The following is a 230686-nucleotide window of genomic DNA, read 5'->3' as shown; positions in this document are numbered from 1 at the left end:
CAATGGTAGCCAAGAGGTCATGCTATTTGCGTCAAGTGGTAAAGCCATTCGTTTTAATGAGACGGATGCTCGTGCGATGGGTCGTACGGCGAAAGGTGTCCGCGGTATGCGCCTGACTGCTGATGAATTTATCAAATCGTTGGTAGTGATTGAAGATGACGTCCGCGAAATTTTAATTGCTTGTGAAAACGGCTTTGGCAAACGCACCTTTATTGATGAGTTCAACACGCAAAATCGTGGCGGTGGCGGTGTTATCGCTATTAAAACTAGCACGCGTAATGGTGCGCTGGTTCGTGCTACCAAGGTGGACTCTACAGACGATATTATTTTAATTTCAGACAAAGGTACTTTAGTACGTACCCCAGTTGAGCATGTAGCAAGCTCTGGTCGTAATACTCAAGGCGTCACGCTGATTCGTTTATCAAAAGATGAAAAACTGGTTGCTATGGCGCGTGTTGAGCACGAAGAGGGTAACAATGAGCTGATTGATGCAATGAGAGAAGATGGAACGTTTGAAGTAAAAGGTCAAGAACAGATGGATGTTGATGCGGCGAATAGTGATGCTACAGAGACAGACTTTGATGATACTAGTCATACAGAAACTGACACTGACGAATAACGCTTTTATTAGTTAGCTTTTTGGTCTATTCTTTTATTACCTTTTATAAAAAAAGCCTCTGACGTTATCGTTGGAGGCTTTGTTTTTTTTCTGTTTTTTAAGGCTGTTGTTATGCTTACGACCAATCAGACCGTTCAGGGAACTTTGGCTTCAGTATCATCAAGTTTTTTGTTTTCTTTGATGTTTCTATTTGGGCTATTTATGCTGCCATTAACGGGTACGCAGGTGGCTTCGTGGCGTGTATTGATGATGCTCCTGAGCCTAGTGCTATTGGTCAGTCTTACAAAACAGTGGCAGCATGTATTTGATTATCTCAAAACACTAAAGACGCCAAAAGAGTGGATTATTTTTGTACTGCCAACCCCAATTTTAGGTGGGCAGATTTGGCTGTTTATGTGGGGACCGGTCAATGGCTTTGGTCTTGATGTGACCTTGGGCTATTTTTTATTGCCGTTGGTCATGATTGTGATTGGGCGTTTTTTCTATCATGAGCATATGAGTGTTTTGCAATGGTTAGCAGCGATATGTGCTGCGCTCGGTATCGGCTATGATATATTGCAATATGGCAGTATATCTTGGGTAACCGCATTTGCATGCTTGGGTTATCCGCCTTATTATTTGCTACGTCGTAAGCTTGCTGTGCCGCCTATTACAGGTCTGTTATCAGATTTGACGTTACTGACGCCAGTGGTGCTAATTATGCTTTATAGCAGCGGCGGCTTTAGTGTAGCGGCGCAAAATACCAAATTTTGGTACATATTGCCCCTGCTAGGCGCTTTTAGTGCGCTTGCCATGTCTCTAACTATGGTTGCTAGTAGTAAGCTGCCAGTGTCGTTATTTGGAGCGCTCAGCTACATAGAGCCTATGCTGCTATTTGTATTATCTATTACTGTGTTAAATCAAAGTCTGGATGAAGGAGGCTCGTTATTCATGTATGGCATGATTACACTGGCATTGTTTATTATGATTGCTGATAGTATGAAAGGCTTTCTTATCCGACGCCGTGACAATCATTTGCATGGTTACCGAGAGCCACAAGTTGGGAGTTTCCCACCACGCCGCCGTTTTATCGACCATCGTATAGAAGGGGTATTAAAGGCGCACCGTTTTCGTAAAATCAGGAAATACCAACAGCGAATAGATAAAATCACGCGTAAAATCCAAGCGTTAGATTCAAAGTAGTTATTGATGTAATGATAAGTAGTGTGGCCCGATAAAAGCGGTTTGATAAGTCAAGCTACATAGTAAAGCTATAATAAAAACAATAAGTGAGTTATTATCAAGCATTATTATTGACTTAAATCGGGTTGTTTGATTTATTAAACTCCTTTATTTAAACAGAATATTGAAGAGTTGACTTATAAAATCTGCTATTGAATACTAAAAACTTATTATAAGGATGGTTTATGCTACACCTTCATCACTTGGCAAACTCACGCTCATTTCGTATCTTATGGCTATTAGAAGAGCTGAATGCCGACTACCAACTGACTTGCTACCAGCGTAACAAAGCGTACCGTGCCCCTGACAGCTTAAAGCAAATACACCCGCTCGGTCATGCACCGATGCTAGAGGTCGATGGTCGTGTGCTGATTGAGTCAGGCTTTATCATCGAGTATCTATTAAAGCACTATGATAAAGAAAGGCAGTTTAAGCCTGCTGATGACAATGAAGCGGCGTGGGAGGCCTATACGTTTTGGCTACACTTTGCCGAAGCATCAGTGATGCCGCCGTTGGTCATGCGTTTGGTATTTACTAAAGTGGTTGAGCAGTCGCCGATGCTGATCAAAACTGTGAGTAAAAGCATCAAAAAGCAAGTCGAAAAAAGCATGATAAGCAAAAGCTTGACTGCCATACTCGATATGATGGAGCAGCATTTACAAGACAACCATTGGTTTGCCGGAGCAGAATTTAGCGCCGCTGATATTCAGATGCATCTGGCTGTGGTCGGTGCCAATGCAGGCGCAGGTTTAGACAGTAGTAAATATACCAATGTCTTAACTTGGCTTAAGCGTTGTGAAGAACGTGATGCCTTTAAGCGTGCAGAAGAAAAGGGCGGTCGTCTACAGTTTTAAGTGCGACGCTTATTATTAATTATTGATTTAATATAACAATAAAGGGCTTTGTTTATTTATAGACAAACCCTTTTTTTAGGATGAAAAATGACAGATTTGAATAAGTCGAATAATACTGACCATACCAACAGTGCTAATGAACAACCACTTAATGAGTTTGTTAATAATGTGAACAGTCAGCAAGTTTCCATTAAAGCATGGTCACAAAAACTGTTGGTAGTGATTCTATGCATTGCCAGCTTCTATGGTGGCTGGAAGTCGTATGAATCCAATATGGTCAATGAATGTACGGCAAATGGCGGACAGATGATTGAAGGCAAAAAAACTATGATATGTCAGTTGCCATAACAGCTCGTAATGATAATCAGCAGAGATAAGCGATGCTAAAACTCACTTTTTTGGGTACCTCAGCAGGTGTGCCAACCAAGCAACGTAATGTAACGGCGCTTGCCATCGAGTGCATCAACCCTTATAGCTCAGGGACAAATCAACAGCAAAACAAGAAATCACGGCCGTGGTTATTGATTGATTGCGGTGAAGGTACGCAGCATCAGCTCTTACATACCAAGTTATCTTTACATCAGTTACAAGCGATTTGCATTACTCATGTGCATGGCGACCATTGCTATGGTTTGCCGGGGTTGTTAGCGAGTGCGGCAATGTCAGGACGTACTGCGCCGCTGATACTGCTTGCGCCAAAAGCGATTGCCACACTGCTTGATGCTCTTATTTTGACTACCAAATTGCACTTTCCATTTGCTATTAACTTTATGGCGATAGAAGATTTGCTATCTGAGCAAGATAGTAAAAATAAAGCTCAGGTAACTATCAGCTTAGACAATCAACATCAGCTTGAAATTGATATCACGCCGTTATCGCATCGCGTTCCCTCTTATGGCTTTGGTATCAGCCAGACGATCAGTCATCGCCATCTTGATAAGGACAAGCTGATAGCAGATAATATTCCAGCCAACGCGCTGTGGGGCAGACTGCAACAGGGCGAAGATGTTATGACCGAAGACGGTCGCAAGCTTCGTTCAACAGGTTATGTCGATAATGAGAGTCAGCGTACAAGGGTAGTGGTGGCTGGAGATAACGATACGCCAGAGTGTCTTAACAATGCTATAGCTGATGCGGATTTACTCGTTCATGAAGCTACATATACTCATGAGTTATTGAATAAGATTCAGGCAAAAAATCCAGATTTTGATCCAATGCATAGTAGCGCGCAGTTATTGGGTCGATTTGCCCAAGACAATGGGCTTAAAAACCTAGTTCTCACCCATTTTAGCGCCCGTTATCAGAGCTTTGACAATCCAAATAGCAGCACGCCAAATATGGCGCATATTCGATTGGATACCGAAAGTGTTTACCAAGGTAATCTATGGCTGGCAGCAGATTTTGACCAATATCTGGTGAATGGAACAGCGGAAGAAGTGGGTGATGATATAGGCAGTCGCGTACAGTATTTAGGCTCTGCACGCGACCATAAAAATACATGATATGAGTTTTTAAGACTGACTGTCTTCAGCTGCCAATTGGGTCTGTCCTATCCAATAACGACTGAACTGATACGCCACTCGACCAGAGCGTCCACCGCGTTCTGATGCCCAGCGTAATGCGGCTGATCTGATATGGGTGGGTAACTCATCAATGCTATCTGCACCTTTATTTGCTGCATCACCGTGCATGTCATCATGACTACTTCCAGCATCGACTTTTTGTTGAATAGATAAATAATGTCGCACGATATGTAAATAAGTATTTTGATCCATTGGATGAAAGGACAGCCATAAACCAAAACGGTCAGATAAAGACACCGTCTCATCAATGGTCTCATAAGGATTAACCTCATCGGTTTGACCATTATAAATATTAACATTGTCTTTCATGAGCTGCGGTAGTAGATGGCGGCGGTTACTGGTTGCATAAACCAATAATTTGTCTTGCTCTGAATCTAGAGAACCATCAAGCACACTTTTTAAGGTGCGGTAGCTTTCATCTTGACCATTAAATGCCAAGTCATCACAGTACACCACATAGCGACATTTGCAGTCAGCTGGTAAGGCTTTAATCGCTGCCCGTATTTTATCAAGCATCCGTAAGTCGTCTCGGGCAATTTCAATAATGCGCAGACCTTCATTATGATAGGCTTGTAGCAATGCTCTAATCAGCGATGATTTACCAGCGCCGCGTGTCCCTGTCATCAAAACGTGATTGGCAGGATAGCCCTTCAGGAATTGACGCGTGTTCTGTACCAGTTTTGATTTTTGCGTGTCGATACCATGTAGGTCGTCTAAATTTAAAAACAAATTAACCGCCAGCGGCTCTAAATGTCCAGTCTGCCCACCGATCCAGCGATAAGCCAACTGCGCAGGATCAATCTCAATGGTTGGCGTGATCTGCTCTTGCAGATACTGTCCGAGTAAATCTAATAAATGGTCTGGCAGAGCATAATTCATAACGGGCTTAGTAGATTGAGGCATAATACTCAGTCGCTTATAAAAATTAAAATGACGTTTGGCTTAATAGATATATAAAGGCATCACTTTACCATGAAAAATAGTGCCAGTATTCCTTGTGTATTACAAGCAGATGCAAAACAAGCGTTACGAGTGCAAGCGCAGCAAATCCTGCCAGCATTAACGGCATTCTTTTTCAGCCTAAATTATAGCGAGATCTCGCATCAACGACTCAGTCAGCAACATAATGGTAGTGACCTTGACTATCAGGGCTTAACACGCGCCCAACACTCGCAGTTTGGGAATGTGATGATTAAATGGCAGTTATATGCTAATGCTAATCAAGACCTGTCTGATTTAACCTATGAAGCTGACGTTCTAACATCTATAAACAACTTATCAAATAATCAAAACAAGCTTCAAAATAGCCTTTCCGCTATCGTACCACCACTATTGTTTTATGAAAATATTACTTCGGAAATATTAACGCAGCTGCAGCAGCTGACTATCCTGGTCATGCCTTATTATCCAAATGGCAGCTTGGCAAATCAGCTGAGTGCTCAAAAGCATTTCTTATTAACACAGGCACAAAAGAATCAATTTATCCTACAATCTGCTAATCTTATTTACCGCTTACATAATATCGGCTGGCTACATAATGATATTAAGCCCAGTAATATTTTGCTAGAAGGTTTTTTGCCAAATAATGCGGATAATAGCCGTATCACCTTTGATTTATTATTGACGGATTTTACTTTAACGAGCACTCTTTATCAGCCAAGTGTGGCAAATATTGCTGGCACGCCTGCCTATCTTGCTCCTGAGCGTTGGCAAGGGTATGGCTCAACGGTTCAAAGCGATATATACGCTTTTGGGATTATGTTGTATGAGATATTAGTCGGCGAGCGACCATTTGCCGTTGATGTTCGAAGTAGTGATTCAATGATTGATTGGGCGACACAACATTGCCAAAAGTCTGTTCCGACCTTGCCATTAGAATATAGTCGCTATCAGGACGTTGTTGATAAGGCATTGGCGAAGCAGATAGAGAAAAGGTATCAGAGTATGGGTGAGATGCTTTTAGATTTAGAAAGTATGGAATGGCAAGGTAACTGAGCCCAACAACTAAGGTTGAAAGGATAAATCCAGTAAATCCCAGACACAAAAAAACCTGCTAAAAAGCAGGCTTTAATATTTGGTCTAAGATGTACTATCCGAAAATGGTGGGGCTGGAGAGACTCGAACTCTCACACCTTGCGGCGCCAGAACCTAAATCTGGTGCGTCTACCAATTCCGCCACAGCCCCATTTTCGTTACCTTATCATCTTTGGTGTTGATATTCAAACCCCATCGAGATAAATAACTGATTCGGTAGTGCGTCTCAGTGGTTGGCTATTATATAGAGTTTGAATAGTTTGGCAAGCCCTATTTGCACTTATTTTTAATTATTTAGCCATTTTTTTTGCTGAATATCATAAATAATTGATATTATTGATTTTTTAATTCATATTTTTTATCACTTTATTCACACTAATATTACTCTTGATATGATGAGAGGTTCAGCTGTTGTAATTTACGTGTCAGCGTATTGCGTCCCCAGCCAAGTAAATTGGCAGCAGCTATCTTTTTGCCGCCGCTATGATGGAGCGCTGCGGTTAGCAAGACCCGTTCAAACTCAGGTGTTGCTGTCTGTAAAATATCGGTTGCGCCAGTTTGTAGTGACTGCTTCGCCCAAATACCTAAAGCTTGTTGCCAGCTTTGGGTGCCAAAAGTATCCTGACTTTGTAGATGATTATTTTCAATAGCGTCTTGTGAGGATACATGCTGCTGTTGATTGTTTAGAGTAGAGGAGATGTTTTCGAGCAACTCTGGAGGCAAGTCATCGATCATAACGGTGTCGCCAGTCGCCATTACTGTCAGCCAGAGACAGACATTCTCAAGTTGACGGACATTACCGCGCCATTCAAAAGACTGCATCATTTGCATTGCTGCCGGATGTAACTGTTTTGGTGCCGTATTCATCTGCTCAGCAGCGCGCTGCATAAAATAAGTGGTTAATGCTGGTACGTCCTCGCGGCGAGTCCGTAAGGGCGGCAATGGCAGGCGAATGACATTCAGGCGATAAAATAGATCCTCACGGAATTTACCCTGTTTGACCAATTCTTCCAAGTTTTGATGGGTAGCGGCAATAATGCGTACATCTACTTTGACGGGCTGCTGACCACCCACGCGAAAAAATTCGCCATTTGCCAGCACTCGTAGCAGCCGCGTTTGGGTACTAAAAGGCATGTCACCGATTTCATCTAAAAATAACGTGCCGCCATCTGCTTGCTCAAAACGACCTTGGCGTGAAGTTGTGGCGCCAGTGAATGCGCCTTTTTCATGACCAAACAATTCAGACTCAATCAAATCATGGGGAATTGCTGCCATATTTAGTGCAATAAAGGTTTTATTGTGTCGCGGTGAGTGCTGATGTAAAGCGCTAGCGACCAACTCTTTACCTGTACCTGATTCACCAGTGATTAAAACGGTAATCGGTGAGTGCGCAAGTCTACCAATGGCACGAAATACCGTTTGCATGGCTTGTGATTGACCAATGATGCCGCTTGGATTGTTATTGGTTTGGGGTTTGGGTTTTTCATGAGTTTTACTTTCAGCAGCTTTAGGGGTTTTTCTAGCTGATTTGGCTGCATTTGGTTTGTTCACAGGCTGTTCTTTGGTATCGGTACTTACATTCGTATTAGACTCGATCGAATGGTTTGATATGACTAGATTCGGCTGATAATTAATGGCTTTATAAATCGTTGCGACCGCATCATCTAAATCAAACGGCTTGGGCAGATATTCAAATGCACCAGTCTGATAGCTGCTAATGGCAGAAGTAAGGTCTGAATGCGCTGTCATAATGACAATCGGAAGCTTAGGAAAGTGCTTGTGTACCCAGTCACTAAACGACAGACCATCCATCATCGGCATACGAATATCGGTCAATATCACATCAGGTAACAAGGCGATTGACTCTGACGATTCTAGAATATCATTGAGGCGTGTCCATGCTGCTTGTGCTTGGGTAAAGCTGATAACCGTCAATCCAGCGTCTTCAAAAGTATCTGCAAGTACCATACGCAGCGCCGCATCATCATCAATGAGCCACAAAGTGGCAGGCTCATTATCAGGACTGTTATTGACCGTGACCATTGGCGTTCGCTCATTGCTTGTAAGAGATTGGGTGTCATTATACTGGGTCATGTATTTAGCCTAATAAGCAGTGAGAAGAATTGAGGTGAAGGCATTAATTTTCAGCAATTGGCTGATGAAAAGGCAAATAAAGGGTAAAACGGGTTTGACTATAATGGCTATTTTTATTATCGACATTAGTATTTGTACTGGCGCCCTGCGATTGAGTAGAGCTGACATCAATCATACCATGATGACGGCTGATAATATCTTGCACAATGGATAAACCAAGCCCAGTTCCTAGCGCGCGACTGGTCACCATAGGGAAGAATATCTGCCCAATGATATCAGGATGAATGCCAGAACCATTATCGGTGATAGCAACTTGCAGTACTTGTTTATGTTGCTGCCCGGCAATCGTATGTTGAAAGGCAACACGTGTTTGAATATGGAGTTTGGGTTGATAGCCATCGTCAAAATCAAGATTATTAAGTGGACTATCTGATGTTAATTGACTGGATACGGCTGGCACGCTTTGCTGCAGTGTTTGTGCAAATTCCGTCATGGATTCGCAAGCATTATTAATTAAGTTTAAGAAGACTTGTATCAGCTGGTCTTTATCAGCACAGAGTTCAGGTAACGATAAGTCATAGTCACGCTGTAATAAAACTTGCGGATATTGATGGATGATCAATGCCAAAACATGCTCTATTGGCTCATGAACATTGAGCATTTGCCAATGTGGTAATTGATTAGAACCAAGAAACTGCCCAATCAGCTGAGTTAGACGATCTGTCTCTGAGATAATGATGTCGGTATAGCTGCGTAATTTGTCAGCGGTTTTCTGTAGATGGTTATCAGAGTTTAAAGTCGGGCTCGATATAAGGCTAGGGTAGTCAGTATCAGTAGTGTGAGTATTAAAAGAGCGCTCACTAAATTTGATAAATTGACGCTGCAATAATTGCGCGGCACCGCGAATACCAGCCAACGGATTTTTGATTTCATGGGCAACCGAGCGCAGCATATGACGCGCAACATTGTACTGCTGCTGTTGGCGCTGTTCTTCTGAGATGCGACTTTGGCGGTCTTTGCCCCATATCTCTATAATAAAGTAATTTTGCTGCTGATAGATAACAGGGGTGACGCTATAGTCAATCGAGAGTGATAAGTTGCCATTTAATGGGCTGTTTATCAGATGGTCATGGTCAATAAAAGGTTGTTGGTACTGCTTCGCTTGAAAAAAACGTTCAGTCAAAGAGCAGGTTTTGTCTTTTGAACTGTCAATAAGTGTGCTGCGTTTGGTTTTCAACTCTTCGGGCGCAAGCAGCATCAATACCGACTGATTAAGCAATCGTCCACTACTGATCGCCAGTAGCTGCTCAGCTTGGGCATTTAGCCAAGTAATAGACAATTCATCATTGACCCACAAGATAGCCGTGAACAAATGCTGCGATATAAAGGTTAAGTCAGGCGTTGGTTTTGCGCTTATAAAATCAGCGGTCATGAGTAATACCTAGATAAATAGAGGCTCGATATAATATTTAACCATAAATCAACACTATAGAGCGGCAAAACTGGCGATTTTTGTAAAAAAAACGTACAATGCGCACAGCCAATTTATCTCTAGCAAGGTTAGCCATGCCCAATATTTCTACCGAGTCCGTTAATACGACTATAGCCCCTTCACAGCCAGCTTCTATACCAAAAGACACTGCCACTCTCTTTAATCCTGCTAAGCCGACAGCAATGCCTGCGCAAAGCTCGACGGACAGTGTTCAACCTTACCATCATAAAGCCAATCATAATCAAAATCGTAGTGTCGAACAAAGCAGCGAGGTAGTTTCAGCGGCTTCAGCTAAAACGACAACAGCAACGACCAATGCCCCTGTCAATGCCGCGCCAAAGATTGGATTTGTGTCTCTAGGTTGTCCAAAAGCCTTGGTCGATAGTGAGCGCATTATCACAGAGCTTAGCCGTGATGGCTATCAAGTAGCCAGTGATTATGAAGGCGCCGACTTGGTAGTGGTCAATACGTGCGGCTTTATCGAGTCAGCGGTACAAGAGTCGCTCGATGCAATCGGTGAAGCTATCAGCAAAAACGGTAAGGTGATTGTGACAGGCTGCTTGGGTAAAGAGGCAGATAAAATCCGTGAAATGCATCCTGCTGTACTAGCAGTGACGGGCGCTCATGCTTATGATGACGTCATTAGAGCAGTCGCGTTGCATGTACCAAAGCCTGACTGTGGTTTGGATGCCAGTTATGACCCAAAAATAGATTTGATTAATGAGGCAGGTATCAAATTAACGCCTAGTCATTATGCTTATCTAAAAATATCAGAAGGTTGCAACCACCGTTGTACTTTTTGCATTATTCCAAGCTTACGTGGAGACTTGGTTTCACGTCCGATTGACAGTGTGATGAATGAAGCGCTGGCGCTGAAAAAGGCTGGCGTGAAAGAGTTATTGATTATCTCACAAGATACTTCTGCTTATGGTCTGGACTTAAAGTATAAGACAAGCTTTTGGAATGGTATGCCGCTGAAGTCTAAATTTTATGACTTATGCCAAGCGTTAAACGATTTGGGTATTTGGGTGCGTCTACACTATGTGTATCCGTATCCGCATGTAGATAAAGTCGTAGAATTAATGGGTGAGAAGAAATTATTGCCTTATCTTGATATTCCATTCCAACATGCCAGCCATCGCATTTTAAAAGCAATGAAGCGTCCTGCTCATAGCGAAAATACCTTGGCGCGTATCCATGCATGGCGTGAGATTTGTCCTGATATCGTTATTCGCTCAACCTTCGTTGTTGGCTTCCCTGGCGAGACAGAAGAAGATTTCCAATGCTTGCTTGATTGGTTAGTAGAAGCCCGTCTAGATCGCGTTGGTGCCTTTACCTATTCAGAAGTTGAAGGTGCGGTTGCCAATGACTTGCCAAATCATGTGCCAGAAGACGTCAAGCAAGAACGTTACGAGCGTTTGATGACGTTACAGCAAGATATTTCAGCCCAAAAACTGCAAGAGAAAATTGGCAAAACCTTGATGGTATTGGTCGACGAAATTGATAGAGAAGAAGGTGTTGCGATCTGCCGTAGTTATGCTGACGCACCAGAGATTGACGGTCACGTCTACGTCGATGATATTGACGCTCATGTCAAAGTTGGGCAGTTCTTAACGGTTACTATCGACGATGCTAGTGAATATGATTTGTTTGCCAGTTACAAAGGCTAAGCAGTCACTGTAATAGGCGCATGAAAATTGCCCAATCGTGGGCAGTTTTTGCTACAATTAGCGCAATTTGACCTTTGTACCTGCTTATCCTTAAGTTGGGCAATGCCGTCAAGTCTCAAAGTAAACTCTATTTGTATATTACCGATAACTTTAATTATAATTCAATACTGACAAGGTGACCTCATGTCTGACAAAAACCCGCGTTATTCTCGTATCTTGCTAAAACTTTCTGGTGAAGCCTTAGCGGGTACGAAAGATATGGGTATTGATACCGAAGTGCTCGATAAGATGAGCTTATCTATCGCCCATTTGCGCGGGCTTGGTGTCCAAGTGGGTATCGTGGTCGGTGGTGGTAACTTATATCGCGGCGCTCAATTACAAAAAGAGGGTTTGGTCGGCCGCGTCACTGGCGATCAAATGGGCATGCTTGCAACCGTCATGAATGGCCTTGCAATGCGTGATGCTCTTGAGCGCCGCAATATCAAAACGCGCCTAATGTCAGCCCTGCCGATTGGTGAAGTCACTGAAAGTTATAGCAGCCGTAATGCGATTCGTTATCTTAAAAATGGCGAAGTATGTATCTTTGTCGCGGGTACGGGCAACCCTTTCTTTACTACTGATACGGCTGCTTGCTTACGTGGTATTGAAATCGAAGCAGGCTTGATTCTAAAAGCGACCAAAGTAGATGGTGTTTATGATAAAGACCCAAGCCTACATAGCGATGCAGTAAAATATGATGGTCTGACCTTTGATGAGGTGTTAGAGCAAAAGCTTGGAGTTATGGACTTGACTGCCATCGCATTATGTCGTGAGCACGATGTGCCATTACAAGTCTTTGATATGAATAAGCCTAATGCTTTATTAAATGTTGTGATGGGCGAGAATGAAGGCACACGCGTCTATCATTAATATCGTACCCAAAAATATGATAAAAGATAGGCAGAAGTAAGACAGCTGCTTATCTGTGAAAACACCTGAATAGTTTTTATAATAAACAATAAATGATTTGTCGGTAGCGATAAATAAGGATACCTCATGATTCAAGAAATTAAGCAAGACGGCGAAGCGCGCATGCAAAAAACCTTGGAAGCGCTTGAAAGCACCTTTAGTAAAGTTCGTACGGGTCGCGCGCATCCAGGTATGTTGACAGGCGTGATGGTCAGCTACTATGGTTCGCCTACGCCTTTAAATCAAGTAGCGAGTGTTAACGTTGAAGATTCGCGTACGCTACTGGTACAGCCATTTGACCGTACCATGGTGCAAGCGATTGATAAAGCTATCCGCGAAGCAGATTTGGGTCTTAATCCAATGACTGCTGATGTGATTCGTGTTCCCATGCCAGCATTGACAGAAGAAACTCGAAAAGATATGCAAAAATTGGCACGTGGCGAAGCAGAAAACAGCCGTGTTTCTATTCGTAATATCCGCCGTGATATGATGAATGACATCAAAGAGTTAGCAAAAGAAAAAGAGATTTCTGAAGACGACGAGCGCCGCGCCAGTGATGACATTCAAAAAATCACTGACAAATATATTGAAACAATCGATAGCCGCTTAAGCAAAAAAGAAACCGATTTGATGGCAGTATAAGTACATTTTTCTGCTGTCAAAAATGATGCGCTATCAATATTTTATATAACAAGTCGCTAAAAACAAACAGCCAATATCAAAGTGCTATTGGCTGTTTGTTGCCGTGTAGACAACTAAGCTTACTCTATAGCTTGTTTATATTGTCCTTTTTTTATAAGCACTTTATATGAATCTTTTTATATAAATTATGAGTTAGGGTTTTTATAAAGTATGGCGCGCGTTATGATTATTTTACCTAAACAACAAGCAAGTTAGCCTATGTCTATGTCAGAGAATTTAGCTCCAGCCCTTCTTCCACGCCATATCGCTGTTATTATGGACGGCAATAACCGCTATGGTAAAGTCCATAATTTAGGCAAAGGTCAGGGGCATATCGCTGGCAAAGATGCGCTAGACCCTATTGTTGAGTATTGCGTCAGTACAGGTATTGAGGTTTTGACCGTCTTTGCCTTTTCCAGTGAGAATTGGCAGCGCCCACCGACTGAAGTGGCATTGCTGATGCATTTGCTGAGCTTAACCATCAATGAGCAGATGCCTCGTATGGTTAAGTACCGTATTCGTTTGCGTTTTATCGGCGATCGCAGTCAGCTTAGTGATGATTTGCAATTATTGATGGCAGATGCTGAAGCAAAAACGGCTGATTTTGATGCTATGACATTGGTCATCGCCATCAGTTACGGTGGACAGTGGGATATCGCTCATGCAGCAAAGCAGCTATTACAGCAAGTGCAGGCAGGTCAGTTATCAATCGATGATATTGATAAGGAAAAACTTGGAGAGTATGTGCAATTGGCAGATGCACCAGAAGTAGACATGCTGATACGTACTGGCGGCGAGTACCGTCTCTCCAACTTCTTATTGTGGCAGTCAGCCTATGCAGAGCTGTTCTTTACCCCAACATTGTGGCCAGATTTTAGCGTCGATGAGCTAGCAGCAATGCTAGAGGATTTTGCTCAACGTCAACGCCGCTTTGGCAAAACCAGCGAACAAATAGTGACGGCTCAGCAAATATCTTAGAGGTCATGTTAAGAGCATTAGACGACTTTTGTCAATTTGGAGCACTTTCAATAGCGTGCGTCACTATCAATACGCTATTATAGTCAGCAGCTGGCTATGATACGTCATTATCTATAGTAAATATTTATCGCGCAATTTGACCAAATGTTCTTCATTATTATAAGGCTCAATAAGTATGTGGCAACGAATTAAGACGGCAATTGTTCTCGTTATTATCGTTGGTATTGCAATGTTTGCGAGCCAAACCCCTATATTATTTGCACCACTTTTAGGGATTGGGGTGATTATTGCCGCCCATGAATGGACTAAATTGATGCCAAAGTGGCGTCAGCCTGCGGTCTTCGTAGTATTGGTGTTGCTGCTGACCTTAGTGTCACTCATGTTTAAAGTCACGTGGCTTTTTTGGTGGGCAGCTTCTCTCGTCATATGGTTAATGGCGCTGTCTTGGGTACGAGTTTTCCCAACGTCTACCAAATGGTACGGTAAGCAGTTGGCACTAATGGGAGCAGTGATATTAACGGCTTCAATTACGGCTATGTTTTACTTATGGCAATTGTCGCCATGGTGGCTACTATATGTGTTTTTATTGGTCTGGTGTGCAGACAGTGGTGCTTACTTTGTCGGACGCAAGCTTGGGCGCCGAAAAATGGCACCGAACGTTTCACCCAATAAGAGTATGGAAGGGCTGGCGGGGGGCTTAGTCACAGGACTACTGGTCGTAGTAATTATAAGTGTCTTTAAATTACAATTGACGGGTGCAGCGCTCCTCGCCTTTGTGGCATTATCGGCTCTGACGATTTTAGCTTCCGTACTGGGCGATTTGTTTGAGTCTATGCTCAAACGCCGTGCTGATGTTAAAGATTCAGGAACGATTCTACCGGGCCATGGTGGAATACTTGACCGTATTGATTCACTGCTATCTGCTACGCCGATATTTGCGCTTGGTTTTTGGGCAATACAGCAGTTTGGTTTGATAGTCGTTTGACTTGCCTAATACGATCAAAATCGCTTATGTAGTTATCTGACAGAACATAAGCTTAGCTGCTCATTTAATTTTCATCTTATTACTACCGTATCATTTATAGGCACCCATGGTTATGACCCAACGTATCGCCGTATTAGGCGCGACAGGCTCGATTGGCGACAGTACGTTAGCCATCTTGGCGGCACAACCACAGCATTACGATGTTTATGCCTTATCTGGATATCACCGTTTAGATAAGCTGCTTGCGCTTTGTCAGCAGTTTGCTCCTAAGCGGGTAGGCGTACCGACAGCTGCGGTTGATGAGTTTGCCAAGCGTCTTAGCGAGGCAGGACTTGATATCGAAGTAGTCGGTGGCGAAACAGGCCTCGTAGATATCGCTACCGATTCACAAACTGATACTGTCGTTGCTGCTATTGTTGGCGCCGCAGGCTTGCCTTCTACTCTAGCTGCTGCCCGTGCAGGCAAGCGTATCTTACTAGCGAACAAAGAAGCGCTGGTGATGGCAGGGCAAGTGATGATCAATGCGGTCAAAACGCATCATGCAACTTTGCTGCCGCTTGATTCTGAACATAACGCTATCTTTCAGTGTTTACCATTTGCCATTCAGCAGGATAATACCCAAATTCACCGACTAAATCATGGCGTGCGTAAGCTATGGCTAACCGCTTCTGGTGGACCGTTCTTACAGCAGTCATTTACGCAGATGCAGCAAGCTAGTGTCGCTGAAGCGGTCAAACACCCAAACTGGTCGATGGGACAAAAGATATCTGTCGATTCTGCCACGATGATGAACAAGGGGCTTGAGCTGATTGAAGCCTGTCATTTATTTGATTTGCCTGAAAATAAGATAAATGTGGTGATTCATCCACAAAGTATCATTCACTCAATGGTAGAATATAGCGACGGCAGCTTTTTGGCGCAGCTTGGCAGCCCAGATATGAAAACGCCCATCGCTCATGCGCTAAGCTACCCTGACCGTATTGACAGTGGCTCGCAGCCATTAGACTTATTTGCATTAAGTGGTTTAGAGTTTATCGAGCCTGATTTGCAAAAATTTGCCTGCTTACGTCTGGCACGAGAGGCGATGCAAACGGGTACTCACGCGACCATCATTCTAAATGCGGCGAATGAGATTGCAGTATCGGCATTTTTGAATAATCAAATTCGTCTGACGGATATTGCTGATATTAATGAGCAAGCATTGAATGAGATACAAGTGTCGGCATTAACTGAGACGGCTGATATTGATGAGATTTTAGCAATCGATAACCTAGCGCGTCAGCATACTGAGAAGCTGGTGGCAAGATTGGTTTAGATGTATCAAGTGCTATCGCCTTTATAATGATGTTAAGAGTACCTACTGAGAAAAGATCATGACGTTTCTATTAACACTCCTTGCGGCAATATTTGTCTTAGGTCCGCTTATTGCTTTGCATGAGTGGGGTCATTATATTGTAGCGCGTCTTTGCGGCGTTAGAGTGCTCACATATTCTATTGGTTTTGGTCCTAAGCTTTTTGGCTGGACCAGCAAAAAAAGTGGCATTGATTATCGTATCTCGGCATTACCCCTTGGTGGATATGTCAAAATGCTTGATGAGCGTGAAGGTGAGGTGGCAAAAGATGAGCAGCATTTAGCATTTAATCGTCAGCATCCGCTTAAGAAAATAGCTATTGTGGCTGCTGGTCCTATCATGAACTTCGTTATTGCCATTGCATTGTTCTGGGTGTTATTTATGACTCCCTCAGAGCAGCTTGCCACCAAGATTGGTCAAGTATTGCCGGATACGCCTGCCGCGATAGCACAGTTGCCTGCCGGTGATAAAATCGTTGCGATTGACGGTCATGACGTACAGACGTGGGAAGGGATTAATTATCGCCTTGCTGGGCGCATGGGCGAGACAGCCAATATAAGCGTGACGTTGCAATCAGAAGCCAATAATAATGCAACCAAAACTTATCAAGCACCTGTAAAAGAATTTATGCAAGGTGCCGCACAAGGTAAAGATGCCTTATCAAGCTTTGGTATGATACCGTGGCAACCAAATATTGCACCGATAGTCGGTGATGTAACGCCTGATGGCGCGGCAAGTCGTCAAGGTCTCAAGGCTGGCGACCGCATCACTGCTATCAATGATGAAGCCATTAATGACTGGATTAGCGCCACTCGTATTATCCGTGACAATCCTGAGACTTTGCTTACATTTAGCGTGTTACGTAATGATAAGCCGATTGAATTACAGATTATGCCGCAAGGTAAAAAAGACAATTTAGGTAACGATTATGGACAAATTGGTGCTATGGTGGCACAGTCTGAGATTGTCATTCCTGATGCGTACAAAACTACGGTGGTCTATGGTCCAGCTGAGTCGTTAATCAAATCGTTTGAGAAAACTGAGCAATTGGCTGTTATGACTGTCAGCTCAATGGGCAAGATGCTATCAGGTATGATAGGTCTTGATAACTTATCAGGTCCGATTACCATCGCAAAAGTCGCTAAGCAAAGTTTTGATATCAGTTGGCAAATGGTATTATCTACCGCAGCCTTAATCAGTTTGAGCCTTGCGGTTTTGAATTTGTTGCCCATTCCAGTATTAGATGGCGGTCATATTGTCTATTATCTGATTGAGCTGATACGTGGTAAGCCACTCTCTGAAGGCGTGCAAATGGTAGGCTTAAATATTGGTTTACTCTTGCTGGCAGGTTTCATGGTGTTAGCAATTGGTAATGATATCAGTCGGCTGTTTTGATGATATAGCATACTTCTTGCACGGTAAGATGCGATAGACTAATGGTTTTATGCTTATCCTGTATCTATTGTTAGGCTAATAAGCAATTTCTTTTATCGCCGTGCTGCTGTACTAATTTTATATTTTAGTTTATTTTATGACGCGTTTTATATAAAGTGTTCTGAGTCTGTTCCCTAAGTGTTTACGATATGACACAAAAGAGACCAGATAAGATGTGCTTTTCAACTTAACTTAAGCAAGTTTTTTATTGACGGATAGTGTTTATGCGTACGCCTTTATTTATGAGCGCGGCTGGGTTGCCGTTAGTTGTAGCAATGATGAGTATGCCGGTTCAGGCTGCAGAATTTGTGGTCACTGATATTGGCTTTAATGGTCTACAACGCCTAACACCTGATAGTTTATATCCAGTACTGCCTATTACAATAGGTGATACGGTCAATGATGCAAATCTGGCTGCCAGTATCAAAGCACTATATGCCACCGAAAACTTTGCTGACATTCAAAGCCGTATCGAAGGCGGCAAGCTGCGCTTTGATGTCGTTGAACGTCCGACGATTGCAGAAGTTAATTTTGATGGCAACAAACTTATTCCCAAAGAAGGGCTTGAGCAAGGCTTAAATAATGCAGGTCTTGATGTGGGTAATGTGCTTAAGCAAGCAACCCTACAAGGCGTTGCAAACGAGCTACAACAGCAATATATCAGCCAAGGTTATTACAATAGTAATATTGAAGTCGATCAGACGCTGCTTGATGGCAACCGCGTCAAACTTGATGTGCGCTTTATCGAAGGCAAGCCGGCCAAAGTAGTTGATATCAATATCATTGGTAATAAGCACTTTAGTGATAAAGAAATTAAAGAAGTCTTTGCAGTAAAAGAGTCCTCGTGGACGCGTCTATTATCTAAATCTGATCGTTATGCGAAAGAGAAGCTCGCGGCAAGTTTAGAAAATTTAAAAGCCCTGTACCTAAATGATGGTTATGTACGCTTTTCGGTAGACAATGCGGTGCTCAATATCAGTGAAGATAAGAGCAGTGTATTTATCGAAGTCAGTCTTAGCGAAGGCGAGCAATATCAGTTTGGCGAAATTAATTTCTTAGGTAAGCCAACTTTTGAAACCAGTAAATTAAAAGAGCTGGTCACTTTTGGTGCTAAAGAAAAGTACTCACAAGCCAAGCTTGATGCCACCACTGCCGCTCTTAAGAGTCGTTATGGTAATGAGGGTTATTATTTAGCGCAAATCAGACCAGTACCCCGTATCAATGATGAGACCAAAGTAGTCGATATCGATTATTATATTGATCCTGCACGTCCTATTTATGTGCGCCGTATCAATTTTACTGGTAACTTAAAAACCCAAGATGAAGTATTGCGCCGTGAAATGCGTCAGTTGGAAGGGTCATTGGCTTCTAGTGATAAGATTCAGCTGTCACGTACGCGTTTGATGCGCACAGGATTTTTTAAAAATGTTAACGTTGATGTGAAGCCGGTTCCTAATCAACCAGACCAAGTCGATGTAAACTATACGGTTGAAGAGCAGCCATCTGGTAGCTCAACCATTGCTGCCGGTTATTCACAAAGTGGCGGTGTTACCTTCCAGTTAGATCTTACCCAAAATAACTTTATGGGTACTGGTGACCGCGTTAAAGCTTCTTTGTCACGCTCAGAGACACGTGATTCTTATAGCTTGGGATATACCGATCCGTATTTCACAGAAAATGGTGTATCACAAGGTATCAGCGCTTATTACCGTGAAACCAAATACGATGATCGAAACGTTAGTAACTATGTTACCGACGCTTATGGTGCAACGTTGAACTATAGCTATCCGGTTGATGAAACCAAACGTGTGAGTGCGGGCTTAAACGTTGATAACACCACAGTACGTGGCGGTAGCCGTCTAGGTGTATCAAGCGTTCAGCAGATTATAGATGACGGTGGTACGTTCGAGAAATTCAATAATGATCAAGATGAATTCTCTGGTCGTACGGGCTTTAAAAACGAATATCAAAGCTACAACTTACTATTCGGTTGGGATTACAGCACTTTAGATCGTCCCGTATTTCCGAATAAAGGCATGAGTCATACAGTCGATGCGACTATTGGCTTAGGTGATGCCAGTTATCAGAAACTGGTTTATCGTGGTAACATTTATCAACCTATCTATAAAGATTGGGTTGCTCGCGGTTATACCAAGCTTGGTTATGGTAACAATTTACCGTTTTATGAAAACTTCTATGCTGGTGGTTATGGTTCAGTACGTGGTTATGAAGCATCAACGCTTGGACCTAAATCACAAAGCTACAATGATGCGATAAATGATGATGTGCGTTTTAAAGACGAAGAAGTTGGTGGTAATGCGCTAGTCAGCTTTGGTACTGAATTGATTTTACCAATGCCATTTAAAGGCGATTGGGCGGATCAAGTACGTCCAGTACTATTTGCTGAAGGTGGTCAGGTATTTGATACCACTGACAAAGAAAATCGCACCTTTATTGATCCAGCTACGGGCGACGATACTGGTGTACCCCTATTAACACAGGACAATAAATTGCGCTTTAGTGCCGGTTTAGGCGTCACTTGGTATACGCCAATTGGTCCGATTTCTTTGAGCTATGCTGTACCTATCGGTGACAAAGAAGGCGATGAGACTGAAAAAGTCCAGTTCCAAATTGGTAACACTTTCTAAGCGCTTGCTACTTACATGTTATTAGGTAAAGGGTTTGATTCTTGTTATTCAGCCCTTTAGGTAATTGAAGCGTTCGTTAGATTTAGCCGGTCGTCAAGATGATATCTCAACTTGACGACCCTCTCATTCCTGCCAATACTAATACTGATTATGATAACGATTGAGCAACTCATCTCCCAGATTGAGCAGCGTCAGCCTGTTCTTAACAAGGCTGAGCTTAGCGCTGAGCAGCGCCGTCTATCCTTAGAGGGTATTGGTAATTTAACGATGGCTAATCGGCAGCAGTTGAGCTTTTTGGCCAATCCTCACTATCTTTCTAGTCTAGCTAATACTGATGCTGGGGCAGTACTCATCACTGAAGAGCATCATGAAGAAGTGCCAAATGATACGGTAGCTTTAATTGTTGCTGTCCCTTATTTGGCTTATGCTAGTGTGAGTCAAATTTTTGCTCGCCAACATTCATTTAGCGGTATTCATCCGACAGCCTTCATCGCCGACAGTGCCGTTATTGGCAATAAAGTGACTATCGGCGCTTTTTGTGTCATCGGTGAGCAAGTGCAGATTGGTGATCGCAGCGTGCTTGAGGCTCATGTAGTCATCGAGGATAATACTACCATTGGTACAGATGGTGTTATCAAATCACAAGTGGTGATAGGACATGACTGTATTATTGGTAGTCATGTTAGGTTGCACGCTGGGGTGACGATAGGCTCGGAAGGCTTTGGCTTTGCACCCACTGCCAATCCTAGTGTCACAGGTTGGGAGCGTATTGCACAGTTAGGGCGTGTGCTGATAGGTGATCATGTACGCATTGGCAGTCAAACCTGTATAGATCGCGGTGCCATCGATGATACGGTGATTGGAAATCATGTTATTATTGATAACCTCGTACAAGTAGCACACAACGTCCGTATTGGTGATGGTACGGCTATCGCTGCTCATACAGGTATTGCAGGTAGTACTACAATTGGCAAACGCTGCATTATTGGCGGGGCGGTCGGTATTACCGGACATATTGATATCACAGATGATGTTACCTTATCGGGTATGACTATGGTCACTAAGTCAATCACCACTGCCGGATCTTACTCTTCTGGCACGGCTGCTATGCCAACTGCTAACTGGCGCCGTGCGGCTGTCCGTTTTCGCCAGCTTGGTCGTGATTAGCGTTTAAAGATTCATAGTTAAAGAAAATTGATACTTAGATTATTTATAATATTAAAACTCAGCAAAGCTTTACTCTCAAGCAAGACTTTAAATACAGCAAGGAAGCGCTACTATGAGCACTAGCAATATTGATAACCCAACGGCAGAAGACATCAAAAGCTTGGCTGAACAAGGGTTAACGTTGCCATTAACTTATCATACATTAAAGCATTATTTGCCACATCGTTACCCATTTTTATTGGTGGATAAGATAGTTGCTTGTACACCAGGCGAATGTATTACGGGCATAAAAAACGTCACCATTAATGAAGAGTTTTTTAATGGGCATTTCCCTGATGAGCCTATCATGCCAGGCGTATTGATGGTTGAGTGCATGGCTCAGGTATCAGGTGTTCTGGGTTTTATTAGTGCAGGACTGACGGCAGAAGATGGCTATTTATACTTGTTCGCAGGGGTTGATAAAGTGCGCTTTAAGCGCCGTGTTATCCCTGGTGATCAGCTGATTATCCGCTCTAAAATTGTGATGCAAAAGCAGGGTATGTATAAGTTTGATTGTACTGTACATGTTGAAGATGAGCTTGCGGTTAGTGCTCAGATTATGATTGCCCGTCAGGAGCAATAAACCGCATTAGTCACTTTGAATAATGCATGAAACATCTAAACCATGATGTGAATGCTTATTTAATAGCATCATCTTATTTTTTAACAAAGGCAGCTTTAGGCTAGTTAATTTCACTAAGCTGTCTGTATTTGTTTTACTAATTTAATTGCATTCGATGATACAAAGGCCTCTATTATGAGTCAGATCCATCCCACAGCACTCATCTCACCGTCTGCTACGATTGATAAAACCGCAACCATTGGCCCTTACTGTATTGTCGGTGATGAGGTTACTATTGGTGCACATACTGTATTGCATCGCCACGTGGTCGTCACTAGATTGACTCGTATCGGTGAATACAATCAGTTTTATCAATTTTCAAGCATTGGCGAAGACCCGCAAGACCTCAAATACGCAGGTGAGCGTACTTGGCTTGAGATTGGTGATCATAATACCATTCGAGAAGCCTGTAGCTTGCACCGTGGTACTGAGCAAGATGGTGGGTTGACAAAAATTGGCAACCATAACTTGCTCATGGTTAACACTCATGTGGCTCATGATTGCTTGATTGGCGACCATAATGTATTGGCTAATAATGTTGGCGTCGCAGGTCACGTTACCATTGGCAATCATATTATTGTCGGTGGCAATTCAGGCATTCATCAGTTTTGTACAATTGATGATTATAGTTTGGTTGGTGGTGCAACGTTGGTCTTAAAAGATGTAGCGGCGTTTACCATGGTTTCAGGTAATCCTGCTAAGGCACATGGTCTTAATATTGAAGGTATGCGCCGTAAAGGCTGGTCTAAAGATAGCATCGACGTGCTGCGTCAAGCTTATCGTGTGGTATTCAGATCTGGTTTAACGACAGTGCAAGCACTTGAAGTATTGAAACAAGATCTGCTGCCAAAAGAGTCAAAAATCGAATTTTTAATCGATTCGCTACAGAAAAGTCGCCGCGGAGTCGTGCGCTAAATTCTGTTTTGATACATCAGTAGCTCATTTTAAATAGTTTTTACCACCGAAACTAAATGTTATAAATAGTAATCATAAATATAAAAAGCCATAACTAATAGTTATGGCTTTTTATATTTATGATTACTTGACTTTTTTAGTTGCTTAGCAGAAACTGAGCCTCTACAACAATGTAAACAATTCTTTCTTAATGTTGCTGGATGCATCACATTGATGCATAGAGTAAATAGTCAAATATTATGGACAGCTATTTATAATAATCAAGGATGATTATAAGCAATATTAATTGAAGCATGAGGAAGGAAAAATGGCTAGTAATAAACAAGATCATGCGCAGTGGAGCTCAAGTTTTGGCTTCGTACTTGCAGCAGTAGGCTCGGCAGTCGGCTTAGGAAATATTTGGAAATTCCCTTATATGGTAGGTGAAAGCGGTGGTTCAGCTTTTGTTATTGCCTATTTGTTCTGTATTGCTTTGGTTGGTTTTCCTGTATTGGTCGCTGAGTGGCTCATTGGTCGCCGTGGTCAAAAGAATCCTATTAATACCTTTAAAGATGTTGCTGTTAGTGAAGGTAAGTCAAGTAGCTGGGGTATTGTCGGTGCAACTGGTATCTTAGGTGGTTTTTTAATTCTCTCTTTTTATAGTGTCATCGGTGGCTGGGCGCTGAACTATATCACTAAAGTTGGCACGGGCAGTTTTGCCGGTCAAAACAGTGACTCTGTCGCTGCAACCTTTGATGGAATGCTAGCATCAGCAGGTACGCTAACGATTTGGCATACGGTATTTATGATCATTACTGCACTTATCGTAGGTATTGGTGTGACACGCGGTATTGAAAACGCTGCTAAAATCATGATGCCATTACTGGGTGTGATTTTATTTATCATTGTTGGTTATAACGTGATAAATGGTGGTTTTGGTGAAGCGGTTAATTACTTGTTTGCACCTGATTTGAGCAAGTTGACCGTTGATGTAATGCTAGCGGCATTGGGTCATGCTTTCTTTACCCTATCTATTGGTATGGGCATCATGGTGGCTTATGGTTCATACTTAGGTCGTGAAGTGAACTTACTAAAAACTGCTCGTACGGTTGTTATTTTAGATACAGTTATTGCCTTAGCAGCTGGTTTGGCCATTTTCCCAATCATCTTTAGCAATGGTCTTGATCCTGCATCAGGTCCTGGTTTGATTTTTGTCAGTCTACCGATTGCTTTTGGTAGCATGGCTGGTGGTACGATTATTGGTACTTTGTTCTTCTTATTGATTACCTTTGCTGCTGTGACATCGTCGATATCATTGCTAGAGCCAAGTGTCGAGTTCTTAGAAGAACGCACATCTATGAACCGTACGATGTCTACCATTGCTGCTAGTACCGTGATTTGGCTATTGGGTATCGCTGCGCTATTGTCGTTTAACCTATGGAGCGACTTTACTATCATGGGCAACGGCATCTTTGATGCACTAGACAAACTTACCAGTAAGTTCTTATTACCGCTAACCGGTCTTGCAGGCATTATCTTCTTTGCTTGGAGAATGGACCAACGTAGCATTCAGCAAGAGCTTAATTTATCAAACGGTACTTGGCAGATTTGGCAAATCGTTACTAAATTTGTAGCGCCAATCGCAGTTATTGTGGTATTTGTGGCTGCATTGGTAGGCTAATCATTTATTCTTGATATGTATCCTGTTGATAGTTAGCTTGTCAAAATTTAGTGAACAAAAAAGGCTTAAGGTTGATCTTAAGCCTTTTTTTGTATTTTATATCTGAATAGCTAATGTCAAATTACTATTAACGCAAATTCAGCTCTGGCACCGTCTGTCCGCGTTTGCTATAAAATTCATTCACGAACTCATCAAATTTATCTTGTTCGATGGCATCTCTGATATTTTGCATCAAACGTTGATAGTAACGTAAGTTATGAATCGTCGCTAACTGCGCGCCAAGCATCTCTTTACATTTATTCAAATGCGATAAATAAGCACGACTAAAATTCTGGCAAGTATAGCAATCGCATTCAGGGTCTAATGGACCTTCATCGGTGCGGTATTGGCTATTGCGTATACGTACTACGCCCGCATTGTCGGCGTCGCCTGTGACAAAATAATGACCATTACGCGCATTCCGGGTTGGCATGACACAATCGAACATATCGACACCGCGGCGTACTCCTTCAACGAGATCTTCAGGCTTACCGACACCCATCAGATAGCGCGGCTTATCAGCAGGCATGTCATCTGCGATATAATCTAGGACGTCTATCATCTCTTCTTTTGGCTCGCCAACAGACAAACCGCCAATGGCATAGCCATCAAAGCCAATTTCAAGCAAGCCTTCTAGTGATTGCTTGCGTAAATCAGCGTACATACTGCCTTGAATGATGCCAAATAACGCATTGGTACTGCCAAGATTTTTATGCTCATCAACGCAGCGTTGTCCCCAACGTAGTGACAACTCTAAAGACTTTTTAGCTTCATCGTGAGTGGCAGGATAGGGCGTACACTCATCAAACTGCATCACGATATCTGAGTTCAAGCTATATTGAATCTGCATCGATTTTTCTGGTGATAAAAAGACTTTAGCACCATCGATAGGTGATTTAAAAGTCACACCTTCTTCAGTGATCTTACGCATCGCGCCAAGACTGAATACCTGAAATCCGCCAGAGTCAGTCAAAATAGGCTTATCCCAATGCATGAATTTATGTAAGCCACCGAATTTATCAATAATGTCGGTACCAGGGCGTAACCATAAATGAAAAGTATTGCCCAAGATGATATCTGCGCCAATTGCTTCAATATCACGTGGTAGCATGCCTTTAACGGTACCGTAAGTACCTACTGGCATAAAGGCTGGCGTTTGTACATCGCCATGATTGAGGTGGACTGTACCACGGCGTGCGCGAGTGACACCACTGGCTGTTTTATGTAAGACAAATTGCATAAGGTAACCGCTATATGAGCTATGAAAATGGTGCTAATTATAGCATTGTTAGGCTTTTTTTGGTTATTGATGTTTATTTAGCTTAGATTTCATGGGGTGTTTTTAGTCGACTATAACTAAAAGCTACAGACATCGTGATCAAGTCATTGCTAAAGTAGAAAACAGACCAAAACCCAAGTATTAATACCTTATATGCTTTTGGACAATGGAGATAAGTCATGACCAAAAGAAATTACTTAAAGAGCAGCTTATTGTTAAGTAGCCTATTATCGATATCAGGAGCAGCTATGGCTACCGAAGAGCCGAAATATACTGTCTTGTCGCAAACTGAACATTTTGAATTGCGTCGTTATGATGAGCAATTGGTGGCGCAAACTTGGGTTTCTGGCGATCAAAATACCGCCAGTCGGGCAGGGTTTAAGGTGTTAGCGGATTATATATTTGGTAACAATACCGCGCCAAGTGGCGAGAGTAGCAAAATCAGCATGACTGCCCCTGTGACGATGCAATCTGAAAATAAAAATAGCAGTGATGAGTCACAAAAAATAGCCATGACAGCGCCAGTGAGTATGCAACAAAACGATGGAAAATGGCGTGTGCAATTTACCATGCCAAGCCAATACACGCTGCAAACGCTACCAAAACCAAATAATTCAAATATTGAGATTGTGAAAGTACCCGCTAAGACTTACGGTGTTATTAAGTTTTCAGGGCTTGCTGGCAGTGAAAAGGTGGCTGCGAAAACGGCAGAATTACAGTCTTGGATGCAGGCGCAAAAATTAAAGATGTCAGGTGAACCTGAATTGGCACGTTACAATCCACCATGGACACTGCCATTTATGCGCCGCAATGAAATAATGATCACTTATCAGCAAAAATAACTCATAAAAAAGACAGCAATTGCTGTCTTTTTTATATCCAAATTCAGAATATTAGCTTCAGCTATTTTGCTCGCGAATGATGTTCAGCATACGGCGTAATGGCTCAGCCGCGCCCCATAATAGTTGGTCACCAACGGTGAATGCGCCTAAATACTCAGGCCCCATATTAAGCTTACGCAGGCGACCTAGTGCAACCGTTAAGGTGCCGGTTACTGCAACAGGTGTTAAGCGGTTCATAGTGGCTTCTTTATTGTCTTCAACCACGTCTAACCACTGATTACCGCTATTCTTCAGTGCTGCTTCAATCTCTTTTAGTGGAATGTCTTTTTTGAGCTTAATCGTTAAGCCTTGTGCATGACAGCGCATCGCCCCAACGCGAACACACATACCATCGATAGCAATCTTATCTGCTTCAGAGTTGCCAAGGATCTTATTGGTTTCAACACCACCTTTCCATTCTTCACGAGACTGCTTGTTCTCTAATTGTGAGTCGATATAAGGAATCAAGCTACCGGCCAATGGCACGCCAAAGTATTGTTTAGGAAAATCGTCTGAGCGTTGAGTCTGAGCGATTTTTTTATCAATCTCAAGAATGGCGCTAGCAGGATTGGCAAGCTCATCTTTAACAGCATCACGTAATACACCCATGCCTTCAATAAGCTCACGCATGTTGTTAGCGCCTGAACCACTAGCGGCTTGATAAGTCATGGCGCTGACCCATTCTACCCAACCTTTATTAAACAGCTCACCAATTGCCATCAGCATTAGTGACACAGTACAGTTGCCACCGATAAAGTCTTTTTTACCCTCAGCGAGTGCATTATCGATAACAACTCGATTAACCGGATCAAGAATGATGATGCTGTCATCTTCCATGCGTAAGGTACTTGCCGCATCAATCCAATAACCAGCCCAACCACTATCCCGCAGTGGTTGATGTACTTTTGAGGTATAGTCGCCACCTTGGCAGGTAATAATCACATCACAAGCGGTAAGGGCGTCAATATCATGAGCATCTTGTAGTTGGCTGGTCTTAATACCATCAAAACTTGGCGCATCACCGCCTGCATTACTGGTTGAAAAGAATACTGGCGTAATACCGTCAAAATCTTTTTCTTCCATCATACGTTGTAACAATACTGACCCGACCATACCGCGCCAGCCTACCAAACCTACTGTTAAATCACTCATCAAACTCAATCCTTTTTTACAATAAATTGTTGCATCGCCAACCAATAACAATGCCGTGAATAGCTCCAAAAAGCAAGGTTTTTTGATGGGTTTCGCGGGTTTTACTAGCACTATTAACTATGATAGTTATAACTTTGAGTTATGGTCATTCTTCTAGCTCTGCTAATGAATGAGAAATGATATTCATCATGAGTGAAATATCGACTTTGATAACAGAATAAGCACAGACGTAAGCCTGATCTTTGTAATGTTTTATAGTATCTATTAGGTAATTAGTGTTCAATAGTAGGCGCAGGTTGTCTGGAATGCTAAAGTAAGCCTTTATATATACTGCTTACCTTAAGCACTTTTCGTTTTTATGTTTTTTATTTAAATATTTTTATATGCATTTTATTAAGAGAATTTATCGTTTAGCTATTATAGACGCTAAGCCATAATAATAACGAACATAATCAATGGCATAACTGTTGATTTGATAAATGGTCGATACACATGATGGATTTCTCCTTTCTATATTACGGTGCGCAAGGACTGGCAGGGCTCGTTGCATTTATCACTATTTGGGGATGGCTACCACTTGATAATTGGTGGGTACGCGGTGTGGATTTCCCTCGTATTCAAATCATGATACTTGGTATCATTGCTTGGCTTGGCATGGTGGTATTTGGACCTCAGTGGCAGCTAGAACAATGGCTGTTGTTTGCGGCTTTGAGTATTACGTTAGCCTTTCAGCTCAGAATGGTATTGCCCTATACTCTGCTATGGAAGAAAGAAGTACAAAATGCCAAAGATAAGCCGGATGTTGAGGAATATCAGTTAAAAATCATGGTTTCAAATGTGTTGACCACCAATGATGATACTTATAAATTGGTTGAGTTAGTACAACAGAAACAACCTGATATCTTAATTACTTTAGAAAGTGATGAAAAATGGGAAAAAGCGCTTGATCAAGTTGAGTCTGATTACCCTTATACAGTAAAAGTGCCTTTAGATAATTTATATGGTATGCATCTTTATTCTAAGCTTGAGCTGATAGACCCTGAGATTAAATATTTGATCATTGATGATATACCTTCTATTCATACTCAGATACAGTTGCAAGGTGGGCGCGTCATTTGGCTTTATTGCTTGCATCCTATGCCCCCCAGTCCAACAGAAGCTGATAAATCTACGACCCGTGATGCTGAGCTATTGATGGTTGGCAAGCATATTAAAGACAATAAGCAAACGGCCATATTGGCAGGTGATCTTAATGACGTTGCTTGGTCACAGACCACACGTCGTTTTCAACGTATTTCAGGGCTACTAGATCCCCGTATTGGGCGACATTTTATCAATACTTTTCACGTTAACTATCCTTTTTTACGTTGGGCATTGGATCATCTTTTCCATAGCGCTTGCTTCACAGTGATTGATATTGAACGTTTACCTTCGATTGGCTCTGACCACTTTCCTGTGATGACAACGTTGCAATATGAGCCAGAAGAGGAGAGTAATCAAAAAGGAAATGCTCCTACAGCACAAGCAGCCGACTTTAAAGAGGCGGAAAATAAGATCGAAGCAGGCAAAAAAGAAGGTTGCAAGGTGTCTAAAGAGCATGAAGAATCGGAATAGAAGTGAAATTCAGCAGAATCCTAATAAGCAAAGAATACCTGCTAACGAAGTAATTCAGACGTAAGCAAATGCTTACGTTAAATAAGGTCTTTAGCCTCTAGTCGCTGCACATCAATTGTCTTAGAATACATCCATCAACACAAGGATACGCAAGGATGTAGTGTTGAGACAGTATCAATAATAGGACAGGACAGCCCACTGTCTCATGGATTACTGTTTATGACTTAGGATGAGTCAACACGGAAGAGATAACAATAATAATATGAAAAACCATAGCCCCGAACCAATCGCCCTAGGTTCGGGGCTTTTCTTTGTGCTTACGTTATTAATTTATATATTTTTACTCGTTCTTTTTATGCTTGAGCATTTATGTATCTGCTATTATTTTCAAGTAAATAACAAATCAAAAGGCATAAAAAAAGGATATACGCACCGGCATATACCCTTTTTTATAAAATACTTTGACTGGTTATTTAGTTCACTTGATCATTAACCAAGCACTTGGATATAAGCGCCAGCACGTAACTCTTGTAGCCAGTCTTCTTTGGCTTGTGGTGCTAGGCGTTGATATAGAGCTTGACGTGCCATAGTGCGACGATACTCATCGCTGACATCTTGTTGACGCTTACCTTCAACTTTGAGTATGTGCCAACCAAATTGCGTTTTAAACGGGGCAGAATAGTCACCGACAGCTGTGTTTTTCATCATTGCTTCAAACGGAGCAATCATTTGATCTTCACCAACCCAATCTAAATCGCCGCCGCGCCCTGCTGAACCAGGATCGTCTGAATACGTTGATGCTAGACTATCAAAGGCAGCACCATTACGTAGCTGACTATATAGGTCGTTAATTTTTTGCTCAGCAAGAGCATCTGTTTGTAGCTCATCAACTTTAACCAAGATATGACGAGTATTCCACTGAGGAACAAGCATGGTATCATTGGCTTTTTTATTGGCAAGCTTAATAATATCGATACCTTCAGGGGTGACTAAAGGCGCACTCACAGCGCCAACCTCAAGTTTGGTAATCTCGCTCGATAGCTCAGTTGGGAGGGCAGCGGCTTTATGAAAGCCCATATCACCACCTTGTAATGGGATAGGGTAGCTGCCTTGACTGGCTGCAATCGCTTCAGCGACATTGACATTTGGCACAAGAAGGCGTGTACGTAACTTTTGTGCCACTTTTAAAGCGTCATTACGCTGTGCTTCTGATAGGCGACTATAGTCATCCATATATGGAACACGGACATGGACTGTCTGATACTCACTTTGGTTCAAGCGTTTGGCTTCAGGTGATGCCAAAAATGCATCAATATCCTGCTCGCTAATACGCACACGATTGGTGATTTGACGCTGTTGTAAGGCTTGAATAGCGGCATCTTCAATCAACTGCGCGCGCAAAGTCGCGTAGCTGCCCGATTGCGCTGAGTCTAAACGCTGTTGTAAAGCGGCGATGCTATTTAAACCTTCTGCTTTTGCTATTTGTTCTAAGCGCTTATTGATAGACGCTTCATCGGGATTTAAACCAACACGTTTGATCAAGGACAGCTGTAGTTCGCGCAAAATAAGGGCGTTTAATACTTCTGACTGTAACTGTGCTGAATTGGCAATAGGTTCACCCGCCGCTTTTGCACGTGCCTGTGTCTGAGCAATGGCAGCAATGAGATCACTTTTTAAAATCGCATTTTCATTCACCAATGCAATTATGCCATCTGTACTATTGGCAGGCGTTAAACGGGCCACGTTGTTTTTTTGAGTTGTCGTCGCTTGCGCTTTTGCAGAGTTCACCGTTGCTGCTTGGGCACTAACGCTCATACCAAGAGCAGTCATTAAGCCCATCGATAGGAATACTGCTTGGCTTGTTTGGCGTAAAGAAAAAAATCTCATGATGCTCCTCATCAATGTCATTGCATCGGATGGTAATCGGTTAAATCCACTAGCCACTGCTTTAGCATCAAATAATGTTAATACTAAAGTATTAGCTAGGGTTGTTTATAATAGAATGCAAACCAGTTTATACCATACATACTAGGCTATAAATTAGGCTTGTCTCTTATCATGTTATTAGTCTTTCCATGCATTTTGAACAGGTTCAAAACCTAATACTTTATCAGCAAGTAAGCGTGTCAAACGGCTACTACCACTGCCAAGACCACTTAATCTTACTTCTGCCATAATCGCTTGTGTGGGTTTTTCAGCAATATTCAAGTCATTATAGTAACGACGACCATAAACCGCAAAGCCAAAACAGCAATCTTCATAATCGATCCCAATCAATGAATCGAGCATTTGGTTGCGATTATAGTCGTATTGACCTTGAGCCAGTACACGCCAGTTATTATTGATTGGGAAAACTGCTGACGCTGTCAATGCAGACAGTGGTAACTGGTTGGTATTTTCATCACGTTGACGTTTGATAAAGCCTACATTAAATAAGCTTCTATCAGATGGCTGGTAACGTAACTCAGTAGTAATATAATTTAAATCGTAGCTATTGGTCAGCGCGCCACTCACATCGACCCAGACATTATTATAAGGCTGTGTGCTGGTATCCCAAACTAGCCCTGAAGAGGATGAGGTAAAGACAGGTTTTGTATTATCAAGCGTAACGCGTCCATCATCGAGATAAAATTGTTCACCAATGCTACCATCAAAACGTGTCACGCCCGTTGCATCGATGTAACGATAGTTAATACCTGGGGTAAAAGCATGTAAATCTTGTAAGCGATCATGCCCTAAAAACCAGCTGTCTGAGAATAACTGCTCATAGTTAATAGAGGCAATACGAGTATTAAAGTTTGGAATATCGTTTTGGTCTCTATAAGGCGAGTAAGTATATTTCAGGCGCGGGCTAAGTAAACGATAACCACCTAACGTGTCATCAAATGCGCCAAACGGTGAGCCGGCTTGATAAAAATGTAAACCTGCATCAATACTGGCTTGCGGGACAAACACTGACTGGCTGCCATCATCTTTATCCAGTGAATTGTCAACTAAGCTATCTTCATCATAAGTGGTAAACAGATGTTGTAAGCTTAGCTTTGGCTTGATATAACCCCATGAGTTCTCCATAGGATAAGATGCACTGAGTTTATTATAAAAACGTGTGCCACTTTTTTCATTCTCAGAACCATCATCGATAGATTTTTTAAAATAAGCGGAGTCACTGACGCCAGTGATATCAAAATGCTTTGCCCAAGGTAGACGGTAATCAAGTTTGAGCTGCGGTAGGCGCGAGTAAGGCTTGTCTTTATCTTGCAACATCTGCCCATTGTTATTCAACGCATCAAGTGTTTGGAAGGTTTCTACTTTTAGCTCGCCGTCGACATAGTCATTATAATAATTCAGTTGCGCTCGGCGCGGCAAGTTTAAGGTGTTATCTGATAAACCTAGCGTATCAAAATCATTAAGGTAGTCGGCATCAGATACGTAGCTGTATTTGGCCTCACCGCTTAGGCGTGGGATGCTGGTAGATGACCAATAATGATCATAGAACAAACTGCGGCGGTCTTCGCCATCGTATTCTTTATCATTAGGCAAGTACGAACCATTAAAGATACCCTCGCCATAATTTTCTGTTAAATAACGAAACTCTCCAGATAGCATAGGATTACGAGTGGTATAAATATGCGTGCTTAGCGTGGCATCATAGTTGGGAGCTAGGTTGAAATAATAAGGCACATCAATTTCAAGTCCGTTTTCGCTACTGATACTTGCATTAGGCAATAAGAAGCCACTACCGCGTCGACTGTCTATTGGAAAGTTAAAATAGGGCAGATAAAATACAGGCACATCAGCAATACGGAAGGTGGTATTGTAAGCTTCACCGCGTCCTGTCTCAGTGTCTAAATCTATGCTTTTGGCATCAAATTGCCACTTACGATTGGTCGGAGGGCAGGTGCTATACATGACCTCATCCAATTCATATTGGCTCTCATTCGGTCGGTTTAAGCGCTTGGCATAACCATGTGCTTGTAGCTCAACACTGGCAAAGGCAACATTTGTAGCAGTAGATTGCCCTGTTTCAGTATTATAATTCAAATTGTCAGCGACACCAATGAGACCACCTTGTGTTGCTTTATCAGTAAGGCTAGTTTTACCATTTTGCTGAGTGCGATCTTGTGCACCATTTACAGAGACATTGCCAGTAGCTTGGTCAGTAAACATCACTTTACCTTGCGCCGCTGCCACCCCGTTGCTTAAGTCCAATACGATTTTTTCAGCCTCAATATGCTGAGTCCCTTGGTCAATGATGACATTACCTGATAGTTCGGCATAATCGACATTATCATAGTAGCCATAATCTGACTCTGCAAATAGTGGCGCTTGATTATTGGGCAGACCATTTAAATTGGGTGCTGGTTGCCCACTACTGGCGCTTGCTTCATTAACAGCCCGTTGATAGTTAGGGTTTTTCTTAGGATAAACCCATTGTCCTTCACAGCGCGCCGCACTATCGACGGTATGTGGCAGCAAGCGCAGATTGCTACCTACGGTTGGGATATTAGTCGTTACAGGCGTCAAACTGTTTTGAATATTATTTTGTTCGTCGTTTACGCTAGTGCCTGTATTGTTTGATGTTGCAACATTCGTATCTGGCGTCAGCTCATAAAATTCTGCTAAACGTTTAAGGCTTTCTTGAATACTCTCATCATTGGTATCAATTCGACGATTACCAGCTTTTGCTGCGTTGCTTGTATTTACTGGGGCAACGCGGCTATCTTGGCTCGTCTTGGTACGATCGTTAATCGCAGTGATATTATTGTTATTTACAGCCGCGTCATTACTGAGAGTAGCATCACTACTCAAACTGGCTTTTTTATAGGCTGCTGACTGCTGACTGTCGCTTTGATAGCTGATGTCTTGATTGTTGATTTCATTATTAAAACCAGCATCAGTTGCTACGTCATCGGCATACTGGTTTGAGCTATCAGTCACCAATGGCTCAGGCATCATCGAGTCAGTCTGATTGATAGCGGCACTAACGGTCAGGCTCGATAAGCCCAGCGCGCCAAATAAAATCAAACGGATGCTTTGGTAAAGCGGAGAATATAACAAGGGCACACCTATGATTTGTAGAGCCTATTGGATTGCAATATATCGTCTATCAAGTCTGTTTTAGACAGCTACAGCGCTTTATAAACGAATAATAAATAATATAATCTTAAAAGTTGGGACGTTTTACATATAATGACGACTAATCATAGTCAAAAAAAACCAAATCAGCTACACTATTTATCAAATTATCAAAGTTTATTAGATAGCCATGCTATTTTTAAGACAACAGCGACTGTGCAATAAGCGCTCACTATTTTAGCAAGTATTTGTCCTACTTATCACTCATTTAGTCATTTACGACTTATATTTAACCTGCGATGCTTTTTATGACCGAAAAAACTATTACCGACGAACAAATATTAGAACTTGCGATACCTGCCATTAATACGCCCCAAGAGTCATTAAAGTGCTGGTTAAAGCAAGTGTTCGAGAATCAAACCTTTACCCTTGAGAGCTTACCAGGTGATGCCAGTGCTCGCCGTTATCACCGTATTCAGCTAGTAGCTGGTGGTACAGATGATACGACAAAAACAGCGCGTTATATTGTCATGGATTCGGCTGATGAGCAAGACGCGATGCAGCAGTTTATTAATGTGGCAAAGCTCATGTCGCAAGCCATCAATGTGCCGACGCTGATCGCGCAAGATGTGACAAAAGGCTTTTTGGTCTTGCAAGATTTTGGCGCGGTAGAGTTCGCTCATTTATTGGTTGGTGCTACGCCTGCGCAAGTAAATGACTACTATCAATCAGCGATGCAGGCACTAGTTGCGTTGCAACAGATACCGGTAGAGACAGCAAAGTCTCAACATCAATTGCCTGATTATGATGCCGCAATGCTAACCCGTGAAATGGACTTATTTAGCGAGTGGTTTATCCCGCATATTGGCGTGACACTTGATACGTCATTATGGGAAAACCTAAAATCAGCCTTGATAGAAGAGATTGTATTACAACCGCAAGTCATCGTCCATCGTGATTATCATAGCCGCAATTTGATGCAGGATCAGGCGGATAACACGCGATTAGGGGTGATTGACTTTCAAGATGCGGTGATTGGCGCGCATAGCTATGATTTGGTATCATTGCTGCGTGATGCCTATGTCGAATGGTCGGAAGCACAAGTAACGCAGTGGATTCATGATTTTTGGCAATTGCAAAAACGAGCAGGGCTATTAACAGCAGACAGTGCTGAGCAACTTGAGAAGCAGGTCAATATCATGGGCGTACAGCGGCACCTAAAAGTGCTTGGTATTTTTATCCGGCTTTATGAGCGCGATGGTAAAAGTCGTTATTTAGCGGATATTCCTAAAGTCATGCGTGATTTTCTCTTTGAATTAGAATGGCTAAGTACAAAAGGCAGTGCGCGTCTGCAACAAGTCGTTTTGCCATTTAATCAATGGATAATGGATACAGTATTGCCTGCTTATCAAACCAAATTTGTGCAGCAATATATTTAACGCTCATATATTTAATGCCAATGTATTCAAAGCTAGTGATCATCAGTCGCCTCGTATAAATTTCGCCAAGAATAAGGATTATCTATGTCGGTAATAACGCAAGCCATGATTTTGGCAGCCGGTAAGGGTACGCGCCTGCGTCCATTAACCTTAGAGACCCCAAAGCCGTTAGTGGAAGTAGGTGGGCAGCCACTTATTATTTGGCATATTAAAGCGCTACAAGCCGCTGGTATTACTGATATTACAATTAATGCCTCTTGGCTGGCTGATAAGTTGATGAATACGATTGGCGATGGTACGCAGTTTGGCGTACAGTTGCATTGGTCACTTGAAGCTGACGCGCCATTAGAGACAGCAGGTGGTATTTTTAAAGCGCTACAAACTGGAAAGTTAAAAAATGAACCATTTATCTTAGTCAACTCTGACGTATGGACGACGTTTGATTTTAGTCAGTTGGTCACGTATGAGTTAAGCGCAGACCAGCGCGCCCATTTATTGTTGATTGATAATCCTGAGCATAATGAGGGTGGCGACTTTGCTATTAACAATGGTTTGGCAAGCGAGCAGGCCATTGGTGAAGCCGATAAATATACTTTTGCTGGCATCAGTGTTGTGTCGCCACGACTGGTTGATGGCTTGGTATCAGGTCAATCTGCCGCCCTTGGACCATTACTTAGACAAGCAATGATAAAATTCCAAGTAACGGCTGAGATCATGCCTGATAATTGGATAGATGTTGGTACGCCTGAACGCCTAGAGCAGGTAAATACCTTTATAGAAAATAAAGGTGTAAGCGAACATTGCGGTGCTTAATCTATAATATCTAGTAGTAATAGGCCATAAAAAACCGCAGCGCTAATCATTGATTAGGGCTGCGGTTTTTTATGAATAGCTAATGGGATAACTATTTATATTATACGTTATACGCCCATTGCCAATTTAATCAGCTGGGCAATGGTAAAAATCGTCAGAAAACCTGCGATATATAAACCAATAAACCATGCCCACTGAGATTGTTTTTTACTAAGATTTTTCATGATATTCTCCTAAACAGTGTTCTCCTGAAAACTTAGAATATAGAATACTGCTTAATAGCTATTAATACATGTGCTCGTGACCAGTTTTACCTTTAAACGTATAATAGGCAAACGCGGTATAGCTCAAAATAATGGGTAGCATAATGCCAGCACCAATAAGCATAAATGATAATGAAGTATCTGCTGCTGCTGCCTCATAAATGGTCATTTGATACGGCACGATGTAAGGGAAAATCGCAAAACAAACACCGATATAACCCATCAAAAATAGCACGACGGTCAATAAGAACGGACGATATTCACGCTCTGAGGTCAAGTCTTTACGCATAAAGAAAAATAACGCCAAGACGATAATCGGCATCGGTGCAAGGTACAATAACCCTGGGAAACTAAACCAACCTTCAAGCGCATCAATGTCTGAGAAATACATAAAGGCAGTCACGACAATCATTGCGACTACCAATGCTGATAGCATCCAACCAGAAACTTTACGCGCCCAAACTTGTAGCTTATGCTCAGTCTTAATAATCAACCACGTCGAGCCAAGCAGCGCGTAACCGATAATTAGAGCGATACCACAGACCACAGAGAAGGGCGTGAGCCAATCAAAAGGGCCGCCGGTATATAAACGATTACTTGCTTCAAGTCCTTGTACCAACGCGCCAAGCATAATCCCTTGGAAGAAGGTAGCAACCACAGAGCCGATAAAGAAAAAAGTATCCCATACATAGCGATGTGAGGTTGCTTTAAAACGGAACTCAAATGCTACGCCGCGCATAATCAAACCGAACAGCATAAAGGTGACCGGCAGATAAAGCCCTGTCATAATAATGCCATAGGCGACTGGGAAGGCGGCAAATAAACCACCACCGCCCAATACTAACCATGTCTCATTACCATCCCAAAAAGGGGCGATAGAGTTCATCATGCGGCTACGATTTTTGTCGGAACCCGCAAACGGGAATAAAATACCGCAGCCCAAATCAAATCCATCAAGTAACACATAAACGAAGACAGCTAAAGCAATTAAGCCGCCCCAGATGAGGGGTAAATCTAATACGTCACCAAAGTTAAACATTAGCGTAATCCTCCATCTTCGACGTCATCGGCAGGCTGATCCAAATCTTCTACTTTCTCACTGGCATTGCTATCGCCGCTTAACGTGCGACCTTGACCTTCAGTGATAGAGTGCTCATAGAAGTTATCATCAGCAGGGTCTTCATACGGCTGTGGACCCTTTGCAATCAAGCGTAAAATATAAAAGCTGCCTGCGCCAAATACGAAGACATATAGCACGATAAAGCCAATCAGCGTCGTTGCCACTTGTTGTGCCGCAACCGGAGACATGCTTTCTGCCGTTCGAATGACGCCGTAAACTGTCCACGGCTGACGTCCGGTTTCAGTGACGAACCAACCAGCTAGTAGGGCGATAAAACCCATCGGGGTCATCATCATCCATAAGCGGTGGAACCAGATACTGTCAGAATTAAACTGCTGTTTTTTAAAGTATTTATATAGACTAAATAGTCCCACCAATACCATCAGCATACCAATAGAAACCATGATACGAAACGCCCAAAAGACAATGGGAACGAATGGACGATCTTCTGGTGCCCAGTTTTTAAGACCCTTCACTTCTTTATCAAATGAGTGAGTTAAAATTAAACCGGACACATAAGGTATTTTAACTTCATAGTGATTTTTTTCTGCTTTTTGATCTGGAATGCCGAATAATACCAGCGGCGCACCGCGCTCATTTTCCCAAAGCCCTTCCATCGCTGCGACTTTGACAGGTTGATGCTCTAATGTATTAAGCCCATGCATATCGCCAATAAGTACTTGTGCTGGGGCAACAAAAATCGCCATCACCATCGCCATACCGAGCATGACACGACCGTGTTTGCGATGTTCGACATGTTTTTTGGACTGTAGATAATACGCACCGATGCCACCGATAACAAAAGCAGTCGTCAAGAAAGCCGCGGTCATCATATGCGCATAGCGATAGGGAAAAGAGGGGTTAAAAATGATTTCTAACCAGTTGGTGGGATACAGTAGACCATCTGCGCCAACCATAAAGCCTTGTGGCGTCTGCATAAAGCTGTTGGCAGCCAAAATCCAGAACCCTGATATCAGCGTACCGATAGCGACAATCGCCGTTGAGGCAAGGTGCATACGTTTACTGACACGACCCCAGCCAAAAAGCATAATCCCTAAGAATGAGGCTTCTAAAAAAAAGGCGGTCAATACTTCATAAGCAAGCAAGGGACCCAGCACGTTACCCGCTTTATCGGAAAACACTGCCCAGTTGGTGCCGAATTGATAGGACATTACCACGCCTGACACGACACCCATGCCGAATACCACGGCAAATATTTTTACCCAGTGTTTGTAGACTTCGGCATAGATAGGCTCACCAGTTTTTAACCAGCGAAACTCTAAAACCGTCAAGAAGCTGGCAAGTCCGATTGAAAAAGCTGGAAAAACAATGTGCCATGAAATAACAAATGCGAACTGGATACGCGCAAGCATCAGCGCATCAAGCTGGTCAATCATAAATGTAGCGAACATAAGCGGTTACCCTTATATTTTAGCTGAATAGCGCTTGCTTCCATGTTACGCTGAAATCATTGTTCGTAGCTGTCCGTCGATACGGATGTCAGTAGGATAATAAGTGTTACGAACAATAGTCAATGTAAACTGGCTATCGTTGTCATTTAGACAACACCTTATCTATGATAATCTAAGCACTACTATTTAGTTAAAGTAAATAATTTATGTCCTTATAAACTATAAGATATATCTCTTATGGCATTATTAAAATATTTTCTATTTAAGCATTATGCGCCTGAGTTTGCTTACGCGCAAGTTGCTATCCAGCCATATCACGCACCTATTGGTCATAAATGATTAACAATGTAATATAGTGCTTTTCAAGCTATGGCTATTGTTTAAGTAAGGTTATCAATAGATACAGAAAAGTAATATAAAACAATATCTTTTAATAATATTTTTTTGCTATCTGTTGTAAAAAATCTACTGTGAAAATAACCAACCTGTTATTTACTTTAAGCTATTGCTGTAATTGTTTATGCAATATACGTCGCAAGGTCAGAATGGTTTGTGGATTTTCTTGGATACTATGGCCGCCATTGATAACCGTCTCAGACGCTGCACCATCAAGATGCGCACTGGTATAGGGGACGATACCATCTGACAAACGCTCAGTTAATGCTTGGCTAATTTCTTCATTGACGATAACAGCAGCGACCAGTGCTTCAGGTGGCAAGGTATCTGTCTTAGCAGGCGCATCTTTTGCAGTCCCTACATCAACTACGGCAGCTGAAACGTTTAAATTATCTGAGTTTTCTACATTGCTGGTGCTACTGGTATCGACAGTCTCAATCACGCTATCATCATCTTCTATGACTGCTTGCGACAAATCAAGTTTGACGCCTTCCGGTTGCATTGCTGCCAGACCTCTTGTGATATCAGCATCGTTATTGGCAATAATCGAATGATAAGTAACACGTTTGTTGATGCTAATGTCTTTGGTTAATTGAATAAAGGAGGATTTGTCGCTCAATTGACTGGCACCATTTTGCAGGTATAACGCCCCTAGAGGGTTATTCGCCAAGTCGCCTTTGATAGCAATGGTTGCCAAATTGTCCGTAACGGTTTTTACTAAGCCTACCGGCAGATAAATAATGCGGCGTAACGCACGGGTAAACCAGCGATCGGCATAGTCAGTACCTTGGAATGGGGAAGATAAAAATACTGCCGTATCAACTTGCGGTAGCGCATTTAATTCAAAACGGTTGCGCAGCTCCTTATTGGTCAGGGCTTGCTTGAGCATGGCATCAACCTGACGCTGGCTGCTGTTGGCTAATAAACTATTATCGTCCAATGCATCTAAATTATTCGCCAAATTATCATCAGATAACATCATGCGAGCAATGATACCGCCCATGCTATGGCTAATAATCACGCTGTTCTTACTGGCAAGATTTTCCCCTGCAGGGTCTGTTTGCTGATAAGTGGCAGTGATTAATTTTTGGATTTGATAGCGATTTTCTAAAATAGGCAGATTGGTCGGATAAAAAATCTGCCATACCTGATAGTTATTACGTAATTTATCATCATTAAAAATATCGTTGGTCAAATTGACCCACGTTGCCGGACTTGATGCCAGACCATGCAGCATGATAATCACGCGTTTATTAGGGTCATAGGGCTCAAGCATAAAAAGTTTGGGTAAACTGGCTTCTTTTTGACGGGTAATAAGGTTTAGATAGCCGACACCATCGAGCTGATTTTCTGCTAACCAGAGTCCATAACCGGCAGAGAAGTTGGCGGCCAGTGGATAGTCATCGCCTAAGATAGAGGCGCTCTCGCTGCGGTAAGGGTTATATAAATGGATATCTAGCTGCTCACTACTTAGGGTGTCGAGTACGCTAGTGCCCGTAGGTTTAATCAGTCCTGTCATCAATAGATGCCCAGTAGGATAAATGCGTGAGCTGGCATCTTCTTCTTGAGTAATTTTTGCGGCGTTGCTTGCGCTATTGTTGCCAAGTCTGCCATTAGCAGCTTCTTGACCGATTTGACCTGAGAGCGAAGAGAGTAATAATTGACGAATAGTGGTGGTATAGCGATCGTCCAATGACGCCACCAAACTGATACCTAAACCCGGTCGCTTGCTAATGGAGTTTAGCCCCGACAAGCGCAGCTCATAAGTAGACACTAAGTCTGCTAGCGCAGAATTTTTCTCATTGGCATTTTTAAGATAGTTGTTTTCATTTGGCAAATAGACGTTTAAATGATAGTTGTCTACTTGCACCTTCATTACTTTGACTTGATCGGTTGGCCGTCCTTTGACGGGTGAAGTATTGGCAATGGCTGCATTGACGTCAAGCTCACTACTATCACGCCTGCTGGTATTAGCGGTCGTGGCAAGATGCTCTACTTTTACATTGCGCATCAATTGGTTCATGTCGCCTGTTGATTGATAAAGCTGAGTAATAACATCGTTGCTCGCGGCATTATAGATATCTTGAGTTTGGATATCGATATCGCTTGGGATACGATTTTTTGCCCGCCCACCACTTACTTTTTCATCGGCTCCTTCAAAATCATGCTCTAGACTGTCATAGAATAAGTAGGTATAGCTGGATTTGATGGCATCAAAGAGACGCTCTTGATAGTCGATTAAACATATCTCGGTTTTGCTCTGCTGCGCTTTAGCTTCAGCATCATCTAAAGGTGCATTGGCATAATAGGGATCAAGTGGCGGACGGGCAAGCGCATTGCTACAGCTTTTTGAGGTAGCGAGTTGGCGCGCTTTTGCATAGTGTAACTCTGAAAAGGCAGCCAGTGCTGGGCGATAGTGCCTATTAAGCATGCTATCAGCAAGCTGCGTTAAGCAAAGCTCAAACTGCTGCATACAGGCTTGCTCATTGAGCCCTGCTGACAATAATAATGATGCGGTATCACTACTGAGCTTGTTATCAGTGACAATATTACCTCGCTGCGCCGAAATCGTCTTGGCAGAGGCCTGTCTATTGACAGAGACAGTGCTACAGGCAGGTAATATTGCCATAGCTGATAGCAGTGCCAATACAGCTAAAGGCATCTTATTTTTATGAATAGCTGTCGGCGCATTATTGACAGGGTCAGCGAAAATCATAGGTAATTCCAGTGAATAATGGACAGGCATGTATTATAAAATAGCAATTATATTAGGATGAGTGTAGCGGAAGTTTGGTGCTTCGACTATCGTATTTATCGTCTTATATTCAAATTTTGCTAAATTTACTGGATACGACGCTGGAGAAAATAGCACTACTGAAAAGATAGAATAATAAAGAAGGACAGCGCTTCAAATAAAAGTGAATGTAAGAGAACGATGATATTTTATTTGACGTTCATAATACGCGTTTATATTTGGTACAAAAAAGCGCCTTAGTTCTATATTGTTAATTTCTCAATATAAAAAAAGACGCTAGATTTTTAATTTTTAACTATTTTTATCTAACATTGATGACGTATTTGTCATACATCATCTTTATAAGGTTTTGATTTACATATTTGGTTTTATATTTGATGCTGGTATATCCCAAATATAAAACTTACCGTCTTCGATCAGCTTGATTTGCTGACGGATAACCGTATTGTCTGGGACTTTCTGCTCTAAACGACGCAAACGCTCTAGCGCTTTTTCACGGCGATCACTCAAAACATCCGATTGTGCCAAGCTTTGCTCTGCTTCGGTATAACCTAAGCTAACCGCTTGATCAAGATACTTTTGACCTTCTTTAAAACCACCGCCTTCTGAGAGCATCATGCCATATATAAAGTTGGCTTCGCCGCTATCTGGTTTGATTTTGATGGCACGGTCAATATATTGCCCACCACGTACCGTATATTCTGACCCTAAGTCTAAGTTACGTCCCATACCATTGAGCTTAGCAGCACGCAGTAAAACATCGTAAGAAGCCTTAGGCGATTTGGCATAAGGTTCAATCCAGTCAGTTAGTACTTTGATTTTTTCACGAGCGTAATGACGCTGGGTGCGGTTAGGGAAGTTTGGTGGATAATGGCGTGCATATGGTGATGTGTCTTTAATAAAATCATCGAGTAGACTGACATCCAATTTGTCTGTACCAAGACCGGTTTGCTGCGCTATCAAGATGGTAGGTACAAAGCTGATGTCTGAAAGTTGCACTTGCGGCGTTGGAATGTTTGACAGCTGACCACCACGTAAATCGATACCCGTTGCAACCATCGGTCCACGCTCATAAACCCGTGTCGTCCCTGTAAGCTCAGTATTCTGATTGGTTTGGATGGCTTGATTTTGGATAGTATTTTGAAGCGCACGAGTGGGCTGTGTATTGTTTATTTGAGTATTAGTAACTTGGGCACTGCTTTGTTGATTCGTATTGATATTTGCTTGAGCACTCACTTGTGCTGCAGTACTTGTTGCCACTTCTGGTTGAACAGTGATTGCTGCCTGAGTAGCACCGACAGCTGCATTAGGTCTAGCAAGACGAATCACTCGTTTGCTTGAGTCAATCGCGCTCGGTACAGAAGTAGTTGCAGTCGCTGAAGCATCAATTTCGGCAGCATTCACAGGCGCAGATAACATCATGGCACAAGCTGCGGCCAATGCGGTTAAAGTCGCAAACTTAGGCGATCTTTGAGAGTGGGTCGGTTGACTGATGGCGTTCATAAAGATAGTTACCTTATTTAATCGTTGTTTTGTCTATTTGGTCGTTATTGATAAATCCATTGCTTAATAGCTGCTTGATATCTGCTAGACATTGACGTTGTACTCATATAGTTATGGCAAAATCGTACAGTTTTTTATACCCTAGCAAATTAATCTCAATACGAACAGTAGTAGGAGTGTTAAAAGTCATTACTGAGGCATTTTTTGCTGCCCTGTGTTTGTCAAAGTAAATCAATCAAAAATGATAAGCCGTGGCTTTCATGCGGTTTGCCATCCAGCGCATGGTATGACGCATGAGTGGCGACAATGCAGCGCCACCATTGGCAAGTGCCAACTCACGATGATGTAATTCCTCGCTATCCATTTGTGCCAATATCTCTTTTGAGCGCTGATCTTGCGGTGGTAATTGTCCAATATGATCTTGCAGATGTTCGCTAACTTGTGCTTCTGTTTCAGCGACAAACCCCAAGCTAAACTCGTTAGAAATGGCACCTGCTACTGCGCCGAGACCAAAAGACATGCCATACCATAAAGGTGTAAACACACTTGGATGACTACCAAGCTCGCTTAGACGCGTCTCACACCAGACCAGATGGTCGACTTCTTCTTCGGCAGATTGCTGCATGGCTCGTTTGACACTATTATCTTTTGCCGTAAATGCTTGCCCATGATACAGCCCTTGCGCACATACTTCTCCGGTATGATTGATACGCATCAGCCCTGCAACGTGCCGCGATTCTGTAATACTCAGCTCAGGAATCTCATCACTACTCACAGGTAGAGGGCGAGTACTCGGATTGGAATGCGGTACGACCGCTCGCAATGCCTTGTCTACCCCAAGCAGTAATTGATCGATTTTAGATAAGGAACGCAAAGCCATGATTCACTCCTGATGGCATTATTTATTATGAATAACGTGTTGCTATGGGTTTTTTAAAGCGTTGCAGCGACTACTACTCAATCTTAGCGCTTACTATAGCAAACAACATCAATGGTCAGCATCATAATAATGAGGCGTTCAGCAATCGATTTATAACGGCAGCTGTCATTAATGCTGTTGATTCAAATTATCAAACCCTTTAATCATGTCTGTTTAGCTGATCATCATGAGTTTGTATGCTGGCATGTTTGATATGTTTATTTAGCTTGGTATATAAAAATACCCCAAAGGCAATATTAAGCAAGCCTGTAACAAGGAATAACTGCGGTAGTGACATACCTAAGCTATTTAATACCACGATAGAAAAAATCGCTGAGCCAACCATAAATATGGCATTAAATATGTTATTGGCACCAACGATGCGTGCACGATGGCTTTTGGGTGCATACGCCTGCATAGACGCATATAACGGGACGATATATAAGCCGCCACTAAAGCCCAAAAAGAATAAATCGACAAACACACGCCAGCTACCAGAAATAGCAAATAATCCGCTCACTCCGATTAAGGTCTCGCTACTCACATCAATCGACAATCCTGATAGCGAAAAATACAAGTCGATAGCAAAGATACTCAAACCAGCGATACCAAAGGGTAATAAACGTAAGCTGACCTGATTCTTGGTAAGCCTTTTGCATAATAATGAGCCGATAGAGACCCCAACTGAAAATAAAGTCAGCAGGAAAATTACCACTGATTCATCGCCATGAAGAATGACTTTGCTGAATTCAGGTGTTTGGGTCAAAAAAGTCGCGCCATAAAACCAAAACCAGCTGTTGCCCAAGATAACGAAGAACAAAAACCGTAAGGAATATAAATAACGTACCGTTGACACACTGGTGGTAAAGATATTCCAATTAATCTTTAAATCAGGCTGCATCGCTGGCATGGTGGGTATAGATCGGGCGGCGAAATAACCTAATATCGCAACGACTAATACAGTTAGACTAATCCAATAGAGCGGCTGTGGCACTTGGGTTAAGACGCCAGCGATAATCATACCAAGTAATATCGCTAATGACGTACCCATTTGAAACAGACCATTGGCACCGACCAATTCATTTTCTTGCATCGCTTGTGGCAAGTAGGCATATTTGATAGGCCCAAAAAAGGTAGATTGTGTGCCCATCAAAAATAACGAGACAAATAAGAGTGCATACCACTCAAATACAAAGCCCACTGCCGCAATCACCATAATGGATAGCTCAAGCAGCTTAGTTAAGCGGGTCAATTTAGACTTTTCAAACTTGTCAGCGATTTGCCCTGCCAGCGCTGAAAATAGAAAATACGGCAAAATAAATAACATGGCTGCCAAGTTATTTAAAATACTAACCTCAACGCCAAGCTGGCTCGCCGCCGTGTAGGTCAGAACTAATATCAGCGCTTGCTTAAAAATATTGTCATTAAGCGCTCCCAAAAATTGGGTAAAAAACATGGCGCTAAAACGGCGACGCTTAAATAACTGAAACTGATTGGCCATGAAAATTCCTACAAATGGGTCAAGACAAATAAAAGTGAAGCAAGACGGAGAAGATAGTCATTAATACTAGGGTAATTATCAACGCTATCAAAAACTTAACTAAATATGGCATAGGTTTTATCAATGTTAAGCCGTATAATAGCAAGGCTTTGGCAAAAATACATACGTCCAATGCTATGATTTAATAATTAACTAAGTTATGATTTGTAAATTTTAGCCGACTAAATCCTAATAGAGTGACTAATAGCAAAGGTTTGACGATGCTTAAATGGTCTGATGTAAGTAATTTTTTATATACTAATTACATGTTAATGCTTCAATCGTAGGCTAAATCGTCAGACAAAAAGTAAAGCTGCAAGTTAAAAAATTGTTTTAGCTCATTATAATTGTTGTCATCACTGTATTTACCGCCAAGACTTAATAGTCGTCAGCGTCAGCAACCTTGCACTGCGTGAGGGAATAGGAATGAATATGAAACATCAGCCTTCAACGCCAGTGCATAACGTACCTGTTAAGTTGCCTGACCTCTTAGGTTGCCAAAATAGCTCAATCAAATCTAGTGCTACTATTAGTGCTAACGACACTCCGCGTCTTTATTTTACCCGCACAGCGCTTTTTAGTGCATTGACCACCAGCTTGGTCGGTTTTGGCTGTAGTCTTGCCCCTGCAGCTTTTGCCGCTACTACTGATTCAAATAATAGCGCTATAAGCAGCCAGATAACAGCAAAAACTGCTACAGCAGCGTCACCAAAAACCCCCAAAGCGGCGATTTCTGATGATGACCGTCAGCTGGATATGGCGCTAGATGCACTGCGCCTAAAAAAAGCGGTTGAGCAAGGTATTATTGAGCAATCTGTATTGGATGACTATAGTGAGCAAACGCTAGGTATTAAGAATCCAAACGCGAAAAATTCAGCTGGCAAGACTAACAGTAATGTTACTCCAGAAAATGCCAATAGCTTTAATAATGATTTCGATGATGCGCAAAATTTTGATACAAATCAAGATCTAGAGCAGCAAGCAGCAGCGATACAGCAGCAGGGCTATCAGATGATGACGCCTGAAGAGATTGATCGTGAGCTTGCGGCGATGGATAGACAAAACGCGCAAGATATCGATAGGATCGGCACTAGTAATATTGGCACTAGTAATAATAGGGGTTTTGATGCGCCTGTCGCCACTTTAGACGATCGTACGCCGCCGATTGGGCTGGATGTGGAATTAGACGCGACCAATCTGCCGACACCCAGTAATTTAGACACATTAGGCATCAATGAAAGCATTGCTGAGCGAGCTGAGACTGCAGAGATCATGGCGCGTCCTATTATGGTTAGCGATGCTGTCAGCAGTGGTAATGCCATTGAAGTGATGGATAACGATATTTTAGCCAACGTCAATCAATCAAAAAATACAGAAAACTCGATCAATCCTGATGACTATTTGCCAGATTATCAAAACGATACCGAAGCCGTTAGCGAAAGTATCGAGCAAGCCAAAACGCCGAGTCCAATGGCGCGCAATAAAGGCAATATTGTCAAGCGTCTCTATAATCGATTGTTTAATTCAGGCTCACTGGCGCTACCACACGTAGATACTACGATTTACTTACAACAAGTCGCAGCTAACAATAGCAATGCTGTCAATACCAAGCCGATACTAGTCAAAGCTGATGACAATGTGCAGCCTATTAAGAATATCAAGGCGGCGCTTGATGATACCACTGTGCAGTCTGTCGTTGACTTTACAGCAGCTTTACCGCGTTTACGCCAAACCGCATTAGATGCTGCAAAAGCAGTTGGTTACTATGATGTGACTTTGCGTCTAAGCCAGCCTTATACAGACACGATCGATGTCATTATTGAAAAGCTGGGTGAGCCCGTACGTGTCGATAGCCGGATTGTCGACATTCGCGGTGCAGGCAGTGAGCAAAAAGAGTTCGCTGAGCTTGAAAAAAATCTGCCACCAAAAGAAGGCGATATCTTTAACCACCGCGTCTATAAAGACAGTAAATCTGCCCTTGAGTCGCTCAGTAATACTTACGGTTACTTTGATCAATATTGGTTAAATAAATCCGTCGATATTATCTTGCCTGATAACACAGCAGATGTTTCACTGGTTTACAATACTGGCGATCGCTATGAGTTTGATGAAGTGGTATTTTTTACTTATGATAGAGAATCAGGGACACTGACCCGTGATCCTGCAAAACTGCCCGTTGAATTGTCACTGTTAAGGCAGTTATTCGACTTTAAAGAAGGCGATCCTTTTTATCGTCCCGCTGTCACCAAATTCAGTAATGATTTATCGGCGACCCGTTATTTTAATACTATCAACGTTGAGTCGATTTTGCCGCCAGATGAGCGCACACAAAGTGCTACTTTGGCCTTTGATAACTCACCAAATGTAGATAATTTTATTGAAACAATGGATGACGAAGTAAACAATGCTTCCGATGTTAATGCGCGCCAAATAGAAGGTGTTAGTAATGACGGCGAGCTTTATGCCAATAGCGGAGAGAAAGTAAATGCGGCTGACATTGCTGCTATCGAATTTGAAGCCGATGAAGAGACGCTTGAGAAGCTTCAGGCGATTAAGCAAAAAGCAGAACGCTTAAGCAGTCTGCCAAATGATCGGGTATTGGATGAAAAAGACCAAGATTCAAACAGTATTTTGGGTAAAATTAGTGATGCTATCAGCGACATTGCACAAAAGATATTCCCGGATGAGAAAAGTATATTGGCGGATGAGAACTTCGTACCACCAACATTGGCAGGGCGTAAAACACCGCAAGAAGTGTTAGAGAGTAAGAAAGTACCGCTATACGTGTTTGTGGCGGCGAATAAACCGCGCGATGCTCAGGTGGGTATTGGTTATGGTACCGATACGGGTGTCCGCGCAACCGCGAAAATAGATTATAATCTACTCAATCGTAAAGGCTATCAGGCAGGACTTGAGACAGAAGTTTCGAGAATTACTAAAAATGTCGGTGTCTATGCTAGCAGGCCTTGGAAACACCCTTTGAATGACAAGCTTGAAGCAAGTTTAACTTATGAAGAAGAAGCGATTAATCAAGGTGAAGGCAATTTTGATTTATCTACCAAAACACTCAAAGGGTCGCTAGCGCGTAATATCCGCCGTGAAACGGGGTGGAATCGCAGCTACTCCCTGCGCTACCGTTTAGATGAGTTAGAAACGGGTATTGATGATGAAGCGCAGTTAAACGATCTTCCTATTCGCTTTACGTCTTCACAGCCTAGACAGCAAGCATTATTACTTGGTTATGGCATCAGTAAGACAGATGTAGATAGTGTCACCAATCCCACTAGCGGTATCCGCCAATACTATTCGATTGAAGCGGGTGCTGATAAAGCGCTTAGCGATACCAATCTAGCAATTGCTCGCGCTGGCGTCAGCGGTATTTATAGCTTTGGTGCTGATGACAAGCATCAAGTGCTTGGCAGTATCAATACTGGTTATATTTGGGCAGATGACTTTGATGAGGTGCCTTATAAGCTGCGCTTCTTTGCTGGTGGTGACCAAAGTATCCGTGGTTATGACTATGAAAGCTTATCGCCACTAGATAAAGGCTATCTGACCGGTGGACAAATCCTCGCGGTTGGTAGTGCAGAATATAACTATGAGTTTAAACCCGGCTTTCGCGGTGCTGTTTTTACTGACATTGGTAATGCTTATGACAAAGATTTTGAGACAGATACCAAAGTTGGTGTCGGCGTTGGTATCCGCTGGGCGTCGCCTGTTGGCGTGGTGCGCGTCGATGTTGCAGCTGGTGTGACAGAAGAGAGTATTCCAGTGAGATTGCATCTGTTTATTGGCTCTCCTTTATAAAAGTATATAAACAAAACCGTTGTCTTTTTATTATTCTAGCGATTGCTGGTAATCATTCTTTAACGTAGTTGAGTGTCATGTCGACCAAAAATACCCTGCCTAATAAGCCATTAGATGAAGATCCAGCACAACGAGATGCCCGCGCCGTAAGACGTTGGTATCCGTTGTCTTTTGTGCTCAAATTGCTGGTACTGATTCTTATCGTGCTAGCAATTATGTTTGCTATCTTCTTATATGCGGCGGGTACTGAGTCAGGCACTAAGTTTATCTTAGAGAAAATCAGTGCAGAAACCGGTATTGAGTTCAAATACGGTAGCGGCAATCTGCGCGAAGGTCTATGGCTCACTGATATCGATATTGTTGCCAATGAAGATCTTGAGATATTGGTAGATAAAGCTTACGTTAAAATAGGCTGGCGCGCCGTCTTTGCCAAAGAAGTACATTTGCGTGATGCGGATATACAAACCATTGAAATTATCAATAAAAAACCACCAACAGGTGAGGCATTCGATTATAGAACCTTAAGCTTACCGGTTAATCTACGTTTTGATTATGCAAAAGTAAAAACCATCATTTATAAGCAAGTAACTCGTGACCCCATTGTTGTGCATGATATTGAAGCCCGCGATTTGACGTGGGTTGGCAGTATGGTGACGGTTGGTCGCGGTAGTTTGCAATATGGCGATATTGTTAAAGTCAGTGCATTAGAGGGTCATGCCGATTTGCAAGGCGACTATCCTTTAGATTTGAGTGCCATTGTAGAGGTCAGTGCTTTAGAAAAAGCCTATATTGATCCCTTGAATATCACCGCAACAGGTACGTTAAAGCGCACCGTTGGCAAGGTTAGTAGCCGCTACAATGATAGTGCGGTTAGTGGCGACTTTGTAGTGCAGGGATTGGATCCTGATGCACCGTTTCAAGCAAAACTTGAATGGGATGACATTCTGGTTCCTTATGCGGACAGTCAAAATATTCACTTAAAGAGTGGCATCGCGACCGCATCAGGTGTGATCTCAGAGATACGCCTACGTATCAACACTGAATTGACCGCTAAAGACATTCCTTCAGGACATTACCAAGGACGCGCTATTCTTGCCAATCGTCAGCTACGTGTTGATCGCCTAGATGCAGATGTGGCTGCTGGCAACTTGATATTGCAAGGTATCTTGGATTGGAACAGCAGCTTTGATGCAAAGATAAGAGCGAGCGGCAGTAATTTTGATGTACGTCGTGTCATTCCTAAACAATATGCGGACTTTAAAGTATATGCCCCGCAAAAGTTAAATGGTCGATTATCCGTTCATTATCAGCATAAAAATACTGCCGGTAATATGGAAATGGATGCCGCATTACGTCAGCGTGATGGCGAGCAAGTCAATGCCAATATTGTCCGTGGAAAAACCTCAGTCAAATCTAAACAAGTCGCCCCTTTGTATATTGATGCAAAATGGCAGAACCTTGTGCGTAAAAATATCCCTAATATTGGCAACATCAATAGCCCTAGTGGGCAAGCAAAGGTGATTGTTCGCGGCTCAAATCTTTCTGTCGATGGCACAGCCATTATTAATGAGCTGAATGCAGCGCCTAAAGGTAATTACGATGTCAGGCTTCGTAAGGCTGGCAATATCATTGATATCAACCGCCTAAACTATAAAGGGGTGGTGGGAGATTTATCAGGGACAGGTCAGATTCAATTAGCCACTAAAAAACGTCCGCTTACTTGGCAGATTGATGCACGTACTAATGGCTTATTGCCCAAGCAATACCGCAGTGATATACCGCTTGAGCGCCTAACTGGACGTATCAGTGCCCGCGGACGATTGCTGAATATCACTAAAAACCGTGTCAAAGGTCAGCGGCATATTATTAGTTTCAATAATACCGCTTTGCAGGCGCAGTTGGATGCCACGCAAAAAGGTCGTGCTATCGGCATTACTGGCGGCGGCGATGCCAGTGTTGATATTATCGGCGGTAAGCTATCGGTCTTTGATGCGCGTTTTGATGGTCAAATTGACACGGCTGATGTACCAAAAGGTCGTTTATCAATCGATGCCGCTGGTACGCCAAATCTGATCAGTGTTCGCAAGTTAAATTATAATGGCGAAGCAGGTGCGGTCAAAGCCAAAGGTGTCATCGACCTAAGAAAGAATATCGGCTGGACGCTAGATGGGCGCTTTGATAAGTTTAATTTGGGTTATTTCTTGCCCAATAATGCCGCCATTATTACTGGTGATTTAAAAACCACTGGCGAGTGGCAAAGTCCGCCAAAGAATAATGCTAAGGCAAAAGGCGTACTGAAAAACTTCGTTGTAAACTTTGATGGTGTCTTAGACGCTGAGCAATTGCCAGCAGGTAAACTGACTATTGATGCCAGTGGTAATGCACAGCTCATTCGCATCAAGCGTTTCCGACATGTGGGCGCAGCAGGCAGTATTGATGCTAAAGGCACCGTTGATGTGCGCCAAGGTCTTGCTTGGGATATTGATGCAGTCATGGATCGTTTTAATTTGGGTTATTTCTTCAAGGACATACCGAGTACGATTACCGGCACTATTGATACCAGTGGACGTTGGGGCGATACCCAACAGACGATTAATATCAAGCAAGTGAATTTGAATGGGATGCTAAAGGGTCAACCACTTAGCGCCAAAGGCAGCTTGACAGCCAAACTACATCTACCAAAAGATTTGGCAAGCTATTTTCAACGTTTGCAGAAGCAAGATGCGCAGGCACAATATAAGCAAGTGAACGCTTTGATCGAAAGCTTAAATGCCAATAATTTAGTACTGCGTTGGGGTAATAATTACATCACCGCCAATGGTAATGCCAAACAGCTACAAGCCAAAATCAATATCACAAGCCTTGATCAGCTCTCAGACAAGCTTGGTGGTAAAGTCTCTGGCGGTGCTACCTTGTCACAGCCAGCAGGACAAGCATTGCCGACTATCTATGTTGATTTGGTTGGTGAGCGTATTACGCTACCAGGCTTTATATTACGTCAAGGTCGTATACGCGGTAAACTGGTTAACTTGGCAAACAGTCCAAGCCAGTTTATTATCACTGCCGAAGGGTTAGAAGCGGCGGGGCAAAATTTTAAAAACTTTAATGCAACCTTTAATGGTACTGAACAAGCTCACGTAGTTGATTTTGATCTGCTTAATGAGAAGCTCAGTATCTCAGCAAGGCTTAAGGGTGGCTTTAATCGAGATAAGCTCAGCTGGTCAGGTGTTATTGGCAAGGGTCAAGTTAAGTCCAAATATGCAACCTTAAACCAATTGCAGCCAGCGCAGCTGATTGTTAATTTGCCTAAGAAGCAAGGTAAAAATAGCACAGAGCTAAAAGTACAGCTGGCGGCACATTGTTGGCAGGCGACTGATCAAACAGGTAAATTGTGTTTACGTGAAAACCTTATTGCTTCAGCCGCTGGTGGTCAAGTTGATTTGGCGATACAAAAACTAGATACCTCACTATTTTCAGCATTTTTACCGAAAGATATCGATTGGCATGGCAAGATTAACGGCAAAGCGATTGTTGGCTGGCAACGTGGTCGTCCACCAACGATTAATACCACGCTGTATTCTGACAACGGTAAAATTGGCTTGATTCAAGATGGTGATAGCTTGCCTGTCACCTTACCTTACAAGCGCATCTCGCTCATTGCGGTGTCTGTACCAAATGGTCTAAAAATACGCTCAGATATCAATACGGGTGATGGTGCTCGTGGTTATGCAGAAGTGATCGTCGATCCATATAAGACGCCCAAACCTATATCAGGTGCGTTGGTGCTCAATGAGCTTAATTTGGCTATTTTTAAACCTTTCTTCCCTGGTATGCGCGTGCTCGAAGGTAACATCACTATGGCAGGCGGTTTGGGTGGCACACTGGATAAGCCACAGTTTTATGGCGATGTGAAATTGGCCAATGGTCGCATGGCGATGCTTGATTTGCCGGTCAATTTGACCAAAGTGAATGCCACTGCCAAAATCCGTGGTACTCAAGCAACGATCGATGGTAGGTTCAATAGTGGTACAGGGAAAGGGACGGTTGCTGGTACTGTCAATTGGCAGCAAAAGCTACAGGCTAAGCTGAGTATAGATGGTAAAGGTTTGATATTGACCCAGCCGCCATTATTGGTGGCGAGTGTTGATCCTGATATCGATATTATCGTGCGTCCTTCCGATCGCTACGTCAATATCACTGGGGCAGTCAGTGTGCCATCAGCGACCATTCGTCCGCCAGAGGCCAGTGAAGATATTATTACTCAGACCGAAGACGCTGTCGTACTTGATCGTCGTCTTATCGGCAATATTGATGAGGTTTTAGCTATCTCAAAACCTTGGTCAATCAATGCTGATATCGGTATCGATTTGGGTAATGACATCAACTTCCGTGGTTTTGGTGCCGTGATTCCTCTAGCAGGTGCCATTCATGTCACGCAAAGCGGTACAGGCATCATGCGTGCAAAAGGGGTGGTACAGGTCTCACGTCGTACCAATATTAATGCTTTTGGGCAAAACCTAGAGCTTAACTATGGTCAAGTGCGCTTCAACGGCGATGTGATGAAACCGAGTTTAAGTATCGAAGCGGTCAAAAATATCAGTGGTAAAACAGTCGGTGTCCGTGTCAAAGGTAATACTGAAAGCCCTAATATCATCGTTTTCAATAATGCCGGGCTTACGCAGCAGCAAGCGATGAATGCCTTGGTCACGGGTCGTATTAATAATCAGAGTGCTACTCAAATCAGTGAGCAAGGCTTTAAATCTCAAGTCACCAATAACTTAGCGGCCGCTGGGCTGAGCTTTGGGCTGAGCGGTACACGTAATTTGACCAATCAAATCGGTCAAGCGTTTGGCTTCCAAAGCTTAACGGTTGATGCTTCAGGCAGCAGTGAAGATACCAATGTCAATGTCACCGGTTATGTGACCCCTGACTTATATATCCGCTATGGTGTGGGCGTTTTCAATGCGCAGAACAGCTTGTCGATACGTTACCAGTTGACCCGCCGTATCTATGTAGAGGCAACGTCAGCAGCAGAAAATGCCGTGGATGTGGTTTATAGTTGGCAGTTCTAAAGGTTGTACTTAGATATCTACCCTCATATTTGCTGTGATTTTAATAGATGGGCAGCTGGGCAGATTAGTTGACCGGAAGTGACGGCTTATAAAGTAATCTATCATTACTATTTGATCAAATAAAAAACGCCTTTATAAAAAGGCGTTTTTTTATGAGCATTAAGAGAATTTATTTGGTTAAAATTAATCGATTATTACGCGTTAAGCGTAGGCGATATTCTTCGCCTTCATGTTCAATACGTACCTCCTTGGTCAAAGCAAACAAGTGCTGTGATTGCAAAGTAGGCAGACGGTTTTCACGGAAGTTCAAATGACGAGAGATAACAAGACTCATGGTAAATTCCTTTTGATAGCAAAGTAGCAAATATTCAAAACAATAAATACTAATAGAATATAATTTATTAACGATAATAATTATCATTTAGATTGAATAATTTTGCAAGCAAATTTATAAAATAAATAACAGCGATTATGTAAACTTATCTAACCGTTTTTTTATTTAAACAATCTTAGCCATCAATCTTAGTAGCATTAAAGGAAAATAGAATGACAGTCAAACAAAGTAACTCTCTAACAAACACTTCAATAACGACAGTCAATGTAGCGGTTGCCGTTATTCATTATCAAAATCAGTATCTACTAGGATTTAGAGCGGCTTCTCAGCACCAAGGCAACCGTTATGAGTTTGTAGGCGGAAAGATAGACGCTCATGAAACAGCAAAACAAGGGCTGATACGAGAAGTTGCTGAAGAGACAGGTATCAATATTGCTAATAATACGGCAGTTAAACTCGGTCGATTGCATCATGATTATGGTGATAAGCAGGTCTGCTTACAAGTTTACCGTATTGAAGTGACTGCACAACAATATGCGCAATATAAAAACCTAAGCTATGGTCTAGAAGGTCAAAAGCTAACATGGGTAGAGGAGGCAGAGCTGCTGGCAGGGCATTATGATTTACCCGCTGCTAATAAGACAATCCTTGCGTGGTTACAGTTGCCTATGCAGATCACAGTTACTTATCCATTATCGCATTTTGATGCTGCCTCTAATCCTATAGCAGCATGGTTACAGTATCATCATGAGCATATAACGGCTGGTGCTTGGGTTTATATGCGGACAAAAGCAGCAGGGACAGAAAACAGTATCAAGCAGCTATTACAACTACGTACTGATATTCAAGCGATTACTCCTGACCACTTAGATATGGACAAAGCAGACAATGTAGAAGCAAATAATCAAATAATAGCAAGTCATTTAACACAGACACAGCTTATGCAATGGTCAAGCGGAGTAGCTAAGGAGCCCATGTCGTACTCTGCCTTGTCTACAAGCTTGCCATTAATCGTTAGTTGCCATGATGTAGATAGTATTAATGCTGCCAATCAACTGGCGTCTATTCGATTACAGCAGCAGTTGCCACCCGTTATCGGTATTTTCTTGGCACCTGTTGAGTGTACCCAAACCCATCCTGATACACCGGCATTAGGATGGGAGGCGTGGTCAAATTTAGCAAATTTAGCGGATATGCCAGTTATCGGCTTAGGTGGACTATCGCCTATGATGTATAAACAAGCCGTGCTACATGGAGGCGTTGCTGTTGCTGGAATTCGCCAGTTTTTAAAATAGTTTTTGGTACTATGGTTAACCGCATTTTTATAACAATTTTGGGCATTAAGCTGCCATTTGAACACCGCTAAAACCAGACTATGATAGGTCAAATAAAAAAATTCTCAGAGGAAAAATGGCACTAGATAAGTAATTGATTTGAATATTCTTTATCGGTTAATAAAAATGTAACTTCGCATATCTTATAAACAGAATTACTTACAAACCGTTGCGTTTTCCTACATTGCCACACTGTTTTGATTAGGGATTTGCCATTACTATGAATCATTAATTATCGAAGGGCGCTAAATCAAGCTTTTATAGACTTATTAATTGTTAAGACTATTAATGACTATGATGTTAAAAGTAATAGCCAATTTAACTTCCATTCATTTTTTGTTGTAGGGCCAGTGGGTGAAAATCATTTTGTGCTGCTCTGATAAATAACAATGGTATGAATAAATGCCTATAAGTAGATAGATCGCTCTTAATAATCACTGTTAATAAAATGGTATCCCTATGAAAACCAATAAGTTACCGAAGTCAGTATGGTCTGATTCTGAGGCAGCTGGTTCTCAATCACCGCATACTGACCAGCTACCTAAGTATAAGATGAATAAAGATCAGGCAACACCAGCAGGTAATATTGACTGTGCCAGTAATGACGCCAGCTATAATAATGTAGGTTTTAGTAAAGAATATTTAGAAACTCTGGCACAAGATATGTCACAACAAACCAGCTTTTTTGATTATAAATGTGTCAAAAAAACTCATGTAAGTGTACTTAACTCTAATTTAATTGATAACAGCACCTTTAACGCCAGTACAGCTGAAGTTGGTTGTATTAAGACAAGTATCTTCAAAGAATTTGAGCAATCCATAGTCGAGCCACCTCACATCATATCTCCTAAAAACGCAGCAAGCGTTGCAGAGATACCAGAGCGTATATTTATGAATGGTCTTATTAAGCATACTGGAATAGCCTTAGCTATTATCATACCGTTAGCAGCATTTTCTGCTTATGCAGCGACACCGTCTATGACTCAAGCGGTTGCTAGCAAGCACATGACCAATGTAACGGCAGAGGTGCTCACGGTTAAACCTAGCAGTATTATTCATAAATCTGCTAGTACACCGACTACGGTAGATAGCGTTGATCTCAATAAATATGCTGGTGCTTGGTATGAGATCGGTCGTTTGCCGATGTATTTTCAGCGTAACTGTGCCAGCGATGTGACGGCTAACTATGTTGAAAAAACTGATGGTTCAGGTATCAAAGTTATCAATCAGTGTAAGGCTGAAGATGGCTCGAACATTATTGCTGAAGGCTTAGCAAAACCTGCTGATGCGACAGGAAGCAAACTAAAAGTTACCTTTTTGCCATCGTGGATTCGTTGGTTACCGGTAGGGCGAGCTGACTATTGGGTATTGGCACGTGATCCAGATTATAAAACTGCTCTGGTTGGTACACCTGATAAAAAGTATTTATGGCTGCTGGCTCGTTCGCCAAACGTAAGCCAAGAAACTTATGCCAAATACCGTCAAATTGCCCAGCAACAGGGTTATGATTTGAAAGAATTTAAATTAACGTCGCAGAGTAAGCAGACGGTGGATTTGATTCCATAAAAGTCTGATAATGGTTTATATTGCCTTTATTTATCATGGCTCTTGTATTTATCATTGTTTAAGTGGATTGATAATAAGGCAGCATAATATGCTGCCTTTATCGTAATAACCCGTTTTATTATGCTAAATCGGTAGTCATCAAATAGCTTGTGACTCATACAAATTTGTTATCACTAGCAAAATAAGGCGTTTTAAGCTAAAATCTAGCTTATCTACAGACTCCTATGATAATAATCGATGACAGCAGTCGTCTGTTAGCATATCTGAGTGAGTACATAGACTGTATATACCTTATTCAATAATATTTCTTCCTATTTTACTGATTCCCCAATACTGACCATAAGGATGTTTCTCGTGAGTAACGCTGATACCTTACGCCAATTACATCAAGACCATTTGAGCAACTATAACACCCAGGAGCAACAAGCGATTGAGCTCATGGGGCTATTGAACAAGCTCTACAATGAGCAAGATGTGCAAGTGACTTTATTCGGTGATACGCTAGATAGCAATTCTGTGGGTCAAATATTGGCGCTGCATCAAAAAGTTGCTTTGCGTGATCAAGGTGCTCATGCGATTGATATCGCTGATACTTTAGCGATGGTTAAAGTGTTAGCAGAGAATAAAAATCTGTCAGCTGTACGTATTGATGTTGGTCAGCTAATCGCTAATGACAGTGATATTCAATCGGCATTACAGTCTGTTGATAATACTAAAGCGGCTATCAATGGCGCAGCGGATGTGGTGCTATATGGTTTTGGTCGTATTGGTCGTATTCTAACTCGTTTATTGTTATCGCAAGCGTCAAGTGCCAAGGGCATGCAGCTAAAAGCCATCGTAGTACGTCCCGCAGCAGCAGGCGACTTGGCTAAGCGTGCGTCATTGCTAGAGCGCGATTCGATTCACGGTAGTTTTGCAGGCGGCGTGATTGTTGATGATGAAAACAATGGTTTGATCATTAATGGTCGCTTTGTGCAAGTTATCTATGCCAAAGACCCAAGCGAGATTGATTATACTGCTTATGGTATTAACGATGCACTGGTCATTGATAATACGGGTATCTGGAAAGATGAGGCTGGTCTTGGTAAGCATTTACAATCGACTGGTGTGAAAAAAGTGCTATTAACGGCACCTGCTGGCGGCGAGATTAAAAACGTCGTATATGGCGTAAATAACGATACGGTCGGCGATGACACTATCGTTAGTGCGGCGAGCTGTACGACCAACGCAATTACCCCAACATTAAAAGTATTAAATGACGCATACGGTATTGAAAATGGTCACGTTGAAACCATTCACTCGTTCACTAACGATCAGAACTTAATTGATAATTATCATAAAGCAGATCGCCGTGGTCGTAGTGCGGTATTGAACATGGTTATCACCAGTACTGGTGCAGCAAAGGCAGTCGGGAAAGCGCTACCAGAGCTGAGTGGTAAATTGACGGGCAATGCCATCCGTGTACCGACACCAAACGTTAGCTTAGCGATTTTGAATTTAAATCTTAAAACTGCGCCAGCTAGTGCTGATGCGTTAAATGAGTTTATGCGCAAAATTTCAAATAGTAGCCAGTGGCAAACACAAATTGCTTACACGGATTCTACAGAAGCGGTATCAACGGATTTTGTCGGTGATACACATGTAGGTATCGTTGATGCCCAAGCGACTATTTTGACGGATAATCATGCTATCGTTTATATTTGGTATGACAACGAAGTTGGTTATAGCACGCAAGTATTACGTTTGGCAACGCAAATGGCAGGTATCAGCTATGCGCAGATTCCAGCTTAATACGTTTGTATAGCAGCAATGACTCGGTCATAATGCTTTGATTCAAAGAGCAGAGCGATGGTCATTAGTTATATAAACAAACGGATATGGTTTTAGCGGTAATATCTACAGCACCCGATAGTCCGATTGGTTATCGGGTGTTATTGTCATAAATAAAGCAATGATGTAGAGCAATATTGACGAAAGTCTGCCATTTTTTTAAAAGATAACTATAGGCAAAAGAAGCAGTCTATGACTGTCATTAAGCTTATAAACTAGAGTGTAAATAAAGGAAAGTAAGATGCGATTTATTGATGAAGCCGTCGTAACGGTAAAAGCAGGTGACGGTGGTAACGGAATCGCCAGTTTTCGCCGAGAAAAATATGTCCCGCGCGGTGGTCCTGATGGTGGTGATGGTGGCAAGGGCGGCGATGTTTATGTCATTGCAGAGGATAATACCAACACCTTAGTTGACTATCGTTATACCCGTCGCCACGACGCTATGCGTGCTGAGAACGGTCATAGTAGAAACTGTTCAGGCAAAGGCTCTGATGACCTTTTCTTACCAGTGCCTATTGGTACGACGGTCGTTGATACCGAGACAGATGAAGTATTGGGTGATTTGATTGAAATTGGTCAGACTTTACTGATTGCCAAAGGTGGCGATGGTGGTTTGGGTAATACCCATTTCAAAAGCTCTACCAACCAAGCGCCGCGTAAAGCGACGTCAGGTTTTGAAGGTGAGCTAAAAGTTCTTAAGTTTGAGCTAAAAGTAGTGGCTGATGTTGGCTTAATTGGTTTACCTAACGCAGGAAAATCGACCTTTATCCGCCAAGTCTCTGCTGCTAGACCAAAAGTAGCTGACTATCCATTTACCACGCTGGTTCCTAATCTGGGTGTGGTTGATATTGGTCGTCATCGCTCTTTTGTTATGGCCGATATTCCAGGTTTGATTGAAGGTGCCTCAGAAGGTGCTGGACTTGGTATTCGCTTTTTAAAGCATGTCGCTCGTACGCGTCGTCTGTTACACTTGGTTGATATCAAGCCTATCGATGGCAGCGACCCGGTCGAAAACGCTCGCGTTATCTTAAATGAGCTTGAGCGTTTTTCACCTGAATTGGCCAATTTGCCACAGATTTTGGTATTAAACAAAATCGATCAGGTGCCTGAAGAAGAGTTAAATGAGCTTTGTACCCATATTGTGGCAGAGCTTGGCTGGACAGGTATTGTTTTCCGTACCGCCACCTTAACAGGTGAGGGTGTTGATGCTATCAAGTACCACTTGATGAATGAGATTGAGCGTGAACGCGAACGTGAAATCGAAGATCCTATCTTTGCTGATGCACAAAAAGCACGATTTGAGCGTTTAGAGGCAGAAGTTCGTCTAAACACTGAAGCCCAGCGTGAAGCGTATCGTGCTGCTCGTAAAGCGGCGCGTGAAGGTACGGATTTGTCGGATGACGATTTTGATGATAGCGATGACGATGATGATGGCGTCGAAGTGGTTTACGCCCCTTAATCTGATTGGTCTTTGCACATATTTTTTAGATGTATCCCCATGATTAATTTACCATAGCAACAGGAGTTTATATGGCAGTTGGCATAGAGAACACGATAGAAGAAGCAAGGTTTGTTGAGCAAGCTCGTAACTTTGATATTCAGCGCGTTATTGTCAAGATTGGCTCATCGTTATTGACCAATAATGGTCGAGGGCTTGATCGAACTGCCATTTACGAATGGGCAAAGCAGATCGCGCAACTCCATAAGCAAGGCGTAGAGGTACTGCTCGTATCTTCAGGTGCTGTCGCTGAAGGGGTGGTGCGTATGAATCTTGAGGAGCGTCCTAAAAAACTGGCGGCATTACAAGCCTGTGCATCTGTCGGACAGATGGGTTTGATTGAAACCTGGTGGTCAGCATTGATTCAATATGGTATTCAAAGCTCACAGTTGCTGCTAACGCATGATGATTTGTCTAACCGTAGTCGCTATCTTAATACTACTGGCGCGCTTACGCAGCTACTAGAATGGCGTGTGCTGCCGGTCATTAATGAAAATGATACCATTACTATTGATGAGATTAAGTTTGGTGATAACGATACTCTAGGAGCGATGGCAGCGGCGATGGTCAATGCCGACTTGTACATTATCTTAACTGATCAAGAAGGTGTCTTTACTGACAATCCACGCAACAACCCTCATGCCAGAATGATCCGTCAAGAGCGTGCGATGGCTGATTATTTATTTGATATTGCAGGTGATGGTGGCAAGTTGGGTCGTGGTGGTATGTTAACCAAAATTCGTGCTGGTCGTCTTGCTGCTATGGGTGGCTGTCCGACGGTGATTGTGAGTGGCGCTATTGATGATGTGATCACTCGAGTAGTGTCAGGCGAAGCAGTTGGTACCTTGCTGACCACCAATGATCAAGACAAAATCATTGCTCGCAAACAGTGGCTTGCCGCGCATTTGCGTATGTCGGGCTCTTTAATTGTTGATGCAGGTGCAGCAAAAGCGGTGGTCGAACATCAAAAAAGCTTGTTGCCAGTTGGCGTGTCTGAAGTTCGTGGAGATTTTGATGAAGGCGATGTGGTCGAAATCGTCCATCAGGATACTGGTGAGCGTATCGCCGTTGGTCAAGTCAACTTTTCTTCTCGCGATGCCTGCCGCGTTGCTCGTGAGCGTACTGAGCAGTTCGATCGTATCCTTGGTAACAATGAAGAACGTGTCGTCATGGTACACCGTGATAACTTAGCATTGACGATGTAAAAAAATTAATATCTATAGAGCTATAAATATCTTGATAATAAGCGCTTTGCTATTCTTTCATTTAACGTAATTTATCCAGTGTTATATGCGCTTTGGTGACATATAGTGCTGTTTTGGAGATTTGTACATGAGTGCTTCAGACAATAATAATTCGCTTGAGCAAAAATTTGCGCCTTTGAAAAATGATAGATTGCTAAGAGCACTTCGTTTTGAGCCGATCGATACCACACCTGTCTGGATGATGCGTCAAGCTGGTCGTTATTTACCAGAGTATAAAGCGACCCGTGCTGAAGCAGGTGATTTTATGAGCCTGTGTAAAGATACCGCGCGTGCGACAGAAGTCACCTTACAGCCATTACGTCGTTATGATTTAGACGCGGCTATTTTGTTCAGTGATATATTAACCATTCCTGATGCCATGGGATTGGGTCTCTATTTCGAAGCGGGTGAAGGTCCTAAGTTTAAACATCCTATTCGCCAGCAAGCTGATTTGGATAGATTGCCTGTGCTCGATGTCAATGACTCTCTTGACTATGTCATGCGTGCGGTAACCAGTATTCGTACCGCGCTCAATGGGCAAGTGCCGTTATTTGGCTTTTCTGGTAGTCCTTGGACACTAGCCACTTATATGATTGAAGGTGGTAGCTCAAAGGATTATCGCTATACCAAAGGCTTTTTGTATAGCAATCCTGATTTTTTACATCAATTGTTAGATAAATTGGCGACATCTGTTATTGATTATTTGGATGCCCAAGTTGTGGCAGGTGCGCAGATATTACAGATATTTGATAGTTGGGGCGGCGCTCTTGGTCATCGCCAGTTTATTGATTTCTCACATGCTTATAATAAGCGCATTGTCGCTGAGTTAAAGGTACGCCATCCTGAAATACCAGTAGTATTATTTACTAAAGGCGGCGGGCTATGGCTTGATATTCAAGCGGATAGTGAGGCGGATGCATTGGGTTTAGACTGGACAATGCCGATTGATCGTGCCCGTCAAGTTTTGACCGAAAGTCAGCGTCAGTTAACCAAGCACCATAAAAAACTACAAAGTAGCAAAGCCATTCAGGGTAATTTAGACCCAGCAACTTTGTACGGCTCTCCAGCGACTATCCGTGCTGAAGTCAATGCGATGCTCGATAGTGCTTATGCTAACGGTGAAAAGACCGGTTATGTGGCAAACCTAGGTCATGGTATTACCCAGTGGGTTAATCCTGACAATGCCAAAGTGTTCATCGATGCAGTACATGATTATAAAATCTAAAAAGTACGATTTGAGATATGTTCTTAGTTATTTAACTGAGTTTATATCTCATATTTATTAAGTAATAGTAAAGTAGCAGAAAAGGATATCTTATGATTTCAGCAGCGATTGTCGGTGGCACAGGTTATACAGGTATTGAGTTGATACGTCTATTATCTGCCCATCCTAAAGTGTCTATTGACTTATTAACCTCGCGTAGCGAAGCGGGCACTCGCGCTGATGAGATATTCCCAAGTTTACGCGGTATTTCAGATATTGTGTTTAGTGATCTAGGGGACGAGACGCTAGCGACACTACAACAGTGCGATGTGGTATTTTTTGCCACGCCGCATGGCGTTGCAATGAAGCAAGCAGAGGCTTTGACTCAAGCTGGGGTAAAAGTCATTGATTTGGCGGCAGATTTTCGTTTGCAGTCATTGAGCGAGTTTGAGCACTGGTATCAACAAATGCACACTTGTCCTGACCTACTAAAAACAGCCGTTTATGGTTTACCTGAAGTCAATCGCGCCAAAATTGCTGAGGCATTGGTGGTTGGCAACCCAGGTTGCTATCCGACTACAGCTATCTTGGGTTTAAAGCCGATAATTGAAGCGCAAAATAAGCAATCTAAACAGTTGATTGAATCACGCATTGTTATCGATGCCAAATCTGGTGTTTCTGGCGCTGGTCGCCAAGCCAGTCTTGCACTGAATTATGCAGAAAGCACAGACAATTTTAAGGCATATAGCGTTGAAGGTCATCGCCATTTGCCAGAGATTGAGCAAGGTGTTGCCCAATTACTAGACAGTCAGTTTAAACATCGTATTCGTTTTTTGCCGCATCTGGTACCGATGATACGCGGTATGTTGAGCTCTATTCATATGGAGCTGACCGATGCAGGTGCTTTAGTGGATTGGCAACAAGTATTTGAGCAAAGCTATGCATCAGAACAATTTATAGATGTTATGCCAAAAGGGCTCTATCCCGATACCCGTAGTGTACGTGCCAGCAATCGATTGCGTATTGCTGTTCACCAAGACAATGAGCGTGCCGAATTAACTGTCATTGTCGTACAAGACAATTTAGTCAAAGGGGCAGCTGGGCAAGCAGTGCAAAACATGAATGTCATGTTTGGACTGGATGAGTCTCTTGGTTTAAATTTTGCGCCCATCGTTCCTTAACAGATGTTTAGTTGTAATTAAATTATCCTCATTTATGATACTAGGTATTGATTATAAATTCCGCTATAATAACTTGCCTTTCCTGTTAAGAGATACTGCCTAAATGCGTTTTAAGAGTGTACTACGCTTTTGCTCACCGCCAGCACGCCCATCGTGCCAAGACTCTGTTTCGTATAAATTGGAGCGTAGCTTACATTGTTCATTTCTGAATACTGAAACTCAGCGTAGTGTTGTGAAGCATTACAGGATTGCTCGCTCGCAGCAGGGCGCTTCCACATTGGTATTAGCGTTATTTGTGATTGCGATATTGGTGACAGCAATTGTCGCATTAGTATTTGGTCACAAACTTGGTTATCAACGTGGCTATTATTCAATGCAAAATGAAACCCAGCAAGCAGTCATTACCAGCAAAGAGTCGCTCCAAGAGCTAAAAGATTTGCGTGTCAGTCATAAAATAGCGACCAATGAAGTTGCTACTTCTAAACAAGAATTAGAAATAAGTTTGGCAAACTTAAAAGAGTTACGCGAAAATCAGCAAGCCATCATGGTTGAAAATAGACAGGTAGCGCAGCTCAATGACCTTTATGCTGAGATTGTGAGTGAGAAGGGCGGCATGCCTTTACAGATACTAGGTGCAAAGATTGAGCCCTTACCTGAAAATGCCTTTGAATATGGTTTCGATATAGGTATGCTCGCAAGTGATGGTAAAGCCAAACGTTTGAATCCAACGCTGACTTTGCTTGATGATGATGATTTTGTAGAAGTGCCATTAGAGCCCGTCAGCTACACTATTGAAGGCGTGACGCGTATACGTGGTCGCTTTACAATGCCAGCGGGTTTCAAGCCGTTGCAAATCAAGCTAAATCTAAAAGCCGCTGGTCAAGAAGTCGAGCAGCTGTATGATTGGAAGCTTGGTGCTAAAGTTGACAATATGCCATTATCACTGTTAGATTTGCCAGACGTCGATGAAAGTCCTATTGAGCCTTAAGTCTTATGGAGCATTAGTTGTCGTAGCTGCTAGCCAAATATCTAGTGCTACCCCTTATTTTTAACGATTTTATACTCTCTTAAAGATAACCATTCATTAAACCTACTGATTCATCTGTATTCCAATTATGATAAAACAAACGATAGCAAGAGCGACGCCAATTACATCAGATTGGCACTTTCCACATATACCCATGCGTCTTGCGCAAGTGGGTGAGCCTGAAGGTGAAACAGCCCCGCAGGCTGATGTATTGGTAGCAGAGCCGGAAGTCGCCAAGCCGCCTATGTATGCTGTGGTGATGTATAATGATAATTACACGCCGATGGAATTTGTCGTTTATATTTTACAATCTGAATTTCGTCACAGTATGGATTCGGCGGTTGAGATTATGCTGACGATTCATAATAGCAGCAAAGGTATTGCAGGTATTTATCCCAAAGATATTGCTGAGACCAAAGCCAAAAAAGTTAACAGTCTTGCCCACCGTGAAGGGTACCCATTATTGACCCAAATCGAACCGCATCAAGGCGAGTAAAGCCTTACTCTAATTCTTGATGACGTATGTTTCTCTCAAGTTCACTATATTCTAACTATATATCTTTAATATTTTTCATAAAATATATTCTTCTAGTGTTTTTAGAGCAAGTTTATTTAAGCACAAACTTGCTCTGCACCTCTCTTTTTTAAACTAACTTAGACTTTCTTATATAATCACTTTTCTCATTACTGCCTGTCTATATTCTCTTTTTGCATTATTCAAATTCTTGAATTGTCTGTAGCTTTAGTACATGCGCTCTATTATTGTTGAATGAATATTATCATTGAAAAATGGTCTAGGGACACTTCGATACATTTTAGTATGTGTTAATAGATTGACTATATCTGAGTATCATGTTGAGATAAAGAAAAGTGAGGATCATAGCCAAGCCATAGAAGCCATTATTTAACAGCGTCATTTAATAATACTCATATTGCCCTTGAACAATCCATCCACCGCCCTGATTTACTTACTAACTCATTCATAAAGCTATCAATTATAAAGATAGGTATAACCGTAGGAAGTCGTTATGTTAAGTCGTCATCTTGAAGTTTCTTTGCGTTTAGCAATGACACTTGCGCGCCAAAAATCGCATGAGTATCTCACTGTTGAACATCTTTTACTGGCACTCTTAGAAAATACGCACGCTGCCAACACATTGACGGCCTGTAATGCAAATATCTCAGCACTACGTACTGAGCTTGAGGCTTATATTAATAAGCATACTCCAACGGTCGATCCTGATACTGAGCAATCCCCGCAGCCGACCCAAAGCTTCGATCGTATTCTACAACGGGCAATTTTTCATGTGCAGTCTATTGGTGGCGGTCGTTTGGTTGAAGGGTCGGATATTCTGGTGTCGATGTTTTCAGAACATGATACTTATGCGGTTTATTTGCTCAAAAAACAGGGCATCAGTCGTCTTGAGCTGACTCAGTATCTATCACACGGTCAAGATAAAGATGAGCCATCTGAGCCGCGTGCTTCTATGACGGGAGAGCGCCGTAGTAGTGCCTCAGAAAAAACCAGTAAAGATCCATTGGTTGAGTTTGCGACCAATTTAAATCAGCGTGCTGCTGAAGGTAAAACAGATCCATTGATTGGGCGAGGTCCTGAGATTGAACGCGCCGCGCAAGTTTTGTGTCGCCGCCGCAAAAATAATCCACTATTGGTCGGTGAACCGGGTGTTGGTAAAACCTCTATTGCTGAAGGGTTGGCGTGGTTGATTATCAATGATAAAGCCCCGAAACCACTCAATGGTTGCGTAATTTATAGTCTTGATATTGGCTCATTGATCGCGGGTACTAAATATCGCGGCGATTTTGAAAAACGTATGAAATCGCTATTAGATGCATTGAAGAAAAAACCCAATGCTATCTTGTTTATTGATGAGATTCATATGATTATTGGCGCTGGCTCATCAATGAGCAGTAATATGGATGTGTCTAACCTGATTAAGCCAGCACTTGCCAATGGTGAACTGCGTTGTATCGGTTCAACCACTTTTACTGAATACCGTCAAGTGTTTGAAAAAGACCATGCCTTATCGCGTCGCTTCCAAAAAATCGACGTGAAAGAGCCAAGTGTTGATGATACGATTGATATTTTGCGTGGTCTGAAACCGCGGTACGAAGAGTTCCATAATGTTGTCTATACTGACGAAGCACTAGTTACTGCCGTTCAATTATCAGCGAAACATATCCATGAGCGTTTTTTGCCGGATAAGGCCATTGATGTTATTGATGAGGCTGGGGCTTATAAGCGTTTAGGGGTCGTGGCTGATGCAGACGATATAGAAGCGGAAGAAAGTTTCATTGCTGATATAGAGCAAGAGTTTGATGCACAGATTGAGGCTGATATTGACGGTCTCGACAGTGATACTTATAGTGATAACGAAATGCAAGAGGAGGCAGATATTGCGAAAGCCAATGATCTTGCAAAATCGTCTGTTAATAAGAAAGCAAAAGGGAAGCGCGCTCCGATAAAAATTGATGTAGCAGATATCGAAGCGATTGTTGCCAAGCTTGCACGTATTCCGCCCAAGTCAGTATCTAGTGATGATAAGAGTATTCTTCAGCATCTAGATCGTGATCTTAAGCATCTGGTATTTGGGCAAGATGAAGCGATTGCGACTCTAGCAGATGCGATTAAGCTGTCTCGTGCTGGTCTGAAAGCACCAGATAAGCCAATCGGCTCCTTCATGTTTGCTGGTCCGACAGGGGTTGGTAAAACGGAAGTTTCTCGTCAATTGGCAAATCTGTTGGGTGTTGAGCTGGTGCGCTTTGATATGTCAGAGTACATGGAAGCACATACCGCCTCACGTTTGATTGGTGCGCCTCCAGGTTATGTGGGTTATGATCAAGGTGGTCTATTGACTGAAAAAATCAATCAGCATCCTCATTGTGTGTTACTGTTTGATGAGATCGAAAAAGCGCATCCGGATGTCTTCAACTTGTTATTACAAGTGATGGATCACGGTACATTGACAGATAATAATGGTCGGGTTGCTATCTTTAAGCAGGTCATTGTTATTATGACGACCAACGTCGGTGCTGAGAGTATCAGTCGATCTTCTATGGGCTTTACCCAGCAAGATCATAGCCGTGACAATACAGAATCACTCAAGCGTGTGTTTACTCCGGAATTCCGTAACCGTCTTGATGCTATTATCCAGTTTAATCCGCTTGATACCTCAGTCGTTGTATCCGTGGTTGATAAATTCTTGGTTGAGCTACAGGTACAACTTGACGATAAGCAAGTTACTTTAGAGATTGATGATGAGGTACGTGATTATCTGGCAGCTAAAGGCTATGATCGCTTAATGGGCGCACGTCCAATGCAGCGCCTGATTCAAGACGAAATCAAAAAGCCTCTGGCAAATATGATTCTATTTGGTGATTTAGTGAATGGCGGGGTTGTACATTTAACCTTGGAGCCAGAGGCATCAGATGGTGATACTATGAAGCTCGATAAGTCGTCAGATAAAGGGTCAGCGGATAGCCGTATTATATTGACTGTTGTTGAGACTCATGAGCCACGTCCAGACTCCGAATCATTAGCCAGTTAGGTTATTTTTCGCACTATAATAAAAACGGTTACTGCGGTAACCGTTTTTTTATTGCTAATATATATGACAACGCAACCCTAATATTTTGTTAATATCACCCTTCACGCATCCTGATAACAAATAAAAAAGGATTCATCATGGAATTATTTGACGTACAACCCACAAAAACAGTCGCGCAAAAGCAAGCGATTCTCGACAATGTACGCTTGCCAGAAGATTGGAAGCAGGCGTTGTCAGAAGAATTAACTTCTGACAATATGGATAGCTTGCGAGCTTTTTTAAAAGGAGCCTATCAGTCAGAGGATGGTATTTATCCTCCAGCACAGCTGATATTTAATGCGTTTAATTTGACACCTTTATCACAGGTGAAGGTTGTTATCTTAGGGCAAGATCCTTATCATCGTCCTGGACAGGCAATGGGGCTGTCCTTTTCTGTCCCTAAAGTGATCCCAAAGCCACCGTCACTTAACAATTTATTGAAAGAGATGGCGGACGATATTGGCATTAAACCTTCAGCACATGGTGATTTAACGTATTGGGCACAGCAAGGCGTATTATTGTTAAATAGTTCCTTGACAGTAAGAGAAGGCGAGCCAAACAGTCATCAAAATCAAGGCTGGGAGAAGTTCACTGATGCGGTTATTGATGTTATTAATGAGCAGACTGAACATACTGTGTTTATTTTATGGGGCAGTAAAGCTCAGAAAAAAGGCAAGTATATCAATACTGATAAACATCTGATTTTAACGGCAGTACACCCATCACCACTTGCTGCTAATCGTGGTGGTTTTTTTGGTTCTAAGCCGTTTTCAAAAACCAATGATTATCTGGTGCAATATGGTCAAACGCCTATCGACTGGCAATTACCACAGTAAATGAAAAATTTTCTAAACGCTAATTTATTGCCTTACCAGCTAATACATAGTCCATTTACTAATGGTAATCCGCTGATAGGTGAGCAGATTAAAACAGCTCTATTTTGGTCAGTTGAGGATATCAAGTGGATGACAGAGGCGCTAAAACTTGCCAAGCAAGGCGCTGAGAAAGAAGAGGTGCCAGTAGGAGCTGTCTTGGTACATAACCAGCAGATTATTGGTCAGGGATTTAATGAGCCGATTGGACGCTGTGATGCGACGGCTCATGCTGAAATCGTAGCGTTAAGAGATGCTTGTACACGCTTAAATAATTATCGATTGCCCCTAAAGACGACCTTATATGTGACTTTAGAACCCTGTACCATGTGCATGGGTGCGATGATTCATGCGCGCGTGGATAGATTGGTATATGCAGCACATGAGCCGAGAGCAGGGGTGCTTGGTAGTCAAATGAACTTGGCTGAACAGCCTTTTTATAATCATCGTATGCAAGTCGATGCAGGCTTGTGCCGTGAGCACAGCAGCCAGATGCTCAAAGATTTTTTTCGGCAGCGTAGAAAAGTGGCAAAAGTCAATCGCAAGATAAGCGATTAACAAGATATGATTCTTGCTGCTAGTGATAGGTCGCTTTGTTTGCTATAATATCGCCCTATTTACTTATTAATAGAGTGATTTTCTTATAATGCTTTGATAAGTAAGTGAAAAATGCCTTATTTATACTTTTATGATTATTTATGTGGTTATAGAAAGTACCGACTTTAAGTGAGTATTATGACTGTTGCCAACCCTAATGCGATTACTAACAGTGAGAAGCCCTCATTGCGTTATCCTGTTATTTGTATTGATGGGCCAAGTGGCGCAGGTAAAGGCACAGTTACATGGCGCTTAGCACAAGCTTTAGGGTATCAGCTACTTGATTCAGGTGCGTTATATCGTATCGTTGGACTTAAGGCGTTTGAAGCTGGATTGATTACTGCTGATGCAAGTCAGACCATTGATGAGATGGCTGTATTAGCGTTAACTCAAAGCTTAGAGATTGCCTTTGTACCCAACAATGCATCAGGACGTGTCGATATTATCGTGAATGGTGATGCAGTAGGTGATCAAGTTCGTAATGAAACGGTTGGCGGTTACGCATCACAGATAGCAGTATTTCCAAAAGTTCGTCGAGCATTGCTAACGCTGCAACAAGATATGGCAACTCGTTCAGGATTGGTTGCGGATGGTCGTGATATGGGTACAGTCGTGTTTCCAGACGCTGACGTTAAGGTATTTTTGACTGCCAGTGCTGAAGCGCGTGCCGAGCGCCGTGTAACACAGCTACTAAATGCTGGTCAAATAGCAGATTTTGAAGCGATTCTAGCGACGATTAAAGCCCGTGATGATCGTGATGAAAATCGTACAACGGCACCATCAAAGCCTGCAGCAGATGCGCTACTATTAGACAGCTCTGACTTAGATGCTGATGCGGTTTATGAGCAAGTAAAACAATATTGTCAGGATAAAGGTATTTGCTTCAATAGCTAATAATAACAAGGTAGTAAGTATGAAAAGGTTTCCTATAGGATTGATTTTAGTATAAAATTACAGTAGTAGACGCCAATAATCTTTAGAAAATAATGGAATCTACTGCTTAAAGCACATAAGTTAAAAAATATAACGCATTTTAATAGAAGACAGTTGTTGCTAGTGAGTTTACTGACGCATTCGCTTATTAGCAACAAACGTTTTTATATATGACTGCATAGGATATAAAACCAGTATTCTCGTTTTATACAGTCATAAATTTGATCCGTACTGTGCTGGACAGGATACGGCTATACAAAGGTAGACATAATGGAATCATTTGCTGAACTATTTGAAGCGAGCATCGAAGAAACAGGTCTGGATATCGAGCGTGGCTCGGTTATCACCGGTACTGTTGTCGCCATCGATAACGACTGGATCACTGTTGATACGGGTCTAAAATCTGAAGGTATCGTCGCTCGTGAAGAGTTTTTAAGCGAAGAAGGCGAACTTGAAGTTGAAGTTGGCGATACAGTAGACGTAGTGGTTGAAGCGGTTGATAACGGTATGGGTCAAACCTTACTGTCACGTGAAAAAGCCAAACGCGTTGAAACTTGGAATTTCCTTGAAAAAATCTCTGACAATGATGAGATTGTAAAAGGTATTATTTCTAGCAAAGTAAAAGGCGGCTTTACTGTAGATATCGGTTCAGTACGCGCTTTCTTGCCAGGTTCATTGGTAGATGTACGTCCTATCCGTGATACGACGCATCTAGAAGGTAAAGAGTTAGAATTTAAAGTTATCAAACTTGATCAAAAACGTAACAACGTAGTAGTTAGTCGCCGTGCCGTTATGGAAGCTGAAAACTCAGCTGAGCGCGAAGAGCTATTGAACAAGCTTGAAGAAGGTATCGAGATTGAAGGTATCGTTAAGAACCTAACTGATTACGGTGCATTCGTTGATCTTGGTGGTATTGATGGTCTATTGCACATCACTGATATGGCATGGCGCCGTATTAAGCACCCATCTGAGGTTGTTGAAGTTGGTCAAGATCTTAAAGTTAAAGTACTTAAATTTGATCGTGAGCGCAATCGCGTCAGCCTAGGTCTAAAACAACTAGGTACTGATCCTTGGGATAACGTTGGCGGCACATACCCAGTGGGTAGCGTTGTTAAAGCTCGTGTAACCAACTTGACTGATTATGGTTGTTTCGCTGAAATCTCTGAAGGTATTGAAGGTCTAGTACACGTATCAGAGATGGATCATACCAACAAAAACATCCATCCGTCGAAAGTTGTTCAAGTGGGTGATGAAGTTGAAGTAATGATCCTTGATATCGACGAAGAACGTCGTCGTATCAGCTTAGGTATCAAGCAAACTCTAGCAAATCCATGGGATGAGTTTGATAAGAAACATGAGCGCGGTGATAAAATCACTGGTACGATCAAATCAATCACTGACTTCGGTATCTTTATTGGTCTAGATGGCGGTATTGATGGTCTAGTTCACTTGTCAGACATTTCTTGGAATGAAACTGGCGAAGATGCTATCCGTAACTACAACAAAGGCGACACCGTTGAAGCAATGGTATTGTCTGTAGACTCAGAAGCCAATCGTATCAGCCTAGGCGTGAAGCAATTAACGTCAGATCCATTTAACGAATACCTAGTCAACAATGACCGCGGTGCTATCGTTAATGGTAAAGTAAAAGAAGTAGACGCTAAAGGCGCTACTATCGAACTTGCTGATGAAGTTGAAGCGTATCTACGTGCCTCAGAGATTCAACGTGACCGCGTTGAAGATGCGACTAAGCATCTAACTGTTGGTGATGATGTAGAAGCGAAAATCATCAGTGTTGATCGTAAAACACGTAATATCAGCCTGTCTATCAAAGCGAAAGACGAAGCTGAAGAGCGTCAAGCGATTAAAGAGTTAAGTAGCACAACTACGACTAGTACTGCTGCTGGTTCTGATGCACAACCAAAAACAATTGGTGACTTGATCAAAGAACAAATGCAGTAAGCTATTTACCGCTAATGTTATAATCTTATAAAAGAAAGCGACTCCGGTCGCTTTTTTTTATGGCTAAATTTTAGTATTAACGATAATTGATACAGTTTTTTCCTTGATAGAGGAACTCTTGTTTCCAATTTCCTTCAATATCCGCTATCATTTACAACATCGAGTAACGAGATGTAAAATCAGATCAAAGTCATTATAAATGAACAGATATTTAGTCAACAATCGCGTGATTTTCAGCTAATATTTTATAATATCTGTGGTGATCATTTTAGTTATTTCCATCATCTTATCTATCAATGAACAAGGCAAGTATGATAATGCAGCAAACAATCAATAAGTCCGAATTTATTAGTAATCTGAGTGCAAATTGTGACACGATGACAGATACCGTTGTCGATGACGCCGTACGCGAGATATTAAACTTGATGACTCATACGCTCGCCAATGATGGTCGAGTAGAAGTTCGTGGGTTTGGCAGTTTTTGTCTTCATCATCGCCGTGCTCGTATGGGTCGCAATCCTAAAACGGGTGAAAGCGTACCAGTACCTGCAAAAGCAATTCCGCATTTTAAGCCAGGCAAGGCATTACGTGAAGCTGTAAACGAAAAAGTAGCAGGCGGCCAATAAGCCAGTTGAAGTAATATAAGATATTCTACCGATCTACTACTAAAGTATGAGCCGATTTTTCTTATTTATACTAACCCTTTTATGACGTAGTAATCTCAATCAGTATGGCTTAGTTTTTATCCATTTATCTGTTCTATTAAAAACTTAAGGAGACGTCTGATGCGTATTTTATTATTAGTGCTGCTATTTTTGAGCTTCGCTTACTCGCTAGGTTTGGTATTGGCAAACAATACTGAAGTTAGCGTCAATCTTTTGTTTTCGCAAGCACCAACGATGAATTTAGGCTTGCTAATGATACTTTGCCTCATACTTGGTATCGTTATAGGTATCTTGTTAGCACTACTAATTTTCCGTGTTTTGCAAAATAAGTGGGAAATATCGCGTCTACAAAAGGCAAATACCAATTTGCAAGAGCAGATAACCCAAGCCAATATGGTGATTGATCGTCAAGCGAATGCGCCTACTGTAGAAGAAGCTGTTTATGGTGCAACAGCGGTCAATGTACAGGATACGACAATGCCCAATGCTCATCCCAACGCCAATGTGCATGATGGGTCAAGTTTGACCAAGCAAAAACGCGATTACTAATAATTTGTAATATGCATTTTCACTGCTGATTATAAATATAATAATTTGATAAACCTGATATAAAGAAGCATAACAATGAACAACGCAATTAATTCTCCTGTCATCGTTGCATTAGATAATATGACAAAGGATGCCTCTCTTGCATTAGCTGACCAATTAGATCCGGCATTATGCCGATTGAAAGTAGGTAAAGAGCTGTATACCCGCTATGGCCCTGAGATAGTCAAAGCACTGCATCAGCGCCAATTTGAGGTTTTTTTAGACCTTAAATTTCACGATATCCCCAATACCACTGCACAAGCAGTATTGGCTGCCGCTGAGCTTGGTATATGGATGGTCAACGTCCATGCAAGTGCCGGTTACGATGCGATGTCATTGGCAAAACAGCGCTTGCTAGATAATGATTTTGACACGCTATTGATAGCAGTGACTGTCTTAACATCTATGGACAATGAAGCACTCATACAAACGGGCATCACCGACGGCTTAGAGGCACAAGTGAGCCGCTTAGCACAATTAACCAAGCAAGCATGTCTTGATGGTGTAGTATGCTCAGCACAAGAAGCAAAGGCATTAAAGGCATTATGTGGTCAGGACTTTAAACTGATTACGCCTGGTATCCGTCTGCTAGATGATAATGCTGATGATCAAAAGCGTATTTGTACGCCAAAACAGGCATTACTTGATGGCTCTGATTATTTGGTGATAGGGCGCTCAATTACTCAAGCAGTAGATCCTGCAGCGAAATTACAGTTAATACTCCAAAGTCTCTAATTTTTCAATCAGATACTTCAGTCAAAAAGTAAAAAGACAGCCTAATCCGCTGTCTTTTTACTTTTTGTACCTAGATGAAAAGGTGCTAAACTATTTATGTTTATTTAATGATATAGGCTGCTATGAAATTACAGATTTTGAGTGACTTACATATTGACAGTTATATACGTCAATCCCATCCGATAGGGCATATTCCCAAAACCGACGCAGACATCATACTGGTGGCGGGAGATACAGCAAATAGCGATATTGGTATGCCATGGCTACAAGAGCAAGCAGCGCGCTTACAAGTCCCTCTAATCACTATCGCTGGTAATCATGAGTACTTTAATGAAGACGTGCTGCATTTTGATAAAAAGCTGGCGACTTGGGACAATTATGATAGTGAATCAAAGCAGGGCGTACGATTTTTGCAGTGTCAGCATATTGATATCGGAGAGGTGCGCATTTTAGGTTGTACGCTTTGGACAGATTATCAATATCAAGCCAATGAAGAGACTAGGGCAGTGGCAATGCGCTTTATGCGTGACTACAAACAGATCTATGCCGGCAGCGAGCTGTTTTCACCTGAAATGTCGATACAGATTCATGCTAAGCAGCGTCAATGGCTTAAACAAGCATTGATAACGGCAAAAGCACTGGGCAAAAAAACCGTGGTGATGAGTCATCATAGCATCAGTCCATTATCTGTCTCTGAAAAGTATGCTGAGCTACCAAGTAATGCCGCATTTATCAGTGATTTATCAAGCTGGATGTATGAAGAGTGGGCACCAGCACTATGGGTGCATGGGCATACGCATGAGGCATTTGATTACCACATTCATAAGACGCGCGTTATCGTCAATCCGCGTGCTTATCCAAATGAGGTTAGTAGTACGGCATTATCGTTTACATGGGATAGAGTGATTGATATCGGTTAGTCAAACGTAATAAATATAAGTCTTTCTTTTTTGATTTCACCGTGTCATAGCGTTTCAGTTCTCATAAAATTAACGGGTCTGCTCTCAATATATTTGCTTTAGATTATATTGCAATTGGACTTATATTTGGTTCATTCCTGTCGAAAAATCTGATAGGCTTGTGTGATGAGTAAACTTCCTAATAACACCACGTCGAGCCTATCCGCTGAGAAGCTTGCGAGTCATACTCCAAGTGCACCAGCGCCCTCACATCTTCCTGATAGTATGATGTCGTCGGTCAGGTTGTTGCCTGAAGATAAGCGCCTGATTTTATTTACCAGACATTCTCTGCGTGAGCGTTCTGATGGTAATGGCTTTGCCAGTTATCAGCTGCCATTGACACCCAAAGGTCGTGTATTGGCAAAATCTTGGGGTCGTTGGTTGGCAGGACATCTGCCGTATTCGCTCGATGTTGATAGCATCTCAAGCCCGATTGGTCGCTGTCTTGATACGGCGCAGCTAATGCAAGAAGGGGCAGGACTACGGCGTGATATCGCTCACCAGTCATTGTTGGTTGAGCCTGGTAGCTTAGTGACCGAACCTGATATTGCAAACCCCATCTTTAAAGAGATTGGTGTTCTCAATTTTATCAATCGATTCTTGCAAGGCAATCTTGAAGGCACTAAAAACGCTTATCAGGGCGGTCTCGATATTCTGTCGCTTTTTTATCAAAATCAGCCGCAACACGGGCATCTAATGCTCGCTGTCAGCCATGACACTTTATTATCTGCATTCTTAGCAGTGATGTTTGATGTTGTTGAGATTGATTGGAACGATTGGCCAAAAATGATGGAAGGGGTATTTTTGTGGTTTGATGACAAGCCATTCGAGCAGGCAAGTGCGTATTTTGTCTGGCGCGGTGAAGTTTATGTACGTCCAATACACACTTTGCTTGAAGCCTACCGTACTGCTGGCTTTCATCCAAATAAACTATTATTGCCACCAGAAGTAAAATGGACATAAGCGTTATTTACGAAATTATTAATTACTTTTGAGCAGGCATAAAAAAACCTTGCCCCAGTATTAGAACCAGTGACAAGGTTTTAGTTATGATGTTATCGAAGCATCATACGGTCTAAACGCAACCAATCTTAAGCTAGTAAGCCTTTGATGGTTTTGTTTAGGCGGCTCTTACGACGAGCAGCTTTATTCTTATGAAGAATACCTTTGTCAGCCATACGATCAAGAACCGGTACCGCTTTTTTGTAAGCTTCGGTAGCCGCGTCATAATCTTTAGCAGCGATAGCCGCGTCAACACGTTTCAAATAAGTACGAACCATAGAGCGTTGTGACGCAGAGTTCTGACGACGTTTGGTGTTTTGACGGGCGCGTTTACGAGCTTGTGCAGTATTAGCCACGCGAATCTCCTTGATAAAGACAGATAAAATTATGAATGTGGATTGCAATAAAGGGTTTAACCATCATTGATAACGAGCAGCCGTCTCGCCGAACATGATGTCGATGCCTACTATTAAAGTATCTGATAGTAATAAATCATCGCAAGCGCCAAAACTGTTTGGAATAATTAAACAGCGTTGACGTGTAAAGCCGGTTATCTTAGCAAATTATCGCCCTTAGGACAATAAGTTTGATGATTAATGCTCAAAGAAGTTACGGCATTACGTGGATGAGCGGGATTTTATGCCTTTAATAGGTATTTATAAAGGTATTTATCATAATATTGAGTGAGTATTTGAGTCTAAATGAGTGTATGAGCTGAGTGAAACTGTTTGCTGATAAAATCTCTTACAATAAATCATGCATAATAGCCTCGATGATTGATTAATTTAGGTATGATACTACAGTGGTCAGCGTCACCGACGGGCTTTAAAAAGTCACATTTTTTACGATCATAAGTATTCCAACACTCTATAAATGGATAGGATATGCAGCGAAAAGCAATGGTAATAGGTGCAACGGGATTGGTCGGGCAACATCTTGTAAAGCAGCTGAGTGAGATTTATGACACATTGATTGTGATTGCACGGCGTCCGCCTCGTTACATCAATGCGAGCATGCGTTTTTATCAGGTGAATGATTTTGACAACTTAGCCGAAATCTTTGCAAGCATTGGCGCTGATCGAAAAACGGATGCTTTTAGTTGCTTGGGCACCACCAAAAAACAAGCGGGTAGTGATGAAGTTTTTCGCAAGATTGACCATGATTATAATGTTGGTTTCGCCAAACTTTGCCAAGAGAAAGGCGTTGAAAACTTCTTTTTATTGTCCTCGATGAATGCGGACATCAACAGTCGCTTTTTATATAATCGGGTAAAGGCTGAAACGGAAGAGTCCATAATGGCATTAGGGTTTGCCCAATTGGTTATTTTCCGTCCGTCGTTACTACTTGGTAAACATAAGGGTCGCCCGCTTGAAAGTCTGGGACAAAAAGCATTTCAGCTTATCTCGCCATTGGTGTCCGAGTCACTATCCTTACATCCTATTTCAGCTAAGCGTGTCGCTAGTGCCATGGCGATGAGCGCCCATGAGATCTATCATCGTAGTAAATACCGCAGCGAACCCGCGATTAAAACCACTGATATTATCGAAAATAAACAGATGCTTGCTATGACCCGCGTAAAATATTAAGCTATTAATCAGATAACTTTTACATTTATTACTATAGTAAGCTCAGTATAAAAACGATACAGCGGGACTAGAATGAATTTTTTGCAGCCTCTGTCTGCGCAGGCACAGCAAGATAGAAAAATTTATACTAGTGCCGCGTCAAAACATGATGTATCGGTTTTATCTAGGATAAACTATACTATAGTAAATAGCCTAAGTAATGTTTAAGTTTAATAAGTTAAAACAATTTAACCATAACAGACAAGGAGTCTCACCATGCCAGAATCAGTAACAATGACCAAAGAAAACTTTGTAACTTGTGATTTATTAGATGCCAATCCTGAATCACAGGTATGCCTGCCTAATATCGAAGGTAAATCGTTTTATAGTTTTGGCGGCAAAGACAAATTCTGCGGTGAGATTGTGACCGTCAAATGTTTTGAAGATAATAGTCGCGTCAAATCGTTGCTTAACAATGATGGTAAAGACAAAGACGGTAATGGCAAGGTGTTGGTCGTTGACGGCGGTGGTTCGATGCGTTGTGCGCTGTTAGGTGACATGATTGCACAGTCGGCTATTGATAATGGCTGGGCAGGGGTTGTGGTGTATGGCTGTGTTCGTGATGTTGATGATATGGCAGCAATGGACATCGGGGTAATGGCGCTTGGTTGTATCCCGCGTAAATCAAATCGCCGCGATGAAGGTCAAACCGATCTTGAAATCAGCTTTGGTGATTTAACGCTAAATTCTGGTATGTTTGTCTACGCAGACAATAACGGCATTATCGCTAGTGACAAGCCATTAATTTAAAGACAAAGTCTGTTTTTGAAGAGTTCCCTATAAAGACCTTGGCTCGCAAGCTAAGGTCTTTTCGTTTATCAGCCCTATTCTTAGCAATAAATCTTTATTTTATAAAGTGTTTTGCTCTTGGTGTTATCTATAATAATGCTATGTGACAAACCGTTACGGCATAAATTTTGGTAATTGCGCAAATATTCGTATAATAGCTTTCTGACTCTTAACATTGATCTTACCCTTTATGCCTATCACTGCTTTGACTGACGCCTTTGCCCCGATTAACCAGCAATTATTCCCTATCCAAAATGCCCAGCGTCGCTGGCTTGCACCTGTGCACGGTGCAGTCAGCAGCTTATGGCTGGCAAGTTTAGTACAAGCACCTATATGGAATGTTGTCGAGCGTCTAAAAGTCGTAGTGACGCGTGACCAAAATCAGCTGAATCAAATAGAGACAGAATTGGCGTTTTGCGGCGTGGATGCTCATGTATTTCCTGATTGGGAGACGCTGACCTATGATGAGTTGTCACCGCATCAAGATATTGTCAGCGAGCGTATCAATTTATTAACTGATATGCCAACGTCAGGCGTGCTATTGATATCTGTGCAAGCATTAATGCACCGCGTCGCACCGCCAAGCTGGTTAATTGGACAGCATTTTGATTTAAGTGTTGGCGATCAATTTGATATCAATACCCAACGTACCTTATTAGCAAAAGCAGGTTATCGAGCGGTAGACAACGTTTTTGAGCCGGGGGAATTTGCGGTACGTGGTAGTATCATTGATATCTTTGCCATGGGTCAGCCATTCCCGCTACGTCTGGACTTATTCGATGATGAAATCGAAACGATTCGCTTCTTTAATCCGCAGACCCAACGGACATTAACTGTCGATGACCTAAAAGTCATGATGAGTGGCAACGATAGTAGTATGGGCAAAGAGTCATTGTCGCTACTGCATAAACTGCCAGATATCTCAAAGCCTATTAAACAGTTTCAGATCCTACCCGCAAAAGAGTTTCCACTTGATGAAGGGCGTGAAACCTTTCGCACCAATTTTGCTGCCCTGTTCCCCAATAGCAATAGCCGTAAGTTCGAATTACATAAAGATGTGATGGCAGGCATTGCGAGTAGCGGATTGGAATATTATCAGCCACTGTTTTTTGATTTAAAAGATTGGACGGTAGAGAGTAGTTTATTTGCTTATCTGCCAAGCGATACGCTATTCATCACTGATGAGCTTATTAACGAGAAACAGGCGGATTATTGGTCGCAAATCCAGCGCCGCTATGAAGAGCGCCGTCATGATATTGATAAACCTATTGTCGCCCCTGAGTTGCTGTATCTATTGTCAAACACTCTTAACGAGCATCTCAATCATTATCCACGGGTGATACTCAGTGCACGTAATGAACTGTCGACAATGAATGATGCATCTGCGATTGACGAGACAGTATTGGAGAGTCCATTACAGTTATCTGAGCAACCACAGTTAGATTTTGTTCAGAATAAGCAACAAGGCTTGGTCACCTTAAGTGCGCAAGAGCCGCCACAGTTGGCCGTCAATCATCAAAAAGCAGAGCCACTTACTGAGCTGCTAGCGTTTTTAGAGCTACAAGCGCAAACAGCAACACCAGTATTGATTGTCGCTGAAACAGCGGGTCGCCGTGAGATTCTTATTGAGCTGTTTAAAGGTAAAATCGACATCAAGGCTTATGACAGCTTTGAAACGTTTTTAGCCGCCGATAAAAGCACTGGTTTTAAAGATAGCAAGTTGCCACAGGTTGGTCTAACGGTTGCACCTATTGAACGTGGCGTCTATGTTCCTGAGCGCTTGGTGTTGATTAGTGAGACACAATTATTTGGTCGGCAAGTGCTGCAAACGCGCCGTCGTCGCCAAAGCGGTGTATCAGAAGAATTCTTGGTTAAAAGCGTGACTGAAATAACTGATGGCAGTCCAGTCGTCCATATTGAGCATGGCATTGGACGTTATAATGGTTTAATAACCTTAGATGTCGGAGATGGTGAGCAAGAATTTATTCACTTAAAATACGCTGATGATGCCAGTATTTACGTGCCGGTTGCCAATCTGCAAATGATTAATCGCTATAGCGGCGGCGACCCAGCGCTTGCACCATTGCACAAGATTGGTAGTGGAAAATGGGACAAAGCCAAGCAAAAAGCGCTCGAGCAAATCCATGATGTCGCAGCTGAGTTGCTTAATATACAAGCACGGCGTGAGGCAAAGGTCGGTATTCATTTTAAAATAGATATCTCGCAATACGAGCTGTTTGCTAGTCAGTTTGCCTTTGAAGAAACACCGGATCAAGCCAGCGCTATTCATGCAGTCATGGAAGATATGAAGCAGAATCAGCCCATGGATCGTCTCATCTGTGGTGATGTAGGTTTTGGTAAAACGGAAGTAGCCATGCGCGCGGCATTCATTGCGGTCAGTGCTGGTTATCAAGTAGCGGTGCTGGTGCCGACTACCTTGCTAGCCGGTCAGCATGAAGACAATTTCCGCAATCGTTTTGCTGATTGGCCAGTACGTATTGAAACGCTTTCGCGCTTTGGCGGTAAAAAACATCAAGACACTGTGCTAACAGACCTGGCGGCAGGCAAGGTTGATATCGTCATTGGTACGCATAAGTTATTACAGCCCGATGTAAAGTTCTCTAATCTAGGTCTAATGATTGTTGACGAAGAACATCGCTTTGGAGTGCGCCATAAAGAGCGTATTAAGGCGATTCAGACTGATGTCGATAGTATGTCGATGACAGCGACGCCCATCCCGAGAACGCTCAATATGGCGCTCTCGGGTATGCGTGATATGTCGATTATTGCCACGCCACCAGCCCGTCGTCTTGCGATTAAGACCTTTGTCATGCAGAAGACTGACGCTTTGATGAAAGAGGCTATCTTGCGTGAGCTGTTGCGTGGTGGACAAGTTTATCTATTGCATAATGATGTGGCGAGTATTGAGCGCATGGCAGAGACCATACGTGAACTGGTGCCTGAAGCGCGAGTAGGGGTCGCTCATGGGCAAATGCAAGAGCGTCAACTAGAACAAGTCATGCAGCAGTATTATCATAAAAAATTCAATGTGCTAATTTGTTCGACCATTATCGAAACCGGTATTGATGTACCGAATGCTAATACCATTATTATAGAGCGCGCGGATAAGTTTGGTTTGGCTCAATTACATCAGTTGCGTGGTCGCGTGGGTCGAAGTCATCATCAAGCTTATTGCTATTTACTTGTACCGTCTATTAAGGGGCTTAAAGGGGATGCCAAGCGCCGATTGCATGCTATTGAGCGCGCTAACACATTAGGTGCAGGCTTTATGCTGGCAAGTGAAGATTTAGAGATTCGCGGTGCTGGGGAAATACTTGGTAAGCAGCAAAGTGGTAATATGCAGGCAATTGGTTTCAGTCTATATATGGATATGCTGGAGCGAGCAACGAAGGCGATTAAAGCCGGTAAAGAGCCTGATTTAAGTACACCATTATCGCTAACCAGCGAAATTAATCTGCATAGCTCGGCACTGATACCAGAAGAGTATCTGCATGATGTGCATCAGCGTTTGTTATTTTATAAACGTATTGGCAATGCCGATGATAAAGAAGCATTGACTGATATTCGAACTGAAATGATTGATCGTTTTGGTGTTTTGCCAGACCAGACCAAGCAGTTATTTGCGGTTCATGGTCTACGCATACAAGCCGAGCCTTTGAAAATTAATAAAATTGATGCCAATAGTAATAGCATGACATTAGAGTTTGCACCCGATACCCCGGTCGATGCTTTGGCGATTATTAAACTAATTCAAGCAAATGGGCAGCACTATCGTATGAATGGTGCTTCTGGCATTCGCTATCAGGATGCTGATAAATTGGCAACACCGCAGCAGCGTGTCACGGTGATTCAAGAGTTATTAAGCTATTTTAGCAAGCATATGGTGGTAGAGTCGGTTTAGGATATTCAATCATCACTATATACCATGGAAAATAGCTGTTTAACCTTTACCTTATAGACTAAGAGATTTAAAAAGCAGGACATTTAGACAATAAATCATGACGCTATTTTATCGATTGGATAACTGATAAAATAGCGTAACTGTATTTTTACCTTAAATATCTGTTTTAAATTTTAAGCCTAATCTTTCTTCCTTATTCTTTTACTTGAGTTTCATAACAAGAGAACCGCCATTATGTTCCAACTTCATCATAAACTTGCTGCCGATAGTTTTTTAGTGGGTGATTTTCCACTATCAACCTGTCGCTTAATCAATGATTGCCAGTTTCCATGGTTGATATTGGTGCCACGAGTATCAGGCATCAAAGAATTGTATGAATTGTCTGAGGCAGACCAAACGCAGTTTTTGCGTGAATCGAGCTGGTTATCAAGTCAGCTCGCTAAAACTTTTCAGGCAGATAAAATGAATGTGGCAGCACTCGGTAATCAAGTACCACAGCTTCATTTTCATCATATTGTCCGCTATCAAAACGATATGCAGTGGCCAAATCCGGTATGGGGCGTTCCTGCAGTGCCTTATAGCAAAGAAGTATTGGCGCAAATGCAACAGACTTTGATGATGGCACTGCGCGGCCATCATCAAATGCCGTTTGATTGGCAGATGTAACTCACTACTTAGTGATAGGTTTAACATTGCTTGGTACATGTCAATTAAAAGAAGTCAGATATATTATCTGGCTTTTTTGCCATTAGCTCGAACTTGATATTTATGTTTAGTACAAAGGTCTTGAGATGATGATTTCATTGGCTTTGGTAACAAAATAAATGACAAACGGTATACTTTGAGGACTCAATGACATAGCTGTTAATAAAATTAAAACGTATAATATGCAAGTTAACTGTTTAATTTCTCTTATATTATTTATAAGCATAAATATTTTTTATAAGGATAAGGTACATTATCTATACTATCTTTATGAGTACTTTCAATGATTTTACTGATTTAAGCGAATAGCTCTCATGGCACTTTTGGACACCTTTAGCCCAAAAAAATCTATACAGGGTACAGATGTCTGTCGATTTGATTATCCTGAAATCTTTGTTCTCATACTCAGCGTGATACTGCTCGCTATCCATTTTGACTTCAGTCCAACTTCGATGGCACTTTTAATCGTCGTCTGCTTACCTAGCCTCATGATTTTAGTTTATAACTTTCGTCGTCAAAAAAGCTTTTGGACGTCTAATATAGTTATTATTTTATTGTCTTCTGTTATTGGTTCCATTCAGCTTTGTCCTATTATCTCATTAAGTTTAGCGTCGTTGATCGGATTGCGTATTATTATTAGCAGCCCTGAGAATCATCTAAAGCTGGTTTCTGTATCCATCGTGACCATCATTATTTTTTACTACGTTAGTGTCATTTTGAGTAGTGCCGAGATAGATTGTCACACCACTTGGATAACTCCTATCATCTTGCTAGCAACGATGATGGTAATGCTTTGTCACTTTCGCCATATATATTATGAGTATATCCATTATGAGGCACGGGCTGAGCAAGTGGTTGGGCGCTTAAGTACGATGGTGTCGGTAATCAATAAGTTGACACGTTTCGTACCACCGCAAGTATGGGAGCCTATTGTCAAAGCGGACGGTCCAGTTACTGTTGCTAATAAACGCGCTAAACTGACGATTATGTTTTCAGATATCGTTGGTTTCACTGAGCTGTCTGATAGCTTAAGTGCGGATAATTTGGCTGATATTTTAAACACTTATATGCATTGTATGACTTTGATCGCCAATAAACATGGGGCAGTATTAGATAAGTTTATTGGTGATGGCATGGTGTGTTTTTTTGGAGAGCCAAATAGCCGCGGTCCGCGTCAAGATGCCCTAGATTGCGTAGCTATGGCAATAGATATGCGCCGTGAAATGCGCACATTGAGGCAAAAATGGCGACTGATGGGCTTTGAGGGATTATATATACGCGTAGGTATTAGCACAGGCTACTGTCATGTTGGTAACTTTGGTAGTAATAATCGTCTGAGCTATACGCTGATTGGCAAAGAGGCCAATCTGGCTTCAAGGCTTGAAGCTGTCGCTGGTAAGGGTGAAATATACATTAGCGAGAGCACTCACGACTATATCGCTCATGATTTTGACTGCGAATATGCAGGTGCTTTCCCGCTAAAAGGTTTCGATGATAAAGTAAGTGCTTGGAAAGTATTGGATCCAGATGAAAATAAAGGCAAGTTATCTAAATGGGTAGACCATACGCTTCCAGGTTTTAATCTGCATTTGAACTTTAGAGATATGCAAGATAATGATTATCAAGATATTAGAAGTCGTCTTAATCTTGCACTTGCACGTATTGAGCAAGAAGAAAAATCTGCCGCTGTTAAAATTGACGCAGCCAGCAAAAAAGAAGGAAAGCATAAATAATTTATAGCAATACTATAATGATAGTAAATAATTTTCTTTGCTCATGAATAGATTGTGATTATTTAAAGTATCAGATATTGGAATAGGAAAAAGCCAGCTATAAGACATAGTTGGCTTTTTAATGAGTATAAAGTCATTAATAATTAGTGATTTTCTTTAGCATGATTTAAAGTATATTTAGGAATTTCGATGGTTAAATCGTCATCTTCAAGCATCACCTGACAAGACAAGCGTGAATCAGGTTCCAGCCCCCAAGCACGGTCGAGTAAGTCAGCTTCGATATCATCCATCTCATCTAAGCTATTAAAACCTTTACGCACTACGACATGGCAAGTCGTACAAGCTTTTGACATCTCGCAAGCATGTTCAATCTTGATGCCTTTTTCGAGTAAGGCTTTACATAAGTTTTCGCCTGCTGCTAATTCAACTTCGATGCCTTTGGGGCAAATTTCATGATGGGGTAGTACAGTGATTTTTGGCATAAGGTAGTCTATCCGGTGCTAATCCATTTAAAATAACATCTAAAAGTATAAAAATATGCTTAATTCGACACGTCAGTAATATAGTAAAGCATTTCTTTTACCAGTCTTTGGCGCTGGTACCTGCCATACTGGTCTTGACGCTTTGATTCATGATAAGAGCAGCAAAGGCGTCGCTATGCGGTTTAAGCGCCAGCTTTTTTGCATCAATAAGGGTTAAGTCATTGGTATCAAGCGCAGCTTGCAAGTCTTGCATAGTGTGTGCCAAAGACTGCTTAGCATCTTCTGAAAGTAAAGCGTCAAAATCTTTCAATGCCGATTGCAGTGCCAGTATCTCACGTTCTGATTCAACCTTGGTTTCAATCAATGAGCGCGCGTTTTTGTCTTCTTCAGCGTATTTAAATCCTGCAATGAGTAACTGTTCTTTTTGTTCATCAGACAAGCCATAAGAGGGCACAATCTCAATTTTACTTTCGGTCTTGGTAGTGGTTTCTTGTGCACTCACTGTCAGTTGCCCATTAGCATCAATGCTAAAAGTCACTTCGATTCGCGCAAATCCCGCTTTCATAGGCGGAATACCGTATAGCTCAAAGCGTCCCAGTGAGCGGCAGTTATCGACAGTCTCGCGCTCACCTTGTACCACATGAATCACCATGCCAGTCTGGCCATCTTGATAAGTGGTAAATATTTGGCGTTTCTTAACTGGAATAGGGGTATTACGCGGGATAAGCACTTCAACCAAACCGCCCATGGTTTCAAGACCAAGCGATAGCGGAGTGATATCTAACAACAATAAATTATTATCACTATCACCGTTGACCAATTGATGTGCAGTTTGTGCCGCACCTAAAGCAACGACTTCATCTGGATTTAATCGACAAAGTGGCTGCTTTGCAAAAAAATCAGTAACCACTTGTTTAACAGCAGGCATGCGGGTCGAGCCGCCAACTAAAATAACTTCATCTAAGTCAGATGTTGAAATTTTGGCATCACGTAATACTTGTTCGCAAACGCTCAAGGTGCGGCGACTCACTGGGTCTACAATGACTAATAAATCTTCACGGCGCAATATGCCCTTAAAAGATTGCTCATTCACGACGATATCAATATCGACTTGCTCAGTATCCGTCAGTGCTTGTTTATAAGCTTTGGCTTGTTGGGCGAGTATCGACTTGTCATGCAGGCTGACGTCTTTAGGATCAATATTTAACTGCTTGATCAGCCAATTGGTCAATAAGCGATCGATATCATCACCACCAAGTGCACTATTACCACCTGTCGCTAGCACCTCAAAAACGCCATCGTTTAGTTTCAAAATCGACACATCAAACGTACCGCCGCCCAAATCATAGATAAGGTAATGTTTCTCGATACCTGCATCAGTTGCTTGGTCGAGTCCATAAGCAACCGCAGCTGCAGTAGGTTCGTTCAACAGACGCAGTACCTTGATGCCAGCTGCTTGAGCGGCGTCTTTAGTAGCTTGACGCTGTGCTTCATCAAAATAGGCAGGCACGGTAATGACCGCACCTTGAATGCTATCCTCAGGCAATGCGTGAGCAGCACGCTGTTCTAGCGCTGCTAAGATACGCGCTGACACTTCAACAGGAGATACGGCTCCTTGCGCAGTGACAAAAGCTGGCATTTCATCTTTGCCACCGCTTAGCTCATAAGGATGAGAGAATTTGATATCAGCTTGGCTACGACCCATAAAGCGCTTGGCTGAAATAATGGTATTTTTTGGATCATCTACTACGTGGGCGAGGGCGTCCGAACCAACCAATGGGCTACCTTCACTTGGATAATACACCACAGAAGGCAACAAGGTATCTGTCGCTGTGCTTGCTTGCAAAACTTGAGCTTTGCCTGAGCGTACCACGGCGACCAATGATCGCGTGGTACCAAGGTCAATGCCTAGGCCAAAACGATGCTCGTGAGGTCGGGTGCTTTGATTGGGTTCAGCAATTTGCATTAAGGACATAAGATAACTCAAAGATAAAATGAATAAGTGAAATGATACAAAGACGATAAATAGACTATGGTTAGTACAACATAAAATAGTTTTTCTATAAATGTTTGGATATAGAAACTAGCCATTAAAGGCTTTTAGAGTCAAGATTATACGAGATAATTGCTCTTACTTTAACCGTCGCTTTTTAAAACTTTTGAAACGTATTATAAATTGAGCCGTTATTATTATATTCAATAATAACGCTACTAATAAGCGCATTAATTACACATATAAATCATCATCATCTAAATGTGTAGCTGCCGACATTCCATCAATGGCTGTCACGACGTCAGCATTTAACTTCACCAGAAATTTCAGCTTTTGGGTAGAATCAATGGCGGTTTGCCAGTTTTGAGTCTCATAAGCGTTTTTAAAGTTTGCTGACTGCTTTGCTAGACGTTCTGTAATCTGTGGATGTAACTGCTTTAGCGTTGCTATATCTTGAGCACCAATAGCGTCGTCTAAATCCATGCGCATTTCCATAGCATCTTCTAAGAAGTCCAGATCTGCGATGGAATGCTCTAGACTTTGCGCTTGACCTGCCATATCTAACAAGTAGCTGGCTCGACTATCAGGCGAACTCAGAGTTTGATAGCCCTGATTAATAAGCGCTGATGCTTGCTCAGATTGCTGCTGTGCTTTTGCAATATTGGCTATATTTTTTGCGACATTGTCAGGATGATAGCGTTTTTGCAAAAAACGTAAACGCTGATCCAAATTGTCTTGTACAACCTCAAACTGTACAGGCTGCTCAAATAAGGCAAAAAAATTATCAAACTGTGGTTCTAATACGTTGTCTGTCATATCGTCTGCCTTTATTTTATTTATTATTTTAAGGACTTCTATTTTGTATAGTAAAAACGGTTACACCGTAAAAGACTCACCGCAGCCACATTCGCCTTTCTGGTTAGGATTACTGAATTTAAAGCCTTCATTGAGACCTTCTTTTTCATAATCCATTAATAGACCATCGAGATATACCAAGCTTTTAGGGTCAATAAAAATACTGACACCAAGACTCTCATAGCGAGTATCGTTTTCATCAGGGGTGTCGACGAACTCTAACACATAAGCCAAGCCTGAACATCCTGCCGTGCGAATACCCACGCGTATGCCTTCGCCTTTACCGCGATTGTCCAAAAACTCACGCACATGCTGAGCGGCGCGTTCTGTCATTTCAATCATGCCAACTCCCATTGACTATCAATAATAGGGATAAAAATTCAAAATAAATAACGAAATAAATAACGAAATAAATAAAAGGTGACAATTACATAAGCGTCATTGTCACCTCCTTGGCGTTAGCCGCTTTTTGGCAGCTTGCGCTTTCATACAGAGAACAAGTTGCTAAACAATATATATTAAACAGCTTATACACTATTTAATATGGCTGGTCATTTTAACGACGACTGGGCTCAGGCAGGAACATGCTTGCCTTTATAGTCGCTAATAGCCGCTTTAATTGCATCTTCTGCAAGGACTGAGCAATGCACTTTTACTGGTGGCAATGCCAATTCTTCAGCAATGTGACTGTTCTTAATTTCACCAGCTTGATCCAAGCTTTTGCCTTTTAGCCACTCAGTAACGAGCGAGCTTGACGCAATGGCTGAACCACAACCGTAAGTTTTGAAGCGTGCATCTTCGATAATACCGTTATCATCGACTTGGATTTGTAAACGCATAACATCACCACAGGCTGGTGCGCCGACCATACCAGTGCCGACGTTTTTGGCATTTTTATCAAGATTGCCAACGTTGCGTGGATTTTCGTAATGATCAATAACTTGGTCACTATAGGCCATGGGGTTTTCTCCTGGTTAGATGATGAGCTGTCATTTAATGACTGTCGTTGTTAATGGGTTACTGGCTCATCGATAATTGGGGTCAAACACTTAATGTATAATTGTCTGATTCATTAGCTATGGCGATATTTTTATGTTTAGTAGAAAAAGTAAATAAAAATATCGCTGTTGCCATTATTTTTTAAATTATAAAGCTTAAATGTAGTATTAGTGCTCAGACCATTCTACTGAGTCTAAATCAACACCTTCTTGATACATATCCCAAAGTGGCGATAGCGCACGTAATTTATCAACAGCTTGATGCATCTGAGTGATAACCGTATCAATGTCTTCTTCAGTAGTGTAGCGACCAAAGCTAAATCTGATTGAGCTATGTGCCAACTCGTCTGGGCGACCAATAGCGCGCAAGACATAAGATGGCTCAAGAGTCGCTGACGTACAAGCTGAACCTGATGAGACAGCTAAGTCTTTTAGCGACATCATCAGGGATTCGCCTTCAACAAAGTTAAAGCTGATATTTACAATATTAGGTACGCTGTTTTCTAAATCACCGTTTAGATAAATCTCTTCGATATCTTGTAGACCATCCCACAGTTTTTGGCGTAATTTTGCCGCATGGGCATGGTCTTCTTGATAGCGCTGATTAGCTAACTCAAATGCTGCGCCAAGACCTACGATCTGGTGAGTCGGCAAAGTACCTGAACGCATACCGCGCTCATGACCACCACCATGCTGCTCGGCTTTTAGGCGAATACGTGGCTTACGACTAACGAATAGAGCACCAATACCTTTAGGACCATAAGCCTTATGACCTGAGAAACTCATTAGGTCAATTTTCATCTCTGCAAGATTGATAAGTACTTTACCAACAGACTGTGCGCCATCAACGTGAAAAACAACACCCGCTTCACGTGTGATTTCACCAATCGCTGCAACATCAGTAATTGTACCAAGCTCATTATTCACCATCATGAGAGACACTAAGATAGTATCTTCACGCAGAGCTTCTTTTACTTGCTCTGGTAAAATCATGCCAGTGCTTGGCTGCGGCTCAAGATACGTAATTTCAAAACCTTCTTGCTCAAGTTCACGGCAGGTATCTAATACCGCTTTGTGCTCAATTTTACTGGTAATAATATGCTTACCACGAGACTGATAAAAATGAGCAGCACCTTTGATGGCTAAGTTATCAGATTCTGTCGCACCAGAGGTAAAGACGATTTCGCGAGGATCAGCATTGATGACTTCAGCAACTTGCTGACGAGCCGTTTCTACCGCCTCTTCTGCTTGCCAGCCGTAGCCATGCGAGCGTGATGCTGGGTTACCAAAGATGCCATCTACCGTCAGATATTCGCTCATCTTGGCAGCGACTGACTTAGCAACTGGCGTCGTGGCGGCATAATCTAAATATATAAGGGTGTTATGTTGGCTCATGCTGGGTTTGCCTCGCTGGTCGATAAAGTAATAGTGTTAATGTCTTTTATAGAAATATCTTTTAGAGCATCGCTGTGCTGCCGATCTGATACAGACTGCACGTGCTCCATGTTTAATAATTGCGCTAATGTTATATTTTTCAAGTACTGCTCTACATGATTTGATAATGCACACCACAAATCATGGGTCAGACACATTGTACCACCTTGGCAGTCGCCGCGTCCTTCACACTGCATGGCATTGACCGATTCATCGACAGCAGAGATGATACTCATCACATCAATCTGATCAAGTGGCTTTGCTAAATAATAGCCACCTGCTGCGCCGCGAATACTAGTGACCAAACCACGCTTACGAAGTTTTGAGAATAACTGCTCGAGGTAGGATATAGAAATGGATTGTCGCTTGGCAATATCGGATAAAGACACCGCGCTTTCTTGTTGGCTGGTTTGTAATGCCAAATCTAGCAAAGCGGTCACGGCATATCTGCCTCGAGTAGTTAAACGCATGTGTTATCTCCAAACTTTTTAAGGATAATTTTATTTAACAACGATCTTAGTATCGGTCAGATGGTTAAGAGATAGCCAGTCACATATAAATAGCTATGCTGCTAATAAGAAAAATCATCTGTCGACTAAGTGTGTATTATCGTTATTAAACAACAGATGGTTTACCCGATGTGTGCAACGATAAGGTAATTATACTCAATCCCGAGTAATTTAGTCAAGATTAAAGTGTGGTTGAATGGTTAGTGATATTAATGACGATGATTGATAAAAACAATGATTGGTGATAAAACGAAAAAAGCGCTTGATAGACGATAGGCCATATCAAACGCTTTTAAGAGATATTTTCAAAAAATCATCTATACATCAGATTATTTTTTGAACATTAATTCATTACAAAGAGTGCAATGATGGCAGTAAGAGCAATGATAGAAGCAATTATTGTCGTGATGATAAAAGTCTTTTGTTTGCTTTGCAGCTCTTTGACAGCGGTTTCGAGCTCACGATTTTTGATGGTCAAAGTAGTAATTTCGATCTGCTGTTCTTTAATACGTAGCTTATAGCTTTCTTTTTTATCTGCCATTTCCGCTTCGGTCGGCTTGGGCTTGCTTTTACCGCCCTTAATCTTTTTGATTAAGCCTTGAATTAAGCTACCTAGACCAAGCTGCATAATAAATTGCTTAACCAGCTGAACCTGTACCGTTTCACCACGCATTTGCAGCTTTTCAGTTGTTTCACTATCATGCGTGGTAATAGCATTAATCACTTGCAGGCTATAAGCATTGATCACGACATCAGGCTCACTGCGACCAATAGGTAGCCTGTCATCTAATAACACGCCTTTGGTACTAAAAGTAGCGAACACCTCTACGTGTGGTAGATATAATCTAAGCGCAACGACAGTTTCTTGCTTAGCAAGTGGATAAGCGGCTTTACGGAGTTCTGGATCTAAACGTAACAATAGGGTCAGCGCCGATTCGATAAACACCAAAATGACATTAAGAAAAGAGTGAGACAACGTAGAACGCTTCATGTAGATAATCCGTTTTTTATTGTTCAAATAAAACATAATAAGATAAGTAAGGGTTGAAACCGACCTAAAGTGTGCAATGACATTGCGCTTATAGTAACGCCTTTATGATAAAAAGTAACGCGGGTTTCTGTCAGTTGCAAAATTATTACCTGACAATAATTCTTTTATTTCATGCATTAACTATCACAGTTTATAGTTGACGTTGATAAACATCAGCGTCTAGATAAGCGTTCAGTAAATAAAAGCTAAGACACAAATTGAAAGCTAAAATAGCGTTTTTGTCATCATATTGCAGCAGCTTTAGGTAACATTGGGTGTCAAATACGTTGTAGAGTGCACAAAAATATGTAAAATTGCTTGCGCTCCTTATGTTGCCTTGCTATAAAGGCGATAACAAAGCAAAACCTGTTTATGCATGAGCCAAGTGGTTTTTATTGCTTAAGTGCTCTGAGAGCGATACAATGCTTGGCGTGAGCGTTTTTTTACCCCCTAAAACTTGAAGGAAATTTTATGAATAAGTCAGAATTAATTGATAGCATTGCTGAGAAAAGTGGTCTAAATAAAACTCAAGCTGGCGATGCATTGAACGCAGTTATGGAAAGCGTTGGCGAAGCTCTAGAAGCTGGCGATAGCATTTCACTAGTTGGTTTTGGTACTTTTAGCGTAAAAGACCGTAAAGCACGTACTGGCCGTAACCCTAAGACTGGTGAAGAGCTAAGTATCCCAGCCAGCAAAGTACCAAGCTTTAAAGCTGGTAAAAACCTAAAAGAACGCTTGAACTAGGCCGTATCTATTTAAAGACAGTCGCACCTTATGGCGTGATACACGAATAAGAACGGCGTCTGTTGACGGTAAAGTGATAAAAAGTGATGGCTCATAACAGCTATGAGCGACCCATCAAAAAAGCACCTAGATAATAGGTGCTTTTTTTAGTGCTGTGGTTTGTATTATATCGTCTGAATATTTTGAGTATGCATCAAAAATCACGTATCATAGGGCGCGCGACAGAGATGTTGTTCGAACAAAGACGGTGTTATCCGCCTTGAGCAACGATAATAAAATGCACCCTTTCTTAGTTTTACCATTTTCTTACCATTGCCAGCTTGTAGAGCGTTGATATTATTAATAGTATTACAATGGTTTTTCATCAATATAGGTTAATAAAGCAGAGATAACTATGGATAAATTGCGCGATTTCTTAAAAAGCTGGCCGGGTCGCATTTTATTGATTTTATGCCTATCGCCGCTCGCTCTATTGGGCGTCGAAAGTTACTTTGGGGGTAATGTCGATCCCAATCAGATCGCTCAGGTAGGGGAAGCGAGTATCGGCCTATCAGAGTATCAAACGGCAGTAAACAATCGCCGTACTGAGCTTTTAGACCAAGTTGATGATGCCAGTTTATTAAATGAAGATGTGCTACATGAGCAAGTGTTAAAAGGTCTGATTGACCGCACCTTGCTAGAGCAGCAGGCTGGCAAGCTTGGTATGACCGTCTCTGATGACACCATCAATCGTCTGTTGCGTCAAGAAGAGATCTTTAAAGGTGCAGATGGCGAGTTTTCAAATGATCAGTTTGCAAGCTTTTTACGTCAACGCAATATGACAAAAAATCAGCTGTTTGATGAGTTCCGCAATCAGTTGAGCTTAGATCAGCTGAATGCTAGTATCGTTGGTACTGCTGCCTATCCGATGAAAGCAGTCAGTCAACTGATTAATTTGCAGCTAGAGGCACGCAATATTTGGCTACATCGTTTTAACTGGCAAGATTATGTGTCAAAAGTTAAATTGAGTAAAAATGACATTCAAGCATATTATGATGCCAATAAAGACACGCTAAAGAGCGCTGCTATGGTCGATTTGGCTTACTTGCAGCTTAGCCCTCAGACCATCCAAGTAAACGAGGTCACTAAAGAGGACTTACAGCAGCAGTACGAAGCCTATAAGCAAAGCCTTGCCGTCGTCGATGAGCGTAAGATCAGCCAAATCTTATTAACTGGTAGCGATGCCAAAGCACGTGCTGATAAAATTAAAGCGCGTCTTGCCAAAGGTGAAGCCTTTGCGAAGGTTGCTAAAGCTGAGTCAGATGATCCATCCGGCGAAACAGGCGGCGATATCGGACGCTTTAATCCCTCAGTATTTGGCAATGACGCTGCAGCAGTAGAAAAAGCGTTAGAAGGTTTGAGTGTAGGCGATATCAGCGTACCGGTGAAGACCAGCTTTGGTTATCAGATATTTACGGTGACTGAAGATAATGGTAACAAGATACCAAGCCTTGAGAGTATGCGTGATGATTTGATAGCCAAAGCAAAAGAGTACAAGCGTCAAGAAATCTACGCTGACAAAGTAACGGCGATTAACGATTTAGCCGCAGATGGGTTTAGTATTGAAGATATTGCTCAGCAAGAAAATGTGTCATTAAAACGTCTTAAAGATTATCGCAAAGAGAACAATAAATCTGTCCTTGCCCAGCCAGCGGTGATTAAACAAGCGTTTGATGAGTTTACCATTCAAGACCAAGCGGTCACCGCTGGTATCGAAGTTGGTAATGGCACAGTATGGGTACAGCCAAGTAACTATCGTCCTACCAAAACATTGTCCTTAACTGCTGCGACGCCTAGAATCACGCAGTTATTACGTCAGCAAAAGGCTAGTGAATTGGCATTAAATGATGCGAAAAAACTTGCGGCTGGTATTAAGACTACCGCTGATATCAATAAGCAAGGGGTAACATTCCAAGCGCTTGGTGAGATCAATCGTCAGACTACGCAGCTGACAGAAAAAGAGCGCGGCTTAGCGTTTAGTAAGCAAGCACCTGAGAACGGTGTGGTTGCCGTAGCAAGTAAAACAGAAATGGGCGCAACGGTATTGGTTGGTGACCGTATCAAAACAGAGCAGCAATCACCATTATCTGCCGCCCAAAGAGCGCAAACGGCAGCGATTATCCGTGATAATTTAGGCCAAGATCAGCTACAAGATTACTTAGACTATTTGCGTTTGGTGTATAAGGTTGAGATTAATAAAGCCAATATGGAAAATGCTCAAGGGCGATAAGTACTTTGTGCGCTATCCATTTTAAATAAAGCTATTTTTAACCATTAAAAAAGCCACTGTAATCATACAGTGGCTTTTTTTATTCAAGGGTAAGCATTTTTAATACTGATAATAATTGATAATGAATTAATGACGGAAATGACGCATACCCGTGAATACCATGGCGATACCGTGCTCATTTGCCGCAGCAATGGTTTCATCATCACGCATAGAGCCACCTGGTTGGATGATCGCTGCGATACCTACTTCGGCAGCATTATCGATACCATCACGGAATGGGAAGAAAGCATCAGATGCCATAACCGCGCCTTCGGTTGCAAGTCCGGCGTGCTCCGCTTTAATAGCAGCGATACGGGCTGAGTTAACACGGCTCATCTGACCTGCGCCGACACCAATGGTACGCTGACCTTTAGCATAAACGATGGCGTTAGATTTAACGTATTTTGCAACGTTCCAGCTAAACAGTAAATCAGCAATTTGTGCTTCAGTTGGTTGTACGTCTGTGACGATTTTTAAATCATTGGCAGTAATTAACCCTAAATCTTGCTCTTGCACCAGTAAGCCCCCATTGACGCGCTTATAATCAAGCTGGCGGTCACGTAACTCAGGTGCTGGCAAGTCGCCGCAGACCAAAACGCGAACGTTTTTCTTGCTAGCTGTCGCTTCAAGGACACCGTCTTCAATGCTTGGGGCAATAATGACTTCAACAAACTGATTGTCGATAATGGCTTTAGCAGCGGCAAGTGTTAACGGGCGGTTAAAAGCGATAATGCCGCCAAAAGAAGATTCAGGATCGGTGCTAAAGGCAGTGCGATATGCTGCTACTTGATCAGTGTCGACAGCAACGCCGCAAGGGTTGGCATGCTTGACAATCACACAGGCAGGCGTACTAAAAGCTTTCACACATTCAAGCGCGGCATCAGTATCGGCGATATTGTTATAAGACAATGCTTTGCCTTGCAATTGCTTAGCAGTAGCAATAGATGCTTGCTTGCTTTTTAAAGCGTTGTTTTCAACATAGAACGCTGCTTTTTGATGCGGGTTTTCACCGTAGCGCAGGTCTTGCACTTTTTCTAGCTGAACGTTAAAGGTACGTGAAAAATCTTCCGGCTCTTGATTCTCGTTAACACGGCTGCCTAAGAAGTTGGCAATCATCCCGTCGTATTGTGCCGTATGCTCAAACGCTTTGACCGCTAAATCGTAGCGTAAGGCATGGGTTAATGTCGTCCCATCTCCTAATGCTTCAAGTACACGCGTATAATCAGCTGGATCAGTCACAATACCAACGTGTGCATGATTCTTTGCCGCTGAACGCACCATCGTAGGTCCGCCAATATCGATATTTTCGATGGCATCATTCATGGTAACGTCACTACGGGCAATCGTTTCTGCAAATGGATAAAGGTTTACGACTACCAAATCAATACGCTCAATCGCGTGCTCACTCATCACCGCATCATCTGTGCCGCGGCGTCCCAAAATGCCACCGTGAATCTTGGGATGAAGCGTTTTAACCCGACCATCCATCATCTCAGGGAAACCCGTATAGTCTGATACTTCGGTGACAGCGACATTATGCTCTGTTAGCAAACGGAAAGTACCGCCAGTCGATAACAGACCAAAACCTGCTTTAATCAGACCTTGAGCGAACTCAACGATATTGGATTTATTGGAGACCGACAGTAGTGCTAGTGGGGCTTTACTCATAAAAAAATTTCCATAAAAAAAGCCTGACGTAAACGTCTGGCAAGGTAACAATGACAATCAGTATAGAACATATCGTGAGTGATAAGATCATAAACTACAAACTGCCATACATAATATCAGTTAGGGTAGGTAAGCGTTTCATAAATAGGATTGATGGTACTTATTAATAAGTCAGATGTATCAAAAACATTATTTATAGTATTACATTAAACCATATATTTTGAGCTTTTTGCGTAGTGTACCGCGATTTAGACCTAAAATCTGTGCACACTTGGTTTGATTACCACGGCTTTTTTCTAGTACCACAGACAGCAAAGGTTGCTCTATCTCTTTTAAAATAAGCTCATATAAGTCAGTTGGTATCTCATCACCTAACATTGCAAAATATTGACGCACCACGCGTTCAACATGTATCCGTAATGGCTCATGCGCATGACCTGTGTCATCTAAAGCAGATTCCACATTACGGATTGAGCGATGGTAGTCCTCTTCATAATAATCAAGATTACCAGCGCTTTTGTTAACATGACTGGCATTGTACTGTGCCTGTGGTGTCATAAGATAATGTCCTTGGGGTTAAAGAGTAAAACCATGAGGCTCTCGTTGGCTATTATATCAAAATCAGCAGCGATCATCTTAAGAAGATGAGGTAATGAGCTAATATCAGTCAGCGAACATCAGTAAATGGGATTAATAGCAATTTTACTAATTTGAGCATTGGCAATAGGTACCGTAAAGAGTAACTGCTTACGACCATTAGAAGCTAATTGACTTTGTTTACCAACCAAGTACTTATCTGGTGGAGCGATAAACTCACCAATCAGCGCATGGGCACCATATACACTGACTTTTATATTAGGATATAGCTGTGCTTGTGAGCTTTGGTTATTTAGAGTAGCACTTATATCACTAGAATCAGCTGCACTGTTTATTTGACCGGCTCGGTATCTGATATCACTCAGAGTTAATGCAGTCAAGTCAGCACTGGGCAGGCTGCAAGCTGCAATCGTACATATCGTCTGTAAGCGCTGAGCATGTGCAGGATTTTTAACTAAGTTATTTAAGTTAAACATAATGTACTGAGCAAAAAGTAGTAGTACTAGCACCAAACAGCCTACTGTCCATAGTAATGAAGCTACTGAACGATGGGATGGTGTTGGTGAGAATTTGGCTTGCGCTTGTAATCTTTTGGCATATGCCGCTTTACTACGGTCTTCCTCTTTAAAGTCGACGCCCATACTAATGAGTAATTGCGATAAATCAGTATCATTGGTTGGCGTATCTTCGGGTGGGTGCTGTTCTTTCAGCAGTTTTTCGAGCCACGAGTCATCAGCATCATTATCAATATTGGCATGAATACTGTTAGCCGCCGTTGAGCTTAAAGCCACTTCTGCGGATGAAGGAGAACGGTTTGAATGCTTAGTAGAGGTAGAAGTTTCTTCAAATAAATCAATAGATGTATCTGAATGTTTATCTAATTTTTTCGCAGTACTTCTTGCTGATAGAGCGCTTTGGGTAGCGTTATTGTTATCAGTGGCTTGTGTAAGCCACGCATCCATACTATCTAGTGAGTCGTATTCTAGACTCTTGTCAGCAGATGCCTCAATATCAATATCGATATCGTCATGAATCATGTCATCATGTATCATATCGTCATGAATTAGGATATCTGTATCATTTGAGTTTGCAGCAGCTAAAATAGAATGTTTCTTATGAGAGGTTCTGTCATTAATTTTCTTATCACGCTCGCTAGAAACTTCTGTACCTGTCAGCTTATGATTGCTGTCTATATCAGCAGTGACGATAAGATTGTTATTCACCAAAAACATTTGCTGGCAATGTTCACAACAGACTGTCGCGGTTTTTTGATTTAACTGGGTATTTTTTATATTAAAAATGGTATGACAATGAGGACACTGGGTTTTAATAGGTGTGGTCATAGAGTTGAATCCAAAAAGGTATCAGTAGGAATACCGTATAGCCACTCACCAACCGCTGCCAATTACTTCAATGTCATTGTTGAAGTATTATTAATTATAAACTACAGGCAACTCTAGAGTAGCGCCAAATACACAACATTTAACTACTACTCTATCGTAACAGATGTAATTTAATGTTGCTAGCCTGTAAATGTACCAGACAATCGCTGCCAATGTTGATCTTCTTGTGCAGTAAAAGCATGCTTAGGATCAAGCGCAAAATAAGGCTGATACGCTTCGGTCACTTGCTCAGTTTGTGATTCAATCAAACCGGCAAGGACGATGCGACTTTTTGGTGCCATCAAGGTGACAAAATAAGGCGCTAGACCTATCAGTGGCTTGGCTAAAATATTGGCAACCATCACTGCTACAGGCGCTATATTTTGCTGTTGCCAAAAGGCAGTGAAATCCTCTGGTAAAAACGCTTGCAAACGATTGTCGACCGAGTTGCGTGCCGCATTTTGATTGGTTGCCAGTACCGCTTGAGGATCAATATCTACGGCATAAACATGACGCGCGCCTAACAATAAGGCGGCGATACCCAAGATACCTGAGCCGCAACCATAATCAATCACTACTTTGTCTGTAAGGTCCTGCTCAGTTAGCCAATCAAGACATAGGCGAGTGGTCGCATGGTAGCCAGTACCAAATGCCAAGCCTGGATCCATTATGATGTTTGTCGCTTCAGGATTGGGCGGAGTCAGCCAATTAGGTACAATCCACAAGTCATTGGCACACTCAATGGGTTTGTAATTGGACATCCATTCACGCTCCCAATCTTTGTCATCGACAGCACTTACCCAACTACGGCTCGCCTGTACTTGGGCTGCAATCTCATGACTGAGTTGCTCGATAACATCACGAGTTCCAGTCTCTATCGTAGCATCGAAGAGCCCTGTTAAAATTACCTCGTCCCATAGTGGTGATTCACCAGGAAGTGGCTCAAATAAAGGTTGGTCGCCTGCATCATCAAGTGCAATAGATAGCGCGCCTGCTTCTAGTAATAGCGCTTCAGCAAGATCTACGTTGTCTTTTTCACATTGTAAGTGAAGTTGTTGCCATGCCATAAAAGTAACCTTGTTTCAAAATAAAAAATAGATAATAAAAATTAACGACCGACTATAAAAGCCTATTTTAGCGCTTATATAGTCAGTCGTCATGGTTAATCAAAAAGATAATACGGTTAGCGTAATGCTTGTTTGGCTTCTTTTATCACCCGTGCATTACCTTGTGCTTGTCCAGACTGTAGAATAATTTGCCATAGCGCACGGCGGCGACTGCTGTCTTGAGAAACACTAAGCCCACGCCGTCCCATTGCTTCAGCCTTACGCGGCTGGTTTTTTTTGAGTGCCACTTGCGCAAGATAAAAATATACCGCTGATGATTTGGGTGCTAGGCGCTGAGCTCGGGTGAAGCTGCTCTCAGCGCTATTGAGATTACCTGCCTTTAATTGCTCAGTGCCCACTTGCATCAGGTTACGAAAGGCGGGCAAGTTGCTATTATTGTTGGTGGTTTTCTGACTGCGCTGCGAGTTCTGCCGCGCACGCTCTAGTAGCTCATTATGCGACGGGATAGATGGCACATATATCAATTCATCTTCACGAGCAGGCGTGAGGATCACGGTATCAGGCTGAGTTACGAACGGAGTTTGACTCGTGCTTTGATTAGACCCCAAGATTACAGGTGGCTTTTCTGTTACCGATTCCGTTGGCGACTCTATTGATGCAGGTGGATGATAAGGCTCGATAGGATAATTATCGTCAGTCTTATCAGCTTCAGTACTCTCAACACTTTCATAACCACTATGATCAGTGCGAGGGGTTTGCGTCACTATTGTGGATTGTTCAGGTTGCGTCGTTTTTTGACTACTGGTTGATGGGAAGGTTTGAGCAGAAGGCGCTTTTATTGAAGTTGGTGCAGTCTGACAAGCACTCAAGCTTAGCATGCCAAAACAAGCGCTAATTAAAAGAGCTGTATGCAAATGCTTTGGCTGTTTTTTGGACTGAGCTTCAATCGTCTGCTGAGTCAACAACGCTTGCAATATAGATAACGCCATATTAAAACCCTTTCTAAGTTTTAAAAATCTTAAAATCGTTCAGCTACTAACCTTTTAAAGTCAAATTTTCAGCTATCACGACTGAAATAGAAGCAGTTCACTAAAACCATTCAACAGCACGATCATACCAAGTATCTACACGATTGGGTGTATCACCGTCTTGCTCGGCATCATTGCTATTATTATCAATAACTTCACCATCTGGTATGTCTAATCCTTCACGGCGACGTTGCTTATTGATATCGCCTTGCTGATTTTGCCACTGCATTTGCTCGCGCGCACGATCCTGTTGGTATAAGCCAATCGCACAGCTGCTGGCTTCTTGGGGCAAATATGCTGACATAACAGGCAAGTAGCGTGCGCTGGCACAGCGCTCATTAGACAGCTTGCCTGAGTTGTTCTCTAACCAGAGCCATTCGATGCCTTCTGGCTCTGGTAGCGCAACAGGTGTCAGTTTTAGACGATTCATATAATCAACCCAAACTGGCAAAGCACCGCTACCGCCACTAAGCCCAATCGGTTTATTATCATCACGTCCAACCCAAACCACGCTGACATAGTTGCCACTATAACCGGCAAACCACGCATCGCGGTAATCATTGGTAGTACCTGTTTTGCCCGCAAGATTTAGATTGCTACCAAGCGATTGCACGCGTCTAGCTGTACCGTTCTTGACGACATCTTGCAACGCATAATTAATCAAAAAGTTGGTCTCAGGCGGAATACTGCGCTGAGTATTTAAGCCTGTGCGCTGCAAAATACTACCGCGATCATCAATCACACTACGGATACTATGAATAGGCGTACGGAAACCACCCGTTGCAAAAACTTGATAGACCCCAAGCATGTCCATCGGGCTTAGATTGACTGAGCCCAATAATGCCGCAGGATAAGGAGGTATTTTCTCTTTAACGCCCATACGTTTTAATTGCTTGGCAAAGGTGTCGACTCCAAACTCCATCCCTAAGCGTACGGCACTATGGTTATACGATTGCGACAGCGCTGTGGTAAAGGGTATGTAGCCATGATCACGATTGTCATAGTTTTTGGGATTCCATTCGGTACCGTCGCTTAGACTGACCGTAATAGGGGAGTCATCAACCGAACTTGCCAAATTATAGCGACCACTTTCGAGAGCAGTCATATAAATAATCGGCTTTAATAATGAGCCTACTTGGCGTTTGGCATCGACCGCACGGTTAAAGCCAGTAAACTCGCTGCCGCTACCGACAACAGAAACCAGCTCACCCGTCTCAGGATTGGCACTGACCAGTGCCCCTTGTAAATCTTTGGTTTTGCTACCACTACGGCGTAGCTCGCCAAGCTTTCTCTCAACCGCTTTGTCCGCTGCCAACTGGGCAATAGGGTCCATCGTACTGATGATAATCAGACCTTCATTTTTGAGATCATCGGAATAATAGACTTTATTTAGTTCACGCTTGACGATATCTAAAAAGTCAGGGAATTGGCTTTTACCTTCAACAGGCTTATCAACTACCCCAAGTGAGTTTTTTAATGCTTTATCGTAGTCTTCTTGACTGAGCGAGCCGACGGCCAACATATTGCTAAGCACAACATCGCGACGCGCCTTTGAATCGTTTGGATGACGGCGCGGATTATAAACGCTCGGTCCTTTTGCCATACCGACAAGCAATGCTTGCTGATCTAGGCGCAGCTCATTGAGAGGCTTATCAAAATAAAATTGTGATGCCAACCCAAAACCATTAATAGAGCGTTTGCCATTTTGACCAAGATAAATCTCGTTGAGATATGCTTGCAAAATCTCATCTTTACTATAATGCAGCTCAAGTAGCACAGCCATCAAGGCTTCATTGGCTTTACGCTTCATTGTGCGGTCTGAATTCAGATAAAAGTTTTTGATCAGCTGCTGGGTGATGGTCGAGCCACCTTGACGTGATCCACCAGAGAAGTTATTGATAACTGCACGAGCGATACCACGTATCGATACCCCTTTATGTTCATAAAAACCACGATCTTCTGTCGCTATCAGCGCATCAATAAGCGGCTGGGGTACTTGATCTAACGAGACAACCATACGGTCTTCGTTACTATCTGGGTAAATACCACCGATATTCACCGGTTCAAGACGGATAATGCCGGTTTTCGCCGCCACAGTACTTTGTACTGACTCAATCTTATCACCAGCAATAGTCATTTTGATGACTTGCTCTTGATCTATATCATTAGCGCTATAAGTAAACCCACGTGTATGAATAAAATAGGTATTACCCGATTTATGATAAGTACCCGTGCGATCATAGGCTTTATCACTTTGATAATTAAGTAGCTCAAGCCATTTCTTCATCGTGTCTTTATCGACGTTGGCCCCTTGATACAGCTCTAATGGCTGCGAATATACTTTGGCAGGAATATCCCAGCGTTTACCCTCAAACTTGTGAGTAATGGTGCGATCAAGTTTGACCAAGTATAGTGCTAATAGCACCATGCCAGCGATGACAACAATTAATAAAATACTACTAAACACCACACCGCGCTGCTGGGAAGGTAGCGTATTGATAGCAGGCTTAGAGGACTGTGGTTGCTTAGAATTAGATTTTTGCACTGATGACACACCATTTTGGGATGAAAAACTGCCTCATAATGACGCAAATTGACAAATTTTTCAATCTATCATCATCAACGCAGGCATTCATTTGCTCTCAGCGCTCAGGAGTTATACTGCTGAGAGCCTGTGCTTATAGTATAATCTTTATAAAAGCAATGATGGTTATTTGAAAGTATCCGCCACCTCTTATTGTCGTAACACTGTCTCAATTTTGAATAAGAGTAATGGTTTGCATTAACACTCACTATTTTAAATAAGCATAACCATCAATGTCGCGTAGCCCCAAATATAGTAGTCAGTTAACCAATATACATCAAACATAATGGTTTTCTCGATATCGAGTAGATCAGATGATAGAGCCTTGATTTAAAGCTATTTACTCAATGTTCTGTCTAAAGGAAATAAGTGCGATTATGTCCAGTATTCCATCTCCTATGCCGCCAACATCACCGACATTACCAAGGTCATCAAAAACCAATACTCATTGTCAAGACAATTCTATTATTGACGGTCTGGTATTGCCGCTGGCGGGTCATTGCTTTCATTGCGGTGATCGCGTGCCGCAGCCGCCGTTTCATACTGATATATTAGGTAAATCGCGTGAGATGTGTTGTATGGGCTGCCAGTTAGCTTCACAAAGTATCGTGGAAGCGGGGCTTGAGCAATATTATCTTGATCGCTCGGAGATTAACCGTACGGCAAGCTTACCCGTTCAGATGACCCGCCTTGAAGCTTATGATCATGATGAAATAAAATCACAGTTTGTCTACGCCCAAGACGGTATGTCGGTAGCAGAGTTGTCTGTCAATAATCTGCGCTGCGCTGCTTGTACGTGGTTGATTGAATCGCGACTTGATGAGTTAGATGGCATCAGTAAATGTCAGGTTAATTTGACCAATCAACGCATGCGGGTAATTTGGGATGAAACCAAGCTACCGATTAGCCGGATTCTTGCGGTTATCAATGAAATTGGCTATGAAGCCAAGCCTTATCGGCAAGATACCCACGAAGCCATGCTAGCACGTCATAACAATCAAATGCTAATAAGGCTTGGCATCGCGGCACTCGGCTCAATGCAAGCGATGATGTATGCCGTGGCAATTTATTTCGGTGAATATAGCGATATGCTGATATTTCAGCGCGATTTTTTGCGTTGGGTGTCTTTATTCGTCAGTACGCCAGTATTCTTTTATGCCGGTGTACCATTTTTTACGTCAGCATGGTCAGCGATTCGTGCTCGCCAAGTCAATATGGACGTGCCCGTTAGTATTGCCTTGATTGTCACATTTTTTGCCAGTCTATTTGCCACCATTACTGGACAAGGGGAGACCTATTACGACTCAGTCAGTATGTTTATTTTCTTCTTGCTGGCAGGTCGTTATATTGAGCACAATGCGCGCCTAAAAGCGGCAACTATGGCAAACGATTTGGTGGTAGTTGAGCCAGTATTGGTACAGAAAATTGCTGAAGACAAAGACTCTGCTACAAGTGTTTTGCAGCTATTAGAACAAAATAGCGTTCAGAAAAATGCGCTTAAACAAGAAAGCGAAGAGTCTGTTAATAAGCTTGATGATAGAGCTGTTAATGGGGCTGTTACCGTAGTTGGTAATGAGGTAAATAGTCAAAATACAGTGAGTGCTACGCCTAATTTTACGCAAAGTATGGATGCTAATGTCTATCAGTTAACATCACGTATTGCTCAAGAATGGCAGCAGACTCGTCAGCAACGATTAACTGTCTCAAATACAAACGATGAGGCAAAAGAAAAGCAGATGGTGACCGCTCATAGCTTGCAAGTGGGCGACATCATCATGGTTGAGGCAGGTTCTGAGATTATCAGTGATGGTATCTTGCTCAGTTCAACCGCCACAGTTTCTCAAAGCCTACTGACAGGTGAAGGTGATTTAATCACTAAGACCCAAGGCAACTATATCGTCGGCGGTGCACAAAACGACAGCCAACCATTTGAGATGTTGGTCACAGCGCTACCAGAAGACAGCCAAATCGGTTTGATTGACAGGCTAATGAATCGGGCAATGAGTGAAAAGCCAAAACTCGCCCAGCAAGCAGATAAGCTAGCACGTTGGTTTGTTGCGCGTATTTTAGTATTGTCTGTCTTGGTATTTATCGGCTGGTATATCGTGGATCCAAGCCAAGCGATTTGGGCAACGGTGGCGGTATTGGTCGCGACATGTCCTTGTGCGCTGTCTTTAGCGACACCAATTGCGCTTACTGTATCGACCAATCGATTGGCCAGCTATGGGTTTTTGACGACGCGCGGGCATACCCTACAAACGCTTGCTGAAATTACCCATGTGGCATTTGATAAAACGGGAACCTTGACCTATGGTAAACCCAATTTATTAAACGTTAAGCTACTTACTGATACAAGTGTCATCACAAAGGCAGATGAGCAAAGAGACAATGTATTAGCTATTGCGGCAGCGTTAGAGGTGGGCAGTCGTCATCCTATTGCTCATGCACTACTGACCGCCGCATATCAACTGCATCTGCCAGCGACACAAGCTTTACAGCATCATCCAGCAGGTGGCGTTGAAGCAATGATGGATGGTATGCTATATCGTATTGGTCATGTAGATTTTTCTTTAGACAAAATGAATAATGTTACCAATGCAGATAACGATTTAATGATTGATCTAGTTGCCGAGCGCGCCAGCTCAGCGGTAGTCTTATCTTGTCAAAAGGATAAATCAGCAAGCTGGCAAGCACTGGCATGTTTTTATTTTAATGATAAGGTACGTGATAGCGCTCAATCTATGCTGGATAGCTTGAAAGCACTAGGTATCGAGCCTGTCATGCTCACAGGTGACCCAAGTCCGCAAGCCTTGGTAATGGCTGAAAATTTGGGTATGCAGTCTGCGTATAACGGTCTATCACCAATGGACAAGGTCAAACATATTCAACAGCTACAAGCTCAAGGTGCAGTGATATTGATGGTTGGTGATGGTATTAATGATGCGCCAGTATTGGCAGCGGCAGACGTTTCAACCTCGATTGCCGGTGCAGCAGATTTGGCGCAAGTATCTAGTGACAGTATTATCCTAAATGGACAAATCGAAGCTATTATTGCAGCGAAACGTATCGCTGATAAAACCAAGCGCATTATCAAACAAAACTTGCGCTGGGCACTTATTTATAATGGTAGTGTATTGATACCAGCAGCTTTGGGTTATGTGCCACCTTGGCTAGCTGCTATTGGCATGTCACTAAGCTCATTATTTGTCGTATTAAATGCCCTGCGTCTAAAGCGTGCTTAGTTTAAACCAGCTTAAACTCATTTAAAAAAATCTCTGTAGATTACCCATAAAAAAACCGTCTTTATAAAAGACGGTTTTTTTATTTCAATGACTATCGAACAGCTAATTGACTAATCTTGTAGATAGCTTAATAGACGCATAAATTCGATATACATCCACACTAGCGTTGCAAGAAGACCAATACTGAATAACCATTCGTAGTCTTCTGACACACCCATTGCCACACCACGCTCGATATTATCAAAGTCTAATAAAAGCGTAAAAGAGGCGATAACAATCACAAATAAGCTAAAACCAATAGCGATAGCGCCACCTTCAAACAAGAAAGGCAAGCTTGAACCAAAGGCTAAAGAAAGTACCCACTGCGCCACATAAACTAGCATGATAGCGATCAAGGCTGAGGTGACGATTGAACGGAACTTTTCAGTCACTTTAACCAAGCCTGAGCGATATAGCCCTAGCATAACCGCTGCTGTTACAAAGGTTGCACACATTGCAGTGACTGGTACACTTGGGTACATTCTCATGAAAAACAGGGAAATACCACCTAAGAATATACCTTCCAAAAGTGCATATGGGACGGCAAGCGTCTTAGCTTTTTGCGGTTTAAAGGTAATGAAAATCGCTAAGCCGAAAGCAGCAAACATACTACCGAAGGCTGCCATCGTGATAAAACCTTGTGATAAACCTGCCATCAACGCATAAAAGAAAAATCCAATACCAGTAATCGCCGATAAGCCAAGCAATAAACTGGTTTTTTGAATCACGCCCTTCACTGTCATCGGCGCACCGCCGACGGCAAGCTCTGCGCGACTGACAATAGGATTGGCCATAAAGTTGTCCTCAATAAAATATAAATAATAGTTATGTCAGCTACTTTAGCAAAATCGCCATTATTGTCAACGGTGTTTACGTGACAGCGTATAAGGCTTTGCGCAACTATTGAGTCGATTTCGCTTCTATACACAGCGATATCAAATAGCTAAATACATACGCCCGAAACAGCGCATGTTGGCTTTTATATGGGGTCAATTACGACCGTTAACAACGATAATTGATAAACAGGCTAGTCTAATCGCCCATTTCTCGTTATCATTACTCTGTAATTTACCATCATGCCGAGTCGTTTTATGGAAACCTCAGCGCAGTCCGCAAGATTGCCGCACCTACATGAATCAGAGCTGTTCCACGCTATCAAAAATCCAGCTTTTCGCCGTATTGGCTTGATGGGTCGTGCTGGAAAGCGCAGCGTAACCCAAAGTCTTGGGCAGATTGCCCAAATAATTAACGATATGAATCTTACGTTGATTATGGATGTGCAAACTGCTAACTTGCCAACTCTGAATCTCACTGATATTGAGAGGGTCAAAATTGTTAAGCGTAGCCTTATCGGTGAGATTTGTGATTTGGTCATTGTGGTTGGCGGTGATGGTTCTATACTCCATGCTGCCGAAGCACTAGCGCGCTATCGTGTACCTGTCTTGGGGGTTAACCGTGGCCGCCTTGGTTTTTTAGCCGATGTCAAACCTGATGAAGCGGCGTTTAAATTGCGCCAAGTACTGATGGGCGATTATCAGTTAGACCATAGATTTTTACTCACAATGGAGATTCGTGAAGGTCGTAAGATTATTCATGAAGACATGGCACTCAATGATATCGTGTTGCACGCTGGTAAGTCTGTCCATATGATTGATTTTCAGATGAAAATCGATGGGCATGATGTTTATCGGCAGCACAGTGATGGTCTCATCGTAGCGACACCGACGGGCTCGACAGCTTATGCGCTCTCTGGTGGTGGTCCTATTATACATCCAAGCATGGATGCCATATGTTTGGTGCCTATGCACCCGCACACGCTGTCAAGTCGCCCTATTGTGGTCAGTGGCACCAGCGAGATTTGTATTCGTATTCATGAGGACAACCGCACCCAACCGATGGTCAGTGCTGACGGTAAACCAAGCACGCCGCTTGAACAAGAGCAGCGTCTATATATTCGTAAGCACCCGGATAAATTAACCTTGCTACATCCGCCAGGGTTTGACTTTTATGAAGCGTGCCGGACGAAGTTACACTGGAATGTGCATGCTGAGGAATTCAGTCTCGACGCTGATGATGATATCATGGACGATGAATAAGCGTCTTTATTAGACAAAAATGTGATATAAAAATAGTAGTGGAGAGTAGGCACGATGGACAAACAAACGATATTAGCAAGCCTAACACCTGAAGTGGTCGATAAATTTCGTATGGCAATTGAGCTTGGCAAATGGCAAGACGGTCGTAAGCTGACTGCTGAGCAGCGCGAGACCTGTATGCAAGCCGTGATGGTATGGGAACATGAACATCTGGCGCCTGCTGAGCGAACTGGTTATATTCATAAGCCGGTCAGAGAAGATGGTTCGGTCGTTGGCGCTGAATGTGATGTTGAACATGAACATCATTATCCCAATATGCCAAATCCGAAAGGCGCAGTACAGCCCGTGAAGTTTCGTGATAAATAGACTTACTATCTAAATGCACTGATAAAAAATGAAGCATAAAAAAAGCCACGCTATCATCATAGTGTGGCTTTTTTATAATCGTCAATCATAAACCATTAAAGCGTGCTGGTATCTACGCTAGGGCGCAGTGTTAATGGATTCTTCTCCATTAAAAAACCTTGCCAGCCCCAATGTAAAAAATTGCGAATATTGGGATGATCAACTCCTTTAGGCGTCGCTTGAACTGTTTGGTAATGCTCACCAAACAACTTTAGCGTATCTAATTGATTTAAGCCGTGATGCTTTGCAAAACCAAAAATCTTGGCGCTGCCTTCGTTTTCACCAGCAGCATTATGTGCCATGCCATTCACAAAAGGCGCTGGCGCATAACGATAAAAATCATCAATAAAACTGATGACATCATTGAATCCAATGGCTTTTTTATTCAAACCATTAAGTAGAGCCGATACATCTGATTGGCGGATACTCATAAATAAATGACCTCAAAGCTGTTAAAAAGCCAAAACTAGCATGCTTGATACAAGCTTAATGATTATTGATAGTTGGATATGAAGCTAACAGGTTAGCGATTAAAATAGTCTTCATCATCAAATGAAGGCGCAAAGCTGCCTTGCTCAAGATGCTGCATTTGCGACTGTACCGTGCGCTCATGTTGAATGCGCTGATAAATCTCTTCGCGGTGTACGGCAATATCTTTTGGCGCATCAACGCCGATACGTACTTGATTGCCTTTGACACCTAGGACAGTCACACTGACCTCGTCGCCAATCATTAGCGTTTCGCCCACGCGGCGTGTCAAAATTAACATGCGTCACACTCCTTATGTCGCATCAACAGATTATTACTCATCAGATTGCGTCTCAATTACAGGACATTATCGCTGCACAAAATAGGCAGCTGTTATAAAGTAAATGTCATAAACATTGTTTTATAGATTTTACCCAAAATAGGATGCTAATAGCGATAATGATAGATAAATTCATTTAGCCCAAATGAAACTCTCATTATAGGGGGCATAACAGATACTGTCACGGGTTTTCACAAAACTATTGGTTTTATAATAACCTCAGCAATAATAAAAAAAGAAAATAGGGTCTTAATAAGACCCTATTTAATTAAGTATTATTGAAAATAATAAATCGCAGTTTATTGAATAAATACTAAAGCCTATTATTTTTATACGGCTTTAGTAAAGTATTTATATGCTTATTCTTATAAACCAGCGATTTTGCTTTCACCATCTTCACGATCAAGACCAAAGGCCGTATGCAGTGATCTTACCGCTTTTTCCAGATACTGCTCTTGGATAAGAACAGATACCTTGATTTCACTGGTCGATATCATTTGAATATTGATGTTGTTTTCCGCAAGGGTTTGGAACATAAGACTAGCAACACCTGCGTGCGAGCGCATGCCGACGCCGACCAATGAGACTTTAACCACTTCATCATTGGCCAATATTTCTTTAGCACCGATTTCATCTTTGACTTCGCTTTCTAGTACTTTCATGGTTTTTTCCATGTCCGTACGATTAACGGTAAAAGTAAAATCAGTCATACCGTTGGTAGATAGGTTTTGCACGATCATATCAATTTCGATATTGGCGCGGCCAATAGGGCTAAGGATAGCAGAAGCAATGCCAGGGTGATCAGGGACACCGCGTACGACGATTTTTGCTTCGTCTCGATTAAAAGCGATACCTGAGATGATTGCCTGTTCCATATTGTCTCCTTCGTCTATCGTAATTAGGGTGCCGACATTGTCTTGAAATTCTTGGTCGAAGCTACCATCGTTGTTTTCATCAAAGCTAGATAATACGCGCAGCGGTACGCCGTATTTGCCAGCAAATTCTACTGAGCGAATCTGTAAAATCTTAGAGCCAAGACTTGCCATCTCAAGCATTTCTTCAAAAGTAATCTTTTCAAGTTTTTTGGCTTTTGAGGTGACGCGTGGGTCAGTGGTATAGACGCCATCGACATCAGTATAGATTTGGCATTCATCCGCGCCTAAAGCCGCGGCAATCGCCACGCCTGTCGTATCAGATCCGCCGCGCCCTAACGTCGTCGCATTGCCTTCTTCGTCGATACCTTGGAAGCCTGCGACAATAACGACGTTACCAGCATCTAGCTGCTCACGAATGTTTTTATCATCGATACTTTCAATACGCGCTTTATTGTGAGCATTATCGGTTTTAATAGCGACTTGACGACCGGTAAATGAACGTGCACCGATACCCAACTCTTTAATCGCCATGGCAAGCAGTGAGATAGACACCTGCTCGCCGGTTGAGACCATTTGGTCATATTCGCGAGGATCGGGCTGGCTACTGATTTGGCGTGCTAAATCAATCAAACGGTTGGTTTCACCGCTCATGGCAGACACGACAACGACCACTTGATGACCATTGTCATGCCAGCGTTTGACTCGTTTGGCGACGTTTTTGATGCGGTCGATACTGCCCATCGAGGTGCCGCCATATTTTTGTACTATTAACGCCATAAAAATCTACCTATTATTCACCAATGGTTATCTGTTATTGAGAGACATCAATTCGTCATGGCACTGTCTAAATTAAGTGCTAGATTGATTTTAATAACGATAAAGCCAGATTATAAGAACTGCGCCCTTTGTTTTACTTTTTGATGGTTTACTGTCTTATTATGCCAATAGACTTCATACGCTGAAATAAGTCTAAGCGTTGACCTTTATATCATATTCGAGCCGTAACTTTAAGTATCAGTAGACATTAGATACATGGCGATTGGTTATAACCGTTATAGCCAATCGCGTATCTTATCTCTGATTTAGTACAATATTGCTCAGCTTAAGGTATTAGCCAAGCTGGTCCGCAATCCAAGCAGGTAGCGCATTGACAACAGCATTAGTATTGGCAGCTTTTGGCGCGCCGCCTTGAGCATAGTCAGGTTTACCACCACCTTTACCACCAAGCTCACTTGCCAAATGACGAATGATGTCACCGGCTTTTACTTTCGCAGTCACAGACTTTGCCACACTGGCGGCTAGTGCTAACTGCTCATCTTTATCACCAATCAATACAATCACACTATCTGGTAGTTTTGATTTGATATCGTCCATCAACGTACGGATAGATTTACCATCGATACCACTTAAGGTACTGATAAGTACTGGCGTACCAGCGATGGTTTGCACGTCATCAAGCAAGTTTGCGGCTTGGGCGCTGGCGATTTTTTGCTCTAAACGCTCTAGTTGTTTCTCAAGTTCGCGCTGCTTATCCGCCATGGTACGCACGCGCTGTGCAACCTCTGGACGTTTAACTTTTAGCTGACTGGCAAGCTCGCTCAGCTGCTGCTCACTTTGCTGGATATTTTTAATCGCATTCATGCCAGTAACAGCTTCAATACGGCGGATGCCAGCAGCGATACCTGATTCGCTGGTGATTTTTAACACACCAATATCACCGGTACGTTTAACGTGCAAACCACCACAAAGTTCAATAGAGAAGGGCTTACGTTGACCATCGATGATACTGCCAGTACCCATGGTTAAGACGCGAACATCACTACCATATTTTTCGCCAAACAATGCCATTGCACCTTGTTTCATCGCTTCGTCAATAGACATATTCTCGATGCGAGCAGGGGTGTTGGCTTGAATTTGCTCATTGACTAAGCGTTCGATACGCGTAATTTCAGCAGTGCTGACGGGCTTGTCATAGGAGAAATCAAAACGCAATACTTCGCTTGATACTAGCGAGCCTTTTTGCGTGACCGCGTCGCCCAATACTTCTCTTAATGCAGCATGTAAGAGATGCGTGGCAGAGTGGTTTTTGGCACTGGCTGCGCGAATACTCGACAATACTTGCGCATCAGCGGTTTGCTTAGTACTAATGTCACCCATGGTCACGACACCATAGTGAATGATGGCTTGACCAGATTTTTTAGTATCTTGGACTTCAAAGACCCCTGATGCGGTACGAATCTCACCAAGCTCACCAACCTGACCACCGCCTTCCGCATAAAACGGTGTACGGTCAAGGACAATAACGCCTTCCATACCTTCAGTTAGGCTATCGGCTGGATTGCCATCTTGATACAGCGCATCAATCGTGACACCTTCTTCTTCAAGCTGCTCATAACCGATAAAGGTCGTTGGATTTTCTACTTGAATGACACTACTGTAATCAACGTCGAACTTGCCTGCATCACGCGCACGTTCACGCTGTGCTTGCATATGTTCATCAAACTCGGCTTCATCAATCACAATACCGCGCTCACGGGTGATATCAGCGGTCAAGTCAACAGGGAAGCCATAGGTATCATATAGCTTAAATGCCGCTTCGCCAGAAAGGGTATCACCATCTTTTAGACCTTCCAATTCGCTGGCAAGCAGACGTAAACCTTGTGCTAAGGTTTTGGCAAATTGGGTTTCTTCTTTTTGAATGGCATTTTCAATGACGCTTTGCTTATCTTTGAGCTCAGGATACGCCGTACCCATTTCAGCAACCAAAGGCGCGACCATTTTATAGAAAAACTCACTGTCAGCACCAAGCTTATTGCCATGACGTACTGCACGACGAATGATACGGCGCAGTACGTAACCACGACCTTCGTTGCTTGGGGTGACGCCATCAGCAATCAAAAATGAAACAGCGCGAATATGGTCAGCGATGACTTTTAATGACGATTGTTGCTGGTTTTCAATCTCTAAAATCTCAGCCGCCGCATCCATCAAATGTACAAACAAATCTATCTCGTAGTTGCCATGGACGCCTTGCATGATGGCGCTGATACGCTCAAGTCCCATGCCAGTATCTACGCTTGGCGCTGGTAGCGGCAACATAGAGCCGTCTTTTTGACGATTAAACTGCATAAAGACACAGTTCCAAATCTCGATATAACGGTCGCCATCTTCTTCAGGTGTGCCCGGTAGACCGCCTTCGATATCAGCACCATGGTCATAAAAGACTTCGGTACAAGGACCACAAGGACCGGTATCGCCCATCGTCCAAAAGTTGTCTGAGGCGTAAGGCGCACCTTTATTATCGCCAATACGGATAATGCGCTCGCTAGGAATACCGATGTCTTTATGCCAAATATCAAAGGCTTCGTCGTCAGTCTCATAAATGGTCACATACAAGCGATTTTTATCGATTGCTAGCCATTCATCTGAGGTCAAAAATTCCCAAATATAACCAATACCGGCTTGCTTAAAATAATCGCCAAAAGAGAAATTACCAAGCATTTCAAAAAACGTATGATGGCGCGCCGTATAGCCGACGTTATCCAAATCATTATGCTTGCCGCCCGCTCTTACGCACTTTTGCGAGGTTACTGCACGCGTATAATCACGTGGCTCCATACCCAAAAATGTCTCTTTAAACTGATTCATACCGGCATTGGTAAATAGCAATGTCGGGTCATTATGCGGAATCAAACTCGATGAGGCGACGGGGGTATGCTGCTTGCTTATGAAAAAATCGATAAAAGCTTGACGAATATCGGCTGAGCGAAATGGCTGGCTCACAGCGGCTCCTTACTGACGGATGTATTTAGTAGAATAAGTAAAATAATTTTGCAAGCGATTTTAGCACAAACGTGCCAAGGGTGTTGAAGATTCCTAAGTAAATACATGGTAAACCCTACTCATTTTTTGCTATAAACCAGACAATTTTATTTAGATTGTCAGTCGAATATTTCAATAGTAAGGATAAACAAGCACGTAGTCATAGGTCTTCCTGAATAAAATTAGACCAGTACAAAGGGTGGAAAACTTTTAAATAAAAGGCGGTTTGGGATTAGTAAAAACACTTATTATAAATCAATACTTATAATAAGGTTATCAATAGTAATTACTTACTATGATTGGGCTAAGCATAAATAATAAAAGACTTACTATTAGTGTGGATATAGTGTATAAAGTAGTTATACCCATAATAAAAGTAAGGAATAAATTATGAACTGGCCACTTTTTTCTGTTGTCTATTCAATGGCAGCAACTGTCATCATCGGTCTCTTTATGATCGGCGCTTTGGTCATGGGTTTTAACCAGATTCCGCATATTCAAATAGCAGTCGCTATCGGTTTCTTAGTTTCTATTCCCACAGCATTATTTTTCACCAAAAAAATTGGCAACATTACAGGTAATGAAGAGGGTTACAAAGCATAGATTGCGGTAAAAAAGATCGTAGTATCATTTAATCGAGCATTTTATATATGCTATTCATTTTATTTATTACATCTAAAATTTTGGTACTGAATCTTTTGGAATATAATAAAAAAGACCTTGATACGATGATCAAGGTCTTTTTTATTGCGTACTATCTATTGAACTATTTTAGCTCAACGGTTGCGCCATTTTCGATATTGGCATAAACCTCTAAAACGTCCCAGTTAGTCAAACGCACACAGCCTGCTGATGCTTGGCGACTGATACCTTCTGGCTTAGGTGAGCCATGTAAACCGTAAGAAGGTTTAGATAAGCCCATCCATACCACACCTACGGGACTGTTCGGTCCTGGTGGTAACATATGTACTTTTTTATCTGCGCCTTCGCCAACAGTTGCTTTATACCACGGCATCTTTACTTTATTAACAATTTTAAAGGTGCCCTGTGGTGATGGCGTGCTGTCACTACCGACGGTTGTAGGATAGGTTGCAACCAGCTTGTCATCATTATAAGCATAAAGGGTTTTATCAGCTTTATTGGCGACGACACGGTTAATACGCTGCTTAAGCGGAGCACGCGTATTTAACACAGTAATGGTTTCACCCACTTTATATTGTTTGTTTTTATTTAACTTGTCTAAATAACGCACATCCATATGAAAGCGCTCACCAAACATCTCTTTGATATCTTGATAATACAAGCCTTTCATTTTTGACTTGGCTTCTGAGTCTGCAGGCATAGTAGCAAAATTGGTATTCACATCATCTTCAGTGATGGTATACGTCACTAAAACTGGCTTGTTAGCTGGAATATTTTTATTTAAAGCATCCCATGTTTTTTGATCCATCTTGCCGTTTGCTGGCAAGCCTTGCATGGTTTGAAAGTTGATCAGTGCTTTTTTACTGTTCATGCCCCAGCCGCCATCAATAGCACCCGGAGACGCATGATTCCAATCGAGCAGCGCCTGCATTTTGATAGTCATAGCTGAGTTAACTTTCATACTCGGTGTCCATGTGGCACCGTTTACTTGTTTGGCATAATTAGACAAATTCAGCGTGGTATGTTTTTTACCATCAACATCGGCGATACTTTTGATAGAAGTATCCGTTGCACTATCAGCCATGGCAGAGCTAGGTGCTGATACCGCTTGACCTTCGCTAATATCGTCACTGTCTGATTGCTCATCCTTACGAGTCAATTCCTCTACGGTCATATTGTCAGCGGTAACGGCGACCGATGCTTTCACTTCAGCGTCCTGCTTGGCATCAATCAGCTGGGTCATACGGTCCGCTGATTTGGCTTTATTCGTATCTAGCTTTACGGTCGTACTAGAGTCGACGACTGAGCTACTACGGCTTTCTTGCACATTCAGACTGACTTTTTTCGCAATACTAGGAAGCGAGTCAGCTGTGCGTACAGGTAAAGTGCGTGTACCATCAGTAGGTGCAGCAATAGCACTCATACTAACAACAGCGATAGATATAGCGGTGATAAGAGGTTTTATTTTCATCATATTTATATACTTGTGGTGGCTGCTAATGAGGCTATTATGCGCATAATTTGAATGCTTCGCAAACTTTTGACACATATTTTTTCGTTTAAGACTTGCCAAACGTCAACAGTTGACGTATTCACTACAATTAAGCAAGAGTTGAGTCAGGCTAGGGCTGCCTTTTCCGCTCAATTAACAGTTACCACAATACGCTATGAGCTTTAAGGTAGTGATATATGGCTATGCTAAATCACCCTTTCTAACCGTTCTTTTAAAGCCATGAGCTACTTAATTGTAAATACTGCTGGAGATTTTGTTGAAGTAAAAAACACAGTCATTGGCGCATCATCTTGTTTCCGTCTATAATGTGGAACGAGATTTTTATTTAATAAATTGGCTGTTCAGTGAAATCATTGAAAGCGATTTAACCCATCCGCATGTAGTCAGTGAGCATGTAATCAGCAAGGTGCGATATGTCAGAAGACCAAGTAATGAGCGCAGAAGAATTTCAAAATCAATACTTTAATGATGATGAGTCACAAGGTATCAATGATGATATGGAATACGATTTAGAGACAGGGCTGGTCGGTGAGCACGATGAATTTGCGACTTTGCGTGCGGAGCTTGAAGAGGCACGTGAGCAACTGGTCACTATTCGTGACTTTATTCGTTTTTCAGTGACGCAATTACGTAACTATGATGTGGTTGTCGCCCAAGGCACCACCGATGAGTTTGCCGAAGCATCTGCGATTGTATTGCATTCTTTATCTTTGGATTGGTCCGCCAATGATCAGATTCTGGACTGTCGTTTGACCACCTCAGAGAAGCAATTGGTTCTAAGCTTGTTAGAAGAGCGTATCGCTGAGCGTAAGCCATTAAGCTATTTGATTAATCTGTCTTATTTCTGTGATTTGCCGTTCTATGTCGATGAGCGCGTATTGATTCCTCGTTCACCTATTGCTGAATTGATTCGTCAGCAGTTCCACCCATATTTTGAAGTGAGCGAGCTGGCAAAACCAATAGGCGTAAGTGTCAATAATCAAGCGCCGGCTTTTTATGATCATGGGTTAGAAATTAAACAGCTATCACAGCCTGAGCGTATTTTAGATTTATGTACCGGTTCTGGCTGTATTGCTATCGCACTGGCGACTCGCTTTGTCGATGCATTGGTTGATGCTGTAGATATTGATAAAGGCGCGCTAGAAGTCGCGATGGTTAATGTCGATCATCATGACCTTGGTCATCAAGTCAATGTAATTGAGTCTGACTTATTTGCCAAAATCCCTGCCGAAAATCAATATGAGCTGATTGTAACCAATCCTCCTTATGTTGATGCCGCTATCATGGCAGATTTGCCACCAGAGTTTTTATATGAGCCTGAGCATGCACTCGCTGCTGGTCAAGATGGTTTGGACTTGGTACATCGTATCTTGTTTGAAGCGCCAGATTATCTTAGCCCAGAAGGTTTACTAGTCTGTGAAGTGGGCGATAGCGAGTGGGCGTTAAAACAAGCTTATCCTGAGATTCAGTTTGATTGGCTAAGGTTTGCTCATGGCGGTCATGGCATCTTTGCGATTACCTATGATGAGCTTATGAGCTATCGCTCATTATTCGCCAATTATGTACAGTTACTAGATAGCAATCAATAAATCACGGTTGATACTATAATTCAAACAGTCAAAAATCGACTTCATTTGTTTAAGGATAAATATGGCAGGCAACAGTATTGGGCAGGTCTTTACCGTCACCACCTGCGGTGAGTCGCATGGTGCAGGTTTGTTGGCAATCGTCGATGGCGTGCCACCAGGTTTAGCCTTATCCGAAGCCGACTTGCAAATAGATTTGGATCGCCGTAAACCGGGTACTTCTAAGTACTCGACCCAGCGCCGTGAATCTGATGAAGTCGAGATTATCTCTGGCGTTTTTGAAGGTAAAACGACAGGTACTTCTATCGGTCTACTGATTCGTAATACCAATCAAAAATCTAAAGACTATGGTGAAATTAAAGATACCTTTCGCCCTGGTCATGCCGATTATACTTATAGTATGAAGTATGGCTTTCGTGACTATCGTGGCGGTGGTCGATCATCGGCGCGTGAGACTGCCATGCGTGTAGCGGCAGGTGCTATCGCCAAAAAATACTTGCTAGAGCGCTTAGGTGTGCAAATCCGTGGTCATGTGACCCAAATTGGTCATGAGTACAGTGATGTCCTAAACTCGAGCACAATCGATTGGGATTTTGTGAATAGTAATCCGTTTTTCTGTGCGGATGCCGATGCTGTCAGTCGCTTTGAGACCTTGATAGATAGTTTACGCCGTGAAGGTACGAGCTGTGGTGCCCGTCTTGAGATTATTGCAAGCGGTGTACCAGTTGGACTTGGTGAGCCTGTCTTTGACCGTTTAGATGCCGATATTGCCCATGCCATGATGAGTATCAATGCTGTTAAAGGTGTTGAGATTGGTGATGGCATGGCAGTGGCAGGACAATTTGGGCATAGCTCTCGTGATGAAATGACACCCGATGGTTTTACCGCCAATCATGCAGGCGGCATCTTGGGTGGTATCTCATCAGGACAAGATATCCGTGTCAGTATTGCACTGAAGCCAACCTCTAGTATTACTACGGCTGGCAAGAGTATCAATACAGAGGGGGAGGCGATTGAGATGCTGACTAAAGGTCGTCATGATCCTTGCGTTGGTGTACGTGCAACACCTATCGCCGAAGCTATGTTAGCGATTGTGTTACTGGATCATTATCTGCGTCATCGTGGTCAAAATGCCGATATTAAGCAACCAGTCCAATCGATTACTTAAGGTCCTTATGTCTTTATAACATGAGTAAGGTTGACCCTTTACATTATTTTAAACCTTTACAGTTGGCATAGTAACTGACCGTTGCTGGCCAATCTGAGAAGATGCCTTTCACTCCAACTTCTTGCGCCAGCACATCAATGACATTCATGATGTCGCCATCGTTATTAATAGCGTCGCTAAGCCCACCATAATACCAGCCACCACCACTTTTTAATGGCCCTGACCGTTCAAGCGACCACGTGAGAATGTCGAGGCCATTGGCTTTGGCTTGCAAGGCATATGCCGACGGTAGCAGCTTGCCATTACCATCGCTGGTGACCAATAGCCAAGTTGCGGGGGCAATGATATTAACGCCGCGCGCTTTCAGCTCAGCCAATGAATGCTTCCACGTCGTTGGGTCGTTTTTATCAAATATTTTACCCGCCGCGCTCTCGTTGCTATCATCGATGAGGTAGACGGCATTGGTGGCATAGTTCGGTTCGTTATTAATCCAATAGTCAATATCTGCAAGATTGAACGACTGCGGGTATACATCGCTGGCGGGCACGCCTGCAACTTTATAAGTGTCAATCAGTTGTTGACGATAAGTATCTAAACTATATCCATTAAATGGCATAGTAACCACGGGTTCTTTGAGCTCAGGTGTATGCTTCATGCCCAAGCTACTGGCAAGTGCTATATGCTCTTTTAATGTCAATACCTCACCATTTTGTGAATATAAATCGGTGCGCCATGGGGCAGTCGCATTCATGTAGGCACTAATACTGGTGGCTTTTGGATTAGCGGCGTCCATTTTTCCCGTTAAGCTTTTAAAATCCCTGACGCTAATATCTGAAGTGCGACATTCAATATCGGCCGCATTGGTGAGAGTTCCATTAGCATCTATTATAGGTGGGACACTACATTGATTCGCTAATGGCGTGGCGACAATATTGGTAGTGGTATGCAAATCGTTTTGGGCATGGCGACATACCAGCTCACCATCGTTGGTAAAGGCCACATCGCACTCTAAAATGCCTGCACCCATCTGTGCTGAGGCCATGTAACTGTCATAAGTATGCTCAGGAAATTGTAGAGGCGCGCCGCGATGGGCGATAGAGAAATCTGTCTTGCTAGGTGTTTGACCCTTACATGCCAGTAACTCATCTTTTAGCGGGCTGTCATCCATATCGTTGACCAGATAAAATGGTCGAACGCCATAGGTATAAGCTAGCGTCTGTATAGGTTCAATCGTTGGCGGTAGAGTAGGTGGTACGATCGCTGATGAACCGTCATCTTCATTACAGCCTATTAATAAAAAAGTGCTGATAAGTGCTAAAGGTAAGGTAGAACCTTGGCGTCTGAGTCTATTCAGCACTGCGTTGTATAGCTGCGCCCGCTCATTCGCTGAATTTTTTGAAATTGTCATGTAAACTATCCTCATAAATGTGCATAAATCATCATTACTAATTTTATGGTTACTGACTTAGTTCCTAAAATATAGGGTTATGTTTAAGGAATGATGACAACCAAAGTCATTTTGTAATATTAATTTTGTTTAAATTTTTGACTCTCATTAAGGATAATTAATGAATAAGTATCTAGATGCCGTTATTGTCGAACACAATCATGCAAACAAAGCGATTAATCGATCCGTGATTTGGCTGCATGGTTTGGGGGCTAGCGGTCATGACTTTGAGCCAGTCGTGCCGCAGCTCGGCTTAGCGGATGGAATGGCAGTGCGGTTTATCTTTCCGCATGCACCCAACCGCCCAGTGACGGTCAATGGCGGTATGGTCATGCCCGCATGGTATGATATCCTGGAGATGAGCCTTGAGCGCAAAGTTGATATTGCGCAGATTGAAGAGTCCGCACAACAAATCCATGACTTGATTGCTCGTGAAATCGAGCGCGGTGTGAAACCTGAACATATTGTGATTGCAGGATTTTCGCAGGGCGGGGCAGTGGCGTATCATGTGGCACTCGGTTACCCACAGCGCTTGGCTGGCTTGATGGCGCTTTCTACCTACTTTGCAACCAATGACAGCGTTCGCTATAGCGCTGTCAACATAGATATGCCAATTTTGATCGAGCATGGTACGCATGATCCAGTTGTTCCCGTTATATTAGGCGAACAAGCAAAGCAGTTATTATCAGAGAAAGGATATAATGTTGCTTATCATACCTATCCTATGGCCCATCAGGTATGTATGCCGCAGATTCAAAATATCGGTAAATGGTTAAATACCATACTGGCTTAGATGATTAAGCTGTAACGTAATGTAATACAGAGCTCTAATAGGTTGCAAGCAGCCGTATATATGCTATATAATCATCGACCTTATTGGGGATGTTCTGGCTTCGACGCTGGTGATGAAACTCAATGATGCATGTCGAGAGTATATGTCCTCTCGTTAATCAAACATATATTGTTATAGTCGCAAACGACGAAAATTACGCTCTAGCAGCTTAAACCCTGTTTACTTGGTTGCTGATCATCTACAGTTGGTCAACTAAGTTGAAGCGTCCGCATGTAGAAGCGCCACAAGTGATTGTCTCAATTGCTTGGGTTTAAAAGTAGAGAATCGTCCTATCCATCCTGACTGTCGGATCGGTGCGGACTAAAACCAAAGACAGAAACTAAACATGTAGATTCATGAGCGTAATGCTGGCGGACGCGGGTTCAACTCCCGCCATCTCCACCAAACATTGATAAAGGGCTGACCGTCATAGACTGTTAGCCCTTTATTTTGGGCGTTTTTCAAGGATTGAGGGTTATGTAGGGGTATAGCGTCCTATATAGAATGTTGGTATTATTGTTGGTATTAGAGTTTATACATATGCTCAATACCAACAAAGGATAGTCCAATGCCCTTAACTCATACCGTTATCAATAAGCTACAGCCCAGTAGCACCTCGATTGATACAAAGCGACCTGATAAACATAGTGATGGTAACGGGCTGCAATTATGGGTTCGTTACACGGGCGTTAAGTCATGGATCAGCGCCTACCGCTGGCAAGGTAAGCAGCAAACCCTCACTATTGGCACTTATCCAGTTATGAGCTTGCAGAACGCAAGGCAGCGCAATATTGAGATCAAACGCTTAATAGCTGATGGTGTGAACCCCAAAGATCATAAAAAAGAGCAGCAAGCCAGCCAAGACGGTTTAAATATTTTCGATAACATAGCCCAGTCATGGTATGCAGAACGCAAAACCTACCTAGCAGAAAGCACCTTTACTCGTAACTATTCCGCCTATATGCGCGATGTTAAGCCCTCTATTGGTCAAAAGAACATCAACGACATAACCGCGCCTGATATATTAGCTATTGGCAAAGCAGTAGAAAGCCGTGGTGCTAATGAAATGGCAAGGCGTACCATTAGAGAAGTAGGACAGATATTTAAGCACGCTATCCGCAATGGACTAGCCACACATAACCCAGCCACCGACCTAGCCGAAGCAATCAAACCACACAAAACGACCAACCACCACCGTATTACTAGCCAGCAACTGCCAAAGCTACTAACAGACATCAATGCTTATCAAGGTGATGTACTGGTGAAACTAGGCTTATGGTTTTTATGCTATACGTTTGTGCGTACTAATGAGATCCGCTTCATGGAGTGGTCGGAGATTGACTACAAACATGGCTTATGGCGCATACCAGCCGATAAGATGAAAGCCAAGCGTTTGCATATTGTGCCATTAGCACCGCAAGCAATGGCGATACTGGAACAGATCAAAGAGCTAGGTTTTTCCGATCAGTACGTTTTCTTTAATACCTCAACTCGTAAGCCATACAGTCAAAGCGCGTTTATTAATGCCCTATGGAATATGGGTTATAAAGGCAAGATGACGGGGCACGGGTTTAGAGGGCTTGCCAGTACCACACTACATGAAAAAGAGTTTATGCACGAAGCCATAGAGCTACAGCTGGCACATGATAGAGAAAACAAGATCAGCGCAGCCTACAACGGGGCGCAGCACTTGCCATATAGAATAGACATGATGCACCAATGGGCAAACTTTATTGATGATGCTTATGCTGGCAAATTGGATAACGTCATACATACCAACTTTAGACAACAAAAACAAAAGCATGGCTAATATCATGCTGTAACGACTATGCAAGGCTAGGACTAATTACCCGAAAGCCAGCCGTTCACACACCTTTAGGCTGGCACTGCCTTGCACCTACTTTGAATTAAGGGTGTGTAAAGGTGTGAGTTATGTTAGTGCAAGAATATCTATCTATACGGCAAGCCATTGACTTTGTTTTTGAATTAACGGGCGAAAAAATAGATGGTTCAACCCTTGAGGAATTAAGCAATATTGAAAAGCTTACCCCAGTATTTTTGTTCAGTGGTTACGTTAGCTATCCTGATATTAATTATAAAACAATTCGTTATGACAAAATGAAAGCCTATTTCACACATGATGATTTTTTTATGCACCAAACTAGGAATTATGAGAGTTACTCAACATTTGGTGATGCTGACGTGCCCGAATGGATAGAAATACATTCGCCTTTTACTATTCAGAAAATTATTAAACAGCAAAGTAAGGCATATAGTGTTTTTGATGAAGTTTTTTTGTTTAAAAATCCCCCTATTGGAGAAGTTGATAAGCTCGATGACCTTAAATATTCAAATATTGATTTTGATGAGGTGCGTTTTTCAAGAAATGAGTTAATCAATTTATTTAACGTCAAAAAATCATACGATAACGCACAAAATGAGTTTGAATTTTATATGAATGCTGCTAAAACAATAAGAGATAGTGTTACAGCGGACATGAATGCAAGAAATGACCTAATAGAGCCGACTGGCAGCCAAAGACTGCTTATTAGTTATGTTCTATTCACTCCCCACCAAGTCACTTGCTTATTATCTAACGATAACCCAGCATATAGCCATAATGATGATAAATATAACGCTTACAAAGATATGGTAAGCAACGCAATAGAGGCAAAAGCATTAAATCCTATTAACGATAAAGAACAGATACCAGCTGAACAAGTAAAATTATGGCTTGCTCGTTACAACTTCATTATTAGGGGTTTTAATGACAATCTGCCAAACGATACCGACAAGATACCAGCGCCCACAGTAACGCAAACTGAACCCCCGAATAATGAGCAAATTATTAAAAGATTAACAGCAGCAAACGCCAAAATATCAGACCTTGAGAACCAATTAGCACAAGCTAATGCAGCACTGGCAGACAAGCCAGCTGATGACTATCAACAATTGAGTGAACGTACCGAAAAAAGCTATCAGACTACCATAGGCTTATTATTAGAATTGATGGTCACGCCTAAAGGAATTGACCATAAACAACCATTTTCAAGCCAAGCAGTCATTATTAGTGAAATTACAGATAAAGGAATATACGGACAAGGTAAAAGCACTTTAGAAACTCGCTTTAGTGATGCTAATTCTATTTTGAGTGATGCAAAAAAGAAATAATATAACCATGATTAGACACCACCCCAAAATAAACTCATACCCCATTTAGGGCGTGACTTCACCCCAGCTAGGGTGCTGCAAATAACCCTACCCCCTAAAGTAGAACCACTGGACGTTACATACCGTAGCGTCATTTAGTGGAGCTACACACAATGACACACCCAACCCAAAACACCCCAGTAATTCCTTTTACTGATAACACCCCTCACGATACCGAACCAACCAACGCAAACAGTCCAGCTATGCAACTGCCTACTACTGGCATGGGCAGAGCAAAGGACATTTTGCCGTTCCTACCCTTTAGCAAAACCACCCTTTTTGAATGGTCAAAAGATGGACGTTTCCCAGCTGGCAAGAAGTTAAGCCCTACAATGACCGCATGGAGCTATGCAGACATTCACGAATGGCTTAATTCTCACACCTCAACCACTAGCGAGGTGTAGATCATGAACACACGGCAACCCAAAAAAAGCTATAAGCAGATTATCCATAATCACATGCTGGCAGGTAACAGCCTATCCACTTATGAAGCCTTTGATCTATGGCAAATAACATGCTTTTTACAGCGGATCAGCGAGCTAAGAGCGCAAGGCGTGGTTATTCAAGATAAGACCATCAAACGCAATGGTAAGACGTTCAAAGAGTACTGGATAGACCAGCCAACAGATAACAATAACGACAGCAAAGGGGTGCAATCATGAGCCAATCAAACGACAGATTAGAACCATGCCTAGTGGCAGTAGATAGCCATATGCTTAGCGTAGTAGATGACTATATTCAAAGTTACTCAAGCGAGTGTGAGAGCTTAGGTTATGCCCTCAATGCACTAAACACGGCATTAGCAGATGACCCCACCAGTAAAGGCGTTCTAACAGCCGTACAGTCCGCTTTATTCAGAATAAGCCAACATGCTGAGGAAACAAGCGAGGGCATCATGGAGCAGCTTATATTACTGCCTGAAATCAAGGTGAATGACTATGAGTGATGACACCTTTATAAATCAAGTCATGGACGGGTTGAAAGAACAAGGCGTGCTGATGATGCCTGATGGCTTTATCGACCAGCTCATCATTACCTTGCACGCCAATGTGACCATCATTAACACCATGACCCAATTAGCAGAAATAGAAGTAAAAATGTTAGGCAGCTTGTTACCGACAGGCAGCCGACAAGTGGAGTCATTAAAAGAGCTATCGAAAAACATTGCAGAAATCGCTTTCAACGTGGAGGACGTAAGAAATGACCAACGATAACAGAACCAGTCTAAAAGCCAGCCACGGGGCACACAATCGCACACAGCCACATAAGCGCGGCTTACTACTTAGCTTTATCATATTCATGGCATGGGTAGCAGGTATTGGCTTGCTACTATCATTAATTGCTTGCCAACCAGTACAAGCAAAACAGATTGCAACCAATACCAACAATGGTTACTATATAGACCTCTCGAAAATTAGTAGCGACGTGCCAAGTCGTAAATTATTGGCTTTTTTTGTGCCTGATAATAGCGCAGCCTCTCAAGCTGTCACTATCCATTCAAGCACAGCCCCACAAGCGCACCTAAGCGCCACAAGGGGGCAAACCATCATATCTATAGCAAGTCACTTGCTAACCGACTATGACGGGTTGACGCTGCAAAATAAAATAGCCGTAAGGCGAATATGCAGGGCGGTTACTACTAAGACCGAGAGTAAGACCCGTCACCCTATACTTTTACCGTATAGCGTGGCATTAACTCATAAATTAGTAGGAGCTATCCATCATGGGTAAATCAATCCGTACGACCTCAAACACCCAAACCACTACCAACAGCACACCAGCCACATTCAAGGCAGGTGATAGCGTTCTGTGTCCGTCTGTGGGCAATGGCACATATAAGCTAGTCCAAAAGTCAAAAGACTGCCTAACCATCAATATTGGCAATGTTGAGTGCCTATATCGCGCTGATGGTAGGGCTTATCATGATGACTGCTACGTCTTACCCTCACTATTCCATGACACGCCAGCAAACCGCCAAGCAATAGCCACGCTATACAGTGGCGCACCTACTACCCAATCAAACCAACGCACAGTAATAGACCTAACCGAAGCAGACGATAAAGAAGTTGTTGTTATGTCAGTCTTTGAGTTATCAGATATTGCTTGTGACATAGAGAGTGCTGCTATCGTTATAAGTGACATTGGCAAGCTGTTAGCCCTTATTCACTACAAAAAAATAGACACTCACACTGCTATATCAATGGCGCGACTGACGCATGATGCCACTGTAACGTGGGACGACTTATTACTAAGACGGGTAAATTCAATCAAAGAAACCCTAGCAATGACCAGTTACGGCAAGGAGGGTAAATAATGAAAACCTACCCACCAAAGCAAAGCCGTAAGCACGCTAAGCGCAAAAGCTACTATAAAAAATATAGAGAGCAGCGCAAGCCGAACCAGTCACAAGCAAGGGGGACTAAATGACCACCACACCACAAACCACCACCCATGAAAAAGCCCGTGCATTTAGCACAGGCTTTACAGTGGTAATGAATAGTTTTAATGCAGTCACACGGCAAGGACTGGCAGACGATCCTACTTTAATAAAACTACATGAGCTATTACCGCCCAATAGCTTGTTAAGCGTTACTGATGATCTTACTACAAATGACGCGTCAGTAGTACCGACAGCTGGCACGATAGCCCTACGATTGCATGACAAACAAGGCGATATTGTAGGCGCGGTATTCTACACACCAAACAGCAAAGCAAAGCCCATTGTTATTGATCCTACAGGGTATGGCGCTATCGTCATTGGTGAGGTAAACAAAGGCAATGAGATAATCGCTTTTGATGAAGCAGAATATGGCATTGATGCCTATCAGTGTATGGCAGACGACAAAACAACCTTTATTATTAGCCCTCAAAAGACAAAGCAATGCTTTAAAAAGATGGTGCAGCATTGGAGTAGCGGATCACTGCTAACCGTACCAATGACTATAGATAACAAAGGCATGATAAATCTATTGGCAGGTGTGAATGCTAGGGCATTGCTTACTGTGGCTGATATTGTCACGATGCTACATGCCAATCATAGCTATGAGGCAATACTGGCAGCTGATGACACCCAGCTAATAAGTTTAAAAGACACTGCTTACTATCCTGAATGGCGCGATGATTCACAGCTGAATGAACCGATGATTTATGGTGATGGGCGTTTTGAGCTATACCATGATGGACTGTTTTTTGTGAAGTATAACGATGACGATCCAGCAAACATAACCTTTAAGTTTAAGGCTTTTGTTTGTTCACCGATTGAGGTTATCGCAAAGACACGGGACACAAGCAGCGGTACATGGGGGCGGCTATTACAATGGCGTGATGATGATAGCGTGCTACATACGTGGTCAATGCCGTTATCACTGCTACAAGGTGATGCCCGTGAGTATCGTAGAGAGCTAGCCAGTCAAGGATTGAACATTACCACCAACGGCAAAAAGCGCAATTACTTAGACACCTATATTCAGGACTATCCTATTCATAAACGGGCGTTATGCGTGGATAAGCTAGGCTGGCATGACGGGCAATATATATTACCTGACAGCGCAATAGGCGGCGATGGCAAGCAGTTAATAGTCTATCAGTCTGCCCATGCAATCAATAGCACCATAGCCCAGCAAGGTACATTAGCCCAATGGCGTGATGAACTATGCAAAAAACTAGCAGATCAAAGCCGTTTTGTTTTCTCTATTGCTTGCGCGTTTGCTGGTCAATTGTTAGAGCTGTTAGATGATGATGGGGGTGGCTTTCACCTTTTAGGATCATCAAGCATGGGCAAGTCATTATCACTTAAAACAGCGTCTAGCGTATGGGGCAAGCCTGACAGCTATACTAAGACATGGCGCAGCACTGATAACGCCTTAGAGGGCACAGCCAGCGAGCATAACGATAGTTTCTTACCGCTTGATGAAATCAGCGAATGTGATCCACGGATAGTAGGTAACAGCGTTTACATGTTGGCTAATGGCAAAGGCAAAGGTAGAAGCACCACCACAGGACATAATCGCACTGCTAAGACATGGCGCATTATTTTCTTATCTAATGGTGAGGAGTCGCTACAAAACTTTATGGCACAAGCAGGACAGAAAACGAATGCAGGTATTGAGGTTCGAGTAGCACATATAGATGCTGATGCTGGTCAAGGTTTAAAGACGTTTGATAGTTTGGTACTGGCAGACACAGGCGCAGCACAAGCCGATAAGATCAAGGAGTTATCACACACTTACTATGGATCAGCTGGCATAGCATGGCTGGAATATATCACCAATGACAAAGCAGCGACCACAGCCACCGCCAAGCAGCTTGTAAGTGACTTTATGAGCCATTACCCACAGCTAGCACCGCAAGCGCATAGAGTGGCTAAACGGTTCGCTATTGTTGCCGCGGCTGGTGAGATGGCAACAGGTGCAGACATTACGGGCTGGCAAGCACGACAAGCGACCACAGCCGTTATGACATGCTTAGATAATTGGCTTGATAACTATGGGCGTGATGGTGAGCATGAGCAGCGCCAAATCATTAAACATATTCAAGCATTTATTGAATTGCATGGTAGTAGTCGCTTTCAACCATGTGAGAAGTCTTTTTATGCTGATAGTGAGCAGAAAGTTACTAACCGTGTTGGCTATCGTAAGCAAGGCAGCGATGATTACTATTTTTATATTAATGCGTTTGAAAAAGAGGTGTGCACACCGTATGAGCTTAAAAAAGTAACGCAAGTATTAGATGATGCTAGTCTGCTAATTACCAATGAAACCAACAAAAAGACGTTTAGAGTCCCAGCACCAACAGCAAAGAACCCCAAAGCCCGTACGCGTGTTTATGCCATCAAAAGCGACATACTAAGTTATGAAACTGATAAAAGCACAGGGACAGCGCGGACACAGCGGACACACCATATAGATCAAGGGCTAGAGGCTGTCCACAGCCAAAGGGACACACGCGGACACAGCGGACACAGTGAGCCACAAGTAGATGAATTGTCCGCCTTGTCCGCCTACCCAAAAACACGGGGGACAGCTGCAAACCCAGTAATCACGGGCGATGTCCCCTTGTCCGCCTTGTCCGCCACTAAAAAGCAAGGTACAACAAAACAGGGTGTAATTGATCCTGATAATGAAATACCACCGTTTGGCAGTGAAGTAGATTATTCATAATTAATTAATGATTTAACAAAGGGTAGGCGTTTATCGTCTGCCTTTTTTTATAGTGTAAAGATACCCTAAGGAAACCCTAAGGTTTTGCGCTCGATACTCACGGTCTGCATGTTGTCAAAAGTTAACATTCAAACCAGTTTGCCGACTGCCAGCATGTTAATAAATGTTAAGGTTTAAAAGCATAATTCTTTTTACCACGTTTTACCGATTGCATAACCCCCAATGGGGTAAGCGTTAGCCTACAGTGCCATGATGCCACCAAAACAGGATAGAGCCGTCAAACAAAATAGATAAGTCCACTTTTGGACGTATTGACCATACAAAGGGTTAGTTTTCGGACACGTTAGGCGATCACTACCAAGCCCTTTTTATAGTGTAAAGAAACTAAGGTTTCCCCTAGGTTTTTGGACATCGTAGAACCTAACAAAACCCAACATTCAAAATGAAAACACGAAGTAATGAACCTGTCAAAACTTGTGGTCTATAACATGTCAAAACCGTACATTCAAAACCAATTTGCATGTTGTCATTTGTTAACATTGGCAGACAGTACCGACTTAATAAAACTTAACATTGAGAACCTGAGAAAACCTGAACCCTCACATAGTAGAACCTCATAAAACCTCACATTGAAACGTTAGAAAACCACATATCGCAAACCTTATAAAACCTTACATTGAAAACCAAGTCACACACCGCTAAACGCTGGAATAGATGCCCCCAGTCTTGGGGTTATCCAATTTTGCGAGTCCATAAAAAGGGGTAATTTTCGGACATCATAAGCAGGGTCAAAAATGACTTTATGGAACAGTACGCACACGCGCGAAGCAAGCACCAATGACGGGGGTTCTTGGAGTCCATAAAAGGGGTAGTTTCTTAACAAGTACGAGGGAGGTTATTACACACGTTAGAGTTATGGGCACAGTACGCGCACAGGTGCAGCTTATGCCAATGCTGGCTAGTTTTCGGACATCTTAGAGAGCAGCCAAGATAATACTTGGAGTCCATAAAAGGGGTAATTTACGGACAAGTGAGGGGGGTAGTATTTTGAGTGCTGAGCGTATCGACAGAGGACACCGCCACCATTCACACGCACAAGAAAAAAACCGTTTCAAAAAGAAGTTAAAGCGACTTTTGCGACAAGTAACGTAGGCGTATGAATTGTAGCGATCATTAGTAGGTTAAAGCCATGTTAAAAAGTTAAAGTGACTTTATGCACAGGTATCGTAAGAGAGCACCGCCCTAGCATGTTGAAACGGTAAATAATTACAAAATAATCTTTAGTTGATAGGGTAGGCACTGAATAACAGTAAAATAAAAAACGATTGTTGGTATTATGGTTGGTATCGTCTATTTTAAAATAATTAATAACGTTTATTATCAATGACTTATATTTATAGTTTAGTTTCCGCCATCTCCACCAAACAACGATAAAGGGCTGACCGTCATAGACTGTTAGCCCTTTATTTTGGGCGTTTTTCAGGTATATAGGGGTATAGCGTCTTATATAGTAGGCTATACAACAGACGATTAAGTTGTTCTTACCTATAAAATATACCCATTCTAATCGTCTGGTCAAAAACTAAGATTTTTTCATCTTAGACTCGCGTTTTTCTTGTCGTTCTTGAAGTTTTGATAACTTGTCTATAAACATTGTAATTTGAGAAGTACTCATTAGGTAAGGGTTGAATTCATTGCTGGCTGAATATTTCATAACATATTCTTTATTCTGATCATTAGCCGTTAAATATTTCATTGACCATTTATTCCAATACCGTTCCTCAATTTCACGGCACTCAATAATTTGCAAAGAAAAATGTCGCTTATCCTCAATCAATTTTTTTAACAGATTGTTAATAACTGGTCTTGCGCCCTCAATAACTTGGAGAAAATAGTTTTCATTAATTACTAATGCACCAGTAATACCATTGCGCTCATTATTACGCTGCGCCTGCTCAAGAATACGTGCTACTTCGATATTTGAATTTTCGGTGTTATAGCGGCTAACATAAGTTAGACGCAGGATAATATGCTCGCCATGATGACTATTTAAATTGTTTTTATCGGAGAGCTCATTCAGCTTTAGCTCCATAATGTACTCCAGCTTATGAAAGATTGTTTTTATTTGACGGTTCATCGTCATTATTTAATATAGGAATTTTAACTGTAGCTAAAAAACTTGTATGAAACAAGCAGGTTGAATAAGGCTTTGTGTTATCTAACGGCTATCATTAGCTAGTACTTTCTAAATAAATAAAGTGATGCTATTTCAATCGATTAATAATTTAGAGGATATAATCTATGTCTATTCATAGAACACGTAACGATAGAGAATAAGATAGTATTAAAGCGCTTGTTGACTTTTATGCCTGAATTTCTCATTAGAATTACAGCATAATCTGCTGATAGTAGAGGTAAGAGGTAGCTACAGAAAGTTAATGATATACAATAAGAAAAAGGCTTCCAATTTCTTGGAAGCCTTTCAATATAATGGTACCCGGAGCCGGAACGGTAGTATGATATTAAGTATTTGATATATAAGGATAAATATTTAGAAGTATAGTTCGGTATACTTGTGAGTATACTTAAGATTAGTTTTTCAGTTTTATAGTAATTTCGTAACAGAGATCTGATAGCTTTACTATCAGTACTAATTGGTTTGCTTATGTTCTTCCAGCCTTTTGCTTATAAGCCTGGCGTTTATCAAAAAAGGATCGTCATCATATATTTTATCATCAATGTTGTGAAGATTCTCATCTGAAGCTGAAATATGTTCAGTATCATGTGAGCTAGTCACAGGCTGTACAGTTTCAATTGTAGAGATGTCTACAGGTGTATCAATGTTTTTGCTTGGAGTGATAGCAAGAATGAGTTCATCTGTTAATTTGCCAGTAGCACTATTATCAGCGTCTTCTAAGTTTTTACATCGATTATCGAAATCCTTTGGTTTAGCATTTTTGACTTGCTTGTCATTCTCGATTTGCTCATCGTTCTTAACGCATTCATCAATCTCAGCATATTCAACACACTTGCGGTTTTTACGTTCAATGCCTGTTGCTGGTTCTAATATATCAGTGCCAGGAACATCTTCTGTATTCTCCTCGCTATCACTATCTACTAACATAGTCTCAGAGCTAGCCTGTTTAGCTTTTAGGCTTTGCTGCGTTTCAAATGTGTCTGTATATGGTTTTCCATAGTCGCCCGTTATATAAGCACCAGTAGCTCTAGTGGTTTTAGGTACTTCGGAGAAAAAAGTTTGGTTGTAGCTGGCAACGATATCGTTAAGCATTTGCGCTCGAGTTTTACCTTGTCTTTTAGCAATCAGACTGAGGGTTTTCTTGTTTGCACTGGTAAGTACTAAGCCTTTTTTCTTTATATTTTTATCGTTAATACGGTTAGCTTTTGAATTGGAGACATTCTTCATCATCTCTAGAAACTTACTTCTGTTATTGTCCTTGCCTAGCACGACACCATCTTCATTAAACCAATAAGTATCAAACATCCAATAATCTAGTGAAGCCAGCATATGGTTAAGCCTACTAACCCTATCTGATTCTTTTATAGCAATAGTATCAGCACAAATCAAAGCTTGGCTAGGACTGAACGTAACAACGTTTAGCTTAATAAGTTCGCAGGGTTTTTGCATATACTGGTATAAATGATTAACCTGAATATCATTGCGACTATCCATCCATTTTGTTTTCCCTAAGCCAACTTTACTACGAACGTAAGCTTGTTCTAAAAAACCTAAAACTTGTTTTTTATTCAGTACTAAAGCGTCGTTGTAAGAATCAGACCCTATATGAATTTCTCTTCCTGAAATACGAATATTTGAATTGAAAATAAGGTTATGGGCAAAAATCGCAATGTCTGATTTTGTTTGTATATAATCGCTCGCTGCATTATATTTTTTCAAAACCATATTTATCCATAAAGCCGCTCTGTCGTCTTCATAAAACCATCTGACGTAGGATAGAGGTATGCTTTCGTCAGCGCTCGTCTGTAAGATTTCATCCAATTTTTTAGGGTTACAGTTTGCCTTTTTTAAGATATGAATTAACTTTGATTTAACGCGAGTGTCGTCTCTTAAAATCTGTTTTTCAGAGAGTGCATATAAAGATCGCAATTCAAATAAACACCAATAGGCGCTATAAAAACTAAGACTATTGATCTTCTTTTCGATATATTCTGCATTTTTTTGAGTCCGATTTAACCGCTTAACTTCAGTTCGAGCCTCAGCTTCACTCATCTTTCTATCTCCAAAATAATAAAAACCAGACTTTAGTTAACTAAAAAATGGCAATTAAAACGTTATTAAAACGTTATTAAAACGTATTGTATTCTCAAGGTATCCTACCACAGAATAAGAGCTTGAGCTTATAAAACATACCTAAAATGTTACATATCTAAAAATGCTAACTCCATTCAAACCATCGGCTTGTAGCATAAGGCAATTTCCAATTAGTCCTTACGTCATTCTCCAATGCTAGTTGGAAAATAGCTGCACTACAGCAGCTCATGCTTAGTGGGTTATTTATATTATTGAATATACTAGGTGCTTTATTCTAATGCTGAGAGCTGACCTCTCAGCAGCCAACATTATAAAAATACGGACTGACCTGACCCTATGAACATTAACTTAATAGGATCACAATCATGCCGTATTCAAACTTCAACCAACCTCAAGTTGTTGCTAATGTCCATAATCTGGTCACAGCCATATTGGCAAATACCATAAGCTTTGATGATGTCAAAACTCAACTGAACGGATTGTATTATCCGTTCATGACACACTTCAATACTGAGCTATTTTATTCACAGCCGGTTGTCGCATTTGTATATAGCACCAACGCTATAGTTGGTGAATCATATCCAATTGACGTCGTCTGGGATCATGATAAAACCCAGCGGTTTATCGCTACGTTATCCTGCTATAGAAATGATATTGAGCGTGAACGCATTACGTTTAGCTATCAGGAGTCGCAAAATAGAAATAATTTAGCGAATTACGTAGGTAATCTCACTACTCACTACTCAAGACTACTATTTGTGCGTATCGATTTAAAATACGCACAGCAGACGAGCCACCATGTATCTATCGAGAACTTTGATGATCACATGAATAAGCTACGGGAGCTTATCGGTAATAAGAAAACTTGCTTTGAGCATTTGCATGGCAATGCTTGGGCAGTTGAGCAAGGAGGAGTGAACGGTGGATTACACTGTCATTTACTGTTGATGTTCGATGGCTCGAAAAGGGACAATGACTGGTATCTAGCTAAAGAGATTGGTGAAAAATGGAAAATGATTACAGCGGGTTTAGGTGAGTACTATAACTACCACGATCCAGAGCGTAAGCAGAAGTACCAACAATACGGCAAATTAGGTATCGGCATGATTCATCGTGATAACCCTCAGGAAGTCGAAAACGCTATAGCTTCAGCTTTATATTTAACTAAGCCAAGTAAAGATGAGCAGCAACTTAAACTGTGGCTACCAAACATGCGCACCTTTGGTCATGGTATTTATAGAACCTCTAAACGTCGCGGACTACCGCCCATAGTAAAATAATCTCAGGTATATACTATCCCTATGAGATAAGACATGAAGCCTAGCTTACCTGTCTGTTTAACCCTAATTCATCCTAATCAAAGGTCTGCTTAATTGCAGGCCTTTTTTATGCGCAATCGAAAAAGGAGCAATTTATGAGACCGATCTGCCCACACTGTCATTCAGCGAACGTAAAAAGCAATACGGATACTGACAGCCCCTTTAATATCTTCGAGCAACTGTGCTCACAATCTGCCCTATCAGGTCTTGGTGTAAGCATCTGTAGGTACTACAAAATCAATTCAGCAATCGGTGTGGTCGTAGGCACGGCGCTTGCTTCTGCAATCAGCTTGGCTAAAGACAAGCTACAGCAGCCACCCTTACTCGTTTTGGCAGTAAAGCCTAGTTATACCTGCAATACCTGCTCAAGAACCTTCACCATCTAAAGCACCCCTATAACCAATACTCATAATCAAATCTAAAAGGAAAAATTATAATGGCACATTTATTAGAATCAATTGCCTACGTCGGTGACACGCCCTGGCACGGTCTTGGAAACGAGCTGGCTCCCAAGCAGCCTATCGAGATCTGGGCAAAGCAAGCAGGTATGGACTGGCGTATTGAATCATCGGACGTCAGCTACATGGCTAGTAATGATAAAGGGCACAATCTGATTCTGCCCTTTGCTGAGCAAAAGGTGTTGTACCGTAGCGATAACTTTGAGCCGTTATCTGTTGTTAGCCAGCGCTATCAGGAAGTACAGCCGCGTGAGATTTTAGAATTCTATCGTGATCTTACCGAGCAATCGGACTTTGAGCTTGAGACCGCAGGTGTTCTAAAGGGCGGGCGTAAGCTATGGGCATTAGCACGTACAGGCCAGTCAGCAACGCTTAAAGGTAAAGATGTCAGTAATGGCTATCTCTTGCTGGCAACGGCTTGTGATGGGACGTTAGCGACTACTGCTCAGTTCACCTCTATTCGTGTGGTCTGTAATAACACTCTAGCGATCAGCCTTGCCAACGGCAATGGCGGCATGGTGAAAGTACCGCATTCCACCTCCTTTGATGCCGATAAGGTTAAGCAGCAATTAGGTGTATCCGTCAAACAATGGGATGAGCACGCTTATGAGATGAAGCAGCTATCAGAGCGCCGTGTCACCCAAGCAGAAGCAGCCAATTATCTTAGCCGTGTATTCAATGATCAGGACAATGACATCATTTTATTTAACCGTGCTAAGAAAGAGAAAGACGCTGTGCCTAATGCTAAAGCGATGAATCAAGTGATGCAGATGTTTAACGGTCAAGGACGCGGTGCCACACTCGACGCCGCTCGTGATACGGCTTACGGTTTGCTGTGCAGCATTACGGAGTACGTTGATCATGAACGTAGGGCGATGTCTAGAGACCATCGATTAGATGGCGCTTGGTTTGGCTCTGGCGCTAAGCTTAAGCAAAAGGGCTTAGAGGAATCGCTACTGATGCTGGCCTAACTATCGACGTTTAAAACCTGACAATACAATCAACCACGCCCTTGAGCGTGGTTTTTTTATGTCGCCTTTTTAATAAACAGTATTAACCCATAACCAATCTAACGAAGGAATTCACTATGAACATGATCGCATTAAACACGACGACTCAGCCAAGACACACCAAGCGCACTACTGTTAAGATTAAGACGCCAATAAAGACTAAGCATGGTATCGAAGATATGCCGAAGTCCAAGCTAGAGAGCAAACCCGTTAAGCCGTCTGCTCATCAATCAACCACTGCTAAACGTTTGGTCAATACCAAATCTTTGAGCCATGAGGACTGGCTACAAGTACGCAGACAAGGTATTGGCAGCTCTGATGCTGCTGCCGCTTGTGGTATCCATCCTTATTTGTCTATGCTGGAGCTATGGATGATTAAGACCGGTCGTATCGACTCTGATATCGATGAGAGCATCGAAGGGTACTCGCCATTGTATTGGGGCAATACCTTAGAGCCGATGGTCGCTAAATACTATCAAGAGCATACCGGCAATAAGGTGCGCCGCGTCAATGCCATCTTGCAGCATCCTGAGCAGCCATTTATGCTGGCGAACTTAGACTATGCAATCACTGGTAATGACGAGGTACAGATACTGGAATGTAAAACTGCTGGTGAACATGGTGCCAAGCTATGGAAGCATGGCGTACCGCTCTATGTCACTTGCCAAGTACAACATCAACTGGCGGTCACGGGTAAAGCTGCGGCGCATATTTGCGTTCTGCTTTGTGGACACGAAGCGAAGATTTATAAAGTTGAGCGTGATGAATACTTGATTGCATCCATCATGGAGCATGAGCATCTGTTCTGGCAATACGTAGCAACGGACACGCCTCCAACTCCTGATCATTCGGAATCCGCAGCAAGAGCATTAAAACAGCTTTATCCAACCCCTGAGCCCTCAAGCAAAGTTGATCTAACGGATGATGACGGTGCTAATAAACTGTTTGAGCAATTGCTTAGCTACCGTGACTATATGCAAGAGTTAGAGCAGCGTCATGACCAAGTGAAGCATCAACTGCAAAGCTTAATTCAAGACAATGAGATTGCGGTATTTAAGAAAGGCGCTATCTCTTGGAAGCGCTCTAAAGACAGTGTCAGTCTTGATAGTAAAGCACTAACCAAAGCGCATCCTGAGTTGCTCGAGCAGTTTAGTAAAACCCGTCAAGGCAGTCGTCGCTTTGTCATCCTTAACGATAACTGAGCCAATAATCCGTCATCAATCATAATCCATAAATTAATCCACTCAATCAAATACGCGCATAACCGCCCACCTATCACAGGTGGGCTTTTTTATGGCTAAAATAAAACACAAAAGGAATATCACCATGATTAAAGGTCTCACTATTACCCCGCCAGTTTTAGGTCGTATCAGCATTGGGCGTGTCATTGTAAAAGATGGCAAACGCTTACCTGCTAAAGACGATCAATTTACGATTACCAGCCAAGTTCAAAACAAGGATGGCTGGATCAATCATCCACTCGATGAAAAGCTACGCGCAAATAATGAAGGCAAGCTGCGGCAAATACCAGTTCGCATGCTGTTTAACGATCCTGAGCTTAATCTACGAGCTGAGTACACGCTATTTGATAGACAGACCGGACGCCCACTATGCGTCGGTGACGGTGAGCAGTGTCAGCGGCGCACCAGTAAAGGCGTTGAAAGCCATCCCTGCCCATCGCCTGATCGCTGTCCACTGGCGCAAGGCGGTGCTTGTAAGCCGTATGGCAGACTGTACGCCAATCTCTCTGAGGACGATGAGCTGGGCACATTCATCTTTCGGACAACTGGCTTTAATAGTATTCGCACACTAGCAGCAAGGCTCAGCTACTTTGCAGCAGTATCCGGTAATAAGCTTTCATGCTTGCCACTGCAATTAACCTTGAGAGGCAAAAGCACGACACAAAGCTATCGCACCCCAATTTACTTTGTGGATTTAACCTTGCGTGATGGTGTGACACTTAAGCAAGCGGTGCAGGATGCGCAAGCGATAGATGCAGAGCTTAGTGAACACGGCTTTGATCAGGCTGCATTAGAGCAGGCTGCAAGACAAGGCTATGTGAATTCATGCTTTGAGATTGATGCTGATGATCTAGCAGAAGTCGCTGAAGAGTTTTATCCAGTTGAGACAGATGACGTCAGTAGCAATCAGCAGGGTAGCTATCAGAATGGGTTAGTAACTCATAACGTGAATAGCATTGAACAAGGTCTACGGCAGAGCGTGACTGTTGTGAGCTGAAGTGGTTAAAGCTCATATGCAACATAAGAGGGAGCTGGATGATCCAGCTCTTTTTTTTATTGCTTTAAATAAGGGAAGCGTTAGGACAGCATAGGACGCCGTAAATAAATATGGGACTCCGTAACTGTATGAGAACAGACGCTCTCATTCACTCACAAGGAGATAATCATGGAAAACTTAAATATAGCACAACCATTTATTGAGCAATGCAACCATATTCCTCAGCTACTTAGCCTCAAAGCCGTTAAAGAATATACAGGTATCAGCCGCTCGACTATCTATGCAATGGCCGATGTAAATTCTGCTCAATATGATCCAACGTTCCCTAAAAAGGTGCAACTGACACAAGTGAGGGTAGCTTGGGTAGCAAGTGAGATTGCAGAGTGGATTAATGAAAAAATTGAAGCAAGATCAGCTTAGTTATTAAGTGAACCGTCTTACTTAAAAGTGAGACGGTTATTTTTTTTGTTTAATGCCTAATAATGAGCGTAACGTTACGACTGTGGCATGATTGGTCCCATCAAGCACTGGCTTAGCGAATAAGGGATCATAGCTTTTCGGTAACGCTGGATTATCGGATAATTGTGGATGCAACAGACTCTTACACTTTTGCGCGGTATGAGGAATATTCTGTTTCAGTATGCTAAGCAACATGCCTTCTAGGCATAGTGGTGTTGAGTATAACATGGTGATACCTGAATCTTTAGCTACTTTAATATCTTGTTGCTCAACAGGAACATCACTATCCATCAGAATAAACTTCTGGTCATAATCAACGTGACGACTCTTTTTAACTGTGTCCTTGATGATATCGTGTGGAGAGCCACCACTCGAAAAATCAAGCGTAATTTTACTGCCAGAGCGCCTTTCATGATAGATACCTTTCATGTGACTTAAAAATGCCTTGTCATGCTCACCTTCACCCATCACGAGTAGGGTGGTTTTGTTGACGGATCTAGTAGGTTTGCGCTTTGCCATAATCTAACCCCTTATAGATTTGGTATCGCGTCAAATGCGCCAGCCATATATTTTGCATAAAGGTTATCATCATTACGAATCCCTTCCATCTCATCAAGCCGCCAAGATTCTGAAGCTTGCTCGTATTTTTCGACCAAATAAATTTGATGCTTGTTTAATAAGTTGAACACCTCAGGGGTATGGCAACTAAAAATAAGCTGAGCATTATGAGGATTATGATGCGATGAGCGAAACAAATCAAAAATGGCAGGTAACAGTAGGGGGTGTAAGTCATTATCAAGCTCATCAATAATGGCCACACCACCATTCTTAAGCACTGGCAATATGAGCCCAAGCAAGCTATAGGCTGATTGTGTACCATTAGACTCTTCATAAATCATAAGCTCAAATGATTCATCACCCACTTTATGAACACCAAAAGGTAGCAGTACTTCTTGCTGTTTACCCTCGTTTACCATCATCACGCTTTTTATATTAATCTCATCGATGCCCGTATCGAACTGACAAAGTAGCTTTTCAGCGGTTTGTTTTAAACCATCATCTCTAGCAAATAATTCTGTCATTTCAGGTATAGATTGGCTAAGGCTACCAAGCCTACCCATTGAGACTACATTAGTTTTATAGTGATTGAACATATCAAAAATGGCTTCTGCCAATGGCTCATCGAGCAAATTGGCATAGCTGATAAGTGAGGCGTTTTTTTTCACATCATCAGCTAAAGAGGGAATGACAAAGTTACGATGCTTATAGCTAAGCTTGTCACCGTCATGATGACGTATAAATACATAGCTAAATTGGCTACTGGTCTTTTTGTATAATGCCTCTTTAACCACGCTATGCTGTGTCAACGTTAGCTCATAGCGATACTCATCATAAATGCCATCAGCATTTTTAAGTAAAAAACCAAATTCAAATTCAGAAAATTCATCATTACTTAGCGCAAATTGGCTAAAAGAAATAGGTTGCTCTGAGTCAAGGCTGCTAGTAGATTCACACATAAACCAACGAAGAAAAGCAATGGCTTTTAATAGCTGCGTTTTACCGGAGCCATTCGCGCCAAGAACAGCTGTGACTTTATTTAGTCGATACTGGTCTTGCGTGGTATCAACATAAAAATCATAGTCAGTCTTAGTAGGTTGCTTACCCAAAGAGAATGACACCTCAGTAGACTCTGAGTAAGAGTAAAAATTATTAAAGCGAATATAAGTAATCATATTAAGTCACTTTTAACAAAATATTGTGGTTTCCATGATAATATATCATATTAATGTACATGTAGTATTATTGAGTGTATTAAGGTTCACTTTGTTATAATACTTGCAATAGCTCAATATAATCTTGGAAAGAGTTTTTGTAGGGTGTTTCAGATGTATTAACTTGTAGATAAGAATCTGACAAGTTAATAGTAGAATGCTCGGAGTTAGATAGAAATCCTTAGTATTAGGTCACTAAGCTGACTTTGAGATAGATAACTGTTCACGTGCTGGTTTTTCCAACAACTCAACATGTATTTGATTTGATATAAGATCTAGCGCTGGTCGTTTAATTTTATTGAAGTATGATAAATTTTCAGCTTCTACCTTGGATAACTTTATACGATTGTTTGTACTATTTAAATAGCCCCTATATATATCATTGATGAAAATCCCCTTTATATGAAATTGAATTTGCTGGTAATGAATGTCATATACTTGCAACTGTCATGCTTCTATGATTAATACATTTTGACTAAGAATGTATCGTGTTTTATTTAGGATTAATGCTGTTGCAAAAATAGTCTTTTCATTAAAAAAGACTATTAATGGAATTTTTATCATTAAATATCTATATAAAACAATTACTTAAGTGTCTCCCTAGAGATTAATGAATGGTCTTTATTTTTCCAGTAAATATGTTTTAAGAAGATTATAGAGACTGTATATATAAAGGTTGGAGTGAATAGAAAGACTGAACTAGGCACTAACATTCACACGCATATCTTCCGTATCTTCACAGTGTTTTATCCTAAGCTCTTTAAAGCTAACCTGCCCATTTTCGATTACTTGTTTAATAATCTTCTGCCGTTGGTTTAGCCTAGCATTCCCTGTTTTAACTTCTGCAATAATGAGATGCACGTCCTCGATAGGCACGTTGCCATCGGCGCATTCATGCAAGTTTTGGAAGATGACGTAGTCAATCGGTTCACCCATGAATCGGCAGTCTGAAGGGTTGTAAGGAAAGTCAGTAATAAAGGGCGTGAACTGTTCGCCAATTTGACCTTTTAGCACATTGCGCTGCATATTGTTGGAACGCTTTTGAGCCTCTTTAATGTCTTTTGCTAATTGCTGTTGAAAGCCTGCTTCTCTTTCGAGCATATCGTTCCTAATTTGCGCAACATCTCGTTCACTTTGTAGCAAAGCCTTATTTTGTAATTGTATCCGTTGTATAGCCCATACAAGCATGGCTAATATCAGCAGTATTGTAATTAGTAGCATAGTAGTGAGTGTCATAGTTTTATTCTCCGTATTATCAAATAGAATCATATTTAAGCAGTAGGGGTCATGTCCATTTCTTGCAGTCGCTGAAAGACGGTGTCTGAAAATGGTTTGAAGTAATTCCATGACTTATATTTTTGATTGTACTGACCACCGCCTTCGTTACGCCATTGCTTTAGTATTTCAATAACATCATGGTTGTAGGTCACACACTTAATAGATACCATGCCTGAATTAAAGACTCTGACGTCGACCCAAGCATGATTGATGGTAAAGCGATAGATCGTATAGCCTTTGTCAAAGCTTCCATTGCTATTCTCATCAGTGCTGCTCTGGCAATTATAGAGAGGCTCAGGTAATGGTGTAGGGGCTACTGGTATTGTTAAAGATTTCGGTGCTGGGAATATCCACCGTTTATTACTGGCACAGTCTAAAATATGAACCTTTGCTTCCTCACTCGGCAACTCAATACCTTGTGCGATGATTTCCCTCAAATCGATTTCAACGGTCTTGATACCCAATTGCTTAATAAAATCTGATTTATCAGTATCGATGAAAGAAGTCACAGCAACTTCAATAAACATCATTTCCCCGTCTACCGTTGCGACTATATCCGGTCGAATACAGCTAACAGCTTGCTCTTCGATTAGGTGGTCAAACTCCCAAGTTTTATCCTCGCTATTTTCATCATCAGGTAGGGATGGTAGCGTTAAATACCTCTCTTGCATAATGACTTGCTTAGCAAACTTGTGTAGGATGCTTTCAGGGTGAATAGTGCAGCTTTCTTTATTGTTAAGATGCGCAAAATGATGCTCATTCTTGTCACCCTTACGAGCCACTACAGGCTCACCACATTCAAAGCAAAAACACATACAAGCCAGCCCTCGCTCGACTTGCTTAACATTGACGATTTGCTTTTGCTCATTAACAGCGATTGACATTGACATAGTTACCATCCTCTTGTTAGTTGGTTAAGAGTGAGGTAATTATGAGAAGAATTCTGCCTCTAAAACAGACTGCTATTGGGGGTATAATAGGGTCTTAATCGGTACTTACCTATGAAAAACATACACTTAGATGTCTTTGAAGAGCTCAAGAAACAATTACTTAATTTCCCAAGAAATACTTTTTATGATCATTGTCTAAGAATAATAGTTGACGCACAGCTCAACAAACTGAAATATTCGGACGAAGATTTTGAGCCTGAGAAGTTATCGAGGCAAGTTATTTACGCCAAAGCTAGAGGCGTAAATGAAAATACTGTGAGCAGTGAAATTGCTAAAAACAAAATAAAAACGGATAGATTAAATGTAGAGTTAATAAGGTTTATTGAGTCACAACCAGACTGTGAACAGGCGTTTAATGATATAGGTTATTTGCCAGAAGTGATCTCATCTGTGTCAGAGGGTGGTGCTAAGAACAGAACCCTAGTATGGATGAGCATTAAAGCTATTGAAAATGAGGAAGTAGATGAAGAGCAGATAGCTGGATCTGCTGTCTTTGAGTCTGATAAGGATGATGAGGATGATGAGGATTTAAGTAGTATTACTTATGAGCGCAAAGCGACTTCTGAGATTAAGCCATCTTTATTCACTCGTCTTTTCTTCAAAAAGGGTGAGCTAAAGATCTTAAGCTTTCGAGGCGTTTTGCTAATGATTCTGCTGATGCTGAGTTTTTTAGTAGATATCCTTATTGCTATATTTTCGTTACTCGTTATCTTATTACTAAGCGATTTGCCAAATTTTAAGCTTTGGCAAGCCATAATTTTTGTGGCATTCATTCCTTTGGCTTACCTTAATTGGCGATATTTCTTTGTGCCGTTATATAGACTGCCTTATTACCGTGTTATTAAAGCGCCTATGTTCTTTGCAAATATTAATGTCGTTAATGCGGATATTGAGATGTATTGGGATAAAGATAGGCTGAATGTAGCGAGAGTCACAGAGTTTACTGCAACTTGTCCAATTTGCTCAGGATTGATAGAGCTTGCTAACGGTAAGCCAGATCAAATGCCGCCGTTGGTAGGGCGCTGTAAAGAAGCGCCTCACGCTCATATTTATAGCTTTGATCGGATGACGATGAAGGGATACTTCTTAGGTGTGCCAGATTATTTAGCAGACCAGATATTGGATAGTTGAAAAGGAATAAATATGAATCTACAAACGCTAAGGCAGATGTTTCTTTACAGGTTAATAGTTTTAGGCTTGTTAGTAGGGCTTGAAGTACCTGTTGTTGCAGCAGACTTTACTACGACGAGTGTACAAGCTAATCAAGGGAGGGCATCAGCTCAATTCAACCTTGGTGTGATGTACGACGAAGGTAGTGGTATTGCTCAAGACACTGCTAAAGCATTTGAGTGGTATCAGAAGGCAGCAGAACAAGGCAATGCATCGGCTCAATTTAATATTGGGTGGATGTACGAGCACGCTGACGGCGTTAGTCAAGACTCTGTTAAAGCAGTTGAATGGTACAGGAAAGCTGCTGATCAAGGGTATGGTGATGCGCAGTACAATCTTGGATGGATGTATCATAACGGTAGAGGCATTAAAAAGGATTATGATCAGGCAATGGATTGGTATTTAAAAGCTGCCTATCAAGGAGATGCTGGGGCTCAAAATAATATCGGTGATATGTACGAAAAAGGTGCTGGCGTTAGTAAGGATAACGTAAAAGCAGCCAAATGGTATTTGAAGGCGGCCAATCAAGGATATGCCTTAGCTCAAAATAGTCTTGGTTTAATGTACTTTGAGGGCAGAGGTGTTCTTCAAGATAAAAAGCAGTCAAGAGATTGGTATAGTAAAGCTTGTGATAATGGCGATCAACCTAGCTGTGATCAGTACGCTTATTAAACAGATAACAGAAGAGCCGCCATAAGCGGATCATATTGTTCCGTACCGACAAGCTTGTCTTGATTGGCTTGGTTATGCCAGTTGGATAACGTTTACATGGCTGTGCTTAGCTGTTCTGAAGTCGCTGAAATATTACCGTTATTGTCCACTATCTTCTTAACGGCTTCTGCTTTAAATTCTGTACTATAAGTTCTAATTTTCTTTGTGATGGTAAACTCTTTGTCGAGTTCTTAGTTTACTAAGTTTAGCTCTACAGTTTCTTCAGCATACCTCAATTATATACATAATGTTTAAGCAATATACAGAACCATGTACAATACTGGCCTGCGTTACTTTATAGCAATAAACAATAAGCATTATCAAAAACGTTCAACCTCTAAATGCAGGTTAAGCGTTTTTTTAAGCAGGTTAAAAATAGATGAATAGCCAAAAATACAATATGTCATTTACAGCTGGTGCGCTGCTACAGCCAGAGTCAGTAACGATAGCCAAGTTATATCTTGAATTAGGCGACTGGGATTTAGTGAAAGATAAAGTGATTGCTGAGAATTTACTTCAATCTAGAGCATTAAGTACACTTAAAAGGCTGAGCCATGAAATTATAGCTCGCTTGAGAACACTTAATATTGATGAGCTTACGTTACTTATAGAGTCTGAGCGCCAAGAACAAGCCTATATACTGTGGATTGCAATTTGTCGTTATTATCACTTCATTGCTGATTTTGCTACTGAAGTGCTACGAGAGCGTTTTATCACTTTCAAACCAGATCTTCAACACTCAGATTTTGATACGTTTCTGAATAGAAAGTGTGACTGGCATAGTGAGCTTGATAGTTTAAGTATAAGTACGAGAAAAAAGCTTAGACAGGTGTTATTTAAAATGCTTCGAGATGCCAATTTCTTAGACAGAAAAAATAATATTCAAGCCACTATGTTGAGCTCAAGGCTAATAGAAACGATAAAGCGTAATGGTAGTAGAGATATCAAATACTTCACGATTTCTGAAAATGCAATATAAGGGAGTGCTGTCATGACTATGAGCAACGTACAAGCATGTGATAAAAAAAGTTATGACCATCTTTTTTCTGTCATTTCAAGTGAGCATTTCCTTAAGATGCAAGGTCTAGGGAATGAGGTTCCATTTTTCATTTGTCCTTTTAGGCCTGAAGAATCAAACGAGATGCTACGTCTTGAAGACCAATTAACTAAGCAGTTACAGAAAAATGGTATCAATATCTTGGCTATAAATTTGTATGATCTGTCTATAGAGCTACTTAAAGAGCGCGAGATTTTTGATCAGATACTAGAAGTGGAACAGCAGATTGACAAAGAACAGCTGAAAGAGTTGCTTCAAGGAGTCTTAGATCCTGAGTCTCATTTGGCACCAGCGATTGCCAGCAAGCTAAGTAGTACAGAATACGATGTTCTTTTTCTATCAGGTGTTGGTGAGGTTTTCCCGTATATACGTTCGCATAACGTTTTGAATAACTTACAAAGTACAGCCAAAGAAAAACCAACCGTTATCTTTTTTCCAGGAGCCTACACTCATTCTTTAGAGTCTGGCGCATCGCTTGATTTATTTGGCAGACTGCATGATGACAAATACTATCGAGCATTTAATATTTATCACTGTGAAGCATAATGAGACAGATATGACTGCCCTTAAAACAATATTTCAAAAACCAGTAAATCGTCCAATTGAAGGTGTAATTAAAGCTGATGATGAAGCCAGCCTACGCCTAGAGTTAGAAGAGTATGTATTAACAGATGAAGTAGAAAATCGTCTAATATCATTTTTCGATGCTTACAATGACTATCAGGTTGCTAATGGTGTCTGGCTTTCTGGATTTTTTGGTTCGGGAAAATCTCACTTATTAAAAATGTTGGCGCTATTACTTGAGAATCGTCAAATAGATAGCACATCAGCACTGGAGTTATTCTTACCTAAATGTGGTGACAATGATGTATTGAGCTCTGGTATCAAAAACGCGGTTGCGATTCCCTCTAAAAGCATTTTGTTTAATATTGATCAAAAAGCAGACGTCATTAGTAAGACACAGGTTGATGCTTTATTGGCAGTATTTGTTAAAGTCTTCGATGAAATGTGTGGCTACTACGGTAAGCAAGGTCATATTGCTCAGTTTGAACGTGATCTCGATAGTCGAAAACTTTATGGTAGCTTCAAAGAGGCGTATGAATCCATCGCTAATAAGCCTTGGGAAAAAGGACGTGAGCAGGCAATACTTGAAGCAAAGAATATTGCTCAAGCTTATAGTCAGGTTACTGGAGAAGATCAGGCACTAGCTATTGGTATTTTAGATAAATACCGTAGTCAGTATCATGTATCGATTGAAGATTTTGCTTCTCAAGTTGATGACTATATTGAGCGTCAGATTAAAGAACATGGCTACACTGAGTTTCGTCTAAACTTCTTTGTTGATGAGGTGGGGCAATATATAGCTGAAAACGTTAAGCTTATGACCAACCTTCAGACGATCGCTGAGAGCTTAGCGACCAAATCTCGTGGGCGTTCTTGGATTATTGTGACCGCTCAAGAAGATATGGGAACTGTTGTTGGTGAGATGGGCAAGCAACAAAGTAATGACTTTTCAAAAATTCAAGCTCGCTTTGCTAACCGGATGAAGCTAACCAGTGCCAACGTAGCAGAGGTTATTCAAAAGCGACTTCTCGTTAAGACTGATGAAGGCGCTCAGTTGTTATCAGGCATATATGATAATCAGTCAAACAATTTCAAAACGCTGTTTGATTTTGCTGATGGATCACAGACATATAGAAATTTTAAAGACAAAGAACACTTTATAAACAGCTATCCATTCATCCCTTACCAGTTCAGCTTGTTTCAGTCTGCAATTGCTGATCTATCCTTACATAATGCTTTTGAGGGTAAGCATAGCTCAGTTGGTGAGCGTTCGATGTTGGGTGTGTTTCAACAAGTAGCAATAAAAGTAGGTGATCATGACATAGGTCAGCTAGCAACTTTTGATTTAATGTTTGAAGGTATTCGTACCGCATTGAAGTCCAACATCCAACGAGCTGTCATCAATGCAGAAACCCATTTAGATAACAAATTTGCAGTGCAGGTATTAAAAGCCTTGTTTTTAGTGAAATATGTTGATGGATTCAAATCAACAATTCGTAATATATGTGTCTTAATGCTGAGTAGCTTTGGTGAGGATGTAGCTATACTCCGTCAGCGTGTTGAAGAGGCGCTTAATCTACTAGAAGACGAGACCTACGTACAACGTACAGGAGATATGTACGAGTATTTGACGGACGAAGAAAAAGATATTGAAGAAGAGATAAAAAATACGGAAGTAGAAGCAGCTGATGTGGCTAGTGAGCTTGAAAGCATAATCTTTGATCAAGTGATTAAAAGTCGCAAGATTCGTTACAGTAGCGGCGCATCAGGTAGCCAAGGACAAGACTATTCTTTTTCACGAAAGCTTGATGATAAGTTATATGGTCGTGAATACGAGATAGGTATCAATGTCATCAGCCCATTTTATGAGCATGCTGAAAATGAAGAGATGATGTCTAATAAATCTAACTTTTCTAGCGATGAATTATTTGTAATCTTGCCAGCCGATTCTCGCTTGATGAGTGATATAACGATGTACAAACGTACAGAGAAATATGTCAGACAAAATTATTCTATTGCTCAGCAAGAGACAGTAAAACGTATCTTAGGCGAGAAAGGACAACAAAATACTAAGCGTCAGGCCGAGTTGCTACAGCGAATAAAAAGTCTCATGAGTCAGGCAAAACTACTCGTAGCAGGTACGGAGCTAAATGTTAGCTCAGAAGACGCTCAATTACGTATTGAGAAAGGCTTCAATGAGCTTGTTTCTAGATCATACCCTCATCTACGTATGCTACGCGATGCATCTTACACAGAGGCTGATGTTGCCAAGATTCTCGACTCTACCCAACAAGACATGTTGGGTGCCGATATATCTACATTAGCCGAGCCAGAGCGTGATGTATTATCTTTTATCCAAAGAAATGCTAGTGCGGCTATACGGACGACAGTAAAAGGGTTGTTAGAACAGTTTGAAAAAAAACCATACGGATGGTCATACGCAGCTGTGCTCAGCACCCTTGCAAAGCTATGTGTAAATGGCAAAGTCGAAGTTCGAATGGATGGCAACATATTAGAGGACAGTGAGCTTGCGCGCGCTTTAGTAAATAGTCAACGTCAAAGCAACCTGGTATTAGAGCCCCAAGTTGAATTTTCTTCGTCACAAGTTCGTCATCTCAAAGAGTTTTATGAAGACTTTTTTGCTAAGCCTGCTAGTAATAATGAGGCAAAAGCACTAGGCAATGAAACGATTGATGCATTCAAAGAGATGTTACAAGATTTGGAGGGTTGGTATGCACAGTCCGCACGATATCCTTTCTTGAGTGCATTAGATCCCGCTATTCAGCAAATCAAAAAGCTTTCAAAATCATCCTACGCATGGTTTTTAACTGACCTTAACGAAGATATTGAAGATGAGCTTCTGAAGATCAAAGAGCAGCTGATAGATCCTATTTACAATTTTATGAATGGTTCTCAAAGAGAAATATATGATAACACTCAAAATTTCTTGAAAGATCAATCAGCGAACTTTGATTATATCGAAAGAGAACAGGTGAGGGTGCTTGAGGCCAGTCTAAACGATACCTCTATATATAAAGGCAGTAAGATCCAACAGGTCAAAGTGCTATTAGGCAGCTTGAAAGACAAGGTCAATGATGCCCTACAGGAAGCTCGTAGCCAATCGATTGAAGCGCTTAAACAAATGCAGTCGCGTATGCAAGAGATGGATGAGTATAAAAAACTTCCAGATATCAGACAGGCAGAACTTGACGCTCCTTATACACAACTGATTGATAAGGTGAATGAAGAGAAGTTGATTGCCGTTATTAATGATAGATTGCGATACTTTGAAGACAAGGGCTATGCAACTTTATTGCAGAAAATGGTAGTAATGGCAACGCCCAAGCCACCACCAACGCCTGCAAAGGTAAGTACTAACAACGGTGATAAGAGTGATAAAGACCAATCACAAGTGTCTGCGCTATCTGAGCCTAAACAGGTGAGTGAGCCTAAAAATGAGTATATCAACTCAAACAAAATCAGGGTGGATTACGATCGAGCTTGGATAGAGAACGAGACCGATGTAGAGCGTTATCTAGAGGCGATGAGTGAGGCACTGCTCAGCGAAATACGTAAAGGTAAAAGGATCTATATCTAATGGAAACGACCAAACTCAAAAAATTTGCTCAACAGGCACGTGTCACTTTGATTGAGCAAGTCGCTACTAAGCTCAAATTTGTACGCGCAGAAGAAAGTTTAGCCAGACGTGAGAATCCTATCGCTGTTAAAAAGCTAGAGGAGCTAATCAAGCAGCAGTCCGAACAGGAAATCGTCGAGCGTATCGCATACATCTGGTTCAACCGTTTCTGTGCCCTTCGCTTCATGGATATGAATCGCTATAACCGCAGCCTCGTGGTCTCTGCTGCTGCCGATGATACTCAACCTGAAGTACTGGCGCTGGCAAAGGCTGGAGACATTGATGAGCGAGTGGTATCAGAACCAGTCCGTGAGCAAATCCTCAATCTGTTAAATGGCAGAGCGCCCAGTCAAAATCCTGAAGCAGAAGTTTATCGTCTGCTACTGGTCGCATACTGTAATCAATGGCATGAGTCCATGCCATTCTTATTCCAGCGTATCGACGACTATACAGAGTTGCTAATGCCTGATGACTTGCTGTCCAGTAGCTCAGTATTAACTGATATGCGTGAAGCCATGCCAGCAAGCGCTTGTAAAGACGTTGAAGTCATTGGTTGGTTGTATCAGTTTTACATATCAGATAAAAAAGATGATGTATTTGCAAGATTAAAGAAAAATGAGAAAGTGACACCAGAAAATATTCCAGCGGCTACTCAGCTATTCACGCCACATTGGATCGTACGTTATTTGGTAGAGAACTCGCTTGGGCGATTATGGTTGCTTAATCATCCAGAGTCCAAGTTAGCAGACAGCATGGAATACTATATAAAGCCTGCTGATGATAATGATGACTCTGATTATCTCAAGGTAGCGCGTCCAGAAGATCTTAAAATTTGCGATCCAGCATGTGGCTCAGGTCACATGCTGACTTATGCGTTTGATCTGCTATACGCGATCTATGAAGAGCAAGGCTATGGTGCAGCAGACATACCTTCGCTTATCTTAACGCATAACTTGTACGGTATTGAGATTGATGAACGAGCTGGTGAGTTGGCTGCTTTTGCATTGACTATGAAGGCAAGAGATCGTCATCGTCGATTCTTCAATACAGATGTGCGTCCAAATATCTGTGTGCTTGAGCCCATTAGTTTTGATGACGATGAGTTAGATGAGTATATGGACTTTATCGGCCGTGATATATTTACCGCTGACTTAGAGGAAACGCTGCGCCAGTTTGATGAGGTCGATAATTTTGGTTCTTTGATCAGACCAAAGCTAAAAAATGTTGCTGAAATTTTAGAGCAGTTGGAAGCGACTGATGTCTCAGGGCAGTTATTTTTAGGTCATACGCATCAAAAAGTGCTTAAGCTGTTAAAGCAGGCAGATTATTTAAGTCCGCAGTATCATGTCGTTGTTGCTAACCCGCCTTATATGGGTGGCAGTGGCATGAATAATCGATTAAAGGCATGGGCAAAGAAAGAGTTTCCAAATAGCAAGTCTGATTTATTTGCTATGTTCATTGAGCGAAGTCTTGATTTAGTTTGTAATCAAGGGTTAGTAGCTATGATAACTATGCATAGTTGGATGTTCTTATCTTCATTTAAAGAGTTGAGAGAACAGCTTCTTAATCAAGTTACGATAACTTCTATGGCTCATTTAGGCTCGAGAGCATTTGATAGTATTGGCGGAGAGGTAGTTCAAACAACAGCTTTTATTATGAAAAAATTGAGTGACCTTGACTATAAGGGAAATTACTTACGTTTAGTTGATGGTAATTCTGAATTTCAAAAAAACAGGATGATACTTGAAATTAGCGAGGAAAAGAAATTTAATAACCTATATCAATCTTCAGCCAACGATTTTAAGAAGATACCAGGAAGACCTATAACTTACTGGATCAGTAAGCCATATATAGACTGCTATGATAATGGTGAATTAATTAAGGATGTTTTTCCTGCAAAACTAGGCATGCGTACTGGCGATAATGCCAAATGGTTACGACTGTGGTATGAAACATCTTTAATCAAATGTAGCTTTTCTGATCTTAATTCTGACCAAGATATTCAACTACCAAAAAGCTGGTTTCCTTATAACAAAGGTGGTGAGTTTCGTCGCTGGTATGGTAACAATGAGTTTTTAGTTTTTTGGGAAAATGATGGTTATGATATTAAAGAAGAAACACTTATCAAGTATCCGCAGCTTAGCTGGGATAATCTAGGATGGAAAATCACTAATGAGTCAGATTTTTTTAAAAAATCATTAACATGGTCATTCATTAGCTCCAATAGTTTTGGTGTTCGATGTTCGTTAGGTGGGGCTATATTCGATGTAGGTGGATCAAGCATTTTTCCAGAAGGTGATAACTATTATTTAGCAGCAGGTTATTTATGTTCTAAAATTTGTTTTGAATTTCTTAAAGCAACTAATCCTACTCTTAATTTTCAGGTAGTTAATATAAATAACTTACCTTGGATTCAGTTGGATGAAGAGAATTGTAAAAGAGTAAATGAGTTAGTGAAAAAATTAGTTGAATATAGCAAGTTTGATTGGGATTCTTACGAAACCTCATGGGACTTTACTACATTAACACTGCTCGAAGAAAAATATCGCAAGTCAAATTTAGCAGACACTTATAAAGGACTACGCACTCATTGGCAACAAATGACCAATGACATGCAACACTTAGAAGAAGAGAATAACCGCATTTTTATCGACGCTTATGGCTTACAAGATGAGCTTACGCCAGATGTTCCGCTAAAAGAAATGACTTTGACCAGTAACCCATACTATCGTTATGGTGGCGTCAAGACAGACGATGAGCTGGAGGCGTTATTGCTAGCCGATACCATGCGTGAGCTGATCTCTTATGCAGTCGGCTGTATGTTTGGTCGCTATAGCTTAGACAAGCCTGGGCTGATACTTGCCAATCAAGGTGACAAAATAGAGCAGTACTTTGAACAGATACCTGATCCAAGCTTCATGCCTGATAAAAACAACGTTATTCCTATCTTAGACGATGGTTGGTTCAGCGACGATATTGTTGAGCGCTTCCGTAAATTCATTAAGGTAGCTTTTGGCGAAGAGCAGTATGAGAGCAATATGCAATTCATTGAACAGTCGCTTGGCAAGAATGACAAGCCACGTGATATTCGTGACTATTTCTTAAAAGACTTCTATGACGATCACGTAAAACGTTATAAGAAACGTCCAATATATTGGCTATTTACCAGTGGTAACTTCAGTGCGCTTATCTACATGCATCGCTATCAGCCCGATACGGTAAGTATCGTGCTCAATGACTATCTACGTGAGTTCCGTACTAAGCTTAATGCTTATAAAGACCAGCTTGATACGATCAAAATTAGTAGTAGTCAAAGCCAAAGTGAAAAAACAAAGGCAATAAAGAAGCTAGAAACTACTACCAAAATGATTACTGAGATGGAAGAGTATGAGCGCGATGTACTCTATCCATTAGCGACCAAACAGATCGACATAGACTTAGATGATGGCGTAAAAGTAAACTATCCTAAATTTGGTAAAGCATTAAAGAAAGTAACGGGGCTTAGCTAATGAATGATCGCATCATCAACGCATTACAGCAGCTCTTTAAAAAACATCGTATTGTTTTTTGGTACGATGCCAAGCATGAGCTGCGTGATGATTTTGACAGTCTAGTACTAGAAGATATTGAAAAAATCGTCCTAGATAACAATGAGTTCAGTGTTAAATATAAAATAATACGCGAGCAGCCTAATCAAAAGTTTCTGCTTTATCGTGCAGGTGCTCAGCCTGCGCTATTTGATAATTGGCTATTGGATGTACAGCTGGCTCACGGGGAATTTCGTACTGACCAAGTTGCTATCTGGCTCTCGGAGCTATCATTAGGTATTGAGTTTGCAGAGGTCTTAAAAGATCATGCAGAGTTCTTTCGCGCTAAAAGCCGTAAAGATGCTCTAGGTAAGCTTATAGAGCCCAGTGATAGCTCAGGTATGGTTCAGCTAAAGATGCTGGCTGTTTGTGCTAAGAGCGAGCCTAAAATGGACACAGTCGTTGAGAGTCTGTTGCAGGACTTGGCCAATGATAAAGGTGAAAAAATGAGCCTGATTAGTCGATCTGCTCTTGATGGCTTTTTCTGGGAGCAAATGAATCGCTACTATGGCTATAACTCTACTGAGCCTAGTATTCATGATTTTGCCATTGAACTCTTTAAATCTAGCTATGCAATGGCAACTGATGGTCAGGTAAAGCTGTCCAATGATGCTTTGGTATTTCTGAAACGTTGGAAAGACAGTAGACAATATAAAGACAGCTTTGAGATGTTATCCGATAAATTTTCTGATGATCTTGATATTAGAGATGATCTTAGTAGTAGAGATTTTAAACAGCTCATCGATATAGACTACTTCCGCTTAATTGATAACAAGATAATTAGCGCGCTAGCTAATGCAGTCTTACAAAGTGACTTTACCGCTGAACAAATGGCTATTTGGATTCGCCAGCGTCGTCAGAGTCACTGGTACGCTGAGTTTGAGCATACCTATCAAGCCCTTGATAATGCAGCGCAGTTTATAGCTACTTTTAATCAAGTCAAAATCGATATGGATAGCCTTGTACAAGGGGTAGAGCGTTATACCCAGTCTTGGTACAAGCTTGATCAACTTTATCGTAAGTTTATCTACCACAAACTTGAGTCTGGAGAAGTATCACTTCTCAACCACCTCAACGATAAAATAGAGAATATATACTCTAATAACTATTTGCTTAAGTTAGGTAATCGCTTTCAGGAATTCGTAGAATCTGAAAGCCAATGGAATGCTGCGCCAATTCTCAGACAGGATAACTTTTTTGGTCATTGGGTGAAACCGTTTCTAGATAACAACAACAAGATATACGTCATTATCTCAGATGCCATGCGCTATGAGATAGCGGATGAACTAGTCAGCTTAATACGTCAAGAAGATCGCTACAGTGCTGATATAGCGCCTATGTTGTCTATGCTACCTAGCTATACTCAGCTTGGTATGGCAGCGCTCCTACCGAACGATACATTATCCATAGCAGACAACACTTCAGGCACAGTGCTTGTGAATGGACAAAGCTCTCAGGGGACATCTAACAGAAGTAAGATACTTAAAGCTGCGTTGCAAGATCGAGGAGATGCGATCACTGCCGATAATTTTATGCAGCTCAATAGAGAGGGTAGTCGAGAGCTGTTAAAAGCTAATGACGTCATTTATATTTATCATAATCGGATTGATCATACTGGCGATAAAATGCACTCTGAAGGGCAAGCGTTTGAAGCGGCAGAAAAGACGCTTAGCGATTTGATGAAAATCATTAAGAAATTAGCAGCAGCTAATGCTAATAACATTTTAATAACGGCTGATCATGGCTTTATATACCAAAACCGTGCCATAGAAGAGAGCGACTTTTCGAGCGCAGAGCCCAAAGGTAAAGAAATACTATATCGAGATCGTCGATTTATACTGGGTAAGGGGCTAGTTGATTCACCAAGCTTGCATAAGTTTAGCTCTGAAGCGCTCGGTTTAATTGGTGATGTTGAAGTGCAGATACCTAAGTCGATTAATCGCTTAAGACTTAGTGGCTCGGGAAGTCGATTTGTACATGGCGGAGCATCATTACAGGAAGTTGTCGTGCCCGTCGTTAGCATTAATAAAAAAAGGCAAAGTGATACTACAGCAGTTGAAGTGGATATTTTACGCGGATCGAACTCTTTAATTACTACAGAGGAGCTTACCGTTAGCTTATACCAAAGTACCCCTGTCACTGAAAAAAATCAGCCTCGCGTACTGAGAGTAGGTGTCTACACTGAATCAGGTGAGTTGATCTCAGATAGCTATGAGATGACATTCGATTTACGCTCAGAAAACCCACGCGCGCGTGAGCAGCAGGTAAACTTGATTTTCACACGTAGGATCGATGAGCTTAACGGTCAAGAGGTTATTTTAAAGCTAGAAGAAAAAGTAGGCGGAACTTCTCACTACAAAGAATACAAATCGCTTAAATATACAGTAAGACGTTCATTTAGTAGTGATTTTGATTTTTAAAATAATCACTGAAATAATTTAATAGCTAAGTAGACAACTATAAAAACAATGGATAAGTTGGATTTGAGGATAGGATCACTATTATGAAAGCAACAGAAGCCAAACTACTCGATTTTTTAAAGAAATCACCACAATTTATTATTCCTATATATCAGCGCACCTACTCGTGGACTGAACAGCAGTGCCGTCAATTGTGGGATGATATCATGCGCGCAGGCAATAATGATGCTGTTGGGGCTCATTTTATTGGCTCTGTAGTTTATATCGAGAAGGGCTTATATCAGGTTTCTAGCCAGTCACCTTTACTGGTAATTGATGGTCAGCAAAGATTAACAACAGCTATGCTTCTTTTAGAAGCTTTATCTCGTCACCTTGGCGATACTGAACCTGTTGAGGGATTCTCTGCTAAAAAACTGCGCAATTACTATCTGCTAAATCCATTAGAAGACGGTGAGCGTGGATATAAACTGATTTTAACGCAGACTGACAAAGATAGTTTCTTATCCCTAGTGACACAAAAGTCACTGCCACAGAAGTTCTCTTTACGAATTAAAGAGAACTTCGATTTCTTTGATACACAGATAGCAAAACTAAATGGCAATTTAGAGCAGCTCTGCCGTGGTCTAGCAAAGGTAATTATTGTTGATATTGCTTTGAGTCGAGATCAAGATAATCCACAGTTGATTTTTGAGAGCATGAACTCTACTGGCAAAGCACTGAGCCAAGCTGATTTAATTCGCAACTTTGTATTGATGGGGTTGGAGCCAGATCATCAAGCTGATCTCTATTATGACCATTGGCGGCCTATGGAGGTCGAGTTTGGTCAGGAGAGCTATGGTGATTACTTCGATAGCTTTATGCGTCACTATTTGACGGTAAAAACAGGTGATATTCCTAGGCTTGATGGTGTATATGAGGCCTTTAAACAGCATGCTCAAAGACTTGAAGCAAAAGGATCAAATGTAGATCAACTGGTTGCCGACATTCACTCTTTCGCTAAATACTTCTGTGCAATGGCACTAGACAAAGAAACTGATAAACAACTAGCAGTGGCATTTAAAGATTTGCGTGAGCTCAAAGTTGATGTTGCTTATCCTTTCTTACTTGAACTTTATCATGACTATAGTCTAGAACAGCTTAGCAAAGATGACTTCTATAATGCGGTACGCCTGATTGAATCGTATGTTTTCCGTCGTGCGGTATGTGCAATCCCTACAAATTCATTAAATAAAACCTTTGCAACTTTTCATAAAGCGCTTGATAAAGATCGTTATTTAGAGAGTATCAAAGCTCACTTGATCGGATTACGTTCTTATAAAAGATTCCCAAATGACGATGAATTTAAGCGTGAACTCGTTATTCGTGACTTATATAACTTCCGTAGCCGCACTTACTGGTTACGTCGTTTCGAGAATTTTGAGCGCAAAGAGCATGTTTTAGTAGATGAATATACTATTGAGCATATCATGCCTCAGAATGAAAGGCTTTCGAAGCAGTGGCAAGAAGAGCTTGGCGCTGACTGGCAACAAGTGCATGCAACCTATTTGCATACACTTGGCAACCTAACACTAACTGGTTATAACTCTGAGTACAGTGACCGCCCATTTATTGAAAAGCGTGATATGACAGGTGGTTTTAAAAATAGTCCACTTGTACTTAACGAAGATCTAAGAAGCTGTAGCGTATGGAATGAAAGCGCAATTAGCGCGAGAGCTAGAAAACTTGCCAATCGCGCTATTGAAGTATGGGTGGCACCTCATTTACCAGAGAGTATATTACAGGCTTATATTGATATACCTTTACAGCATGAAGGCTATACGCTGGCAGACCATGTTCATCTTGCTGAAGATGCGCCAATGTATGATCTCTTTCAGCAGCTTCGTAAAGAAGTAATGGCTCTTGATCCTAGCGTTACTGAAGATATCTTAAAGCTATATGTCGCATTCAAAGCAGAAACTAATTTTGTTGATGTAGTGCCACTAAAAAGCAAATTGAGATTATCTATTAACCTACGTTTTCATGAGCTAAATGATCCTAAAGAAATGGCTAGAGATGTTAGCAGTCTTGGTCGCTGGGGTAATGGTGATGCTGAGATTGGGCTGAGCGATATTTCTGATTTACCCTATGTAATGGGGCTTATTAGACAGGGCTTGGAAAAGCAGATGGGCGAAAGTGTTTATTAATAGTATAGTCTGTACCAAATAAAATCGATACGTTAGTAGCGACGTACTACTGGTATGAATTTTCCTCGTTTGCTGTGCGCTCCAGAGGCTTCAAAAAATTCATTCTAGCAGTACTGTATCGTTTTTAAAGTAACTAGACTATATCGTAATAATGATCTGACATAATTCATCGCTTAAATATTCGTCACTGGTGGTTCTAAATAGAAAATAGCCTTTTCGTATATGATATATAATTCAATACTTTTAAAAGTGAGTGCTTCAAAGAAAGTTTAATATGAGCTATTTATTCTTCTACAATAGCTCTAAAACCTTATCCTTTCCTAGCTGGGCGATCAATGCTTGCAGCTGGGTGGTAGGATTAGCTTTATCTTCTGCATCTGCTTTAAACTTTGCCGTATCTCTACCTTCTCGTAAAGCATCTAGATAGTCTGCCCATTTCTGCATCATGTCGCTACGATCGTCGATGTATTCAAACCGACCGTAAGCAGTTCCATTAGGGTCTTTAGTAGTATGACCTAAAGCCATCTCAACAAGAACAAGCGGATACTTTAACTGCTCTTGTAGGATGGTCTTCGCTGTCGCTCTAAAGCCATGAGCACAATGTATGTCTTTATAGCCTAAATCCTTTAAACGCTTATTAGCAGTAGCGTCAGATATGATCTGATGCTTTTTTGCCGTCTGGCTAAAAAAGACATACTTGGTATGCCCATTAATCTTTTGTTGCTCACGCAATATAGCTACGGCTTGACGAGGTAGGGGAACAACCATGTCCTTGACCATATTTACCTTGCCTTGTCCTTTCAATGGCTTTAACCGCCACCTGCCAGCCTCTAGGTCTAGATCAATCCAGCACATACGTCTTAAATCACCATTGCGAACAAAGAGAAGCGCTAATAGCCTAAGGGAGTTAATGGTGTTTGGATCACCCTCTATCGTTTCAATAGCTCGTAGTAACTTGGCTAAGTCTTTCGGCTTGGTAACAGCTGGACGATGACCGTAACTAGATTTAGCTAATTGGCTTTTAATAAGCGCCGCAGGGTTGCTACTACAAAACCCACGAGCATTAGCATAAACAAATACATCACTAGCGATGCCTGCGCAGCGTTCAGCTTTGTCAGTAGGCTTGTCGTCTTTATTTAAAGACTTGGCTTGAATATCTAAAAGCACTTCAAGCATTCTAGGAGAGCCAATTTCACTAATTGGCTCATTACCTATGTAGGAGCATATAAGCTCCAAGCGACCCTTCTTACGAATGAGCGTATTACCTTTTTGACTCTGTTCAAGAGTATCGAAGTATTCCCAAGCAAAGTGATTAAAAGAGTTTTTAGTTTTACTAATAAAACTTTTCTTTATATCTTCACGGTGGATTTTAGGATCAATGCCTTTGCTTAAAAGATCTTCATACTCACGCCAAACTTCACAGGCACGAGCATATGAGATACTTGGATATATACCGATGGAGATAATACTTTGTTTGGGGTTTGAAGGTGGGTAATAGCGATACATCCATGATTTGGTTTCAGTAGGACGCACCATTAAGAAGAGTTTGGGATGATTTTTGACAGCAACGAAGTACTTCTTATCTTCAGGTTTATGACTGCTAATGCTTCGGTCTGAACTGATCGCTTTTCTTTCCATATCCTACGTCTCCATGAGTAGACTCAAAACTCGGTATACTTGACAGTATACTCAAAGTGCATGGATTAGGATAGATTCATAGGACAGTATAGAACGCCAGATACAACAAAGCCCCTGATATCAGGGGCTTTAGCTGTTCTATAAGTTAGTATAGGACTATGTAATGGTACCCGGAGCCGGACTTGAACCGGCACGCTATTACTAGCGAGGGATTTTAAATCCCTTGTGTCTACCAATTTCACCACCCGGGCAAAACTTGTATTATCTAATAAGTAAGCTTTCTACTTGTTAGATAGTGGTCGCTATTATAAGCATTTACATTAATAAAGCAAGCTAAAATTAATATAAATCCTAATAAATTTTTAACCTAAATAATTGGAGGCTGAGGTCGGAATCGAACCGGCGTTAACGGAGTTGCAGTCCGCTGCATGACCACTCTGCCACCCAGCCAATCAAGGACGCCTATATTAGCAAATATAATTTAAATTACAAGCCCTTTTTGATATAAAGACCGATTATTTATCAGGTTAGGCGTATTTAGCGTCATATCACGATAAATCCTAGCCTCAATTAAGCCGCTAAACGATACTTTTATTGTTATTTACGGCCTTTTTTACATCTCTATAAGTCGCAGTACAAATAAGTATCAGTACACCCAGCGTGATTGCTGGCCAGATTAAGATATAAAGCCCATAAAAAAACGTGGTTTCCATATTAACTCCTTTATTTTAGGTATTAAAAATGAATGATGAATACATCAAGCCATTAAAAAATTCATCAAAACGTCGATAAGATATAAATCTAGTTTTGAACGTTGGTGGTCGGCGGTATGTTGGGTTTATTGTCATAGTCGCCAACGCGCTGTTTAATAAGATCAAAGTCAAAATGCTCGTTGCTCATAAGGCTGATAATGACGCAGACGATTGTACTGGCACCATAAGCGGTCAGTGATGCAAGCAGCACCATATATTGACGTAAGAAACCAGTGGCAAATATCAGCATCAGTATCAGTGTAAGGGCAGCAGCTGCCACAGCCATTTTTCGACCTAAAAAGCCAAATACCATGAGGCCAATCACCACAGCAGCACCAACGCTTGCCAATACTTCAAAAAATAGCGCCGTAACACCAATGATAGGTATGAGCTCAAAGCGAGCGATACAGAATAACAATAATCCGACGATGACGGCTGAGGTAAAGGCAGTGTTTGTCACGCGATTCCAGAACACACTGGCAATCACTGGAAATACAATCGCACCCCATAACGCACCGACAAAGACTAACATCACGAGAATATCAAGCTTAAAGCTGGCAAAAATCAATCCGGCAGCCGTAGCGACAATCATGGTTCCCCGACCGACAAGCATCATGGTTTTTGGGTTTACGCCGCCTTTTTTGGCAATATTCTTGCCATAGATGTCAGCCATCATAATGGTAGATAGTGCTGATAAATCTGAATCAGCCGTTGAGGACAGGGCACCAATAACCAAGATAAAGAATAAGGCGATGAATACCGGATGTAGATACGTGCTGACCATTTGCGGAATCAAATTATTCATATTGCCATTGAGCGGCTCAATACCTATGGTTAATGCCATAAGTCCAATCATGCCGAGACCAATTACAATACCGGCATATCCGACAGTAGCAGTAATAAAGGTTGCTTTAATTTTGCTTTTATCAATGGCAAATAGACGTTGGGTAATGGTTTGATTGCCGATGGCATAAGCCAATACTGCGACAAAATAGGGCGCACCTTGCTGAAAAAAGGCTTCAGATGAAAAGAAGTCTTGTTGCTGCAAGGTTAGATTTGAAAGTCCGCTTACCATGGCAGAAGGACCACCCATGGAAAACAGTACCGCTGGGATAATGATGACACCAATCGCCATTAACGCGACCAATTGGGCAAAATCGGTGAACACTGAAGCACGAAATCCAGAAGTTAAGGTATAGCTTAGCACTCCGACGCCAGCGATAATCACCCCTGTTTGGAATGACAAAGGTGATAATACTGATACCAATGCGCCAGCAGCGGTGAAATTGACCATCAAGCTAATTAAGCTGCCCATAAGGTTAGATATGGCTAAAATTAATTGGCTTGATGAGCCGTGGCGGGCGTGAATAAGTTCACCCAAGGTATGTCCATTAGGGGCAAGTTCACGAAATCGCATCCCAAAAGGGTAGATGAATAAAATCATCAAGGCACCCCAAAAACCATAATGTAACGGTCCTGAGACGCCATATTTATAGCCGGATGTGGCAGCTGCATAAAATGACGCTGCCCAGATCCAAGTAGCGGTCATACTAGCAGCGCCCATACCAAAACCGACGTTGTGACCGGCGACCATAAAACCTGAGGTCGTCTCCTTATCTTTTTTTATTAATAAAGACAGCAGATAAGTACCACCATAAAATGCCAGTAATAGCAAAATGATGGTTAATGCTGAAAATTGGAACAATGACTCAGTTTTCAAATTCCTACCTCGCAATTGTTATAAGTAAAATATAGATTAAAACGTATTCTCCTAGACTATGAGGTATGCAAAAACGACCTATTCAGCCTATAGGTCAATTATAGGTAGCACGCAACGAGATGAACCGTCACAAAAAAATTTGAAAGCGGATGCTTTTGCCTCTGCATGACTTCATCATAAATTATGAAGGATATGTCAAAAATCATAGGGGCAACGCTCGATATGCGTCTGTAAATGGCTGAACCATTACGCTACGAATGATGCATACGTGATATAGCTGGCTGCTGATAAATGCTTGTACAAGCATCTATAGCAATAATACGGATGAGCGGTAAGTCGCAACTGCTTGACTTATGCTAGGTTTAGATAGCGTGTATCAGATATATATAACCATGGATCGAATATTGCTTTACTTATCTATGGTCTAATAAACATAATCCGTAATCGTGATGGCAGGTGATAAATGTCTAAGCATTTAACCTGACATATGTAGCATTGATAATTAAAACTACAGTAATGTTAAATATTAGTAACATGTTTGTGCCTTAAGACTAACCTATTCTGCTATCAATCACAAATTTTATGGTTAATTATTATAAATAATGATATATAAATTTGATCATTGAAAAGTCTGTTCGACAGATGAGGAAGATATTAAAAAACAAAGTTTGATGGAAGTGGTTAGACAAAGAATGTGTTCAAACATTAGAGTAGAAGAGGGTGTATGTATTTTAAGAGTCGGCATAACCTGCGTAGTAAGTCACGCGGTTATCACGTAAAAATCCTGCTAGGCCTAAGCCATAACGCTCGGCAACACGTACCGCGGTACTGGTCGGTGCAGACATACCAATCAGCCAAGGTATACGACTACGAATGGATTTTTGTACCAGCTCAATCGATAAACGCGAAGTCATTAGCACATAGTCAACCTCTACCTTATGATGCAACTGCCATCCTATGAGCTTATCAAGGGCGTTATGGCGCCCCACGTCCTCAAATAGGTACAGCTGCTGCTCGTATAGGGTTGCAGCAGCATGGACAGCGCCTGTGAGCTGATGGGTATGCTGGGCTGCATTGATTTGCGCCTGTATACTCAGTAAATCGTCAAGACTAGGCATCGCTCTACTAAGCAATAGCTTGTTTATCTGATATTCACTTAGATCGGGTAGTGCTTGCGTTAAACCCGTTATGCCGCACATACCGCATCCTGTGCGTCCTGCCAGTTGGCGTTTTTGCGCTTGAATACGCTGATGACAGCGCTGGTTTAAGACTAGCTCGACCACGTATATATCATAGTCTTGTAGCTGCTCTGAGAGCTGATCCAAGCTTATAAGCTCATCAGTCACATTAGAATTAAGAGAATCTTTATTAGAAGAATTTTGAATGAAAGAATCAGGAGTAAAGTCTTGATAACTTTCATCGTCTGTTAATTGAGTAATATCCCAATCTAGTAATTCATGACTATGCTGAATCAATCCTTCACTATATAAAAAGCCGATGGCAAGGTATTCGAGCTGATAAGGACTTGCCATCAAGACAGCGTAATGAATGCCATTAATTACAATGGCTACAGCTGCCTCAACAGCCAACATTCCTGACTTGGTATCAATATCCAGCGGCGCCTTCTTAGCAGCATCTAAAAATGTATCTGATGCATAGCTGTGTTTATATGCCACATGTAGCCGTGATAATGGCGCATCTTTCTTAAAGCTATCTTCTGCAGCCAAGTGAGGTTTGTTTGCCATTGTGAGTGCTTATTAGCCTGTGTTATCAATAAAATAAAAGTCCTAATGCCGAGATACCCATCATACGGCAGTTGCCATACTGCTTTGTTCAACACACTTCAATACCACGGTAACAGACTTATAAGCAGGTGTTCTGGATTCCGGCGCATGACTGTCCAAATCAAGGAGGTCATTACATTCAGGATAATAGGTTGCCACTGCATTCGCTGCAATATCCATCTCTGTTAGTATCAAAGGTCCTAACGTGCGCTCAGCATTTTGACTGTCTTGGCGCGATACCATGATTTGATCGCCTTTTTGCCAACCTAAGCGACTGATTTCATCTGGATGCATAAAGAGCACATCACGACGATCAGTCTGTCGGTAGCGATCTTGGAAGCCGAATATCATGGTGTTAAATTGGTCATGACTACGGACACTTGTTAGTTGCCAGACGTTTTGCTCAGCGGACTGGTTCATATCAAAGATTTGATTGTTTACTGAATTATTTTGATAATCGAATGTCGTTTGTGCCATTTGCGCGGCAACGTAGGTAATCGGATATTGCGGTACTTCAAACTGTGCTTTACCACTATCCGTATTCCAAATCCGATGACGCGCCGCATGATACAAGTGAAAACCACGCTCAGCGGCACGAATACGCTGATTAAAGTTTTCAAACCCTTCAATCGCTTGCGCAATATAATCACGAATAATATCAAAATCCGTACTCATCGCTTGCCAAGGGATTGAGGATTCAGTTCCAAGTACATGAGTTGCCATATCTGCAACGATTTGCGCTTCGGATTTTAGCGCGTCGCTGATAGGCTTTATGCGTCCTCTGGTCGCCACAACTTGACACATTGAGTCCTCAATAGTGGCAAACTGCTCACCTTTATCAGTGATGAGGCGCTCGGTACGACCGATGCAAGGCAGGATAAGGTTGTTTTTGCCCGGATATAACATGGTTTCATTGAGTTTGGTTGCTACAAAGACGTTCAGCTCTGTAGAGGTCAGTGCAGTTTGAATGGCACTCTTGTCTGGTGCTGCAACCGCATAGTTGCCACCCATACTAACAAAGGCTTTGATGTCGCCTTTTATTAGTGCCTTTGCACCGGCGATGACATCAAGCCCATCTTCTTGTGGCATCGGTTGCTTAAAAACACGCTCAAGACTATCAAGCAAGCTCTGCTTAGGGCGTTCATGAATACCCATGGTACGATCACCCTGCACGTTTGAGTGTCCACGTACAGGCGATGCGCCTGCACCATCGATACCAATCATACCCATCAACAATAGCAAGTTGGTAATCATGGCAACATTATCTTCGCCTTGGACATGCTGAGTGATGCCCATGCCCCATGTACAAATCGTTGCTGGACTCTCAGCAACCAACTTTGCGAGCATAATAATCTCTGCTTTACTAATGCCACAGCCAAGCTCTACATCCGTCCAAGATTGCTGATGTAACCAAGCATCCAGAGCGTCATAGCCTGAGGTATGCTGCTCAATAAAACCACTGTTCATTTTACCGTTTTTGGTGAGCCATTTGGCCATGCCGGTTAATAAAGCCGCATCGCCACCGATTTGTATTTGGATAACCTCATCGACCATCTCATCACTTTGACCTGCTGCCATATGGGAGGGTTTTTGTGGGTTTCTAAACTTGCTTAGACCCTGTTCACGCATGGGGTTGATAGAAATAATTCGGCAGCCTTGCTTATGGGCATGGGCGAGCATCTCAAGCATACGTGGGTGATTGGTTGCAGGATTTTGTCCAAACAATAAAATCAATTTAGCCTGCTCAAAATCTTCCAATATTACGGTTGCTTTACCGATGCCTAACTGCTTACCAAGCATCACTGACGTTGGCTCATGACACATGTTTGAGCAATCAGGCAAGTTATTGGTGCCAAAACAGCGCACAAATAGTTGAAACATAAAAGCAGGCTCGTTGGTCACCCGTCCTGAGGTATAAAACAGTGCTTCATCTGGCGAATCAAGCTGTTTTAATTGGTCAGCGATAATCTCATAAGCCGCTTGCCAAGAAATCGGCAGATAGCGGTCTTGAGCAGCATAATAATAGAGTGGTTCTGATAAGCGTCCACTGTGTTCAAGCTCATAGCCTGACCAGCCTTGTAACGCTGTGACTGTATTATTAGCAAAAAAAGTTGCGTCTGCTCGTCTGTTCATCGTTTCACTGGCGATGACTTTGATACCGTTTTCACAGACATCTATGGCCTTATTTGACTTGTGATCCGGCCATGCGCAGCCCGGACAATCAAAGCCGTCCTTTGGCTGATTGCTATGTAAGACGCTGATACTGCCGCGCAAAAAAGCCTTGTAATCCATTAAGGTACGCGTAGAGGCAATCAGTGCAGGCCAGCCCGCTGCAGGGTGTATATAAACAGGAATTTTGCGCATGATAAACCTTATAGGCGAGTGCTGATAGATAACGGTCATTTTACTAAGAGCAGATGTATAAACGCTTACTATATAATGGCTAGTGGCAAAGTGGCGATATCATTACCTATCAATAACAAAAACCTCAAAGCAAATCAGGCGTGGCTGATGAGTAGAGGACTTTGGTATATAAAAAGCGAGCTGATTCAAAAGATATAGTCAATGAAAAGTAATATCGACATATTATGTACTGCTGGTATCAATTTTTCTTTCTTGCTGTGCCTACGCAGACAGAGGCTGCAAAAAAATTTGTACCCGCAGTACCGTAGCGTTTTTAGGGTATGTTAACTATAGTGACGTTAGATTCTAAATTGGGAATAACGATCAGATATTATTTTTATCGTAAACTAAAAGCAAAAAACGCCTACGATTAAGTAGGCGTTTTTTATCTATATTCAAAGAAATACGGGTTATCGGTTAGCTTAATATTAAGCTGTCATCATCAACTTTCTCGCCGCGCGTTTGCTCAAACATATCGAGTAGATCGTGCACAGTCATGCCTTGACGTTTATCACCAGCCACATCTAATACCACTTGACCTTGATGTAGCATCACGGTACGCGTGCCATGAGCGAGCGCTTGCTGCATCGAGTGCGTGACCATCATGGTAGTAAGCTGATTGTCAGTGACAATTTTATCGGTTAGTTCTAACACAAAAGCGGCAGTCTTAGGGTCAAGCGCCGCCGTGTGCTCATCAAGTAATAGAATCTTAGAAGGCTGTAGTGATGCCATCAATAGGCTAACGGCTTGGCGCTGACCACCGGATAACAGACCCATGCGGTCAGTCAAACGATTTTCTAAGCCAAGTTTTAAGACCGACAATTTTTCGCGAAATAAGTCACGGTTATTTTGGTTTAGAGCAAAGTTTAAACCACGTTTGCCACCGCGTTTATAGGCAAGCGCCATGTTTTCTTCAATCGTTAACGCTTCACAAGTTCCCGCCATTGGGTCTTGAAATACACGAGCCACCCAATGAGCACGCTGGTGCGCGGTCTTTTTGGTGACGTCAATGCCATTTAGTAAGATTGAGCCACTATCGACGCGAGTGGTACCACTAACCGCGTTTAAAAAGGTCGATTTTCCCGCGCCATTGGTACCGATGACAGTGACAAATTCACCATCAGCGATATTTAAATCGATACCACGTAGGGCAGGGTTTTCAATGGGCGTTCCGGGATTAAAGGTCAACCGCAAATCTGTAGCTTGCATCATAATTATTATTCCTTATGGGTGCACATTGACATTAAGCCCGAACTTTACGACTTAAGAATTTATTTTTAGCTTTCGGCAATACCAATGCCAATACCACGAGTAGGGCAGTAATCAAGTTCAAATCTTGCGGACCAAAGCCGATACTACGTAGCGTATCGCTCGATAGTGCCACTTGAATAAACAGCTTGTATAACACCGCACCGACGACCACCGCAAATGTAATCAGCCAAATGCGTTTAGCGGGAATAATCGTCTCACCGATGATGACCGCTGCCAAACCAATAACGATAGTACCGATACCAATTGAGATATCTGCGCCACCTTGTGTCTGTACAAACAGTGCACCTGCTAGAGCAATCAAACCGTTAGAAATGGCCATACCGATGATGGTCATCCATGAGGTATTGATACCTTGTGCTTGCGCCATACGTAGGTTTGAGCCGGTTGCTCGCATAGATAAACCTGTTTCAGTACTATAAAACCAATTTAAAAATAACATGGCCAGTAGTACGACAATACCAATGATCAGACAGCGCATCCAATAGCCATTGCCATCATTGACTAAGGTACTAAAGACAGTCGTTTCACCCAATAGCGGCAAGTTTGGCGCACCCATAATACGTAGGTTGATAGAATAGAGCGCAACCATCACCAAGATACTGGCAAGGAGCTGTAGTATGCCAAGCTTAACGTGCAACCAAGCAGTGACGATACCAGCAATTGAGCCGGCTAGCATACCAAAGGCGCAGGCAAGCCATGGATTGACACCAGCGATGATAGAGATGCCAGCGACCGCACCACCTAATGGAAAACTGCCGTCAGCGGTCAAATCAGGGAAGTCGAGGGTACGAAATGAAATAAGGACGCCAAGCGCCACTAGGCCATAAATCAGACCACTTTCAAGTGCACCAAAAAAAGCAATTAAAGACATAAGAGATCAGTAAGTCATAACCAAGTGTTTAGAGAACCATGAGGTTGAGATGAGTGGCATATATCAGCATCATCTACAAGCCAAACACTTAGGCGGTGAATTTAACAGATTGTATAATCTGCAGCTAGGGTAAAGCGCAACCGATCACTGTCATAAATGATCATAATCTTTGCTTATTGAAAGCCTTTAAACAACAAGCCCAGCCTACTGACACATAGCTGGGTTTTGTTTGTAGCAATAATTCGTACCAATAAATAGCAAGGTAAAGCTAATGTAGACGATAATGGCAGCTTGCGCAATCAACATTATCATCTACTGTTTGTTTTATACTGATTATGTAAAAGGCAGTTACTCTACCACTTCTTTTGCTTTATCAATAACCGCTTGTGGTAAGGTGATGCCTTGCTCTTTAGCATGTTTTGGGCTGACATATAAGTCAAGAACTTTTGGCGTGTATACGGGAATTGCGCCTGCTTTTTCACCATTTAAGATACGTACAACGATTTTGCCAGTTTCACGACCAAGATCATAATAGTTGACGCCCAATGCTGCGATAGCACCGCGCTCAACTGAGCTGGTATCCGAAGCAATTAACGGAATCTTACTTTCTTTAGCGGCTTGATATAGTGACTCATAAGCTGAAACCACGTTATTATCCGTTGAGGTATAGATCATATCGACCTTACCTTCTAGGCTGCGTGCTGCCATCGCAATATCAGTACTACGCTGGGCAGGGGCTTCATGTACTTTGATGCCAAGTGGCGTCAGTTTTTCTTTTAGATTTTTTAGGATAATCGTTGAGTTGACTTCACCTGGGCTATAGACGTAGCCGACGTTTTTGAGACTAGGAATAATTTGGCGCATCAAGTCGATTTGTGGCTCATAAGGAAGCGCATCAGAACCACCGGTGACGTTGGTGCCAGAACCATCAAGTTTTGAGACCAGTTTGGCTTCAACCGGATCAGTAACTGCTGAAAATACCAGTGGAATACTGCTGGTGGCAGCAGCAACTGACTGAGCCGATGGCGTACCAATAGCAATGATAACGTCTGAATTGTCGGCGACGAATTGCTTGGCAATCTGACCAGCAGTAGCAGTATTACCTTGAGCACTTTGGAAGTTGACTTTCAGGTTTTCACCATCTTTAAAGCCGGCATCGTTTAGCTCATCGATTACGCCTTTACGTACGGCATCAAGTGCTGGATGCTCAACGATAGCAGTAATAGCAACCGTTTTCATTTCTGTTGTGGTATCGGTGCCCGCAGTACCATCAGTCGCGGTACCTTCTTTAGCTGGCTGATTACAACCAGTCAAAATAGCGGTACATATACCGCCCCATAAAAGAGCTTTGGCAAAACGATTCTGATACAACATGGGTCTTACTCCTGAAAATAATAATGTGTCCGTACATTATATAAAAGATAGATAGAAGGTCTTACGTACTGCGGTTATAAACAGTGTTTGTTATAAATTATAAGATATTTACTGCGTATTCACTCTTATCTACCAGCGATTATTTGCTGGCAGTTTTTACTTTTTCATCGACATTAATAGCATTTTTCAACAGCTCATCTGACAGTACTACACCTTGCGTTTTAGCATGTTTAGGGCTGACGTAGAGTGTCAATTCGTTCATGACTTCAGGCTTAACGGTACTGACCGCTTCACCATTTAAAATGCGATAAACCATCTTACCTGTCGTACGACCAAAATCATAATCATTGACACCAAGTGCTGCTGTGGCGCCGCGTTGGACACTGAATTCATCAGAGGCAACAATAGGCAGCTTTAGCTCATTGGCAGCTTGTGCCATCGCTTCAAAGGCTGAGGCAACATTATTGTCAAACGAGGTATAAATAATATCTGCGCGACCCTGTAAGCTACGTGTCGCCATACCGATATCGGTTGGACGGTTGGCTGGAATATCTAGTAATGATAAGCCACGTGCCGGCAGCGCTTTTTTAAGCGCATCACGCAATGATACCGAGTTGGCTTCACCAGGACTGTATACATAGCCAATGGTTTTGAGGTCAGGCTTGATTTTTTGTAGCAAATCTAGCTGTGGCTCTAATGGTAATTGGCTTGATAATCCGGTTAAATTGCTTTGAAAGGGTTTACCATCTGCAGTGATCAATTTGGCACCCAGTGGGTCTGAGACAGCGGTATATATAATTGGTATGGTCGTGGTTGCAGAGACGATAGATTGTGCCGATGGGGTTGAGATAGCGACGATGGCATCAGGATTGTCGCCGACAAACTGCTTGGCGATTTGTCCTGCGGTTGCGGTATTGCCTTGCGCACTTTGAAAGTTAACCTTTAGATTTTGACCTTCGACATAACCGTTGTCCGCCAACTCATCAATAATGCCGCGACGCATATCATCCAATGAGGGATGCTCAACGATTTGAGTGATTGCCAATGTTTTGGTAGGTTTTTGAGCAGTAGTGGTACTGTCATCGGTGGTCGTTGTAGTATCTGCAGGTTTAGAGCAGGCTGATAATCCAAGCGCGGCGCTCATCGCAGCACCAAGTAGGCTAAAGCGTAAAGTAGTAGCAAAAATCATTTTATAGTGGCTCGTAGGTTAGAAAGTGCAGGTTACCCGAGTCAATGTTATGTGAATGCTGAGATAACGGGCTAACATCAAAGTAATCAATCCATTGATCATTATGTTCATATTATGACAGTAATGTAACTTATCGCAATAAAAAATTAAAGCGTATTCGTCACCAGTGTTATTAAAGCAAGTATTGACTGTTTTATTTGGCAAAATCATCTTTATTCGGCAAAACGCTGCTTAAAAAACGCACAAACCAGCAATTCAGCGATTACAAACGCACTTTATAATGAACGCAAGCTAATTTCTATACGAAAGTTACAGTGAGTCTGAAATCCATATCATTATTAATCATGCTGACATTAGTGAATGTTCAACAGACTCTACCATCTACTTAATCTTTTTCAAATGAATATTTTAAGGATGACATTATGAACACTACTAATCTTAAGTTATTAACCATCGCTGGCATTACAGCGATCTCATTGATTTCCTTACCTGCTATGGCAAAAGAGGGTCACGGTAATAATCATGGCAAGGGCAAATCTGCGTATGTCGGTAAAGATAAGCATGAACAAGTACAGCTTAAGCAGCATCAGTTAGAAAAATATAAATTTAAAAATGGTTATAGCAGCAATGCCCAGCCTAACATTAATGCTTATCATCATGCTAACTCTAACGCCTCATTCAAGCGTGATCTCGATCAATACGGTTACAGAGTAGTCGGCAACATTGATAGAGATATTTATGATCGTTCGGTAATTTTAGACCGTTATGATGACCGCTATGTTCGTATTCGCACGCCAGAAAATAAAATTGTGACGGTCGTTAATGATACGTTGCAGATCATTGATATTTTGACCAGATAAACAGCAAGCTTACTTTCTATTCTTTTTAACATAAAAAACGGTCTATTTAGACCGTTTTTTGTTTTGTTCTTTTATTATTACTTGATTAATTTAACGTTTTTAAGCCAGTGAATCACCGATAACGGCTTCATCAGGTAAGGTAATTACCACCAGACCTGTTTTCGGGTCGCCTGACGACAATACCATGCCTTCTGATATGCCAAATTTCATCTTACGCGGTGCCAAATTGGTCACGCAAATAACCTTTTTACCTTGTAATTGCTCAGGCTCATAGAATTTGCGAATACCACTAAAGACGTTGCGAGGTTGTGCTTCACCAACATCTAGTGTGAACTGAAGCAGTTTGTCCGCGCCTTCGACATGGTTGCAAGCGATAACATGAGCGACTTTCATCTCGACTTTGGCAAAGTCCTCGATACCGATATAGTCTGCTTGTTCGGTACTGCTTGGCATTGCTGCAGGCGAGGTATTTTTTGCTGCTGCTTTATCGTCTTGGCTAGCGGTAGGCGCACCTACTTGTGTCAATGAGGCTTTAGAATCTTCAACCATCGCTGCAATATCTTTTTCTTCAATACGCTGCATCAGTGGTTTAAACTTATTAATTTGATGACCAAGCAACCACTCATTACGGCTGGCAAAACTTAAATCATCAATGTTCAAAAATTCTTTAGCATTGGCAGTCAGCTCAGGTAATACAGGCGCAAGATATACCATTAATTGACGGAAGATATTGATTGCTACTGAGCAGACGTCTTGAACTTCTTGCTCTGCGCCTTCAACCTTGGCAAGCGCCCACGGTTTTTTGTCATCGATGTATTCATTGGCTTTATCAGCACACTGCATAATCAGGCGCATGGCACGAGAAAATTCACGGTTTTCATAAGCCGCAGCAATTTCATCGCCCGTCTTGGTGATGTCTTCTAATAGGCTTGGCTCAGCACAGACGTCTGTCAGCATACCATCATACTTTTTGACCAAAAATCCAGCGCTGCGACTGGCGATATTGACTACTTTACCAACGAGATCAGAGTTAACCTTTTGCATAAAGTCTTCTAAATCAAGGTTAATGTCCTCGACTTTGTCAGATAACTTACTCGCAAAATAATAACGCAAGTACTCAGGATGCAAATGCTCAGCATAAGTGTCGGCTTTAATAAAGGTGCCGCGCGACTTACTCATTTTTTCGCCGTTGACCATCAAGAAGCCATGAGCAAAGACGCCAGTTGGTGTACGGAGTTCACTACCAGCAAGCATGGCAGGCCAAAATAGCGCATGGAAATAAACGATGTCTTTACCGATGAAGTGATAAACCTCGGTTTTATGCTCGTTTTCTTGCGCCCAATAATGGTCAAAGTCTAGAGCCTCTTCTGTACCTGCACGTTTATCACACAAGTTCTGAAAGCTTGCCATATAGCCAACAGGCGCATCTAGCCATACGTAGAAGTATTTGTCTGGCTCATCGCTTGGCGTGTCTGGAATTTGAAAGCCAAAGTAGGGCGCATCACGCGAGATATCCCAACTGGTCAAGCCGGCATCGAACCACTCTTGCAGCTTATTAGCAACTGAGGTTTGCAAGCGATTATCACTGCGCGTCCAATCCTTTAAAAATTGCTCAAACTCTGGTAAGTCAAAGAAATAATGCTTTGAAGTCTTTAGAATAGGCGTCGCATTTGATAACGTAGAGTACGGATTTTTAAGTTCTGTCGCATCATAAGTCGTACCACAAACTTCACAATTATCACCATATTGGTCGGTAGCGGCGCACTCAGGGCAGGTACCTTTAACAAAACGATCGGCTAAAAACAGCTGTTTTTCAGGGTCAAATAGCTGCTCCACATCACGAGTAGAGATATGACCTGCATCTCTAAGGCGGCGATAAATTAGCTCAGAAAATTCCCGATTTTCTTCTGAATGCGTTGAATGATAATTGTCAAAATTAATCAAAAACTTAGCAAAATCGGCTTCATGAGCAGCTTGCACATTGGCAATTTGCTGTTCTGGTGTTACGCCATTGTCTTCGGCTTTGAGCATGATGGCAGTACCATGAGCATCATCCGCACAGACATAAGTCACCTTATGACCTTGCGCCTTCATCGACCGTACCCAAATATCAGTTTGGATATACTCTACAAGATGCCCCAAGTGAATGTCTCCATTGGCGTAGGGCAGGGCACTGGTTACTAAAATCTCACGCACTTTCATCACCTATATTCTTATATAAACGGGTTGGTTATCAATAGAAATTGAAAAAGTGTGCCTATGATACCGTAATTCGGCTAAATTTGTGATATTCCTTACGAATTAATACGGTAATAAGCGCTATAGTTGATTCATTTTTAGAAGAGTGCAGCGCTACTGGTATTAATTATTCGTAGACTCTGTCTGCGTAGGCATAGCAAGCAAGAAAAGTTTATACCAGTAGTGCGTTATAATAAGTGTAATGTATTTATTGATATTTATGATAAAAGTCCAACATAGTAAATCCTTATAAAGCGCTCATAAAAACCCCGCTAAGCTTTTGCTTAGCGGGGTTTTTATGAGCGCTTTAAAACAGTAAAGCTGTCCGTTTTTTAAATTGACTTCATTATATGCTTTACTGATTCAACCCAATTAAAATGAACCAAACATCGTGCCCAAGGTAATGACAACGACGACAGCAATCAGTGGAATAATCATAGTGACCATTGCCAAGTTTAAGTAGGACTGTTTATGTGTCAGACCACAAATGGCCAACAAGGTAATGACCGCACCACTGTGCGGCAAAGTATCCAAACCGCCTGCTGCCATTACCGCCACTCGATGCATGAGTTCTGGATCAATACCGGCTGCGACTGCCATTCTTAGATAGTCTTCACCCAAGGTTGAAAGTGCGATACTCAAACCACCAGATGATGAGCCAGTAATACCAGCCAGCGTGGTCATAGCGACTGCTTCTGAGATGAGCGGATTGTCTGGCGTTAGATTCAAGATACTATCACGAATGAGAAGAAAGCCTGCTAATGACGCGATAACGGCACCATAGCCTACTTCCGACGCGGTGTTAAAGATCGGTAACATCGAGTCATAAGTACCGCGGTTGATGGTTTTTTGTAGGTTGGTCCAATGACCGAGACGCATGACGATTAGCACGATACAAGCTACAACCAATGAGAGGATGATCGACCATAGACCAAGCGAACCTGCGATATTCAAATCTGGGAACTGAGTCTGTAGACCACTAAAATCCATCGATGGGAAGACAAAGTAAGTTAGTAAAGCGTTCAAAATGATGACCAGTATCAGAGGAATCATCGCAACGGTGAATGAGGTATGATGGGTACTAAGCAAGTTGGTCTCTGCTGCGCCTCCACCAACACCGCCTACATCACTCTCATCATGCTGACCATATCCTTCACCAGCGGCATTCGCTTTTCTGGCACGCGATTGCAACCACAACCAACCACAGACAAACATGATCGTACCACCAATAAGCCCCAAGACAGGTGCGGCAAATACGTTGGTATTGTAATAAGGAATCGGAATAGCATTCTGAATGGCAGGCGTGCCAGGTAATGCTGTCATGGTAAAGGTAAACGAACCTAGGGCAATCGCTGCTGGAATCAAGCGCTTAGGAATATCAGCAGCTTTAAACAAGTCTTTGGCGATTGGATAAATAGCAAATGCCACGACAAACAGTGACACACCGCCATAGGTCAAAATACCGCAAACTAAGATAACCGCCAAAATTGCTTTACTGGCACCAAGCTTTTCGACCACCGTTTTGGCAATCGCTGTTGCCGCCCCAGAATCTGCCATCAAACGGCCAAAGAGTGCGCCCAATAAGAAGATAGGAAAGAATTTGAGTAGGAAGCCACTCAATGCGCCCATAAAGACATCAGTATAAGCAGGAATACTGCTTAAAAAATCACCTGAAAGCAGTACGGCTAAAGCAGCCATAATTGGCGCTAAAATCAGTACGGAATAACCGCGATAAGCAAAGAACATCAAAAGTAATAAAGTAATAATAATAGCAAGTGTGCTAAACATGATCGCCCTCCTTGGCTAAGTTAAGCCTGAGAGTATGCAGGGCATAGGGAAATACGTCAATAAAATTAAACGTAACGGGCAATTTAACGTATTTTATCAAACATTATTTTAGACAATTAGAATGGTAACCTCACCCATATTGCTCAAGCTGCGCTGCCTTGTACGCGCTTTATATTATTGTCTAGTCGCTGCTAGAATTATATGTTAAGTTATTACAGCTGTACGCTAGATTTTATAGTGATATAAATTGTATTGCTTTAAATATAAAACTGATTGGTAGTCTAGTGTTTGCTTAAATAAGCAAAACCTATAATGAATCAATGTAAATAATAAAAATGAGACGTGCAAGGAGATAAGCATGAGTCAATCAAAGGTGTATAACAGCGCAGAAGCGGCGTTGAGTGGTGTTGTGCGTAACGGACAAACGCTGGCGATCGGTGGTTTTGGTCTATGCGGTATTCCTGAAGCGTTAATCGAAGCATTGCGGGATAGTGGTGTTGAAGATTTGACGTGCATCAGTAATAACGCTGGTGTCGATGACTTTGGCTTGGGATTGTTATTACAGACGCGCCAAATTAAAAAAATGATCTCATCTTATGTGGGTGAAAATAAAGAGTTTGAGCGCCAGTACTTGGCAGGCGAGTTGGAAGTTGAGCTGACCCCGCAAGGCACCTTAGCAGAAAAACTACGTTCAGGTGGTGCAGGTATTCCGGCATTTTATACCGCAACCGGCGTTGGTACCTTAGTTGCTGAAGGCAAAGAAACCCGCGAATTTGACGGTCGTACTTATGTGCTTGAGCATTCATTACGCGCTGATGTGTCTCTAATCAAAGCGCAGAAAGCGGATAAAGCAGGTAACTTAATCTTTAATAAAACGGCGCGTAATTTTAATCCAGACTGTGCGATGGCGGGCAAGATTACTATTGTTGAAGTTGAAGAGATCGTAGAAACAGGCACCTTAAATCCTGATGAGATTCATCTGCCGGGTATTTTTGTGCAGCGTATCGTATTGAATAGCAGCCCTGAAAAGCGTATCGAAAAGACAACAACTAAAGTGGTCGAAGGCGCTTAGTCATTGCGATTACAGCATAATTAATAAATTATTAAATTTATAGTAATAGAATATCGTAAAAATTAAGGAAGCTATCATGGCATGGACAAGAGAGCAGATGGCACAGCGTGCCGCACAAGAGTTACAAGACGGTTATTATGTTAACTTAGGCATCGGTCTACCGACACTCGTTGCAAACTATATCCCTAAAGACGTCGATGTCTGGCTACAGTCAGAAAACGGCTTATTAGGTATTGGCGAGTTTCCTACTGCAGAAAACGTCGATGCAGATTTGATTAATGCAGGTAAACAAACGGTCACTGCCGAATCAGGTGCGAGTTATTTTAGTAGTTCAGAGTCGTTTGCGATGATTCGTGGCGGTCATGTTAACCTTGCAATATTGGGCGCGATGGAAGTCTCAGAGCAGGGCGATTTGGCAAACTGGATGATTCCCAAAAAAATGGTTAAAGGCATGGGCGGCGCGATGGATTTGGTCGCAGGCGTACAGCGTGTGATTGTGCTCATGGAGCAAGTTAATAAACACGGCGAGCCAAAAATCCTTGCCAATTGCGAATTACCACTGACAGGGAAAGGCGTTGTTGATCGTATTATCACAGAGCTTGCGGTACTTGATGTGACTGATAATGGTCTAAAACTGGTTGAGTTAGCAGATGGTGTTAGCTTCGATGAGCTACAAGAAAAAACACCAGTGAGCATTGCTCAATAGCTTTGATAAACCACTTAATAGTTCAAATACTGATTAGTAAATTTTTTAATAGCCACTATATTTTAGTGGCTTATTTATAGGCTTCATTCATCACTACACACCATCACCTATTATTAAGGATAATATATGGCGATCCAATTACAACAAGATTTGACTGGCAAAGTAGCATTGGTCACAGGCGCTGCCAGCGGTATCGGACGTGATATCGCCGAAACTTATGCTAAGGCAGGCGCGGTAGTCGGTATTGCAGATATTAATATTGAAGCGGCTCAGCAAACTGTCGATGCTATTGAAGCCGCAGGCGGGCGTGCCGTTGCAATTGCGATGGATGTAACGTCTGAAACTGCTGTTAATGACGGTGTTCAGAAACTGGTCGATACCTTTGGCGGTATTGATATTCTGGTATCTAACGCCGGTATCCAAATCATTGACCCTATCCATAAAATGGCATTTGAAGATTGGAAAAAAATGCTCGCCATTCATCTAGATGGGGCGTTTTTGACCACCAAAGCTGCCGTACAGCATATGTATAAAGATGACAAAGGTGGCACAGTGATTTATATGGGTTCTGTGCATTCACATGAAGCCTCATTATTTAAAGCACCTTATGTCACCGCCAAACATGGTTTACTTGGTCTATGTCGCGTATTGGCAAAAGAGGGCGCTGCCCATAATGTACGCTCGCATGTGATATGCCCAGGGTTTGTCAAAACGCCTTTAGTCGAAAAGCAAATTCCTCAGCAAGCGGCTGAAAAAGGCATTAGCGAAGAGTCAGTAGTGAACGATATTATGCTAGTTAATACGGTTGATAAAGAATTTACTACGGTTGATGATATTGCTCAACTGGCTTTATTTTTGGCTGCATTTCCAAGCAATGTCTTTACCGGACAATCGATTGTCGCAAGCCATGGCTGGTTTATGAATTAATAGTACGAATTAAGAACTTGTTTGGTCAGTCAGCTTAATTGCTATAAGCTTCCTAAAAAAGACCAATCGACTAGGATTTAGTTTTATATTGACCAGAGCCAATGATATTGGCTCTTTTTTATGAGTACTCGTTGGGCTATCTTGAGCGCAGGGATAAGGTGATGAATAATAAAGACATATCAGTAAAGTTAAGCGATACTATTGAAAGACAGGATTTTAAGCGCGCGATTGATGCGGTGCAGACTTTACGTCCTAGTGATATTGTCGATATCACAGCGCTGATTAAGCCCAAAATTGCTAGGCAGTTATTACAGCAATTGCCCAATCGCTCGACGATATTTGCGTATCCAGATACCGATATTCAGGGGACGTTTGCTTCGGTATTCCTCGTGCTGTATTCGCGATGATTCCATAGGGTCGCTGGTATTGGTATTGGTATTGGTATTGGTATTGTTAATGAGTATGATGTCTGTGGTGATGATAAGCTGCGAGCTTGCCTTTTGTATTGAACAAACTCAACCTTGTCTCGTGTCATAAAGTAATTCATCTATGTTATTTGATATCGATGATACCGTAGGATCAAAGCTGTACGCAAAATGCTGTCTTACTGCCATCATGGTTTTTTTATGCTTGCAATTGAGCTACACTGACACGATAAAAGGTTTGGCTAAAAAGCTTATGGCTTCTATCGTTAATTATTCTCGTTATAGTATTAATAATACTTTTTAGCATACCAACCCACTTGTATAGGCAGTCACGGTCGCTATGTTTAATTTTATGAAGAAAAAACCCACCGCACAAAAGGAAACTCCAGAGCAGAAAGCTGCGCTTGATAGCGCTGTTGATAAAGTATTGCTGGGTTATCATGTTGGGGATAGCAGTATTGCTACGATGGTCACTGGGCTTGAGCGTAATGGTGGTGAGCTGACATTAGAGTTGCGTCTGCCACATGAAAGCGATCCTGAGGCCATTCAGCAAGCGCTTGGGCAGTTATTACAGCCGCATGGTATTCAAAGCATTCATATGAATGTTCGGATACCAGCGCCGATGAAAGGTGAAGGCTCAAGTTTGCCAAAAGCAATGCCAAAAACCACCAATGCGATGGATAGTCATAGTAAACCTGTTGCCAAAAGCGATGATAGTACGGTAAATGCTGAACCACCTATCACTAAGCAAGCTCCTACCCAAGCGTCGTTGTCCGCTCATCCGCGTATTCGTCATATCATTGTCGTTGCCTCTGGTAAGGGCGGCGTGGGAAAATCAACCACTACTGTCAATATCGCCTTGGCATTACAAAAGCTCGGCAACCGCGTTGGTGTATTAGATGCTGATATTTATGGACCCAGTATGCCAGCGATGCTAGGTGTGAATAGTGTCAGACCTGAGCTTGAAAATGAGCAGTTTGTGCCAATTAATGCGCATGGACTAGCGATGTTATCGATTGGCAGCTTGCTTGATGGTGATAATACGCCTATCGCATGGCGCGGTCCAAAAGCGACCGGCGCGTTGATGCAGCTATATAATCAAACCAATTGGCCACAGTTAGATTACTTAGTCATTGATATGCCACCAGGCACCGGTGATATTCAGCTCACCCTTGCTCAGCGTATTCCGGTGACGGGCGCTGTCATTGTGACGACGCCGCAGCATATTGCGTTACTTGATGCCCAAAAAGGCATTGAGATGTTTAATAAAACCAATATTCCTGTGCTTGGCGTGGTTGAAAATATGGCGCTGCACACTTGTAGTAACTGCAATCATACTGAAGCTATCTTTGGTACAGGCGGCGGCGAAAAGATCGCTGAGCAATATCAAGTGCCGCTATTAGGACAGCTTCCACTGGCAAGCGCTATCCGTGCACAGGTAGATAAAGGTGAGCCAAGCGTATTAGTCGATGATGAGTTTGCGTCTTACTATCTGAGTATTGCCAAAAATATTGAAACCAATATTAATAAGTTTGCCAAACCGGTTAATGATAAGCGTATTTTTTAATGGTTATAGTTTCCTACTAGGAATCACAGCGTTTTATTTTTAATGGGCTATTGTTTGCTATTATAGTGAAGTATTAGTTAGCAATAGCCATTACATAACAAACTGCTTAACTCTTGGTATAAATTTGGCTAGGATGCCGCCATTATGATTCAAAACAATCATCAACCTTTTTCTGATATCGCTAATGAATTGAAACCAGCGGTGCTCGACCAACTAATCCAAAAAGGTCAGCCTCATTCTGGTATTTTTGCCCAAATCAAAGACATCAACTATTTAGATTATCACAGCCACCTTATCTCACAGAAACCTCTGCCCAATTGGCGTAAAGATTTAAAAGCCAACCAATTCTGCTTTATTCAAATCATTCAACCACCTTATCGAGTCTGCTTGGCACTGGCGACCATTAAGCTTGCGACCAGTGCTTTTGTTTATCTTTATAATGATGAAACAAACGAGATAGAGGTGTGTGAAGCCTTGCAGCCTTTGACGCTTGATACGCGTTTAGAGGGTAGTTGCTATCAAGGGCAGATGGCATTTAAACATAAAAAGCTGACATTGACGTTAGATTTTACCCCGTCACAAGTCAACGTTGTGTTAGACAGTCAGTATCTGGCTATTGAAACAACGTTACAGCGGCAGTCGCAGCCATTGGCGGTCTGCACACCGACTGGCAGGCGTGGCTGGACTTTTACGCAAAAAGAGCCGCTTACCAAAATCGTAGGTCACTTAGCTATTAAGGCCAATTCAACGTTTAATAATGGACAACAAGTTCAGAAAATATCATTCAATGATGACACTATTGCCAATTTAGATTGGACACTTGGATATATGCGTCATGAGACCAATTGGTTTTGGAGTTGTATCAATAGCTATTTGCTAGATGGTCGTCATTTCACATTGAACTTATCGATGGGTGTTAATGAAACGGGCGCTAGTGAAAATGCGTGCTGGCTAGATGGGCAGATATTTTATTTACCGCCTGTTATGTTTATTCGTGATGCTCTAAATTTGCCACCCAATCAGCAAGACAACGTTGCTAATAGGTTAGATGCCACACCGCAGCCTTGGCACATCTATCATCAAAACCTTGGCTGGAGCAATGTTGATATTGATTTAACCTTTACCCCTATGACGGTTTATAAGAAGACCGATAACTTTGGTATCGTTGCCAGTATTTTTGAGCAATGGCTTGGTTTTTATAATGGTGAGATTCGAATCAAACAAGAGGTGATTAAGCTTGATAATGTGATGGGACTGGCAGAAGATCATTATGCAAAATGGTAGGCGATTATCATTTTGACTAGAGATTTATTTTAAACGTAGCCAAGCCTATAAATTGAGCGCTCAATTCCGTATAATCGTCGCTATCAAAATACCATTCATATTATAAGTTTTATTTTATATCTGCTAAGGAATAACAATGTCTATCAAGTCTGACCGCTGGATTCGTAAAATGGCCGAAGAACATGGCATGATTGAGCCGTTTGAAGCCGGTCAAGTACGTTTTAATGATGCCGGTGAGCGTTTGGTCAGTTACGGTACCTCAAGCTATGGTTATGATGTACGCTGCGCGCCTGAATTTAAAGTTTTCACCAACGTACATTCAGTAATTGTGGACCCTAAAAACTTTGACGAGAAAAGCTTTATTGATGTCATCGGTGACGAGTGTATTATTCCGCCTAATTCTTTTGCATTGGCTCGTACGATGGAATATTTCCGTATTCCACGCGATGTATTGACTATTTGTCTTGGTAAATCAACCTATGCCCGCTGCGGTATCATTGTCAATGTCACACCACTTGAGCCTGAGTGGGAAGGTCATGTGACTTTAGAGTTTAGTAATACCACCAATCTTCCTGCGCGTATCTATGCTGGCGAAGGCGTTGCGCAAATGCTATTTTTCCAAAGTGATGCTGATGATGTCTGTGAGACGAGTTATAAAGATCGTGGTGGTAAATACCAAGGACAGCGCGGTGTTACCTTACCAAGAACCTAATCGTTTAAGGTTATAATCACTTTTGGGCTGACAACAAAAAAAGCTGAACATATTTAATATGCTCAGCTTTTTTATGCGATATATTTTGTTATTTTAATACTTTTAAACCAGCTTTATTATGACGTTTGGGCTTAGGAGCTGTTACGTTTGTTTTAGAGCTGCTACTCGCAACGGCATCGTCTTCAGGCACATAATTGTCATATTCATTGGGGTCAAAAAACATCCCTTGAGAATTCTCTTTTGCATAAATACCTAGCACTGCTGTGAGCGGTACCCAGATCTCTTGTGATACACCGCCAAATCGCGCACTAAAGTGGATATAGTCATTCTCCATACTCATATTACCGGTGGCACGGCTGGCAATATTGAGCACGATACGACCATCTTGCACATGCTCTTTTGGAATTTGAACATTATCGGCGGTTGCATCGACCATCAGATACGGCGTAAGCTCATTGTCTTCTATCCATTGATACAAGGCACGTATCATATAAGGACGTGTTGGAGTAATAGATGTGGTTTCTTCGCTCATCTTTGGCTTCCTATATTGACGGTATTAAGTAAGGGTTAAAAGGTATCAGCGGCAAAAGATTATTTGCAGAAATTCATTTGCGCTTCATTATTTGTTATTTTAAGGCAGCATTTGACTGTTGTCTAATTAACGCACGCTTTTTTGAAAGCTATCTCGCTCAAAAACCCGTTTTTGATAGTCAAACAGAGGGCGGCTGATAGCACGTGGTAGCTCAATGTCCATCTCTTCCAATCGCCATAATAAAGGTGCTAGCAGCACATCACACCAGCCAAACTCATCTGCCATAAAGTAAGACTTGTGCGCAAATAATGGTGATATAGTGATGAGCGAATCGCTCAGCTGTTTTCTAGCCATAACCGCTTGGACTTTATTAAAGCTGTCTGGATGCATAAGCAATCGCTTACCGAGTGAGAGCCAATCGCGCTGAATACGCCATGCTAACTGGCGAAATTGTGCCCGCTCTTGTGGCGTCTCAGGCAAGAGCTTATTGGCATGATAACGCTCTTCAAGGTACTCAAAGATGACGTTAATCTCATAAAGCGCAATTTCACGCTGCTGTAGGACAGGTAAAGTATGATAAGGGTTTAGCTCGGTTAAATCCTCAGGACGCTCAGAATGCAAACGTGATAAATAATAAGCGAGCTTCTTTTCTTCAAGCAATAGGCGCACCACATGACTGTCGTAGCCGTCATCAGCATATAAAATTAGCTGACTACTTGGAATGTCATTCGCATCAATCATGAAAGCCTAATGTTAATAGTAAAGCCTGCCATCGTAAACAATGTTGCTGTGTTTATCAAGGTAGCGTACGTAAACACTGTCGCTTAAAAATTTGGCGCTTAGTTTGCTTTTGCGGCTGATTTATAAATGTTTAAAGCATAAAAAAGCACTACCGAAGTAATGCTTTTTTTATACCAATATCTTGCTCGATTATCAATATCGCTTATTTGATATCTTTCCAGAATTCTTTATTGAGCAAGTAAACTGGAATCAGTAACACAAGTAAGAATAAAATCACAAAGAAACCAATCACTTTACGGTCATGACGAACAGGTTCTGCCATCCATGCCATAAAGTTAACCAAGTCACCTACTTCAGATTCGAACTCTTCCTGACTCAGCTCTTCTTGCATGTTATGCAAAACGTGAGGCATTGCCGCATTTGCGAGGACTAAGTTATTAGCACCCCAAGGACGGCTTGGATCTTCGTAAAAAGACAATAGGTAAGTGTAAACCCAATCATCGCCGCGCAGTCTTGTCTCAAGTGACAAATCTGGAGGAGCCGCGCCAAACCATGAGGCTTGTACTTCAGGGTCAATCTCAGCATCGATATGATCACCGATCTGATCGGTCGTCACCATCAAATACTTTTCGACCAACTCAGGTGGTATCTCTAAGTCTTTAGCGATGCGTGAGTGACGAACGTACTTGGCTGAGTGACACCCAGCACAGTAGTTCATAAACGTCTTAGCACCGTTTTGTAGTGAGCCCTTATTGGTAAAATCAATAGGCGCTGTACTACAAGCCAAATGCTCTACAATGCCCTCAGCATTGGTAAACGTACCGCAGCCACTACCTGCTGCTAGAGCGCTACCAGCAGTCAAAGTTAATGCCGCGCCTAAGCCCAAACCTGCTAGGGATTTAATTAGCGTGCTCATTAGTGACCTCCGGTAACGCGTTCTGGTGGCTGTTTACACTTCTCAATGGCAGTGTAAAACGGCATCAATAAGAAGAACAAGAAATACAATATGGTAAAGATACGAGCCATTATGGTTGCTGTTGGAGTGGTAGGCGTCGCACCTAAATAACCCAATACTAAGAAACTAATAGCAAACACGGTTAAAGCGATTTTAGATAAAATGCCTTTATAACGTATCGAGCGTACTGGCGATCTATCAAGCCAAGGTATTAAGAACAATACGGCAATAGCAGCACCCATCGCAATCACACCACCAAGCTTATCAGGAACGGCACGTAAGATGGCATAGAAAGGCGTGTAATACCATACCGGTGCAATATGCGCTGGTGTTTTTAGTGAGTTGGCAGTCTCAAAGTTTGGTGGCTCAAGGAAGAAGCCGCCGCCTTCTGGGAAGAAGAATACCACAGCAAAGAATAAGATAAAGAAGACAACAATACCCACCATATCGTGTACGGTGTAGTACGGATGGAATTCGATACCATCTAATGGCACGCCGTTTTTGTCTTTTAGCTTCTTAATGTCAATACCATCAGGGTTATTAGAACCCACATGATGCAGAGCCACTAAATGCATAAAGACTAAGCCCACAAGTACAAGCGGAATCGCCACAACGTGTAGAGCAAAGAAGCGGTTTAGCGTGATACCTGAAATAATATAATCACCACGAACCCACTCAGCAAGACCATCGCCAATCACAGGCAGAGCCGCAGGTAGGTTTAGAATAACCTGAGCACCCCAGAACGACATGTTGCCCCAAGGAAGTAGGTAACCGAAGAAACCTTCTGCCATCAATGCTAAGTAAATACCCATACCGATGAGCCAAATAAGCTCACGCGGTTTTTGGTATGAACCATATAGCAAGGCTCTGAACATATGCAAGTAAACAACTACGAAGAACGCAGATGCGCCAGTCGAGTGCATATAACGGATGAGCCAGCCACCCTTAACATCACGCATGATATATTCAACAGACGCAAATGCCCCTTCGGCACTTGGGTTATACATCATCGTCAGCCAAATACCAGTTACTAACTGATTGACCAGTACCACCATTGATAACACGCCAAAGAAGTACCAAAAGTTAAAGTTCTTTGGTGCATAGTACTTTGACATATGATATTCGTAGGTTTCAGTCGCAGGAAAGCGCGCGTCCACCCAATGCATTAACTTTTTACCCATGCTCATATTAAGCCTCCCCAATCGTCAAGATGGTACCATCCATGTTGTACTCTGGGATAGGTAAGTTAAGCGGTGCAGGTACGCCACTATAAACGCGACCCGCTAAATCGTATTTAGAGCCATGACATGGGCAGAAAAACCCGCCATACCAGTCATTACCACCTAAATCGGCTGCGCCAACATCAGGACGGTAGTTTGGTGCACAGCCTAAATGTGTACAGACGCCTTCTACCACCAATACTTCTGGCGAGATAGAGCGTTCAGGATTTTTACAGTACTCAGGTTGCAAAGAGGCACTAGAATCAGGGTCAGACAATAATGGCTTTACTGACTCAAGCAGGGTGAGCATCTCTTCAGTACGCTTAACCACAAAGATGGGTTTGCCACGATATTTGACAACAATCATTTGTCCTGCTTCGATAGAACCAATATCTTGGGTCACTGCCGCACCGGCAGCTTCAGCTTTAGCACTTGGGGTCCAAGAGCGGACAAAAGGTGTTGCCACAGCAGCTACCCCAGCTGCACCAATTACGGCAGTCGAGGCAATCAGAACTCTACGGCGTTGTACGTTAACGCCTTCGGCATGGCTCATTAATACTTCCTCCAGGTGAATGAAATGGGATTATCCCACACTGGGTTTGTGACTTAGAATAGAAACAATTATCAAGCCACGTTAGCTGTGCCTAATTTTGCTAATTGTTGCTATTCTAAGCTATTTTGGTCATAAAATAAATTATTGTGTTAAAAATAAAGCAACCTCGATAGGGCACGCTAAAACGTTAAACAAGACAATTAAGACATAACATCTTGATCATCATTGTTTAACACCGGCTTTATATCAACAAAAATGTTATAGATAATGACCTTATAAATGATAAGGGTATTCGGCAATAGCGAATGATACTTGAAATTACGACAATGTTCACTAACTTTCAGCACATCACTACTTTGTAAGTCGCTGTGACGCTATTATCACCACTTTATATTATAAAGTGATGATAATTACATGCACAAAGACTTAGATTAGCTCTCAAGCGTATTCCAGCGTTCAAGCTTAATCATCATCTCATCTTCAATGGCAAGCAGTCGCTCACTAGCAGCTGTTGCCGCATCAAAATCTTGATTAAACCAAGTACCGTCGGCTAGCTTTTCTTCTAGCTGCGTTTGTTCCGCTTCTAAAGCAGCGATCTCTTTTGGTAACGCATCAAGCTCACGCTGGTCATTGAAATTAAGCTTTTTAGCAGCAGTATTAGGTTTCGCTACTGCCGCTGATTTATTAACAGATTTGCTGTTGGCAGTAGTATTACTACTAGAAGATTTAGCTGCTTTAGAAGCTTCTTCGCGGTTTTTTTGTACCAAATACTCTTGATAGCCGCCGACATACTCGCTGACGGTGCCTTTACCATCTTCATCAGTATCAAATACCCAAGTGGAAGTGACGACATTGTCCATAAATGAGCGATCATGGCTAATGAGCAAAATCGTACCACCAAAGCTGGCGACGGATTCTTCTAGTAGCTCAAGTGTCGCCATATCCAAGTCGTTGGTTGGCTCATCGAGTACGAGGATATTTGCAGGTTTTAATAATTGCTTAGCTAGTAGCACGCGGTTACGCTCACCACCTGATAATGCTTTGACGGGCGTACGGGCACGCTCTGGCGCAAATAAGAAATCTTGTAGATAGCTCATAATGTGCGTTTTACGACCGCCGACTTCGACGAAGTCAGAGCCTTCTGAGACGTTTTGCGCCACACTGGCTTCCAAATCTAACTGATCACGCAGCTGGTCAAAGAAAGCAATTTTTAAGTTAGTACCTAATTCAACGCTGCCTGTTTTGATCACATCATCGTCTGACATATCGAGTAGGGCTTTAATAAGCGTGGTTTTACCTGCACCATTCGGACCGACGATACCGATTTTGTCACCGCGCATGATGGTAGTGCTAAAGTTATCGACCAATACATGATCATCATATTGTAGATGTAGGTTTTTAACCTTGCAGACCAGCTTGCCGCTTTTCTCGCCTTGACCCATGGTAATATTGACATTACCGACTTGCTCACGGCGGTCGCTACGCTCTTCACGCAACGCTTTTAGCTCACGCACACGACCTTCGTTACGGGTACGGCGTGCTTTGATACCTTGGCGAATCCAAACTTCTTCTTGTGCCAATTTTTTATCAAAGTTGGCATTATTCTTCTCTTCAGCTAGTAACTGTAGCTCTTTTAATTCTTGGTAGCGTGCATAGCCACCTTCACCTTGAGTGACGTCATAGCTGGTCAATTGACCGCGATCAAGCTCAATGATACGAGTCGATAATTTATTCACGAATGCTCTATCATGGGTAACGAACAATAATGTCAGACCTTGCCAATCTAATAAAAAGCGCTCAAGCCACTCAATGCTATCAACGTCCAAATGGTTGGTCGGTTCATCGAGAAGCAATACGTCAGGTTTAGTCACTAACGAGCGTGCTAATAAAACACGGCGCTTACGACCACCAGATAGTGACGATAAGTCATCGTCTGGATCGAGACCCATTGTCGTGATAAGACGTGTTGCTTCGCGCTCTAAATCCCAACCATGTACCGCATCGATATCATGCTGCAAGTCTGCCATACGCTCGCAGGCATCCATGTCACCATTGGCACACAAATCAGTTTGCGCATTATAGTTAATCAGCAGCTCGGCAGTGCGTTTGCTGCCACCCATAACGATATCTAAAATTCTACCGCTGGTTTCAGGTACATCCTGCTCGAGCATAGCGACGCGTACACTATTATTAATAATAACTTCGCCGCTATCAGGCAACAATGTGCCATTAATCAGTTTAAATAAGGTGGATTTGCCTTCGCCATTGCGACCAATTAAGCACACGCGCTCGCCTGAATCGATAGCAAAGTCAATACCATCAAGGACAGGAGCGACGCCAAAGGCTAAGTGAATATCTTTTAAATGTATCAGTGCCATAGAGTATCTTAAGCTTATATAATAGTGAGGTAGGGGTTGTTGCAAAATTTGCAGCAGTATAACATGCTGCCACGTAACTGTAGCGTGCGTAAATAGATTTATCAGCACGATTTTATGACGATTAATTTGTCAAGCAATGTAGAACATCTTATCAAGGCTTTAGCCATCGTTAGCCATCGTTAGCCATCGTTAGCCATAGCATCTAGTATTGAGAAAAATATGAATGAAGCAAATCCAAAAAATAACAGTGTATCCAATCCGCAAATCGACAGCTTAGCCACACAAGCTGATTTACAATTGCAGTTAGTCGAACTGCAGATGAATATGTCTCATCTTGAGCTGACCGTAGAACGCCTTGACGACGTCATTACTCGTCAAGACAAACATATCCAAACGCTACAACGACAATTACAATTTATTTATAAACAAGTTGAAAGCCAAGATGAAGAAGCAGGCGTGGCACCTTTTGACGTTATGGCAGACAGACCACCCCATTATTAACCATAATATGCCATACATAAACAGCGACTAAACTGAATTATTTTGAATGACTTTATATGTGTATTTTCGAATAAATATACTGTGCAGTGACTATCCAGTCATATTAAAGAAATAATGTTGTTTTAGTGTATTAAAAACATTAGTATCCTTCACCTTAAGTACCGTCTACCTAACAAAGTTCGGGATAGCGGTAAACAACGTGGATGTTTGGAGATACACAATGGGCGCAAATTTTAATCTTAAAACCCTCACGGTAGCTATTGCTACTCTTTCTATTGCTAGTGTCGCGAGCGCGGCAGGTCTTGATCGTTCAGGTCAAGATATCACGGCGTTTTTACAAAATGGTGTATATGCTGAAGCGGTTTATACCTATATTGATGGCGATGTCACTGGTAAAGATTCGTCAGGTAAAGAGATTGATGATATTGCTGAGTCTTACGACTTCTTTCGTTATGGTGTAAAAGCGGATATCAACGACACTTTTAGTGTTGGGGTTTTATATGACGAGCCTTTTGGTGCAGCAGCTGACTATAGTGGTAAGAATGACTTTGTAGATCAAAATCCTCTTTCACCTAGAAATGGTGAAGGTACCAATGTTGAAGTTCGTACTGAAAGCATCACTGGCATTGTTGGCGCAAAACTTGGCGAAAATAAGAACTTCCAGGTATATGGTGGTCCAGTAGCTCAACGTGTGAAAGCCAATGTGAAATTGCGTGGAACTGCTTATAGTATCGCTAATGGTTATAGCACCAATATCAGTGCTGATCAGGACTATGGCTGGTTAGCTGGTGTCGCTTACAGTAAGCCTGAAATTGCCTTACAAGCTGCTCTAACGTATCGTTCAGAAATTGAGCATAATACACAGGCTGCAGAAATCTATCCTTTCGCTCAGAGAGTTGGTCTTTCGCCAAATAGAATCGATAATATTGAGATCACTACCCCTGAATCAGTGAATTTTGATTTCCAAACGGGTATTAATCCTACGATGCTAGCTACAGCAAAAGTACGCTGGGTACCATGGAGTGATTTTGCGATTACACCATCATTATACAATGAGACTAGCCAAAAATTAGCAGGTCAGCCTGGTATTCCTCCTGAAGGTTTAGATTTGGTTAGCTATGATAAAGACCAGTGGCAGGTTGAATTAGGTCTTGCTAAACGTCTAACGCCAGTATTAGCAGTGACCGGTACGGTTGGCTGGGACAGTGGTGCTGGCAATCCAGTTACGTCACTAGGTCCTATTGAAGGTTACTATAGCGCTGGTCTTGGTGCAAAGTATAATTTGACCGACAACTGGGCTATTTCTGCTGGTGGTAAATACCTGTGGTTTGGTGATGCCCAAGGTCAGATACCTAGTAAAACTGTTGTCAGTAACTTTGAAGATAATGATGGCTTTGCTCTTGGTGTAAAATTATCTTATCAAGCCAAGCAAAACTTTAACTAAGCGCTTATGCCTTTACTTTAAATAATACTGTTTTAACAATTTTAAAAGCGATCCTTAAGGGGTCGTTTTTTTATGTATTAAATTAAAAATCTAGAATTACTAACTATTAGATTTAAGTTTGCTAAAATTACAATTTATGAGTTACTTTATGAATATTTGTTTTGTATTTTTGTTCGTTTGCTTTAGGTCTAGATAAATGTACTGAACAGTCATTATTAAGAAATAAAGTGTTTTAAGTGTTGTTTTAGTGTCAAAAAGTGATTACTATTCATTCAGGACGTCGTTTACATAAGTTTATATTTTAAGCAACAATGCCGAATATGAGTTATGAAGATGATTTAACAACTAGGATGTTTGGAGATACCCAATGCGCGCTACTTTTCATTTAAAAACTCTTGCTGTAGCGATAGCTACTCTTTCTATAGCCAGTATGGCTAACGCTGCAGGTCTTGATCGTTCAGGTCAAGATATTACAGCATTCCTACAAGATGGCACCTATGCTGAGGCCGTCTATACCTACATCGACGCAGACGTTAGTGGCTTTGATAGTGCTAACAATGTCCCTACAAGCAATACCTATGTTAAAGGTAATGCCACTGGTGATATTGCTGAGTCTTATGACTTCTTTCGTTATGGCGTAAAGGCAGACATCAATGATACTTTTAGTGTCGGTATCTTATATGACGAGCCATTTGGTGCTGCTGCCAAATATGAAGGTGATAATAACTTTGTATCAAAAGGTGGCAATGGAGATGAGTCTGCTCGAGAAGTAACTGGTAATCCGTTAGTTAATCAAGCAGCTCTTAACGCAGCTGCTAGAGCTGCAGCAATTAACGCAGCAGCTAACCCGAATGATCCTAATGCTCAAGCTCAAGCTCAAACTCTTGGCGGCGCGGCGCGTATTGTAGCACAACAAGATGCAGATGCAGGTGAAGGCACAGACGTTGAAGTTCGTAGTGAGAATATTACTGCCATTCTTGGAATGAAGTTGGGTGCCACTAAAAACTTTCAAGTGTATGGTGGTCCAGTAGCACAGCGTGTACGAGCTGATATTAAGTTGCGAGGCCTTGCCTATGGTCCTGCTACTGGTTATAACGCTCATGTAAATCCTGATCAAGATTATGGGTACCTTGCTGGCGTTGCCTTTAGCAAACCTGAGATAGCGTTAAAGGCGGCATTGACTTATCGTTCTGAGATTAAGCATAACACGCAGATTTCAGAGGATTATCCAGTGGTAGGGATAAATGGAGCAGTCAATGATATGGAGATAACAACACCTAAGTCAGTAAACTTTGATTTCCAAACGGGTATTAATCCTACTACGTTAGCGACGGCAAAAGTACGCTGGGTACCATGGAGCGATTTTGCCATTACTCCTCCAGTATACAATCAAGTCAGTAAACAACGTTTCCCTGAGGGTTTGAATCTGGTTGAGTATGATGACGATCAATGGCAGGTAGAGCTTGGTCTTGCTAAACGCATTGCCCCAGCTTTAGCCATTAGTGGTACCGTTGGTTGGGATAGTGGCGCTGGTGATCCAACGACTTCATTAGGTCCAATTGATGGTTATTACAGTGTTGGTCTAGGTGCTAAGTATAACCTTACAGAGAACTGGGCAGTATCAGCAGGTGGTAAATACTTATGGTTTGGTGATGCTCAAGGTCAACTACCTACAGATAAGATCGTTGGTGACTTCCAAGACAACGATGGTTATGTGGCTGGTGTAAAAATATCTTATCAAGCTAAATAAAACACTATTATAGACAAATAGGTTAGACATGAGAAAGCGATCCATTAAGGGTCGCTTTCTTATATATATGAATCGAGGAAAAACCTAATGGCTATAGAAATAGATAGAAATAGATAGAAACGGTACGTTAATATTGAGGTTTGAACGCTATTTATATAAAGGTTTACTACTTGCTATTATTAGGTAGTATAGAGATTTGCAAGAAGTAGCCTAGTGATACTGCATCTATTTAAAAATAAATAGGTAGTAACTGTCAGAGTAATAGACGTAGAGGGTTGCTAACTGCCTTTTTATCACGCAAATTGATGATATAGAGGCAGTTAGCATTGAAATAACCCAGTGATATTTAATCAAACAATAAAAAACCTCGTTACTATAACAGTATGAACCGACCCCCATAAGTTGGACACAACTTATGGGGGTATTTTTATGCGTTACGATCTAGACTTTAAGATGCAAGTCATCGCATACTATCTGCAAGGACATACCGGACTTGCCACAAGTGAGAAGTTTAAAGTAGATTCGAAACTTGTACAAAAATGGGTTAAGCAATATCAAAGCGGTGGTATAGACGCGATCAAGCCAAAGACAAGTAAGGCTAAATACAGCAGTGGGTTTAAATACAAAGTGATTACGACCATGCTGACGCAAGGATTAAGTCAATCCGAGGTCGCTTTAACATTTAATATCAGCTCACCTGCTTTAATTAGCCACTGGCACAAAGCATATCGACAACAAGGCATGTCTGGACTAATAACCAAGCCTAAAGGTAGAGCCGCCATGACCAAGCCATTTATCACAAGCAAACCAGATGATGAGAAAACCTTAGCAGAGCTTAAGCGTGAGAATGAATACCTACGTGCAGAGGTTGCGTACCTAAAAAAGCTCGATGCCTTGCTCAAAGCGGAGGAACAAGCAGGCAAAAAGCAAGGCTCATCGAAGCACTAAGACAAGAGCACCCTTTATCTGCTTTGCTAAACATCGCTAAGATGGCTAAAAGTGTCTTTTACTACCATAGGTGTCAGTTTGACGTTAAAGACAAATATGGAGACTTAAAACAGCGTATTACTGAGCTTTACCATCAGCATAAAGGCAGGTATGGTTATCGTAGAGTCACGGCTGCATTAAAGCAGCTAGATTGTCATCATAACCATAAGCTCATCGCTAAGCTTATGCATGACATGAAGCTTAGCGCAAAGATAAGACGTCAGAAGTATCGCTCCTATAAAGGACAACAAGGTAAGATTGCGAAGAACTATTTAAAACGCCAGTTTCATGCAGATAAACCAAATAAGCGCTGGCTGACCGATATTACTGAGTTTAAGGTGGGTGATGATAAGCTGTATTTGTCACCCATACTTGATTGTTATAACAATGAGATTGTCAGTTATACACTCTCAAAGAGACCCACTTATGACTTAGTTGGCAAGATGCTAGAGGATGCTTTGGCAAAGACGAAAGCGTGCCGTGATAACAAGTTAATGCTGCACTCTGATCAAGGATGGCATTATCAAATGAGACTGTTTGGACAGGTGCTGAAACAGCATGGTATTAAGCAAAGTATGAGCAGAAAAGGCAACTGTTTGGATAATGCGCTCATGGAGGGGTTCTTTGGTACCCTAAAGTGTGAGACGATTTATATTGAAAAGCCTAATTCGATTGAAGGTTTAGAGAAACAGATTCATGAGTATATTCACTACTATAATCATGAAAGAATTCAACTCAAACTAAAAGGACTGAGTCCTGTTAAGTACAGAACTCAGTCCTTGATATAAACTAAACCGTCCAACATTTGGGGGTCAGTTCAGTAGCGAGGTTTTTTAATTTAACAGCAGTAATTAAAAAGTGCTTATTGATCTAAGTTCATTTCCATTTCTTTAAACTTCGCTGAGACTGAGGCTTTTGGACCACCTGTCATAATACTTACAGCAAAGATGGCAATAGTACTTAGGATAAAGCCTGGAACGATAGCGTATAACCAGCTATTTAGTGCCATACCATTCATCTGGAAAGGACCATAGATCCATAAGATGACAGTTAATGCACCAACGACCATACCAGCAACCGCACCGTTTCGGTTCATACCGCGCCAGATAAGACTGAAAATAACCAACGGTCCAAATGCCGCACCAAATCCTGCCCAAGCGTTAGAGACCAAACTTAATACAGAGCTTTCAGGATTAGAAGCCAGCAAAATAGCAACGACGGCGACCACGATAACTGAAAGACGACCGACCATTACTTGGCGGGCTTCTGGTGCATCTCTATCAAAAAACAGCTTGTACACATCTTTGGTTAGTGAGCTTGATACGACCAATAGCTGTGATGAGATTGTACTCATGATCGCGGCTAAAATAGCGGCTAACAAGAAGCCTGAAACTAATGGCGTGAATAAGAACTGGGTGAATACTAAGAAGATAGTTTCAGGATCATCTAAAGTCATTGCTGTTTTCTGTACATAAGCACGACCTGCAAAACCAGTCATTAATGCACCGATTAGACTCACAATCATCCAGCTCATACCAATGTTACGTGCCGTTGGTATATCTTTGACTGAGCGAATAGCCATAAAGCGTACAATAATATGCGGCTGCCCAAAGTACCCCAAACCCCAAGCCATTAACGAGACAATACCAAGGATCGTCATACCACTGGTGACATTAAGTAAGCTTGGATCAATGTTCCTGACCGCCTCAGTTGTGGCTGAAATTCCGCCAAGATCAGTAAAGGCTACAACAGGTACGATAACCATCGCAAATAGCATGATAATGCCCTGTACAAAGTCAGTCATTGACACTGCTAAAAAGCCGCCAAATAGAGTATAGGCGACAACCACACCAGCAGTCACCCACAAACCTGTGGTATAAGATAAGTTGAGTGAGCTTTCAAACAGTTTACCACCACCAACTAAGCTAGCTGCTGTATAAACAGTAAAGAATAAAATAATTACAACTGCTGAGATAACACGCAGCATATGCGACTTATCTTCGAATCGATTTGCAAAGTAGTCAGGTAATGTGATGGCATTATCTGCAATTTCAGTGTAAACACGTAAGCGCGGTGCCACGATGATATAGTTTAAAAATGCACCCAATGTCAAACCGAGGGCAATCCAGATACTCACGACGCCATCGGCATACATATAACCCGGTAAACCAAGTAATAACCAACCGGACATGTCTGATGCGCCAGCGGATAAAGCGGTTACCGCAGGACCGAGACTACGACCACCAAGCATATAGCCTTCGGTATCATTGGCTTGCTTAAAATAAGCATAAACCCCAATCCCGATCATCACTAAGAAATAGGCGCCAAGTGATATCAGCACGCCACTAGAAACTCCGTTCATATAAATAGTCCTTAACCAACGTTGTTGGCTGTCATTATTTTTAACGAGAAAAATTAAGTCTTGCAAGACGATGTTTAGAAACAATATCTAAAGACAAAAAAAGCCATTAAGTAGGACATAATGGCTTTTATTCAATATCTTCTGTTAGTTTTATATGATTGATGCTGTTTTAGGACCAATACTTATCAAACAATGTTGTATAGAAAAGGGCAAATATACTTCTGTGTTGCTACGTTAAATGCCATCATCTCTTTACCACTTGCCAAATATTAATCGCTTATATAACCAATCATTTAAAACCATTAAACCTACTGTTTACTATCATATATTACTAGAGATGTTCAATATATGATTATCAGTGCCAGTTGGGTAAAATTATGTTATAAAAAACGTCAGAGGCATTATAACGTATGAGCGTCATAAATGCTAACTCAGTATCTTTCAGCAAGTAATATTTTAGAAAGTTATTTTATCTTAGCTATCCAACCACACCAGACTAGGAGTTTTTATTGAATGATCTGTTATTCAATAGCACCTTATTCAATGGGTGCTAGCAAATCTAATAGTGCAGTTACACTGTTTGATTGGGTCAGTTTCGGGTTGATTACCACGCCTAAATGACGCTGTAATTCGATATTATCTGCCATATCAATACGCTCTAAGTCTTGGCTAATCATCGTTTGCGGCAATACTGACCAACCAAGTCCTACAGACACCAGCATCCGAATAGATTCAAGTGGGTTGGTGCTCATGGTGGCATAAGGCTTTAGATTGTGTTTGGCAAATTCAGCCAAGGTAATTTGACTGGTAAAGGTATTGGCAGATGGCAAGATAGCAGGGTAACGTGCCAATTGCTCTAGTGTCACATTAGACTTACTGGCCAAAGGTGATAAGGTACCAGTCATAAAGTAAAGTGGATCTGACCACAGGGTATGATAGGTTAAACGCTTGTCATAAACGGGTGGCAGGGTCAAAAATGCTAGAGACAAGTCACCATCAAGTACCGCTTTATGTGCGGTTTCTGAATCGACGAAATGTACCTCTAGCTGTACGGCAGGATACGCTTGGATAAAATGCTTAAGAACAGGGGCGAGATGGTGTAAGCCTATATGATGGCTAGTACCAATGACAAGTTTGCCGGATACAATATGCTTAGAGTGCTGTAGATTGATTTTAAAGTTTTCGTAGTCTTCAAGCCATCGTTTGGCATGAGGTAACATCTCACTGGCTGCTTGAGTTGGAACAATACCACGACCCACCGTATCAAATAAAGTGATATTAAACTCATCTTCTAAGTTTTTGATGCGTTTACTGACCGCAGGCTGAGTAATAAAAAGCTTTTCTGCTGCACCCGAAATACTACCTGTATTCATCACAGTCACGAATGTCGTCAAATTTGTGGTATTCACACCGATGTCCTTAGCTACATAACGAGCTATAAATAAAAGTTGGCTGACCCAATCATAATGTATTAGAAATAAAAGTTTGCAACTATGAAAGAATCATCAATTATTATTATAGGATTAGCCTGCTATAATCACAAGACATCGAAACGTATTTTAGACATATTTATTGTATTTACTTGATAATCTGCGCCATAAATCTTATTTTAGGCATCAATTATCGCAACCATTAGTAAGTAACAGATAAAAACCTAGCACACTATGGGTTTAATAAATGAAAAATATAGTCATTAGCCACTAAAAAGGATAGCAATATGGCCGGTCAAACGTTATATGACAAACTTTGGAATGCTCACGAAGTCACCAAGCGTGATGATGGTTCGAGCCTGATTTATATCGACCGCCATTTGCTACATGAAGTGACAAGTCCGCAAGCGTTTGAGGGTTTGGAATTGGCTAATAGAGCGCCGTGGCGTCTGTCGGCTAATATTGCAAGCCCTGACCATAACGTACCGACAGTCACCAAAGAGCGCTCAGAAGGTGTGGCAGGTATCAAGGATAAGGTCTCGCGCTTACAAGTACTGACGTTAGATGATAACTGTGCCAAATTTGATATCGCTGAGTTTACGATTAATGATGCTCGTCAAGGGATCTTGCATGTCGTCGGTCCTGAGCAAGGCTTGGTATTGCCTGGTATGACTGTCGTTTGCGGTGATTCACATACCGCCACTCATGGCGCATTGGGCTGTTTAGCCCACGGTATTGGTACTTCTGAAGTTGAGCACGTATTGGCAACCCAGTGCTTGATTCAAAAGAAATCAAAGAATATGCAAATCCGCGTCACCGGTGAGCTTGGCGCTGGCGTAACCTCAAAAGATGTGGTGCTTGCTATCATTGCAAAAATCGGTACTGCTGGCGGAACAGGGCATGCGATTGAATTTGCTGGTCAAGTATTTGAAGACATGAGCATGGAAGGTCGTATGACCGTCTGTAATATGGCGATTGAAGCGGGCGCACGCGTGGGTATGGTTGCAGTCGATGATACGACGATTGACTATGTTAAAGGTCGTCCATATGCGCCGAACGAGTCACAATGGCAGCAAGCAGAAGCTTACTGGCGTACTTTTTACTCAGATGATGACGCTGTGTTTGATAGCGTGATTGAGATTGATGGTAGCCAAATTGCACCGCAAGTATCTTGGGGTACCTCGCCTGAGATGGTGGTTGATATCACACAGTCAGTGCCAACGCCTGATCAAGCGATTGATGAAGCACAAGAAGAAGGTTGGTTGCGTGCTTATACCTATATGGGTTTGGAGGCGGGTCAAAAAATTACCGATATTCAGCTGGACCGTATCTTTATTGGCTCTTGTACCAACTCGCGTATTGAAGATTTGCGTGATGCCGCCGCCGTGATCAAAGGTCGTAAAGTGGCTGATACTATTAAAGAAGCCATCGTCGTTGCTGGTTCTGGTCAAGTGAAGTTGCAGGCAGAAGCAGAAGGTCTAGATGCTTTATTTACGGACGCAGGCTTTGAATGGCGTGAGCCGGGCTGCTCGATGTGCCTTGCAATGAATGCTGATAAGCTTGAGCCACAAGAGCATTGTGCTTCGACATCCAATCGCAACTTTGAAGGTCGACAAGGCAATGGTGGTCGCACTCATCTGGTCAGCCCAGCAATGGCAGCAGCAGCAGCATTGGCAGGTCACTTTGTGGATGTGCGAACTTTTTAGATATTACGCGTCATTTAACAATAAGCACAATATTGATAGGAAATACTATGCAAGCTTATAACACCCAAACAGGCATCGTTTGCCCACTTGATCGTGCAAACGTCGATACCGACCAGATTATCGCAAAACAGTTTTTGAAGTCTATTAAGCGTACCGGTTTTGGCGTCAATTTATTTGATGATTGGCGTTATCTGGATGAAGGGTATCCGGGACAAGACAATAGCACACGTGTTATCAATCCTGACTTTATTTTAAATAAACCACGATATCAAGGCGCTAGTATCTTACTGGCGCGCCGTAACTTTGGCTGTGGCTCTAGCCGTGAACACGCGCCTTGGGCGCTTTCAGAGTATGGCTTTCGTACAGTCATTGCACCAAGCTTTGCCGATATTTTTTATAACAACTGTTTTAAAAATGGCATGCTACCGATTGTATTGGATGAAGAAATCGTTGATAGCCTAATGAAAGCCACGTTTGCCAACGAAGGCTATGAATTGACTGCAGATCTTGAGCGTCAGGTGGTCATCACCCCAACTGGCGAAGAGTATGCGTTTGAAGTCGATGACTTCCGTAAGCATTGCCTATTAAATGGTCTTGATGATATTGGACTGACGTTGCAGCAAAGCGATGCTATTAAAGAATACGAGCAAAAAATGATGCAAAAAACGCCTTGGATATTTAATGAAGTCAGAGCCTAGTGTTTAAGCATGAAATAAAACCGCTAATGGCAAACGATTAATAACGAATATGAATCGCCATAAAAACGAGCTTAGCGCTAATACAGCGTTGAGTTATGGCGACTAAGTGGCTAAAATGAACGGTAATCTATTCTTATATTATATATTTCCATCTGATAAATAGTAGCCACCATTATGAATAAAATACGTTTTGCGGTATGGACAAGTACGGCTATTGCCATAACCTTATTATCTGGTTGTCAGGCATTGACAGGCTATCAACAGATAGATAAAGCAGAAAGCGCAAAGGTATGGACGGGTACTATTAAGCCCATCGCTGGCGAGGTAAATATTGCCTGTGTCGGCACCTACCACTGTGAGATTGTAAAGATAGATCGCACGATGGTGATATCGCCTGAAAATCACAAACCTGTGAATGCCACCATGGTGGTTGCGATGAATGCTGCGAGCCAAAACAATAAAACTCGCACAAGAAGTAAGCATTCTCAAGCTGCTATGACGATGGATATGACGCCGCTTATTCATAATAATGCCATTAAGATTGTGCCATTATCAGCGTCTGCTATGCCAAATCTTATTAACTATTATGCTCGGGTCAAACCCGCTAAACGTGAAGTGCACGTTAATTTTTATCCAGAAAATAATCTAGGTTATGTCGAGCGTTTTGCTATGATTCATGACTTTGCTGGCCCCGGCACTTATCAGCTGCGTGCTTATCAAAAAAAGTCTGGCCAGAGCTCCGGTAGCTTGTTAGATACAGCATCGCCAGAGCCTTTATGTGTTGAGCTTTATCAAGGCAATACCGTGCAGCGCCGCTTTTGCAAGCAGATTGGCACTGAGCATCAAGGAGAGTTTGTAGAAGCCAGTATCGTTAAGGCGGCATCAGTGCCATTAAAAGTAAAGGTAAAAGCCAAAGTGTAATTATTAAAATCCTATCGTTATTAGCTAAAAACAAAAGCAAGTATAAAATAAGTTATAGATATATAAATTTACTCAACCTCAAGGACCAGTATGGCAACGATTTTAACATTAGCGGGCGATGGTATTGGCCCTGAAATCATGACTCAGGCCATTGATGTGCTGAACGCTGTCAATGATAAGTTTGCGTTAGGTTTGACCCTTGAGTCTGGATTGATCGGCGGTGTGGCAGTTGATTCAACAGGTGAACCTTTGCCAGAAGAGACGCTACAACGTGCACGCGCAGCAGATGCAGTGTTATTAGGTGCAGTTGGTGGTCCTAAGTGGGATGGTATCGAACGTAGTAAACGTCCTGAGCGCGGTTTGCTAAAAATCCGTAGTGAGCTTGGTTTGTTTGCCAATCTGCGTGTAGCCAAACTTTATCCGCAGCTTGTGAATGCTTCAAGCATTAAACCTGAGATTATCTCAGGTCTAGATTTGCTGATCGTGCGTGAATTAACTGGTGGTATTTATTTTGGTGAGCCGCGGGGTATTCGTACACTAGAAAATGGTGAGCAGCAAGGCTATAACACCATGGTGTATAGCACTAGCGAAATCAATCGTATTGGCAAAGTTGCTTTTGAATTGGCGCAAACACGCGCGCAAGCAGCAGGAACCGCTGCCAAAGTCTGCTCTATCGACAAAGCCAATGTATTGGAAGTTACTGAGCTTTGGAAACAGACGATGATTGAATTACAGCAGTCAGAGTATAGCGATGTGGCGTTATCTCATATGTATGCTGACAATGCTTGTATGCAGCTGATTAAAGACCCCAAACAATTCGATGTTATGGTCACTGGCAATCTGTTTGGTGATATCTTATCTGATGAAGCAGCGATGCTGACGGGTTCTATTGGCATGCTGCCATCAGCCAGCCTTGATGAAGCGGGCAAAGGCATGTATGAGCCTTGTCATGGTTCAGCGCCTGATATCGCAGGACAAGATATAGCCAATCCACTAGCGACCATTTTATCGGTTTCTATGATGTTACGTTATACTTTTAAACAAGAAGCAGCAGCACAAGCGATTGAACAAGCGGTCAGTGATGTGCTTGATGATGGCTTACGTACGGTCGATATCTTGGATCGTAATGAAGCTGGACTTATACAAGTCGGTTGTCAGCAAATGGGACAAGCCGTATTGGCAAAATTGATTTAATAGAGATTACTTTATCCTAATCTGAATTTTTGAAAATTTATAATAATGAACCCATAATTTGCTAAGCAAGTTATGGGTTTTTTACTGTTCGCTTTTAGAGAAGAGAAGCGTTCGCTAATGTTAACGTCTTTAAACAGAAAGCTGCATAAAAGCATTTGTTTTAACACAGATACTGCAGTCTAATGCGCTTATTAACACAATGCTGTTATATGCTCACATGGGAATATGTCACCATAGCTTATCTATAACTGGTTTAGATAAATCAATGTCTACTGGCTCAATCCACATTGTAAAATCAGTCCTATACTAGTCACAGGCTTTTTGACATGGACATATGGTATGTTGAACTAATTATATAATCCTAATTAGGCATTAATGGTAATAATTTTATAATTACTTATAAATTGTTTGTAATAAAAAATATAACTTAACAAATTGGAGTAATACATGTATCAATTGACCAAAATCAGCACGGCAATCGCAGCGCTTGGTCTATCGACCATTTTATTTATGGGGCAAAGTATTGCAGTAACGAGCGATGTCAAAAATGACACGGTTGAAGGAAGTGCAAAAGGTACTGCCACTAAGAGCACAGAGTCTAATAGTAAAAATCAAGTAACTAGTAATAACAACGATGTCAGCCCAGTAACCAATGGCGTAAGTCAAAAAGTTGCTGGTAAAAGTAAGACAGCAGTATCGTTGAATAAGTTTTTACCGACCATAAAATATACCACTGAAAATCTACCAATGGAGGCGCAAAAGGTAAATAGTGCTACTTGGAAACAAGGTATGAAGAGAAATCGTGATACTACCACTAAGCTGCAAGCTCTATTAAACTGGCATCAAAACGGTGTTGGTGCAGTTGATGGCTATTGGGGAAAGAACTCTCGTAAGGCGATGCAGGCTTTTCAGATGGCAAATGGGTTGGCAGTGACCGATACATTGAATATTGAGACGTGGCAGGCATTGACCAAGAATGATAAGCTTATGGCACAACCGGTATTGGTCAACTATCAGCTCACTGATGCAGATATCAATATAAAAACCACGGTTATTCCAGCAGGAGCAGAAGCCAAATCCAAGCTTGAAGGGATGTACTATGAAACTGTCATTGAAGGTTTGGCGGAAAAGTTTCATATCAGTGAAAGTTATCTTAAGGCGCTTAATCCTAATGCTAAATTTGCACTAGGCGAAACCATCACTGTCTACAATCCAGGCAATCCTAATATCAAACCTGTTAGTCGAGTGGTTGCTGATAAGGCTACCGAAACATTGTATGCATATGATGATAAAGGCATCTTGGTTGCTAGCTATCCAACCACAGTAGGAAGTACAGCGACGCCATCACCAACAGGCACGCATACGGTTGCAGTTAAGGTACACGAGCCTAATTATACTTATACAGCAGAGAACGGTAGCAAGTCTATTTTGCCACCCGGTCCTAACAACCCTGTAGGTTCGGTATGGATTGGACTCAGTAAACCGTCTTATGGGATTCATGGTTCGCCCGATCCTGCTCGTATCAGTCGTCAGGCATCAGCAGGGTGTATACGTCTAACCAATTGGGATGCGCTTGCATTACTTGGGGTGATACAAAGTGGTGCAACTGTTGAATTTAAATAACGGCTAAACTCTAGACAAAAAAATACCGCTGATATCTAGCGGTATTTTTTATGGTAAAACCATATTAACTTACTAAAATATGATAGGCAATAATGAGTAGGTTAGCAGTATCATTATTATTATCAGTTAAACCACTCAAGCATTATACATATGCTCTTATAACTATCTTAGTAGATAAGAATTTAGTTTTTACCACGGTAAGTAATGCGACCTTTAGACAAATCATAAGGTGTCATCTCAACCTTAACTTTATCACCAGTCAAAATTCGGATGTAATGCTTACGCATCTTACCTGAAATGTGCGCAATGATTTCGTGTCCGTTTTCTAAACGAACTTTAAACAAAGTATTTGGAAGGGTGTCAATGACTTCGCCTTCAAATTCAATAATCTCGTCTTTTGCCATAATTTGTATCATCAATCAATTTAAAATAAGCCCATATTATACGTAAGTTAGCAGATTAAAGCAATACGGAACCTGATTTTTACTTGACAGCCTGTAAGTGATATGTATGCCAGATTATATTAATCTAATCGGGCAGGTTGAGCCAAATAGGGGTGAGTGGCGCATTTGGCAGTAAGGTTTGAAAATGCTCAGGATAATAGGCATTAATAAAATATAGTCCATCACCAGAAGCGGTAGGCGGCGCTATCGTACGATCCTTTTTAGCCAAGATATTTAAAAAGTCAGCTGGTTCTAATTCATGTCTACCGATGGCATATAGCGTACCCATCAGGTTTCGCACCATATGGTGCAAAAACCCATCAGCTTGAATATCGAAGACGATAAACTGACCATGAGCAAATAGGTTGGCATGGCTAATATGGCGCACAGGCTGATTGGATTGGCAAGCAGCAGCACGGTAGCTACTAAAATCATGTGTACCAACGATATCAGCTGCTGCGAGCTGCATGGCTTTTAGATCAAGCGGCTCATGAATATGTGTCACCTGATGATTGAGGATAGCAGGACGCTGAGTTTGGTTTAGAGTAATGTAGCGATAACGACGGGCAATAGCGGCAAAGCGAGCATGAAAGTCAGCAGGCATCGGCTGAACCCAGCGTAAAGCGATATCATCAGGCAAAAGACTATTTACACCACGCAGCCAATTGTGCGAGGGTCGATAAGCATGAGTAACAAAATGGGCAATCATATTGCCAGCATGAACACTTGAGTCTGTGCGCCCTGCAGCAATCACTTCTACTGGTTCATTGGCAACAGTACTAATGGCGGTCTCTAACGCTTCTTGTACGCCAAGTACCTCTCTTTGGCGTTGCCAACCATGATAGTGAGTGCCCAAAAATTCAATAGCAATGGCTAAGGTATAAATTGGGCGCTTTGCTTCGTTGTTTTCAGTCATGGATATGGTCATTTTGGAACTTATACAGAGTTTGTGAGTGATAGTTTAACGTTTTTTGATACTGGTGGCCGTTTGCTGGACGTTATTTAACCAGCGTTGTCGACGCCTTGCTGGGCTATCGTAGCGTAGCAGTAACCATAGCAAGCGTGCATAAATGGCCGGAATGGTTAAACGACCGCCTGCAACCACTTGATAATCGTATTGCCAACTGCCCGCAGCATAAGTGTCGCTCACACCACCAAACGGCGATTGGCTAGCGCACACTACCATATGACCTTTTTCATAAGCCAGTTGCAAGGCTTCTGCCAACTTTACTGAGTAAGGGACGTTGCCAGCGCCATAGCCTAATAAAATAATGCCACAAGGCGGCTGTGTTAATAAGGCGCGCAGCTGTTGGTTTAAAGCGTCGGTTGCATTGGGCAAACAGTACAACGCATGAACGTAAGCGTGCTTGGCACGAACTGCAATATCAGCACTAATATCTTGTTGGTCATCAAGCCAGTGCTGCCGACGAGTATCTGGTAAGCTTTTGACATAGCTATTGGCAGGATAAGCCGCTCTAGAGTGACCAGTAAATGCCATAAAGTCATGGCTATGTATTTTTTGCACCGTTTGCGCTGGCCATGATTCGCCGCCGAAGGCAATCTTCACCCCAGATTCACCTGCACTTGCTAGCTTTAACGAGTCAGTAAGGTTGTTCCAAGCATCACTCTGTGCATCTACTTTATAAGAGTGCAGTTCCTCACTATCTAGGAGCGGACGCATACTACCAGTAACGACAATACAAATATCGCTACCTGCAAAGGCTTCTGCTAAGAACGCTCCCAAATAACTGAGTGTATCCGTGCCCGTAATTAACACAAAACGTCTACTGCCTTGTTGATATGCCGACAATAAAAGCTGGTAAAAATGCACAAAATCACTGGGTGTAAACTGACTGCTGTCCTTAATCAGAGTATTGTGAAGCCAAGCAATGGGCGATAGATTAAGCGCATTATCCGATTCTGCCAGTAGTTGCTGCAAAGTTGGCAAAAAAACCTCTGCTGATAGCGGCGCTAATGGACGACCATAACTCCCAAAAGTGCCGCCAGCATAAATAAGTTGGATAGGTACAGGGATTGTATTTGTCATAGATGAGTGCACTGTATTGGTTTTAAATTACATAGACGATAGAGCAGAATTATTGAAAGAGAAATCATTGCTAGAGAAGAGATAGAAAAAGCACCATTATTCTAAATGCAGCGAGTATTCTAAGTGGCTAGAATACTCGCTATCACACCATTTATTTTAAGCAGTGCGATCAAGCAATCGTTGTGCTTGCTGCTGCTGTTCATCATTACCTTTAGCAATGACTTCATTAAGTAGGCGTTTGGCGCTATCATATTCGCCAAGCTGCACGTATTGACCTGCTAAATCTAGTGTTACTTGATTGCTGTCTAAGGATTTAACAAAATCAAAGTCTGCTGCGAACCGTGACGAAAAATCTTCAGTACTGCTAGTGTCGGCTGCAGGAGCTATATCAATAGCATTGTCGAGATGAGTATTGGCATATTCGCTATCAACTTCAACTGGTGTGCTTGCTGTTGTAGACTCTGATAAAGATAAAGAATCAAAGTCAAAATCATCGTCTATTACCGTATCGTCATCGAACATCAGAGTAGTAGGGGCACTGCTAGAAGCGTCGGACTCATTTTTTGTGCTATTTGTTTCTTCGGCGCTGATACCTTCAATATTTGTATCTTCAATATTTGCGTCTTCGAAACTAAAATCTTCAAAATTATCTTCGACAATAGAATGCTGAATTTCTATTTGATCTGGCGTCTCATTCGACACATCTTTACTGTGTAAAGATAAGGTCAGATGGTCATCATCTAAATAAGTTGTCTCTGTTGTGACAGGCGCATTATTGATAACGTTATTGGTATCGGCGTCACTGTTTAAATCTAAGACAAAGTCATCTTCTAATGATAGCTCATTTAAGCTGCTGTTAAAACTATCATCGGTAGCGTCATTGGTGGGAGTCTCTGTAGATGCAAGACTGTGCTCAGATAATTCAAAATCAAAATCAAAATCACTGTCACTGTCAGTAATAGGACTATTATCAGTGTCTATAACCACAGTTGCAGGCGCAAAAATATCTTCATCTACTACATCAAGCGTGGTGACAGGTGCCGAGTTATTACTAGTATGGACAGATTTATTAGTGCCATCTTCTAAATCACTCAGACTAAGATCAAACGCTTGCTCAATATCATCGAAATTATTATCATCAAAAGCATTCGAAGCTGCTAAGGTTTCATTAGTAGCCTCTGACAAGTCGTTTTTGTATTCAACATTTTGAACCGTATTAGTATCAAGGATTGGACTATTGCTGCTCGCTTTATTGGTCGGCAGATCAAAATCTAAACTTTCAAATCCAGCATCTTCGCTTTTGTCTGCTAACATAGTTTGTTTAGTGACTTGGTTTTGTTCTTCAGTCAGCAAAGCTTTTAACTCATCAGCTTGTGCGATACTTTTGTCATCATTATTTGCTTTGATAGCATCATAGACTTTATTGAAATTCTCAGACTCATCTATCGTGGCATATACCGCAAGGAGCTTGAGAGATAATTGGCTATCATTTGGCTTTTCGCTTAAGCCGCGATTGAGCGTTTCAATCGCTTTATCATAGCGCTGTTGATCCATAAAACGTTGAGCAATCTCAATATGATCAAACTTTTTCTCATGATTGATAGCTGTTTGAGTAGGCGTACTTCTAGAAGCAGCATGCTTCGATAAGGGCTCAATTTTGCCAGTATTTGTACTCAAATGCTCTGATGGCTTTTGCGCTTTGTTTTTGCGCATGACCAAGACCGCAACGAGTAAAATAACCACCAATCCGGCGATGATATATAGCATATTGTCCATAGTTACTCCCACGCCTACGATCAGAGCTGCTTGCATTGATCTGTTAGGCAGTTATTGATTGCGTAATTTTTTGAGACGAGCTTGCAGCTCAGCCAGTTTTCGATTTTGTAATTGTAATTTGCGAGTATAGCTCTCAAGCGTACCACTAGTTTTTGATAACTGCTGCGCTTGTGAAGCAGTACTTTGTCTTGATGATTTAAGCAGGTCTAACACTTCCATGCTAAGTCCGTTACCCGTTGCTATGCCTGCTTTGGTTTTAGTGCCATCTGCGCTGCCTTCATGACCGGGAGCAAGGACAGAAAACTGCGCCTTTGGTAAAATTTGAGTCTTAGTGGTCGCCGGCTTTTCAGTATGTTTTGTTGCTTGCGTATTGTCACCTTTGGACACAGGATTTGATGCAGTTGGTTTTTTTGCGACAGGTGTATTGGCGCCTCTATATTGCCTTTGAGCACTGATAGCAGCTTCAAGTTTTTGCTGTGAAGGTAGCGCATCATAATTAGGTAAACTCAACTGTGCATCTGCTTTTAATTGATTGGCGTTTCTATTGATAAAAGCGTCAGGATTTTGCGTCTGAATTTCTTTCATGACGGTTTGAACGTCGATATTGTTCTTCTCTGCAATTTGCTGGGCAATCACCCACAAGTTGTCGTTACGCTGCACGGTATAATTGATCTCGCTACTAGCTGAATTATCTGATACTTGCCTTGAAGTGTTTTTTGCTGCGGCCGACGTTTTAGGCGTCACTGCTTTCTGCCAAGCATTCGAGTTAGGGGGAATATTGTTGAGTGGGGCTGTAGCGACCATATTATTACTATCATTTGGAATAATAGCTTTATTTTTATTGGTGAAAGCTGCTTCATTCGGCGTCAGGGTTTTAGGAGCCATAGGACTAGCAACCATCATATCTGTATTGCTTTGACTCTTCGGCTGTATCTGACGAGTAATTTGTATGTTTAAAATATCGAGCTGTTTATCAGTCTCGCTAGTAGCAGAAAGCGTACTATTTGATGAGACGGTTAAAGCTGTATTATTGTCATTATTTGCGACCGCCATGACACTATCGTTTTTTATATCAATAGGATTATTTAATCGACCGTTTTCTAAACGGCTAGGCGCATAGGTTGTGATATTGCTTTGTGTCGTTGTTGCAACTGCTGTTGGTAAGCCAGAGGGTATAGTCGTTGCCTGAACGCTTGGTATTTGTGAGCTTGACGCTTGGATACTTGGCGTTTGAATAACAGGTACTCGTATATTAGGCGATTGAACATTGCGCTCGGGTAATGTTGCAGCCTTTAGTGTAGGTTTCGATGAACCAGATGATAATAAAGGTGGCGGTGCACCATTTCTAACCGTCAATGGCTGCGCGTTAGTTGTAGAAACCACGGGTAAATTAGGCTTTTTTGCGCCTGTTACGATATTTTTAGAAGTCGCAATCGGCAAGCTATCATTAAGCGGCATCAGTAATGTTTTTGGGATAACATTACGCTGATTGCCATCATTAATTGCTAGAACCACATCGGCAAAGGGTTTGGACATAGGCTTGGTGGTGGTAATAAAAACTTGACCACTTGTAGCTGAAGTCGGATGAAAGCGTACGATCATGGAATCAGTTGGGGTTAGACCCATTTGCTGATAAATGGCAGAATTTGCCAAACTGGCTGAAAAGTCAGTGTTTTCAATATCAGTGACCATAATACTGGCAACTAAAGGTTCGTGCTGAGCTGAAATAACAACTGTTTTGCCGATAGTCGCTGCTTGGGCGCTAGATATTAAGGCTGCATAACTTATTGAATAAAACAATGCCATCGATACTGCGCGATGTATGCTAGTCAAGCGGTAAGATAAATGACAAGACATATGCAGCCCTTTGGAGTAAAAGTTGTCTGTGTTGTTATAACAAAATACTGTTTAGTTTACCAGTTTATTCCACTGCTGTTGTGACCAATAGTTCAATTGCATGTTTAATACTTACACACATCAGTCAACTTTTTTATCAAGCAGCATGGCATCACCATAACTAAAAAACCGATACTCGGATTCGATGGCATGTTGATAAGCTTCTTCGATAGATTTTTTTGTCGCAAATGCGGACACTAGCATCAGCAACGTAGACTTTGGCAAGTGAAAGTTGGTCAGTAGCTTATCCACGACGCCAAACTCAAAACCGGGATATATAAAAATCTCTGTATCACCTGCCCAGCCAGAGAGTGGCTGTCTATCGACTGCGGTTTGTTGGTAAGCCGTTTCAAGGACACGTGTGACAGTAGTCCCGATAGCAATGACTTGCTTGCCATTGGCATGGGTCTGATTGATAAGGTCGGCAGTGGCTTGAGGCAGGTGTGCATATTCGCTATGCATCGTATGATTCAGCAGGTTCTCTGTTTTTACCGGAGCAAAAGTACCTGCGCCGACATGCAGTGTAACAAAAGCGGTTTGAATACCTTTTGCCGCCAGCTTTTCTAATACAATATCGTCAAAATGTAAGCTTGCTGTCGGGGCAGCGACGCTGGCAAGCTTAGCAGGATCATGAAAAACAGTCTGATAGCGAGTATTGTCGGTCGCATCAGCATGGCGTTCGAAATAGGGTGGAATAGGCAGCTCACCATATAGCTCTAAATCAGGCAGAATGGGCGTATCAAAAGCCAAGATAAATAAGTTCTCTTGGCGTCCAATCATGACACCAGTCATATGACCATCAGCAAGTACAAGACCTTGTCCAAGCTTCAACGCTTTACTGGCTTTGACATGACAAAGAGCGATATGCTTTTCTGCAATAACCGTCATGTCTATGATGTCAGAGTTTGACGTTATTGTGTCTAGATCCGCGCTATTTAAATCGGAGAGAGCGACCAAACGCTCTATTAATACTTCAATCTTTCCACCGGTATCTTTTTGACCAAATAAGCGCGCTTTCATTACCTTGGTATCGTTAAAAACAATCAAGTCGCCTGCATTAAGTAATTCTGGCAACTCAGAAAACAGCTTATCTTCAACTTCAACCTGACTATTAGCATTGTTAGCGCGCAAGTAAAGTAGCTTTGACGCGGAGCGCTGTGCCAATGGATAACGGGCAATCAGCTGGTCTGGCAGCTCATAATCATAATCATCAACACTTAGATACTCTAAAATATCGTCATTATGACTGGCAGTAATTTCAGAGTTATTATTTAAGGTTTGAGGTTCAGAGTCAGTCATAAGAAAGTCTTTCGATAGATGAGAATTTTGAGAGCAATTGTAGCAGAAATGAGGATATGAAAGAATGTTTTACTAAGTGGTACTTTTTTATTTACCTCTAAATATAAATAAAATAGCCTAAGTAAAAAATTGAGATATTTATTTAGGAAAACTCTCTAAAAAATTCAGGCGAAAAATCATTCAAATAAATTTAATTGTGGCGTGACTTGCGTTGCAGATGTGAGCGAAGAAAATGTCACACCAACCAATCGAATAGGAAGAGTACGCGGAATGTCCAAAAATAGCTTATCTAACCAAAAGTGAGCGGATTCTGCGCTATCAAATGCCGTCGATAAGGTATGCGAGCGCGTGACTTGAGTAAAATCTGAGTATTTGACCTTTAGAGTAATAGTATAGGCAATAAGCTGTTTTTTGTGCAGCTGACTAAAGGCATCAGCATTTTGTTCATAGATTTGTATTTTTAGTTCATTATCATCCGTTAAGTTTTCTCTAAACGTAGTCTCAGAGCCCACTGATTTGTGTGTACGCTCAGACTTGACCGCACGCTCATCACGTCCATGAGCGATATCATGATAAAACTGTCCACGCTTACCGAACTCATTGACTAGTATGGCAGCTGGCGTACGCCGAAGGTCAGCGCCGTTACTAACACCCATTGCATGCAGGCGTTTGGCCGTTGCTTTACCAATACCGTGGAAGCGTTCAATAGGCAAAGCGCTGATAAAGGCATCAGCATCCGCTGGCGTGATGACCGCTGTGCCATTAGGTTTATTAATATCAGAGGCAATTTTCGCCAGCATTTTATTAAATGAGACACCGGCAGAGGCGTTTAGACCCGTTTGTCCTAAAATCTGCGCTCGTAACCAATTTGCCATTAATGTGGCTGAGCCTTGATGAACAGACAATCCAGTAACATCCAAATAGGCTTCGTCTAATGATAACGGCTCAACATGTGGGGTCAGAATGTGCATGATACGACGTATCTCAACACTAACAGCACGGTAAACATCAAAGCGCGGCGGTACAAATATCACCTCAGGACAGCGCTTTCTGGCTTCATAGCATGACATCGCGGAGCGTACGCCAAACTTACGAACTTCATAGCTTGCTGCCGCAACCACACCGCGACCATTGGGATCGCCGCCAACCACCAATGGCTTGCCACGCAGCTCAGGAAAATCACGCTGTTCTACACTGGCATAAAAAGCATCCATATCGATATGAATGATTTTGCGAAGGTTAGATTGGCTAACGGCAGGTTTAGTGTTTGTTGTTGTAACATGTATTGTCATAAAACTATTTTACCTGATTTTTCGCACCGATTTTGGTCTCTAATGCTCACTCAAAAAGTGAGAAGTGTTACATAGGTTAATAAAAAACAAGAGTTTCATTAGATTTTTTTAACTACTGAAAACTATTCTAAAAATTTAATATCGATAGTGCATCATCGTTCATTTAATCGATAATATTCAAAGAACTATTAGATTATAAGGTGCCAAATCCGATTAATATGCATAACACTTAGTAGTATTTTTAAATGTACCGACCGTTCATATTCATATCTTGACCATTCATCGGAAATACTATATCTGGTTGTTACACTTTTGCTTGCATAGCGTTACAATAAGACAGCTAGGATACAAAGCGTTTATAGAATAGAGCAAGAAAGGTAAATCATCGTTAAATATAGGCATAATTTTTGATGGGTACAGATGAGTAGCAAATGGATTTGCATCGCTTATATCAAGCTCATCGCTTTAACAACGATAAAGATCATTAATAAATATCAGTATAGAAAACCCTATATTTCATGACGAATAGCTCAAACTATGGTGAGAGAAGTTAAGGAGCTGGGTATGAATAATGAGTTGAGAGGAAGCGATTTAACACGCGCATTGCTTGCACGAGGTGACAAACAAATATGGTGCGCAGTCGATGATGACAGTGACGAACAAGCGATGATGGATCATTGTGGTAACGATTTTACCGCTTATATTGTCGAATTTAAAGATGGCTTTTTTTACTGTAATTGTGGTACGGCTTGGCTGTTCGCAGTACCCATAAAAACAGTGGCTGCAACACAATCTGATATGAATATTTGAATAGCCTATTTTTCATACTTTAAGTTAAATAGTATAAATGGCAATAGTACCACTATATTTTCAGAAAAAAGCCTCCAATTTAGGAGGCTTTTTTGCAGCTTATATCAAGCATTTGGTGCATCAGGCTGCACCATAGGGTCAGCGTCGGCAAAAGCCTTTAATGTTCGACAGTGGGCGTCGATCGCAACGATATTTGGATAAGCACTGAGATCTACCTTGAAGCGTTCGGCAGAAGAGACCTGCGGAATCAGATAACAATCTGCAAAAGTAGGGCTGTCGCCATAGCAGAATTTACCGCGTGTTTTGTCTTGTGCCAAGCGTTTTTCGAGAGCGTCAAAACCTTCACTCATCCAGCGATGGCACCAAGCCATGACTTGATCCTCATCTACTGACAGCTCATTACGCAGATACTGCAAAATACGTCGGTTATTTAGCGGATGGATATCACAGCCAATCATAGCGCTCAAAGCCCGTACTTGCATGCGACCTGCTGCGTCTTTGGGCAATAGAGGATGCTCAGGATAGACCTCTTCTAACCACTCCAAAATAGCAGGACTTTGATACAACCATAAATCATTTATTTGTACGACGGGTACCAAGCCTTGAGGATTAATAGATTGAAAGACGGCTTCTAATTGTTCATCTTTTGCTAAATTAACCGCAATGTAATCGTAATCTAACTGCTTTAAATTCATTGCGATACGTGTACGGTAAGAGGTACTACTGCGAAAGTAGCCATAAAGTGTCATCATAGTGCATTCCTTTTATTATGCTGTGTTGTGAGTAAGATAAAGGGTTATAATTACTGAGCTTATTAATGTCTTAAAGAGTAAAAGATACCTATTATGACATTAAGTCTTTATTTCAATTTTCTAATATTGTATTGATAACGCATTCAGTTAATCATTCACAGAGTAAACCATGCCAGCAGCTGAAAACCTGATAGACAATCTTACTAGGATGAATAAAAACCAAGGCGGCGTACAATCGCTTGAGATTGGGCTGTCGATATTAGACGTGCTCATCGATTGTAACGAGCCGATGATGCTAAAGGATATTGCACAAGCCATGCAAATGCATCCAGCAAAGTGCCACCGTTATTTGGTCAGTCTTATTCGTAAACACTATGCTCGCCAGCTCAGTGATGGACGTTATGGACTTGGTGATAGAGTTCATGCAATGGGCGCGCTAGGAGCAGTAGGTCATAGTGGGTTTAATCAAAATAATATCTTGGATCGTCTGACGCATATTGCTAATGAGATCAAAGACACGCTTAACTGCGGTGTACAAATCGCTAAATGGTTTAGCGAAGGACCGATTATCATTCAATCCGTTGAACCAGACACCACTATTAGTATTATTACTCGCATCGGATCGCGTATGCCGCTGACTACATCTGCGACAGGTCATTTGTTTGCAAGCTATCAGCCAGACGCCATTATCAAACCCTTGGTCATCACAGAATGGCAGGCGAAACAAGAGTCAGCAATAACAGAGAAATGGCAGCACTTTAACCAGTTGCGAGCGAAAGTTCGAACCCAAGGCTATGCGACTGTTACTGGTGATATGTTAATGGGGATTAATGCGATTACTATTCCCGTTATCATACCGCAGCTCTCAACCACTGCGAATCTATATGACAAAGACAAACTATCTGTTGAAAGTTTGTCTTTGGAGTATGCCATTACTATCATTGGTACCACAGAGCAGTTGCCCATGAGTGATCAGCGTAATGTGGTCGAGCAAATATTAGCAATTGCACAACGTTATCAAATAGTGTAGCTCGTAAAATAGCTAAGAATTATCTTAGCTATTTTATAAAGAATACTCTAAACGCTAAAAAATATTACTCACCGGCAGGCGCGACTTCTCGTGCTTCAGCCAGCTCCTCTGCATGTAAAAACTGAGTATGTGCTGGCGCACGTTTGGTACGTGACCATTCGTCCAGCATCTCATATTTCATCTCTTTAGTAATCATCGAAACTTTTTCTTCTGAGGTAATATCATCGTAAGTAAGCTCCATACGATGTCCATTAGGATCGAAGAAATAGATAGAATGGAAGATGCCATGATTCGTCACACCGATCACGTCGATGCCGTTTTCTTCCAAATGCTTTTTAGCTGCCATTAAGGCATCACGGTCTTTTACCTTCATCGCTAGATGTTGTACCCAGCTTGGGGTATTAGGGTCAAAGCCCATTTCAGGTTGATTAGGCACTTCAAAAAATGCTAAGACATTGCCATTGCCCGCATCTAAAAACACATGCATATAAGGGTCAAAGGCTTTGGTAGAAGGTACATGATCCTCAGCGAATGCTAGGATGAACTCCATATTCAGATATTTTTTATACCATTCAACGGTCTCTTTAGCGTCTTTGCAGCGATAGGCCACATGATGGATTTTTTCAATTTTAAAACTCATATCAAACTCCTTTTGATAGGACGTACAATTTGTATCAATCGGTTGGCTGTTAGTAACTATGAATATAAGTCATTAACCCCTAACAGCGTAACGCTATCGTTTGCACGCCTTTTTATACATAAACGTTTACTATATACAGGTCAACAAATAAGTACTATTTGTCAAAATCGAAGGTAAGGGCAGGCAATACTTTGCCGCGTACTTCACCAAAGCCAACACGAATACCGTCTTTTTCGCTATAGCCTTTCATGATGACCGTGTCACCATCTTCGATAAAGCTGCGTGTCTCACCGCCTTGGAGGGTGACAGGTTTGGTTGCATTCCACGCAATCTCTAACATCGAGCCATAAGAATCAGGCATCGGTCCTGAGATAGTCCCTGAACCCATCATATCGCCCACTTCTACTTTACAGCCAGTGATAGTATGGTGAGTCAACTGCTGCGCCATTGACCAGTACATATATTTAAAATTGGTTTCGCAAACCACCGTTGCTTCTTCAGCATTTTCAGGCAATAGTTCTACTGATAAATGGATATCGTAACTATTATTGCTGTTTTTTTCGTTTAGATAAGCAAGCGGCTTTGGTTCTTGCGTTGGGCATGGCATCTTGAACGGTGCTAAGGCTTCCATCGTCACAATCCAAGGAGACACTTCAGAGGCAAAAGTTTTGGCGTTAAATGGACCTAACGGCACATATTCCCATTTTTGAATGTCACGAGCTGACCAATCGTTTAGCAAAACCATACCAAAAATATGATCAATAGCATTATCTACGGCAATTGGTTGACCAATATTATTACCTTTGCCAACGACAAACGCCGTTTCAAGCTCAAAGTCCAGACGCTTACAGGGTGAGAAAATAGGGCGGTCATCGGCATTGGGTTTTAGCTGACCTGATGGACGTATCACATCTGTACCACTGACGATGACGGTGCTGGCGCGTCCGTTATAACCTACTGGCATCTCAGTCCAGTTAGGCAGTAAGGCATTACTTGGGTCACGGAACATAGTACCGACATTGGTTGCGTGCTCTTTAGACGAATAGAAATCGGTAAAGCCGGGCACTTGAACCGGCAGATGCATAGTGACGTCTGATTGTTGAAATAGGGCTATTTGCTGCAAATCTTCGTTATCACGTAAGGTATCGCAGTCGCTAGAAAGTAACGTCTGTATGGTTTGACGTGCTTTGGTCCAGTTGTCTCGACCAGAATCAATAAAGGCGTTTAAGGTATTTTGATCAAAATATGGACCACCGTCTAGACTTAATAGCCCTTCAGCTTCAAGTACCGATAAGTCCAATACGTGCTTGCCAATAGCCACACCAGCGCGGCGTTTGCCGTCGGCAGTATCGCTAAAAATGCCATAAGGTAGGTTATGAATAGAGAAGTCAGAATCGGTTGCGATATCGAGGAAAGATGAGAGGTTTTTGTCAATCGTTGACATGATCGGCTCCTTGCTAAAGCGAATATTAAATTACGTTATAATTAACTACTTACGTATAATGTAATTTATAGTGTAATCGATTGCAAGTTTTTTTATGTGCTCGTCCTATAAATTGATTGAGTTTTGACCGAGACTAAAAGCTATAGTCAGTGAAAAGTCATATCAACACATTAGGTACTGCTGGTATCAATTTTTCTTGCTTGCTGTGCCCATGCAGACAGAGGCTGCAAAAAAATTGTACCAGCAGTACCGTAGCGTTTTGACTATATTTGCCTTTTTTGCTAAAAATATCCCCACTACGAAATCCAACGCATGAAAAAAGGCTAAGTAACGATACTTAGCCTTTGTTTATATGTTAATAAAAGCGATGAGGGAATTAATCTTTTAAAACGTCAACCATCGCATTGGCAACATAGTCGATATTGGTACTGTTTAAGCCGGCAACACACATACGTGAGTTCGATACCATATAGATACCATACTTGCTTTGTAGTTGTGCAACTTGTTCAGGCGTCAGACCTGTAAAGCTAAACATACCGTTCTGGGCGGTCAAGTAATCAAAGCTACGACCTGGGATTTTTTCTTCTAATACTGATTTGAGTTTGGTACGCATAGATTTGATACGGTCACGCATCGCATATACTTCGCCAACCCATTGCTCATGCAAGGCTTCGTCGTTCATAACGATATCAACCACACGACCACCATGTGATGGCGGGCTTGAGTAGATACGACGTACCGTAGAGTTCAGCTGACCAAAGACGCGATCAGTTTCATCTACCGTTGGGCAAACAACTGATAGACCACCGACACGCTCGCCATATAGCGATAAGTTTTTAGAGAATGAGTTACTCACAAACAATGGCAGACCCATATCGACGGCTTTACGAATGGCGTAAGCATCGCTGTCCATATCTTCGCCAAAGCCTTGATAAGCGATGTCCATAAACGGAATCAGCTCGCGCGCTTGAATGACGTTTAGGACTTGATCCCATTGCTCACGAGTCAAATCAACGCCCGTTGGGTTATGACAACAAGGATGAAGCAGCAGAACATCATCTTTATTCAATGTCTCAAAAAACGCGATCATCTCATCAAATTTGATGCCACCAGTAGCAGTATCGTAGTACGGGTATTTACCGACTTCGACGTCAGACCCTTCAAAAATAGCAATGTGATTGCCCCATGTAGGGTCGCTCACGTAACACTTAGACTGCGGGAACCATTCGTGGATGAATTCTGCGCCGACTTTTAGTGCACCAGAGCCACCGATGGTCGCGATAGTAGCCACTAAGCCATCTTGTAAAATCTGAGCGTCTTTACCAAACAGCAATTCTTGACAGCCTTTGCGATGTCCTGGTAAACCTGCCATTGGTAAATACGGGCGAGGAGAGATTGGGTCTGCAATACGTTGTTCAGCTGTTTTTACACACTCAAGTACTGGCATTTTGCCATCTTCGTCATAATAGACACCGACACCCAAATTGACTTTATCTGGGTTGTTATCGGCTGCAAATTTGTCCATCAATCCTAAGATTGGGTCGCCGGCATAGTAATCGATACGTTCAAACATGTGTTTTCCTTACAAGGGATATAAGTACAAAGGTATAAGTTGAGGCGCTAAAAAGCATAAACCAGTTTGGGCATTAACTCAATGTTAGATTCCATTATCCCCACCAATTCATGCATTTTTTTGCCTAGTGATGCCATTTTCTTGAATCATCGTCTGACTTGTTTTGATAAAGGGTAGAAAGCTGGCTGTTAAATATTTTGCAAATCATCAAAATGGGTCGCAAAGTAGCCCTGCAAAAAATGCTTAAAAGCGATACTCGCCGGCGATAAAGCTCGCGATGAACGTTGGTAAATAAAGAATCGGCGCATTTTGACAGGTTGCGTCAAAGGTCGCATCTGCAAACCATTAGCGCTGACCCAGTCTATCACCTCAGGCATATAAGGCAGACACAAGGTAATACCAAAGCCTTGACGGGTCATCTCGAGCGCTGTCGACATAAAATTTACTTTATAGCGTGCTTGTTGTATGTGGTTTGCGATACGCTCATCAAGCTCTGCGGTCACTTGCTCAATAAATGGACCTTGCAGGGTAATGAGCGGCGTATCAATCAAATCTTGCCAAACAATCTCAGATTTACGTGCCAGAGCATGACTATCAGGCATGACCACACAGAATGGCAGCTGATATAACAAATCGGCGCTGATGTCATCTTCAGCGTCCATAAATTCAAGCTCAGTGCCCACGCCCAAATCCACCTCAATGTTTTGAATGTGTTCTAAGACATTTTCTGCTGAGCAATCGAGCAAAGACACGCTAATCTCAGGATATTCTTTGGCAAACTGAGCGATAACCGCTGGCATAGAGGAGGCCGCAAACTGTGATACAGCGAGCCTGACCTGACCTTGCGCTAAGCTCGTTAAGCTACTGGCTTCATTTTCAAACAGCTGCATCTCATTTAAGATGCGCCGAGCTTGCGGCAATAGATGCCGTCCAACTGCCGACAACGACAGCTGGCGTGTAGTGCGATCAAACAACACAATGCCAAGGCTAGATTCAAGCTCTTTTATCAATCCACTGACCGCAGATTGGGTCAAATGCATCTGGTCGCTGGCACGAGTAAAGCTGCCGTTGTCAGCGACTTTGATAAAAGCGGTAAGTTGGCGAATGCTGATATTCATAAGTAAACCTGATAAATAAATCAAAAAATACGATTAGTCTTATAAATCAAGCTAATCTAATATAAATGAATCGTCAATAGGAATGATTGATGAAACTTATTTTTTGCTAATTTTTAGCGCTTTATACCACCAATTGCAATTAAGGATGATGACAATGGCAGATTTATTTGACAACCCTATGGGTCTACAAGGCTTCGATTTTGTTGAGTTCGTCTCACAAGAGCCTGAGCTTGTCGAAGAGCTGTTTCGCAACCTTGGCTTTACCCATGTCGCCAATCACCGCTCAAAAGATGTTTCCTTGTTTCGCCAAGGAGACATCAATCTCATATTAAACCGTGAGCCAAAAAGCCATGGCAGCTACTTTTTAGGTGAGCATGGTGCCGGCGCCTGTAGCATGGGTTTCCGTGTAAAAAATGCCCAGAAAGCTTATGATTTAGCGATCGAAAACGGTGCTGAACCAGTCGATGTGAAAACAGGGGTGATGGAGTTACGTCTGCCAGCGATCAAAGGTATCGGCGGCTCGCTCATTTATCTTATCGACCGCTTTACCGCTGGTAACTCTATTTATGACATCGACTTTGAATATCTGCCTGATGTTGATAAGCATCCAAAAGGCTTTGGCTTCAAAGTCATCGACCATCTAACGCATAACGTCTACCGTGGTCGCATGGCTTACTGGGCTGACTTCTACGAGCGTATCTTTAACTTCCGCGAAATCCGTTATTTCGATATCAAAGGTGAATACACTGGCTTGACCAGTAAAGCGATGACTGCACCTGATGGCAAAATTCGTATCCCATTGAACGAAGAGTCAAAGCAGGGCGGCGGTCAAATCGAAGAGTACTTGATGCAATTTAATGGCGAAGGTATCCAGCATATCGCGCTATTGAGTGATGATTTATTGTCTAGCATCGACAAATTGCGAGAGATGGGTATTCCACTCATGACGGCACCAAATGATACTTATTATAAGATGCTTGATGAGCGTCTACCAGGTCATGGCGAGAATATCTCTGAGCTACAGATGCGCGGTATCTTGTTAGATGGCACGACGGAGGGCGATGTTCCGCGTCTGCTACTACAGATTTTCTCTGAAACCATCTTAGGCAGCCCAGTATTCTTTGAGTTTATCCAGCGCAAAGGTGATTACGAAGAAGGCTTCGGCGAAGGTAACTTTAAAGCATTGTTTGAATCAATCGAGCGCGATCAAGTACGCCGTGGCATGGTTGGTCAGACAGAGATAGAGACAGAAGCGCCATAATTTTCAGAGATTTCTTAAGAGTGCCTTTAAAAAAGCACTTTTAAACAAGTATCAAAAGGGCAAGATGAAAGGGGTTTATCTTGTCCTTATTACCTTTGTTACTCGGCTATTAATAATAAACGTTAAAAGCGAGGCAGACAAAGTGAATAAAGCAAATGACTGATACCAAGGTATTGGACTCATTGCAATATAAGGAAACTAGGCATGGAAAGCCGTCACCAGACAACTGCGTACATAAAGCCTCTCAGTAGCAATTCGTTAAGCACTGAAGCTTCTACTCATCATTTAACTCAGAAGAAGCAACCTTACGTATCGCGCCAGCCAGATAATCATGGTCATATTCATTATAGTGACGATGAAAACGCGATGTGGCAAGCACTGCTTGAACGTCAAGCCAAGCAAATACCCAATCGTGCCAGTTCAGCCTATCTTGAGGGTTTAGAGAAACTCAAGCTACCAGCAACGCATATTCCGCAACTACAAGATATTGATGAAGTATTGCAAGCCAGTACTGGTTGGCAAACCGCTGCTGTACCGGCGTTAATCAGCTTCGGTAAATTCTTCAAACTCTTAGCTGATAAACGCTTTCCGGTTGCGACCTTTATCCGCCGCTTTGATGATATGGACTATATCGAAGAGCCAGATATTTTTCATGAAATCGTCGGGCATTGTCCGCTGCTGACCCATCCTGCTTTTGCAACTTTTAATGAGACTTATGGCAAGCTTGGTCTCAATGCGACTAAGCAAGAGCGTCTTTATTTAGCACGCCTGTATTGGTTCACCATCGAATTTGGTCTAATGGGCGCGACCAAAGAAACCCGCAAGATTTATGGTGGCGGCATTTTAAGCTCACCGTCTGAAACCATCTATGCCCTAAGCGATGATCCGGACTGTCGTGCGTTTGATTTGATTGACGTATTGCGCACGCCTTACCGTATTGATCAAATTCAGCCTATCTATTATGCAATTGACGATTTGGATACGTTATTTGATATCGTGAATAGCGACATTATGGGCGCTGTAAAAAAGGCGATGAGCTTAGGATTGTTTGAGCCAACATATGCTATTAAGACGGCTTAATAGATAGTGCATTTTTTATAAGTAGTAAAAGAACCAACGTCAACACGGACGTACATTCATTAAAAAACCAATAGTTAATATAAAAGGATATTATCATGACGACATTATCACAAGCCAGCTGTGAAGCCTGCCGTATTGGCGCACCGACAGTCAGCGACAGCGAAGCAACAGAGTTATTACAACAAATTCCAGAGTGGACGTTGATTGAAATCGATGGCATCAAGCAATTACAGCGCCAATATAAATTTAAGAACTTTGTTTTAGCAATGGCATTTGCCAATGAGCTTGCTGAGATTTCTGAGGCAGAAGGGCATCATCCGGGCATATTGGTAGAGTGGGGCAAGGCGACGGTCACTTGGTGGTCGCACAGTATTAAAGGTTTGCATCGCAATGACTTTGTCATGGCAGCCAAGACCGACAGCTTGCTCACCAAATAATCAGAGTAGCAATACTGCTAGCAACTGATTAAACTTGTCACCCTAAAATCAAACCCTGTTGCCAGACTCTACTGGCACTCTAAGGATGTGTGATGCCTCCAAAAATTCTAACCCAAATCTCACCGCAACTGGCATTTATGATTTCAGCCATTGTCATTGCTATCATGGGCGTTACCATGATTGGCTTTGGCTGGGTACCGCATTTATCATTGATCCTCGCTATCTGTGTCCTGCTAGGCATTGGTATATTTAAAGGATTAAGTTTTGATGACATGCAAGCGCAAATGGCATCCGGCGTTATGCGCGGTATTGGTGCGATCTATTTATTCTTCTTTATCGGTTTGATGGTCGCCGCCTTAATGATGTCTGGTGCCATCCCAACGCTGATGTATTTCGGTTTTGAGCTGATATCTCCGCAGTATTATTATATCTCCGCCTTTGTATTGACCTCTATTATTGGTATTGCTTTGGGCAGTAGTTTGACGACTGCTGCGACGCTTGGCGTGGCTTTCATTGGTATGAGTGATGCCTTTGATGCTAACGTTGCGATAGCGGCAGGCGCTGTGGTATCAGGGGCGTTTTTTGGTGATAAAATGTCGCCATTATCAGACACTTGTACCATTGCTTCAGCGGTTGTAGGCATCGATTTGTTCGAGCATATACGCAATATGATGTATACTACAGTGCCGGCATGGATATTAACGGTTATATTATTTTGGTTTTTCTCAGGACAGACAGCTGGCTCAGATTTAAGTCAAGTAACGGTGCTAAAAGGACAATTGATTGACAGTGGTTTGGTACATGGTTATGCGGTATTACCATTTGTGGTCTTGATTGCGCTGGCTCTATTTCGAGTTAATGCCATTTACACCATTATTTGTACCATTGCTGTGGCAATTATCATTACTTATATGCATAGCACGCCAAACGTTGGGCAGTTGGGCGGTTATTTCTTTGCAGGTTATACACCCGCAGAGTCATTGGAGCTTGGTGAAGTGGGCGGTATGCTGTCGCGTGGCGGTGTGCAAAGTATGTTCTTTACTCAAGCGATTGTGATATTGGCGCTGAGTTTAGGCGGATTGCTGACGGCGTTGGGTATCTTGCCAGCATTGTTATCTGGTATTAAAGACAGTTTAACGACAGCAGGACGCGCCATTTTTGCCGCTGCCATGTCAGCACTCAGTATCAATGTCCTTATCGGTGAGCAGTATTTGAGTATTCTTTTATCGGGTACGGCATTTCGTCCGACGTTTGAGCGCTTGAACTTGCATCCAAAAAATCTATCACGCACCATTGAAGATGCCGGTACAGTGATCAATCCACTTGTACCATGGAGTGTGTGCGGTGTGTTTATCAGTCAAGCGTTAGGCGTACCAGTGCTTGATTATCTACCTTATGCGTTCTTCTGCTATTTATCATTGCTACTGACGATATTGTTTGGCTTTACAGGGATAACGATTACGCGTAAAGATGGGTCTAGCGTCCGTAAGCATCAAAAAGCGCAATCAGTTAATTAAATAACGGCTACATAAACCCCTTTAAAGAATATTCATTCTTTAAAGGGGTTTTTTCGTAATAGGCTAATCATCTGCTCTAAAAAATCAGCGACGTGCTTATGAAGGTTTTCTCGATAAGCCCAATGATGCTTGACCTCGTAACTTGCCTCATTGGGCAGTAGTATTTTCATCATCCCCATCTCTTCATAACGCTTTGCCAAATCATTGGGCAAGTAGCCGACATGATGACCTGCCAAAATTAATTGCGCGGTCGCCTCCATATGGTAAGTGGTGGCGCTTAACGTTTTTGGGCGGACATGATTGATACTCAAATCAGTAATATAGCCTCGTTTTATCCATGGATAGTTTTGTTCCAAACCCTCAAAGGTTAACCCTTCCGCCTCATAAAATAGCTGATGCTCACGTCCACAGCAAACCACTTGCTTTTCGATAAATGCTGGCTGGAAAGTTAATAGGGGTGGGAAGCTACCAAAATATCCCACGCCAATATCACTTTCATTACTTAAAAGCTTATCAAGCATACTCTCAGGGCTTTGCACATCGATAGAAAAATGTATTAATGGATTATTACGATAGCTTGCTGCTAAGCACTGACGTAACGCATCATAAAAAACCGTTGGCATCTGATCGATCAAACATAATCGAATATGACCGCCACGCACCGAATCTAATTGGCGAATATAATGCAATTGATGCTGAAAGCTGGCCACTGCTTCATTAAAGCTTAAGCAAGCCTCGTAAACCGCTGCCCCATCTTCGGTGAGCTTAAAACCCGCGCGTCCACGATGACAGAGCGTCATACCCAAGCGGTCTTCTAAATGGGTCAAATGACCGCTGATGACAGACGGCGTGACATTTAAGCGTGACTGCGCGGCGGTCACACCTTGACACTCTACGATGGCCATAAAGCTCCGCAGGGTTTTGATGTCAATTTTTATCAATTCATCTAGCATCGAAAGTCATGTCCCCGTATCTATTGTCTTAACCGATTTTTTTATAAAACTTCTATAAATAACGAATAAATCAAAGTTACTACGAAAAATCAGAAGTTTACTTCTAAATTTTACCATGGTCTCGCCTCTGATATTTAGGTATTGTCAGAGCTATAGAAAAAGTGGCATAGATAAAAAGTAATATAGACAAAAAGTAATATAGACAAATTGTCTGTTTTGACCAATCGATACAAGGATGTAAGTGATGAAATTCAATCAACCATTAAGCGGCAACGATATGCCAAGATTTGGCGGCTTTGCTTCTATGATGCGCCTGCCAACCCAAGCCGATGCTGAAGGACTGGATGTAGCATTCGTTGGGGTGCCTTTAGATATTGGCGCATCAAACCGTAGCGGTGCAAGATTGGGACCACGCCAGATTCGCGATGAATCACGCATGATTCGCCCTTATAACGTCGCCACTCGCGCCGCTCCCTTTGAGTCTTTGCAAGTCGCTGACATTGGCGACGTTCCTATCAATACCTTTAACCTGCTAAAAAGCGTCGATATTATTGAGAAATTCTATACCGATAAAATCGTCAGTCATGGCGCTATTCCTTTAACGTTAGGCGGCGATCATACGATTGCACTGCCTATTTTGCGTGCGCTCGCCAAAAAACATGGCCCTGTTGGTATGGTGCATATCGATGCGCATGCCGATATCAATGATGAAATGTTTGGCGAAAAAATTGCCCATGGTACGCCGTTCCGCCGCGCAGTTGAAGAGAACCTCATCGATGGTAATCGTGTGGTACAAATTGGTTTACGTGGTACGGGTTATAGTGCTGAAGAGTTTGATTGGTCAACCGAGCAAGGTTTTCGCGTAGTGCCTGCTGAAGAATGTTGGTATAAATCGCTGACACCTTTGATGGCAGAAGTGCGCGAAAAATTAGGCGCTGGCCCTGTTTATTTAAGTTTTGATATTGATGGTATTGATCCTGCTTTTGCACCGGGTACGGGAACCGCTGAAATTGGTGGCTTGACGTCAACGCAAGGTATTGAAATCATTCGTGGTATGCGTGGCCTTGATGTGGTCGGTGGTGATTTAGTAGAAGTGTCACCGCCGTATGACCCGTTTGGTAACACCTC

179 protein-coding genes, 3 tRNA genes, 1 other RNA gene and 2 pseudogenes (2 of these 185 only partly in view) are annotated in these 230686 nt (G+C 42.0%); 106 read left to right on the top strand and 79 right to left on the bottom strand.

Going from position 1 to position 230686, the window contains the following annotated elements:
• From gyrA to PCRYO_RS08780, 5 genes are all read left to right on the top strand, one after another.
• A protein-coding gene (gene gyrA, locus PCRYO_RS08800; RefSeq protein WP_011514049.1) for a DNA gyrase subunit A crosses the window boundary here: on the top strand, positions 1 to 619 show its 3' end. 2168 nt of this gene lie to the left of the window's left edge; 619 of the gene's 2787 nt are visible here — the last part of the coding sequence; its start codon lies beyond the left edge, outside the window; its stop codon occupies positions 617 to 619.
• A gap of 111 nt (positions 620 to 730) precedes the next feature.
• Entirely contained in the window at positions 731 to 1801 is a 1071-nt protein-coding gene (rarD, locus tag PCRYO_RS08795; protein ID WP_011514048.1) for an EamA family transporter RarD, read from the top strand.
• A 224-nt stretch (positions 1802 to 2025) separates the two neighbouring features.
• Complete coding sequence (locus PCRYO_RS08790) at positions 2026 to 2694, top strand: glutathione S-transferase (protein ID WP_011514047.1); 669 nt, start codon at positions 2026 to 2028, stop codon at positions 2692 to 2694.
• An 87-nt stretch (positions 2695 to 2781) separates the two neighbouring features.
• Positions 2782 to 3042: a hypothetical protein gene (locus PCRYO_RS08785; RefSeq protein ID WP_011514046.1), complete on the top strand. Its 261-nt coding sequence runs from the start codon at positions 2782 to 2784 to the stop codon at positions 3040 to 3042.
• A gap of 32 nt (positions 3043 to 3074) precedes the next feature.
• On the top strand, positions 3075 to 4196 hold the full coding sequence (locus PCRYO_RS08780) for a ribonuclease Z (RefSeq protein WP_011514045.1): 1122 nt from the start codon (positions 3075 to 3077) through the stop codon (positions 4194 to 4196).
• A gap of 9 nt (positions 4197 to 4205) precedes the next feature.
• Here PCRYO_RS08780 and PCRYO_RS08775 read toward each other — a convergent pair whose 3' ends face one another.
• Positions 4206 to 5180 carry an ATP-binding protein gene (locus PCRYO_RS08775; protein ID WP_011514044.1) on the bottom strand — a complete coding sequence of 325 codons (975 nt, stop codon included), beginning with the start codon at positions 5178 to 5180 and terminating at the stop codon, positions 4206 to 4208.
• 69 nt (positions 5181 to 5249) lie between these two features.
• Between PCRYO_RS08775 and PCRYO_RS08770 the strand changes: the two genes are divergently transcribed.
• Positions 5250 to 6272, top strand: a complete 1023-nt coding sequence (locus PCRYO_RS08770) for a serine/threonine-protein kinase (RefSeq protein ID WP_011514043.1) — start codon at positions 5250 to 5252, stop codon at positions 6270 to 6272.
• Between the two features lie 105 nt (positions 6273 to 6377).
• Here the strand turns inward: PCRYO_RS08770 and PCRYO_RS08765 are convergent.
• The 3 genes from PCRYO_RS08765 to PCRYO_RS08755 form a co-directional block, all read right to left on the bottom strand.
• A tRNA-Leu gene (locus PCRYO_RS08765) sits at positions 6378 to 6462 on the bottom strand.
• 230 nt (positions 6463 to 6692) lie between these two features.
• Positions 6693 to 8405 carry a sigma 54-interacting transcriptional regulator gene (locus tag PCRYO_RS08760; RefSeq protein ID WP_011514042.1) on the bottom strand — a complete coding sequence of 571 codons (1713 nt, stop codon included), beginning with the start codon at positions 8403 to 8405 and terminating at the stop codon, positions 6693 to 6695.
• 43 nt (positions 8406 to 8448) lie between these two features.
• Entirely contained in the window at positions 8449 to 9837 is a 1389-nt protein-coding gene (locus tag PCRYO_RS08755) for a two-component system sensor histidine kinase NtrB (RefSeq protein ID WP_011514041.1), read from the bottom strand.
• A 134-nt stretch (positions 9838 to 9971) separates the two neighbouring features.
• Between PCRYO_RS08755 and rimO the strand changes: the two genes are divergently transcribed.
• The 12 genes from rimO (at position 9972) to PCRYO_RS08695 (ending at position 24996) form a co-directional block, all read left to right on the top strand.
• Positions 9972 to 11567, top strand: coding sequence for a 30S ribosomal protein S12 methylthiotransferase RimO (rimO, locus tag PCRYO_RS08750; protein WP_011514040.1), 1596 nt, complete (start codon positions 9972 to 9974; stop codon positions 11565 to 11567).
• A 183-nt stretch (positions 11568 to 11750) separates the two neighbouring features.
• Positions 11751 to 12476, top strand: coding sequence for a UMP kinase (pyrH, locus tag PCRYO_RS08745; protein WP_011514039.1), 726 nt, complete (start codon positions 11751 to 11753; stop codon positions 12474 to 12476).
• A 126-nt stretch (positions 12477 to 12602) separates the two neighbouring features.
• Positions 12603 to 13157 (top strand): ribosome recycling factor, encoded by a 555-nt coding sequence (gene frr / locus PCRYO_RS08740; protein ID WP_011514038.1) that lies wholly within the window; start codon positions 12603 to 12605, stop codon positions 13155 to 13157.
• A gap of 258 nt (positions 13158 to 13415) precedes the next feature.
• Positions 13416 to 14174, top strand: coding sequence for a polyprenyl diphosphate synthase (gene uppS, locus PCRYO_RS08735; protein ID WP_011514037.1), 759 nt, complete (start codon positions 13416 to 13418; stop codon positions 14172 to 14174).
• A gap of 175 nt (positions 14175 to 14349) precedes the next feature.
• Entirely contained in the window at positions 14350 to 15159 is an 810-nt protein-coding gene (locus PCRYO_RS08730; RefSeq protein ID WP_011514036.1) for a phosphatidate cytidylyltransferase, read from the top strand.
• Between the two features lie 106 nt (positions 15160 to 15265).
• The gene (gene ispC, locus PCRYO_RS08725) at positions 15266 to 16474 is read left to right on the top strand and encodes a 1-deoxy-D-xylulose-5-phosphate reductoisomerase (RefSeq protein WP_011514035.1); all 1209 of its coding nucleotides are present in this window, start codon (positions 15266 to 15268) and stop codon (positions 16472 to 16474) included.
• 58 nt (positions 16475 to 16532) lie between these two features.
• Complete coding sequence (rseP, locus tag PCRYO_RS08720) at positions 16533 to 17906, top strand: RIP metalloprotease RseP (protein WP_011514034.1); 1374 nt, start codon at positions 16533 to 16535, stop codon at positions 17904 to 17906.
• Between the two features lie 263 nt (positions 17907 to 18169).
• Positions 18170 to 20593 carry an outer membrane protein assembly factor BamA gene (gene bamA / locus PCRYO_RS08715; RefSeq protein WP_011514033.1) on the top strand — a complete coding sequence of 808 codons (2424 nt, stop codon included), beginning with the start codon at positions 18170 to 18172 and terminating at the stop codon, positions 20591 to 20593.
• A gap of 150 nt (positions 20594 to 20743) precedes the next feature.
• Positions 20744 to 21760: a UDP-3-O-(3-hydroxymyristoyl)glucosamine N-acyltransferase gene (lpxD, locus tag PCRYO_RS08710; protein ID WP_011514032.1), complete on the top strand. Its 1017-nt coding sequence runs from the start codon at positions 20744 to 20746 to the stop codon at positions 21758 to 21760.
• Positions 21761 to 21872: 112 nt separating this feature from the next.
• Positions 21873 to 22382, top strand: coding sequence for a 3-hydroxyacyl-ACP dehydratase FabZ (gene fabZ / locus PCRYO_RS08705; RefSeq protein ID WP_011514031.1), 510 nt, complete (start codon positions 21873 to 21875; stop codon positions 22380 to 22382).
• Between the two features lie 174 nt (positions 22383 to 22556).
• Positions 22557 to 23336 carry an acyl-ACP--UDP-N-acetylglucosamine O-acyltransferase gene (gene lpxA / locus PCRYO_RS08700; protein ID WP_011514030.1) on the top strand — a complete coding sequence of 260 codons (780 nt, stop codon included), beginning with the start codon at positions 22557 to 22559 and terminating at the stop codon, positions 23334 to 23336.
• A 307-nt stretch (positions 23337 to 23643) separates the two neighbouring features.
• Positions 23644 to 24996, top strand: a complete 1353-nt coding sequence (locus PCRYO_RS08695; RefSeq protein ID WP_011514029.1) for a sodium-dependent transporter — start codon at positions 23644 to 23646, stop codon at positions 24994 to 24996.
• 127 nt (positions 24997 to 25123) lie between these two features.
• Here the strand turns inward: PCRYO_RS08695 and tgt are convergent, their stop codons facing one another.
• Positions 25124 to 26275, bottom strand: a complete 1152-nt coding sequence (gene tgt / locus PCRYO_RS08690) for a tRNA guanosine(34) transglycosylase Tgt (RefSeq protein ID WP_011514028.1) — start codon at positions 26273 to 26275, stop codon at positions 25124 to 25126.
• 218 nt (positions 26276 to 26493) lie between these two features.
• On the opposite strand from tgt, the gene PCRYO_RS08685 reads away from it, so the two are divergent.
• Positions 26494 to 27156: an SOUL family heme-binding protein gene (locus PCRYO_RS08685; RefSeq protein WP_011514027.1), complete on the top strand. Its 663-nt coding sequence runs from the start codon at positions 26494 to 26496 to the stop codon at positions 27154 to 27156.
• 57 nt (positions 27157 to 27213) lie between these two features.
• Here the strand turns inward: PCRYO_RS08685 and asd are convergent, their stop codons facing one another.
• Positions 27214 to 28347 carry an aspartate-semialdehyde dehydrogenase gene (asd, locus tag PCRYO_RS08680; RefSeq protein WP_011514026.1) on the bottom strand — a complete coding sequence of 378 codons (1134 nt, stop codon included), beginning with the start codon at positions 28345 to 28347 and terminating at the stop codon, positions 27214 to 27216.
• Between the two features lie 492 nt (positions 28348 to 28839).
• Here asd and PCRYO_RS08675 point away from each other — a divergent pair, with 492 nt between their 5' ends.
• Positions 28840 to 29961, top strand: a complete 1122-nt coding sequence (locus tag PCRYO_RS08675; protein ID WP_011514025.1) for an endonuclease/exonuclease/phosphatase family protein — start codon at positions 28840 to 28842, stop codon at positions 29959 to 29961.
• 489 nt (positions 29962 to 30450) lie between these two features.
• On the opposite strand, the gene PCRYO_RS08665 is transcribed toward PCRYO_RS08675, so the two are convergent.
• Complete coding sequence (locus PCRYO_RS08665; RefSeq protein WP_011514024.1) at positions 30451 to 31848, bottom strand: peptidylprolyl isomerase; 1398 nt, start codon at positions 31846 to 31848, stop codon at positions 30451 to 30453.
• Between the two features lie 177 nt (positions 31849 to 32025).
• Positions 32026 to 35019 carry an LPS-assembly protein LptD gene (locus PCRYO_RS08660; RefSeq protein ID WP_011514023.1) on the bottom strand — a complete coding sequence of 998 codons (2994 nt, stop codon included), beginning with the start codon at positions 35017 to 35019 and terminating at the stop codon, positions 32026 to 32028.
• A gap of 317 nt (positions 35020 to 35336) precedes the next feature.
• Between PCRYO_RS08660 and PCRYO_RS08655 the strand changes: the two genes are divergently transcribed.
• The gene (locus PCRYO_RS08655; protein WP_011514022.1) at positions 35337 to 36476 is read left to right on the top strand and encodes an aminoglycoside phosphotransferase family protein; all 1140 of its coding nucleotides are present in this window, start codon (positions 35337 to 35339) and stop codon (positions 36474 to 36476) included.
• Positions 36477 to 36560: 84 nt separating this feature from the next.
• A complete protein-coding gene (gene murU / locus PCRYO_RS08650; protein WP_011514021.1) occupies positions 36561 to 37289 on the top strand; it encodes an N-acetylmuramate alpha-1-phosphate uridylyltransferase MurU in 729 nt (242 codons plus the stop codon).
• A 107-nt stretch (positions 37290 to 37396) separates the two neighbouring features.
• On the opposite strand, the gene PCRYO_RS13510 is transcribed toward murU, so the two are convergent.
• The 7 genes from PCRYO_RS13510 to PCRYO_RS08620 all read right to left on the bottom strand — a co-directional run bounded on the left by PCRYO_RS13510 (position 37397) and on the right by PCRYO_RS08620 (position 47158).
• Positions 37397 to 37513 (bottom strand): hypothetical protein, encoded by a 117-nt coding sequence (locus tag PCRYO_RS13510; RefSeq protein WP_020443792.1) that lies wholly within the window; start codon positions 37511 to 37513, stop codon positions 37397 to 37399.
• Positions 37514 to 37574: 61 nt separating this feature from the next.
• Entirely contained in the window at positions 37575 to 38591 is a 1017-nt protein-coding gene (cydB, locus tag PCRYO_RS08645; RefSeq protein ID WP_011514020.1) for a cytochrome d ubiquinol oxidase subunit II, read from the bottom strand.
• Positions 38591 to 40084: a cytochrome ubiquinol oxidase subunit I gene (locus PCRYO_RS08640; RefSeq protein WP_011514019.1), complete on the bottom strand. Its 1494-nt coding sequence runs from the start codon at positions 40082 to 40084 to the stop codon at positions 38591 to 38593. The genes cydB and PCRYO_RS08640 overlap by 1 nt, the downstream gene beginning before the upstream one ends.
• 502 nt (positions 40085 to 40586) lie before the next feature.
• Positions 40587 to 43196, bottom strand: coding sequence for an esterase/lipase family protein (locus PCRYO_RS08635; RefSeq protein ID WP_049751813.1), 2610 nt, complete (start codon positions 43194 to 43196; stop codon positions 40587 to 40589).
• A gap of 393 nt (positions 43197 to 43589) precedes the next feature.
• A complete protein-coding gene (locus PCRYO_RS08630; protein ID WP_011514017.1) occupies positions 43590 to 44738 on the bottom strand; it encodes a tetratricopeptide repeat protein in 1149 nt (382 codons plus the stop codon).
• Positions 44739 to 44973: 235 nt separating this feature from the next.
• On the bottom strand, positions 44974 to 45612 hold the full coding sequence (coq7, locus tag PCRYO_RS08625) for a 2-polyprenyl-3-methyl-6-methoxy-1,4-benzoquinone monooxygenase (RefSeq protein ID WP_041753559.1): 639 nt from the start codon (positions 45610 to 45612) through the stop codon (positions 44974 to 44976).
• A gap of 205 nt (positions 45613 to 45817) precedes the next feature.
• Entirely contained in the window at positions 45818 to 47158 is a 1341-nt protein-coding gene (locus tag PCRYO_RS08620) for an MFS transporter (RefSeq protein ID WP_011514015.1), read from the bottom strand.
• 465 nt (positions 47159 to 47623) lie between these two features.
• Between PCRYO_RS08620 and PCRYO_RS08615 the strand changes: the two genes are divergently transcribed.
• Both PCRYO_RS08615 and PCRYO_RS08610 read left to right on the top strand, forming a co-directional pair.
• Positions 47624 to 51004 carry an autotransporter assembly complex protein TamA gene (locus tag PCRYO_RS08615; protein WP_011514014.1) on the top strand — a complete coding sequence of 1127 codons (3381 nt, stop codon included), beginning with the start codon at positions 47624 to 47626 and terminating at the stop codon, positions 51002 to 51004.
• Between the two features lie 77 nt (positions 51005 to 51081).
• Complete coding sequence (locus tag PCRYO_RS08610) at positions 51082 to 56076, top strand: translocation/assembly module TamB domain-containing protein (RefSeq protein WP_011514013.1); 4995 nt, start codon at positions 51082 to 51084, stop codon at positions 56074 to 56076.
• A gap of 169 nt (positions 56077 to 56245) precedes the next feature.
• On the opposite strand, the gene hemP is transcribed toward PCRYO_RS08610, so the two are convergent.
• Positions 56246 to 56410: a hemin uptake protein HemP gene (hemP, locus tag PCRYO_RS13100; protein ID WP_020443783.1), complete on the bottom strand. Its 165-nt coding sequence runs from the start codon at positions 56408 to 56410 to the stop codon at positions 56246 to 56248.
• Positions 56411 to 56622: 212 nt separating this feature from the next.
• Here hemP and PCRYO_RS08605 point away from each other — a divergent pair, with 212 nt between their 5' ends.
• The 19 genes from PCRYO_RS08605 to PCRYO_RS08515 all read left to right on the top strand — a co-directional run bounded on the left by PCRYO_RS08605 (position 56623) and on the right by PCRYO_RS08515 (position 79173).
• Entirely contained in the window at positions 56623 to 57705 is a 1083-nt protein-coding gene (locus PCRYO_RS08605) for an NUDIX domain-containing protein (protein WP_011514011.1), read from the top strand.
• Positions 57706 to 58203: 498 nt separating this feature from the next.
• Positions 58204 to 59310, top strand: coding sequence for a lipocalin family protein (locus PCRYO_RS08600; RefSeq protein ID WP_011514010.1), 1107 nt, complete (start codon positions 58204 to 58206; stop codon positions 59308 to 59310).
• A 345-nt stretch (positions 59311 to 59655) separates the two neighbouring features.
• A complete protein-coding gene (locus PCRYO_RS08595; RefSeq protein WP_011514009.1) occupies positions 59656 to 61101 on the top strand; it encodes a glyceraldehyde-3-phosphate dehydrogenase in 1446 nt (481 codons plus the stop codon).
• Between the two features lie 280 nt (positions 61102 to 61381).
• The gene (gene cgtA, locus PCRYO_RS08590; protein WP_011514008.1) at positions 61382 to 62599 is read left to right on the top strand and encodes an Obg family GTPase CgtA; all 1218 of its coding nucleotides are present in this window, start codon (positions 61382 to 61384) and stop codon (positions 62597 to 62599) included.
• A 71-nt stretch (positions 62600 to 62670) separates the two neighbouring features.
• On the top strand, positions 62671 to 63843 hold the full coding sequence (gene proB / locus PCRYO_RS08585) for a glutamate 5-kinase (protein ID WP_011514007.1): 1173 nt from the start codon (positions 62671 to 62673) through the stop codon (positions 63841 to 63843).
• Positions 63844 to 63970: 127 nt separating this feature from the next.
• A complete protein-coding gene (gene hemE, locus PCRYO_RS08580) occupies positions 63971 to 65107 on the top strand; it encodes a uroporphyrinogen decarboxylase (protein ID WP_011514006.1) in 1137 nt (378 codons plus the stop codon).
• A gap of 92 nt (positions 65108 to 65199) precedes the next feature.
• Positions 65200 to 66267, top strand: coding sequence for an N-acetyl-gamma-glutamyl-phosphate reductase (gene argC / locus PCRYO_RS08575; RefSeq protein WP_011514005.1), 1068 nt, complete (start codon positions 65200 to 65202; stop codon positions 66265 to 66267).
• A gap of 103 nt (positions 66268 to 66370) precedes the next feature.
• Positions 66371 to 67255 carry a hypothetical protein gene (locus tag PCRYO_RS08570; RefSeq protein WP_011514004.1) on the top strand — a complete coding sequence of 295 codons (885 nt, stop codon included), beginning with the start codon at positions 66371 to 66373 and terminating at the stop codon, positions 67253 to 67255.
• A 127-nt stretch (positions 67256 to 67382) separates the two neighbouring features.
• A complete protein-coding gene (locus tag PCRYO_RS08565; protein WP_011514003.1) occupies positions 67383 to 67790 on the top strand; it encodes an ATP-dependent Clp protease adaptor ClpS in 408 nt (135 codons plus the stop codon).
• Positions 67791 to 68322: 532 nt separating this feature from the next.
• The gene (gene clpA, locus PCRYO_RS08560; RefSeq protein ID WP_011514002.1) at positions 68323 to 70860 is read left to right on the top strand and encodes an ATP-dependent Clp protease ATP-binding subunit ClpA; all 2538 of its coding nucleotides are present in this window, start codon (positions 68323 to 68325) and stop codon (positions 70858 to 70860) included.
• 137 nt (positions 70861 to 70997) lie between these two features.
• Complete coding sequence (locus tag PCRYO_RS08555; protein WP_011514001.1) at positions 70998 to 71735, top strand: uracil-DNA glycosylase; 738 nt, start codon at positions 70998 to 71000, stop codon at positions 71733 to 71735.
• Positions 71736 to 72329 (top strand): tRNA adenosine(34) deaminase TadA, encoded by a 594-nt coding sequence (tadA, locus tag PCRYO_RS08550; RefSeq protein WP_011514000.1) that lies wholly within the window; start codon positions 71736 to 71738, stop codon positions 72327 to 72329. It begins immediately after the preceding gene.
• Positions 72330 to 72506: 177 nt separating this feature from the next.
• Positions 72507 to 73262, top strand: a complete 756-nt coding sequence (cmk, locus tag PCRYO_RS08545; protein ID WP_011513999.1) for a (d)CMP kinase — start codon at positions 72507 to 72509, stop codon at positions 73260 to 73262.
• Between the two features lie 309 nt (positions 73263 to 73571).
• Positions 73572 to 75263 carry a 30S ribosomal protein S1 gene (rpsA, locus tag PCRYO_RS08540; RefSeq protein WP_011513998.1) on the top strand — a complete coding sequence of 564 codons (1692 nt, stop codon included), beginning with the start codon at positions 73572 to 73574 and terminating at the stop codon, positions 75261 to 75263.
• 317 nt (positions 75264 to 75580) lie between these two features.
• Positions 75581 to 75889: an integration host factor subunit beta gene (locus tag PCRYO_RS08535; RefSeq protein ID WP_041753160.1), complete on the top strand. Its 309-nt coding sequence runs from the start codon at positions 75581 to 75583 to the stop codon at positions 75887 to 75889.
• A gap of 159 nt (positions 75890 to 76048) precedes the next feature.
• Complete coding sequence (locus tag PCRYO_RS08530; protein ID WP_011513997.1) at positions 76049 to 76477, top strand: LapA family protein; 429 nt, start codon at positions 76049 to 76051, stop codon at positions 76475 to 76477.
• A 75-nt stretch (positions 76478 to 76552) separates the two neighbouring features.
• Positions 76553 to 77251, top strand: a complete 699-nt coding sequence (gene pyrF / locus PCRYO_RS08525) for an orotidine-5'-phosphate decarboxylase (RefSeq protein ID WP_011513996.1) — start codon at positions 76553 to 76555, stop codon at positions 77249 to 77251.
• Positions 77252 to 77373: 122 nt separating this feature from the next.
• Positions 77374 to 78171, top strand: a complete 798-nt coding sequence (locus PCRYO_RS08520) for a metallophosphoesterase (RefSeq protein ID WP_011513995.1) — start codon at positions 77374 to 77376, stop codon at positions 78169 to 78171.
• Positions 78172 to 78336: 165 nt separating this feature from the next.
• The gene (locus PCRYO_RS08515; RefSeq protein WP_011513994.1) at positions 78337 to 79173 is read left to right on the top strand and encodes a histidine phosphatase family protein; all 837 of its coding nucleotides are present in this window, start codon (positions 78337 to 78339) and stop codon (positions 79171 to 79173) included.
• A gap of 128 nt (positions 79174 to 79301) precedes the next feature.
• Here the strand turns inward: PCRYO_RS08515 and rpsT are convergent, their stop codons facing one another.
• Positions 79302 to 79568, bottom strand: coding sequence for a 30S ribosomal protein S20 (gene rpsT, locus PCRYO_RS08510; protein WP_011513993.1), 267 nt, complete (start codon positions 79566 to 79568; stop codon positions 79302 to 79304).
• A 528-nt stretch (positions 79569 to 80096) separates the two neighbouring features.
• On the opposite strand from rpsT, the gene PCRYO_RS08505 reads away from it, so the two are divergent.
• From PCRYO_RS08505 to PCRYO_RS08485, 5 genes are all read left to right on the top strand, one after another.
• Positions 80097 to 80798 carry an NAD-dependent epimerase/dehydratase family protein gene (locus tag PCRYO_RS08505; RefSeq protein ID WP_011513992.1) on the top strand — a complete coding sequence of 234 codons (702 nt, stop codon included), beginning with the start codon at positions 80097 to 80099 and terminating at the stop codon, positions 80796 to 80798.
• A gap of 273 nt (positions 80799 to 81071) precedes the next feature.
• The gene (gene rraA / locus PCRYO_RS08500) at positions 81072 to 81587 is read left to right on the top strand and encodes a ribonuclease E activity regulator RraA (RefSeq protein WP_041753555.1); all 516 of its coding nucleotides are present in this window, start codon (positions 81072 to 81074) and stop codon (positions 81585 to 81587) included.
• Between the two features lie 229 nt (positions 81588 to 81816).
• Positions 81817 to 85548: a transcription-repair coupling factor gene (mfd, locus tag PCRYO_RS08495; protein WP_011513990.1), complete on the top strand. Its 3732-nt coding sequence runs from the start codon at positions 81817 to 81819 to the stop codon at positions 85546 to 85548.
• 234 nt (positions 85549 to 85782) lie between these two features.
• A complete protein-coding gene (locus PCRYO_RS08490) occupies positions 85783 to 86214 on the top strand; it encodes an HIT domain-containing protein (protein WP_011513989.1) in 432 nt (143 codons plus the stop codon).
• Positions 86215 to 86567: 353 nt separating this feature from the next.
• A complete protein-coding gene (locus tag PCRYO_RS08485) occupies positions 86568 to 87986 on the top strand; it encodes an adenylate/guanylate cyclase domain-containing protein (RefSeq protein ID WP_011513988.1) in 1419 nt (472 codons plus the stop codon).
• 143 nt (positions 87987 to 88129) lie between these two features.
• Here PCRYO_RS08485 and fdx read toward each other — a convergent pair whose 3' ends face one another.
• The 8 genes from fdx to PCRYO_RS08445 all read right to left on the bottom strand — a co-directional run bounded on the left by fdx (position 88130) and on the right by PCRYO_RS08445 (position 95248).
• Complete coding sequence (gene fdx, locus PCRYO_RS08480; RefSeq protein WP_011513987.1) at positions 88130 to 88468, bottom strand: ISC system 2Fe-2S type ferredoxin; 339 nt, start codon at positions 88466 to 88468, stop codon at positions 88130 to 88132.
• A gap of 97 nt (positions 88469 to 88565) precedes the next feature.
• Positions 88566 to 90443: a Fe-S protein assembly chaperone HscA gene (gene hscA / locus PCRYO_RS08475; RefSeq protein WP_011513986.1), complete on the bottom strand. Its 1878-nt coding sequence runs from the start codon at positions 90441 to 90443 to the stop codon at positions 88566 to 88568.
• A gap of 252 nt (positions 90444 to 90695) precedes the next feature.
• Positions 90696 to 91277: a Fe-S protein assembly co-chaperone HscB gene (gene hscB / locus PCRYO_RS08470; RefSeq protein WP_011513985.1), complete on the bottom strand. Its 582-nt coding sequence runs from the start codon at positions 91275 to 91277 to the stop codon at positions 90696 to 90698.
• A 60-nt stretch (positions 91278 to 91337) separates the two neighbouring features.
• A complete protein-coding gene (gene iscA / locus PCRYO_RS08465; RefSeq protein ID WP_011513984.1) occupies positions 91338 to 91658 on the bottom strand; it encodes an iron-sulfur cluster assembly protein IscA in 321 nt (106 codons plus the stop codon).
• A gap of 230 nt (positions 91659 to 91888) precedes the next feature.
• Entirely contained in the window at positions 91889 to 92275 is a 387-nt protein-coding gene (gene iscU, locus PCRYO_RS08460) for a Fe-S cluster assembly scaffold IscU (protein ID WP_011513983.1), read from the bottom strand.
• 207 nt (positions 92276 to 92482) lie between these two features.
• Positions 92483 to 93709, bottom strand: a complete 1227-nt coding sequence (locus PCRYO_RS08455) for an IscS subfamily cysteine desulfurase (protein WP_011513982.1) — start codon at positions 93707 to 93709, stop codon at positions 92483 to 92485.
• A complete protein-coding gene (locus PCRYO_RS08450; RefSeq protein ID WP_011513981.1) occupies positions 93706 to 94218 on the bottom strand; it encodes an Rrf2 family transcriptional regulator in 513 nt (170 codons plus the stop codon). Before PCRYO_RS08450 ends, PCRYO_RS08455 begins: the two co-directional genes overlap by 4 nt.
• A gap of 382 nt (positions 94219 to 94600) precedes the next feature.
• Entirely contained in the window at positions 94601 to 95248 is a 648-nt protein-coding gene (locus PCRYO_RS08445) for a hypothetical protein (RefSeq protein ID WP_041753158.1), read from the bottom strand.
• Between the two features lie 510 nt (positions 95249 to 95758).
• On the opposite strand from PCRYO_RS08445, the gene PCRYO_RS08440 reads away from it, so the two are divergent.
• Positions 95759 to 96031 (top strand): HU family DNA-binding protein, encoded by a 273-nt coding sequence (locus tag PCRYO_RS08440; protein WP_011513979.1) that lies wholly within the window; start codon positions 95759 to 95761, stop codon positions 96029 to 96031.
• Between the two features lie 394 nt (positions 96032 to 96425).
• Positions 96426 to 98300 carry a SurA N-terminal domain-containing protein gene (locus tag PCRYO_RS08435; RefSeq protein ID WP_011513978.1) on the top strand — a complete coding sequence of 625 codons (1875 nt, stop codon included), beginning with the start codon at positions 96426 to 96428 and terminating at the stop codon, positions 98298 to 98300.
• Positions 98301 to 98426: 126 nt separating this feature from the next.
• Here the strand turns inward: PCRYO_RS08435 and purH are convergent, their stop codons facing one another.
• The 6 genes from purH to mrcB all read right to left on the bottom strand — a co-directional run bounded on the left by purH (position 98427) and on the right by mrcB (position 106626).
• On the bottom strand, positions 98427 to 100007 hold the full coding sequence (gene purH, locus PCRYO_RS08430) for a bifunctional phosphoribosylaminoimidazolecarboxamide formyltransferase/IMP cyclohydrolase (RefSeq protein ID WP_011513977.1): 1581 nt from the start codon (positions 100005 to 100007) through the stop codon (positions 98427 to 98429).
• A 201-nt stretch (positions 100008 to 100208) separates the two neighbouring features.
• A complete protein-coding gene (gene fis / locus PCRYO_RS08425; protein ID WP_088591987.1) occupies positions 100209 to 100469 on the bottom strand; it encodes a DNA-binding transcriptional regulator Fis in 261 nt (86 codons plus the stop codon).
• Positions 100470 to 100684: 215 nt separating this feature from the next.
• On the bottom strand, positions 100685 to 101947 hold the full coding sequence (locus tag PCRYO_RS08420) for a DUF3426 domain-containing protein (RefSeq protein WP_011513975.1): 1263 nt from the start codon (positions 101945 to 101947) through the stop codon (positions 100685 to 100687).
• A 179-nt stretch (positions 101948 to 102126) separates the two neighbouring features.
• Positions 102127 to 103053, bottom strand: coding sequence for a 50S ribosomal protein L11 methyltransferase (prmA, locus tag PCRYO_RS08415; protein WP_011513974.1), 927 nt, complete (start codon positions 103051 to 103053; stop codon positions 102127 to 102129).
• 116 nt (positions 103054 to 103169) lie between these two features.
• Positions 103170 to 104042 (bottom strand): tetratricopeptide repeat protein, encoded by an 873-nt coding sequence (locus PCRYO_RS08410; protein ID WP_011513973.1) that lies wholly within the window; start codon positions 104040 to 104042, stop codon positions 103170 to 103172.
• A 100-nt stretch (positions 104043 to 104142) separates the two neighbouring features.
• Entirely contained in the window at positions 104143 to 106626 is a 2484-nt protein-coding gene (mrcB, locus tag PCRYO_RS08405; RefSeq protein WP_011513972.1) for a penicillin-binding protein 1B, read from the bottom strand.
• Between the two features lie 416 nt (positions 106627 to 107042).
• Between mrcB and PCRYO_RS08400 the strand changes: the two genes are divergently transcribed.
• The gene (locus tag PCRYO_RS08400) at positions 107043 to 109907 is read left to right on the top strand and encodes a heavy metal translocating P-type ATPase (protein WP_041753155.1); all 2865 of its coding nucleotides are present in this window, start codon (positions 107043 to 107045) and stop codon (positions 109905 to 109907) included.
• Between the two features lie 110 nt (positions 109908 to 110017).
• Here the strand turns inward: PCRYO_RS08400 and PCRYO_RS08395 are convergent, their stop codons facing one another.
• Complete coding sequence (locus tag PCRYO_RS08395) at positions 110018 to 110740, bottom strand: Bax inhibitor-1/YccA family protein (protein ID WP_011513970.1); 723 nt, start codon at positions 110738 to 110740, stop codon at positions 110018 to 110020.
• Positions 110741 to 111037: 297 nt separating this feature from the next.
• On the opposite strand from PCRYO_RS08395, the gene PCRYO_RS08390 reads away from it, so the two are divergent.
• Positions 111038 to 112042 carry an NAD(+) kinase gene (locus PCRYO_RS08390; RefSeq protein WP_020443747.1) on the top strand — a complete coding sequence of 335 codons (1005 nt, stop codon included), beginning with the start codon at positions 111038 to 111040 and terminating at the stop codon, positions 112040 to 112042.
• Positions 112043 to 112096: 54 nt separating this feature from the next.
• On the top strand, positions 112097 to 112408 hold the full coding sequence (locus tag PCRYO_RS08385) for a YeaC family protein (protein ID WP_011513968.1): 312 nt from the start codon (positions 112097 to 112099) through the stop codon (positions 112406 to 112408).
• Between the two features lie 95 nt (positions 112409 to 112503).
• On the opposite strand, the gene PCRYO_RS08380 is transcribed toward PCRYO_RS08385, so the two are convergent.
• The 4 genes and pseudogenes from PCRYO_RS08380 to alaS all read right to left on the bottom strand — a co-directional run bounded on the left by PCRYO_RS08380 (position 112504) and on the right by alaS (position 117913).
• On the bottom strand, positions 112504 to 112878 hold the full coding sequence (locus tag PCRYO_RS08380) for a HopJ type III effector protein (protein WP_011513967.1): 375 nt from the start codon (positions 112876 to 112878) through the stop codon (positions 112504 to 112506).
• 170 nt (positions 112879 to 113048) lie between these two features.
• Positions 113049 to 113216 (bottom strand): annotated as a pseudogene (gene csrA, locus PCRYO_RS08375) (carbon storage regulator CsrA); the annotation flags it as partial.
• 404 nt (positions 113217 to 113620) lie between these two features.
• A complete protein-coding gene (locus PCRYO_RS08370; RefSeq protein ID WP_011513965.1) occupies positions 113621 to 114907 on the bottom strand; it encodes an aspartate kinase in 1287 nt (428 codons plus the stop codon).
• Positions 114908 to 115240: 333 nt separating this feature from the next.
• Positions 115241 to 117913: an alanine--tRNA ligase gene (gene alaS / locus PCRYO_RS08365; protein WP_011513964.1), complete on the bottom strand. Its 2673-nt coding sequence runs from the start codon at positions 117911 to 117913 to the stop codon at positions 115241 to 115243.
• Positions 117914 to 118342: 429 nt separating this feature from the next.
• Here alaS and PCRYO_RS08360 point away from each other — a divergent pair, with 429 nt between their 5' ends.
• Complete coding sequence (locus tag PCRYO_RS08360; protein ID WP_020443745.1) at positions 118343 to 118555, top strand: hypothetical protein; 213 nt, start codon at positions 118343 to 118345, stop codon at positions 118553 to 118555.
• A 163-nt stretch (positions 118556 to 118718) separates the two neighbouring features.
• Here PCRYO_RS08360 and PCRYO_RS08355 read toward each other — a convergent pair whose 3' ends face one another.
• Positions 118719 to 120143 carry a L,D-transpeptidase family protein gene (locus tag PCRYO_RS08355; RefSeq protein ID WP_011513963.1) on the bottom strand — a complete coding sequence of 475 codons (1425 nt, stop codon included), beginning with the start codon at positions 120141 to 120143 and terminating at the stop codon, positions 118719 to 118721.
• A 377-nt stretch (positions 120144 to 120520) separates the two neighbouring features.
• Between PCRYO_RS08355 and prmB the strand changes: the two genes are divergently transcribed.
• Both prmB and aroC read left to right on the top strand, forming a co-directional pair.
• Positions 120521 to 121696, top strand: coding sequence for a 50S ribosomal protein L3 N(5)-glutamine methyltransferase (gene prmB, locus PCRYO_RS08350; RefSeq protein ID WP_011513962.1), 1176 nt, complete (start codon positions 120521 to 120523; stop codon positions 121694 to 121696).
• A 61-nt stretch (positions 121697 to 121757) separates the two neighbouring features.
• Positions 121758 to 122861 (top strand): chorismate synthase, encoded by a 1104-nt coding sequence (gene aroC / locus PCRYO_RS08345; RefSeq protein ID WP_011513961.1) that lies wholly within the window; start codon positions 121758 to 121760, stop codon positions 122859 to 122861.
• Positions 122862 to 122904: 43 nt separating this feature from the next.
• On the opposite strand, the gene PCRYO_RS08340 is transcribed toward aroC, so the two are convergent.
• Positions 122905 to 124269 (bottom strand): glycerophosphodiester phosphodiesterase family protein, encoded by a 1365-nt coding sequence (locus PCRYO_RS08340; protein WP_011513960.1) that lies wholly within the window; start codon positions 124267 to 124269, stop codon positions 122905 to 122907.
• A 160-nt stretch (positions 124270 to 124429) separates the two neighbouring features.
• On the opposite strand from PCRYO_RS08340, the gene PCRYO_RS08335 reads away from it, so the two are divergent.
• The 11 genes from PCRYO_RS08335 to PCRYO_RS08290 all read left to right on the top strand — a co-directional run bounded on the left by PCRYO_RS08335 (position 124430) and on the right by PCRYO_RS08290 (position 133509).
• Positions 124430 to 125101: an alpha/beta hydrolase gene (locus tag PCRYO_RS08335; RefSeq protein WP_011513959.1), complete on the top strand. Its 672-nt coding sequence runs from the start codon at positions 124430 to 124432 to the stop codon at positions 125099 to 125101.
• Between the two features lie 85 nt (positions 125102 to 125186).
• Positions 125187 to 125545, top strand: a transfer-messenger RNA (tmRNA) gene (ssrA, locus tag PCRYO_RS13095).
• Between the two features lie 163 nt (positions 125546 to 125708).
• A complete protein-coding gene (locus PCRYO_RS08330; RefSeq protein WP_011513958.1) occupies positions 125709 to 126950 on the top strand; it encodes a tyrosine-type recombinase/integrase in 1242 nt (413 codons plus the stop codon).
• Between the two features lie 122 nt (positions 126951 to 127072).
• Positions 127073 to 128311, top strand: coding sequence for a hypothetical protein (locus PCRYO_RS08325; RefSeq protein WP_011513957.1), 1239 nt, complete (start codon positions 127073 to 127075; stop codon positions 128309 to 128311).
• A 152-nt stretch (positions 128312 to 128463) separates the two neighbouring features.
• The gene (locus tag PCRYO_RS08320) at positions 128464 to 128754 is read left to right on the top strand and encodes a helix-turn-helix transcriptional regulator (RefSeq protein ID WP_226939353.1); all 291 of its coding nucleotides are present in this window, start codon (positions 128464 to 128466) and stop codon (positions 128752 to 128754) included.
• 3 nt (positions 128755 to 128757) lie between these two features.
• On the top strand, positions 128758 to 129012 hold the full coding sequence (locus tag PCRYO_RS08315; protein ID WP_011513956.1) for a helix-turn-helix domain-containing protein: 255 nt from the start codon (positions 128758 to 128760) through the stop codon (positions 129010 to 129012).
• A complete protein-coding gene (locus PCRYO_RS08310; protein ID WP_011513955.1) occupies positions 129009 to 129296 on the top strand; it encodes a hypothetical protein in 288 nt (95 codons plus the stop codon). Before PCRYO_RS08315 ends, PCRYO_RS08310 begins: the two co-directional genes overlap by 4 nt.
• The gene (locus tag PCRYO_RS08305; protein ID WP_011513954.1) at positions 129289 to 129564 is read left to right on the top strand and encodes a hypothetical protein; all 276 of its coding nucleotides are present in this window, start codon (positions 129289 to 129291) and stop codon (positions 129562 to 129564) included. The genes PCRYO_RS08310 and PCRYO_RS08305 overlap by 8 nt, the downstream gene beginning before the upstream one ends.
• A complete protein-coding gene (locus PCRYO_RS08300; protein ID WP_041753149.1) occupies positions 129551 to 130081 on the top strand; it encodes a hypothetical protein in 531 nt (176 codons plus the stop codon). The genes PCRYO_RS08305 and PCRYO_RS08300 overlap by 14 nt, the downstream gene beginning before the upstream one ends.
• Positions 130074 to 130664, top strand: a complete 591-nt coding sequence (locus tag PCRYO_RS08295; protein ID WP_011513953.1) for a hypothetical protein — start codon at positions 130074 to 130076, stop codon at positions 130662 to 130664. The genes PCRYO_RS08300 and PCRYO_RS08295 overlap by 8 nt, the downstream gene beginning before the upstream one ends.
• Positions 130665 to 130773: 109 nt before the next feature.
• Positions 130774 to 133509 (top strand): DUF927 domain-containing protein, encoded by a 2736-nt coding sequence (locus PCRYO_RS08290; RefSeq protein ID WP_011513952.1) that lies wholly within the window; start codon positions 130774 to 130776, stop codon positions 133507 to 133509.
• Between the two features lie 1582 nt (positions 133510 to 135091).
• Here PCRYO_RS08290 and PCRYO_RS08285 read toward each other — a convergent pair.
• The gene (locus PCRYO_RS08285) at positions 135092 to 135601 is read right to left on the bottom strand and encodes a BLUF domain-containing protein (protein WP_011513951.1); all 510 of its coding nucleotides are present in this window, start codon (positions 135599 to 135601) and stop codon (positions 135092 to 135094) included.
• Positions 135602 to 136159: 558 nt separating this feature from the next.
• A complete protein-coding gene (locus PCRYO_RS08280; protein WP_011513950.1) occupies positions 136160 to 137758 on the bottom strand; it encodes a hypothetical protein in 1599 nt (532 codons plus the stop codon).
• A gap of 407 nt (positions 137759 to 138165) precedes the next feature.
• Here PCRYO_RS08280 and PCRYO_RS08275 point away from each other — a divergent pair, with 407 nt between their 5' ends.
• From PCRYO_RS08275 to PCRYO_RS08250, 6 genes are all read left to right on the top strand, one after another.
• A complete protein-coding gene (locus tag PCRYO_RS08275; protein WP_011513949.1) occupies positions 138166 to 139080 on the top strand; it encodes a YagK/YfjJ domain-containing protein in 915 nt (304 codons plus the stop codon).
• A gap of 134 nt (positions 139081 to 139214) precedes the next feature.
• On the top strand, positions 139215 to 139505 hold the full coding sequence (locus tag PCRYO_RS08270) for a hypothetical protein (RefSeq protein ID WP_011513948.1): 291 nt from the start codon (positions 139215 to 139217) through the stop codon (positions 139503 to 139505).
• A gap of 50 nt (positions 139506 to 139555) precedes the next feature.
• Entirely contained in the window at positions 139556 to 140548 is a 993-nt protein-coding gene (locus tag PCRYO_RS08265; RefSeq protein WP_011513947.1) for a DUF932 domain-containing protein, read from the top strand.
• A gap of 116 nt (positions 140549 to 140664) precedes the next feature.
• Positions 140665 to 141789 carry a YqaJ viral recombinase family protein gene (locus PCRYO_RS08260; protein WP_011513946.1) on the top strand — a complete coding sequence of 375 codons (1125 nt, stop codon included), beginning with the start codon at positions 140665 to 140667 and terminating at the stop codon, positions 141787 to 141789.
• 124 nt (positions 141790 to 141913) lie between these two features.
• Positions 141914 to 142825, top strand: coding sequence for a hypothetical protein (locus PCRYO_RS08255; RefSeq protein ID WP_041753147.1), 912 nt, complete (start codon positions 141914 to 141916; stop codon positions 142823 to 142825).
• A 168-nt stretch (positions 142826 to 142993) separates the two neighbouring features.
• The gene (locus PCRYO_RS08250) at positions 142994 to 143245 is read left to right on the top strand and encodes a helix-turn-helix transcriptional regulator (protein ID WP_011513944.1); all 252 of its coding nucleotides are present in this window, start codon (positions 142994 to 142996) and stop codon (positions 143243 to 143245) included.
• A gap of 36 nt (positions 143246 to 143281) precedes the next feature.
• Here PCRYO_RS08250 and PCRYO_RS08245 read toward each other — a convergent pair whose 3' ends face one another.
• The 4 genes from PCRYO_RS08245 to PCRYO_RS08230 form a co-directional block, all read right to left on the bottom strand.
• The gene (locus PCRYO_RS08245) at positions 143282 to 143803 is read right to left on the bottom strand and encodes a hypothetical protein (RefSeq protein WP_011513943.1); all 522 of its coding nucleotides are present in this window, start codon (positions 143801 to 143803) and stop codon (positions 143282 to 143284) included.
• Positions 143804 to 143814: 11 nt separating this feature from the next.
• A complete protein-coding gene (locus PCRYO_RS08240) occupies positions 143815 to 145017 on the bottom strand; it encodes an AAA family ATPase (RefSeq protein WP_011513942.1) in 1203 nt (400 codons plus the stop codon).
• 738 nt (positions 145018 to 145755) lie between these two features.
• Positions 145756 to 146244 (bottom strand): Holliday junction resolvase-like protein, encoded by a 489-nt coding sequence (locus PCRYO_RS08235; RefSeq protein WP_226939366.1) that lies wholly within the window; start codon positions 146242 to 146244, stop codon positions 145756 to 145758.
• A gap of 83 nt (positions 146245 to 146327) precedes the next feature.
• The gene (locus PCRYO_RS08230) at positions 146328 to 147224 is read right to left on the bottom strand and encodes a competence protein CoiA family protein (RefSeq protein ID WP_011513940.1); all 897 of its coding nucleotides are present in this window, start codon (positions 147222 to 147224) and stop codon (positions 146328 to 146330) included.
• Between the two features lie 111 nt (positions 147225 to 147335).
• Between PCRYO_RS08230 and PCRYO_RS08225 the strand changes: the two genes are divergently transcribed.
• Positions 147336 to 148415: a hypothetical protein gene (locus PCRYO_RS08225; RefSeq protein WP_011513939.1), complete on the top strand. Its 1080-nt coding sequence runs from the start codon at positions 147336 to 147338 to the stop codon at positions 148413 to 148415.
• 12 nt (positions 148416 to 148427) lie between these two features.
• Positions 148428 to 149126, top strand: coding sequence for a tetratricopeptide repeat protein (locus PCRYO_RS08220; RefSeq protein WP_011513938.1), 699 nt, complete (start codon positions 148428 to 148430; stop codon positions 149124 to 149126).
• Positions 149127 to 149134: 8 nt separating this feature from the next.
• On the opposite strand, the pseudogene PCRYO_RS13240 reads toward PCRYO_RS08220, so the two are convergent.
• Positions 149135 to 149335: pseudogene (locus PCRYO_RS13240) on the bottom strand (transposase); the annotation flags it as partial.
• 209 nt (positions 149336 to 149544) lie between these two features.
• On the opposite strand from PCRYO_RS13240, the gene PCRYO_RS08215 reads away from it, so the two are divergent.
• From PCRYO_RS08215 to PCRYO_RS08190, 6 genes are all read left to right on the top strand, one after another.
• Positions 149545 to 150144 carry a DUF1819 family protein gene (locus tag PCRYO_RS08215; RefSeq protein WP_011513937.1) on the top strand — a complete coding sequence of 200 codons (600 nt, stop codon included), beginning with the start codon at positions 149545 to 149547 and terminating at the stop codon, positions 150142 to 150144.
• A gap of 12 nt (positions 150145 to 150156) precedes the next feature.
• Entirely contained in the window at positions 150157 to 150768 is a 612-nt protein-coding gene (locus tag PCRYO_RS08210) for a DUF1788 domain-containing protein (RefSeq protein ID WP_011513936.1), read from the top strand.
• Positions 150719 to 154384, top strand: a complete 3666-nt coding sequence (brxC, locus tag PCRYO_RS08205; RefSeq protein ID WP_226939352.1) for a BREX system P-loop protein BrxC — start codon at positions 150719 to 150721, stop codon at positions 154382 to 154384. Before PCRYO_RS08210 ends, brxC begins: the two co-directional genes overlap by 50 nt.
• The gene (gene pglX, locus PCRYO_RS08200) at positions 154384 to 157932 is read left to right on the top strand and encodes a BREX-1 system adenine-specific DNA-methyltransferase PglX (protein WP_011513934.1); all 3549 of its coding nucleotides are present in this window, start codon (positions 154384 to 154386) and stop codon (positions 157930 to 157932) included. Before brxC ends, pglX begins: the two co-directional genes overlap by 1 nt.
• Positions 157932 to 160430, top strand: a complete 2499-nt coding sequence (gene pglZ, locus PCRYO_RS08195) for a BREX-1 system phosphatase PglZ type A (protein ID WP_011513933.1) — start codon at positions 157932 to 157934, stop codon at positions 160428 to 160430. The genes pglX and pglZ overlap by 1 nt, the downstream gene beginning before the upstream one ends.
• Positions 160431 to 160513: 83 nt before the next feature.
• The gene (locus PCRYO_RS08190; RefSeq protein ID WP_011513932.1) at positions 160514 to 162613 is read left to right on the top strand and encodes a DUF262 and DUF1524 domain-containing protein; all 2100 of its coding nucleotides are present in this window, start codon (positions 160514 to 160516) and stop codon (positions 162611 to 162613) included.
• A gap of 291 nt (positions 162614 to 162904) precedes the next feature.
• Here PCRYO_RS08190 and PCRYO_RS08185 read toward each other — a convergent pair whose 3' ends face one another.
• The 11 genes from PCRYO_RS08185 to PCRYO_RS08140 all read right to left on the bottom strand — a co-directional run bounded on the left by PCRYO_RS08185 (position 162905) and on the right by PCRYO_RS08140 (position 175616).
• On the bottom strand, positions 162905 to 164251 hold the full coding sequence (locus tag PCRYO_RS08185) for a tyrosine-type recombinase/integrase (RefSeq protein WP_011513931.1): 1347 nt from the start codon (positions 164249 to 164251) through the stop codon (positions 162905 to 162907).
• A 164-nt stretch (positions 164252 to 164415) separates the two neighbouring features.
• A tRNA-Leu gene (locus PCRYO_RS08180) sits at positions 164416 to 164502 on the bottom strand.
• 125 nt (positions 164503 to 164627) lie between these two features.
• Positions 164628 to 164701: transfer RNA gene (locus PCRYO_RS08175), tRNA-Cys, on the bottom strand.
• 128 nt (positions 164702 to 164829) lie between these two features.
• The gene (locus PCRYO_RS13505) at positions 164830 to 164964 is read right to left on the bottom strand and encodes a putative transporter small subunit (protein ID WP_020443739.1); all 135 of its coding nucleotides are present in this window, start codon (positions 164962 to 164964) and stop codon (positions 164830 to 164832) included.
• A gap of 88 nt (positions 164965 to 165052) precedes the next feature.
• Positions 165053 to 166708 carry a sodium:solute symporter family protein gene (locus tag PCRYO_RS08170; protein WP_198010351.1) on the bottom strand — a complete coding sequence of 552 codons (1656 nt, stop codon included), beginning with the start codon at positions 166706 to 166708 and terminating at the stop codon, positions 165053 to 165055.
• Between the two features lie 746 nt (positions 166709 to 167454).
• Positions 167455 to 168468, bottom strand: a complete 1014-nt coding sequence (locus tag PCRYO_RS08165) for a formate dehydrogenase accessory sulfurtransferase FdhD (RefSeq protein WP_011513929.1) — start codon at positions 168466 to 168468, stop codon at positions 167455 to 167457.
• Between the two features lie 60 nt (positions 168469 to 168528).
• Positions 168529 to 170871, bottom strand: coding sequence for an FdhF/YdeP family oxidoreductase (locus tag PCRYO_RS08160; RefSeq protein WP_011513928.1), 2343 nt, complete (start codon positions 170869 to 170871; stop codon positions 168529 to 168531).
• Positions 170872 to 171327: 456 nt separating this feature from the next.
• Positions 171328 to 172122 carry an ABC transporter ATP-binding protein gene (locus PCRYO_RS08155; protein WP_011513927.1) on the bottom strand — a complete coding sequence of 265 codons (795 nt, stop codon included), beginning with the start codon at positions 172120 to 172122 and terminating at the stop codon, positions 171328 to 171330.
• Between the two features lie 31 nt (positions 172123 to 172153).
• Positions 172154 to 173053, bottom strand: a complete 900-nt coding sequence (locus PCRYO_RS08150) for an ABC transporter permease (RefSeq protein ID WP_011513926.1) — start codon at positions 173051 to 173053, stop codon at positions 172154 to 172156.
• Positions 173054 to 173401: 348 nt separating this feature from the next.
• The gene (locus tag PCRYO_RS08145; protein ID WP_011513925.1) at positions 173402 to 174427 is read right to left on the bottom strand and encodes an ABC transporter substrate-binding protein; all 1026 of its coding nucleotides are present in this window, start codon (positions 174425 to 174427) and stop codon (positions 173402 to 173404) included.
• Positions 174428 to 174566: 139 nt separating this feature from the next.
• The gene (locus tag PCRYO_RS08140; protein ID WP_011513924.1) at positions 174567 to 175616 is read right to left on the bottom strand and encodes an ABC transporter substrate-binding protein; all 1050 of its coding nucleotides are present in this window, start codon (positions 175614 to 175616) and stop codon (positions 174567 to 174569) included.
• Positions 175617 to 176038: 422 nt separating this feature from the next.
• Here PCRYO_RS08140 and PCRYO_RS08135 point away from each other — a divergent pair, with 422 nt between their 5' ends.
• Positions 176039 to 176476 (top strand): hypothetical protein, encoded by a 438-nt coding sequence (locus PCRYO_RS08135; protein ID WP_011513923.1) that lies wholly within the window; start codon positions 176039 to 176041, stop codon positions 176474 to 176476.
• Positions 176477 to 176575: 99 nt separating this feature from the next.
• On the opposite strand, the gene metG is transcribed toward PCRYO_RS08135, so the two are convergent.
• The gene (gene metG, locus PCRYO_RS08130; protein ID WP_011513922.1) at positions 176576 to 178678 is read right to left on the bottom strand and encodes a methionine--tRNA ligase; all 2103 of its coding nucleotides are present in this window, start codon (positions 178676 to 178678) and stop codon (positions 176576 to 176578) included.
• A gap of 408 nt (positions 178679 to 179086) precedes the next feature.
• Positions 179087 to 180502, bottom strand: coding sequence for a GntP family permease (locus PCRYO_RS08125; protein WP_011513921.1), 1416 nt, complete (start codon positions 180500 to 180502; stop codon positions 179087 to 179089).
• A gap of 358 nt (positions 180503 to 180860) precedes the next feature.
• Here PCRYO_RS08125 and PCRYO_RS08120 point away from each other — a divergent pair, with 358 nt between their 5' ends.
• The 7 genes from PCRYO_RS08120 (at position 180861) to dcd (ending at position 187195) form a co-directional block, all read left to right on the top strand.
• Entirely contained in the window at positions 180861 to 181574 is a 714-nt protein-coding gene (locus PCRYO_RS08120) for a CoA transferase subunit A (protein WP_011513920.1), read from the top strand.
• A 76-nt stretch (positions 181575 to 181650) separates the two neighbouring features.
• Positions 181651 to 182280: a CoA transferase subunit B gene (locus PCRYO_RS08115; RefSeq protein ID WP_011513919.1), complete on the top strand. Its 630-nt coding sequence runs from the start codon at positions 181651 to 181653 to the stop codon at positions 182278 to 182280.
• 126 nt (positions 182281 to 182406) lie between these two features.
• Positions 182407 to 183207 carry a 3-hydroxybutyrate dehydrogenase gene (locus PCRYO_RS08110; RefSeq protein WP_011513918.1) on the top strand — a complete coding sequence of 267 codons (801 nt, stop codon included), beginning with the start codon at positions 182407 to 182409 and terminating at the stop codon, positions 183205 to 183207.
• Positions 183208 to 183368: 161 nt separating this feature from the next.
• On the top strand, positions 183369 to 183614 hold the full coding sequence (locus PCRYO_RS08105; protein ID WP_041753144.1) for a hypothetical protein: 246 nt from the start codon (positions 183369 to 183371) through the stop codon (positions 183612 to 183614).
• Between the two features lie 358 nt (positions 183615 to 183972).
• Positions 183973 to 185199, top strand: coding sequence for an iron-sulfur cluster carrier protein ApbC (apbC, locus tag PCRYO_RS08095; protein WP_011513916.1), 1227 nt, complete (start codon positions 183973 to 183975; stop codon positions 185197 to 185199).
• Positions 185200 to 185343: 144 nt separating this feature from the next.
• On the top strand, positions 185344 to 186483 hold the full coding sequence (locus PCRYO_RS08090) for a DUF2804 domain-containing protein (RefSeq protein WP_011513915.1): 1140 nt from the start codon (positions 185344 to 185346) through the stop codon (positions 186481 to 186483).
• A 136-nt stretch (positions 186484 to 186619) separates the two neighbouring features.
• Complete coding sequence (gene dcd / locus PCRYO_RS08085; RefSeq protein WP_011513914.1) at positions 186620 to 187195, top strand: dCTP deaminase; 576 nt, start codon at positions 186620 to 186622, stop codon at positions 187193 to 187195.
• Positions 187196 to 187283: 88 nt separating this feature from the next.
• Here dcd and PCRYO_RS08080 read toward each other — a convergent pair whose 3' ends face one another.
• The 6 genes from PCRYO_RS08080 to PCRYO_RS08055 form a co-directional block, all read right to left on the bottom strand.
• A complete protein-coding gene (locus PCRYO_RS08080) occupies positions 187284 to 187727 on the bottom strand; it encodes a ClpXP protease specificity-enhancing factor (protein WP_011513913.1) in 444 nt (147 codons plus the stop codon).
• Positions 187728 to 187853: 126 nt separating this feature from the next.
• Positions 187854 to 188468 (bottom strand): glutathione S-transferase N-terminal domain-containing protein, encoded by a 615-nt coding sequence (locus tag PCRYO_RS08075; protein WP_011513912.1) that lies wholly within the window; start codon positions 188466 to 188468, stop codon positions 187854 to 187856.
• A 202-nt stretch (positions 188469 to 188670) separates the two neighbouring features.
• The gene (locus tag PCRYO_RS08070; protein ID WP_011513911.1) at positions 188671 to 189384 is read right to left on the bottom strand and encodes a cytochrome c1; all 714 of its coding nucleotides are present in this window, start codon (positions 189382 to 189384) and stop codon (positions 188671 to 188673) included.
• Entirely contained in the window at positions 189384 to 190604 is a 1221-nt protein-coding gene (locus PCRYO_RS08065; RefSeq protein ID WP_406626821.1) for a cytochrome b, read from the bottom strand. Before PCRYO_RS08065 ends, PCRYO_RS08070 begins: the two co-directional genes overlap by 1 nt.
• Before the next feature lie 7 nt (positions 190605 to 190611).
• On the bottom strand, positions 190612 to 191196 hold the full coding sequence (petA, locus tag PCRYO_RS08060; RefSeq protein ID WP_011513909.1) for a ubiquinol-cytochrome c reductase iron-sulfur subunit: 585 nt from the start codon (positions 191194 to 191196) through the stop codon (positions 190612 to 190614).
• Between the two features lie 431 nt (positions 191197 to 191627).
• A complete protein-coding gene (locus PCRYO_RS08055) occupies positions 191628 to 193574 on the bottom strand; it encodes an ATP-binding cassette domain-containing protein (RefSeq protein WP_011513908.1) in 1947 nt (648 codons plus the stop codon).
• Between the two features lie 219 nt (positions 193575 to 193793).
• Here PCRYO_RS08055 and PCRYO_RS08050 point away from each other — a divergent pair, with 219 nt between their 5' ends.
• The 5 genes from PCRYO_RS08050 (at position 193794) to PCRYO_RS08030 (ending at position 199044) form a co-directional block, all read left to right on the top strand.
• Positions 193794 to 194075 carry a SlyX family protein gene (locus PCRYO_RS08050; RefSeq protein ID WP_011513907.1) on the top strand — a complete coding sequence of 94 codons (282 nt, stop codon included), beginning with the start codon at positions 193794 to 193796 and terminating at the stop codon, positions 194073 to 194075.
• A 220-nt stretch (positions 194076 to 194295) separates the two neighbouring features.
• Positions 194296 to 195519, top strand: coding sequence for an OmpP1/FadL family transporter (locus PCRYO_RS08045; RefSeq protein WP_011513906.1), 1224 nt, complete (start codon positions 194296 to 194298; stop codon positions 195517 to 195519).
• A gap of 367 nt (positions 195520 to 195886) precedes the next feature.
• Entirely contained in the window at positions 195887 to 197269 is a 1383-nt protein-coding gene (locus PCRYO_RS08040) for an outer membrane protein transport protein (protein ID WP_011513905.1), read from the top strand.
• 429 nt (positions 197270 to 197698) lie between these two features.
• Positions 197699 to 198217 (top strand): helix-turn-helix domain-containing protein, encoded by a 519-nt coding sequence (locus PCRYO_RS08035; RefSeq protein WP_011513068.1) that lies wholly within the window; start codon positions 197699 to 197701, stop codon positions 198215 to 198217.
• The gene (locus PCRYO_RS08030) at positions 198121 to 199044 is read left to right on the top strand and encodes an IS3 family transposase (RefSeq protein WP_105575668.1); all 924 of its coding nucleotides are present in this window, start codon (positions 198121 to 198123) and stop codon (positions 199042 to 199044) included. Before PCRYO_RS08035 ends, PCRYO_RS08030 begins: the two co-directional genes overlap by 97 nt.
• Before the next feature lie 74 nt (positions 199045 to 199118).
• Here the strand turns inward: PCRYO_RS08030 and putP are convergent, their stop codons facing one another.
• Both putP and PCRYO_RS08020 read right to left on the bottom strand, forming a co-directional pair.
• On the bottom strand, positions 199119 to 200618 hold the full coding sequence (putP, locus tag PCRYO_RS08025) for a sodium/proline symporter PutP (RefSeq protein WP_011513904.1): 1500 nt from the start codon (positions 200616 to 200618) through the stop codon (positions 199119 to 199121).
• A gap of 536 nt (positions 200619 to 201154) precedes the next feature.
• Complete coding sequence (locus PCRYO_RS08020; RefSeq protein WP_020443718.1) at positions 201155 to 202027, bottom strand: LysR family transcriptional regulator; 873 nt, start codon at positions 202025 to 202027, stop codon at positions 201155 to 201157.
• 308 nt (positions 202028 to 202335) lie between these two features.
• Between PCRYO_RS08020 and leuC the strand changes: the two genes are divergently transcribed.
• The 5 genes from leuC (at position 202336) to PCRYO_RS07995 (ending at position 208190) form a co-directional block, all read left to right on the top strand.
• On the top strand, positions 202336 to 203754 hold the full coding sequence (gene leuC, locus PCRYO_RS08015; protein WP_011513902.1) for a 3-isopropylmalate dehydratase large subunit: 1419 nt from the start codon (positions 202336 to 202338) through the stop codon (positions 203752 to 203754).
• Between the two features lie 47 nt (positions 203755 to 203801).
• Positions 203802 to 204452 carry a 3-isopropylmalate dehydratase small subunit gene (leuD, locus tag PCRYO_RS08010; RefSeq protein ID WP_011513901.1) on the top strand — a complete coding sequence of 217 codons (651 nt, stop codon included), beginning with the start codon at positions 203802 to 203804 and terminating at the stop codon, positions 204450 to 204452.
• Between the two features lie 174 nt (positions 204453 to 204626).
• Entirely contained in the window at positions 204627 to 205373 is a 747-nt protein-coding gene (locus PCRYO_RS08005; protein WP_011513900.1) for a hypothetical protein, read from the top strand.
• 90 nt (positions 205374 to 205463) lie between these two features.
• On the top strand, positions 205464 to 206567 hold the full coding sequence (leuB, locus tag PCRYO_RS08000) for a 3-isopropylmalate dehydrogenase (protein ID WP_011513899.1): 1104 nt from the start codon (positions 205464 to 205466) through the stop codon (positions 206565 to 206567).
• A gap of 447 nt (positions 206568 to 207014) precedes the next feature.
• A complete protein-coding gene (locus PCRYO_RS07995; protein WP_011513898.1) occupies positions 207015 to 208190 on the top strand; it encodes a L,D-transpeptidase family protein in 1176 nt (391 codons plus the stop codon).
• Between the two features lie 182 nt (positions 208191 to 208372).
• Here the strand turns inward: PCRYO_RS07995 and infA are convergent, their stop codons facing one another.
• From infA to dinB, 7 genes are all read right to left on the bottom strand, one after another.
• Positions 208373 to 208594 carry a translation initiation factor IF-1 gene (infA, locus tag PCRYO_RS07990; protein WP_010199824.1) on the bottom strand — a complete coding sequence of 74 codons (222 nt, stop codon included), beginning with the start codon at positions 208592 to 208594 and terminating at the stop codon, positions 208373 to 208375.
• A gap of 124 nt (positions 208595 to 208718) precedes the next feature.
• Positions 208719 to 209549 carry a tRNA pseudouridine(38-40) synthase TruA gene (gene truA, locus PCRYO_RS07985; RefSeq protein ID WP_041753136.1) on the bottom strand — a complete coding sequence of 277 codons (831 nt, stop codon included), beginning with the start codon at positions 209547 to 209549 and terminating at the stop codon, positions 208719 to 208721.
• Between the two features lie 45 nt (positions 209550 to 209594).
• Positions 209595 to 210680, bottom strand: a complete 1086-nt coding sequence (locus PCRYO_RS07980; protein ID WP_011513896.1) for an asparaginase — start codon at positions 210678 to 210680, stop codon at positions 209595 to 209597.
• Between the two features lie 156 nt (positions 210681 to 210836).
• Positions 210837 to 212456, bottom strand: a complete 1620-nt coding sequence (locus PCRYO_RS07975) for a FimV/HubP family polar landmark protein (RefSeq protein ID WP_011513895.1) — start codon at positions 212454 to 212456, stop codon at positions 210837 to 210839.
• 51 nt (positions 212457 to 212507) lie between these two features.
• Positions 212508 to 214313, bottom strand: a complete 1806-nt coding sequence (locus tag PCRYO_RS07970; protein ID WP_011513894.1) for a FimV/HubP family polar landmark protein — start codon at positions 214311 to 214313, stop codon at positions 212508 to 212510.
• Positions 214314 to 214433: 120 nt separating this feature from the next.
• Positions 214434 to 215651 carry a tRNA preQ1(34) S-adenosylmethionine ribosyltransferase-isomerase QueA gene (gene queA / locus PCRYO_RS07965; RefSeq protein ID WP_011513893.1) on the bottom strand — a complete coding sequence of 406 codons (1218 nt, stop codon included), beginning with the start codon at positions 215649 to 215651 and terminating at the stop codon, positions 214434 to 214436.
• A 176-nt stretch (positions 215652 to 215827) separates the two neighbouring features.
• Entirely contained in the window at positions 215828 to 216943 is a 1116-nt protein-coding gene (gene dinB, locus PCRYO_RS07960; protein ID WP_011513892.1) for a DNA polymerase IV, read from the bottom strand.
• 564 nt (positions 216944 to 217507) lie between these two features.
• On the opposite strand from dinB, the gene PCRYO_RS07955 reads away from it, so the two are divergent.
• On the top strand, positions 217508 to 217753 hold the full coding sequence (locus PCRYO_RS07955) for a hypothetical protein (RefSeq protein WP_105575667.1): 246 nt from the start codon (positions 217508 to 217510) through the stop codon (positions 217751 to 217753).
• A 104-nt stretch (positions 217754 to 217857) separates the two neighbouring features.
• Here the strand turns inward: PCRYO_RS07955 and maiA are convergent, their stop codons facing one another.
• Entirely contained in the window at positions 217858 to 218502 is a 645-nt protein-coding gene (maiA, locus tag PCRYO_RS07950) for a maleylacetoacetate isomerase (RefSeq protein WP_198010350.1), read from the bottom strand.
• Positions 218503 to 218674: 172 nt separating this feature from the next.
• Here maiA and PCRYO_RS07945 point away from each other — a divergent pair, with 172 nt between their 5' ends.
• Positions 218675 to 219535: an IclR family transcriptional regulator gene (locus tag PCRYO_RS07945; protein WP_011513889.1), complete on the top strand. Its 861-nt coding sequence runs from the start codon at positions 218675 to 218677 to the stop codon at positions 219533 to 219535.
• 64 nt (positions 219536 to 219599) lie between these two features.
• Here the strand turns inward: PCRYO_RS07945 and PCRYO_RS07940 are convergent, their stop codons facing one another.
• The 4 genes from PCRYO_RS07940 to PCRYO_RS07925 form a co-directional block, all read right to left on the bottom strand.
• Entirely contained in the window at positions 219600 to 220175 is a 576-nt protein-coding gene (locus PCRYO_RS07940; RefSeq protein ID WP_011513888.1) for a VOC family protein, read from the bottom strand.
• A 154-nt stretch (positions 220176 to 220329) separates the two neighbouring features.
• Positions 220330 to 221619 (bottom strand): fumarylacetoacetase, encoded by a 1290-nt coding sequence (gene fahA / locus PCRYO_RS07935; protein WP_011513887.1) that lies wholly within the window; start codon positions 221617 to 221619, stop codon positions 220330 to 220332.
• Positions 221620 to 221995: 376 nt separating this feature from the next.
• Positions 221996 to 223192 (bottom strand): aromatic amino acid transaminase, encoded by a 1197-nt coding sequence (locus PCRYO_RS07930; RefSeq protein WP_011513886.1) that lies wholly within the window; start codon positions 223190 to 223192, stop codon positions 221996 to 221998.
• A 188-nt stretch (positions 223193 to 223380) separates the two neighbouring features.
• On the bottom strand, positions 223381 to 224310 hold the full coding sequence (locus PCRYO_RS07925; RefSeq protein ID WP_011513885.1) for a LysR family transcriptional regulator: 930 nt from the start codon (positions 224308 to 224310) through the stop codon (positions 223381 to 223383).
• A gap of 154 nt (positions 224311 to 224464) precedes the next feature.
• On the opposite strand from PCRYO_RS07925, the gene hppD reads away from it, so the two are divergent.
• The 4 genes from hppD (at position 224465) to nhaC (ending at position 228605) form a co-directional block, all read left to right on the top strand.
• Positions 224465 to 225571, top strand: a complete 1107-nt coding sequence (gene hppD, locus PCRYO_RS07920) for a 4-hydroxyphenylpyruvate dioxygenase (RefSeq protein ID WP_011513884.1) — start codon at positions 224465 to 224467, stop codon at positions 225569 to 225571.
• A gap of 204 nt (positions 225572 to 225775) precedes the next feature.
• Positions 225776 to 226651 (top strand): phenylalanine 4-monooxygenase, encoded by an 876-nt coding sequence (phhA, locus tag PCRYO_RS07915; RefSeq protein ID WP_011513883.1) that lies wholly within the window; start codon positions 225776 to 225778, stop codon positions 226649 to 226651.
• A 95-nt stretch (positions 226652 to 226746) separates the two neighbouring features.
• Complete coding sequence (locus PCRYO_RS07910; RefSeq protein ID WP_011513882.1) at positions 226747 to 227088, top strand: 4a-hydroxytetrahydrobiopterin dehydratase; 342 nt, start codon at positions 226747 to 226749, stop codon at positions 227086 to 227088.
• A gap of 92 nt (positions 227089 to 227180) precedes the next feature.
• On the top strand, positions 227181 to 228605 hold the full coding sequence (gene nhaC / locus PCRYO_RS07905) for a Na+/H+ antiporter NhaC (RefSeq protein WP_011513881.1): 1425 nt from the start codon (positions 227181 to 227183) through the stop codon (positions 228603 to 228605).
• Positions 228606 to 228637: 32 nt separating this feature from the next.
• Here nhaC and PCRYO_RS07900 read toward each other — a convergent pair whose 3' ends face one another.
• Complete coding sequence (locus PCRYO_RS07900) at positions 228638 to 229558, bottom strand: LysR family transcriptional regulator (protein ID WP_011513880.1); 921 nt, start codon at positions 229556 to 229558, stop codon at positions 228638 to 228640.
• A 244-nt stretch (positions 229559 to 229802) separates the two neighbouring features.
• On the opposite strand from PCRYO_RS07900, the gene speB reads away from it, so the two are divergent.
• Positions 229803 to 230686 carry the 5' portion of an agmatinase gene (speB, locus tag PCRYO_RS07895; protein WP_011513879.1) on the top strand. The gene runs 85 nt beyond the window's last position, so the window shows 884 of its 969 coding nt (coding positions 1–884); its start codon is at positions 229803 to 229805; the stop codon falls past the right edge of the window.

The organism is Psychrobacter cryohalolentis K5, from assembly GCF_000013905.1.
Lineage (GTDB): Bacteria > Pseudomonadota > Gammaproteobacteria > Pseudomonadales > Moraxellaceae > Psychrobacter > Psychrobacter cryohalolentis.
Note: the sequence above shows the minus strand (reverse complement) of the source record. Positions and strands in the feature narration are given on the sequence as shown.

Bases quoted from the DNA above. Each gene is read 5' to 3' on its own strand.
- rarD (WP_011514048.1), top strand. From the start codon at position 731: ATGCTTACGACCAATCAGACCGTTCAGGGAACTTTGGCTTCAGTATCA.
- PCRYO_RS08790 (WP_011514047.1), top strand. From the start codon at position 2,026: ATGCTACACCTTCATCACTTGGCAAACTCACGCTCATTTCGTATCTTA.
- PCRYO_RS08785 (WP_011514046.1), top strand. From the start codon at position 2,782: ATGACAGATTTGAATAAGTCGAATAATACTGACCATACCAACAGTGCT.
- PCRYO_RS08780 (WP_011514045.1), top strand. From the start codon at position 3,075: ATGCTAAAACTCACTTTTTTGGGTACCTCAGCAGGTGTGCCAACCAAG.
- PCRYO_RS08775 (WP_011514044.1), bottom strand. From the start codon at position 5,180: ATGCCTCAATCTACTAAGCCCGTTATGAATTATGCTCTGCCAGACCAT.
- PCRYO_RS08770 (WP_011514043.1), top strand. From the start codon at position 5,250: ATGAAAAATAGTGCCAGTATTCCTTGTGTATTACAAGCAGATGCAAAA.
- PCRYO_RS08760 (WP_011514042.1), bottom strand. From the start codon at position 8,405: ATGACCCAGTATAATGACACCCAATCTCTTACAAGCAATGAGCGAACG.
- PCRYO_RS08755 (WP_011514041.1), bottom strand. From the start codon at position 9,837: ATGACCGCTGATTTTATAAGCGCAAAACCAACGCCTGACTTAACCTTT.
- rimO (WP_011514040.1), top strand. From the start codon at position 9,972: ATGCCCAATATTTCTACCGAGTCCGTTAATACGACTATAGCCCCTTCA.
- pyrH (WP_011514039.1), top strand. From the start codon at position 11,751: ATGTCTGACAAAAACCCGCGTTATTCTCGTATCTTGCTAAAACTTTCT.
- frr (WP_011514038.1), top strand. From the start codon at position 12,603: ATGATTCAAGAAATTAAGCAAGACGGCGAAGCGCGCATGCAAAAAACC.
- uppS (WP_011514037.1), top strand. From the start codon at position 13,416: ATGTCTATGTCAGAGAATTTAGCTCCAGCCCTTCTTCCACGCCATATC.
- PCRYO_RS08730 (WP_011514036.1), top strand. From the start codon at position 14,350: ATGTGGCAACGAATTAAGACGGCAATTGTTCTCGTTATTATCGTTGGT.
- ispC (WP_011514035.1), top strand. From the start codon at position 15,266: ATGGTTATGACCCAACGTATCGCCGTATTAGGCGCGACAGGCTCGATT.
- rseP (WP_011514034.1), top strand. From the start codon at position 16,533: ATGACGTTTCTATTAACACTCCTTGCGGCAATATTTGTCTTAGGTCCG.
- bamA (WP_011514033.1), top strand. From the start codon at position 18,170: ATGCGTACGCCTTTATTTATGAGCGCGGCTGGGTTGCCGTTAGTTGTA.
- lpxD (WP_011514032.1), top strand. From the start codon at position 20,744: ATGATAACGATTGAGCAACTCATCTCCCAGATTGAGCAGCGTCAGCCT.
- fabZ (WP_011514031.1), top strand. From the start codon at position 21,873: ATGAGCACTAGCAATATTGATAACCCAACGGCAGAAGACATCAAAAGC.
- lpxA (WP_011514030.1), top strand. From the start codon at position 22,557: ATGAGTCAGATCCATCCCACAGCACTCATCTCACCGTCTGCTACGATT.
- PCRYO_RS08695 (WP_011514029.1), top strand. From the start codon at position 23,644: ATGGCTAGTAATAAACAAGATCATGCGCAGTGGAGCTCAAGTTTTGGC.
- tgt (WP_011514028.1), bottom strand. From the start codon at position 26,275: ATGCAATTTGTCTTACATAAAACAGCCAGTGGTGTCACTCGCGCACGC.
- PCRYO_RS08685 (WP_011514027.1), top strand. From the start codon at position 26,494: ATGACCAAAAGAAATTACTTAAAGAGCAGCTTATTGTTAAGTAGCCTA.
- asd (WP_011514026.1), bottom strand. From the start codon at position 28,347: ATGAGTGATTTAACAGTAGGTTTGGTAGGCTGGCGCGGTATGGTCGGG.
- PCRYO_RS08675 (WP_011514025.1), top strand. From the start codon at position 28,840: ATGATGGATTTCTCCTTTCTATATTACGGTGCGCAAGGACTGGCAGGG.
- PCRYO_RS08665 (WP_011514024.1), bottom strand. From the start codon at position 31,848: ATGAGATTTTTTTCTTTACGCCAAACAAGCCAAGCAGTATTCCTATCG.
- PCRYO_RS08655 (WP_011514022.1), top strand. From the start codon at position 35,337: ATGCTTTTTATGACCGAAAAAACTATTACCGACGAACAAATATTAGAA.
- murU (WP_011514021.1), top strand. From the start codon at position 36,561: ATGTCGGTAATAACGCAAGCCATGATTTTGGCAGCCGGTAAGGGTACG.
- PCRYO_RS13510 (WP_020443792.1), bottom strand. From the start codon at position 37,513: ATGAAAAATCTTAGTAAAAAACAATCTCAGTGGGCATGGTTTATTGGT.
- cydB (WP_011514020.1), bottom strand. From the start codon at position 38,591: ATGTTTAACTTTGGTGACGTATTAGATTTACCCCTCATCTGGGGCGGC.
- PCRYO_RS08640 (WP_011514019.1), bottom strand. From the start codon at position 40,084: ATGTTCGCTACATTTATGATTGACCAGCTTGATGCGCTGATGCTTGCG.
- PCRYO_RS08635 (WP_049751813.1), bottom strand. From the start codon at position 43,196: ATGATTTTCGCTGACCCTGTCAATAATGCGCCGACAGCTATTCATAAA.
- PCRYO_RS08630 (WP_011514017.1), bottom strand. From the start codon at position 44,738: ATGAACGCCATCAGTCAACCGACCCACTCTCAAAGATCGCCTAAGTTT.
- PCRYO_RS08620 (WP_011514015.1), bottom strand. From the start codon at position 47,158: ATGGCCAATCAGTTTCAGTTATTTAAGCGTCGCCGTTTTAGCGCCATG.
- PCRYO_RS08615 (WP_011514014.1), top strand. From the start codon at position 47,624: ATGAATATGAAACATCAGCCTTCAACGCCAGTGCATAACGTACCTGTT.
- PCRYO_RS08610 (WP_011514013.1), top strand. From the start codon at position 51,082: ATGTCGACCAAAAATACCCTGCCTAATAAGCCATTAGATGAAGATCCA.
- hemP (WP_020443783.1), bottom strand. From the start codon at position 56,410: ATGAGTCTTGTTATCTCTCGTCATTTGAACTTCCGTGAAAACCGTCTG.
- PCRYO_RS08605 (WP_011514011.1), top strand. From the start codon at position 56,623: ATGACAGTCAAACAAAGTAACTCTCTAACAAACACTTCAATAACGACA.
- PCRYO_RS08600 (WP_011514010.1), top strand. From the start codon at position 58,204: ATGAAAACCAATAAGTTACCGAAGTCAGTATGGTCTGATTCTGAGGCA.
- PCRYO_RS08595 (WP_011514009.1), top strand. From the start codon at position 59,656: ATGTTTCTCGTGAGTAACGCTGATACCTTACGCCAATTACATCAAGAC.
- cgtA (WP_011514008.1), top strand. From the start codon at position 61,382: ATGCGATTTATTGATGAAGCCGTCGTAACGGTAAAAGCAGGTGACGGT.
- proB (WP_011514007.1), top strand. From the start codon at position 62,671: ATGGCAGTTGGCATAGAGAACACGATAGAAGAAGCAAGGTTTGTTGAG.
- hemE (WP_011514006.1), top strand. From the start codon at position 63,971: ATGAGTGCTTCAGACAATAATAATTCGCTTGAGCAAAAATTTGCGCCT.
- argC (WP_011514005.1), top strand. From the start codon at position 65,200: ATGATTTCAGCAGCGATTGTCGGTGGCACAGGTTATACAGGTATTGAG.
- PCRYO_RS08570 (WP_011514004.1), top strand. From the start codon at position 66,371: ATGCGTTTTAAGAGTGTACTACGCTTTTGCTCACCGCCAGCACGCCCA.
- PCRYO_RS08565 (WP_011514003.1), top strand. From the start codon at position 67,383: ATGATAAAACAAACGATAGCAAGAGCGACGCCAATTACATCAGATTGG.
- clpA (WP_011514002.1), top strand. From the start codon at position 68,323: ATGTTAAGTCGTCATCTTGAAGTTTCTTTGCGTTTAGCAATGACACTT.
- PCRYO_RS08555 (WP_011514001.1), top strand. From the start codon at position 70,998: ATGGAATTATTTGACGTACAACCCACAAAAACAGTCGCGCAAAAGCAA.
- tadA (WP_011514000.1), top strand. From the start codon at position 71,736: ATGAAAAATTTTCTAAACGCTAATTTATTGCCTTACCAGCTAATACAT.
- cmk (WP_011513999.1), top strand. From the start codon at position 72,507: ATGACTGTTGCCAACCCTAATGCGATTACTAACAGTGAGAAGCCCTCA.
- rpsA (WP_011513998.1), top strand. From the start codon at position 73,572: ATGGAATCATTTGCTGAACTATTTGAAGCGAGCATCGAAGAAACAGGT.
- PCRYO_RS08535 (WP_041753160.1), top strand. From the start codon at position 75,581: ATGCAGCAAACAATCAATAAGTCCGAATTTATTAGTAATCTGAGTGCA.
- PCRYO_RS08530 (WP_011513997.1), top strand. From the start codon at position 76,049: ATGCGTATTTTATTATTAGTGCTGCTATTTTTGAGCTTCGCTTACTCG.
- pyrF (WP_011513996.1), top strand. From the start codon at position 76,553: ATGAACAACGCAATTAATTCTCCTGTCATCGTTGCATTAGATAATATG.
- PCRYO_RS08520 (WP_011513995.1), top strand. From the start codon at position 77,374: ATGAAATTACAGATTTTGAGTGACTTACATATTGACAGTTATATACGT.
- PCRYO_RS08515 (WP_011513994.1), top strand. From the start codon at position 78,337: ATGAGTAAACTTCCTAATAACACCACGTCGAGCCTATCCGCTGAGAAG.
- PCRYO_RS08505 (WP_011513992.1), top strand. From the start codon at position 80,097: ATGCAGCGAAAAGCAATGGTAATAGGTGCAACGGGATTGGTCGGGCAA.
- rraA (WP_041753555.1), top strand. From the start codon at position 81,072: ATGACCAAAGAAAACTTTGTAACTTGTGATTTATTAGATGCCAATCCT.
- mfd (WP_011513990.1), top strand. From the start codon at position 81,817: ATGCCTATCACTGCTTTGACTGACGCCTTTGCCCCGATTAACCAGCAA.
- PCRYO_RS08490 (WP_011513989.1), top strand. From the start codon at position 85,783: ATGTTCCAACTTCATCATAAACTTGCTGCCGATAGTTTTTTAGTGGGT.
- PCRYO_RS08485 (WP_011513988.1), top strand. From the start codon at position 86,568: ATGGCACTTTTGGACACCTTTAGCCCAAAAAAATCTATACAGGGTACA.
- fdx (WP_011513987.1), bottom strand. From the start codon at position 88,468: ATGCCAAAAATCACTGTACTACCCCATCATGAAATTTGCCCCAAAGGC.
- hscA (WP_011513986.1), bottom strand. From the start codon at position 90,443: ATGTCCTTAATGCAAATTGCTGAACCCAATCAAAGCACCCGACCTCAC.
- hscB (WP_011513985.1), bottom strand. From the start codon at position 91,277: ATGACAGACAACGTATTAGAACCACAGTTTGATAATTTTTTTGCCTTA.
- iscA (WP_011513984.1), bottom strand. From the start codon at position 91,658: ATGATTGAAATGACAGAACGCGCCGCTCAGCATGTGCGTGAGTTTTTG.
- iscU (WP_011513983.1), bottom strand. From the start codon at position 92,275: ATGGCCTATAGTGACCAAGTTATTGATCATTACGAAAATCCACGCAAC.
- PCRYO_RS08455 (WP_011513982.1), bottom strand. From the start codon at position 93,709: ATGAGCCAACATAACACCCTTATATATTTAGATTATGCCGCCACGACG.
- PCRYO_RS08450 (WP_011513981.1), bottom strand. From the start codon at position 94,218: ATGCGTTTAACTACTCGAGGCAGATATGCCGTGACCGCTTTGCTAGAT.
- PCRYO_RS08445 (WP_041753158.1), bottom strand. From the start codon at position 95,248: ATGAAGCGTTCTACGTTGTCTCACTCTTTTCTTAATGTCATTTTGGTG.
- PCRYO_RS08440 (WP_011513979.1), top strand. From the start codon at position 95,759: ATGAATAAGTCAGAATTAATTGATAGCATTGCTGAGAAAAGTGGTCTA.
- PCRYO_RS08435 (WP_011513978.1), top strand. From the start codon at position 96,426: ATGGATAAATTGCGCGATTTCTTAAAAAGCTGGCCGGGTCGCATTTTA.
- purH (WP_011513977.1), bottom strand. From the start codon at position 100,007: ATGAGTAAAGCCCCACTAGCACTACTGTCGGTCTCCAATAAATCCAAT.
- PCRYO_RS08420 (WP_011513975.1), bottom strand. From the start codon at position 101,947: ATGACCACACCTATTAAAACCCAGTGTCCTCATTGTCATACCATTTTT.
- prmA (WP_011513974.1), bottom strand. From the start codon at position 103,053: ATGGCATGGCAACAACTTCACTTACAATGTGAAAAAGACAACGTAGAT.
- PCRYO_RS08410 (WP_011513973.1), bottom strand. From the start codon at position 104,042: ATGGCGTTATCTATATTGCAAGCGTTGTTGACTCAGCAGACGATTGAA.
- PCRYO_RS08400 (WP_041753155.1), top strand. From the start codon at position 107,043: ATGTCCAGTATTCCATCTCCTATGCCGCCAACATCACCGACATTACCA.
- PCRYO_RS08395 (WP_011513970.1), bottom strand. From the start codon at position 110,740: ATGGCCAATCCTATTGTCAGTCGCGCAGAGCTTGCCGTCGGCGGTGCG.
- PCRYO_RS08390 (WP_020443747.1), top strand. From the start codon at position 111,038: ATGGAAACCTCAGCGCAGTCCGCAAGATTGCCGCACCTACATGAATCA.
- PCRYO_RS08385 (WP_011513968.1), top strand. From the start codon at position 112,097: ATGGACAAACAAACGATATTAGCAAGCCTAACACCTGAAGTGGTCGAT.
- PCRYO_RS08380 (WP_011513967.1), bottom strand. From the start codon at position 112,878: ATGAGTATCCGCCAATCAGATGTATCGGCTCTACTTAATGGTTTGAAT.
- PCRYO_RS08370 (WP_011513965.1), bottom strand. From the start codon at position 114,907: ATGGCGTTAATAGTACAAAAATATGGCGGCACCTCGATGGGCAGTATC.
- PCRYO_RS08360 (WP_020443745.1), top strand. From the start codon at position 118,343: ATGAACTGGCCACTTTTTTCTGTTGTCTATTCAATGGCAGCAACTGTC.
- PCRYO_RS08355 (WP_011513963.1), bottom strand. From the start codon at position 120,143: ATGTGTCAAAAGTTTGCGAAGCATTCAAATTATGCGCATAATAGCCTC.
- prmB (WP_011513962.1), top strand. From the start codon at position 120,521: ATGTCAGAAGACCAAGTAATGAGCGCAGAAGAATTTCAAAATCAATAC.
- aroC (WP_011513961.1), top strand. From the start codon at position 121,758: ATGGCAGGCAACAGTATTGGGCAGGTCTTTACCGTCACCACCTGCGGT.
- PCRYO_RS08340 (WP_011513960.1), bottom strand. From the start codon at position 124,269: ATGACAATTTCAAAAAATTCAGCGAATGAGCGGGCGCAGCTATACAAC.
- PCRYO_RS08335 (WP_011513959.1), top strand. From the start codon at position 124,430: ATGAATAAGTATCTAGATGCCGTTATTGTCGAACACAATCATGCAAAC.
- PCRYO_RS08330 (WP_011513958.1), top strand. From the start codon at position 125,709: ATGCCCTTAACTCATACCGTTATCAATAAGCTACAGCCCAGTAGCACC.
- PCRYO_RS08325 (WP_011513957.1), top strand. From the start codon at position 127,073: ATGTTAGTGCAAGAATATCTATCTATACGGCAAGCCATTGACTTTGTT.
- PCRYO_RS08320 (WP_226939353.1), top strand. From the start codon at position 128,464: ATGACACACCCAACCCAAAACACCCCAGTAATTCCTTTTACTGATAAC.
- PCRYO_RS08315 (WP_011513956.1), top strand. From the start codon at position 128,758: ATGAACACACGGCAACCCAAAAAAAGCTATAAGCAGATTATCCATAAT.
- PCRYO_RS08310 (WP_011513955.1), top strand. From the start codon at position 129,009: ATGAGCCAATCAAACGACAGATTAGAACCATGCCTAGTGGCAGTAGAT.
- PCRYO_RS08305 (WP_011513954.1), top strand. From the start codon at position 129,289: ATGAGTGATGACACCTTTATAAATCAAGTCATGGACGGGTTGAAAGAA.
- PCRYO_RS08300 (WP_041753149.1), top strand. From the start codon at position 129,551: ATGACCAACGATAACAGAACCAGTCTAAAAGCCAGCCACGGGGCACAC.
- PCRYO_RS08295 (WP_011513953.1), top strand. From the start codon at position 130,074: ATGGGTAAATCAATCCGTACGACCTCAAACACCCAAACCACTACCAAC.
- PCRYO_RS08290 (WP_011513952.1), top strand. From the start codon at position 130,774: ATGACCACCACACCACAAACCACCACCCATGAAAAAGCCCGTGCATTT.
- PCRYO_RS08285 (WP_011513951.1), bottom strand. From the start codon at position 135,601: ATGGAGCTAAAGCTGAATGAGCTCTCCGATAAAAACAATTTAAATAGT.
- PCRYO_RS08280 (WP_011513950.1), bottom strand. From the start codon at position 137,758: ATGAGTGAAGCTGAGGCTCGAACTGAAGTTAAGCGGTTAAATCGGACT.
- PCRYO_RS08275 (WP_011513949.1), top strand. From the start codon at position 138,166: ATGCCGTATTCAAACTTCAACCAACCTCAAGTTGTTGCTAATGTCCAT.
- PCRYO_RS08270 (WP_011513948.1), top strand. From the start codon at position 139,215: ATGAGACCGATCTGCCCACACTGTCATTCAGCGAACGTAAAAAGCAAT.
- PCRYO_RS08265 (WP_011513947.1), top strand. From the start codon at position 139,556: ATGGCACATTTATTAGAATCAATTGCCTACGTCGGTGACACGCCCTGG.
- PCRYO_RS08260 (WP_011513946.1), top strand. From the start codon at position 140,665: ATGAACATGATCGCATTAAACACGACGACTCAGCCAAGACACACCAAG.
- PCRYO_RS08255 (WP_041753147.1), top strand. From the start codon at position 141,914: ATGATTAAAGGTCTCACTATTACCCCGCCAGTTTTAGGTCGTATCAGC.
- PCRYO_RS08250 (WP_011513944.1), top strand. From the start codon at position 142,994: ATGGAAAACTTAAATATAGCACAACCATTTATTGAGCAATGCAACCAT.
- PCRYO_RS08245 (WP_011513943.1), bottom strand. From the start codon at position 143,803: ATGGCAAAGCGCAAACCTACTAGATCCGTCAACAAAACCACCCTACTC.
- PCRYO_RS08240 (WP_011513942.1), bottom strand. From the start codon at position 145,017: ATGATTACTTATATTCGCTTTAATAATTTTTACTCTTACTCAGAGTCT.
- PCRYO_RS08235 (WP_226939366.1), bottom strand. From the start codon at position 146,244: ATGCTTGTATGGGCTATACAACGGATACAATTACAAAATAAGGCTTTG.
- PCRYO_RS08230 (WP_011513940.1), bottom strand. From the start codon at position 147,224: ATGTCAATGTCAATCGCTGTTAATGAGCAAAAGCAAATCGTCAATGTT.
- PCRYO_RS08225 (WP_011513939.1), top strand. From the start codon at position 147,336: ATGAAAAACATACACTTAGATGTCTTTGAAGAGCTCAAGAAACAATTA.
- PCRYO_RS08220 (WP_011513938.1), top strand. From the start codon at position 148,428: ATGAATCTACAAACGCTAAGGCAGATGTTTCTTTACAGGTTAATAGTT.
- PCRYO_RS08215 (WP_011513937.1), top strand. From the start codon at position 149,545: ATGAATAGCCAAAAATACAATATGTCATTTACAGCTGGTGCGCTGCTA.
- PCRYO_RS08210 (WP_011513936.1), top strand. From the start codon at position 150,157: ATGACTATGAGCAACGTACAAGCATGTGATAAAAAAAGTTATGACCAT.
- brxC (WP_226939352.1), top strand. From the start codon at position 150,719: ATGATGACAAATACTATCGAGCATTTAATATTTATCACTGTGAAGCAT.
- pglX (WP_011513934.1), top strand. From the start codon at position 154,384: ATGGAAACGACCAAACTCAAAAAATTTGCTCAACAGGCACGTGTCACT.
- pglZ (WP_011513933.1), top strand. From the start codon at position 157,932: ATGAATGATCGCATCATCAACGCATTACAGCAGCTCTTTAAAAAACAT.
- PCRYO_RS08190 (WP_011513932.1), top strand. From the start codon at position 160,514: ATGAAAGCAACAGAAGCCAAACTACTCGATTTTTTAAAGAAATCACCA.
- PCRYO_RS08185 (WP_011513931.1), bottom strand. From the start codon at position 164,251: ATGGAAAGAAAAGCGATCAGTTCAGACCGAAGCATTAGCAGTCATAAA.
- PCRYO_RS13505 (WP_020443739.1), bottom strand. From the start codon at position 164,964: ATGGAAACCACGTTTTTTTATGGGCTTTATATCTTAATCTGGCCAGCA.
- PCRYO_RS08165 (WP_011513929.1), bottom strand. From the start codon at position 168,468: ATGGCAAACAAACCTCACTTGGCTGCAGAAGATAGCTTTAAGAAAGAT.
- PCRYO_RS08160 (WP_011513928.1), bottom strand. From the start codon at position 170,871: ATGCGCAAAATTCCTGTTTATATACACCCTGCAGCGGGCTGGCCTGCA.
- PCRYO_RS08155 (WP_011513927.1), bottom strand. From the start codon at position 172,122: ATGATGCAAGCTACAGATTTGCGGTTGACCTTTAATCCCGGAACGCCC.
- PCRYO_RS08150 (WP_011513926.1), bottom strand. From the start codon at position 173,053: ATGTCTTTAATTGCTTTTTTTGGTGCACTTGAAAGTGGTCTGATTTAT.
- PCRYO_RS08145 (WP_011513925.1), bottom strand. From the start codon at position 174,427: ATGTTGTATCAGAATCGTTTTGCCAAAGCTCTTTTATGGGGCGGTATA.
- PCRYO_RS08140 (WP_011513924.1), bottom strand. From the start codon at position 175,616: ATGATTTTTGCTACTACTTTACGCTTTAGCCTACTTGGTGCTGCGATG.
- PCRYO_RS08135 (WP_011513923.1), top strand. From the start codon at position 176,039: ATGAACACTACTAATCTTAAGTTATTAACCATCGCTGGCATTACAGCG.
- metG (WP_011513922.1), bottom strand. From the start codon at position 178,678: ATGAAAGTGCGTGAGATTTTAGTAACCAGTGCCCTGCCCTACGCCAAT.
- PCRYO_RS08125 (WP_011513921.1), bottom strand. From the start codon at position 180,502: ATGTTTAGCACACTTGCTATTATTATTACTTTATTACTTTTGATGTTC.
- PCRYO_RS08120 (WP_011513920.1), top strand. From the start codon at position 180,861: ATGAGTCAATCAAAGGTGTATAACAGCGCAGAAGCGGCGTTGAGTGGT.
- PCRYO_RS08115 (WP_011513919.1), top strand. From the start codon at position 181,651: ATGGCATGGACAAGAGAGCAGATGGCACAGCGTGCCGCACAAGAGTTA.
- PCRYO_RS08110 (WP_011513918.1), top strand. From the start codon at position 182,407: ATGGCGATCCAATTACAACAAGATTTGACTGGCAAAGTAGCATTGGTC.
- PCRYO_RS08105 (WP_041753144.1), top strand. From the start codon at position 183,369: ATGAATAATAAAGACATATCAGTAAAGTTAAGCGATACTATTGAAAGA.
- apbC (WP_011513916.1), top strand. From the start codon at position 183,973: ATGTTTAATTTTATGAAGAAAAAACCCACCGCACAAAAGGAAACTCCA.
- PCRYO_RS08090 (WP_011513915.1), top strand. From the start codon at position 185,344: ATGATTCAAAACAATCATCAACCTTTTTCTGATATCGCTAATGAATTG.
- dcd (WP_011513914.1), top strand. From the start codon at position 186,620: ATGTCTATCAAGTCTGACCGCTGGATTCGTAAAATGGCCGAAGAACAT.
- PCRYO_RS08080 (WP_011513913.1), bottom strand. From the start codon at position 187,727: ATGAGCGAAGAAACCACATCTATTACTCCAACACGTCCTTATATGATA.
- PCRYO_RS08075 (WP_011513912.1), bottom strand. From the start codon at position 188,468: ATGATTGATGCGAATGACATTCCAAGTAGTCAGCTAATTTTATATGCT.
- PCRYO_RS08070 (WP_011513911.1), bottom strand. From the start codon at position 189,384: ATGAGCACGCTAATTAAATCCCTAGCAGGTTTGGGCTTAGGCGCGGCA.
- PCRYO_RS08065 (WP_406626821.1), bottom strand. From the start codon at position 190,604: ATGGGTAAAAAGTTAATGCATTGGGTGGACGCGCGCTTTCCTGCGACT.
- petA (WP_011513909.1), bottom strand. From the start codon at position 191,196: ATGAGCCATGCCGAAGGCGTTAACGTACAACGCCGTAGAGTTCTGATT.
- PCRYO_RS08055 (WP_011513908.1), bottom strand. From the start codon at position 193,574: ATGGCACTGATACATTTAAAAGATATTCACTTAGCCTTTGGCGTCGCT.
- PCRYO_RS08050 (WP_011513907.1), top strand. From the start codon at position 193,794: ATGAATGAAGCAAATCCAAAAAATAACAGTGTATCCAATCCGCAAATC.
- PCRYO_RS08045 (WP_011513906.1), top strand. From the start codon at position 194,296: ATGGGCGCAAATTTTAATCTTAAAACCCTCACGGTAGCTATTGCTACT.
- PCRYO_RS08040 (WP_011513905.1), top strand. From the start codon at position 195,887: ATGCGCGCTACTTTTCATTTAAAAACTCTTGCTGTAGCGATAGCTACT.
- PCRYO_RS08035 (WP_011513068.1), top strand. From the start codon at position 197,699: ATGCGTTACGATCTAGACTTTAAGATGCAAGTCATCGCATACTATCTG.
- putP (WP_011513904.1), bottom strand. From the start codon at position 200,618: ATGAACGGAGTTTCTAGTGGCGTGCTGATATCACTTGGCGCCTATTTC.
- leuC (WP_011513902.1), top strand. From the start codon at position 202,336: ATGGCCGGTCAAACGTTATATGACAAACTTTGGAATGCTCACGAAGTC.
- leuD (WP_011513901.1), top strand. From the start codon at position 203,802: ATGCAAGCTTATAACACCCAAACAGGCATCGTTTGCCCACTTGATCGT.
- PCRYO_RS08005 (WP_011513900.1), top strand. From the start codon at position 204,627: ATGAATAAAATACGTTTTGCGGTATGGACAAGTACGGCTATTGCCATA.
- leuB (WP_011513899.1), top strand. From the start codon at position 205,464: ATGGCAACGATTTTAACATTAGCGGGCGATGGTATTGGCCCTGAAATC.
- PCRYO_RS07995 (WP_011513898.1), top strand. From the start codon at position 207,015: ATGTATCAATTGACCAAAATCAGCACGGCAATCGCAGCGCTTGGTCTA.
- infA (WP_010199824.1), bottom strand. From the start codon at position 208,594: ATGGCAAAAGACGAGATTATTGAATTTGAAGGCGAAGTCATTGACACC.
- truA (WP_041753136.1), bottom strand. From the start codon at position 209,549: ATGACTGAAAACAACGAAGCAAAGCGCCCAATTTATACCTTAGCCATT.
- PCRYO_RS07980 (WP_011513896.1), bottom strand. From the start codon at position 210,680: ATGACAAATACAATCCCTGTACCTATCCAACTTATTTATGCTGGCGGC.
- PCRYO_RS07975 (WP_011513895.1), bottom strand. From the start codon at position 212,456: ATGGACAATATGCTATATATCATCGCCGGATTGGTGGTTATTTTACTC.
- PCRYO_RS07970 (WP_011513894.1), bottom strand. From the start codon at position 214,313: ATGTCTTGTCATTTATCTTACCGCTTGACTAGCATACATCGCGCAGTA.
- queA (WP_011513893.1), bottom strand. From the start codon at position 215,651: ATGACTGACTCTGAACCTCAAACCTTAAATAATAACTCTGAAATTACT.
- dinB (WP_011513892.1), bottom strand. From the start codon at position 216,943: ATGACAATACATGTTACAACAACAAACACTAAACCTGCCGTTAGCCAA.
- PCRYO_RS07955 (WP_105575667.1), top strand. From the start codon at position 217,508: ATGAATAATGAGTTGAGAGGAAGCGATTTAACACGCGCATTGCTTGCA.
- maiA (WP_198010350.1), bottom strand. From the start codon at position 218,502: ATGACACTTTATGGCTACTTTCGCAGTAGTACCTCTTACCGTACACGT.
- PCRYO_RS07945 (WP_011513889.1), top strand. From the start codon at position 218,675: ATGCCAGCAGCTGAAAACCTGATAGACAATCTTACTAGGATGAATAAA.
- PCRYO_RS07940 (WP_011513888.1), bottom strand. From the start codon at position 220,175: ATGAGTTTTAAAATTGAAAAAATCCATCATGTGGCCTATCGCTGCAAA.
- fahA (WP_011513887.1), bottom strand. From the start codon at position 221,619: ATGTCAACGATTGACAAAAACCTCTCATCTTTCCTCGATATCGCAACC.
- PCRYO_RS07930 (WP_011513886.1), bottom strand. From the start codon at position 223,192: ATGTTTGAACGTATCGATTACTATGCCGGCGACCCAATCTTAGGATTG.
- PCRYO_RS07925 (WP_011513885.1), bottom strand. From the start codon at position 224,310: ATGAATATCAGCATTCGCCAACTTACCGCTTTTATCAAAGTCGCTGAC.
- hppD (WP_011513884.1), top strand. From the start codon at position 224,465: ATGGCAGATTTATTTGACAACCCTATGGGTCTACAAGGCTTCGATTTT.
- phhA (WP_011513883.1), top strand. From the start codon at position 225,776: ATGGAAAGCCGTCACCAGACAACTGCGTACATAAAGCCTCTCAGTAGC.
- PCRYO_RS07910 (WP_011513882.1), top strand. From the start codon at position 226,747: ATGACGACATTATCACAAGCCAGCTGTGAAGCCTGCCGTATTGGCGCA.
- nhaC (WP_011513881.1), top strand. From the start codon at position 227,181: ATGCCTCCAAAAATTCTAACCCAAATCTCACCGCAACTGGCATTTATG.
- PCRYO_RS07900 (WP_011513880.1), bottom strand. From the start codon at position 229,558: ATGCTAGATGAATTGATAAAAATTGACATCAAAACCCTGCGGAGCTTT.